Here is a 222,448-nt window from a genome sequence, read left to right on the forward strand (position 1 = left end):
CGACGCCCCGATCTCGGTTCTGCAGGAGGCCGATGAGGTGGTGCTTGTGGGCACGACCCGCAACATCCAGGCCATCGGGCGGGTCGATGATCGCGAGCTCGCGGCGCCCGGCCCGATCACGCGCCGGGCCCAGGAGATCTGGGGCCGGCGCCAGGCAGAGACCTCCGACCCGTAGCGGAGCTCGTGCGGCCGGTCGGCGAGGCTCCGGCTGCTAGGTTGGGCACGAGCCGACACCTTGTCGGCGATTCAGGGAGACCTCGCGTCGACCGCCCGGCCCTCTGGCCCCTCGCGACAACCTGTCGCCTCCTCTGAGTGAGTTCGAGGAGAGTCATGTCCGTGCAGCAAACCCGTCGTGCCCCCAACGCCACCAGTAGTCAGGGCGGCGACGTCCGTCCTCCTGTCGGTGGCTCGGCGATCATCTACTGCGAGGGCCAGTTCGGTGAGCAGGACGGCAAGACGGCCAACGGGCTGGTGCGGCACTCCGAGCGATACCAGATCCTGAGCGTCATCGACAGCACGCATGCCGGAGCCGACGCAGGGATGCTGCTGGACGGCGTCGCCAATGGCATCCCCGTGCTCGCGGACCTGCCCGAGGCGATCGCCCATGCCGGCCACGTTCCCGACCACCTCATCTGTGGGGTCGCGCCCGCCGACGGTCTGTTGTCGCCCGCGCAGCGCGTCGTGCTGCTGGATGGCATCTCGCGCCGGATGCACATCGTCAACGGGCTGCACGAGTTCCTCAACGAGGACCCTGAGTTCGTCGCCGCCAGCGTCCTGGCCGGCGTCTCGATCACCGACATCCGGCGCCCCAAGCCCAAGAAGGACCTGCACCTGTTCTCCGGGCGCATCACCGACGTCACCTGCCCGCGCATCGCCATCCTGGGGACCGACGGTGCCATCGGCAAGCGCACGACGGCGACGCTCCTGGTGCAGGCGCTGAACGCCGCGGGGATCCACGCCGTCATGGTGGGCACCGGTCAGACCACGCTCATCCAGGGCGGCAAGTACGGTGTCGCGCTGGACGCGCTCGTGCCGCAGTTCTGCTCCGGCGAGGTCGAGAACCAGGTGGTCGCCGCCTTCGAGGGGGAGGACCCCGACGTCATCATCGTGGAGGGGCAAGGGGCGCTCAGCCACCCGGCCTACCTCACGTCCGCCCACATCCTGCGCGGAAGCCGGCCGGCCGGTGTCATCGTCCAGCACGCGCCCCGACGCGAGGTGCTCGGCGACTTCCCGATGGTGGCGATGCCGACGGTCGCGAGCGAGGTGCGGCTGGTCGAGGCCTTCGCGGACACCAAGGTCATCGGGATCACGGTCAACCACGAGCAGATGACCACCGACGACGAGATCGGCGACGCCATCGACGACCTCGAGCTGGAGCTGGGGCTGCCCGCCACGGACCCGCTCACCCGCCCGCTGGACCGCCTGGTCGAGATGGTGCTGCTGGCCTTCCCCGAGCTGGAGACGGCCCGCGTCCCGAGCCCACGGTGAGCGCACCGCGGCTGGAGATCGACCTGGCCGCGATCTGTGCCAACACGCGCACCCTCGTCGACCTCTTGGCGCCGCGCGGCATCCGGGTGACCGGCGTGTCCAAGGCAGCTGTCGGAGGGAGCGGTGTGGCCGCGGCGATGCTGCGCGGCGGCGTCAGCGGACTGGGTGACTCCCGGGTCGAGAACGTCGAGCGGCTTCGCGCCGGCGGCCTCGATGCCTCCGTCACGCTGATCCGCTCCCCGATGCCCAGCCAGGCCGAGCGGGTCGTGCGGGCGGCGGACATCAGCCTCAACACCGAGCCCACGGTCCTGGCCGCCCTCTCCAACGCCGCAGTCGGCGCCGGTCTGACGCACGGTGTCGTCCTGATGGTCGAGCTGGGTGACCTGCGTGAGGGGATCGCCGTGGAGGACGTCGCGGACGTCGTGGGCATCGTCGAGGACCTGCCCGGGCTCACGCTGCTGGGGCTCGGGACCAACCTCGCCTGCCAGAACGGCGTCGTGCCGGACCAGCGGACGATGGATGCGCTGTCCCGCCTCGTCGAGCATGCGGAGCGGGCCTGCGGCCGACGTCTGCCCGTCGTCTCGGGCGGCAACTCGGCGAACCTTGAGTGGGCACTCTCCACGAGCGACGTGGCACGCATCGACGACCTGCGACTGGGGGAGTCGATCCTGCTGGGCACCGAGCCGCTGCACCGCCGACCGATCGACGGCCTGAGCACCGAGGTCTTCGCGCTCGTCGGTGAGGTGATCGAGCTGCGGACGAAGCCCTCCCGACCGTGGGGCGACGTGGCCCAGTCCGCCTTCGGTACCCGTCCGGCGCAGCGCCCGGCGGGACTGACGCGCCAGGCCATCGTCGCTCTGGGTCGTCAGGACGTCGACCCTGACGGACTCGTCCCGCCGTCGGGCATCACCGTGCTGGGGGCCAGCAGCGACCACCTCGTCCTGGACGTCGGCGATCACGAGCTCACGGTCGGTGACGAGCTCCCCTTCGGCCTGGACTACAGCGCCCTCGTGCGCGCCATGACCTCGCCGTTCGTCGAGCAGAGGGAGCGTGGCGGCGTCGTCGAGCCCGTCGGCCGGCCGACCCTGCCCGCGGCGGGCTAGGACACGATGACGATGGCACCGGACGAGGCCCGCACGCGGGCGGAGAGCATCCTGGCGCGCCAGCCCGTCATCGACGGGCACAACGACCTGCCGTGGGCCGCACGGGTGACCGCCGACGTCGAGCTCGACCTCATCGACACCGCCGACCGGACGCACACCGACGTCCGACGACTGCGGGCCGGGAGGGTGGGCGCACAGTTCTGGTCCGTCTTCGTGCCACCAGAGCTCGACATGGACGGGGCGGTCGTCGCGACCCTGGAGCAGATCGACTTCGTCCACCAGATGGTGGACGCCCACCCGGACGACTTCGCCCTGGCCGTGGATGCCGACGGCATCGCGGCGGCGCAGTCCTCGGGCCGGATCGCCTGCCTGATCGGGGCGGAGGGCGGCCACTCCATCGGCTGCTCCCTGGGGGCACTGAGGTCCCTGCACCAGCTGGGCGTGCGCTACTTGACGCTCACGCACAACAAGAACGTGCCGTGGGCGGACTCCGCGACGGACACGGCGGCTGCCGGCGGCCTGACCGGCTTCGGTCGCGAGGTGGTCCGTGAGATGAACCGACTGGGGATGCTGGTGGACCTGTCGCACGTCTCGACGGCCACGATGCGCGACGCCCTCGACGAGAGCGTCGCGCCGGTGATCTTCAGCCACTCCTCGTGCCGGGAGCTGGTGGACCACCCGCGCAACGTGCCCGACGACGTCCTGGCCAGGCTGCGGGCCAACCGCGGCCTGTGCATGGTCAGCTTCGTGTCCGACTTCGTCTCGGCGGAGTGCCGGGACTGGAGGGCCAGGCGCGACGCGTTCCTCATCGGTCGCGCGTCACCGGGTGACCGGGAGGCCGTCCGGGCGCTGACGGCCGAGCTCGTCCGCGTGGACCCCCGGCCGCGAGCGAGGCTGGAGCAGGTCGCCGACCACGTCGACCACGCCCGCGAGATGGTCGGCATCGACGGTGTCGGCATCGGTGGGGACTACGACGGCACCGACGACTTCCCCGAGGGCCTGCCGGACGTGTCCGGGTACCCCGTGCTCTTCGCCGAGCTGGTCCGACGCGGCTGGAGCGACACCGACTGCGAGCGGCTGGCCGGTGGCAACGTCCTGAGGGTGCTCGACGAGGCGAAGGCCGTCAGCCGGGAGGTGGCGGCCACCCGGGCGGCGTCGCGGGTGCGGATCGACCCTTGAGCCGCGCACGCGGTTGTCACGCCCCGTGCCCCGTGCGTTATCGTTCTCAACGCACACGAGGGCGATTGGCGCAGTGGTAGCGCGCTTCGTTCACACCGAAGAGGTCACTGGTTCGAACCCAGTATCGCCCACCAGTGCAGTACGGCCCCTGACCTGCGGACACGCGGTCAGGGGCCGCGCTCAGTTCGCTGCTCAGTAGGCCTACGTTGGTGCCATGGCCCACCTCTACCTGCTGCGCCCGCGTGGCCCACTGATGTGGGTCGACGTCGGTGACGGAGTCCAGGACCTCGCCCGTCGGGCGGGAGCGGACCTCGCCGGCCTCGACTGGGAGACCTCGACGGACCGGGTGGACGAGAGCACGATTCGCCTGGCCCTTCGGCACGGTGAACCGTGCAGCACCGGGCTCGTCGTGGATGGATCGATCCTTCGATCGACGAGTCGGGGCGCCGGCGGCCCGACGCTCGCCACGGGGAGCGACGAGATGGCCGACCGGGGCGGCCTGCTCGGCCGGCTGCTTCCCGGTCGGGCTGCGCGGCGGCACGACGAGGTGCCCCGCGCTCGCGTGCCGGAGCACGCAGGCGGGACGGGAGAGCTGCTCACGCAGCCGCCGAACCCGGTCTGCGTGGAGCACTGGACAGCACTCGGCGGAAGGCCGCCCGACCCTGTGTGACGGGCCGTAAGGAGCCCCCACGACCGCCCTCGCCAGAACTGTCGACGTCGCTCAGTGCGCGTCGCCGACGAGCTTGAGCCCGACGACGCAGCCCACGAGGCCGAGGACGAGCGCGATCTTGACGACGGACACGGTCTCCTCGCCCGTCGTCATCGCCCAGACGACGGTCAGGGACGCGCCGATGCCCACCCAGACGGCGTAGGCGGTTCCAGTGGGGATCTCACGCATCGCCCAGGCGAGACCTCCCATGCTGAGCACGAGTGCGACGGTGAACACCACGCTGGGGACGAGCCTGCTGAAGCCCTCCGAGCGACCGAGTGCGGTGGCCCAGACGGCCTCCAGCACTCCTGAGACGACCAGGACGATCCATGCCATGACGAGCCTCCTTGAGGCCCGTCTTGTCGCTGTCCGGGTACGGGCCGGCCTCGTCCGGCGGCACGGTGCGTGCCGACAGCGAGCCTACCGGTCCGCGACCGGCTCAGCTGGAGTCGGCCGTGCCGAGGGTGGCGGGCAGGCGCACCCACTCCTCGCCGTCCTGGCGCTCGATGCGCAGCTGGCGACTGTCGTCGGCCTGCGACGCGCCCTCGAAGGGGTGGGCCGAGCGCCACGCGACGGCGGCCTGGTCGTGCTCGTGCGTGGCGGTCTGGACGACGTCGCCGGACTCGGTGATCAATCGGTACTCGGGCATGGCACCAAGACTGCTCCGGGTCGAGCGCTCGTGCATCCCGAGTCAGGGCCGTCCGAACCGCAGGTGAAAGCGTCGGACGTGAAGGGTCAGCAGGGGTCGTCGGTCGCCCAGCCATGCGAGCGGCCCCTCGAAGCGCCATCGTCCGCGGGCCAGCGCCGTCGTGACCCGACCCGTGACCGGGGTGACGAGGCTTCGGGCGTCCCGCTGCTGCGCGATGCGAAAGCCCAGCGGGAACCGACCCGGCAGGCGGCGCACCCGGTCCAGGATCACCGAGGCGATGCCCTCGCCGGTCATGGCGGTGCCAGGGTCACCGGAGAACACGGCCAGGTCCTTCGGGATCGCCCAGAGGTCCCGCCCGCCGTCACGCGACGCGGGACTGTCGACCCAGATCTGCGGGATGTGGACCCGCAGCCGCAGACCGCGACGCACGAGAACCGTGGCCATGACCTCGCCGTAGCGAAGAGGACTCGGCTCGCGGTAGCGGAAGAACGCCACGGTCACGACGGCGCGCCCGGCCACCGTCACCACGGTGGTGCCGGGAGGTGGAGCGGCCGGGACGTCGGCGACGGGCACGAGGAAGAGTGCGGCGGTGGCGTCGCCGTGCAGGTCCCAGGGCTCGGGCGGGTAGGTCAGGCCCATGCGAAGTCTTCCGGGTCGAGCTGTTCGACGCGTCGGGCGAACGGTCGGGTCGCGCCCGGCCAGTTGGACGTGATGCGTCCCGAGGGGTGTCGGTACCAGCTCTCGCAGTGTCCCCACACGGAGTGCTCGAGGCGTTCCTGGACCTGGGCGTCGTAGCGCGCCTCGACCTCCGGCCGGACGTCGACCCGGCTCCACCCACCGACCTGCATGCGGTCGACCACCTGACGCATGTGGGCCGCCTGCGCCTCCAGCATGTAGATGATCGACCCGCCGCCGAGGTTGGTGTTCGGACCGTAGGAGACGAACAGGTTGGGGAAGCCGGGGACGTAGATGCCCAGATGGGCGTGGGCTCCGTCGGTCCACCGGGCCGCCAGCTTCTCGCCACCGACGCCGGTGACGTCGATGGAGGAGAGGAAGTCCTGCGCGTCGAACCCGGTGCCGTAGACGATGACGTCGGCCTCGTGCACCGTGCCGTCCGCGGTCTGGACGCCCTCGGGCACGATGCGCCGCACCGCGTCGTCGGTGAGGTGGACGTGCTCGCGGGTCACCGTGGGGTAGAAGTCGTTGGAGAAGAGGATGCGCTTGCAGCCCACGGGGTAGTCCGGCGTCAGCCGTTCGCGCAGCTTGGGGTCGCGGACCTGCCTGCGCAGGTGCCATCGGGCGACGGCGGCATTGATCCTGCCCACCCGGGAGCCGTCGTCCAGGCCGCGGGAGAACTGCTCGCCGAAGAGCCACCAGAGGGCGCGCTCGACCTCGATGCCGCGCTGGTACCAGCGCGGCAAGGGCCCGTCGGGCTTGGGCAGGATGTAGTTGGCCGAGCGCTGGAACAGGGTGAGCTCGGCGGCCTCGTCCGCCAGGTGCGGGACGTACTGGATGGCGCTCGCACCGATGCCGATGGCCGCGACCCGACGCCCCTCCAGGGGCACGTCGTGGTCCCAGCGGGCGGAGTGGAAGGCTTCGCCGGCGAAGTCGTCGATGCCCTCGATGGCCGGCAGGCGGGGCCGGGAGAGCTGGCCCACCGCACTGACCAGCACGTCGACGGACTCCGAGCCCCCGTCGGCGAAGCCGACCTCCCAGGTCTGGGACGGCTCGTCCCACCGCGCCGCGACGACCTCGGTGCCGAACCTGATGCGCCGTGCCACGTCGTGCTCCTCGGCCACCCGGTGCAGGTAGCTGTGGATCTCCGGCTGCTTGGCGTACCGCCGCGACCAGGACCGGTTGACCGCGAAGGAGAAGGAGTAGAGAGGGGAGGGGACGTCACACCCCGCTCCGGGGTAGGTGTTGTCGCGCCAGACGCCGCCGAGGGACTCCGAGCGCTCCCAGAGACGGACGTCGTCGTGGCCGGCCTCGATCAGCTCCACCGCCGTCCCGATGGCGCCGAAGCCGGAGCCGATGATGCCGATCGAGGTCATGTCTTCTCCTGGGTGACGATCACGAGGACGGTGTCGGTGATGAGCGTCGAGGCCTCGTCGCGGGTCAGCGTGTCCCGGGTGAGCCACTCCCTGCAGACGGCCTTGACGAGCGCGGCGACGGGTCGCAGGCGCGCTCGCAGCCGGGGGTCGTCGGCCAGGCCCAGCGCGTCCAGGGTGAGGCGGGCCGCGTGGTCGTCGGCCTCGTCCACCACCTGCTGCAGGTCGGACTGGCCGTGCAGGTTCGCCGCTCCTGACGCGTTGACCCACGCCTGGCCGTAGGTCTCGGCAGCGTCGAGGATCCATTCCACGGTGCGGCGGGCCCGTTCGGCGAGAGGAAGGCCGTCCAGGGCCGGCAGGTCGTCCGCCGGCATCCGGATCGACGAGCGCATGACCTCCAGGAACAGGTCGCGCTTGGAGCCGAAGTAGTGGTTGATGAGGCTGCGGGTCACCCCGGCGGCCGCTGCGAGCTCAGCAGTGGAGACCTCGTCGTAGGGTCTGCTGAGGTAGAGGGGGCGCACCGCCTCGATGATCTGCTGGCGGCGCGACGCGGGTGCGAGGCGTGCGCCGACGCCGGTGGACTGGGTCACGCCGCCAGTCTCGCCCCACTGTTGTCAAAGTGTCAATAGCGGCGTAGCCTCCTGTCCATGACAGAGCTGGACTACGACGTGGTGGTGGTGGGATCCGGCTTCGGCGGCAGCGTGACGGCGCTGCGCCTGACCGAGAAGGGCTATCGCGTCGGCGTGCTCGAGGCAGGCCGGCGCTTCGCCGACGACGAGCTCCCCAAGACGTCCTGGGACCTGCGCCGATACCTGTGGGCACCGTGGGCACGGTGCTTCGGCATCATGCGGATCACCCTGCTCAAGGACGTCCTGGTCACCAGCGGGGTGGGCGTCGGGGGCGGCTCGCTGGTCTATGCCAACACGCTCTACGAGCCGCTCGAGGGCTTCTACGCCGACCCGCACTGGTCGCACATCACCGACTGGCGCGACGAGCTCGCACCGTTCTACTCCCAGGCGCGCAAGATGCTCGGGGTCACCACCTACCCCGGTCGGACCACGGCCGACAACCTCGTGCAGGCCCTCGCGAACGACTACGGCGTCGGGGACACCTTCCACCCCGCCGACGTCGGAGTGCTCTTCGGTGAGCGGCCCGGGGTCGAGGTGGAGGATCCGTTCTTCGGCGGCGCCGGCCCGACCCGCTCCACGTGCACGAACTGCGGTGCCTGCATGACGGGGTGTCGGCACAACGCCAAGAACACGCTGGTCAAGAACTACCTGTACCTCGCCGAGCAGGCCGGGGCCCGGGTGCACCCGCTGACCACGGTCCACGACGTCCGCCCCTTGCCCGGCGGCGGCTACGAGGTCCGGGCCCGTCGCACCGGGAACCCGCTCCGACGCCGCAGGTTCACCGCCGAGCAGGTCGTCTTCGCCGGCAACGCGCTCAACACCCAGGACCTCCTGCACCGACTGCGGCGGCGCTCGCTCCCGCGCCTGTCGCCACGCATCGGTGAGCTGAGCCGGACCAACTCCGAGGCGGTGCTGAGCGCCCGCGCGGTCGACAAGGACGCCGACGTGACCGACGGCGTGGCCATCACGTCCTCCTTCCACCCCGACGCGGTGACGCACGTCGAGCCCGTGCGCTACGGCCGGGGCTCGGGCGCCCTGAGCCTGATGAACATGGCCCTGCCCGATCGACCCGGTCCGGGCGGCCGGCTGCGCGCGGTGCTGCGTGGGTACCGCCAGCTCGGTCTGCGGGGCACGTGGCAGCTGCACCGGCCGCGTCGCTGGGCCGAGCAGTCCATCGTCGTGCTCGTCATGCAGTCGCTGGACAACTCGATCACCACCCACCTGCGTCGTGGGCCGTTCGGGCTGCGGCTGAGCAGCCGCCAGGGCGTCGGAGAGCCGAACCCGGACTGGATCCCCGTCGCCGACCGCGCCGCCAAGGACCTCGCGAAGGCGGTGGGCGGCCACCCCGGCAGCTCGGTCGGGGAGCTCGTGGGGGTGCCGCTCACGGCGCACTTCATCGGCGGCTGCGTCATCGGCGAGAGCGCCGAGGAGGGCGTCATCGACCCGTACCAGCGGGTCCACGGCCATCGCGGGCTGCACGTGGCCGACGGGTCCGCGATCTCGGCCAACCTCGGGGTCAACCCCTCGCTGACGATCACCGCCCAGGCGGAGCGGGCGATGGCGATGTGGCCCAACAAGGGGCAGATCGACGAGCGGCCCGAGCCGGGGGAGCCGTACCGGCGGGTCCCGCCCGTCGACCCGGTGGCCCCCGCCGTACCCGCGGGGGCGCCGGCGGCGCTGCTGCTGCCCGAGCCCCGGTTGCGGCCGATGGGCATCGCCGAGGTGTGAGGCCGAGGGCCCCAGCGGGCCGCCTACGATGAGCCGCATGTCGATCGAGAGCGCCCGCGCCCACCTGGCCCGCTTCGGACGTGAGGGCGACGTCATCGAGACGTCCGGCTCGAGCGCCACCGTCGAGCTCGCCGCCGCCGAGCTGGGGGTGGAGCCGGCCCGGATCGCCAAGACCCTGGCGTTCTACGGGGCCGAGGAGGGCACGAGCATCCTCGTCGTCGCTGCCGGTGACGTGCGGGTCGACAACGCGGCCTTCAAGCGCACCTTCGGCCTCAAGGCCCGCATGCTCAGGACCGAGGACGTGGAGCGGCTGACCGGCCACGCACCCGGCGGGGTGTGCCCGTTCGCGAATCCCGAGGTCGCCTCGGTGCATCTTGATGAGTCCCTGCACCGGTTCGGGACGCTGTTCCCGGCGGTCGGTAACGCGGCCTCCGCGATCGAGCTCTCTCCGCAGGAGATCTCGGAGGTGGCGGGAGCCATCGGCTGGGTGAGCGTGACCAAGGTCCCGGCCGACCGGGTCTGAGCCGGCTCGGGACCGCGCCGGCGGGGTGCCTGACCGGGCGATAGCATCGCGTTCGAGCAGCACGGCCCAGCCGTAGGGGTCGTCCACCGAGGAAGCAGGGGTACGCCATGACCGTGAACGTCGTCGTCAACGATGAGGCGCGGGAGGTGGAGCCCGGCACGAAGGCGTGGCAGCTCTTCGCCGACGACCCCGACGTCGTCGCCGCCCGCATCGACGGGGATCTGCGTGACCTCTCGGTGGAGCTGGCCGGCGGGCAGCGGGTCGAGCCGGTGGCCATCGACAGCCCCGACGGGCTGGACATCCTGCGGCACTCCACGGCGCACGTGATGGCACAGGCCGTGCAGGAGCTCTTCCCCGACGCCAGGCTCGGCATCGGGCCCCCCATCGCCGACGGCTTCTACTACGACTTCGACGTCGCGGAGCCGTTCGTCCCCGAGGACCTCGCGAAGATCGAGACCCGGATGCGCAAGATCGTCAAGGAGGGCCAGAAGTTCTCCCGCCGCGAGGTCGACGACGACGCCGCAAGGGTCGAGCTCGCCGACGAGCCCTACAAGCTCGAGCTCATCGGCCTGAAGTCCGACACCGACGCCGCCGAGGGAGCGAGCGTGGAGGTCGGCGACGGCGGGCTCAGCATCTACGACAACCTCAAGCGCGACGGCTCGCTGGCCTGGAAGGACCTGTGCCGCGGACCGCACCTGCCCACCACGAAGCGGATCCCGGCCTTCGCCCTGATGCGGTCGGCTGCCGCCTACTGGCGCGGCGACGAGCGAAACAAGCAGCTGCAACGCATCTACGGGACCGCGTGGGAGTCCAAGGAGGCCCTGGAGCAGCACCAGCACCGCATCGAGGAGGCGCAGCGTCGCGACCACCGCCGCCTGGGCAACGAGCTGGACCTCTACTCCTTCCCCGACGAGATCGGCTCGGGAATGGCGGTCTTCCACCCCAAGGGTGGCGTGATCAAGCGGGAGATGGAGGACTACGTCCGGCGCCGCCACCTCGAGGAGGGCTTCGACTATGTCGGGACCCCCCACATCAGCAAGGACGGGCTGTTCCACACCTCGGGCCACCTGCCGTACTACGCGGACACGATGTTCCCTCCGATGGAGATGGAGAACGCCGAGTACCGCCTCAAGGCGATGAACTGCCCGATGCACAACCTGATCTACCGCTCGCGGCAGCGCTCCTACCGCGAGCTCCCGCTGCGGTTCTTCGAGTTCGGGTCGGTCTACCGCTACGAGAAGTCCGGCGTCGTCCACGGCCTGACGCGCGTGCGCGCGATGACCCAGGACGACTCGCACTCCTACGTCACCCCCGAGCAGGCGCCGGCGGAGGTCGAGCACCTGCTCACCTTCGTCACCGGCCTGCTGCGTGACTTCGGGCTCGACGACTACTACTTCGAGCTGTCCACCCGCGACGACGCCAAGCCCGACAAGTTCATCGGGTCCGATGAGCAGTGGGAGACCGCGACCGCCGTGCTCGAGACGGCGGCGCGCACGTTCGGCGTCGATCTCGTGCCCGACCCGGGCGGAGCAGCCTTCTACGGCCCGAAGATCTCGGTGCAGGCCCGGGACGCGATCGGCCGGACGTGGCAGATGTCGACGATCCAGTACGACTTCAACCAGCCCGCGGCCGACCGGTTCAACCTCGAGTACGTCGCCGCCGACGGCACCCGGCAGCAGCCGGTGATGATCCACTCCGCCAAGTTCGGCTCGATCGAGCGGTTCATCGGCGTGCTCGTGGAGCACTACGCCGGCGCCTTCCCCCCGTGGCTCGCCCCGGTCCAGGCGGTCGGCATCCCAGTCGCCGAGCGGCACGTGGACTACCTGCGCACGCTCGGCCAGCGGCTCAAGGGCGCCGGGATCCGCTTCGAGGTGGACGACTCCGACGAGCGCATGCAGAAGAAGATCCGCACCGCGCAGACGCAGAAGGTGCCGTTGATGCTCATCGTCGGTGACAACGACGTCGAGAACGACGCCGTCTCCTTCCGCTACCGCAGCGGGGAGCAGGAGAACGGCGTCGCCGTCGACGAGGCGGTCACCCGCATCCTGGAGGCCATCGCCACCAAGAGCCAGGTCTGAGCGATCCCCTGATTCCCATGTGGACATGGGAATCAGGGGACCCGTGGGGGCCGTGGGTCGTCCGTGCGTCGCGGGCTCCCGCTAGGTTGGCCCGGTGACGAACGACGACCACCTGCAGCGCCTGTGGGCGCCGTACCGGATGGCCTACGTGCGGGGCGCGGGCGACGCGCCCACCGAGCCCGACGCCTGCCCGTTCTGCCTCATGGTGGCGGGGGAGCGGCAGACCGAGCTGATCATCGCGCGGGGGTGGACGTGCTTCGTCGTGCTCAACCTCTTCCCCTACAACCCCGGGCACCTGATGGTGCTGCCGATGCGGCACGTGGCGGACTACACCGAGCTGGACGCCGCCGAGACGGCCGAGCTCGCGGCGATGACGCAGCGTGCCATCGTGACCGTCCGCGACGTGAGCGCGCCGGACGGCTTCAACGTCGGCATCAACCTCGGGGGAGTGGCCGGCGGGTCGATCTCGCAGCACCTGCACCAGCACGTCGTCCCGCGCTGGGCCGGCGACGCCAACTTCATGACCGTGCTGGGCGGCACCAAGACGATGCCCCAGCTCCTCGAGGACACGTGCGGCCTCCTGCGGGAGGCGTGGGACGAGTCCGACGACGCAGGGGGGACCTGATGCTCGAACGCTTCCGCCAGTTCTGGACCAACGTCTGGGCGCCGCTCGCCGACCTCCTGCTGAGGATGGGCGTCAAGCCCGACCACGTGACCATCGTCGGCACGATCGGCGTCTCCGCCGGTGCCTTGTGGTTCTTCCCGCGGGGGCAGTTCTTCGTGGGCGTTCTGGTCATCACGGCCTTCGTCTTCAGCGACATCATGGACGGCTACATGGCCCGCCAGTCGGGGCAGTCCTCGCCGTGGGGCGCCTTCCTGGACTCCACGCTCGACCGTGTGGGCGACGCGGCCATCTTCGGCGGACTCGTCCTGTACTACGCGCAGTCCGATGCCGAGGCGACGCTCGGCAGCCCGTGGTTGTACCTGTGCCTGAGCCTGGCCTGCCTGTTCCTCGGCAACCTCACGTCCTACGCCCGGGCCCGGGCCGAGAGCCTGGGGATGCAGGCAAAGGGGGGCATCGCGGAACGGGCCGACCGGCTCGTGGCGATCCTGGTGATGACGGGGTTCGCCGGTCTGCTGGACCTGCCCATCCTGCGCGAGCTCACGCTGTGGGTGCTGGCCCTCGCGAGCCTGGTCACCGTGGTCCAGCGCATGGTGATCGTGCATCGCCAGGCCTTCGACGAGCCCCGCTGACCACGATGTGCTCGACGTGACACGCCGTATGTGACATCGACGTTGACACATACCCTCGGTATGGGTGATCCTGAGGACCACACCCACCGAGGAGGTCGATGATGTCCACCCCGATCCAGACCATCGAGCACGATGCTCGAGACCACGACACGCACGACGAGGCGCCCGAGCTGCCTGTCGACCTGGACGAGCGCGAGTACCAGGATGCGCTGATCGGGCTGTCGCAGGCCTCGGTGGACCGGCATTTCGACGCCTTCATCGACATCCCGTGGGACCACCCGGACTTCTCCGTGGACCCCACGGACGAGCGCTGGGTCCTGCCCCAGGGCGATCCGCTCGGCGCCCACCGCTGGTACCGGGCGCTGCCGCTTGAACGACGCATCGAGATCGGCCTGTGGCGCCAGTCCAACATCATGAAGGTCGGGCTCCAGTTCGAGAACATCCTGATCCGCGGCATCATGCAGTACGTCTTCACCCGCCCCAACGGCTCGGCCGAGTTCCGCTACCTCACCCACGAGGCGACGGAGGAGTGCCACCACACGCAGATGTTCCAGCAGGGCGTGAACCGCATCGGCCAGGACGTGCCCGGGATGCCTCGCTGGCTGCGTCGCGTGGCCACTTTCATGCCGTGGGCGGCCTCCAAGTTCCCCGTCGCGTTCTTCATCGGCGTGCTCGCGGGCGAGGAGCCCATCGACCACACGCAGAAGCGCATCCTGCGCGACGCCGACGACATGCCGCCGGTCCTGCGCCGGATCATGGAGATCCACGTGGCCGAGGAGGCCCGGCACATCTCCTTCGCGCACCACTACGTCATGCGCAACGCACCGCGGTTGAACCGCCGCGACCGCTTCATCACCGCGTTGCTGTTCCCCGTCATCATGCGCGTCCTCGGTGACGCGATCCTGGTGCCGCCGAGGGAGATGCGCGAGAAGTTCGACATCCCCGAGCACGTCCTCAAGGAGCTGTACTGGGACTCCCCGGAGTCGCGGGCCTTCCTGTCCGAGCTGTTCGCCGACGTGCGGATGCTCGCCGAGGACTCCGGCCTGATGACGCGGTCGTCGCGCTGGGTGTGGCGTCGTCTGAAGATCGATGGTCGCGCGTCCCGCTTCCGCAGCGAGCCGGCAGCGACGTTCGTCGACGCCGAGCGCGCCGCCTGACGTGCCGCACGTCGTCACCCAGGCGTGCTGCGGGGACGCGTCATGTGTCTTCGCCTGCCCGGTCAACTGCATCCACCCCACGCCGGACGAGCCGGGGTTCGCCACGGCGGAGATGGTCTACATCGACCCGGACACCTGCGTGGACTGTGGTGCGTGCGTCAAGGCCTGCCCGGTCGGGGCGATCAAGCCGCACACCAAGCTCGGTGACGACGACCTGCCGTTCCTCGAGCTCAACCGGCTCTTCCACGCCGAGGACCAGCCCGGCCTGACGACACCGCGACCCAGCCAGGCACCCGTCCCGCCCGTCGTGCGCCTGCCGCGCGGCACCCGGCTGCGAGTGGCCGTGGTCGGGTCGGGGCCGGCGGGTCTCTACACCGCCGATGAGCTGCTCAAGCAGGACGGGGTCGAGGTCACGGTGATCGACCGTCTCCCCGTCCCGCACGGCCTCGTGCGCGCGGGAGTGGCGCCGGACCACCAGGAGACCAAGGGCATCGATCGGCTGCTGCGCCAGATCGAGGACCAGCCGGGCTTCGACTACCGCCTCGGGGTGGAGGTGGGCCGCGACGTCACACACGACGAGCTGGCCGCGCACCACGACGCGGTCGTGTACGCCACCGGGGCCTCCACCGACCGACGGCTCGGCATCGTCGGCGAGGACCTGCCCGGCAGCGAGACGGCGACCCGGTTCGTCGGTTGGTACAACGGCGACCCGGGCCGCGTCGGCCTCGACGTCGACCTCAGCGGTGAGCGCGCGGTCGTGGTGGGCAACGGCAACGTCGCGCTCGACGTCGCTCGCATCCTGGCGACCGACCCGGACCGTCTGGCGACGACCGACATCGCCGACCACGCCGTCGAGGTGCTGCGCACGAGTGCAGTGCGAGAGGTCGTCGTGCTGGGCCGACGCGGCCCCGCCGAGGCCGCGTTCACGGTTCCCGAGATCGTCGGGCTGCTCCAGCGCGACGACATCGACGTCCTCGTGGAGGGCGTCGACCTCGACGCGATCGACGACCACCCCAAGGTGCTGGCCCTGCGAGCAGGCGTCACGCGGACGCCGGACCCGGCCCGGCGACGCATCGTTCTACGCTTCATGACCGCGCCCGTGGAGGTGCTGGGAGACGACCGTGTCACCGGTCTGCGGGTGACCACGACCCGGCTCGGCGAGGTCGACGGCCGGGCGCGGCTCGACCACGTGGGCCCGGAGGCGGACGTGCCAACAACCTTGGTGCTGCGCTCGGTCGGCTACCGGTCCGAGCCGTTGCCCGGTCTGCCGTTCGACGCCGAGCGGTACGTCGTGCCCAACGTCGCGGGGCGCGTCGTCGACGAGCCCGGGGGAGACGCACTGGCTGGGACGTACGTCGTCGGGTGGGCCAAGCGTGGTCCGTCCGGGTTCATCGGGACGAACAAGTCGTGCTCGCTGGAGACGGTGAACCATCTGCTCGCCGACGTGGCGGCGGGTCGGCTCCCCCCGGCACCCAGCACCGCGCGCGCGTTCGACCGCCTGCTGCGCGAGCGGGGCGCGGCGCCCATGGACCTGTCGGCATGGCGCCTGGTGGACGCCGAGGAGCGCCGACGGGGGCGCGAGCAGGGCCGTCCGCGGGTCAAGCTCTCCGATGTCGAGGACGTGCGGCAGGTCGTCGGCTCGGCACCTGGACGGCGGCGCCGGCGCTGAGCCCCCGAGGGTAGTATCGGCGACGTCCGAACCACCGTCTGGAGAGTCACCGTGAGCGAAGAGAACGTCGTCGGGACCGCGCGGGTCAAGCGCGGCATGGCAGAGATGCTCAAGGGCGGCGTCATCATGGACGTCGTCAACGCCGAGCAGGCCAAGATCGCCGAGGACGCCGGTGCGGTGGCCGTCATGGCGCTGGAACGCGTGCCCGCCGACATCCGCTCCCAGGGGGGCGTCGCCCGGATGAGCGACCCCGACCTCATCGACGGGATCATCGAGGCCGTCTCCGTCCCCGTGATGGCCAAGGCCCGGATCGGGCACTTCGTCGAGGCGCAGGTCCTGCAGAGCCTCGGGGTGGACTACGTCGACGAGTCCGAGGTCCTCACCCCGGCTGACTACGTCAACCACATCGACAAGTTCGAGTTCACGGTGCCGTTCGTGTGCGGCGCCACCAACCTCGGTGAGGCGCTGCGACGCATCACCGAGGGCGCGGCCATGATCCGCTCGAAGGGCGAGGCCGGCACGGGCGACGTCTCCAACGCGACCGGGCACATGCGCCAGATCCGCCAGCAGATCCGCCACCTGCAGGGCCTGCCGACCGACGAGCTCTACGTCGCGGCCAAGGAGCTGCAGGCGCCCTACGAGCTGGTCAAGGAGGTCGCGGCCGCGGGCAAGCTGCCCGTCGTGCTGTTCACGGCCGGCGGAATCGCCACCCCGGCCGATGCCGCGATGATGATGCAGCTCGGCGCCGAGGGCGTCTTTGTGGGCTCGGGCATCTTCAAGGCCGGCAACCCGGCCGAGCGGGCCGAGGCCATCGTCAAGGCCACCACGTTCCACGACGACCCCGACGTCATCGCCAAGGTCTCGCGCGGCCTGGGCGAGGCGATGGTCGGCATCAACGTCGACGACGTCCCTGAGCCGCACCGGTTGGCCCAGCGCGGCTGGTGAGACGGACGCGGGACCGGGCGCACTGGCCCGAGCCCTCGCCCACGGAGCCAGCGGGGTATGCGTTCACGCGTACGGCGAGACAGGACCCGGGTCCGGGCGTACTATTCACTCCACGTCACACGTGGGGGAGGAGTGCCCCCGCCGTGGCGTTTCGAGGGAGCTGGCGGCGTGCTGGTCGTGGCGTCGCCGTGACCTCACCCCCAGCCTGTCGGGAGGGAATCCGAGAGGGAGCGACGGCGGTGCGGTGCCGGGACCCGAGACCCCGCCCGGCCGCCGTCGTCTTGGGTGGGGCGAGCGCCCCGGCCGTGCTCACTAGGCTGGTCCGGTGAGCACACCGACCATCGGCGTCCTTGCCCTGCAGGGCGACGTCCGAGAGCACCTGGACGCGCTGCGACGGCTCGACGTCGACGCCATCGGTGTCCGTCGTGTCGAGGAGCTCGACCGGTGCCACGGCCTGGTCATCCCCGGCGGGGAGTCGACCACGATGGTCAAGCTGGCCCGGGTCTTCGACGTGTTCGACGCCGTTCGTGGGCGCATCGCCGCCGGGCTGCCGACCTTCGGCACGTGCGCGGGGATGATCATGCTGGCCGACCGGCTGCGCGACGGTGCCGTGGGTCAGGAGACCTTCGGCGGCCTGGACGTCACGGTCCGCCGCAACGCCTTCGGACGCCAGGTGGACTCCTTCGAGGCCGAGCTGGACTTCACCCTCTTCGACGACCCCGTCCACGCCGTCTTCATCCGCGCGCCCTGGATCGAGCAGGTGGGCCCGAGCGTGGACGTGCTCGCCTCCGTCCCGATCGACGGCGAGGGTCCCGGCCGGCAGGAGATGCAGGGCACAGCCGATAGGATCGTGGCGGTCCAGCAAGGATCGGTGCTCGCCACGTCCTTCCACCCCGAGGTGGACGACGACCTGCGGCTGCATCGTCACTTCGTGGACATCGTCACGTCGTAGGGCTCGTCACATCGAGGGAAGGAACCGGCATGTCAGGTCACTCCAAGTGGGCGACGACCAAGCACAAGAAGGCCGCCGTCGACGCCAAGCGCGGCAAGATGTTCGCCAAGCTGGTCAAGAACATCGAGGTCGCGGCCCGGACCGGCGGCGCGGACCCCGATGGCAACCCGACGCTCTACGACGCGATCCAGAAGGCCAAGAAGTCCTCGGTCCCCAACGACAACATCGACCGTGCGGTCAAGCGCGGCGGTGGCGTGGGTGACGATGCCGTCGACTACACGACGATCATGTACGAGGGCTACGGCCCCAACGGTGTCGCGATGCTCGTCGAGTGCCTCACCGACAACAAGAACCGCGCCGCGATGGAGGTCCGCACGGCGATGACCCGCAGCGGCGGGACCATGGCCGACCCGGGCTCCGTCTCCTACCTGTTCCACCGCAAGGGCGTCATCATCGTCCCGCGGGAGCAGGGCGAGGTCGAGACCACGGAGGATGACGTGATGGTCGCGGTGCTCGATGCCGGTGCCGAGGACGTCAACGATCTCGGCTCGGTCTTCGAGGTCGTCAGCGAGCCCACCGACCTCGTGGCCGTGCGCACGGCGCTGCAGGAGGCCGGGCTCGACTACGACTCCGCGGACGCCTCGTTCGTGCCGTCGGTCCAGGTCGAGGTCGACGTCGATGGGGCCACCAAGGTGCTCAAGCTCATCGACGCCCTGGAGGACTGCGACGACGTGCAGAACGTCTACGCCAACTTCGACGCGAGCGATGAGGTCATGGCCCAGCTCTGACGAGCCCCTCCGAACGAGCCAGCTCTGGCGCCAGCGTGTTGCTCCCGCGCTCCGTCCGCGCGTCGGGATATCGTTCGAACATGCGTTCTCCCGATCGAGCCCACCTGCGCGTGCTGGGCATCGACCCCGGGCTCACGCGCCTCGGGGTCGGTGTCGTCGAGGGCTCGGTGGGACGACCCCTGTCGCTCGTCGAGGTCGACGTCCTGCGCACGCCGCCCGACCTCGACCCCGCCCGCCGGCTGAACCTGCTGGCCGAGGGGCTGGAGGAGCGCATCGTCCGGCTGCGTCCCGACGTCGTCGCCGTCGAGCGCGTCTTCAGCCAGAACAACGTCCGCACCGTGATGGGCACCGCCCAGGCCAGTGGTGTCGCGATGATGCTGGCCGCCCGCCACGGCGTTCCCGTGCACCTGCACACCCCCAGCGAGGTCAAGGCCGCGGTGACCGGCAGCGGCCGGGCCGGCAAGGAGCAGGTCACCCAGATGGTCACCCGCGTGCTCCGGCTCTCCGAGGCCCCCCGCCCGGCCGATGCCGCCGACGCCCTGGCGCTGGCCATCTGCCACGTGTGGCGCGGTGGCGCACAGAACCGCCTGCAGCAGGCCATCGCGCAGGCTGCGGGCCCGCAGCAGGTGGCGCGGTGATCGCCCATGTGCGCGGCACCGTGGCCGCCCTCACCCTCAACGCCGCGGTCATCGACGTCGGCGGCCTGGGGCACCACGTCTTCTGCACCCCGGGCACGATCGCCGGGCTGCGGCACGGCCAGGAGTGCCAGCTCGCGACGTCCCTGGTGGTGCGCGAGGACTCCCTGACGCTCTACGGCTTCGCCGACGTCGAGGAGCGCGACATGTTCGAGCTCGTGCAGACGGCCAGCGGTGTCGGTCCCAAGGTCGCCCAGGCGATGCTCGCGGTGCTGCCCCCGGACCGGCTGCGTCACGCCATCGCCACCGAGGACCACGCGGCCCTCACTGCCGTTCCCGGGATCGGCCGCAAGGGAGCCGAGCGCATCGTCGTGGAGCTCAAGGACCGCGTCGGACCGGCGAGCACCAGCTCCGCCCCCGCAGCCTCCGCCGCCGCGTGGCGCGAGCAGGTGACGGAGGCCCTGCAGGGTCTGGGATGGTCGGCCAAGGACGCCCTCAAGGCCGTCGACACGGTCGAGGAGTCCGGTGAGGTCGGCAGCCCGCCGGACGTGGCCATCCTGCTGAGGGCCGCCCTGCGCACGCTCTCCAAGACCTAGGGATCAGGATGGTGGACATGCACGACGACCTCCCCGAGGACCGCCCGGACGACGTCGGCGCCGTGGCGACCGACGCCTCGGCCGACGACCGCGCCTTCGAGGCGGCGCTGCGCCCCCGCAGCCTGGGCGAGCTCGTGGGGCAGGAGCGCGTGCGCGAGCAGCTCTCCCTCGTGCTGGAGGCTGCCGTGGCGCGGGACCGCACGCCCGACCACGTGCTGCTGTCGGGCCCGCCCGGCCTCGGCAAGACGACGATCGCCATGATCATCGCCCACCAGCTGGCCACGCCCCTGCGGTTGACCAGCGGTCCGGCGATCCAGCACGCAGGCGACCTCGCCGCGATCCTCTCGGGCATCAACGAGGGCGACGTGCTCTTCATCGACGAGATCCACCGGATGTCCCGTCCGGCCGAGGAGCTCCTCTACATGGCGATGGAGGACTTCCGCGTCGACGTGGTGGTGGGCAAGGGGCCCGGGGCCACCGCCATCCCGTTGGAGATCCCCCCGTTCACGACCGTCGGCGCCACCACCCGGGCCGGTCTGCTGCCCAGCCCGCTGCGGGACCGGTTCGGCTTCACCGCGCAGCTGGACTACTACGACACCGACGAGCTGCACCGCATCGTGGCGCGCTCGGCCGGCCTGCTGGGGCTGGAGGTCAGCGAGGACGGCGGCCGTGAGATCGCCTCGCGCTCGCGGGGCACTCCTCGCATCGCCAATCGCCTGCTGCGGCGCGTACGCGACTACGCAGAGGTCCGCGGCGACGGCACGGTGGGCGTGGCGGCCGCGTCCGCGGCGCTCGCGCTGTACGAGGTCGACGACCTGGGCCTGGACCGGCTCGACCGTGCCGTGCTCACGGCCCTGTGCTCCAGCTTCGGCGGGGGACCGGTCGGCATCAGCACCCTGGCCGTGGCCGTCGGCGAGGAGCGCGAGACCGTCGAGGAGATCGCCGAGCCCTTTCTCGTCCGGCTCGGGTTCCTCGCGCGAACCCCCCGCGGACGCGTCGCCACCCCGGCTGCCTGGGAGCACCTCGGTCTCGCGGCCCCCAGCGGACCCGGGCCCGAAGGCCAGTTGCCCCTCGGCGTCGACGACGTGGAACCATGAGGGTGCAGGGCCGCTGAGCCCCGCCGACAGCACAGATCCACCACCGGGAGTCCCCACCGTGAACGAAGTCGCCAGCATCATCCCGCTCCTTCTGCTCGTGGTGATCTTCTACCTCCTCGTCCTGCGGCCGGCCCGCAAGCGCCAGCGGGAGTTCAACGAGGTCCAGCAGTCGCTCGGCGTCGATCAGCGCGTCATGCTCGCCAGCGGAATCTTCGGCACCCTCAGGGGCCTGCGCGAGGCAGAGGCCGACGTCGAGATCGCACCCGGTGTCGTCATCACGCTGAACCGCCAGGCCATCGCCACAGTCGTCGACCCCACCACCGTGGACGAGCACGACCTCGGCGACCAGAACCCCTGACCGGCCGGGCCCCGAGGCCTCGGCGCAGGGCCCACGGCGGCACCTGTGGCTCGGGCAGGGCGGCCGACCGTGGCATGATGTGGCCCGGCCCCGCACGCCGCGCGGCCCCTCGAACCAGGAGCATCACATGAAGTTCAAGCTCGCGGTGGCCGGCGCAGCCTTGGCCTCCCTCGCCCTCACCGGATGCGGTGCGGACTCCTCGTACTGCTCGGACCTGGAGGCTGCGCAGGAGGACTTCGGCTCCCTGTCCGGCTCCGGCGACCCTGAGCAGATCGACGAGGCCTTCAGCACGCTGCGCGAGATCGCCCAGGACGCGCCGGACGAGGTCGCCGAGGAGTGGGAGACGCTCGACGGGACCATCGAGCAGATCCAGACGGCGCTCGACGAGGCCGGCATCACCCTGGCCGAGCTGAGCCAGGTGCAGGGTGACGAGCTCCCCGAGGGCGTCACGCAGGAGGACGTCACCGCGCTGGTGACCGAGATCCAGTCGATCGGCAGCGCCGAGACGCAGGAGGCCTCCGAGACCATCGAGACGCACGCCTCGGAGGAGTGCGACATCGAGCTCACCGAGTGAGCGACGCAGCCGAGGCGATCACCAGGCTCGTCCGCCCGATCGCGGACTGGCCCGAGCCGGGTGTCACCTTCCGCGACGTGACACCGCTCCTGCAGGACCCCGCGGCCTTTCGCGTCGTCGTCGACGCCATGGCGCAGGCGGCGGCCGAGCTCGGCCGGGTCGACGCCGTCGTGGGGATCGAGGCACGCGGCTTCATCCTGGGAGCCCCGCTCGCGCTGCAGCTGTCGCTCCCGTTCGTGCCCGTGCGCAAGGAGGGCAAGCTGCCCGCCGAGACGCTCTCGACGTCCTACGAGCTGGAGTACGGCTCGGCGACGGTGGAGGTGCACCGCGACGCCATCGCCCCCGGCTCGCGCGTCGTCGTGGTCGACGACGTCCTGGCCACGGGCGGGACGCTGTCCGCCGCCGGGGAGCTCGTGGAGCAGTGCGAGGCCGAGGTCGCGGGGAACCTCGTCATGATCGAGATCGCTGCCCTGGGGGGCCGGGACCGCCTCGCGGGGGTCCCGCTCACCGTCCTGCACGCGTACTGAGGAGTCACCATGATGAGTACCAAGACCATTCGCATCATCGCCCTGGTCATCGTCGCCGCGCTCGTGCTGTCCACGGCCGCCACGCTCATCAGCGGCGTGCTCTGAGCGCTTCGCCCCGGATCTCACCCGCCCTGGCCTACCATGGGCCACACGTCAGGAGGGCCCGTGGCTGAGCGCATCGACACCGAGCAGCAGTCGCCGAAGTCCCGCCCGGAGGACCGGGCCGCGGAGTCGGCGTCGGCGTCCGTGCGCGTGCGCAGCCGGCTGGCCCGCATCGGGGGCCGCACCAGCTCGGCGAACCCCGTGCTGGACCCGCTGGTCGCGATCTTCCGGGGCACCCACCCCAAGGGCGACGTCGAGGTCATCCAGAAGGCCTATGACATCGCCGAGCGGATGCACGAGGGCCAGACGCGCAAGAGCGGCGACCCGTACATCACCCACCCGCTCGCCGTCGCCACCATCCTGGCCGAGCTGGGCATGACCGCCCCGACCCTGTGCGCGGCACTCCTGCACGACACCGTCGAGGACACGCCGTACACGCTGGAGCAGCTGGGCGAGGACTTCGGCGAGGAGGTCGTGCGGCTGGTGGACGGCGTCACCAAGCTCGACAAGGTCACCTACGGCGACTCGGCCCAGTCCGAGACCATCCGCAAGATGGTGGTCGCGATGAGCCGCGACATCCGCGTGCTCGTGATCAAGCTGGCCGACCGGCTGCACAACATGCGGACGTTGCGCTACCTGCGTCGCGACAAGCAGACCCGTATCGCCACCGAGACGATCGAGATCTTCGCACCGCTGGCCCACCGGCTCGGCATGAACACCATCAAGTGGGAGCTGGAGGATCTCGCGTTCGCGACCCTGCACCCCAAGGTGTACGACGAGATCGTCCGGCTGGTGGCCGACCGCGCCCCCTCCCGCGGCAACTTCCTCGAGCGTGTCATCGACGACGTCGAGTCCGACCTGAGGCACGCCAAGCTCAAGGCCACCGTCTCGGGCCGGCCGAAGCACTACTACTCGATCTACCAGAAGATGCTGGTGCGCGAGCGCGAGTTCACCGACATCTTCGACCTCGTCGGCGTCCGCATCCTCGTGGACACGGTGGCGGACTGCTACGGCGTCGTGGGGGTGCTGCACGCGCGCTGGAATCCCATCCCGGGGCGCTTCAAGGACTACATCTCGGTCCCGAAGTTCAACATGTACCAGTCGCTGCACACCACGGTCATCGGGCCGCAGGGCAAGCCGGTCGAGCTGCAGATTCGCACCCACGCGATGCACCGGCGGGCCGAGTACGGTGTCGCGGCGCACTGGAAGTACAAGCAGGACGCCCACGCCAAGAGCGGCAGCCGCTCGGCCAAGGACGGCGCCCCGAGCAGCGACGACATGGTCTGGCTGCGTGAGCTCATCAACTGGCAGTCCGAGACCGAGGACTCCGTCGACTTCCTGGAGTCGCTGCGCTTCGAGATGAACAGCGCCGGCGTCTACGCCTACACGCCGCGTGGCGACGTCATCCAGCTGCCCGAGGACGCGACGCCCGTCGACTTCGCCTACGCGGTGCACACCGAGGTCGGTCACGCCTGCATCGGGGCGCGCGTCAACGGTCGTCTCGTCTCGCTGGAGTCGACGCTGGAGACCGGTGACGTCGTGGAGATCTTCACCTCCAAGTCACCCGATGCCGCGCCGAGCCGGGACTGGCTGGAGTTCGTCTCCAGCCCGCGGGCTCGCAACAAGATCCGACAGTGGTTCACCAAGGAGCGGCGCGAGGAGGCGACCGAGCGAGGGCGTGAGCACATCGCCAAGCAGATGCGCAAGGAGAACCTGCCGCTGCACCGCATCTTCAAGCACGACGTGCTCGACACCGTCGCCAAGGATCTGAACCTTCCCGACATCTCCGCGCTCTACGCCGCCGTCGGGGAGAACAACGTCGGCGCGCAGAACGTCGTCGAGCGGGTCATCGCGCTGGCCGGTGGCCGGGAGGGCGCCGAGGAGGACCTCGCCGAGGGGGCCACGCTGCCGAGCGCAAAGGCCCGCCGGGCGCGCCCGGACTCCGGCGAGGCCGGTGTGGTGGTCGCGGGCGTGGGTGGCGAGATGATGATCAAGCTCGCCCGGTGCTGCACGCCCGTGCCCGGCGACGAGATCGAGGGCTTCGTGACCCGCACGTCGGGCGTCTCGGTGCACCGCAACGACTGCGTCAACCTGAAGTCGCTGCGCAGCCAGCCCGAGCGACTGGTCGACGTCAGCTGGGCGCCGACGGCCAAGAGCACCTTCCTGGTGGCGATCCAGGTGGAGGCGCTGGACCGGCCCCGCCTGCTGAGCGACATCACCCGGATCATCTCCGACCAGCACGTCAACATCCTCTCGGCCGCGTTGAGCACGGGTCGCGACCGCGTCGCCCTCTCCAAGTTCACCTTCGAGATGGCCGACCCCAAGCACCTGGGCCACGTGCTCACCGCCGTCCGAGGCGTCGAGGGCGTCTTCGACGTCTACCGCCTCACCCAGTAACACCCACGAGTCACTCCGGTGGCCTCGCGAGTCACTCCCACGGCGCGGGGAGTCACTCCGGTGGCCTCGGGAGTCGCTCCCACGGGCCGGCGGCTCTCGGCGACATCGTGCCGGCGGTAGGGACGCGGAGTCGTGACGAGCCTCGCCCCCAGGTGCGGGGCCGGGGCGCTTGGTGGAGCAGGCCACCCAGCTCGTCCTCGAAGCTGGTGTCGGCGCCGAAGATCCGCGCTCGCGTCGCGTTGACCCATCGCCAGCCATGGGTGACGGTCAACAGGTGTCGGCGCTCCTCGTCGCGGGCACGGTGCTCCCCGATGGTGTGGAACTCCCGGCCGTCATACTCCGAGGCGACGAGCAGCCGCCGGTACCCCATGTCGAGTCGACGCTCCACCCCCATCGCGTCGACCACGACGATCTGCAGCTCGGGTGTCGGGAAGCCGGCGTCCAAGATCCGCAGTCGCTGCCACGATTCGCCGGGCGACTCCGCGCGCGCGTCCAGCCGTGTGACCAGCGACCTGGCTTGGACGATCCCCGGATAGCCCTTCAACCGGTAGACGGCATGGACGAGCTCACCGTGCTCGACCAGCCCGGCTCGGAGGAAGGCATCGCCGGCGGCAAACGCGTAGGGCCGGTAGGACCTTCGAAGCAGATCGCTCGCGGTCCGCAGCGGCGTTGTGGTCGCGACGCCATCGACGGTGGTGATGTCATGGGGGTTCAGGTGAGCCTGGCGGCACGAGGCCTCGTCGCGTCGCATTCGGCTCTCGGCGTGCGGCACGAGAAAGCTCGGTACCAGCAAGTGCTGCTCCGAGGGCTTGAACGCATCGATCTGGTACAGCCACGCTGCGGTCTCGCTGCACGCCACCGCGTGCGGCGGCTTGATGAGCTCGACGCAGGCGATGCGCAGCTCGCGAGTGTCGGGCTCTTCCGCGTCGACGTAGACGCCGCGCAGTGGTCGGCGCACAGCACCCGATTCGACCAACATCGCGAGGTCGTGCGAGGTCAGACCGTGGTCGTGTGCCTGTGCGGGTGTGAACGGCCGGCGAGCCGATGCCGGGTGCTGCATGGGGGTAGTGAAGACCAGATCGTCGTCGTGCGGTCCGCCTCGTCCACAGGCGGCCGTCGCGATGCCATCCGCAAGGTCTCAATGTGCAGGCACGTGTGACTCGCCGCGCCGTGGGAGTGACTCGCGAGCCCACCGAAGTGACTCGCGGGCGCGTGGGAGTTACTCGCGACCCGGGGGGAGTGACTCGCGAGCGTCAGGAGTAGTCGGAGGAGGCCTTCTTGGCCATCGACAGGAAGGACTCCTGGGACTCCAGCTTCTCCTGCAGCTCCTTGGCCTTCTTGTCGTTGCCGGCTGCCTGGGCCTTCTCCAGCGACGCACGGGTCTCGTCGATGGCCTGCTGGAGCTTGCCGATCATGTCGTCGGCGCGAGCGGACTTCTCCGGGTCGGTGCGCTTCCACTCCTGCTCGCCGGCGGCCTTGACCGCCTGCTCGACCGTCCTCAGGCGCCCCTCGAGCTCCTTGATCCGGTCGCGCGGCACCTTGCCGGCCGCCTCCCACCGATCGGCGATGCCGTGCCACGCCTTGCGCGCGGCGTCGAGGTCGGTGATGGGCAGCAGCGCCTCGGCATCGACGAGGATGGCCTCCTTGACCTCGGCGTTGGCGGCGAACTCCTTGTCCTGCTCGGCGTTGGCCGCGTCACGGGCGCCGAAGAAGACGTCCTGCGCCGCGCGGAACCGCTTCCAGAGCTTGTCCTCGACGTTCCGCGGTGCCGAGCCGGCGTCCTTCCATCGACGCATCAGGTCGCGGTAGGCCGTGGAGGTCGGGCCCCACTCGGTCGATGAGGACAGGGCCTGCGCCTCGACGATGAGCTGCTCCTTGATCTTCGCCGCGGCCTCACGCTGGGTGTTCTGCTGGGCGAAGTGCGCCTTGCGACGCTTGGTGTAGCCACTGCGGGCGGAGCTGAAGCGCTGCCACAGCTCGTCGTCGGCCTTCTTGGACAGGCGCGGCAAGGCCTTCCACTCATCCAGCAGCGAGCGCAGCAGGTCGGCGCCATGGCGCCAGTCCGAGCCCTCGGCGATCTTCTCGGCCTGCTCGGCGATGCGTTCCTTGGCGACGGCGGCCTCGGCCTGCTTGGCCTCGCGCTCGGCCCTGCGCTCCTCGCGATGCTTCTCGATCGCGGGTGCGAGCGCGTCCAGGCGCTTCTCCAAGGCGGCCAGGTCACCGAGCGCGGAGGCGTCGGTCACCTCGGCCCGCATCTTGGCCACGGCCTTGCCTGCGTCGTCGGGGGAGAGGGCACCGCCCTCCAGCCGCTTCTCGAGCAGCTCGACCTCGGTCTTGAGGCCCTCGAAGCGACGCGCGTAGAACGTCAGGCCCTCCTCGGGGTCACCGCTGAGCCACTGGCCGATCAGGCGCTCGGACTCCCCGGAACGGACGTAGACGTTTCCCTCGGCATCGACGCGACCCCACGGGTGCTCGGCCACAGAACTCATGGCGACAGTCTAGGTGCATCCTCGTGCCGGACTCGGGCGCGAGGTCGTCCCGCGGGCTCGCGTACCCTGACGGGCGTGCTCCTCACGTCCTTTCCTGCCGGTCCGCTGCAGGCCAACTGCTACGTCGTCGCGCGCGGTCCGGGGGCCGGGTGCGCCGTCGTCGACCCCGGCATGGACAGCATCGAGGGCGTCCGTCAGGTGGTGGCCGAGCACGACCTCGCCGTGGCCGCAGTCCTCGTCACCCACGGACACTTCGACCACATGTGGTGCGCCCAGGACGTCGCGTCCCAGTTCGACGCCCCGGTCTGGATCCACCCCGAGGACCGCCACCTGCTCAGCGACCCGATGGCGGCGATCTCCGGTGAGTCCGCCTCCATGCTGCGGGCCCAGCTCGGCATGCACGAACTGCCGGACTTCGTCGAGCCGGCCGACGTCCGCGACGCCTCCGACGGCGTCGTCATCGAGGTCGACGGCCTGCAGATCAGCGTCGACCACGTCCCCGGGCACACCCCCGGCACCGTGTTCTACCGCGTCGACTATCCGGGACCGGAGGAGATCTCGCAGGTGATGTTCTCCGGCGACTTCCTCTTCGCCGGATCCATCGGGCGGACCGACCTGACAGGCGGCTCCCACGAGGCGATGCTCACGAGCCTGCGCGAGCGCATCCTGCCGCTGCCCGACGACGTCGCCGTGCTGCCCGGACACGGTGGCCAGACGACCATCGGCCGAGAGCGCGCCACCAACCCGTTCCTCGCGGAGCTGACCGCATGAGCAGGCTCTCAGGCTTCCCCGAGCTGCTGCCCGCCGAGCGGGTGGTCGAGCAGCGCATCCTCGACCACCTGCGTCGCACCTTCGAGCTGCACGGATTCACCGGACTGGAGACCCGCGCGGTCGAGCCGGTCGAGCAGCTGCTGCGCAAGGGCGAGGTCGACAAGGAGGTCTACACGCTGCGCCGTCTGCACGCCCCCGCCGACGGCACGGCCGACGACCCCGGTGACGCCCTGGCCCTGCACTTCGACCTCACGGTCCCCTTCGCCCGGTACGTCGTGGAGAACGCCTCACGCCTGGAGTTCCCGTTCCGTCGCTACCAGATCCAGAAGGTGTGGCGGGGGGAGCGGCCCCAACAGGGGCGATTCCGGGAGTTCACGCAGGCCGACATCGACATCGTCGCGCGTGACGTGCTGCCCTTCCACTTCGACGTGGAGATCGCCCGGGTGATGGCGGAGGCGCTGTCCGGACTGCCCGTGCCGCGGCTGACCCTGCAGATCAGCAACCGCAAGGTGTTGGAGGGCTTCTACCTCGGCCTCGGGGTCACGGAGCCGACCCGTGTCATGCCCATCGTGGACAAGCTCGACAAGCTGCCGGCCGACGCGGTGCGGACCCTCCTGCTGGAGGCCGGGCTCGATGAGCGGCAGGCCGATGCGTGTCTCGCGCTCTCGAGCATCACGGCCCCGGACTCCTCGTTCGTGACCCGCGTGGAGGCGCTCGGCGTGGACCACCCGGTGCTCGTGGAGGGACTGGCAGAGCTGGCGCGTGTCATCGACGCATGCCAGGACGTCGAGGGGGCCGACGTCGTGGTCGACCTGCGGATCGCGCGGGGCCTGGACTACTACACCGGCACGGTCCTCGAGACCCGCATGGCCGGGTACGAGCACCTCGGGTCGGTGTGCTCCGGCGGCCGATACGACGAGCTCGCCCGCGACAACCGCAACACCTACCCGGGCGTCGGCATCTCGCTGGGCGTCTCCCGACTCGTCGTGCCGCTGATCGCCGACGGCTTGACGGCGTCGCGCTCGGTGCCGTCCGTCGCGCTCGTGACCGTGCTCGACGAGGAGCATCGTGGGTCCAGCGACGCCCTCGCCACGACGCTGCGTTCTCGTGGCATCGCCACCGAGGTGGCCCCGAGCGCCCAGAAGCTGGGCAAGCAGATCCGCCACGCCGAGCGACGCGGCATCCCGTTCGTGCTGTTCCCCGGTGACACCGTCCAGGCCAAGGACATCCGCAGCGGGGAACAGACCGACATCGACCCGGCGACGTGGCAGCCGCCCGCGGCCGACCTCGAACCGACGATCCTTCCCGCCACGCCCGAACGACCCGAGGAGACCACCCCGTGATCCGCACCCATGACGCCGGAACCCTGACCGCCGAGAACATCGGCGAGCAGGTCACGCTCGCCGGATGGGTCGCGCGCCGCCGAGACCACGGAGGCGTGGCGTTCATCGACCTGCGCGAGGCCAGCGGTGTCGTGCAGGTCGTCATCCGCGAGGACGTCGCGCACCACCTGCGCGCCGAGTACTGCCTCAAGATCGTCGGCACCGTGCGTGCCCGCCCCGAGGGCAACGAGAACGACTCCATCGCCACGGGCGCCATCGAGGTCGTCGCCGACGACGTGGAGGTGCTGAGCGCCGCCGCCCCCCTGCCGTTCCCGATCGACGACGCCTCCGCCGCGAGCGCCGGCACGGTGGGCGAGGAGGCGCGCCTGCGGCACCGCTACCTCGACCTGCGACGCAGCGGACCCGCGGGTGTCCTGCGGCTGCGCAGCAAGGTCAACGCCGCTGCTCGCTCCGTCCTGGAGAAGCACGCGTTCATCGAGGTGGAGACCCCCACCCTGACCCGCTCGACGCCCGAGGGCGCCCGCGACTTCCTCGTCCCGGCGCGCCTGCGGCCCGGCAGCTGGTACGCCCTCCCGCAGAGCCCGCAGCTGTTCAAGCAGCTGCTCATGGTCGCCGGCACCGAGCGGTACTACCAGATCGCGCGCTGCTACCGCGACGAGGACTTCCGCGCCGACCGCCAGCCGGAGTTCACCCAGCTGGACGTGGAGATGAGCTTCGTCGACGCCGACGACGTCATCGCCCTGTCCGAGGAGATCTACGCCGAGCTCTGGCGGCTCATCGACGTGGACCTGCCCCGACCCTTCCCTCGCATCACCTACGCCGACGCCATGGCGCGCTACGGCTCGGACAAGCCCGACCTGCGCCTGGACCTCGAGCTCACCGAGTGCACGGACTACTTCGCCGACACGCCGTTCCGGGTCTTCCAGGCGCCGTACGTCGGCGCCGTCGTGATGCCGGGTGGCGCCTCGCAGGCCCGACGCCAGCTCGACGCCTGGCAGGAGTTCGCCAAGCAGCGGGGACACCGGGGCCTGGCCTACGTCCTCGTGCAGGAGGACGGCACGCTCGGCGGTCCCGTGGCCAAGAACCTCTCCGACGCCGAGCGCGACGGCCTCGCCGCCCAGGTGGGAGCCGAACCCGGGGACTGCGTGTTCTTCGCCGCCGGGCCCCGCAAGTCCGCCCAGGGCCTGCTCGGGGCCGCCCGCCTGGAGATCGGTCGGCGCTGCGACCTCATCGACGAGTCGGCCTGGGCGTTCTGCTGGGTGGTGGACTGGCCGATGTTCGAGGCGGTCGACGAGCTGGAGTCCGGTGACGTCGCCGTGGGCGGTGGCGACTGGACGGCGGTGCACCACGCCTTCACGGCGCCGGCCGACGTCGCCAGCCTCGACGACCCGGGCACCTCGACGGCCCTCGCCTACGACATCGTCTGCAACGGCAACGAGATCGGGGGCGGCTCGATCCGCATCCATCGCGAGGACGTGCAGAAGAAGGTCTTCTCCATCATGGGCATCGACGAGGCCGAGGCCACGGAGAAGTTCGGCTTCCTGCTCGACGCCTTCTCCTTCGGCGCCCCGCCGCACGGCGGCATCGCCTTCGGGTGGGACCGCACGGTGGCGCTGCTCGCGGGCGTGGACTCGATCCGCGAGGTGATCGCCTTCCCCAAGTCCGGTGGCGGGTACGACCCTCTCACCGCGGCCCCCGCGCCGATCACGGCCCAGCAGCGCAAGGAGGCCGGCGTCGACGCCGAGTCCGACGAGGACGACGCCCCCGACGACGACGACGCCTGAGGTCGAGTGCCCGGGGCTGACCCGGCGGTGCGCCCGTACCGCGCACGAGGGAACTAGGCTCGGCGCATGAGTGACGGCCTGTTCGACCTGCCCGGTGGCCCCGAGACCACCGCCCCGGTCGGGTCGGGGAGCCTGGCCGGGAACGCGCACTCGTCGGCGCCGCTCGCGGTCCGGATGCGCCCTCGCACGCTCGATGAGCTCGTGGGCCAGGAGCACCTGCTCGCCGCCGGCTCGCCGTTGCGCCAGATGATCGACGGCGACCAGCCCCTCACCATCTTGCTGTGGGGGCCGCCCGGCACCGGAAAGACCACGATCGCCTCGCTCATCAGCGGCCACACCAACCGACGCTTCATGGAGGTCTCTGCCGTCTCCGCGGGGGTCAAGGAGGTTCGCGACGTCATCGCCGGGGCCCGACGCGCGCTGCAGAACGGCGTCGAGACCGTCCTGTTCGTCGACGAGGTGCACCGCTTCAGCAAGGCGCAGCAGGATGCCCTCCTCCCTGGTGTGGAGAACCGCTGGGTCTCTCTGGTCGCCGCCACCACCGAGAACCCGCACTTCAGCGTCATCTCGCCGCTGCTGAGCCGGTCCCTGTTGCTGACGCTGCAGTCGCTCACCGACGAGCACGTGGACACGATGGTCGAGCGAGCCGTCACCGACGAGCGTGGCCTTGCCGGGGCCGTCACGCTCTCCGACGAGGCGCGGGCCCACCTCGTGAGGCTCGCCGGTGGGGACGGCCGTCGGGTGCTGACCTACCTCGAGGCCGCTGCCGGCGCCACGACCTCGCAGGGGCGCACCGAGATCACGGTCGAGGACGCCGCGCTCGCGGTGGACAAGGCCGCGGTGCGCTACGACCGCCAGGGCGACCAGCACTACGACGTGACGAGTGCGTTCATCAAGTCCATCCGCGGGTCCGACGTCGATGCCGCCCTGCACTACCTCGCCCGGATGGTCGAGGCGGGCGAGGACGCACGCTTCATCGCCCGCCGGCTGATGATCCACGCGAGCGAGGACGTCGGCATGGCGGACCCCACCGCCCTGCCCGTCGCTGTCGCCACGGCGCAGGCCGTGGCCCTCATCGGGTTCCCTGAGGCCCGGATCCCCCTGGCCCAGGCCGTCATCCACCTCGCCACGGCGCCCAAGTCGAACTCCGTGGTGCGCGCGATCGGTGCGGCAGAGGCCGACGTACGCGCCGGCAAGGTCGGGCCGGTGCCTCCCGGTCTGCGCGACGCGCACTACGCGGGGGCCAAGAAGCTCGGACACGGCCACGACTACCGCTACGCCCACGACGACCCACGGGGCGTGGTGCCGCAGCAGTACGCGCCGGACGACGTCGACGGGGCGCAGTACTACGAGCCCGGTCCGCACGGGGCCGAGGGCGCCATCGCCGAGCGACTGGAGCGGATCCGGCGCGTCCTGCGCGACCGCTAGACGTGCCCTGAGGCCGCCACCCCTCGGGTCGGCGACGTCCTTGTAACCTCGACGCATGTCGTCAGACGTCCTGCTGCTCGTGGCGACCGCGGTCCTCGCGGTCGTGGCGGTGGGTGCTGCCGTCGTCGCCACGCGTGCCTCACGCCAGATCGTGCGGGCCCGGGCGGAGCAGGCCGACGTCGCGGCTCCGGGCGGCGCGGTGCCTGCGTCCGCCGAGCAGGACGACGCCCCGGTCACCTCGGTGACGTCGTTGCCGGAGCGCACGGGCGAGCTCGCCCCGCGGCTCGTCGAGGGCCGGGTGATCGTGCCGCCGAGCCGCGACGAGGTCGTGGCGACTGCCCTGACCCGTCCCCAGGTGCGCCTCGCGGTGCTCGCGCACGGGATCGCCCAGGCGCTGCGGCCCGAGAGCCGCGACCGCATCGCCGCCCTGGTGCGTCGGGAGTACCGACAGCGCCGGCGCCACCGGCTGCGTGCCGGGCGGCGTGCGTCGCGCGCCGCCCACCTGGCACCCACCGAGCCCTCCGACCGGTGGTTGGGCGAGCTTCCCCACGCCGACGAGCCCCCCTCGTCCGAAGCAGCACGGTCCGATCGGGCGATCGGCGCGTGAACGGGCGCATCGTGTGGTTCGTGGCCGGCTCCGTCGCCGGCGCGGTCGCGTCGGTGAAGGCCCGCCGAGCCGCCTACCGCCTCTCCATGCCCGGCCTCATCGACCAGGCCGCCGCCCTCGGCGAGGGAGTCAGAGCCTTCTCCGAGGAGGTCCGGGACGGCATGGACGACCGCGTCCGCGAGATCGAGCACGAGATGCGGGGCGACCCCGCCCCGCGCGAACGTCCCCACGTCGTCCCGCCACCCGAGCAGACCTCGCTCGACGCTCAGGCCGCCCCCACCCAGAGAGACCACCGATCATGAAGACCGCGGAGATCCGCCGGCGTTTCCTCGACCACTTCGAGCAGTCGGGCCACACCGTGGTGCCCTCGGCGCCGCTGCTGCTCGATGACCCCAACCTGTTGTTCGTCAACGCGGGCATGGTGCCGTTCAAGCCGTACTTCCTGCAGCAGGAGACGCCACCCTTCGATCGCGCGACGAGCGTCCAGAAGTGCGTGCGAACCCTCGACATCGAGGAGGTCGGCAAGACCACGCGGCACGGCACGTTCTTCCAGATGAACGGCAACTTCTCCTTCGGCGACTACTTCAAGGCCGGCGCCATCGAGCACGCCTGGGGCCTGATCACCGGGTCGCTGGACAGCGGCGCGCTCGGCATCGACCCGGAGACCGTCTGGGTCACCGTCCTGGACGGTGACGACGAGGCCCGCGGTCTGTGGCGCGAGATCGCCGGCCTGCCCGACGAGCGGATCCAGGCACGCGGGCTGCTGGACAACTACTGGCACATGGGCGTGGCCGGCCCGGGCGGACCCTGCAGCGAGATCTACATCGACCGCGGCCCCGCCTACGGCCCCGACGGTGGGCCCGTGGTCGATGAGGACCGCTTCCTGGAGATCTGGAACCTGGTCTTCATGCAGGAGGAGATCACCAACGTCCGTGCCAAGGACGACTTCGACGTCGTCGGAGCGTTGCCGAGCAAGAACATCGACACCGGGATGGGCCTGGAGCGGGTCGCGTACCTGCTGCAGGAGAAGCAGAACCTCTACGAGATCGACGAGGTGTACCCGGTCATCGAGCGTGCCAGCGAGCTCAGCGGTCGACGCTACGGGGCCGACGCCGGCGACGACGTGCGCTTCCGGGTGGTGGCCGACCACGTACGCAGCGGTCTCATGCTGATGGGCGACGGCGTCACGCCGGGCAACGAGTCCCGCGGGTACGTCCTGCGGCGCCTGCTGCGCCGCGCCGTGCGGTCGATGCGACTGCTGGGCTTCGACGACCGCGCCCTGCCGGAGCTTCTGCCGGTCAGCAAGGACCTGATGAAGGTCTCCTACCCCGAGCTGGAGGCCGACTTCGCCCGGATCGAGCAGGTGGCCTACGCCGAGGAGGACGCGTTCCGCCAGACGCTCGGCAAGGGCACCCAGATCTTCGACCTCGCGGCCGAGCGGACCAAGGCCGACGGGGGGTCCCGCTTGTCCGGCGACCGTGCCTTCGCCCTGCACGACACCTACGGCTTCCCGATCGACCTGACGCTGGAGATGGCCTCCGAGCAGGGCCTGAGCGTCGACGAGGGGGGTTTCCGGTCCCTGATGGCCGAGCAGCGAGCCCGCGCCAAGGCCGACGCCAAGTCCAAGAAGGGCAGCCACGCCGACACCGGCGTCTACCGGGCGGCGCTCGACGCGTTCGGGCCCACCGACTGGCAGGCCTACACCACGGTGGAGACGGAGTCCCGCGTCATCGCCCTGCTGAGCGAGGGTGCCTCCGCGCCGGCACTTCCCGAGGGCGCCGTCGGTGAGGTGGTGCTGGACCGGACGCCGTTCTACGCGGAGTCCGGTGGCCAGAACGCCGATGCCGGCACGTTGGAGTGGGATGGTGGCCGTGCCGAGGTGCTCGACGTCCAGAGGCCCGTCCGTGGGCTCGTCGTGCACCAGGTGCGTGTCCTGTCCGGGGAGCTGACGCTCCAGACCCCGCTGCACGCGGGCGTCGATCCGCAGTGGCGTCTGGGCGCCTGTCAGGCGCACTCGGGCACCCACGTGGTGCACGCCGCGCTGCGCGAGGTGCTCGGCCCCACGGCCCTGCAGTCCGGCTCCTACAACCGTCCCGGCTACCTCCGGCTGGACTTCGGCTGGAACGGCGCGTTGGCGCCGGAGCAGCTCCACGACGTCGAGGTCGCCTCGAACCGTGCCCTGCGCGAAGACCTCCCGGTGTCCGCGGCTGTCATGCCGCTGGAGCGGGCCCGCGAGGTCGGGGCGCTCGCGCTGTTCGGGGAGACCTACGGCGAGGACGTCCGGGTGGTCGAGATCGGCGGCCCGTGGTCCCGTGAGCTCTGCGGCGGCACCCACGTGCAGCGCTCGTCCCAGATCGGCACCGTCGTGGTGACGTCGGACAGCTCGGTGGGCGCCGGCAACCGCCGGGTGGAGGCGATCGTCGGCCTGGAGGGCTTTGAGTACCTGGCCCGCGAGCGCGACCTCGTCCAGCAGGTCGGGACGATGCTCAAGTCCAGTCCCACGGACGTGCCTGCCCAGGTGCAGAAGCTCCTCGACCGGCTCAAGGCCACCGAGAAGGAGCTGGACAAGCTCAAGGCCGCGCAGCTGGGTGGAGCGGCGGCGGGCATCGCCGAGGCCGCCGAGGACCTGGGCGGTGTCGCGTTCGTGGGGCACCGTGCCGAGGGTGCCGGTGGCGGTGACGCCCGCTCGCTGGCTTTGGACGTGCGGGGACGCCTGCAGGGCCGCCCGGCCGTCGTCGTGGTCATCGGCGACGCGGGCGGCAAGCCCGCCGTGGTCGTCGCGGTCAACGACGCCGCCCAGGAGCGTGGCCTCTCGGCCAACGCGCTGATCACCGCGGTCGGCGGGCCGATCGGTGGTCGCGGCGGCGGCAAGGCCGACGTCGCGCAGGGTGGGGGCTCCGACCAGAGTGGGATCCCCGCCGCCCTCGCCGCGGCGCGTGAGGCCGTGGGCAGGGCCGCGACGGGTGGCGCCGCAGTGGACGGGGCGGGACGCTGAGCGTGCGTCGCGGTCGTCGCCTCGGCGTCGACGTGGGCTCGGTCCGCATCGGCATCGCGGTGTGCGACCCGGACGGCCTCGTGGCCACGCCACTGGAGACGGTTCCCGCCGGGGTCGACGCGGTCGCGCGCATCGTGGAGCTCGCCAGGGAGGTGGAGGCCGTCGAACTCGTCGTCGGCCTGCCCGTCTCCCTCGACGGCCGTGAGAGCCATGCAGCGGCCACCGTGCGGACGTTCGCGGCCGAGCTGCGGGACGCCGTCGTACCGACCGAGGTCCGGCTGTTCGACGAGCGGATGTCTACGATGTCCGCGGAGAGTCTCTTGCGGGAGGGTGGACGATCCGGCCGATCACGACGAGGAGTCATCGATCAGGCGGCCGCCACGGTGATCCTCCAGGCGGCGCTCGATGCCGAACGGACCCGGGGAGCTGCTCCGGGCGAGACGATCTGAGGACCGATGAGCGACAGCGGACTGGACATCATGGGTCGGGGCGACGGCACACCCGCGCGACCCGGACGCCGGCGAGCCGAGCGGCCGCCACGGCGGGGGCCGCGCTGGGGCCGGATCATCGTCGTGCTCCTGCTGCTCGGCGGTCTGGTCGCTGCCGGTCTCTGGGGGATCGGCAAGCTGAACACCTTCTTCAACGGCCCGGAGGACTACACCGGTCAGGGGGAGGGCTCGGTCGTCGTGGAGATCGCCGAGGGGTCCGGAGGCCAGCAGATCGCCACCGCGTTGGCCGAGGAGGACGTCGTCGCCAGCGCCGAGGCGTTCTACCAGCTCTCCCTCAACGACGAGCGGTTGGCGGAGATCCAGCCCGGCTTCTACGACCTGCGGCTCAAGATGTCCGCCGAGTGGGCGATGCGCGAGCTGGTCGATCCCCAGAACCGGGTCGAGGGCAAGGTCGTCATCCCGGAGGGAGCACGGGTCCGCCAGATCCCCGAGCTCGTGGCAGACGGGTCGGAGATCGCTGCCGACGACGTCGAGGCAGAGCTGGACGAGCCGGGTGAGCTCGGCCTGCCGGACATCGCCGACGGCAACCCGGAGGGATACCTCTTCCCGGCCACCTACACGATCGAGCCTGGCACGTCGGCGCGTGAGCTTCTGCAGCAGATGGTCGCGCGGACGCTGGAGGTGGAGACCGAGCTGGAGATCGATACCAGGTCGCAGGCGCTGGGCTTCGACGAGGAGGAGATCCTGACCATCGCGAGCATCCTGGAGTACGAGGTCGCCACCGACGACTTCGCGCGGGGCGCCCGGGTGATCTACAACCGGCTCGACTCCGGCGAGGCGTTGCGGATGGACTCCACGGTGCACTACATCAGTGGTCGTTCCGGAGACGTCTTCACCACCGAGGAGGAGCGCCAGAGCGACTCGCCCTACAACACCTACCGGTTCCCGGGCCTGCCGCCGGGACCGATCGGTTCGCCGGGAGAGGCTGCGATCGAGGCGGCCCTGAATCCCGAGGACGGCGACTGGCAGTACTTCGTGGCTGACCCGGAGACCGGTGAGACGACCTTCACCGAGACCTACGCCGAGCACCAGGCGGCCTGCGAGGAGGCCGGCTTCTCGTGCTGAGCGGCGGCCGCTGCGCCGTCGTGGGTGACCAGGTGGCGCACTCGCTGTCCCCGGCCATGCACCGCGCTGCCTACGCGCGCCTGGGGCTGACGCACACCTATGACGCGATCGGCGTCGAGCCGGGGGGTCTGGAGGCGTTCGTGTCGGGACTGGATGCATCGTGGATCGGGCTCTCGGTCACCGCACCGCACAAGCGCGACGCTCTCGACCTAGCCGACTTCGCGGACGACGTGGCCCGGCGCGTCGGCGCGGCGAACACGCTCGTGCTGGACGGTGGCTCGGTCGCCGCGCACAACACCGACGTCCCCGGTGCGATGGCAGCACTGCGCGAGGCGGGGGTGGAGCAGGTCCGATCGGTGCGGGTCCTCGGAGGCGGAGCGACCGCTGCCTCGCTGGCGGCCGCCGTGGCCGGGCTCGGCGCCCGGCGCCTGGAGCTGGTCGTCAGGGAGCCGTCCAGGGCGCGGGCGGCCCGAGAGGCGGGGGAGCGGTGCGGTGTGGAGGTCACCACGGCCTCGTTGAGCGACCCGCCGTCCGGTCCGGTGGACCTGCTCGTCTCGACCGTCCCCGCTGCGGCCGTGCTTGAACGTGCCCCGTCGCTCGTCGCCTCCGCCTCCGCCGTCTTCGACGTCGTGTACGACCCGTGGCCCACGCCCCTCGCAGCTGCGGTCACCGGGGACACGCCGCTCGTGACCGGGCTCGACCTCCTGGTGCACCAAGCCGTCCTGCAGGTGCAGCTGATGACCGGCGCGGCCGTCGGCGCCGACGTCCTGCGGTCCGCGGCCCTCGGTGAGCTCGAGCGTCGTTAGCCTGACCGCGTGGAGATCCTCGTGGCCGTCGTGCTCGCGGCCGGCATCGGCGCCTGCGGACCGGCTGCGGTGCATCGACTGCCCGAGCCCGTCCCCCATCCCGAGGAGGTCGAGCCGGAGGAGAAGATCCGCTACGCCGACCTGGGCACCACGCCCCGGGCCGCGGTGCTGCTCGCCCTTCTGGCGGGACTCCTCGCCGGGGTCGCGGCCTGGATGCTCCCGGAGCCGGCGATGCTGCCGGTCTGGGTGGTCTTCGCCGGCGTGGGGTCGTGGCTGGCCTGGGTCGACTGGCGGACCCGGCTGCTGCCGTACCGCCTCACGGCACCGTTGCACGTCGCGACGCTCGTGCTCGTCGCCGCCGGAGCCGCCGTGGCGGGCGACTGGTCCCTGCTGTGGTGGGGGATCGCCGCGAACGTCGGTGTCTTCGCGCTCTTCTGGATCATCTGGTTCGTCGGGGCTCGCGTCGGCAGCACCTTCGGCTACGGGGACGTCCGCCTCTCCGGCATCATCGGCCTGGCGCTGGGCCCCCTCGGCATGGACGCGACGCTGAGCGGAACCTACGCGGGCTTCCTGCTGGGCGCCGTCGGCGGCATCGCCCTCTCCTGGGCCGGTCTGGTGGATCGTCGATCCTTCGCCTTCGGGCCCTACATGGTCGTCGGCGCCGTCGTGGGCCTGGCCGTCGCGCCCCTGCTCTGAGCCCGCCGCGCGGGCCCGATCCCGTCGACCGTCTCGTGCACGGGCCGGTGCGGCGGGCGTGCGGCGCAGGGTGGGACAATCTGCCTCATGCTCCGATGGCTGACGGCCGGTGAATCCCACGGCCCCGCACTCGCCGCAGTCCTCGAGGGGCTGCCGGCGGGTGTCCACGTGACCAGTGACGACATCCAGGCAGCGCTCGCGCGTCGACGCCTGGGCTACGGGCGCGGCGCGCGGATGAGCTTCGAGGCCGACGAGCTGGAGGTGATCGGCGGGCTGCGCCACGGTGTCTCCATGGGCAGCCCTGTCGCGCTGCGGATCGGCAACAGCGAGTGGCCCAAGTGGGAGCGCGTCATGTCCGCGGACCCGGTCGATGCCGAGGAGCTCGCCGGGCTCAAGCGCGGGGCCCCGCTCACCCGTCCGCGCCCCGGGCACGCGGACCTGGCCGGGATGCAGAAGTACGGCTTCGACGAGGCCCGGCCCGTGCTGGAACGGGCCAGTGCACGCGAGACGGCCGCCCGGGTGGCGCTAGGGGAGGTGGCCTCGCGGTTCCTGGAGCAGGCCGTGGGGGTGACCCTCGTCTCCCACGTCGTCGAGCTCGGGACGGTGCGGGCGCCGGCGGGCTCGGTGCCCGGTCGGCGTGACTTGGCGTCACTCGACGCGGACCCTGTCCGGTGCTTCGACGCCGCCACGAGCCAGGCGATGGTCGCCGAGATCGACGCGGCCCACAAGGACGGCGACACGCTGGGCGGCGTTGTCGAGGTCGTCGTGGACGGGCTGCCCCCTGGCCTCGGGTCCTACACCCACTGGGACCGGCGCCTCGACTCGCGCCTCGCGGGTGCACTGATGGGCATCCAGGCCATCAAGGGTGTCGAGCTCGGCGACGGCTTCGAGCTCGCCCGGACGCGTGGCTCCGTTGCGCACGACGAGATCGTGCCCGACGAGACCGGGCCGGGCGAGGGCGGCACCGCAGCCGGCACGCCCGATGGCGTGCTGGGCGTGCGACGCACCTCCGGTCGCTCCGGGGGGACCGAGGGGGGCATGAGCACCGGGGAGACGCTGCGCGTGCGGGCCGCGATGAAGCCGATCGCGACCGTCCCGCGGGCGCTGCGGACGGTGGACGTGTCCACCGGCGAGGCCACCCGTGCCCACCACCAGCGTTCCGACGTGTGCGCCGTCCCCGCGGCCGGCATCGTGGCCGAGGCCATGGTGGCGCTCGTCCTCGCGGAGGCCGTCACCGAGAAGTTCGGCGGCGACTCCGTCGCGGAGACCCGACGCAACGTGACCGGGTACCTCGAGAGCCTGAGGTACCGATGAGCCCCGTCGTCGTGCTCGTCGGCCCCCCGGGCGCCGGCAAGAGCACGGTGGCGCGGGAGATCGGGTCGCGCCTGGGTCTGGCCGTGCGTGACACCGACGCGGACATCGAGGCCGAGACCGGCAGGAGCATCCCCGACCTCTTCGTGCAGGACGGCGAGGCCCACTTCCGGGCCCTGGAGACCGCTGCGGTGCAGGTGGCGCTCGCCGACCACGAGGGAGTCCTGGCGGTCGGTGGTGGCGCCGTCACCTCCCAGGCGACGCGGGACGCCCTGAGCGGTCACCACGTCGTCTTCCTCGACGTGGGCCTGGTCCATGCCGTCGAGCGGGTCGGTCTCGCCGCCAACCGGCCGCTCCTGCTCGGCAACGTCCGCTCGACGTTGAAGGCACTCATGGACGAGCGACGCCCCGTCTACCGCGAGGTCGCGACGCTGGTCGTCGACACCGACGGCAGGACGCCGCAGGAGGTCGCGGACATCGTCGCCGAGGACCTGGGGGGAGCGCGATGAGCGCTCGGGTGAGTGTCTCGGCGGCAGCGCCCTACGACGTCATGGTCGGGCACGGCACCATCGCCGGTCTCGGCGACCTGCTCGGCGACGACGTGCGCCGGGTCGCGATCGTCCACCCCGTCACGTTGCGCGACCGCGCCGAGCAGCTGCGTCGCGAGCTCGGGTCCGACCAGCTCGACGTGCACCTGCTCGAAGTGCCCGACGGCGAGGACGCCAAGAAGGCCGGCGTGCTGGAGTTCTGCTGGCGCGTGCTGGGGGAGTCCGGCTTCACGCGGTCCGACGTGGTCGTCGGTCTCGGCGGTGGCGCCACCACCGATCTCGCGGGCTTCGTGGCGGCCACGTGGCTGCGTGGCGTGCGCTTCGTCAACCTGCCCACGACGGTGCTGGGGATGGTCGATGCCGCCGTCGGCGGCAAGACCGGCATCAACACCTCGTCGGGCAAGAACCTCGTGGGCGCGTTCCACGAGCCGGACGGGGTGCTGTGCGACCTCGACCTGCTCGTCTCCCTGCCCGGGGCAGAGCTGCGCAGCGGGCTGGCGGAGGTGGTCAAGTGCGGCTTCATCGCCGACCCGTCGATCCTGGAGCTCATCGAGAACGCGGGGCCGGCCTCCGTGCTCGACCCCAGCTCGCCGATCCTCGCCGAGCTGGTGACCAAGGGCATCGCGGTCAAGGCGGCGGCCGTCGGGGGTGACCTGCGCGAGTCCGTGGGTCTCTCCGGCGGTCCGGGTCGGCGCCCGGCGGCGACCTCCGAGGACGGCATCGGTCGGGAGGCGCTCAACTACGGTCACACGCTCGGCCACGCCATCGAGCGGGAGGAGCGCTTCGGGGTCCGTCACGGCGAGGCGATCAGCGTGGGCATGGTGTTCGTCGCCGAGGTCGCGCACCGGCACGGCCTCATCGACGCCGGACTGGTGGCCCGGCACCGCGAGGTGCTGTCCTCGCTGTCCCTGCCGACGACGTGGGCCGGGGCCTTCTCGCCGCTGCTGGCCGCGATGCGCCTGGACAAGAAGACACGTGGAGACCTGCTGCGCCTCGTGGTCCTGAGCGACCTGGCGAGGCCCACGATCCTGGCCGGGCCGGAGGAGGAGGTCCTGCGCGACTCCTTCGTCGCCCTGGCAGGCGGGCAGTCGTGACAGTCCTGACCTCGGAGCAGCTGCAGGCCCGACGGCGGCGCGTCGGTGAGTCCCTCGCCGAGGAGCAGCTGTCCGGGCTGGTCGTCACCACCCTGGTCAACGTGCGCTACCTGACCGGGTTTACCGGGTCCAACGGCGCCCTCGTGCTGCATGGCGACGGCTCCGGCGTGTTCCTCACCGACGGCCGCTACCGGGACCAGGCCGCGGTGGAGGTCCCGGACCTGGAGCACGTCATCACGCGCGACCTCATCGGGCAGGCTGCCGATCGCCTGCAGGGCCGGTGGGGCGCCGAGACCCACACCCTGAGCGTCGACGCACACGCCCGGTTGACCGCGGCGACGGCGGCGGAGGTGGTGGCCGCGGGCCCGCTCGTGGAGCGCGCCCGCGAGACCAAGGACGACTTTGAGATCGAGTCACTGCGCCGGGCCTGTGCCCTCTCGGTCACCGCGCTCGAGGGTGTGCTCGACGGCCCGCTCGTCGGCCGCACCGAGCGCGAGGTGGCCCGCGACCTCCAGTGGCGGATGCTTGACCTCGGCGCGGAGGCGATCGCCTTCGAGACGATCCTGGCCGCGGGGGAGAACACGGCCGTCCCGCACCACCACCCCACGGATCGGGTGCTGGCGAGCGGGGACCTGCTGAAGATCGACTTCGGCGCACGGGTCGACGGGTACCACGCCGACTGCACCCGCACCGTCGTCCTGGGCAGGGCCGATGCGTGGCAGCGAGAGGTCCACGCGGCGGTGCGCGAGGCCCAGGCCGAGGGCGTCCGCGCCCTGGTCGAGGGGGCGGTCGTCTCCGAGGTCGACACGCTCGTGCGGTCGAGCCTGGACGACGCCGGGTGGCTTGCGCACTTCACCACCGGGCTCGGTCACGGCGTCGGTCTGCAGATCCACGAGGACCCGTTCTTCGCGGCGAGCCACGACGGTAGACTGACCCGTCGCACCACCGTCACGATGGAACCGGGGATCTACGTCCCGGGCCGTGGGGGAGTGCGCATCGAGGACACCGTCCTCGTCACCACCGATGAGCCGGACGTGCTCACGGACCTGACCACCGAGCTGCTGGAGATCTGCTGACATGGCGACCACGAACGACCTGAAGAACGGCATGGTGCTGAACCTGGAGGGCAACCTCTGGTCCGTCGTGGACTTCCAGCACGTCAAGCCGGGAAAGGGCCCCGCCTTCGTGCGCACGAAGCTCAAGAACATCAACTCCGGCAAGGTGGTGGACAAGACCTTCAACGCCGGCACGAAGGTCGAGACCGCCACGGTCGACAAGCGCGAGATGCAGTACCTGTACAACGACGGCACGAGCTACGTGTTCATGGACAACTCGACCTTCGACCAGCTCGAGATCCCGCCGTCGGCGATGGGCACGACCCCGGACTTCCTGCTGGAGAACCAGGACGCCGTCGTGGCCACGAACGACGGCCAGGTGCTGTACGTCGAGCTCCCGCCGTCCGTCGAGCTCCTCGTCGAGCACACCGACCCCGGCCTGCAGGGCGACCGCTCCAGCGGCGGCACCAAGCCGGCGAGGCTGGAGACCGGACGCGAGATCCAGGTCCCGCTCTTCATCACCACGGGCGAGAAGATCAAGGTCGACACCCGTGACGCCGGCTACCTCGGCCGCGTGAAGGCCTGATGGGCGCCCGGAGCAAGTACCGCAAGCGGGCCCTCGACGTCCTCTTCGAGTCCGAGCTGCAGGGGACCACCCTCGGCGGCACGCTGGCCAGGCGTCGGGAGACCAACGACCCGCCGATCAGCGAGTACACCGTCACCCTCGTGGAGGGGGTGGCCGCGGAGCAGGAGGTCATCGACGCGTTGCTCGTGGAGCACTCCAACGACTGGAGCCTGGAGCGGATGCCCGGCGTGGATCGCAACCTGCTGCGCATCGCGGTCTATGAGATCCTGCACGTCGACGACGTCCCGGACGCCGTGGCCGTCAGCGAGGCGGTGGCGCTGGCCAAGGAGCTGTCCACCGATGACTCCCCGGGCTTCGTCAACGGCCTGCTCGGACGCATCCTCCGCGTCCGCACGACCACCGCCTGAGGGGCCCTCGGGGCGGCCGACCGGGGCGTCGTGACGGTCGCGGGGACACGCTGAGGGGTCGCAGACCTGCACATCCGCACAGATTCCGTTAACCTCATGCACGCCGAGAGGCTGACGCCGGGCCGCGCCCGGAGAACACGATGACGGGTGGGTTGGACCGGGTGAACCTCTTCGAGTTCGTACAGGACCGTTGGTCCCTACTGTGGTTCCAGGGCTATCAACATCTCAGTCTGGTGATCCAGGCCCTCATCCTCGCGACCGTGCTGGCACTGGTCATCGCCGTGCTGACCTTCCGCTCACCGGTGTGGTCCGGTCTGGTCGAAGGTGGCGCCGCCGTCGGGCTGACCATCCCCTCGTTCGCCCTCTTCGGGCTCCTCATCGCCTTCATCACCTCCGGCGTCGTCCTCAGCGTCGTGGCCCTGGCCTTCTACGGCTCCCTGCCGATCCTGCGCAACGCGATCGTCGGACTGAGACAGGTTGACGCCGGGCTGGTCGAGTCGTCCAAGGGCATGGGCATGGGGCCAGGCGCCTCTCTCCTGCGGCTGCAGCTCCCGCTCGCCTGGCCGGTCATCATGACCGGCATCCGGGTCTCCGCCCAGATGCTCATGGGCATCGCGGCGATCGCGGCCTACGCCTCCGGTCCCGGTCTCGGCTCGTTCATCTTCTCCGGGCTCTCCCGCCTGGGCGGCGCCAACGCCACCAACTCGGCCTGGGCCGGCGTCCTCGGCGTCGTCCTGCTCGCCATCGTCCTCGACCTGGTGCTCAACCTGGTCGGTCGCCTCACCACCTCTAGGGGTATCCGTGTCTGAGACCACCACCGAAAAGCCGACTGCCGACGAGGGTGTCCACGGCGAGCGCATCCTGCTGGAGAACCTGACGAAGCGCTACGCCGGGCAGGACGCCGCCGCCGTCGACAGCGTCACGATGGAGATCCCGGCCGGCGAGATCGTCATGCTGGTCGGACCGTCCGGATGCGGCAAGACGACCACCATGAAGATGATCAACCGGCTCATCGAGCCGACGGGTGGACGCATCTTCATCGGCGATGAGGACGTCACCGACACCGACGCCGACGACCTGCGTCGCCGCATCGGGTACGTCATCCAGGGCGCCGGCCTGTTCCCGCACTACACCGTGGGGCAGAACATCGCGATCGTCCCCAAGCTGCTCGGGTGGGACAAGAAGCGCATCGCCGCTCGCGTCGACGAGCTCCTGGAGCTCGTCAACCTGGAGTCCGACCAGTACCGCGACCGGTACCCCCGGGAGCTCTCCGGTGGTCAGCAGCAGCGCGTCGGCGTCGCCCGGGCGCTCGCGGCCGACCCGCCGGTGCTGCTCATGGACGAGCCGTTCGGTGCCGTCGACCCGATCACCCGCCAGCGACTGCAGGACGAGCTCATGCGCCTGCAGGAGGAGCTGCGCAAGACCATCGTCTTCGTGACGCACGACTTCGACGAGGCCGTCAAGGTCGGCGACCGGATCGCCATCCTCGACGTCGGGTCGGAGATCGTGCAGTACGACACCCCCGAGAACATCCTCGCCAACCCGGCCAACGAGTTCGTGGAGGGCTTCGTCGGTCACGGTGCGACGCTCAAGCAGCTCACGCTCACCCGGGTCCGGGACGTGGAGCTCCACGAGGCCGCCGTGACGACGATCGGAGGAGACCCCGCCGCCGCCGCAGAGACCGCGCGGTCGATGGGGCGCGAGTGGGTCATCGTGCTCGATGACCAGCAGCGCCCGCAGCGCTGGGTCTCGGTCAAGGACCTGCAGAGACCCGGTGCCCTGGACAAGGTCGCTCGCGACCAGGACCTCGAGGTCATCAGCCGTGCCTCGACCCTCAACGACGCGCTCGATCAGATGTTGACGTCCAGCCACGGCGTCGTCGTGGTCACCGGGCGCCGCAACAAGTACGAGGGCGTCGTGCGGGTCGAGACCATCATGGAGGCGATGCAGAGCCTGCAGAGCGCAGCCTCCTCCGCGGCCCCGGTCTCCTCGGCCGACGCCGGCGACGAGGGAAGCGCCGGCAGCGGGGCGGCGCAGTGAGCAGCCAGACCGTCGACATGGAGGCGGGTGACAAGGGCGGGGCGAGGACCATCCGCGAGGGTGACCCGACCCCGGGAATCGCCCGCTGGATCGCCCAGCCCCTCGTGTGCCTGGCCGCCTTCGCCGCGGTCATCCTCTACACCAACACTCGCGAGCTGACCTCGAAGCAGGGCCTGCTCGCCAACGACGAGCTGTGGTCCGGGGCCACCCGGCACCTGTACCTGACCGCCGTCGCCGCCGTGCTCGTCGTGCTGATCGCCGTCCCGCTCGGGGTGCTGCTGACCCGGGGGCCGATGCGACGCTACGCCAGCGCCGTCATGGCGCTGGCCGGCTTCGGGCAGGCCGCTCCCGCCATCGGACTGGTCGTGCTGGCGGCGCTGTACTTCGGTGTCGGGATCTGGCCGTTCATCGGCGCCCTGACGATCTACGGCATCCTGCCGGTCGTCGCGAACGTCGTGGCAGGGCTCGACGGCGTCGACCGCCGGCTCATCGAGGCCGGCCGCGGCATGGGCCTGTCCGCCATGGCCGTCCTGCGCAAGGTCGAGCTGCCGATCGCCGTGCCGGTCATGCTCACCGGCGTCCGCACCGCGCTCGTGCTCATGTGCGGCACGGTGGCCTTCGGTGGCTTCGTCGGGGCCGGCGGCCTCGGCGCCCTCATCAACACCGGCATCAAGCTGGGTGAGAGCTCCTTGCTCATCGTCGGGGCCGTGCTCATCGCGGCCCTGGCCCTGCTGCTCGACTGGGTCGCCCGCGTCGTCGAGGTGCTCGCGACCCCGAAGGGACTGTGACCACCATGCGCGCACGTCAGATCCTGCCCAGGGCACTGGTGGCCGGGGCACTCGTCGCCGGCCTCGCCGGCTGCGGGCTGCAGAACGCCAACGGCTTCATCGCCCCGGCGGAGCCCGGGACCATCGAGCAGTACGACTCGCTCGAGGGAGTCCCGATCACCGTCGGCGCCAAGGACTTCACCGAGCAGCTCATCCTGGGCAACATGTTCGCCACGGTGCTGCAGACGGCCGGTGCCGACGTCACCAACCGGACGAACATCGCGGGCAGCAACGGCGTCCGCAACGCATTGCTCAACCGCACCGTCGACGTCTCCCCGGAGTACACCGGCACCGGCTGGATCTCCTACCTCCTGCACGACGAGCCCGTGAAGGGCGAGGAGGAGCAGTGGCGGGCCACCGCCGAGGAGGACAAGGAGGAGAACCAGCTCATCTGGCTGCGGCCGGCACCGATGAACAACACCTACGCCTTCGCGATGGGCCCGGAGGCCAACGAGCGGCTGGGCATCACCAAGCTCTCGGAGATCCAGGACCTGCCGGAGGAGGAGCGGACCTTCTGCGTCGAGGACGAGTTCTACTCCCGCAACGACGGCTTCGGACCGATGCTGGAGGAGTACGGGCTGAAGCTCGGCGAGTCCGTGCCGGACGACCAGGTCCTGCGCCTGGACACCGGCGTCGTCTACACGGCGGCGGCCCAGGGTGACTGCAACTTCGGCGAGGTCTTCACGACCGACGGCCGCATCCCGGCCCTGGAGCTCACCTCGCTGGAGGACGACCAGGAGTTCTTCCCGCTCTACAACCTCACCCAGGTGATCCAGGAGGACCTGCTGGAGGAGCACCCGGAGATCGAGGAGATCTTCGCCGAGATCAACCCGGCACTGACCAACGAGGTCATGCTCGAGCTCAACGCCCGGGTCGACGTCGAGGGTGAGGAGCCGTCGCTCGTCGCGGTGGAGTGGCTGAAGGCGGAGGGCTTCGTCGAGTAGACCGACCACGGGACGAGTTGCGATCATCGCAACTCGTACGTACGGTGGTATGCATGCTCACCGCGCCGGTTGCCGATCGTGTCCGGCTCGCCCTGGCGGACCGTGAGATGACGCAGCGGGAGCTCGCCGATGCGGCAGAGCTCGAGGTGACCAAGCTCAGCAAGGCACTGGGCGGGACCAGGCGCTTCTCCATCGAGGAGCTGCGGCGTCTCGCCGAGGTGCTCGAGGTCGACCTGCGCTGGCTCACCGGCGACGGCGACGACCGTCCCCCCGCGATCGCACCCAGCGGGCTGTCGGCGCTGTCCGGCGACCTGTACGCCGGGCCCGCGGGGGAGCGGCGCCTGGTGATCGTCCGCGCCGCCTGGCGTCTGGTCGCCGAGCGGGGGTACTCCCGGGTGGAGGTGGCCGACGTCGCCGATCGCGCCGGGGTCTCGCCGTCACAGGTGCAGGAGCACTTCGAGAGCCGACGCGCGCTGCTCGACGAGACGTTACGACTCGCGGCGCTGCAGGCCTACGAGCGACAGTCGACGGCTCTGGCCGACGTCGCCGACGGTGTCGAACGGCTGGACCGACTGATCGACCTGCAGCTGCCGAGGTCCGGGACCCTGGACCTGGAGTGGTCGATCTGGCTCCAGGTCTGGGCGCAGGCGGCGATCGACCCGACCATCCAGGCGCTGCACGCCGAGGCCTACTCACGCTGGCTGCACACCGTCCGCGCCGCCATCGAGCTCGGACAGCAGCAGGGCTCCTGCCGCACGGGCGATGCCGAGGAGATGGCCGCGAGGCTGACCGCCCTGGTCGACGGGCTCGGACTGCAGCTCGTCACCGGTCGTCCCGGCCGCACGCTGGCCACGACCCGAGCGGCCGTCGACGACCATCTCCGCGCCCACGTGCTCGACCCCGACCAACCCACCACCGGGAGGAAACCATGAACGAGAACGTCATCATCACCTGCGCCGTCACCGGGGCAGCAGACACCGTCAGCCGCAGCGAGCACGTCCCGGTGACCCCGGAGGCGATCGCTGACTCCGCGATCGCCGCCGCCCGTGCCGGCGCTGCCATCGTGCACGTGCACGTCCGCGACATCGAGACCGGACAGGGATCGCGTGACGTCGCGCTGTACCGCGAGACCGTGCGCCTCATCCGCGCGGCCGACGTCGACGTGGTGCTCAACCTGACCGCCGGCATGGGCGGCGACCTCGTCATCGATGACGAGGACCCCTTGAAGCCGGTCGACGGGACGGACCTCGTGAACGGCCTGCAGCGACTGCCGCACGTGGAGGAGCTGCTGCCGGACATCTGCACCCTCGACTGCGGGTCGATGAACTTCGGTGAGGGCCAGCAGCTCTACATCAGCACCCCCGACATGCTGCGCACCGGAGCAGCGCGCATCCAGGAGCTGGGGGTGAAGCCCGAGATGGAGATCTTCGACACCGGCCACCTGTGGTTCGCGACGCAGCTCGTCAAGGAGGGTCTCATCGACCCGCCGCCGATGTTCCAGCTCTGCATGGACGTCCCCTACGGTGCGCCGGCCGATCCGCTGACCCTGCAGGCGATGGTCAACCGGCTGCCCGAGGGCGCCGTGTGGGCCGCGTTCGCGCTGGGCAGGAAGCAGATGCCGTGGGTCGCCCAGGCGATCCTGCTCGGTGGGCACGTGCGCGTCGGGCTCGAGGACAACCTCTTCCTGTCGCGCGGCGTCAAGGCCACGAACGAGCAGCTCGTGGAGCGCGCGGTCGACCTCGTCGGCAACCTGGGCTCGCGGGTCGCCACGCCGGACGACGCCCGCGAGATCCTCGGCCTGAAGGCCCGCGCATGACGCGGCCCGCGCCGGCGGACGTGCGGACGGTGGCCTGCGTGGGCGCCGGGGTCATCGGCGGCGGCTGGGTCGCGCACTTCCTCGCGCGTGGCTATGACGTGATCGCCTGGGACCCGGCTCCCGACGCCGAGGACCGCCTGGGCGGGCTCGTCGACGCCGCGTGGCCGGCGCTGGCGTCGCTCGGCCTGGCCGAGGGCGCGGACCGGTCACGACTCTCGGTCGTGCCGGACCTCGAGCAGGCGGTGGCCGAGGCGGACGTCGTGCAGGAGAGCGCACCGGAGGACCTCGACCTCAAGATCGACCTGCTGGCGCGCATCGACGCCGCCACGCCGCGCGACGTCGTGATCTCCTCCTCGACGTCAGGGTTCACCATGACCGAGATGCAGGTCGGGGCGGTGCACCCGGAACGGCTCGTGGTCGGACACCCGTTCAACCCGCCGTACCTCATCCCGTTGGTGGAGGTCGTCGGCGGTGAGCGCACGTCGCCCGAGGTCGTGGCGTGGGTGTCGCAGTTCTTCGAGCACGCCGGCAAGTCGGTCATCACGATGGATCGCGAGGTGCCGGGCTTCATCGCGAACCGGCTGCAGGAGGCGCTGTGGCGCGAGGCGCTGCACATGATCGACGCCGGCGAGGCCACGGTCGAGCAGATCGATGCCTCGATCACGCAGGGCCCGGGGCTGCGCTGGGCGTTCCACGGGCCGATGAAGACCTTCCACCTCGCCGGGGGACAGGGCGGGATGGCCCACATGCTCGATCACTTCGGGCCGTCGCTGAAGGCGCCCTGGACCCGGTTGGAGGCACCTGAGCTGACGACCCGGTTGCGCGACGCCGTGGTGCAGGGCGTCGACGACGCGGACGGACGAACGGTGCACGAGCTGGTGGTCGAGCGTGACCGGATGCTCATCGCCGTCATGCGGACCCTGCAGGAGATGCAGCCGTGACGCCGCTGACCGAGCGCCGCGAGGAGCTCCGGCCCGAGTGGATCGACTACAACGGGCACCTCAGCGAGGCGTACTACGTCCTGCTGCTCGGTCATGGCACCGACGACGTCATGGACGTGCTCGGGCTCGACGCCGGCTACCGGGACGCCACGGGCTGCTCGCTGTTCACCGTCGAGGCGCACGTGCGATACCTCGACCAGGTCGTCGCCGACGACGTGACGCAGGTGCGCTCGTTCCTCGTCGGGGCCGGGCCCAAGAAGCTGCGCCTGTGGCACGAGCTGTGGGTCGATGAGCGGCTGCGGGCCACCGAGGAGGTGCTCGCACTGCACGTGGACACGACGCTCGGACGCAGCGCACCGCTGCCCGAGGACGTGCTCGAGCGGGCGCGGGCCGTCGCGGTGGCCCCACCGGTCGAGGCAGGACGCTCGATCTCCGGCTGAGGCCGCCACCGCGCCGTCGATGCGTCCTGCCTCGCTGATAGGCTCCTGATCGATCAACGACGTCCTTTAACCACCGTCCCGTGAGGCGGAGAAGGAGGTCAGCCGATGGACGCGCACAGCAGCGCCGCCACGCCTGACGACGGCCCCGGCCCCGGAGGCGTCCCCCCGCGCACCGTCCTCGATCCGGACGACATCGCCCGTGCCCTCACACGCATCACCCACGAGATCCTCGAGCGCAACCGCGGCGCCGACGACGTCCTGCTCGTCGGCATCCCGACGCGTGGCGTGCACCTCGCCGGCCGGCTCGCCAGCCGCATGGCCGAGGTCGAGCAGACCCGTGTCAGGGCCGGGGCGCTGGACATCACGATGTACCGCGACGACCTGCGCCTGAAGCCCGCCCGCGCCCTGGAGCACACCGAGCTCCCCGGCGACATCGACGGCAAGATCGTCGTCCTCGTCGACGACGTGCTCTTCTCCGGGCGCACCATCCGTGCCGCGCTCGACGCCCTCAACGACCTCGGTCGACCGAGGGCCGTGCAGCTGGCCGTCCTGGTGGACCGGGGCCACCGCCAGCTGCCGATCCGGGCCGACTTCGTGGGCAAGAACCTGCCGACCTCCCTGGCGGAGCAGGTCAAGGTGGCCCTGGACGAGGTCGACGGCGAGGACGCGGTCACGATCATCGGGGGAGTCCAGTGACACTGACCCATCTGCTCAGCACGGGAGACCTCACCCGCGACGAGGCCGTCCGCATCCTCGACACCGCCGAGGAGCTGCTCTCCGTCGCCAGCCGGCCGATCAAGAAGCTGCCGACGCTGCGCGGCCGCACCGTGGTGAACCTGTTCTTCGAGGACTCCACCCGCACCCGCATCAGCTTCGAGGCCGCGGCCAAGCGGCTGTCCGCGGACGTGCTCAACTTCTCGGCCAAGGGCTCGAGCACGTCCAAGGGCGAGGGCCTGAAGGACACGGCCCTGACGCTGCAGGCGATGGGAGCCGACGCCGTGGTGGTGCGGCACCACCACTCCGGCGCCCCTCACCGGCTGGCCCACGCACGCTGGACCAGCGGCGCGGTGATCAACGCCGGCGACGGCACCCACGAGCACCCCACGCAGGCCCTGCTCGACGCCTTCACCCTGCGCCGGCACCTCGTCACCGAGCCCGCCGGGACCGCTGGTCGGGGGGCCGACCTCGCCGGTCGCCGTGTCACCATCGTCGGCGACGTGCTGCACAGCCGGGTGGCGCGGTCCAACGCGCTGCTGCTGCACACCCTCGGGGCCCACGTCACGCTCGTGGCGCCCCCGACGCTGCTGCCCGTCGGTGTCGACACCTGGCCCGTCGAGACGTCCTACGACCTCGACTCGGCAGTGGAGGGAAGTGACGCCGTCATGATGCTGCGGGTCCAGCGCGAGCGGATGAACGCCTCCTACTTCCCCAGCGAGCGCGAGTACAGCCGCCGCTTCGGCCTGGACACCGCCCGCATGAACCGGATGCCCGGCCACGCGATCGTCATGCATCCGGGGCCGATGAACCGCGGCATGGAGATCAGCGCCGACGTCGCCGACTCCGACCGCTCCGTCATCGTGGAGCAGGTCACCAACGGGGTCGCCGTCCGGATGGCGGTCCTGTACCTCCTGCTTGGCGGTGCGCCCGACCCCGCCGACGACCCGACCACAGAAGGAGGGGAGGTCGCATGAGCGTCCCCGCAGCCACGTACGTCGTCCGAGGTGCCCGGGTGCTGGGTGAGGATCCCGTCGACCTCCTGCTGGCCGACGGCCGGATCCAGCAGGTCGGCACCGGGCTCACCGCGCCGCAGGACGCGGTGGAGGTCGACGCCACCGGACTGGTCGCCCTGCCCGGCCTGGTCGACCTGCACACCCACGTCCGCGAGCCCGGGCGAGAGGATGCCGAGACGGTGCTCACCGGCTCCCGCGCCGCCGCGATGGGTGGCTTCACCTGCATCCATGCGATGGCCAACACCGATCCGGTCGCCGACACGGCGGGCGTCGTGGAGCAGGTCTTCCGGCTCGGCCGCGAGGGCGGGTACTGCGACGTTCGCCCCGTCGGGGCCGTCACGGTCGGTCTCAAGGGTGAGCGGCTGGCCGAGCTGGGTGCCATGGCGGACTCCGCGGCCGAGGTGCGCGTCTTCTCCGACGACGGGATCTGCGTGAGCGACGCCGTGCTGATGCGACGGGCCCTGGAGTACGTCAAGGCCTTCGACGGCGTGGTCGCCCAGCATGCCCAGGAGCCCCGCCTCACCGAAGGTGCCCAGATGAACGAGGGCCCCCTGTCAGGACAGCTCGGGCTGACCGGGTGGCCCGCGGTCGCCGAGGAGGCGATCATCGCGCGTGACGTCCTGCTCGCCGAGCACGTCGGGTCCCGGTTGCACGTGTGCCACCTCTCCACGCGCGGATCGGTGGAGATCGTCCGCTGGGCCAAGAGCCGCGGGATCGACGTGACCGCCGAGGTGACGCCGCACCACCTGCTGCTCACCGACGAGCTCGTCCGGTCCTACGACCCGCTCTACAAGGTGAACCCGCCACTGCGCTCCGACGACGACGTCGCGGCCGTCCGGGAGGGCCTGGCCGACGGCACGATCGACATCGTCGCCACGGACCACGCGCCGCACCCGATGGAGGACAAGGAGTGCGAGTGGTTCGCCGCCGCGTTCGGGATGCTCGGGCTCGAGACCGCCCTGTCCGTCGTGCAGCAGACGATGGTCGACACCGGGGCGCTCACCTGGGCGCAGGTCGCCGAGGCGATGTCCGCTCGCCCGGCCCGCATCGGACGTGTCGACGGCCAGGGGCGCCCGCTGGCACAGGGGGAGCCGGCCAACCTCGTGCTCGTGGACCCGGCAGCCACCCGCACCGTCGAGGCGCGCGAGACCGCGTCGTTGTCACGCAACACGCCCTACGCCGGACGAGAGCTGCCCGGACGCATCGTGGCGACGTTCCTGCGCGGCGTGCCCACGGTCCTGGACGCAACGCTGCAGGAGGGGAACGGATGAACCAGCACGCCAGCGGTCAGCCGAGGGAGGCAGTCCTCGTCCTGGAGGACGGCAGGACCTTCCGTGGCGAGGGGTACGGCGCCGTCGGGACCACGGTCGCCGAGATCGTCTTCTCCACCGGGATGACCGGCTACCAGGAGACGCTGACCGACCCGTCGTACCGCGGACAGATCGTGGTCATGACCGCTCCGCACATCGGCAACACCGGGGTCAACGACGTGGACTTCGAGTCGGGCCGGGTGTGGGTGGACGGCTACGTCGTGCGCGACCCCTCCCGGGTCGCCAGCAGCTGGCGCTCGCAGGGCAGCCTGGACGACCTGCTCGTCGAGCAGGGTGTCGTGGGCATCAGCGGTGTCGACACGCGTGCTCTGACGCGGCACCTGCGCGAGCGGGGCTCGATGCGCGCCGCGATCAGCTCCGAGACGACCGACGTCGGGGCCCTGCTCGCGCGCGCCGCGGCGGCGCCGACGATGACCGGCTCCAGCTTCCTGGACGACGTCACGACGCCGGAGGCCTACGTCGTCCCGGCCGTGGGAGAGCGGCGCCTGACGGTGGCCGCCGTGGACCTCGGCATCAAGGGCATGACGCCGCGCCGGATGGCCGAGCGCGGCATCGAGGTGCACGTGCTGCCGGCCTCCTCGACGATCGACGACGTGCTCGCCGTGGCGGCCGACCGGGGCGGCCCGGACGGTGTCTTCATGTCCAACGGTCCCGGCGACCCCGCCGCCGCCGAGCACGTCGTCGGCGTGCTGCGGCAGGTGCTGGAGCGCCGCGTCCCCTACTTCGGCATCTGCCTGGGCAACCAGATGCTCGGTCGGGCGCTGGGCCGCGGAACGTACAAGCTCACCTACGGCCACCGGGGCATCAACCAGCCCGTGCAGGACCGCACCACCGGCACGGTGGAGATCACCAGCCACAACCACGGCTTCGCCGTGGACGCCCCCCTCGACGGCACGTTCGACACGCCCTACGGGCCGGCCCACGTCACGCACGTGGGACTGAACGACCAGGTCGTCGAGGGCGTGGCCCTCGTCGACGGCCCCGCCTTCAGCGTCCAGTACCACCCGGAGGCGGCCGCCGGCCCGCACGACGCCGACTACCTCTTCGACCGCTTCGTGCAGCTCATGCACACGCACCGCGGCGACGGTGCGAGCGCCAGCCCAGACGACCACCCCGCGGAAGGAAGCCGCTGACATGCCCAAGCGGGAAGACATCGAGTCGATCCTCGTCATCGGCTCCGGCCCCATCGTCATCGGGCAGGCGTGCGAGTTCGACTACTCCGGCACCCAAGCCTGCCGTGTCCTGCGGGAGGAGGGCCTGCGGGTGATCCTGGTGAACTCCAACCCGGCGACGATCATGACCGACCCGGAGTTCGCCGACGCCACCTACGTCGAGCCGATCACACCGGAGTTCGTGGAGAAGGTCATCGCGGCGGAGCGGCCCGACGCCCTGCTGGCGACGCTCGGTGGGCAGACCGCGCTCAACGCCGCGATCGAGCTGGACCGTGCCGGCGTGCTGGAGAAGTACGGCGTGGAGCTCATCGGGGCCTCGATCGAGGCCATCGAGAAGGGCGAGAACCGCGAGTCCTTCAAGCAGGTCGTCGCGACCCTGCCCCCGGAGTGGGGCGCGGAGTCGGCCAGCTCGATCATCTGCCACACGATGGACGAGTGCCTCGCCGGCGTCGAGGGGCTGGGCGGCTACCCGGTCGTCGTGCGGCCCTCGTTCACGATGGGCGGCTCGGGCTCGGGCCTGGCCTACGACGAGGCCGACCTGCACCGCATCGCCGGCTCCGGCCTCGCGCTCAGCCCCACCACCGAGGTGCTCCTGGAGGAGTCCATCCTCGGGTGGAAGGAGTACGAGCTGGAGGTCATGCGCGACCGCGCCGACAACGTGGTCATCGTCTGCTCGATCGAGAACGTGGACCCCATGGGCGTGCACACCGGCGACTCGATCACCGTCGCCCCCGCCATGACGCTGACCGACGTCGAGTACCAGCGCCTGCGCGACATCTCGATCGGCATCATCCGCGAGGTCGGTGTCGACACCGGTGGCTGCAACATCCAGTTCGCCGTCAACCCCGAGGACGGCCGCATCGTCGTCATCGAGATGAACCCGCGCGTCTCCCGCTCCTCGGCGCTGGCATCGAAGGCCACCGGCTTCCCGATCGCGAAGATCGCGGCCAAGGTCGCGATCGGCTACACGCTGGACGAGATCCCCAACGACATCACCACGGCCCACGGACGCGGGACCCCCGCGAGCTTCGAGCCGACGCTCGACTACGTCGTGGTCAAGGTGCCCCGCTTCGCCTTCGAGAAGTTCCCGGCGGCGGACCCGACACTGACGACGCACATGAAGTCAGTCGGCGAGGCGATGGCGATCGGCCGCTCGTTCACCGAGGCGCTGCAGAAGGCGCTGCGCTCCCTGGAGCGCCCCGAGGCCATCTTCGACTGGGCCAAGGAATGGGTGGACCTGGACAAGGACACCCTCCTGGCGCAGGCCGCGACCCCGCACGACGGGCGTCTGAGGAAGGTCATGGACGCCCTGCGCGCCGGCGCGACGCCGCGGGAGGTCACGGGCGCCACCAGCATCGACCCGTGGTTCGTCGACCAGCTCGCGCTGCTCAACGAGGTGGCCGCCGAGCTCACGGCGGCCGAGGGGCTCACGCCGGCGGTGCTGCGGCGCGCCAAGCGGCACGGCTTCTCCGACGTGCAGATCGGCAGGATCCGCGGCCTCGCGCCGGACGTGGTGCGCGGCGTGCGCCACGCCCTCGGCGTCCGCCCGGTCTACAAGACCGTGGACACGTGCGCGGCCGAGTTCGCCGCCACCACCCCGTACCACTACTCCTCCTACGACGAGGAGACCGAGGTGGCTCCCCGGGACAAGCCGGCCGTGCTGATCCTCGGCAGCGGCCCCAACCGCATCGGCCAGGGCATCGAGTTCGACTACTCCTGCGTGCACGCGGCGCTCGCGCTCTCGGAGGTGGGGTACGAGACGGTCATGGTCAACTGCAACCCCGAGACGGTCTCGACCGACTACGACACCTCCGACCGCCTGTACTTCGAGCCGCTGACCCTCGAGGACGTGCTCGAGATCGTCCATGCGGAGGAGCAGGCCGGCCCCATCGCCGGCGTCATCGTCCAGCTCGGCGGTCAGACCCCCCTGGGGCTCGCCGCAGGGCTGCAGGAGGCCGGTGTCCCGATCGTCGGGACGTCACCCTCGGCGATCGACCTCGCCGAGGACCGTGGCGAGTTCGGCCGGGTCCTGGCCGAGGCAGGCCTGCCCGCGCCCAAGCACGGCACGGCGGTGACCTTCGACGGAGCCAAGCGGATCGCCGACGACATCGGCTACCCCGTCCTCGTGCGGCCCTCCTACGTCCTGGGTGGGCGCGGCATGGAGATCGTCTACGACGAGCCGTCCCTGGCCGACTACATCACCCGCTCCACCGAGATCTCGCCGGACCACCCCGTGCTCGTGGACCGCTTCCTCGACGACGCGGTCGAGATCGACGTCGATGCCCTCTACGACGGCACCGACCTCTTCCTCGGTGGCGTGATGGAGCACATCGAGGAGGCCGGGGTCCACTCCGGCGACTCGGCGTGCGCGCTGCCGCCCATCACGCTCGGGGCGGAGGAGATCGACCGGATCCGCGAGTCCACCCGGGCCATCGCCGAGGGCGTGGGTGTCCGGGGTCTGATCAACATCCAGTTCGCGATGTCCGCGGACACGCTGTTCGTGCTCGAGGCCAACCCGCGGGCCTCCCGCACGGTGCCCTTCGTCTCCAAGGCCACGGCGACACCCCTGGCCAAGGCCGCCGCGCGGCTCATGCTGGGGGAGTCCGTCGCCGAGCTGCGCTCCGCGGGCGTCCTGCCCCGCGCCGGGGACGGGGGCCTGCTGCCCGACGTCGCTCCCGTCGCGGTCAAGGAGGCGGTGATGCCCTTCAACCGGTTCCGCACCTACGACGGGCGCTACGTCGACACCGTGCTGGGCCCGGAGATGCGCTCGACCGGCGAGGTCATGGGCATCGACGCGGGCTTCGGCGTCGCCTACGCCAAGAGCCAGGCCGGCGCCCAGAACGGCCTGCCCACCAGTGGCCGGGTCTTCGTCTCGGTGGCCAACCGGGACAAGCGGCACATGGTGTTCCCGGTCAAGCGGCTGGCCGACCTGGGCTTTGAGATCCTCGCCACGAGCGGCACGGCCGCGGTGCTTCGCCGCAACGGGGTGCACGCCACGGAGATCCGCAAGCTCACGCAGGAGCCGCTCGACGGGCAGGAGCAGAGCACGATCGTGGACAAGATCCACGACCAGGACGTGCAGCTCATCATCAACACGCCGCACGGCGTCACGGCCGGGGGGAACGCACGGATCGACGGCTACGAGATCCGCACGGCCGCGGTGGCCGAGGGGATCCCCTGCATCACGACGGTGCAGGGGCTCGGTGCCGCGGTGCAGGGCATCGAGGCGCTCATCGAGCAGCGGATCGGCGTGCGCTCGCTGCAGAGCTGGGCGGCGGCGATCGAGGACGTCCGGTCCCTCGTCCCGGGGGAGCGGACGTGACGGGCTTCGGCTCGCGGGCTCGCGCCGCGATGGACGCCTACGGCCCGGTGTGCGTGGGCATCGACCCCCACGCCGCCCTGCTCGAGGAGTGGGGGCTGGGGGACTCCCTCGACGGACTCGAACGGTTCGCCGCCACCTGCGTCGAGGCGTTCGCGGGGCGGGTGGCCTTCGTGAAGCCGCAGTCGGCCTTCTTCGAGCGCTTCGGCTCGCGCGGCGTCGCCGTGCTGGAGCGGACCCTGCAGGACCTTCGGCACACGGGAAGTCTCACCATCCTCGACGTGAAGCGAGGTGACATCGGCTCCACGGCGCAGGCCTACGCCGAGGCCTACCTCGACGAGGACGCCCCGATGGCCGCTGACGCGGTCACCGTCAGCCCGTTCCTCGGGTTCGGCTCGCTGGAGCCCTTCCTCGAGGTCGCCGAGAAGAACGATGGGGGAGTCTTCGTGCTCGCGCTCACCTCGAACCCCGAGGGCTCGGAGGTGCAGCACGCCACCGGTGCCGACGGCCGCACCGTCGCCGGTGTGGTGCTCGATCACCTGCGGACCTGCAACGCCGGAGCGGTTCCCATGGGCCCCTTCGGGGCCGTCGTGGGCGCGACGATCGCCCCCACCGAGGAGGACCTGGACATGGGAGGGCCTGTGCTCGCGCCGGGCTTCGGCTCCCAAGGGGGCACGGCCGAGGACCTCCACCGCGTCTTCGGAGGGTTGCGGGGCCGGGTCATCCCCTCGGCATCCCGCTCCGTGCTTCGTGCCGGGCCCGACGTGGCCGCCCTGCGTGACGCCACACTCGCCGTGAACGCCGAGCTGGGCTGAAGCACATCCCGGACTCGGCTCGAGCTCCCTCCCGCGGACCCTCGCGGCTTGTAGGCTCGCCCGTGCACCACGAACCCTCGAGGAGTACTGCATGATGCGCCCTGTCCGGAGCTCCCTGGCTGCCGTGGCCCTCGTCACCGTCGGCTCCGTCCTCGCCGGGTGCGGCGGCCCGAGCCCCTACTGCGTGACGGTGGAGGAGCAGACGGCGACGCTGGAGGACTTCGGCAAGGACCGCACCAATGCGGCCTACACGACCTACGCCGACGCCCTGGACGCCCTGGCCGAGGACGCCCCCGAGAGCGTCGCCTCCGCATGGGCCGAGCTCTCAGAGGTCACGCGCGGTGTCCTGGCCGCACAGGAGGAGGTCGGACTGGCGCTGGAGGAGATGGGCGACGACGACAAGGTCGCCGAGCTCTCCACCGAGCAGCTGGCCGATCTCAACGCGTCCTACGAGGCGTTCAACGCCACCGAGGACCAGCGTGACGCCGTGGTGAAGAATGTGAAGCAGGAATGCGACATCACGCTCGCCAGCTGATCGACGAAAGGTGACCCGGTGGCTCTGCCCAAGCTGACCCCCGAGCAGCGACAGGCCGCTCTGGACAAGGCCGCGCGGGCCAGACAGGTCCGCGCAGAGATCAAGAACCGTCTCAAGCACTCCGGTGCGAGCCTGGCCGACGTCCTCACCGAGGCTCGTACCAACGAGTTCGTTGCCAAGCTGAAGGTCAGTGACCTGCTGCAGTCCATGCCCGGTGTCGGCAAGGTCACGGCCGGCGAGATCATGGATCGGATCGGCATCGCTGAGAGCCGACGACTGCGGGGGCTGGGCGTCAACCAGGTCCAGGCCCTCCTGCGCGAGTTCGGGCACCGTGACCGCTAGCACCGGGCCCACTGGCATGGAGGCCGATGCCGCCCGGTCGCGCCTCGTGGTGCTGGCCGGGCCCACGGCCGTCGGCAAGGGCACCGTCGCGGCCTGCGTCCGCGAGGATCATCCGGACATCTGGATCTCGGTGTCGGCCACGACACGGGCGCCGCGCCCCGGGGAGGTCGACGGGTTGCACTACCACTTCGTGAGCGATGAGGAGTTCGACGCGCTCGTGGCGGAGGACGGTCTGCTGGAGTGGGCCGTCGTGCACGGCAGGCACCGCTACGGCACACCGCGGGCGGCCGTCGAGGAGCGGCTCGCGCAGGGTCTGCCGGCGCTGCTGGAGATCGACCTGCAGGGAGCCCGGCAGGTGCGCGAGCGCATGCCCGAGGCCCTCATGTGCTTCCTCGCGCCGCCCAGCTTCGCCGAGCTGGAGCGTCGCCTGGTCGGACGGGGGACGGAGGGGCACGAGGAGCGGGCCCGGCGCCTGCGCACCGCCGAGGATGAGCTGGCGGCCGAGGAGGAGTTCGACGTCACGATCGTGAACACCGACGTTCGGTCCGCGTGCGATGAGTTGGTAGACTTGTTCGGTCGCGGCCTTCGTCGCGACCACCGCCGCACTTCCCAGGCACCACCACACCACCACAGCGAGGTCCAGTGACCAGCACGCGTTCCGTTGCCGAGGGCATCACCAACCCGCCCATCGACGACCTGCTCGAGAAGGCCGACTCCAAGTACAAGCTGGTGCTCTACAGCGCCCAGCGCGCGCGGCAGATCAACGCCTACTACTCCCAGCTCGGCGAGGGCCTGCTGGAGTACGTCGGCCCACTGCTGGAGACCCACGTGCAGGAGAAGCCGCTCTCGATCGCCCTGCGCGAGATCAACGGCGACCTGCTGACCGTCGAGGACACCGAGACCGACGAGGCCTGAGCCTCGCCGCTCCCGCGAGCACGATGGACTCCCTCTCCGGGCCCCGGATCGTCCTCGGGGTCAGCGGTGGCATCGCCGCCTACAAGGCGGCGCTGCTCCTGCGGCTGTTCACCGAGTCAGGGCACGACGTCCGCGTCGTGCCCACCGAGGCGGCCCTGGAGTTCGTCGGTGCGCCCACGTGGGAGGCGCTCAGTGGGCACCCGGTGCACACGGGCGTCTTCGCGGACGTCCCCGACGTCCCACACGTCCGGCTCGGCCAGCAGGCCGACCTCGTCGTCGTCGCGCCCGCCACGGCCAACACCCTGGCCAGGGCGGCCCACGGCCTCGCCGACGACCTGCTCACCAACACCCTGCTGACCGCACGCTGCCCGATCGTCATGGCCCCGGCCATGCACACCGAGATGTGGGCCCACCCGAGCACCCAGCACAACGTGGGGCTGCTCCGCGACAGGGGCGTGCTGGTCCTTGAACCTGCGCAGGGGCGGCTCACCGGCACCGACACGGGGCCCGGCCGCCTGCCCGAGCCTGAGGCGATCTTCGCCGCGTGCCGGCAGGTGCTCGCGGGTCGCCCCCGCGACCTCGCCGGACGACACGTGGTGGTCAGCGCGGGAGGGACACGCGAGCCGTTGGACCCGGTCCGCTTCCTCGGCAACCGCTCGTCCGGTCGTCAGGGCCTCGCCCTGGCCGAGGCCGCCGCGGCCAGGGGGGCCCGCGTCACCCTCGTCGCCGCGAACGTCGAGCTCCCGGTCCCGGCGGGGGTGGACGTCGTGCGGGTCGGCACCACCGAGGAGCTGCGAGCAGGGGTCCTGGCCGCTGTGGCCCCCGGCGATGGTGCTGCCGCGGACTGCATCGTGATGGCCGCCGCTCCGGCGGACTTCCGCCCCACCGAGCTGGCCGGGGCCAAGATCAAGAAGACCCATGACGGCAGCGCGCCGACGATCTCGCTGGTCGAGAATCCCGACATCCTGCTGGAGCTCGTGCAGTCCAGGGGCGTCGACGGACCCGTCATCGTCGGGTTCGCCGCCGAGACCGGTGACGAGCACGGCAGCGTCCTGGAGCACGCTCGCAGCAAGCTCGAGCGCAAGGGCTGCGACCTGCTGGTCGTCAACGACGTCAGCGGTGAACGAGTCTTCGGTCGTGACGACACCGAGGCGGTGATCCTCACCGCGGGTGGCGCCGTGCAGGAGGTGCCGCACGGGTCGAAGGACGATCTCGCCCACGCCGTCTGGGACGCGGTGGTCCGACGGGCGGAACAGCTCCAGAACCCTTCTACGGATCGCTAGACTGCCCAGACGTCCGCGGGCCCCGACACGTGAGCCCAGAGCCCGGCCACTCCCGCTGACCATCGCGAACCCCTGAATCCCATGCACACAGGAGAGATGCAGTGAGCCGATTGTTCACGTCCGAGTCCGTGACCGAGGGTCATCCGGACAAGATCGCCGACCAGATCAGCGACAGCGTCCTCGACGCGCTGCTCGCCGAGGATCCCAAGAGCCGGGTCGCGTGCGAGACCTTCGTGACCACCGGGCTCGTCCTGGTGGGCGGTGAGGTCACCACCAACACCTACGCCGACATCGCTCGGATCGCTCGTGACCGGGTGCTCGAGATCGGCTACGACTCCTCCACCAAGGGATTCGACGGCGAGTCGTGCGCGGTGCAGGTCACGCTGGACGCCCAGAGTGCCGACATCGCCCAAGGTGTCGACACGGCCGAGGAGGGCCGGGTCGGCGGAGCCACCGATCCGCTGGACCTGCAGGGCGCCGGCGACCAGGGCCTGATGTTCGGCTTCGCGTGCGACGAGACGCCCGAGCTCATGCCGCTGCCGATCACGATCGCTCACCGTCTGGCCCAGCAGCTGACGCAGGTCCGCAAGAACGGCACGCTGCCGTACCTGCGTCCCGACGGCAAGACCCAGGTCACCATCGAGTACGACGATGACGACCGCCCCGTCCGGGTCGAGGCCATCGTGCTCTCCACGCAGCACGAGGACGGCGTCGACCTGGAGCACCAGCTGCCCGACGACATCAAGAAGCACGTCATCGACACGGTGCTCGCGCAGTACGACATCGACACCTCGGACTACCGCCTGCACATCAACCCGACCGGCAAGTTCGTGATCGGCGGACCGATGGGCGACGCCGGCCTGACCGGTCGCAAGATCATCGTCGACACCTACGGCGGCTACGCGCGACACGGTGGTGGCGCCTTCTCCGGCAAGGACCCGAGCAAGGTCGACCGCTCGGCCGCCTACGCGATGCGCTGGGTCGCCAAGAACATCGTGGCCGCCGGCCTCGCGAGCAAGGTCGAGGTGCAGGTCGCCTACGCGATCGGCGTGTCCCAGCCGGTCGGCTTCTACGTCGACACCTACGGCACCGAGACCGTCCCGGTCGACACGATCCGCGACGCCGTCCTGGAGGTCTTCGACCTGCGCCCCGGCGCCATCGTGCGGGACCTCGACCTGCTGCGACCGATCTACGCCCAGACTGCCGCGTACGGCCACTTCGGCCGTGAGGGGTTGCCGTGGGAGAGCACGGACCGCGCCGACGCCCTGAAGGCCGCCGCGCAGGCCTGATCTCGCGTCACGACGGCCTCCGCCCCTCGGGGTGGGGGTCGTCGTGCGTCCGGGCCCGCTGGGTGTCGGGCCGGGCTGGTAGAACGACACCGTGACCGAGGATGTCGAGCAGGAGCCGGAGGAGAGCGGGCAGCTGTCCCTCGTGCCGGCTGCTCGACCTGTCGTGGGCCCGATGAAGGCCGGGCCGGCCGCCGCCCCGCGGCTCCCGATCGCCCGGGTCGTCGTGGACACGCCCTTGGCGCACCTGGACCGACCCTTCGACTACCTCGTCCCCGAGGAGCTGGACGAGCTGACCGTGCCGGGCTGTCGGGTCAAGGTGCGCTTCGCGGGCCGGCTGACGGACGCCTACGTCATCGAGCGGGTCGAGAACACCCTGCACGAGGGCACGCTCGCACCCCTGGCCAAGGTCGTCTCCGCCGAGCCCCTGCTCACCCCCGACCTGCTGGCCCTGTGCCGGGACGTCGCCGACCGGTGGGCCGGGACGCTCACGGACGTGCTGCGGCTGGCCATCCCGCCGCGACACGCCCGCGCGGAGGCCCAGCCCTCCGTGTCACCGGACGCCGGGCTCCCACCGATCACCGACGACACCTGGACTCCCTGGCCCGACGGCCCCGGTCTCGTCGCGGCCCTGGCGCGGGGCGAGTCGCCACGGGCCTGCTGGGCTGCGCTGCCGCACCGTGACCCGGCCCGCGCCGTGGCCGAGGCGGTGCTGGCCACGGTGCACTCCGGACGCGGGGCCGTCGTCTGCGTGCCCGACGTGCGCGACGTCGCCCGCTGGGACGCCGTCTTCGCCGAGGTGCTCGGGCCGGGACGGTACGTCGTGCTCACGGCTGCCGAGAAGCCGGCCGCGAGGTACCGGGCCTACCTCGCGGCCGCCCGCGGGTCGGTCCGGGTGGTGCTCGGCACCCGCGCGGCCGCCATGGCGCCGGTACAAGACCTCGGGCTCGTCGTCATCTGGGACGACGGCGACGACCTCTACGCCGAGCCGAGGGCGCCCTACCCCCACGCCCGGGAGGTCCTGCTCACCCGCGTCGCCCGCGAGTCCTGCGCGCTGCTCGTCGCGGGCTTCGCGAGAACCGCCGAGGCGCAGTCGCTCGTGGCGTCGGGGTGGTGCTCGGACATCGTCGCCGAGCCGACCATCCGACGCCGCGCCTGGCCACGGCTGGACGTCACCGACGGGTCGGTCGACGGTGGTGCCCCCGCCCGGCTGCCCCGAGAGGTGTTCACCGGCATCCGGAGTGCCGACGGTCCGGTGCTGGTGCAGGTGCCGCGGCGCGGCTACCGCGCCTCCCTCGCCTGCCAGGACTGTCGAACCGCGGCCCGGTGCCGCTCCTGCGACGGCCCGTTGGCCCAGGCGGGACGAGACCGCGGCGTCGCGTGCCGGTGGTGCGGGGCCGAGGCGGCGCCATGGCGGTGTGAAGAGTGCGGCTCGGGTCGGTTACGGGCGCCGGTCATCGGCCAGCTGCGCACAGCCGAGGAGTATGCGGCCGCCTTCTCGCAGCGCACCGTCGTCACCTCCGGCGGCTCCACGGTGCTCGCGGAGGTGGATCGTGGCGACGTCATCGTGCTCGCGACGCCGGGCGCCGAGCCACGGGTCGAGGGCGGGTACGAGCTCGTCGTGCTGATGGACACCTGGCTCGCGCTCGGGCGCGAGGACGTGCGGGTGGTGGAGGAGGCCCATCGCCGCTGGTTGAACGCGCTCGCTCTGGCCCGCGAGACGACCCGGGCCATCGCGGTCGGCGACCCGGTCGGCCTGCAGGGGCTGGTGCGGGCCGACCCCGTCGGCCTCGCCCGACGCGAGCTCGCCACCCGGGCCGAGACCCACCTGCCGCCCGTCGGGCGTCTCGCGCTGGTCGAGGGATCCGCGGAGGCGATCGAGCCGCTGGTGCAGCGGACCTGGACGCCGCACACGGAAGTGATGGGGCCGGTGCCGCTGGAGCCGGCCGCCGGGCCGGCGCGCGGGCGCGGCGACGCCCCGCCGCACGCAGCACAGCTCGTCCTGCGCGCACCCCGCCGCGAGGGGCCGGCGCTGGCCGCCGCCCTGAAGACTGTCCAGGCCGAGCGCTCGGCGGCCAAGCTGCCGCCCCTGCGGGTCCGTGTCGATCCCCACGACCTCTGACCCACCCTGGGCGGTGTCCACCGAGGCGCCGACGACGGACGCGACGGGTCGCGCCTAGACTCGACGCCCGTGAGGATCGTGTTCGCAGGAACGCCCGAGACGGCGCTGCCGTCGCTGGAGGCGCTGATCGCCAGCCGGCACCACGTCGCGGCCGTCGTGACCCGCCCGCCCGCTCGCCGGGGCCGGGGGCGCAGCCTGCACCCCAGCCCCGTCGCCGAGCGCGCGGCCGAGCACGGGATCGAGGTCCTCGCGCCCGAGCGCGCCACCGATCCGGCGTTCCTGGACCGGCTCCGCACGATCGACCCGGCCTGCTGCCCGATCGTGGCCTACGGCGCCCTGCTGCGCCGCGAGGCGCTCGACGTCCCCGAGCTCGGCTGGGTCAACCTGCACTTCTCGGTGCTGCCCGCCTGGCGCGGCGCGGCCCCCGTCCAGCGCTCGATCATGGCCGGTGACGAGGTCACCGGCGCCACCGCCTTCAGCCTCGTGGAGGAGCTGGACGCCGGGCCGGTGCTCGGCACGATCACCGAGCGGATCCAGGATGACGACACCGCCGGGACCCTGCTCGACCGGCTCGCCCGCGAGGGCGCCACGCTTCTCGTCGACGTGCTGGACCACATCGAGGCCGGCGACATCGGCGCCGTCGAGCAGCCCGAGGACGGTCTCTCCTACGCCGCCAAGCTCAGCACCGCCGACGCACGCATCGACTGGACCCGTCCGGCCTTCGCCGTCGACCGGCAGGTGAGGGGCTGCACTCCGGCGCCCGGCGCGTGGACCGAGCTCGACGGGCTGCGTCTGAAGATCGCGCCCGTCGCCCCCACGGTCGAGGACACCCTGGCCCCGGGGCGGCTCGAGGTCTCCAAGCAGGAGGTGCGGGTGGGCACGGCCACGACCGACGTCGTCCTGACGAGCGTCCAGCCGCACGGCAAGAAGGCCATGGCGGCCGCGGACTGGGCTCGTGGGGCGACCCCGTCGCCGAACGCGGTGTTCGCATGAGTGATCCCGTCCGCACGATCGCGTTCCTCGTCCTGCGCGCCGCCCGCGAGCAGGACGCCTACGTCAACCTGACCCTGCCGGGCATGCTCAGCGAGCACCGTGTGGTGGGCCGGGACGCCGCCTTCGCCACCGAGCTCGTCCACGGCTGCCTGCGTCGGCGCGGCACCTACGACGCGATCATCGGCTCGCTCGCCAAGCAGGGCATCGAGGGCATCGATCCCGCCGTGCTCGACGCCTTGCGGCTGGGAGCCCATCAGGTGCTGTCGATGCGCGTCCCGGCCCACGCCGCCGTGTCCGAGACGGTGGACGTCGTGCGGCGCGAGATCGGGCACAAGCCGGTGGGCTTCGTGAATGCCGTCCTGCGCCGGATCGCCGCCAAGCCGCTGGCGGTGTGGCTCGACGAGGTCTCCGCGGGGCTGGACGCCGACGGGATCCGGGAGGTCCGGACGGCCCACCCGCGGTGGATCGTGGAGGCTTTCCGGGCCGCGCTGAGCGACGACGTGGAGGCCCTCGACGCGCTCCTGGAGGCCGACAACGTGCCGCCCAGGGTCACGCTCGTCGCTCGCCCCGGCCTGTGCGAGCCCGACGAGCTGCCGGGCACCCCGGGGGAGTACTCCCCGTACGCCCGGATCCTGGCCGAGGGAGGAGACCCCGGCGACATCCCCGCAGTGCGCGAGGCTCGCGCCGGTGTGCAGGACGAGGGCTCCCAGCTCGTCGCCCTCACGCTCGCGGACACCGTGCTGGACCACGGCCCCGTGTCCGAACGGTGGCTCGACCTGTGCGCCGGTCCCGGCGGCAAGGCGGCGCTGCTGGGCTCGCTGGCCGCCCAGCGCGGAGCGACGCTCGTCGCGAACGAGGTGCAGGAGCACCGGGCCGAGCTCGTCCGCAGCGGACTGCGGACCTTGCCCGACGTCGAGGTGACCGTCCACGACGGGCGCGAGGGCCCGTGGGAGCCTGGCTCGTTCGACCGCGTGCTCGTCGACGCCCCGTGCACCGGGCTCGGCGCGCTGCGCCGCCGCCCCGAGGCTCGATGGCGCCGACGCCCCGAGGACCTCGACGACCTCGTCCCGCTGCAGACCGCGCTCCTGACCCGCGCCCTGGAGCTGACGCGGCCCGGCGGAGTCGTCGTCTACGCCACGTGCTCGCCGCACCTCGCGGAGACCACCGGCGTCCTGGCCGCCGTGACCGACGGGCGTGACGACGTCCAGCTGGAGCGAACCCAGCAGTGGTGGCCACACGTCCACGGCACCGACGCGATGTTCGCGGCGGTCCTGCGGCGGACCTGACTCCGGCTCAGCCCTCGGTGCCCGAGCCGCGGTGACGGAGGTCCCTCGCATCCATCCGCCTGGCATGACGGCGGGCGAGCGCGAGGACGGCCACGGTGAGGCCCAGGGCGACGACGAGCACGGTGACCTCCTGGTCGGGTGGGACCCACTCTAGGTCGCGGGGCGCTCGACCACCTCGCTACGCTCCGGACATGGGCATCCAGATCACCCCCAGCCTGCTCAACGCCGACTTCGCCAACCTCGCAGCGGAGGCGGCGCGCATCCCGGGTGCCGACTGGCTGCACATGGACGTCATGGACAACCACTTCGTGCCGAACCTGACGCTCGGCGCACCGGTCATCGAGGCCCTCGCCAGGGCCGCGGCACAGCCCGTCGACGCCCACCTGATGATCGAGGACCCGGACCGCTGGGCCCCGGCCTTCGTGGAGGCCGGGGCCGGCAGCGTCACCTTCCACGTGGAGGCAGCCTCCGCCCCCGTACGGCTTGCCCGGGAGATCCGTGCCCAGGGAGCACGGGCCTCGATGGCGCTCAAGCCCGCGACGCCGATCGAGCCGTACGAGGACCTCCTGCCCGAGCTCGACATGGTGCTCGTCATGACGGTGGAGCCCGGCTTCGGGGGACAGAGCTTCCTGGACCTGTGCCTGCCCAAGATCCGAAGGGCCCGCCGCTTGATCGAGAAGACCGGTGGCGACATCTGGCTGCAGGTCGACGGCGGAGTCTCCCTGGAGACGATCGAGCGCTGCGCCGAGGCCGGGGCGGACACCTTCGTGGCCGGCTCGGCCGTGTTCGGGGCCGACGACCCCGAGGCGATGGTGCGGTCGTTGCGTGAGACGGCGTCGGCCGTGCACCACTGCTGACCCGCTAGACTCGACGCAGACGAGCTAACGCTCGCGTGCTCCGGGGTCGGTGCAATTCCGAGCCGGCGGTCATAGTCCGCGACCCGAGTCCCGCAGGGGACGAGGTTGAACCGGTGGAACTCCGGTACCGACGGTGAAAGTCCGGAAGGGAGGCGCACGCCGGCGTCGGTCGTGCCCCCGCTCGCCGGGGGTGGGCACCGGCGACCCGTCGCCCCGGGGTGCGCGCGCACCGACCGGAGGACCCATGGCGACCGAGAACGAGCTGCAGGCGATGCGCCGCGCCCTCGATGCCGCACGCGCCACGGCTCGTGCGCTGCCCAACCCTCGGGTGGGGTGCGTGCTTCTCGACGCGCAGGGACGCGAGATCGCCGTCGGGGCCCACGAGGGCGCCGGTCGCCCGCACGCGGAGGTCGTGGCCCTCGCCGCGGCGCTCGAGGCCGGCGTGGAGGTCCGAGGCGGTACCGCCGTCGTCACGCTCGAGCCTTGTGACCACACCGGGCGGACCGGGCCCTGCACCAGGGCGCTCGTCGAGGCCGGCATCGTCCGCGTCGTCCACGGCCAGTCCGACCCCGACCCCGCCGCGGCCGGGGGAGCCGGCACGCTCGTGGCGGCCGGGCTCGACGTCGAGGGCGGCGTGCTCGCCGACGAGGCCACGCAGCTCAACGTGGAGTGGACCCACGCCGTCACCCGCGGTCGCCCCTTCGTCACGTGGAAGTACGCGGCGACCCTGGACGGCTTGAGCGCAGCCCCCGACGGCAGCAGCAAGTGGATCACCAGCGCGGTGGCCCGCCGGGACGTGCAGGCGTTCCGAGCCGATGTCGACGCGATCGTCGCGGGGACGGGTGCGGTCCTGGCCGACGATCCCCGGCTCAGCGTGCGGGACGAGAACGACCTCCCGCTGCCCTACGAGCAGCAGCCGTTGCGCGTCGTGGTGGGGGAGACGCAGATCCCCAGCTACTACCGTGTCTTCGACCGTGTGGCGCCGACGTTGCTGATCCAGCAGCGCGACCCGGAGGCCGTCCTGGCCCGGCTCACCGAGGAGGGCGTCCGGCACGTGTGGCTGGAGGGTGGCCCACGCCTGGCGGGTGCCTTCTGGAACGCCGGCCTGATCGACCGCGTGATCGGCTACATCGCCCCGTCGATGCTCGGGTCGGGACGCGCCGCCCTCGAGGGGGAGGCCACGACGCTCGCCGACATGCGCCCCATCGACATCACGGACCTGGCCCGCGTCGGGCCCGACATCCGCATCATCGGGACGCCCGGGCGCGCCCCGCGAGAGGAGATGCCCTGATGTTCACCGGACTCGTGGAGGAGAAGGGCACCGTCGTCGCGATCGACGACCTCGGCGACGCTGCCCGGCTCACCGTGCACGCGCCACACGTGACCGCCGACGTCGGGCACGGCGACTCCATCGCCGTGAACGGCTGCTGCCTCACCGTCATGGCCCAGGGGCCGGCGACGTTCAGCGCCGACGTGATGGCCGAGTCGCTCGTCCGCACCTCGCTCGGCGGCCTGCGGGTCGGCGACGAGGTGAACCTCGAGCGCGCGCTGGCCGCCGGTGCCCGCATGGGTGGTCACATCGTCCAGGGCCACGTCGACGGCACCGGGACGCTCCTGGACCGCACGTCGGCGAAGCACTGGGAGGTGTTGCGCCTGGCCCTGCCGGTCGAGCTGGCGCGCTACGTCGTGGAGAAGGGCTCGATCACCGTCGACGGCGCGTCCCTGACCGTCGTGGAGGTCGTCGACGCCGTTGCCGAGACAGGGGAGGGGGACGCTCCGTGGTTCTCGGTCTCCCTCATCCCCACCACCCTCGCGGACACCACGCTCGGCGCCCTGGCTGCCGGGGACCGCGTCAACCTCGAGGTCGACATCCTCGCCAAGTACGTCGAGCGTCTGCTCGGAAAGGGAGACCAGCGATGAGTGTGCGTCTGGACAGCATCGAGCGAGCGATCGCCGACATCCGCGCCGGCAAGGCCGTCGTCGTGGTCGACGACGAGAACCGCGAGAACGAGGGCGACATCATCTTCGCCGCGAGCAAGGCGACACCGGAGCTGATGGGCTTCCTGGTGCGGTACTCCAGCGGCTACGTGTGCGCCCCGATCACCGGCGACGTCCTCGACCGCCTCGGGATCCCGCTCATGACGCCGCACAACCGCGAGAAGATGCGCACCGCCTACACGATCTCGATCGACGCCCGTGACGGCATCACCACCGGCATCTCGGCGGCTGATCGTGCCCGCACCTGCCGGGTCCTGGCCGACTCCGCCACCGAGCCGTTCGAGCTGGTGATGCCCGGTCACGTGCTCCCGCTGCGTGCCAAGGACGGCGGCGTGCTGGAGCGGGCCGGGCACACCGAGGCCGCCGTCGACCTCACCCGGCTGGCGGGGCTCACGCCGGCCGGGGTGATCGGCGAGGTCATCCACGACGACGGGACGCTGATGCGGGCGCCTGCGCTGCGGGACTTCGCCGACGAGCACGACTTGGCGTTGGTCTCGATCGAGGACCTGCAGGTGCACCTGCGCCTGCACCAGTCACAGGTGGAGCGCCTGGCCACGACGCGGCTGCCGACGGAGTTCGGTGAGTTCACCGCCCACGGCTTCCGCGACAGCATCGACGGCTCGGAGCACATCGCCCTCGTCCACGGGGACATCACCGGACCGTCCGGAGTCGGGGCGGCGAGGCGCGGGGTGCTCACCCGGCTGCACTCGGAGTGCCTCACGGGCGACGTCCTCGGCTCGCGGCGCTGCGACTGCGGGCCGCAGCTGCAGGCCGCGATGGCCGCGATCACGGCCGAGGGGGCCGGGGTCGTGATCTACCTGCGCGGGCACGAGGGGCGCGGGATCGGCCTGCTGCACAAGCTGCAGGCGTACGCGCTTCAGGACACCGGGGACGACACGGTGGACGCCAACCTGCGACTGGGCTTCGGCGAGGACGAGCGTGACTACGCCGCGGGGGCGCAGATGCTGCGTGACCTGGGTGTCGAGTCGGTCCGTCTGCTGACCAACAACCCCGACAAGACGGCAGCCCTCGAGGCGTACGGGGTGCGGGTGGCGGAGCGGCTGCCCATCGAGATCGAGCCGACGCCGGAGAACATCCGGTACCTGCAGACCAAGGCCGAGCGGATGGGGCACGACCTGCCCGGACTGCCGTTGGGCGACGCATCGAGCACGGGAGAGGGAGCATGAGCTGGGGGTACCGCCCGCGAGCTCTGCGAGTGGGGGCGCGCCAGCTGGGGGCACCCCCGCGAGTTCTGCGAGCAGGGGGCGTGAACAACGGACACCTCATGCGGGCACGCTCCTACCGTGGTTTGTCTGAGGACGTGAACGCATGAGCGAGCGCCAGCGAGTGAACAACGGACACCTCATGCGGGCACGCTCCTACTGTGGTTTGTCTGAGGACGTGAACGCATGAGCGGTCACGGAGCACCGAGCCTGAGCACGGACGCCACGGGGGCGCGGGTCGTCGTCGTCGCGTCGAGCTGGCACGAGCTGGTCATGGACGGGCTCGTCGCCGGGGCGCAGGCCGCGCTGGCGGAGGCCGGGGTCACCGACGTCACCCTCGTGCGGTCGGCCGGCTCGTTCGAGCTCCCGATCGTCGCGCAGGCGTGCGCACGTGCCGGCTTCGACGCCGTCGTCGCGCTCGGCGTCATCATCCGTGGGGGGACGCCGCACTTCGAGTACGTCTCGGCGGCGGCCACCGACGGTCTTGCCCGCGTGGCCCTGGACACCGGTGTCCCGGTCGGCTTCGGCCTGCTGACGTGCGACGACGACGCCCAGGCGATCGACCGCGCCGGGCTCGAGGGCAGCCGGGAGGACAAGGGCCGAGAAGCCGCCGAGGCGGCCCTCGCCACCCTGGTCACCCTGCGCGGCGTGGCGCCGGCATCGTCGCCCGAGGGTTGACGCACTGACCTCCGAGGCATATCGTTTCTCGATAGTATCGAGAAACGATAAAGTTGGGGGATCGGGCATGACACGTCACGAGCACGCTCGGACGCACCGCGACCTGTGGGCGTTCGGGGCCAGCGATCGCTTCGCAGTGTTCGTCTTCGCCGCCTTCGCCGGCGCCCTGGCCGGGATGCAGCTCCTGGTCCTGCCGCTGTGGCGGTGGTCCGTCGGCAAGGGGGTGCTCATCGAGGTCCCTGTCGCCGACGTCGGTCCGGGTGCTCTCCCCATGGTCGGCTCGACGGTCACGGTGAGCGCCTCCGGCGCGGGCACCACCGAGCGACTGATCACTCTCGCGCCGGGCCTGGTCACGCTCGCCCTCGTGCTGGCCGGGCTCTGGTGCATCGTGCGGATCGTCGCGGCGATCGTGGGCCCGGACCAGGTGGTCGGCGGAGCCGTGGTGCGTCGGATGCGCTGGCTCGCAGGAGGCCTGCTGGCGGCACCCGTCCTGCTGTCCGTCCTGTCCAGCGTCGCCTCGACCGTCGTGGCGGACCGGCTCGGGCTCGATGCCCCGGGAGTGGGCCTGGACATCGACCCCGCGTGGATCATCGCCGGGCTCCTGTGCGCCGCGGTGGCACAGGCCTTCGCCAACGCCGACCGGTGGCGCGAGGACGTCGACGGGCTCGTGTGATGGGCGACGAGCCGCACCGGGTGCGGTGTCACCTCGACGAGCTGCTCCTCGACCGTGGCATGACGTTGACGGCGCTGGCCGAACAGGCCGGTGTCACGGTGGTGAACCTCAGCGTGCTCAAGAACGACCGGGCCAGGGCCGTCCGGTTCTCCACGCTCACCGCGATCTGCGAGGTGCTCGACTGCAGTCCGGGTGAGCTGTTGTCGGTGGGCTCCCTCTAGACTGAGCTGGCCATGAAGACCTTCGATGACCTCTTCGCCGAGCTCAGTGCCAAGGCGCATACCCGTCCCACGGGATCGCGCACCGTCGCCGAGCTCGATGCCGGCGTCCACGCGATCGGCAAGAAGCTCGTCGAGGAGGCCTCCGAGTCATGGATGGCCGCGGAGCACGAGGGACCCGAGCGGACCGCCGAGGAGATCAGCCAGCTGCTCTACCACGCGCAGGTCATGATGATCGCCTCCGGCGTCACGCTCGACGACGTGTACGCCCACCTGTGACGGCAGCGGGAGCCAACCCCTTGGAGGACTCGGCCGCTGTCGTCGCCGATGAGTCCGTCACCCTCCCCAGAAAGTCATCACCATGCTGAGAGTCGCCGTGCCCAACAAGGGTGCGCTGTCGGAGGCCGCGAGCCAGATGCTCGTCGAGGCCGGCTACCGCCAGCGTCGGTCCACCAAGGACCTCGTCATGATCGACGCCGAGAACGACGTCGAGTTCTTCTACCTGCGCCCGCGTGACATCGCCGTCTACGTCGGGGAGGGCACGCTGGACGTCGGCCTCACCGGCCGCGACCTGCTGCTGGACTCCGCCGCACCGGCCACCGAGCAGATCGGTCTCGGGTTCGGCGCGTCGACGTTCCGGTTCGCCGCACCCACCGGCACCATGACCGACGTCGCCCAGCTCGACGGCAAGCGCATCGCCACGTCCTACCCGGTGGTCGTCCAGGACTTCCTGCAGCAACGGGGGATCAGCGCGACGGTCGTGCGGCTCGACGGCGCCGTGGAGTCCTCGATCCGGCTCGGCGTCGCCGACGCCATCGCCGACGTCGTGGAGACCGGCAGCACTCTTCGCCAGGCCGACCTCACGGTCTTCGGGGACCCGTTGCTGTCCTCGGAGGCGGTTCTCATCACCCGTCAGGGAGCACCCGAGCCGGACGCCTACGCGATCTTCAAGCGCCGCCTCGACAGCGTCATCGTCGCGCGGACCTACGTGATGATGGACTACGACATCCGCGCCGAGAACGTGGAGGCCGCGGTCGAGCTGACGCCCGGCATCGAGTCCCCGACCGTCTCACCCCTGCATCGCGAGGGGTGGGTCGCGGTGCGGTCGATGGTGCCGCGCGACGGGGCCCAGCGGATCATGGACGCCCTGTACGGCCTGGGGGCCCGGGGCATCCTCGTCACGGACATCCTGGCGTGCCGGGTGTGAGCGTCCACCGCCCCGGCGGGACCCGGTACGTCGCCTACGGCGGCGTCGTCGCGCTCGTGGTGATGTCGGTGGCGATCACCGTGGCGCTGCCCGGTGAGATCCGTTCCCAGGTGTCGTTGTCGCAGGCCCTGACGCTGTACGGGTGCGTCGCGGCGATGATCGTCGTGCTGCACGGGATGGGCCGCAGCCTGGTACGCGTCGACGACGACGGCCTGGAGGTGCTCAACGGCTTTCGTCGGCACCGGGTGCCGTGGGAGTGGATCACGGGCATCTCCTACAAGCAGGGTGCACCATGGCCGACGCTCATCACCCACGACGACGAGCGCATCATGCTGTTCGCCCTGCAGGGCAGCAGCCACGCCGAGACGCTCTCGGTCGTCCAGGACATCGTCCGGCGGGTCCCGTGAGCGGCAGCGGGCGGTCCCTCGCCGAGCCGGCGTTCCCGGACGACGACGGCACGGCGTACCCCGCCCTCGAGGCGGCGCTGGGTGACCGCACCGACGTGCTCGGCGTCCTCGGCGGGGTGCGGGTCTTCGTCCCGATCGTCGCGACCATCGGCGGGGGTGCGGGGCCACGGGCCGTAGAGGGCACCGGGGAGGGTGGGCTGACGGCCGAGGGTGCCGACAAGGACGCCGACATGGCGGCCGTCCTCATGACGGGTGCGGACGGTCGGCAGGCCCTGCTGACCTTCAGCAGCCTGGCGACGATGGCGGCGTGGAACGCCGAGGCCCGTCCGGTCCCGGTGTGGGGGCAGGCAGCGGCCGTCGCCGCGCTGGCCGAAGGCGCCTCGGCCGTCCTGCTCGACCTCGGCTCGCCGCACTTCACCGTCGTGGAGGCCGACGACCTGCAGCACCTGGCGAACGGGGACCGGCTCGCCCGGACGGACGCCGGCACTGCCTGGGTCCGGTCCGGCTGACCCGGTGCCTCACGCCGAGGCGATGGCCTGCACGGACCCGAGCGGCGCAGTGATGTGCATGGACCCGTCGTGTCGCTCGACCCGGGCCACCAGGCCGGCCGCCCCCACGGCCCGCAGCATCGTGTCGCTCGACCCGGCCGCGATGAAGGTGAGGTGCTCCGCGCCGAGCCCCTTGGCCCGACCTGCCGCCTCGCGCACCAGACGCGTGCCCAGTCCGTGCGCCTGCCAGGCGTCCTCGACGAGCAGCTGGAAGGTCCACCGATCGCCGCGCGGCTCGAGCACACCGTGTCCGACGACGGACAGTCCCAGCTGGACGACGAGCGCAATCCCGCCCTCGGGCAGGACGAGGCGTCGGGCGAGTCGCGTCGTCATCGGCAGGCGCAGCGGTACCTGGTAGCGCTGGTAGAGCGTGTCGACGCTGCACCGGCCGTGCAGGGCACTGACGGCCTCGATGTCGGCGAGCGTCGCCTCGCGGACCAGTGGCAGCGGGTGGTGGGGGGAGGGTGCGATGAGCGGCACGTCCATGCCCGCGTCGCTCACCAGCGAGAGCAGTGCCTGGGCCCGCGCCCGCTCGACCGGCGTGAACGGGACGGCTCGGCTGATCCGCAGCACCGTGCCGCTACGCCGTTGCAGGTCCAGGACGTCGTGCCCGCCGTAGTCGGCGACGTCCGGCGGTTCGGTCTGCAGGAGCTCGCGCAGGACCTCCTCCACGTCCCGCCCCTCCTCGATGATCTCGTGCACGGCCTGCAGGTATCGGGTGGGTGGGTCGGACAGCGAGTCCTCGCCGGTGCGGGTGACGGCGACGTCGGTGCCGCCGGCAGCACCGAACAGCTCTGCCAGACCCACCTCGGTCCACTCGTCCGACGCGTCGACGACGAGGTCGTCCACCGCGCCCGCCGCCGTGCGGAAGACCTGCATCGCCACGATGTTCACCCCTGCCTCGCCGCAGGCCGTGGCGATGCGGGCCAGCAGCCCCGGCCGGTCCGGCAGTGTCGTACGTACCCGCCACATCATGGATCCATGGTGCGCACCTGGCGTTGCCGCATCGCGTCGAGCGTGTTGCACCGGTGTGACGTCGAAGGTCGATCGGAATCGAGCGGGGGGCCGGATTTCACGACCGCGCGAGTTCGCTGCTAGACTGGATGGCGAAGTGGAGGTCCACCTCCCACCTGCTCGATTCCTGATCGAGGGGTAACCGACCGGCTCGCCCGGTCGTGAGCATCGCCCGGCCTGCCCCGCGGTGGTGCCCGGTGGCCTCCGTTTCGCACGGAGGCCATTTTTCGTGGTCTCCCCACAGACCACAGGAGGATCCATCAGCACAGAGCTGCGCGTCAACGATCGCATCCGCGTCCCCGAGGTCCGCCTCGTCGGACCAGGCGGTGAGCAGGTCGGCATCGTCCGTATCGAGGATGCCCTGCGTCTGGCTGCGGAGGCAGACCTCGACCTCGTCGAGGTGGCCCCCACTGCCCGCCCGCCGGTCTGCCGACTCATGGACTACGGCAAGTTCAAGTACGAGGCCGCCCAGAAGGCACGCGAGTCACGGCGCAACCAGACGAACACCGTCATCAAGGAGATGAAGCTCCGCCCCAAGATCGACCAGCACGACTACGCGACCAAGAAGGGTCACGTCGTGCGGTTCCTGAAGGCGGGCGACAAGGTCAAGATCACGATCATGTTCCGCGGTCGTGAGCAGCACCGCCCCGAGCTCGGGTACCGGCTGCTGCAGAAGCTCGCGGAGGACGTGGAAGACCTCGGCATCGTCGAGGCGCACCCGCGCCAGGACGGCCGCAACATGACGATGGTGATCGCACCACTGAAGAAGAAGTCCGAGGCCCAGGCCGAGGTCAGGGCAGAGAAGGCCCAGTCCACCGCCGAGAAGGTCGCGGAGCGCGAGGCCGATGCGGCCGCCGACAAGGCGCACCGCGAGGCCGCACACAAGACTGCGGCGCCCAAGAAGCCTCGGCGTCGCTCCGAGAACCTCGACCCAGACATGGAGGCATGAGATGCCGAAGTTCAAGCCCCACTCGGGCATGAAGAAGCGCGTCAAGATCACCGGCAAGGGCAAGCTGCGCCGCGAGCAGACCAACCGACGTCACCTGCTGGAGCACAAGCCCAGCTCCCGTACGCGCCGACTCGAAGGCACGGTCGACGTCGCCAAGGCCGACGTCAAGCGAGTCAACAAGCTGCTCGGTCGCTGACCGCGCTCCCCGATACGTTCAAAGGAGTATTGACATGGCACGCGTCAAGCGTTCTGTCAACGCACAGAAGAAGCGCCGCGAGACCCTCGAGCGCGCCTCCGGCTACCGTGGTCAGCGTTCGCGCCTGTACCGCAAGGCCAAGGAGCAGGTCACTCACTCGTACGTCTACAACTACCGTGACCGCAAGGCGCGCAAGGGCGACTTCCGTCGCCTGTGGATCCAGCGGATCAACGCCGCGGTCCGCGCCGAGGGCATGACCTACAACCGCTTCATCCAGGGCCTGCGGCTCGCGGGTGTGGAGGTCGACCGCAAGAACCTGGCCGAGCTCGCCGTCAGCGAGCCCGCCGCGTTCAACGCACTGGTCAAGGTCGCCAAGGAGGCCCTCCCGGCCGACGTCAACGCCCCCAAGGACGACGCGGTCGCCTGAGCGCGACCCGTCGCACTCACGCGTGGCGAGTCCCGAGCCCCTCACCGTCCGCAGCGGACGGGTGAGGCACGCCCGGCGGCTCGCCACTCGTGCGTTCCGGGACAAGACCGGTGAGTTCCTCGCCGAGGGCCCGCAGGCGGTCCGTGAGGCGCTGGGCGTCCCGGGCCTGGTGCTGGAGGTCTTCGCGACCGTCGAGGCGGGGGAGCGGCACGTCGCACTGCGTGAGCGCGCCGCGACCGGCAGCACCCCGTGGTCGGTCGTCGACGACGAGGTCCTGGCCGAGGTCGCCGACTCCACGACGCCGCAGGGTCTCGTGGCCCGCTGCACGAGCGTCGTCGCGGGCCTGGACGCCGTGCCCCCCGCGGCTCGTCTCGTGGTGGTGTGCGCCGACATGCGTGACCCGGGCAATGCCGGTGCGGTGATCCGGTGCGCGGACGCGGCAGGGGCCGATGCCGTGGTCCTCGCCGGCGACAGCGTCGATCCCACCAACCCCAAGGCCGTGCGCGCCAGCGCCGGCAGCCTCTTCCACCTGCCGGTGGTCGTCCACCGCGACCTCGGCGAGGTCGTCGAGCTGCTGCAGGGCCGCGGGCTCCAGGTGCTCGCCGCGGACGGACGGGGCGACGTGGGCCTGTTCGAGGAGACCCTCGATCTCGCCGCACCCACGGCCTGGCTGATGGGGAACGAGGCACACGGCCTCGCCGAAGCCGCTCGCGGCCTCGCCGACCAGGTCGTGGCCGTCCCCATCCACGGCCGCGCGGAGAGCTTGAACCTCGCGACTGCAGCGGCCGTCTGTCTCTACGCCAGCGCCCGCGACCAGCGTGCGGCCGGCGGAGGGCTCCCGGGCGCACAGCCCGGCGACTCGCGCCCCTCGGCCTGACCCGTGCAGGCGTACTAGGGTTCAGTTCCCATGGACCTCGACGACTTCCCTGACGGCGTGGTCATGGCTGACGCCGACGGACGGGTCGAGTACGTCAACCGCCGCATCGAGCAGATGGCCCGGGCAGCCCCCGGCGAGATGGTCGGGATGCGCCTGGAGGACGCGATCCCGTTCGACGACCTGAACGGCAACAGCTGGTACGCGTGCTCGCGTCCCTACGACGGGCTCGCCACCCGCAACCGGATCTCCGAGCAGGCGTGGTGGTCCCCGCGTGGCAGTGAGTACCTCATCACCGCCAGTCTCGTGCGCGATCGCCCCGGGGGCACCGTCCAGCGGGTGATGGTCAGCGTGCGCAACGCGCGCGTCCGGAACCAGCGCGACCGCGAACGGTCCGACCTCGTCGCCACGGTGGCGCACGAGCTGCGCTCGCCGCTCACCGGGATCAAGGGCTTCACGTCCACCCTGCTGACCAAGTGGGACCGCTTCTCCGACGAGCAGCGCCAGTTCATGCTGGAGACGGTCGACTCCGACGCTGACCGGCTCACCCGTCTGATCACCGAGCTGCTGGACGCCGCCCGGATCGACGCCGGGAGGCTCACGCTGCGCAAGGGGCCGGTGCGGGTCGAGGAGATCGTCCGGTCGGTGCTGGTGAGCCAGTCGATCGGCTCGGGCAGGCCGGACCCGCAGGAACCCGTCGTCATCGGTGAGCCGCCGGTCATCTGGGGCGATGCCGATCGTGTCACCCAGGTCGTGACCAACCTGCTGGAGAACGCCGCCCGGCACGGGCACGGCCTGCGCGAGGCGGTGGTCCGCGAGAGCGCCTCGACGGAGCTCTCGCCGGAAGGCCAGAACGAGGCTGGAGTGGTGCTGGAGGTGCACGACCAGGGCCCGGGCATCCCCGAGGAGATGCGTCAGCGCGTGTTCAGCCGGTTCTGGCGCGCCGGGCCGGGCGCGGGCAGCGGCCTGGGCATGTACATCGTGCGCGGGATCGTCACCTCCCACGGTGGCCACGTCGAGATCCGCGACGACGAGCGCGGCGGTGCCGACATCAGGATCTGGCTGCCCGTCAACGAGCCGGACGCGCTCACGGACTGACGAACCGCTTCACTAGACTGACCTGGTCCCAGCCCTCCGACGACAGGACCTCATGTCCGCGCCGAACTCCGACTACGACCCCGTCGAGGTGACGCCACTGCGCGCCGACGAGGTCGAGCGGATGCGTGACGAAGCACTCGCTGCCATCGCCGCTGCCGACTCCCTCGCCATGCTGAAGCAGGCACGTCTGGACCACGTCGGCGACCGCTCGCCGCTGGCGCTGGCCAACCGGGAGATCGGCGCCCTGCCCCCGCAGGCTCGCAAGGATGCCGGCCAGCGCGTCGGCCAGGCCAGGGGAGCGGTCAACCAGGCGCTCGCCGCCCGCACCACCGAGCTCGACGCCCTCGAGGAGGAGCGCAGGCTCGCCGAGGAGACGGTCGACGTCACGCTGCCCACCGACGTCGAGCCGGTCGGCGCGCGGCACCCGCTGACCACCATCCAGGAGCACGTCGCGGACATCTTCGTGGCCATGGGCTGGGAGGTGGCCGAGGGACCCGAGGTCGAGGCGGAGTGGCTCAACTTCGACGCCTTGAACCTGGGTCCGGACCACCCCGCCCGCACGATGCAGGACACCTTCTGGGTCTCACCGGAGAAGGCCGCCCTGGTGCTGCGTACCCACACGTCGCCGGTGCAGGCGCGCACGATGCTGACTCGGACGCCACCGATCTACATCGCCTGCCCCGGGCGGGTCTTCCGCACCGACGAGCCCGACGCCACGCACGCGCCGGTGTTCCACCAGGTCGAGGGCCTGGCCATCGACGAGGGACTGTCGATGGCCCACCTCAAGGGCACGCTGGACCACCTGGCCGCGGCCATCTACGGTCCCGGCATCACGACGCGGTTCCGGCCCTCCTACTTCCCGTTCACCGAGCCCAGCGCCGAGGTCGACCTGCTCTGCTACGTCTGTCAGGGCGCACCCGAGGCCGTGGCCGACTGCGGCACCTGCCGGGGCGAGGGCTGGATCGAGTGGGGCGGCTGCGGGGTCGTGAACCCGCGCGTGCTCGTGGCCTGTGGCGTCGACCCGGAGCGCTACTCCGGCTTCGCCTTCGGCATGGGCCTGGACCGGACCATCACCAGCCGGTACGACATCGCCGATCTGCGCGACCTGTGGGACGGCGACGTCCGCTTCACCGAGCCGTTCGGGGTGGGACTGTGACCACTCCTCCCGCATCCGCCCACCCGTCCCTCGCCACGGAGGTGCAGCCGTGAAGGTTCCTGTCTCCTGGCTGCGCGACCTCACGGGTCTGCCGGCCGACGTCACCACCGAGCAGCTCGCCGACCGGCTCACCGCCTTCGACCTCAAGCTCGAGGAGATCATCGGCGCTGGTGTGTCCGGTCCGCTCGTCGTCGGTCGTGTCCTCAGTGCCGACCCGGAGCCGCAGAAGAACGGCAAGACCATCAACTGGTGCCGGGTCGACGTCGGCCCGGAGCGCAACGAGCCCGCGGTCCCCGTCGAGGGTGCCGAGGACGTCCCCCCGGGGCGCGGTGTCGTGTGCGGTGCTCACAACTTCGGCCCCGGCGACCTCGTGGTGGTCTCCCTGCCCGGGACCTACCTGGCCGCGCTCGGCTTCGAGATCACCGCGCGCAAGACCTACGGACACGTCTCGGACGGCATGATCTGCTCCACCAGGGAGCTGTCCCTCCCGGAGGACGCCTCGTCCGAGCATGGCATCCTGGTGCTGCCCGCCGGCTCCGCCGAGCCGGGCGACGATGCCATCGCGCTGCTCGACCTGGGCGAGGAGACCCTCGACCTCGAGGTCAATCCCGACCGCGCCTACGCACTCTCCCTGCGCGGCGTCGCGCGGGACACCGCGCTCGCCTTCGGGCTCGACCTCGTCGACCCGGCCGACATCGCCGACGAGACCGAGGGCCCCGACGTTGGCACCGCCTACCCCGTCCGCGTCGACGACGCGGACGGTTGCCCGGTCTTCACCACCCGGTGCGTGAGTGGCTTCGACCCCACGAGCCCCACGCCGGCCTGGATGGCACGTCGCCTCGAGCAGGCCGGCATGCGCTCGATCTCCTTGGCCGTGGACGTCAGCAACTACGTCATGCTCGAGCTCGGCCAGCCGAACCACGCCTACGACCGCGCCAAGCTGCGCGGTGACATCGTGGTGCGACGGGCCACCGGGGGCGAGCAGATCACCACGCTCGACGACGTCGTACGGCCCCTCGACCCGCAGGACCTGCTGATCTGCGACGACAGCGGGCCGATCGGCATCGCCGGGGTGATGGGCGGCGCCAGCACCGAGATCGACGACGCCACCACCGACATCGTCATCGAGGCAGCGCACTTCGACCCGACGACGATCTTTCGGGCCGGGCGCCGGCACCGGTTGAGCTCGGAGGCAGGCAAGCGCAACGAGCGGGGGGTGGACCCGCAGCTGCCGGCCCGTGCCTCGCGCCGGGTCGCCGAGCTGCTCGTGGAGCACGGCGGTGGGACGATCGAGCCCGGTCTGACGCAGGTCGGCACGGCGCCGGAGCGTGCCCCGGTCTCGATGCCCGTGGACCTGCCGACCCGCATCACCGGCGTCGAGGTCGATGTCGAGACCGCGGTGAGCGCACTGCGAGGAAACGGATGCGAGGTCGAGCTGGAGGGCTCGACCATCACGGCGACCCCGCCGAGCTGGCGCTTCGACGTCGTGGAGCCCTACGACCTCGTCGAGGAGGTCCTGCGCGTCGTCGGCTACGACCAGGTGCCCTCGATCCTGCCGACGGCCTCGGGTGGTCGCGGCCTGACCCGCGACCAGGAGCTGCGCCGCCGGGTGGGCCACGTGCTCGCGGGGGCGGGGCTGGTGGAGGTGAAGACCTTCCCGTTCGCCGGACCGGCGGACCTGGACCGGCTCGGGATCGGCGCCGACGACGACCGCCGCCGACAGGTACTGCTGGAGAACCCGCTCTCAGCCCAGGAACCGGGTCTGACCACCACCCTGCTCGTCGGGGTGCTGCGCGCCCTCTCGCTCAACGTCGGCCGAGGGCACGAGGACGTCGCGATCAGCGAGGTGGGTCGGGTCTTCTCGCCGCGGCCGGACGCTCCGGACGCGCCGATCTACGGCGTCGATCGGCGCCCGACGCCACAGGAGCTCGCGGCCCTCGACGCCGCCCTCCCGCTGCAGCCGTTCCACGCGGCGTGGGCCCTCGCGGGTCAGCGGGAGCGTCGTGGCTGGGCCGGCCCGGGTCGCCCCGCCACGTGGGCGGATGCCATCGCCGTGGGACGCCGCCTTGCGGAGTCGTTGCACGTCAAGCTCGCGGTCGAGCCCGTGCGGCTCGCGCCGTTCCATCCGGGGCGTGCCGCGGCCTTCCTGCTCGAGGGTGTGGTGATCGGTCACGCCGGAGAGCTCCACCCCGACGTCGTGCGGGCCCACACGCTGCCCGAGCGTGCCGTGGCCGGTGAGCTGGACCTCGAGGCCCTGATCGCCGCGGCCCCCGAGGTGGGGCCCAAGCCGGACTTCTCGGCCTACCCGGTGGTCAAGGAGGACCTGGCCCTCGTCGTCGATGCCGACGTCCCGTCGGCCCGGGTGCAGCAGGCGCTGGAGTCCGCGAGCGAGCTGGTGGAGTCCGTCCGCCTCTTTGACGTGTACACCGGCGACCAGGTGCAGCAGGGCCGGCGCTCGTTGGCCTTCGCCCTGCGGCTGCGCGCCCCCGACCGGACGCTCAAGGACGCCGAGATCGCCGCGGCGCGCGAGTCCCTCGTCACCGCCGCCGCCGGGGTCGGCGCCACCCTGCGCACCTGACGAGAGACTTCCACACCACTGACGAGAGGGCCGCCACCCCCGCACTGCATGAACGTGCACGGTCGTGCAATACTTTGCGTCATGTCCAAGGTTCTCACGTCCCTGCCGGTCGGCCAGCGCGTCGGCATCGCCTTCTCCGGGGGTCTCGACACCTCCGTCGCCGTCGCCTGGATGCGCGAGCGCGGCGCGGTGCCCTGCACCTACACCGCCGACATCGGCCAGTACGACGAGTCCGACATCTCCGGCGTGCCCGGTCGGGCGATGGAGTACGGCGCCGAGCTCGCCCGCTCGATCGACTGCAAGGGCCCGCTCGTTGACGAGGGGCTGGCCGCGCTCGCGTGCGGTGCGTTCCACATCCGCTCGGCCGGTCGTACCTACTTCAACACCACGCCTCTGGGACGCGCCGTCACCGGCACCCTGCTGGTGCGTGCCATGCGCGAGGACGGCGTCAACATCTGGGGTGACGGCTCGACCTTCAAGGGCAACGACATCGAGCGCTTCTACCGCTACGGCCTCCTCGCGAATCCCGAGCTGCGCATCTACAAGCCGTGGCTCGACGCCGACTTCGTCGCCGAGCTGGGTGGCCGCACCGAGATGAGCCAGTGGCTCACCGAGCGCGACCTGCCCTACCGCGACAGCCAGGAGAAGGCCTACTCCACCGACGCCAACATCTGGGGCGCCACCCACGAGGCCAAGACGCTGGAGCACCTCGACGTCTCCCTGGAGACGGTCGATCCGATCATGGGCGTGCGCTTCTGGGACCCGGCCGTCGACATCGACACCGAGGACGTGACGATCGCCTTCGAGGCCGGCCGTCCGGTCAGCATCGACGGCAAGCGGCTCGACCCGGTGGGCCTGGTGCACGAGGCCAACGTCATCGGCGGTCGCCACGGGCTGGGCATGTCCGACCAGATCGAGAACCGGATCATCGAGGCCAAGAGCCGCGGCGTCTACGAGGCGCCCGCCATGGCCCTGCTCTACATCGCCTACGAGCGTCTCGTCGCCGCGATCCACAACGAGGACACCATCGCCAACTACCACGAGCACGGACGCCGGCTCGGGCGGCTGATGTACGAGGGTCGCTGGCTGGACCCGCAGGCGATGATGCTGCGCGAGTCGGTCGAGCGCTGGATCGCCTCGCTCGTCACCGGGAGCGTCACGCTGCGGCTGCGGCGCGGTGAGGACTACTCGATCCTGGACACCCAGGGCGAGAACTTCTCCTACCACCCCGACAAGCTCTCGATGGAGCGCACCGACAACGCCGTGTTCGGTCCGACCGACCGCATCGGCCAGCTCACGATGCGCAACCTCGACATCGCCGACTCGCGGGCCAAGCTGGAGCTCTACGCCGCCCAGCCGCTGGACCAGGGCCAGGTCCTGGTCGAGAACGGCACCCTCTTCGGTGCGCTCCCGGCCGGTGGCGCCACCAGGATCGAGGCGAACCCGTCGGCCTCCGAGGGCTCTGCCCGGACGACGGGGGAGCAGGCCCTGGACTCGGCGGCGATGGAGCTCGGCACCGACTGAGCGTCGGCCTGACCCCCACCGCGAAAACCTGACAGGATCGATGAACATGAAGAACATCTCCGTGGCCGTCGCCGGCGCCAGCGGGTACGTGGGGGGAGAGGTGCTCCGCACCCTCCTCGCGCACCCGGGCGTCGAGATCGGGTCCGTCACCGCCGCCTCCAACGCCGGTGAGCGGCTCGGCTCGCTGCAGCCCCACCTCACGCCCATCGCCAACCGGGTCCTGGACCCGACCGACGCCGAGCACCTCTCCGGGCACGACGTCGTCTTCCTAGGGCTGCCGCACGGCGCCTCCGCGGAGGTGGCGGCGATGCTCGGCGACGACGTCCTCGTCATCGACTGTGGAGCCGACTTCCGGCTGCAGCGCAGCGAGGACTGGGCCGAGTTCTACGGCGGGGAGCACGCCGGAACCTGGCCCTACGGCCTGCCGGAGCTGCCCGGCCAGCGCGAGAAGCTCGTGGGTGCGCGACGCATCGCTGTGCCGGGGTGCTTCCCGACGATCTCCACGCTCACCGCGATGCCGGCCGTGCTCGCCGACCTCATCGAGCCCGACATCACGGTCGTCGCTCCCACGGGCACCTCCGGGGCGGGCAAGAAGCTCGCCACGACGTTCCTCGGCTCAGAGGTGATGGGCCAGGTGAGCGCCTACGGCGTCGGTGGGGTGCACCGGCACACGCCCGAGATCGAGCAGAACCTGCGGGTGGCGGGCGCGCTCGACCCTGTCGTCTCCTTCACCCCCATCCTCGCGCCGATGGCGCGCGGCATCCTCGCGACCGCCAGCGCCCCGTTGCGCGACGGTGTCGAGAAGGGCGACGTCGCCGAGGCCTACACACGGGCCTACGCGGACGAGCCCTTCGTCCACGTCCTCCCTGAGGGCACCTGGCCGCAGACCAAGTCGGTCCTCGGCGCCAACGCCGTGCACCTGCAGGCGACCGTCGACCCCCGCGCCCGCAAGCTGGTCGCGATCGGCGCGATGGACAACCTCGCCAAGGGGACGGCCGGGGGAGCGATCCAGTCGATGAACATCGCCCTCGGCCTGCCCGAGGGCGCCGGCCTGACAAGCGTGGGGATCGCACCATGAGCGTGACCGCTGCCCAGGGCTTCCGCGCTGCCGGCGTGCCTGCCGGGCTCAAGACGTCGGGCGACCCCGACGTCGCCCTCGTGGTCAACGACGGCCCGTCCGCGGCGGCCGCCGCGGTGTTCACGAGCAACCGCTGCAAGGCCAACCCGGTGCTCTGGAGCGAGCAGGCGATCCGAGACGGAGCGGCACGCGCCGTGGCCATCAACTCCGGTGGAGCGAACTGCTACACCGGCCCCGAGGGCTTCCAGCTCACCCACGCGACGGCCGAGCTCGTCGCCGAGCTCGCCGGCGTCTCGGCCGTCGACGTGCAGGTCTGCTCGACCGGGCTGATCGGCCTCCTCAACGACCGCGACGACCTTCTGGGCGGTGTGCGATCCGCTCACGAGAGCCTGTCGGCCGAGGGTGGGGACGCAGCGGCACGAGCGATCATGACGACCGACTCGGTGCCGAAGCTCTCCACGGCGTCGCAGGACGGCTGGACCGTCGGAGGCATGGCCAAGGGCGCCGGCATGCTCGCGCCTGCCCTGGCCACGATGCTCGTGGTCGTCACGACCGATGCCGACGTCCCGGGCGAGGTGCTCGACGCCTGCCTGCGCGAGGCCACGAGGACGACGTTCGACCGGCTCGACTCCGACGGCTGCCAGTCCACCAACGACACCGTCCTGGTGATGGCCAGCGGGGCGAGCGGCGTCGCGCCCCACCGGGACGACGTCACCGCCGCGCTGACAGAGGTCTGCCGCGACCTGGCCCTGCAGCTGCTGGCCGACGCCGAGGGGGCCGAGCACGAGATCGCCATCGAGGTCGTCCATGCCGCGAGCGAGACCGACGCCGTGGAGGTGGGGCGCTCGATCGCGCGCAGCAACCTGTTCAAGGCCGCCGTCTTCGGCAAGGACCCCAACTGGGGCCGTGTCCTTGCCTCGGTCGGCACGACCGCCGCCGCCTTCGACCCCGCCGACCTCGACGTCGCGCTCAACGGAGTGTGGGTGTGTCGCAACAGCGGGCTGGGGGAGCCGGCCGACTCCGTCTCCCTGGAGGACCGGCAGGTCACCGTCACCGTCGACCTCAAGTCCGGCGACGCCTCGGCGACCGTCTGGACGAACGACCTGACCCACGCCTACGTCCACGAGAACTCGGCGTACTCCTCATGAACGAGAAGGAAGACCCGGACATGTCCGACGAGATCGAGCAGGGCCACTCCAGCGAGGAGTGGAAGCGGCACCAGGAGAAGGCGGCCACGCTCGCCGGGGCGCTGCCGTGGCTGAAGCGGTACCACGGCAAGGTCGTCGTGGTGAAGTACGGCGGCAACGCCATGACCGACGAGCGTCTCAAGCAGGCCTTCGCCGAGGACATCGTGCTCCTGCGCATGGCCGGCTTCCGCCCGGTCGTCGTGCACGGCGGTGGACCGCAGATCAGCTCGATGCTCGACCGGCTGGGGATCGAGTCGGAGTTCCGTGGCGGGCTGCGCGTGACCACCGAGGAGTCGGTCGACGTGGTCCGCATGGTGCTGACCGGCCAGGTCGGCCGCGAGCTCGTCGGCCTGCTCAACCGGCACGGTGCGCTCGCCGTCGGTCTCTCCGGTGAGGACGCCGGACTGTTCACCGCCACCACGACCAGGCCCGTGATCGATGGCGTCGAGACCGACATCGGCCTCGTGGGCGAGGTCACCCGGGTGCGCCCGGAGGCGGTGCTGGACCTGATCGAGGCCGGGCGCATCCCAGTGGTGTCGACCATCGCCCCGGACGCCGCCGGACAGGTGCACAACGTCAACGCGGACACGGCGGCCTCCGCCCTGGCGGTGGCTCTCGGCGCGGAGAAGATGCTCGTCCTCACCGATGTCGAGGGGCTGTACCGCGACTGGCCGGACAGCACCGACGTCATCGGCGAGATCTCCCCGGAGGCCCTGAGCGAGCTCCTTCCGGGACTCGCGTCCGGCATGATCCCCAAGATGAAGGCGTGCCTGGAGGCCGTCGAGGGTGGCGTCAAGGGTGCCACCGTGGTCGACGGACGTGAGCCGCACGCGGTGCTCCTGGAGATCTTCACCGACGAGGGCGTCGGGACCCAGGTGCTGCCCGGTGTCGAGACCCGCGTGCGCACGGCCCTGTACTCAACGAGCGCTCCCAAGGAGTCGTCATGACCGAGACCGACAGCACCGCCGGCCCGCAGGCCTCCACCCCGGACCGGCCCGTGTCCGGCGCCGAGTGGGTCGACCGCTACGAGCACGCCGTCATGAACACCTTCGGCACCCCGCAACGCGTCCTCGCCAGGGGCGAGGGCTGCTGGGTCTGGGACATCGACGGCAACCGCTACCTGGACCTCCTGGGCGGCATCGCCGTCAATGCGCTCGGTCACGGCCACCCCGCGATCGTCGCGGCGGTCACCGAGCAGCTCACGACCCTCGGTCACGTCTCGAACTTCTTTGCCACCGAGCCGCAGATCCGACTGGCCGAGCGTCTGCTGGAGCTGCTCGGCGACCTCGGCGGAGCCGACGGCGGCCGGGTGTTCTTCACCAGCTCCGGCGCCGAGGCCAACGAGGCCGCGCTCAAAGCCACCCGCCGGACCGGCCGCACGACGGTGGTCGCCGCCGAGGGGTCCTTCCACGGCCGGACGATGGGCGCACTGTCCCTCACGTCCACGCAGGCCTACCGCGAACCCTTCGAGCCGCTGCCCGGCGACGTGCGGTGGGTGCCCTACGGCGACGTCGAAGCCCTGCGTGCCGCGGTGGACGAGACCGTCGCCGCCGTCGTCCTGGAACCGGTGCAGGGCGAAGCAGGCGTGGTCGTGCCGCCGGACGGCTACCTCGCCGCAGCACGTGAGATCACCACCGAGCACGGGGCGCTGCTGTGGCTCGACGAGGTGCAAAGTGGCGTCGGTCGTACCGGTGCGTGGTTCGACCACCAGCGAGAAGACATCCGTCCGGACCTCGTCACCCTGGCCAAGGGCCTGGGCGGAGGCATCCCGATCGGCGCCTGCGTCGCGCTCGGCGGGGCCGGGGTGCTTCTCGGGCCCGGCAACCACGGAACCACCTTCGGGGGCAATCCCGTCGCCACGGCGGCCGCACTGGCCGTGCTGGACACGATCGACCGCGAGGGTCTCCTCGAGCACGTCCGGGTGGTCGGCGAGCAGGTCCGAGTCGGGCTCCTGGATCACCCCGGCGTGGTCGAGGTGACGGGTCGTGGGCTCTTCCTCGGCGTCGTGCTCCGCGAGGACATCGCCGCCGACGTCGCGAAGGCCGGCTACGACGCGGGCCTGATCCTCAATGCGCCGCGGCCGAACCGGCTGCGCCTGGTGCCCCCGCTGGTCCTGTCGAGCGCCGACGCCGAGCGAGCCGTCAGGTCGATTCGCGCCCTGCTCGACGAGGTGGGTGGGTCCTCGGCGTCCGGGCCGGACCGATGAGGCACTTCCTGCGCGATGACGACCTCTCGCCTGCGGAGCAGGCCGAGGTGCTCGAGCTCGCCCGCCGGGTCAAGGCCGAGCCCCATGCCCGGAAGCCCTTGGCCGGCCCACGGACCGTCGCGGTGATCTTCGACAAGTCCTCCACGCGCACCCGGGTCTCCTTCGCGGTCGGCATCGCCGACCTCGGCGGCAACCCCTTGGTGCTCGACTCCGACAGCACGCAGGGCGGACGGGGGGAGTCGGTGCCGGACACCGCCCGCGTCCTCGGGCGCATGACGGGTGCCATCGTGTGGCGGACCTACGCCCAGCAGGGGTTGGAGGACATGGCAGCCCATGCCGGGGTCCCGGTCGTCAATGCGTTGAGCGATGACTTCCACCCGTGCCAGGTGCTAGCGGACTGGCAGACCGTCCTCGAGCGCAAGGGTCGCCTCGCCGGGCTGACCGTGGCGTTCGTGGGCGACGGCGCCAGCAACATGGCCCACTCCTACCTGCTCGGCGGCGCGACGGCAGGGATGCACGTGCGCATCGGCGCTCCTGACGGGTACCAGCCCAGCCCGGCGGTCGTCGAGGACGCCCGCGGGATCGCCGAGGGCACGGGCGGCTCCATCGCCGTCACCGACGACCCGGCCGCGGCGCTGGCCGACGCCGACGTCGTGGTCACCGACACCTGGGTCTCGATGGGCCAGGAGGAGCAGAAGGCCCACCGCCTCGCGGTGTTCGGTGCCTACGCGGTCACGGCGGAGTCGCTGCGCCCGGCCGCGTCCGACGCGATCGTGCTGCACTGCCTGCCGGCGTACCGCGGCCTGGAGATCTCCTCGGAGGTCCTGGACGGCCCGCAGAGCGCGGTGTGGGACGAGGCGGAGAACCGTCTGCACGCGCAGAAGGCCCTGCTCGTCTGGCTGCTGGAGAAGGCCGACCCGAGCTCCAGTCCGTTGCAGACCGAGGCCGGCTCCGTGGACGCGGTGGACGCATGAGCGAGCGCCAGCTGGGGGTCCCCCCGCGAGTTCTACGAGCAGGGGGCGTGAACAAGGAATCACGAGTGCGACCACGCTCCTACGGCGGGTTTTCTGAGGACGTGGTCGCATGACCATCCCGGACACCAAGGCGGCGCGACGCCAGCTCATCGTCGACATCCTCGGGCGTGACGTCGTGCGGTCCCAGGGGGAGCTCTCGCGGCTGCTGGAGGACCACGGTGTCAGCGCGACGCCGTCGACCATCTCGCGCGACCTCGTCCACCTCGACGCGGTGCGGGTCCGCCACGCCGACGGCACCCTCGTCTATGCCGTGCCGGCCGAGGGAGGCGACCGCACACCGCGCGCCGCGGAGGACAGCGCCGTCTCGCAGCAGCGACTCACCAGGTTGGCGAAGGAGCTCGTCGTCTCGGCCGACGCCTCGGCCAACCTCGTCGTGCTGCGGACCCCGCCGGGGGCGGCGCAGTACCTCGCCTCCGCCATCGATCACACCGCGCAGCCCGACCTGCTCGGCACCATCGCCGGTGACGACACCGTGCTGCTGATGTGTCGTGAGCCGCAGGGTGGCGGCGCCGTCGCCCGCCGCTTCACCTCCCTCGCCGCGCTGCCAGACTGAGCCGTCCCCCATTCCAGGAGTGATCATGACCGCGTCCGATCCTGCGCCGGGCGAAGCCCCCGGGCCCGACACCCGACTCTGGGGCGGTCGTTTCGCCTCCGGGCCCTCGCCGGAGCTCACCGAGCTGTCGCGCTCCACGCACTTCGACTGGCGGCTGGCCACCTACGACCTGCGCGGGTCACGAGCGCACGCAGGGGTGCTGCACGCTGCTGGCCTGCTCGACGACGACGCCCTCGAGCGGATGCTGGCGGGCATCGACGCGCTGGAGAAGGAGGTCGTCTCCGGCGAGTTCACCGCCGTCCCGGACGACGAGGACGTGCACTCGGCGCTGGAACGCGGCCTGGTGGAACGTCTCGGACCCGACCTCGGTGGACGGCTGCGGGCCGGGCGCTCGCGCAACGACCAGGTCGCGACGCTGTTCCGGCTCTACCTGCGCGACCACGTGCGCCAGGTCCGCCAGCTGGTCACCGAGCTCGTCCAGTCCATCGCGTCGCAGGCCGAGAACCACCTCGGTGTCCCGATGCCCGGGCGGACCCACCTCCAGCACGCCCAGCCGGTCCTGCTGTCGCACCACCTGTTGGCCCATGCGTGGCCGCTGGTCCGTGACCTGGACCGCCTCGCGGAGTGGGACGCGCGCGTGGGGGCGGACTCGCCCTACGGCTCTGGGGCGCTCGCCGGTTCCTCGCTCGGGCTGGACCCCGAGAGCGTGGCCCGTGACCTCGGGTTCAGCGGGTCCTCCGCCAACTCGATCGACGGCACGTCCGCCCGGGACTTCGTCTCCGAGCTGGCCTTCGTGCTGGCCCAGGTCGGCATCGACATCTCCCGGCTGGCCGAGGAGATCATCATCTGGAACACCAAGGAGTTCGGCTTCATCACCCTGCACGACGGCTACTCCACCGGCTCGAGCATCATGCCGCAGAAGAAGAACCCGGACATCGCCGAGCTCGCGCGCGGAAAGTCCGGGCGCCTCATCGGCAACCTGACCGGCCTGCTGGCCACCCTGAAGGCGCTCCCGCTGGCCTACAACCGAGACCTGCAGGAGGACAAGGAGCCGGTCTTCGACTCCATCGACTCGCTCGAGGTCCTGCTGCCCGCCTTCACGGGGATGGTGGCGACCCTGCGCTTCGACACCGCGCGGCTCGCCGAGCTGGCCCCACAGGGATTCGCGCTCGCCACGGACGTCGCGGAGTGGCTCGTCCGCCAGGGTGTGTCGTTCCGGGAGGCCCACGAGCTCTCCGGTGCCTGCGTGCAGCGCTGCGAGGAGCGTGGCGTCGAGCTGTGGGACCTCACCGACGAGGAGCTGGCCGAGATCTCGCCGCACTTCGCGGTCGAGGAGGGCTCGGTGCGCGAGGTGTTGTCGTTGCGCGGCTCGATCTCGTCTCGCAACGGACGCGGTGGTACGGCCCAGGCCCGCGTCACCGAGCAGCTGTCCGAGCTCCGCGGCCGCCTCGGCTGAGACCGGGCCAGACGGTCACCTTCTAGGCTGGGCGGGTGCCCGAGCCCACCGTCCTGGACCGTGCCCGGGGCCTGCTCGGGCGTGTCCTGCGCGGCCACGGAGCGGCCGTCGTCATCACCGAGGTCGAGGCATACGGGGGCGTGGAGGACCCGGCGTCGCACGCGTACACCAGGACGCCCCGGTCGGAGATCATGTACGGCCCACCGTGGCGGCTCTACGTGTACCGCTCGTACGGCTAGGACCGTCATCGCGCCTACGAACGTAGGTTCCGAAGGACCTCAGATGCCCGCGCGGGCGCTTCGGCGATACGTCGTTACTGTCGGATCGCCTTCTATCCAGAACCGCCAAGGGACGTCGGCCGCTCGGCTCACGCCAACGCGAGGTCCTGAAGCGACTCGGTCGGAGGCCATGGAGTCGAACGCCAGACTGAGACGCTCCGACCCGACCAACGGTCTTCCATAATCCGCGTCGGAGATGCCTAAAGCGCTCGTGAGATTTCCGGGCCCGCTGGCCAACTTCTGGAAGGCCACAGCAGGACGACGACGTGAGGTAGCGAGTGGCACCCCCTGTACGACCTCGCCCGCCCGGATCAGAACGCCTGACGCTGTGCCGGTAGGCCCCGTCACGAAGTTGCAACACCAGTGCAATCCGTGGGACAGGTAGACGTAAAGGTGCGCGGAGGGCCCGAACATCGCCCGCGTCCGAGACGTAGGGCCCTTCCACGCATGAGACGCGGGATCGGTTCCGCCGTTGTAGGCCTCGACTTCAGAAATCCGAACGGCCACCGGCCCCTCGACGGAATGAACCGTCAACACCGCGCCGAGCAACTGCGGTGCGACTTCGTCCGGTGACGCGTCGAAGTCCACGCCATTCATTCGAGCCACTCCCTCCCATCGGCGGGGCAACGGTGACCCACCTGCCGCTGACCAATCAGGATTGCAGAAGACGACACGCCGGACCAATCCTCCTCTAGCGTGATTACCCCGAGAGAGGATGTTGCATGGATCAAGGAGAAGCCTCCGGCGAAACGGAAGCACAGACAGAGGCGGAAGTGGCGTCGGCCGAGCCGTCCGCTGCCCAACCCGCCGTCGCGAAGAAGTCGGCCGCGAAGAAGTCGGCCGCGAAGAAGTCGGCCGCAAAGAAGTCGGCCGCGAAGAAGTCGGCCGCGAAGAAGACGGCCGCGAAGAAGACGGCCGCGAAGAAGGCAGCCGGACCCGCGCCGAAGTATCCGCGTCACACGGTCGTCCAGGCGTTGCGAATCCCCGAGGCGATCCTCAAGCAGAACGCGGGCAATCCCACGAGCCCGGACGATGCAGTCGTGTATGCAGGCGGGTCCAAGGCTATCGGCCGATGGGTCGTGGAGATCAGTTCTGCAAAGAAGTACGGGTTTCTCGAAGCGGAGGGGAATGACCTCACGCTGAATGAGCGAGCGCGGCGAGCTCTGGTTCCACAAGCAGAAGGCGATCGCCGGAACGCACTTCGCGAAGCCGTTCTCTCGGCCCCTGACCTATCTGACGTTTACAACCACTACCGGGGCGGAAGCCTGCCTGACGCACCCTTCTTGGTAAACGCGCTCACCGATCGATTCAAGATCCCGGAGGGCAGTGTCGACGAGTTCCTGGAGATCTTCCTCGACTCACTCCAGGCCGCAGAACTCATCGAGGAGGTGGGCGACCAGCGGCGGATTCTGGATGCAGGACGCGAAACGTCCGGACGCGGAGGAAGCTCGAAGACGGCAAACGTCTCCGCCAAGGTCGATCCTGGAACGACGTGCTTTGTCATGCAGCCGTTCGAGTCGCCCCTCGGCAGCTACTACGAGACGGTCTTTCGTCCAGCCATCGAACAGGCGGGTCTCTCAGCTGTGAGGGCTGACGCCGAGATTTTCGGCACGGGCAAGATCATCGATCAGATTTGGCGAGGCATCCAGCACGCGACCGTCTTGGTCGCGGAACTGACAACCAAGAATCCGAACGTCTTCTACGAGCTTGGCCTCGCGCACGCGAGCAAGAAGCCGGTGATCCTCGTCTCTTCGAACGAAGATGACGTGCCATTCGATCTGCGGCACATCCGGACGATTTTCTATGACAAGAATGATCCGTTCTGGGGGAACAAGCTGATCGACAACGTCGCAGACAAGATCAAGTCGGCAGTCGGAAATCCCGAGGAGGCCATCTTCGACTTCGAGACATGACGCCGAGCGTTGCCGTCAACAACTTCTGATGAGTTTGACGTACGCGCGCTCTACCGCTCCTACGGGATCCACCACTGCGTCAACGTCGTGACGGGGCCGACGGAGCTGGCCGCGGCGGTCCTCGTCCGAGCCGGGCGCGTGGTGGATGGCCTCGACCTGGCGAGACAGCGACGCGGCGACGTGCCGAACGTGCGTCTGGCCAAGGGGCCCGGAAACCTGGCGCAGGCCCTTGGCCTGACCCTGGAGGACCTCGGGACCGAGCTGCTCGGATCCGGACCGGTTCGGCTGGAGGGGCTCCCAGGGGCGCCGCCGCCGATGAGCTCGGGCCCGCGGGTCGGTGTGTCGCGCGCGGCTGATCGGCCGTGGCGTCTCTGGGTCACCGACGATCCCACCGTCTCGGCCTACCGCCGTTCTGCCCGGGCGCCCGCGCCCTAGGATCGACTCGTCCGACCGACGAGAGAAGGATTGACCGTGACCCACGTGCTCGACGACCTCGAGGCGCGCGGCCTCATCGCGCACTCGACCGACCTGGCGGCGCTGCGCTCGGAGATGTCGGCGAGCCCGATCACCTACTACGTCGGCTTCGACCCGACGGCGCCCAGCCTGCACATCGGCAACCTCCTGCAGCTCCTGACGGCGAGGCGTCTGCAGCTGGCGGGGCACAGGCCGCTGCTGCTCGTCGGCGGCTCGACGGGGCTCATCGGCGACCCCAAGGACTCGGGGGAGCGGTCCATGAACTCGCGCGATGTGGTGGCGCAGTGGGTGGAGCGGATCCGTTCGCAGGTCTCCCGGTTCGTGGACCTCGACGGTCCGAGCGCCGCGACCGTCGTCAACAACCTGGACTGGACCGCGGACCTGAGCACGATCGACTTCCTGCGCGACGTGGGCAAGCACTTCCCGGTCAACCGGATGCTGGCGCGCGACGTGGTGAGCAACCGGCTGGAGTCCGGGATCAGCTACACCGAGTTCAGCTACGTGCTGCTGCAGTCCATGGACTACCTGGAGCTGCACCGGCGGCACGGCTGCGTGCTGCAGACCGGCGGAAGCGATCAGTGGGGCAACATCACGGCCGGCGTCGAGCTGGTGCGTCGTGCCGAGGGCACGCGGGTGCACGCCCTCGCGACGCCACTGATCACCAAGGCCGACGGCACGAAGTTCGGCAAGACCGAGGCCGGCACCGTGTGGCTCGACCCCGAGCGCACCAGTCCCTACGCCTTTCACCAGTCCTGGGTCCAGGCCGAGGACGCCAAGGTGGGGGAGTACCTCAAGCAGTTCACCTTCCTGCCTGTCCAGGAGATCGACGCCCTCATGGCCGAGCACGTCGAGCGGCCCGGGCTTCGGCTCGCACAGCGTCGCCTGGCGGCGGAGATGACCACGCTCGTCCATGGGGCGCAGGAGACGCAGGCGGCCGAGGGCGCGGCGACCTCGCTCTTCGGGCGGGGAGACCTCGCCGAGCTGCCGGTGCAGACGTTGGCCGCGGCACTGACGGAAGCAGGCGTCGTCAGGCTCGCCTCGGCGGCCTCGATCGTCGATGCCTTCCTGGAGTCGGGGCTGGTCGAGAGCCGTTCCGCGGCACGTCGCGCCATCGACGAGGGCGGTGCGTACGTGAACAACGAGCGCGTCGCCGATCCCGACCTCACCCTGGCTGAGCTGCCCGCTCTGCACGGCTCCTGGCTCGTCCTGAGGCGGGGAAAGCGCAGAATTGCAGGCGTGGAACTCAGCCCATGACGCAGCGTGAGCGGCGTCACAGGATCTGGATTTGACCGTCACGAATCGTCTGCGTAATGTTCTTCTTGTTGCACCGCACGGCGGGGCGCAAGGCCGAGAGGCAGGGCGTCCGGGCGGGTGACCATCTCAACCGAAACGGTCAATGCCAGGATGTTCGCATCCGGAGACTGGCCGCGGACAACGGGAGATGAAGCACGGCAAGCACCCCGGTTTGACCGGGTGACAGCAAGCCGTGTAAGTTGGACGAGTTGCCCCGAGGTAGCCAGCCGGAAGGCGGGTGCTGAGGTGTGCGTCTGATCCTTGAGAACTCAACAGTGTGTCAAAAGTCGACGAGATTAATTAGTAGTACCCCGTCGAGACCCAATCGGAGAGCTTCGGCTCGCCGATCTCGATGGAACAATTCCGACAATTTATTTGTCAGCAAATAGTTTGTCGGGATCGAACGGAAGTTGAGGCCGGTCACATCTTCGGATGTGGCTGGTGCAGTTTTCAACGGAGAGTTTGATCCTGGCTCAGGACGAACGCTGGCGGCGTGCTTAACACATGCAAGTCGAGCGGTAAGGCACCTTCGGGTGTACACGAGCGGCGAACGGGTGAGTAACACGTGAGCAATCTGCCCTTCTCTTTGGAATAAGCGTTGGAAACGACGTCTAATGCCGAATACGACCTCGGAAGGCATCTTCTGAGGTGGAAAGCTCCGGCGGAGAAGGATGAGCTCGCGGCCTATCAGCTAGTTGGTGGGGCAATGGCCCACCAAGGCGACGACGGGTAGCCGGCCTGAGAGGGTGACCGGCCACACTGGGACTGAGACACGGCCCAGACTCCTGCGGGAGGCAGCAGTGGGGAATATTGGACAATGGGCGAAAGCCTGATCCAGCAACGCCGCGTGAGGGATGACGGCCTTCGGGTTGTAAACCTCTTTCAGCAGGGACGAAGCGAAAGTGACGGTACCTGCAGAAGAAGGACCGGCCAACTACGTGCCAGCAGCCGCGGTAATACGTAGGGTCCGAGCGTTGTCCGGAATTATTGGGCGTAAAGGGCTCGTAGGCGGTTTGTCGCGTCGGGAGTGAAAACTCAGGGCTCAACCCTGAGCGTGCTTCCGATACGGGCAGACTAGAGGTATGCAGGGGAGAACGGAATTCCTGGTGTAGCGGTGGAATGCGCAGATATCAGGAGGAACACCGGTGGCGAAGGCGGTTCTCTGGGCATTACCTGACGCTGAGGAGCGAAAGCATGGGGAGCGAACAGGATTAGATACCCTGGTAGTCCATGCCGTAAACGTTGGGCGCTAGGTGTGGGGACCTTCCACGGTCTCCGTGCCGCAGCTAACGCATTAAGCGCCCCGCCTGGGGAGTACGGCCGCAAGGCTAAAACTCAAAGGAATTGACGGGGGCCCGCACAAGCGGCGGAGCATGCTGATTAATTCGATGCAACGCGAAGAACCTTACCTGGGTTTGACATGTACCGGAAAGCTGCAGAGATGTAGCCCCCCTTGTGGTCGGTACACAGGTGGTGCATGGCTGTCGTCAGCTCGTGTCGTGAGATGTTGGGTTAAGTCCCGCAACGAGCGCAACCCTCGTCCTATGTTGCCAGCACGTAATGGTGGGGACTCATAGGAGACTGCCGGGGTCAACTCGGAGGAAGGTGGGGATGACGTCAAGTCTTCATGCCCCTTATGCCCAGGGCTTCAAGCATGCTACAATGGCCGGTACAATGGGCTGCGAAACCGCGAGGTGGAGCGAATCCCAAAAAGCCGGTCTCAGTTCGGATTGGGGTCTGCAACTCGACCCCATGAAGTCGGAGTCGCTAGTAATCGCAGATCAGCAACGCTGCGGTGAATACGTTCCCGGGCCTTGTACACACCGCCCGTCACGTCATGAAAGTCGGCAACACCCGAAGCCGGTGGCCCAACCCTTGTGGAGGGAGCCGTCGAAGGTGGGGCTGGCGATTGGGACGAAGTCGTAACAAGGTAGCCGTACCGGAAGGTGCGGCTGGATCACCTCCTTTCTAAGGAGCACACTGGCGAGGTCTTCGATCTCGTCCAGGCGTGTCGTTCGCAGACATACGTTCTGCGCGGCACAGCTCACTAGTGGACGTCGACTATTTGGATCATCGCGGCGAGACGCTGTCAGTACACCCTTCGGGGACGGAACCTCAGCGCGACGTCACGATGAACCAGGCACACTGTTGGGTCCTGAGGGATCAGGCCGTTAGGCTTGACCCTCGGACCGCATCATCATGAACCACTCGGAGTCACTTCGAGCAGGCATGAATCCTGGTGCGGGACCGACTGTATCTTGAGAACTTCACAGTGGACGCGAGCATCTTTGTAGTAACAACAAGCTACTAAGTGCACATGGTGGATGCCTTGGCATCGAGAGCCGATGAAGGACGTTGGAGTCTGCGAAAAGCCCCGGGAAGGTGACAACCGACCTGTGATCCGGGGATGTCCGAATGGGGAAACCCACCTGGAGGAAAGTCCAGGTACCTGCGCCTGAACACATAGGGCGTCTGGAGGGAACGCGGGGAAGTGAAACATCTCAGTACCCGCAGGAAGAGAAAACAACCGTGATTCCGGAAGTAGTGGCGAGCGAAACCGGAAGAGGCTAAACCTCAGTGATGTGATAGCCGGCAGGCGTTGTCACTGTGGGGTTGTGGGGCCGAACCGCTGATTCTGCCGAGTCAGCAAAGAGTCACAAACCATGAGTGAAGTGGAAACCGACTGGAAAGTCGTGGCATAGAGGGTGAGACCCCCGTACACGTAAGCTCATGGCTCTTGTTCGTCACCCCGAGTAACACCGAACCCCTGAAATTCGGTGTGAATCTGGCGGGACCACCCGTTAAGCCTAAATACTCCTCGATGACCGATAGCGGACAAGTACCGTGAGGGAAAGGTGAAAAGTACCCCGGGAGGGGAGTGAAATAGTACCTGAAACCATGTGCATACAATCCGTTGGAGCTCTTCCTTGTGAAGGGTGACAGCGTGCCTTTTGAAGAATGAGCCTGCGAGTTAGCGTGGTGTAGCGAGGTTAAGGCGTGAGCCGTAGCCGTAGCGAAAGCGAGTCCTAATAGGGCACTTGAGTTGCACCATCTAGACCCGAAGCGGAGTGATCTATCCATGGGCAGGTTGAAGCGCGGGTAAGACCGCGTGGAGGACCGAACCCACCTAGGTTAAAAACTGGGGGGATGACCTGTGGATAGGGGTGAAAGGCCAATCAAACTCCGTGATAGCTGGTTCTCCCCGAAATGCATTTAGGTGCAGCGTTGCGTGTTTCTTGTCGGAGGTAGAGCACTGGATGGGCTAGGGGGCCTACAAGCTTACTGAACTCAACCAAACTCCGAATGCCGACAAGTGAGAGCGCAGCAGTGAGACTGCGGGGGATAAGCTCCGTAGTCGAGAGGGAAACAGCCCAGACCATCAGCTAAGGTCCCAAAGCGATTGCTAAGTGGAAAAGGATGTGGAGTCGCAGAGACAACCAGGAGGTTGGCTTAGAAGCAGCCACCCTTGAAAGAGTGCGTAATAGCTCACTGGTCAAGTAATTCCGCGCCGACAATTTAGCGGGGCTCAAGCAATCCACCGAAGCTATGGCATTCAGATATATAACCAGGCCTTCGTGGTCCAGGTGTCTGGATGGGTAGGGGAGCGTCGTGTGGCGAGCGAAGCGGCGGGGTGACCCAGCCGTGGACGCCACACGAGTGAGAATGCAGGCATGAGTAGCGAATGAAGAGTGAGAAACTCTTCCACCGAATGACCAAGGGTTCCAGGGTCAAGCTAATCTTCCCTGGGTAAGTCGGGACCTAAGGCGAGGCCGACAGGCGTAGTCGATGGACAACGGGCTGATATTCCCGTACCGGCACTGAAGCGCCCATGCCGAATCCAGTGATGCTAAGTGCCCAAAGCCGGCCTCCAGTCTCTTCGGAGACATTGGTCGGTGGAGCGCATGACCCGAACTGGTAGTAGGCAAGCGATGGTGTGACGCAGGAAGGTAGCTCAACCGCGTGCGATGGTAGACCGCGGCCAAGGCTGTAGGGCGAGTGATAGGCAAATCCGTCACTCATGTGCCTGAGAGCTGATGGGGAGACGTAAGTCGAAGTGAGTAATCCTATGCTGCCGAGAAAAGCATCTAGCGATGTTTCAGAGCCGCCCGTACCCCAAACCGACTCAGGTGGTCAGGTAGAGAATACTAAGGTGATCGAGTGAATCATGGTTAAGGAACTCGGCAAAATGCCCCCGTAACTTCGGGAGAAGGGGGGCCGGATTCGTGAGTGGACTTGCTCCACAAAGCGATGAAGGCCGCAGAGACCAGGCCCAAGCGACTGTTTACTAAAAACACAGGTCCGTGCTAAGTCGAAAGACGCCGTATACGGACTGACTCCTGCCCGGTGCTGGAAGGTTAAGGAGACGTGTTAGCGCAAGCGAAGCACAGAACTTAAGCCCCAGTAAACGGCGGTGGTAACTATAACCATCCTAAGGTAGCGAAATTCCTTGTCGGGTAAGTTCCGACCTGCACGAATGGAGTAACGACTTGGGCGCTGTCTCAACCATGAACTCGGCGAAATTGCAATACGAGTAAAGATGCTCGTTACGCGCGGCAGGACGGAAAGACCCCGGGACCTTTACTATAGTTTGGTATTGGTGTTTGGTTCAATTTGTGTAGGATAGGTGGGAGACTTTGAAGCTCGGACGCCAGTTCGAGTGGAGTCACCGTTGAAATACCACTCTGATTGTACTAGATATCTAACCTAGGTCCGTAATCCGGATCAGGGACAGTGCCTGATGGGTAGTTTAACTGGGGCGGTTGCCTCCTAAAATGTAACGGAGGCGCCCAAAGGTTCCCTCAGCCTGGTTGGCAATCAGGTTTCGAGTGTAAGTGCACAAGGGAGCTTGACTGTGAGAGTGACAGCTCGAGCAGGGACGAAAGTCGGGACTAGTGATCCGGCGCTGGCATGTGGAAGCGGCGTCGCTCAACGGATAAAAGGTACCCCGGGGATAACAGGCTGATCTTCCCCAAGAGTCCATATCGACGGGATGGTTTGGCACCTCGATGTCGGCTCGTCGCATCCTGGGGCCGTAGCAGGTCCCAAGGGTTGGGCTGTTCGCCCATTAAAGCGGCACGCGAGCTGGGTTTAGAACGTCGTGAGACAGTTCGGTCCCTATCCGCCGCGCGCGTAGGAAACTTGAGAAAGGCTGTCCCTAGTACGAGAGGACCGGGATGGACGAACCTCTGGTGTGCCAGTTGTCCTGCCAAGGGCACGGCTGGTTGGCTACGTTCGGAAGTGATAACCGCTGAAAGCATCTAAGCGGGAAGCACGTTTCAAGATGAGGTTTCCCACTGGTTTACCAGGTAAGGCCCCCAGCAGACCACTGGGTTGATAGGCCGGAGGTAGAAGTGCAGCAATGCATGGAGCTGACCGGTACTAATAGGCCGAGGGCTTGTTTCTTACAAAGACACTGCGCGTCCACTGTGAGGTTCCCGAGATATACGTCGGGAGCCAGACGAAAGTCAGGTTCGAGATATCTCCATAGAGTTTCGGCGACCATGGCGAAGGTGAAATACCCGGTAACATTCCGAACCCGGAAGTCAAGCCCTTCAGCGCCGATGGTACTGCACTGGAGACGGTGTGGGAGAGTAGGACGTCGCCGGACTATCTTTAGCGCGAGGCCGCTCCTTCGGGAGCGGCCTCGTTGCATTTGAGGAGCATGAACGCATGAGCGAAGACAACAGGCCCAGCCGTTCAAGTGGTGGCCGAGGTGGCCAGGAGCGGCGTCCGAGCGGTTCCCGCGGGCAGCGGCCCCAGGGGCGCGACGGCCGGCCGGCCGGGGGACGCGGCGACGATCGTCGTGGTCGCCCCGCACCACGGCGCGGCGACGACCGGCGGTCGCGGCGCGAGGAACCCGAGCGAACCACCGACCAGAAGATCTACGACGGTCCGCCCATCCCTGACGACGTGAGCGCCAAGGACCTCGACAAGTTCGCACGCCAGCAGCTGCAGAACCTGCCGGAGAAGCTGGCCGAGCGCGCTGCGCGACACCTCGTGATGGCAGGGCTGCTCGTGCAGTCCGACCCCGAGACCGCCTACCTGCACACCTTGGCGGCGAAGGCCCGGGCCTCACGCAACGGCATGATTCGTGAGGCCTGCGGCGAGACCGCCTACGCCGCGGGGAAGTTCGCCGAGGCATTGGCCGAGCTGCGTGCTGCGCGACGCATGAACGGCCAGCAACTCTACGCTGCCATGATGGCCGACTGCGAGCGCGCGCTGGGGCGGCCGGAGAAGGCCCTGGCGTTCGACACGCCGGAGGTGCGTTCGCACCTCGACGATCCCGGTCAGGTGGAGCTCACCATCGTCGTCGCCGGGGCACGTCGCGATCTCGGACAGGCCGAGGCGGCGCTGCGGCTCCTGGAGACCGAGTCCCTGCACAGCAAGACCCGGGCCGACTGGGTGGCGCGGCTGCGGTACGCCTATGCCGACACCCTGCTGGAGCTGGGGCGCAGCGAGGAGGCGGTGGAGTGGTTCCACCGCGTCGTCGCCGTCGACGGGAACCGGGACACCGACGCCGAGGAGCGGCTCGCTCAGCTGGAATGAGTGTCCGTCCACAGGGCGCGGGTGACGCCCGCGGTTGTGCACAGGCGCGTTCATGACGCCTTCTGAGCGCACCGGAGTGTGGGCAGGATGTTCGCATGTCCTCAACCTCGACCGTCGTCAACACCGTCTCCCTCGTCGGCCGCGTGTCGGCAGACCCCGAGGACCGTGAGCTCCCGAGCGGGGACCACATCGTCACGTTCCGACTCGTCGTGCCACGTGACCGGGCCGCTCGGCGCAGGTCGCGACAGGTCGTCGACGTCATCGAGTGCGTCGCGTGGAGCTCACGGCTGCGCACGACGGCGGCGCGCCTGCGGGCCGACGACACCGTGGAGGTGAGCGGGGCCCTGCGTCGTCGCTTCTCCCGCGCCTCCGGCGCCGCAAGCAGCTGGGTGAGCGTGGAGCTCACGGCCTGCAGACGGACGTCCGGCACCCGCGGGTAGCCTCACGGCATGCCCTTGGCGAGTGCTGACCAGCCCCTGGCCCGTGTCCACGACCTGGCGATGCTCGACCTGGACGGCGTGGTGTACGTCGGTCCCGAGGCGGTGCCGGGAGCACGGGCCGCGCTGACCGCCGCTGCCGAGGCGGGGATGCGCCTGGCCTATCTCACCAACAACGCGTCGCGTGTCCCCGCAGACGTGGCAGGACACCTGCGAGAGCTCGGGATGCCGGTCGGCGCCGACGAGGACGTCGTCACCTCCGCACAGGCTGTCGCCCGGCTCGTCGCCGATGCCGTGGTTCCCGGGGAGACGGTGCTCGTGATCGGTGGCGATGGTCTTCGACACTGCTTGCAGGAGGTCGGGCTCAACACGACGCACGCCTATGAGGAGGGTGTCCGGGCCGTCGTGCAGGGATTCAGTCCCGACCTGACGTGGGCGGATCTCGCGGAGGCCTCGTTCGCGGTGAACGCCGGCGTCCCGTGGTTCGCCAGCAACACCGATCTGACCTTTCCCGCCGCTCGGGGCACGGCACCGGGCAACGGCTCGCTGGTGCAGGCGGTCGCGAACGCGACGCGCACCCGCCCGGTGGTGGCCGGCAAGCCCGAACGGGCGCTCTTCGACGAGACGCTCGACCGTCTCGGGCCGCGTGCACCCCTCATGGTGGGAGACCGCCTGGACACGGACATCGAGGGCGCCATCGGCGTCGGCATCCCCAGCCTCGCCGTGCTCACCGGCGTCAGCTCCCTGCAGGACCTGGCCGACGCCGAGCCTGGTTCCCGCCCCGACTTCGTCGGCGCGGATCTGGCCGCGCTGCTGGAGCCGCACCCACAGGTCAGGGTCGACGGCGACACCAGCACCTGTGGCTCGGCCCGCGCCCGACTGGGCGACGACAGCATCGTCGTCGACGACGGTGGCGAGCCCTTGCAGCGGTTGCGGGCCGTCGTGGAGCTGGCCTGGCGTGTGCGCGACGACGCGGGGCGGACACCTCTCGTCCCCACGGCGGATGCGGTGCGATGATGGATGACGTGAGCGACGAGGTGACAGCTGAGCGCGCGGTGGGCGACCACGGCGCCGGTGACGGTGCCGAGGAGGCCGCGGCCCGACGCGCCGAGCTGATGGACCAGGCTCGCGAGGCCGTGCAGGGCCGGCCCGAGCTGGAGGAGCTCCTGGAACGCGTCTCGGCCCTGGACACGATGGACCTGCCGCACCACGTCGCCGAGCTCGATGCCGTCCACCGGGTGCTGCGTGACGTCCTCGCCGCGGCTGGACGGAACGACGCCCCCGCATCGTGAGCAGACGAGTGCGGCTGGACGCCGAGCTCGTCCGGCGTGGACTGGCCCGGTCGCGAGACCACGCCAGCACGCTGATCGCCGACGGCGCCGTGCTGGTCTCGGGGCAGCGTGCCGCCAAGGCAGCGACACAGGTCGGCACGGACGCCGCGATCCTGGTCAAGGAGGGCGATGACCCGGGCTGGGCCTCGCGCGGTGCCCACAAGCTCCTGGGGGCGCTGGCGGTCTTCGAGCCCGAAGGGCTCACCACGCGTGACCGCACCTGCGTGGACGCAGGTGCATCGACCGGTGGGTTCACCGACGTGCTGCTGCGCCGCGGGGTGGCACGCGTGCACGCGGTCGACGTGGGCTACGGCCAGCTGGTGTGGTCGTTGCGCACGGACGAGCGTGTCGTGGTGCACGACCGTACGAACGTCCGCTCGCTCGCTCCGGACATGCTCGGGGGCCCGGTCGACCTGGTCGTCTCGGACCTGTCCTTCATCTCCCTTACGGTGGTCATGCCCGCGCTGACCGGCGTGTGCAAGCAGGAGGGCGACATCGTGCTGATGATCAAGCCGCAGTTCGAGGTGGGACGCGAGCACCTGGGCAAGAACGGCGTCGTGCGCGATCCCGCACAGCACGAGCGGGTGGTGCGTGCGGTCTGCGAGTCCGCAGCAGGTCGTGGCTGGGGCACCCGGGCCCTGGCCGCGAGCCCGTTGCCCGGACCGGCGGGCAACGTCGAGTACTTCTGCTGGCTGCGGACCGATGCGGGCGACGTCCAGCCCGACGAGGTCGTCCGCACCGTCGCCCACGGACCGGCCGGGGGCTCTCGATGAGCCGGCGGATCCTGCTGACGGTGCACGCGGCCCGCTCGGAGGCCACCTCGGTGGCTCGGGACCTGGCCGCGGACCTGCGCGCAGCGGGCCTCACGATCTGCGTGCCGGACAGCGACGCGGCCGAGCTGCAGGCCGCGGGTGTCGGCGAGGTCGAGGTCATCGAGGCGCGCGAGGGCGCCGCCGAGGGGTGTGAGCTCGCCATCGTCCTCGGCGGGGACGGCACCATCCTGCGTGCCACCGAGCTGTGCCGGGGCACAGGCACGCCGGTGCTGGGGGTCAACCTCGGACATGTCGGGTTCCTGGCCGAGGCCGACGTGGAGGACGTCCACGCCGTCGTCACCGCAGTCGTCGCGCGGGACTACACGGTCGAGGAGCGCCTCACGCTCGACGTCATCGTGCGGGTCGACAAGGAGATCGTCGCCACCAACTGGGCCCTGAACGAGGCCTCGGTGGAGAAGGCGTCCCGCGAGCGGATGCTCGAGGTGGTCGCCGAGGTCGACGACCGCCCACTCTCGCGCTGGGGCTGCGACGGCGTCGTCTGCGCCACGCCCACGGGGTCGACCGCCTACGCCTTCAGTGCCGGGGGACCGGTCGTGTGGCCGCAGGTGCAGGCCCTGGTCATGGCGCCCATCAGCGCCCACGCCCTGTTCGCCAGGCCGCTGGTGGTCTCGCCGGACTCCACCTTGGCCGTCGAGGTCGTCGGCCACGGCGCCACGGGGGTCCTGTGGTGCGACGGCCGACGCGCTGCCGAGCTGCCGCAGGGCGCGCGAGTCGAGGTCCGGCGCGGCGCCACGCCTGCGCGGCTGGCACGACTGCAGACCGCCCCGTTCACCGACCGGCTCGTGCGCAAGTTCGACCTGCCGGTGTCCGGCTGGAGAGGAGCCGCGGAACGCCGGCAGCAGTCCAGGGGTGAGGCCTGATGTGGCAGCACCTGCACCTGTCCTCGCTCGGAGTCATCGACTCCGCCGAGCTCGAGCTCGACAGCGGCTTCACGGTCATCACCGGCGAGACCGGTGCCGGCAAGACGATGGTGGTCACCGCCCTCGGCCTGCTCCGAGGAGACCGCGCTGACCTGGGTCTGGTGCGTCACGGCGCGGACCGCGCTCGGGTCGAGGCAAGCATCGAGGTCCCGGCAGGGTCGGGCATCGGCGCGGCGCTCACCGAAGCCGGTGGCAGCCTCGACGGGGACGTGGTGCTGCTGTCCAGGGTGCTCTCGGCCCAGGGACGATCTCGAGCCGTGGCCGGCGGCGCGACCGTCCCGGCCTCGCTCCTGACGACGGTGACCGACGAGCTGGTGGCGGTGCACGGTCAGTCCGACCAGCACCGCCTGCTGAGGCCGGCCGCCCAGCGCGAGGCCCTCGACCGGCTCGCAGGGGAGCCCCTGGAGCGGACGCTCGCCGAGTACGCGCCGGCCTTCGCGCGCTGGCAGGAGCTCGAGACCGAGCTGGCCACGCTGAAGGACCAGGCGCGCGAGCGGGCGCAGGAGCTGGAGCTGCTGCGCCACGGCCTGGCCGAGGTGGAGGCCGTGGATCCCCAGGCCGGCGAGGACGAGACGGCGCGGGCCGAGGAGGGCCGGCTCGCCCATGCCGAGTCGCTTGCTCGTGCCGCCAGCACCGCGCACGGACAGCTCACGGCCGACCCCGATGGTGCCGACGCCCGCACCCTCGTCGTCTCTGCGGCCGCGGCGCTGGGGGAGGCCGCTGGTCACGACCAGGGCCTGGACGACCTCGCGGAGCGCGTCCGGGAGGCGGGCATCCTGCTCGACGAGGTCGGGTCCGACCTGGGCTCCTACGCTGCTGCTGTCGAGCTCGACCCGGCACGACTCGCCGACGTCCAGGATCGGATCGCCGCCCTGACGTCCCTGCAGCGCCGGTACGGACCCACGCTCGAGGAGGTCCTCGGGTGGAGCAGGTCTGCGGCCGAGCGGGTGCTCGTGCTGGACCGCGACGACGACACCATCGCAGCCCTTGAGCAGGAGCGCGACGCCCTCGTGCCGAGGCTGCACGAGCTCGCCGCAGAGCTCAGCGAGACCCGCCGCGCGGCCGCCGAACGGCTCACCGGCCTCGCCGAGGCCGAGCTCGCGCAGCTCTCGATGCCGTCTGCCCGGCTCCTCGTCGAGGTCCGCAGCGGCGACGTCCCCCGGCCGCACGGCCTGGACGAGGTCGAGCTGCTGTTCGCCGCCAACAACGGGGCCCCGCCGCGGCCACTGGCCAAGGGAGCCAGCGGGGGTGAGCTGTCGCGCCTCATGCTGGCGCTGGAGGTCGTGCTCGCGGACCGCACCAGCGTCCCCACGCTCGTCTTCGACGAGGTCGACGCCGGGATCGGCGGCCGCGCGGCGGTCGAGGTGGGCCGGAGGCTGGCTCGGCTCGCCGAGCACGCGCAGGTCCTCGCCGTGACTCACCTGCCGCAGGTCGCGGCCTTCGCCGACCACCACTTCCACGTCTCCAAGGACGATGACGGCCAGGTGACCAGCAGCACCGTGAGGCGGCTGGAGGAGGGCGAGCGCGTCGACGAGCTCGCCCGCATGCTGGCCGGCCAGGACGACTCCCGAGCCGCCCAGGAGCACGCCCGGGAGCTGCTGGAGCTCGCCGGCCGCACCGGCTGAGGCACGCCGGGCCCGGGGTGCCCGCAAACGCGGTGACTGCGTGACACGATGGCGGCGATGTCACGATGGAAGAGTCGCCCAGCGAGCAAGGGCACAGCCACCCCCGGGACCGCTCCCGCCACCGGCGTGAGCGGTGTCGCGAAGTTCGCCCGACCCGGCGACCACGCGGCCAAGTCGCTCAAGGCGGGCGACATCGCGGTCGTCGACCTGCCGGACCTCGACCGCACCCAGGCCGAGGCGCTCGTCGCGCGCGGGGTGCGTGCGGTCGTCAACGCAGCCTCCTCGAGCACGGGGAGCTACCCGAACCTCGGCCCGAGCGTCCTGACCGAGGCCGGGATCCTGCTGGTGGACAGGGTGGGCCCGGGCATCTGGTCCCGGATGCGCAGCGGGGAGACCGTGCGGATCGCCGAGGGCAAGGTGTTCCACGGAGACGTGCTGGTCGCCCAGGGCACCTCGTGGAACGACGAGACAGTGACACGGTCCTTGGGCGAGGCCGAGCAGGGCCTGGTCACCCAGCTGGGGTCCTTGACCGCCAACGCGGCCGACCACCTCGAGCGCGAGCGCGCGATGCTCCTGGAGGGCGCGCGCGTGCCCCACCTGCGTCCTCGTCTGCGCAAGCGCCCGGTGGTCGTGGTCACCAAGGCCTTCGCCTGGGAACGCGACCTGAGGCTGATCAAGCGCTGGATGCGCGAGCACGATCCCGTGGTCGTCGCCGTGACCGATGCCGCCGATGCTCTGATGTCGCGTGGGATCACGCCGCAGGTGGTCGTCGGACCCGTCGCGGAGCTGTCCGATCGAGCACTGCGCAGCGGTGCAGACGTCGTGGCCACCAGCAGCTCGGGCCAGCCCACCGGCCACGAGCGGTTCGAGAAGGCCGGCGTCGACGCACACGCCTTCGTGGCGGCCGGTTCTCCCAGCGACCTCGCACTCGTCCTCGCCGACGACAACGAGGCTCCCGTCATCGTCCAGGTCGGCCAACCCAAGAATCTCGTGCAGTTCCTGGAGCGTGGTGCCGCCGAGGTGGCCAGCTCCTTCGTGACCCGCCTGCGGGCCAGCTCCCGTCTCGTGGACGCCAACGCCGTCGGTCACCTCAGCACCCGCAGCATGGCCGTCTGGCCCTTGTTCGTGCTGCTCGCCGCCGGCGTCGTCGCGCTCGTCGTGGCCGTGGGCTCCACACCGGTCGGGCAAGAGTGGTTCGCCTCGCTCGGCGACCGCATCGGTGACCTCCGTTCCTGGATCGAAGGACTCTTCTCGTGATCAGCTTCCGCTACCACATCGTCTCCGTCGCCGCCGTGCTGCTCGCCCTCGCGGCTGGCGTCGCGCTCGGCTCCGGCCTGCTCTCGGACTCCGTCGCCAGCTCATCGGGCGGCGACGAGCGCTCCGACGAGGGCCTCGTCGCCTTCGAGTCCGGCTACGCCGAGCGCACGGCCGCCGGTCTGCTGGATGAGGAGCTCGCCGGTCGAGAGGTCCTGGTGCTGACGCTGCCCGGCGCCCGGGCCGAGGAGGTCGAGGGCGTCGCCGCCAACCTGGAGCAGGCCGGCGCGACACTCACCGGGCGCGGCCAGCTGACCCCCAAGCTCATCGACCCGTCCAACCGGCAGTTCGCAGAGAGCGTGGCCCAGGAGTCCGCCCCCGACGTGGACGCCGTCGGGGAAGCCGGCGACGCCTACGCCAGGGTGGGTGCTGCCTTCGGTCGTGCCGTCCTGGGTGAGGGCGGAGCCGAGCTGGACGACCAGGCGCAGACCATCAACGCCGCTTTCACCGAGGGTGATCTCGTGGCGTGGGAGGACGAACCGTCCGAGCTCGCCGAGCTCGTCGTCGTGGTGGCCGGGCCGGGCCGCTCGGGCGACGTCGGTCAGTCGGTGGCCGGACTTCTCACCGCGCTCGACTCCGCCGGCGAAGGAGCCGTCCTGGCCGGGCCCTCGCGCTCGAGCCTGGACAACGGCGTGCTGACCGCGGTCCGCGACGTCGAGACGGCCGGTCAGGTGTCCACCGTCGACGTCACCGACACGGCGGCCGGCCAGGCGGTTGCCGCCATGGCTCTCGCGCGTTCCGCCGCAGGTGAGGACGGCGCGTGGGGGACGTCCCGCAGCGCCGACGGTGCCCTGCCGGAGTGAGACGGGTGCAGTTGGTAGGCTGGAACCCCGTGGAGCCGTGATGGGCATCGGCCCGCACCTCGTCTGCATCGACCACGGGAGATCTCTTGTCAGGTAACGCCGTCACCAAGCACGTGTTCGTCACCGGCGGGGTCGCGTCCTCGCTCGGGAAGGGGCTGACTGCCTCCAGCCTGGGACGGCTGCTGAAGTCACGCGGCCTGCGCGTGACCATGCAGAAGCTGGACCCGTATCTGAACGTCGACCCCGGGACGATGAACCCCTTCCAGCACGGTGAGGTCTTCGTGACCGAGGACGGGGCGGAGACCGACCTGGACATCGGACACTACGAGAGGTTCCTGGACGAGGACCTCGTCGGTCGGGCCAACGTCACCACCGGCCAGGTGTACTCCGAGGTCATCGCCCGAGAGCGCCGCGGGGACTACCTGGGCGACACGGTCCAGGTGATCCCGCACATCACCAACGAGATCAAGGAGCGGATGCTCTCGATGGGCGGCCCGGGGGTGGACGTCGTGATCCACGAGATCGGCGGCACGGTGGGCGACATCGAGAGCCAGCCGTTCCTGGAGTCGGCGCGCCAGGTGCGCCACGAGATCGGACGGGGCAACGCCTTCTTCCTGCACGTCTCGTTGGTGCCCTACCTCGCGCCCTCCGGCGAGCTCAAGACCAAGCCGACGCAGCACTCCGTCGCAGCACTGCGCTCCATCGGCATCCAGCCCGACGCCATCGTCTGCCGCTCGGACCGACCGATCCCCTCCGGCGTCAAGCGCAAGATCTCGCTGATGTGCGACGTCGACGACGAGGCGGTGGTCACCGCGACCGATGCCCCGTCGATCTATGACATCCCCAAGGTGCTGCACAGCGAGGGGCTCGACGCCTACGTCGTGCGCAGGCTCGACCTTCCCTTCCGCGACGTCGACTGGACCGAGTGGGACGACCTGCTGCGCCGGGTGCACCAGCCCGTCGACGAGATCACGATCGCTCTGGTGGGCAAGTACATCGACCTGCCCGATGCCTACCTCTCGGTCGGGGAGGCCCTGCGGGCCGGCGGGTTCGCGCAGGACGCCAAGGTGAACCTGCGCTGGGTCCCCTCCGATGAGTGCGCCACCGAGTCCGGAGCGTCCCGACTGCTCGGCGACGTCGACGGGATCTGCGTTCCCGGCGGCTTCGGCATCCGGGGCATCGAGGGCAAGATCGGCGCCCTCACCTACGCCCGCACCAGGGGGATCCCGGTCCTCGGTCTGTGCCTGGGCCTGCAGTGCATGGTCGTGGAGCATGCACGTACCGCTGCGGGCATCGCCGGGGCCAGCTCCTCGGAGTTCGATCCCGAGGCCGCCGACCCGGTGATCGCGACGATGGCCGAGCAGGAGGCCTACGTCGAGGGCGCCGGTGACCTCGGCGGCACGATGCGGCTCGGCTCCTACCCTGCGGTGCTCAAGCCCGGCAGCATCGTCGCCGGGCTCTACGGCACCGACAAGGTCGAGGAGCGGCACCGGCACCGCTACGAGGTCAACAACGCCTACCGGGACCAGCTGGAGCAGTCCGGCCTGGTCTTCTCCGGGACCTCGCCCGACGGTGCGCTCGTGGAGTTCGTCGAGCTCCCGCGCGACGTCCATCCCTTCTACGTCGCGACGCAGGCGCACCCGGAGCTGAAGTCGCGGCCCACCCGCCCGCACCCGCTGTTCTCCGGGCTCGTGGAGGCGGCGCTGCAGCGTCAGCGCGAGACCAGGCTGCCCGTCGACGAGTCCGCCGGCACCCCCGACCCCCACCTGGATCCGGCGGAGGCGTCGTGAGTGCGCACCCGCGCCTGCCGGGCCGCATCGCGCGGGCCGACGACGTGGGGGACCGCACCGACGCCTGGCTCGTCGCGGACAGCGTCCTGCACTACGACACGAGCTACCTGAGCCTGACGCACGAGACCATCGTGGCCCCGGACGGCGGGCGCCACGGTCGCGCCGTCGTGCGCCCGAACGGTGCCGTCGCCGTGCTCGCCCTCGACGAGGACGACCGCGTCCTGCTCGTGGAGCAGTACCGTCACGCCGTCGGCCTGCGAATGTCGGAGCTGCCCGCCGGGACGCTCGACGTCGCCGGCGAGGAGCCGGCCACCGCGGCGGCCCGTGAGCTCGCCGAGGAGACCGACGTCACGGCCCGGGCGTGGGAGCCGCTCCTCGCCATGGCGGCGACACCGGGGTACTCCAGCGAGCGCTGGCAGGTCTTCAAGGCCACGGGCCTCGAGCCCGTCCCGCTGCAGGAGCGCACCGAGCGCACCGCGGAGGAGGCCGAGATCCGTCAGTGGTGGCTGCCCTTCTCCGAGGCCGTTCGATGCGCACTTGCCGGTGGCCTCGGCGACGCCCTGTCCGTGGCGGCGATCCTCGCCGAGCAGGTGCGACGGCAATCATGAGCGAGCTCGAGCGTGCGGTCGCCGAGTACCTGAGCCACCTCGGGGTCGAGCGAGGGTTGTCGGTGAACACGCTCGGCAGCTACCGGCGGGACCTGCGCCGCTACACCGCCTTCCTGCTCTCTCGCGGCACCATGGCCATCACGCCGGTGACCGAGGCCGACGTGCTCGCCTTCCTCGCGGCACTGCGCACCGGCGACGAGGAGCACCCGCCACTGGGCCCGGCCAGCTCGGCCCGGGCCGTCGTGGCGGTTCGTGGCTTCCACCGGTTCTGCCTGCGCGAAGGCGTGGTCACCACCGACGTCTCGGCCGCGGTGAAGCCACCTCGGCCCGTGGCCAGGTTGCCCAAGGCCCTCCCGCTCGAGCAGGTCGAGGCCATCCTGGAGGCGGCTGGCGCCCCGGGGACCGTGCTCGCCTCCCGCGACCGCGCCCTGCTGGAGGTGCTCTACGGGACGGGTGCTCGCATCTCCGAGGCCGTGGGGCTGGACGTCGACGACGTCGACCTCGACGAAGGGACGGCCCTGCTGCGCGGCAAGGGTGGCAAGCAGCGGCTCGTGCCGGTGGGGACGTACGCCACGAGCGCGCTCGCGGACTACCTCACGGCCTCACGCCCCACGCTCGTGTCGGCGTCCACGTCCACGCCCGCGGTCTTCCTGAACGCCCGCGGCGGACGACTCAGCCGACAGAGTGCGTGGACAGTGCTCGTCAAGGCCGCGCAGCGTGCCGGCATCACCACGGAGGTCTCCCCGCACACGTTGCGACACAGCTTCGCCACCCACCTGCTCGACGGCGGTGCGGACGTCCGCGTGGTCCAGGAGCTGCTCGGACACGCCTCGGTGACGACGACCCAGATCTACACGCTGGTCACCGTGGAGAAGCTGCGGGAGATCTATGCGACGGCCCACCCGCGGGCGATGGGCTGAGCGGTACAGTGTCACGAACTTGACGACACGATGGACTCGATGAAACACAGGGGAAGGACTTCGATGAGCGACGAGCTGGGTCCGACCGGACGTCCGCTCCCCACCTTCACCGACCCGTCGCCGCGACGTCCTGGGCAGCGCGCCCAGATCATCGCCATGTGCAACCAGAAGGGTGGCGTCGGCAAGACCACGACGACCATCAACCTCGGGGCGGCGCTCGTGGAGGCCGGTCGGCGCGTCCTGCTGCTGGACTTCGACCCGCAGGGCTCGATGACGGTCGGGCTGGGCTTCAACGCGCACGAGCTGGAGCAGAGCATCTACCACGTCCTCATGGACCGTGAGCTGACGCTGGACGACATCACGCTGAAGACGTCGGTGGAGGGCCTGGACCTCGTGCCGGCCAACATCGACCTCTCGGCGGCCGAGATGCGGCTGGTCACCGAGGTCGGGCGAGAGCAGGTGCTGGCCCGTGTCCTGCGGCCCGTCCTCGACCGCTACGACGTCATCCTGATCGACTGCCAGCCCTCCCTGGGCCTGCTCACGGTCAACGCGCTCACCGCCGCCGACGGAGTCATCATCCCGCTGGAGTGCGAGTACTTCGCGCTGCGCGGCGTGGCGCTGCTCAAGGAGACCATCGAGAAGGTCCGCGATCGCACCAACTTCGACCTTCGGATCATCGGTCTGCTCGGGACGATGTTCGACAGCCGGACGCTGCACGGCCGCGAGGTCCTGCAGACGCTGGTGCAGGGCTGGGACGACCTCGTCTTCCACACCGTCATCCGCCGCACCGTCAAGTTCTCCGATTCCACCGTGGCGGGACAGCCGATCACCGTGTACGCCTCGTCCTCCGCCGGCGCGGAGTCCTACCGCCAGCTCGCGAGGGAGGTCCTGCAACGATGCCCCGACGCGTGAACCTGCCGGGCGCCGACGAGCTCTTCCGGTCGACAGCCCGTCCGTCCACCGCGCCGGCCGACGAGCCCGGCGTCCCCGAGCAGCCCGCCAAGGGCGGCAGCGGCCGGGTCAAGCACGACGAGAAGATGACGGTGTACGTCACCTCCGAGGAGCTGATGGCCATCGAGCAGGCGCGGCTGGCGCTGCGCTCCAGCCTGGCACGCAACGTCGATCGTGGTCGACTGGTCCGGGCAGCACTCTCGATCGCCCTCGAGGACCTCCAGGAGCGCGGCGTCGAGAGCGACGTGGCCCGTCGCCTCGGCTCCCCATGAGCGAGGGCCCATGAGTGAGGGCATCGCCACCGAGGAGACCGCGTCCCCGGGCTTCGTCGTCGACATCGGGGTCTTCGAGGGCCCTTTCGACCTGCTGCTGCAGCTGATCTCCAAGCACCAGCTCGACATCACCGAGGTGGCGCTGTCGGTCGTCACCGAGGAATTCGTGCGCTACATCGCCACGATGGACGGCGACCTGGAGAAGACCACCCACTTCCTGCTCGTCGCCTCCACGCTGCTCGATCTCAAGACCGCCCGACTGCTGCCGCAGGGCGACGTCGAGGACGAGGAGGACCTGGCGCTGCTGGAGGCACGGGACCTGCTGTTCGCCCGGCTCATGCAGTACCGCGCCTTCAAGCAGGTGGCTCGCGTGCTGGGGGACCGCTACGCCCGCGAAGGACGTCGCTACCCGCGCACCGTCTCGCTCGAGCCACGGTTCGCCGACCTGCTCCCGGAGGTCCTGATCTCGATCGGGCCGCAGGAGCTCGGCCAGCTGGCTGCGAGGGCGCTGGAGCCCAAGCCGGAGCCGATCCTGTCCCTGAGCCACCTGCACGCTCCGTCGGTGAGCGTGCGGGAGCAGGCTCACCTCGTGGTCGACCGGTTGCGTCGTGAGCGCAGCGTGACCTTCCGGGCCCTCACGGCCGATGCCGACGTCATGACGACCGTGGCACGGTTCCTCGCCCTGCTGGAGCTGTTCCGCGAGGGGGTCATCTCCTTCGACCAGGCGTCCCCCCTGGGGGACCTGCACCTGCGGTGGACGGGGACCGACGAGGGCGAGATCGACGTCGGGGACGAGTTCGACCACCCCGACGGGCCCGACGACCAGCCACCCGCTGACCCCACGGAGGATGCTGATGAGTGAGCAGGACGAGCGCACCGCGCCGCCGCACGAGCTGGAGCTGGAGATGCTGGAGCTCAAGCCTGCCCTGGAGGCCGTGCTGATGGTGGCGGACCAGCCGCTGGACCACCTGACCCTCGCCCAGGCCGTGGCCCACCCACCCTCGGACGTCCAGGAGGCGCTCGGTGAGCTTGCTCGTGAGTACGACGCGCAGGGCCGCGGGTTCCAGCTGAGCGCCGTCGCCGGAGGGTGGCGGTTCGTCACCCGCGAGGACTACGCCCCGGCGGTGGAGCGGTTCGTCGTGGACGGTCAGCAGGCCCGGCTGACCCAGGCCGCGCTGGAGACGCTCGCCGTGGTGGCCTACCGCCAGCCGATCAGCCGTTCACGCATCTCGGCCATCCGTGGGGTCAACGTCGACGGCGTCGCCCGGACCCTCGTCACCCGCGGGCTCATCGAGGAGGCCGGGACCGACCCCGAGAGTGGTGCCATCCTGTACCGGACGTCTGTCTACTTCCTGGAGCGCATGGGACTGGACTCGCTCGCCCAGCTGCCCGAGATCGCCCCGATGCTGCCCGAGATGGCCGACATGGAGGACGACGAGGGTGCTGCGTCGGCGACGGTCCCTGCGCAGGACCCGGACCAGATCCCCGACACCCCCACGGACGAGCCGGGGGAGCAGCGTGAGCAGTGAGGGCGAGGGCGTCCGGCTGCAGAAGGTGCTCGCCCAGGCCGGTGTCGCGAGTCGGCGCCGGTGCGAGGAGCTCATGCTCGCCGGTCTCGTGGAGGTCAACGGCGAGGTCGTGACACGGATGGGGACCCGCGTCGACCCGGTGCACGACCTCATCCGGGTGGAGGGTCGCCGGTTGCCGCCCCAGAGCGGCCACGTCCACCTGGTGCTCAACAAGCCCCGCGGAGTCGTCTCGACGATGGCCGACGAGCAGGGTCGTCCGGACCTGGCCGCGCTGGTCTCGGGCCGGCCGGAGCGCCTGTTCCACGTCGGCCGACTGGACACCGACACCTCGGGCCTGCTGCTCCTGACCAACGACGGCGATCTTGCCCACCGTCTGGCGCACCCCTCGTTCGAGATCACCAAGACCTACGTGGCGCTCGTGGACGGCTCGGTGCCCGACGGGCTCGGGCGCCGGCTGCGGGACGGGGTCGAGCTCGATGACGGCGCCGCCGTCGTCGACCGGTTCGTCGTCCGCGACCGCGCCAAGGGCCGCTCGCTGGTGGAGCTGGACATCCACATGGGCCGCAACCGGATCGTGCGGCGCCTGCTCGACGCGGTCGGCCACCCGGTGCGGGAGCTGACGCGCACCGGGTTCGGACCGCTGCGGCTGGGAGGCCTGTCGGTGGGGGAGCTGCGTGAGCTCTCGCGCGACGAGGTGGGCTCCCTCTTCGATAGCGTGCAGCCATGACGAGCGCCGGGCCCGACGCCGACGAGCGGGACGGCGCGCTGCCACCCACCCTCGTGGTGGGCTGTGGGCTGATCGGCACGTCGATCGCCCTCGCCCTGCAGGAGCAGGGCATCCGGGTGCACCTGAGCGACGCGGACCCCGAGCACGTGCGGGTCGCGGTGGCCCGGGGAGCAGGACTCAGCGAACCGGTCGCGGATCCGGCCCTCGTCGTCGTCGCGGTGCCGCCCGCCATCACCTCGAGCGTCGTGCAGGCCGCTCTGCAGGACTGGCCCGGTGCCGTGGTGACCGACGTGGCGAGCGTCAAGGCGGACCTCCTCGCCGCGGTCCAGGCCGGCCCCCATGCCGAGCGCTACGTCGGCAGCCACCCGATGGCAGGAAGCGAGCGGTCGGGGCCGGCCGCGGCCTCCGGCCAGCTCTTCGAGGGACGGCCGTGGGTCCTCGTGCCGACGACGGTGGCGACCGATGCCGCCGTGCGTCTGGTGGAGGAGGTCGCGGTCATGCTCGGCGCCGTGCCCGTCACGATGGATGCCCGCGATCACGACGCCGCCGTCGCGTTGGTCTCCCACGTGCCCCAGGTGATGGCCACCCTGGCCGCGGCCAGGCTCTGCGCAGCCCCCTCGGCGCACCTCGCGCTCGCCGGACAGGGCCTGCGCGACGTCACGCGGATCGCGGGGAGCGACCCGCACCTGTGGCGAGAGATCCTCTCCGGCAACGCCACGGCGGTGCGTGACGTGCTCGCCTCGGTCCGAGTCGACCTCGATCACGTCATCGACGCCCTGGGATCCAGTGACGACCTCGCCGGGGTCCTGGAGGCTGGACGGGCCGGTGCTGGACGCATCCCGGGCAAGCACGGCGGCGCACGACCCGATCTCGGCACGGTGTTCGTCCAGATCTCGGACTCCCCGGGCGCCCTCTCGCGGCTCTTCGCGCGTGTCGGTACCTCCGGCGTCAACATCGAGGACCTGCGCATCGACCACGAGCTGGGCCGTCCCGTCGGTCTCGTCGAGATCGCCGTGCTGGCCGACCGCGCCGCCGAGCTGGTCACGGTCCTGACCGACGACGGCTGGACGGCGTACCAGTGAGCCCCCGACCCATCACAGAGGAGCACAGCCCCGTGAGCATCCCGCTGGTCGTCGCCGTCGACGGACCCTCCGGCTCGGGCAAGTCGAGCACCGCCCGCGGAGTCGCCCGAGCACTCGGCCTCGCCTATCTCGACACCGGCGCCATGTACCGCGCCATGACGTGGGCCCTGCTGCAGCGTGGGACCGACCTCGCTGACGTCGAGGCCATCGCCCGGGACGCCGCGGACGTCGTGCTCGCCTCGGGCACCGATCCCGTCGCCCCCACGATCTTCGTCGATGGTGTGGACGTCTCGGGTCCCGTGCGCAGCCCGGAGGTCACCGCCAACGTGTCCGTGGTCTCCGCGGTGCCCGCCGTGCGGAGCCGGCTCGTGGCCGAGCAGCGCAACGCGATCGCCGCGGCCGGGCAGGGCATCGTCGTGGAGGGGCGCGACATCGGCTCCACCGTCGTGCCGCAGGCCCCGGTCAAGGTCTTCCTCGTGGCCGACCCGGCCGCGCGCGCGGCCCGACGGGCCGCCGAGGAGGGCGGTTCCGACGCCGAGGCGACGTTGGCGTCCCTCGCCCGCCGCGATGCGTTCGACTCGACCCGCGTGGCGTCACCGTTGACCAAGGCAGAGGGTGCCGTGCAGATCGACGGCACCCACCGCACCCTCGATGAGGTGATCGACGCGGTGGTGACCCTGGTGCGCGAGGCACGAGCGTGAGCGCTGCTCCCGACATCGTGCCCCGCCGCCTGCCCGAGGCCGGTCTCGCCGTGCTGCGTCCACTCGCCTCGGCGTGGATCGGACGCCGCTGGGACGTGCGGGAGCGCGGCGAGCACCTGGTCCCGGACCATGGGCCGGTCATCTACGCGAGCAACCACATCGGCTGGCTCGACGGTCCGCTGCTCATCTCCCGGACCCCGCGGCCGGCCCATGCGCTGGTCAAGGAGGAGGCGTTCCGCGGGAGGACGGCCAGGCTGCTGCGGGTCTGCGGCCAGATCAAGCTCGACCGGTTCGCCCGTGACGTCGGTGCCCTGCGGACCGCTGCGTCGGCCCTGGCTGCCGGCCAGAGCGTGGTGGTCTACCCGGAGGGCCTGCGCGGCGGCGGTGACTTCGAGCGGATCAGGCCCGGCGTGGGGTGGCTCGCACTGGTGAGTGGGGCCCCGGTGGTGCCCGTCGTCATCGGCGGCACACGACTCCCCGGCGAGGACGCCGAGGCCAGGCCGGCCAAGGGGGCCCGGCTCGACATCGTCTATGGGCCTGCCCGCACGTTCCCGGCCCAGGTCTGGCCGCGCTCGCGTGAGAGGGTGGAGCACGTGACCGACCAGATTCGCGACCATCTCCGCGCACACCTGCAGCGCGTCCTCGCCGAGGGCGGGCTGCAGCTGCCCGGACCGCTGCCCGCGGGGTCATCCGATGGCTGAGTCGTCGGGAGCTGGGCGACTTCCGGTCCTGGCCATCATCGGTCGCCCGAACGTCGGCAAGTCGACTCTCGTCAACCGCATCATCGGCCGGCGCGAGGCCGTCGTGGAGGACGTCCCCGGCGTCACCCGCGATCGTGTCCCGTACGACGCGGAGTGGAACGGCAAGGCCTTCACCGTGGTGGACACCGGCGGCTGGGACCCGGACGCCCGGGGTCTCGCCGAGCGCATCGCCGCTCAGGCCGAGGTGGCCGTGCAGGCCGCGGACGCCGTGATGTTCGTCGTCGACGCCACCGTCGGGATCACCGACGCGGACGCCGCGGTGGTGCGGATCCTGCGGGCTTCCGGCAAGCCGGTCGTGCTCGCGGCGAACAAGGTCGACGACCAGCGCGGCGAGATGGAGGCCGCGTCCTTGTGGAACCTCGGTCTCGGCGAGCCGTACGTCGTCTCGGCACTGCACGGACGGGGCAGCGGTGACCTCCTGGACGCCGTTCTCGACGCCCTGCCCGAGGCTCCCGACGACGAGGACGCGCTCGACGACGGTCCCCGACGGGTCGCCATCGTCGGCAAGCCGAACGTCGGAAAGTCCAGCCTGCTCAACACGTTGGCCAAGGAGGAGCGCGTCGTCGTCGACGACGTGTCCGGCACCACGGTGGACCCGGTGGACGAGGTCATCGTCCTGGGCGGCCGCCAGTGGCACTTCATCGACACCGCCGGCATCCGTCGACGTGTCCGTGAGGCCTCGGGGCACGAGTACTACGCCAGCCTGCGCACGAACGGCGCCGTGGAGCGTGCCGAGGTGGCCGTCGTCATCATCGATGCCAGCGCTCCGATCACCGAGCAGGACACCCGGATCATCACCTCGGTCGCCGAGACGGGGCGAGCACTCGTCGTGGTCTTCAACAAGTGGGACCTCGTCGACGAGGAGCGCCGCTACTACATCGAGCGCGAGATCGAGCGCGAGCTGGTGCAGGTCACGTGGGCGCCGCGGATCAACATCGCGGCTCGCACCGGGTGGCACGTCGACCGTCTGGTCCGGGCGATCGACACGGCCCTCGACGGCTGGGAGTCGCGCATAGGCACGGGGGCGCTGAACTCCTTCCTCGGGCGGCTCGTCGCCGAGCACCCGCACCCCGTCCGCGGCGGCAAGCAGCCCAAGATCCTGTTCGGCACCCAAGCCTCGACGGCGCCGCCGACGTTCGTGCTGTTCACCTCGGGCAAGCTCGAGGCGGGATACCTGCGCTACGTCGAGCGTCGCCTGCGGGAGGACTTCGGGTTCGCCGGCACCCCCATCCACATCCAGCAGCGGCCCCGCGAGAAGCGCGGCCGGCGCTGAGCGGGGAGCCACGTGCCGCCCCGATCGCCGTTGCCGCCACGTCACGGTCTGGGCGCCGCCTGGCTCCGCACCCCTGACCGCGTCCCCGGTGAGGCGCCGCCCTGGTCCACGATGGGCGGCTGGCTGCGGGACAAGCTTCCCGAGCGGGTCGACGTCGACCGGCTGCTGGACGAGGGTCGCTTCGTCGATCCCGACGGGTCCCGCGTGCATGACACGGATGCCTACCGTCCGCACAGCTTCGTCTGGTTCCACCGCGACCTGCGCGTCGAGGTGACCGTGCCGGGACGCATCGACGTGCTGCACCGCGACGAACGCCTCGTGGTGGTGGACAAGCCTCCGTTCCTGGCCACGATTCCGCGGGGACAGCACGTGGCGCAGAGCGTCGTCGTCCGCCTGCGGCACGAGCTGGGCCTGCCGAGCCTGACGCCCGCCCACCGGCTCGACCGGGTGACGTCCGGCGTCCTGGTGCTGGTGACCGAGCCCCGCTGGCGTGGCGCCTACCAGCAGCTCTTCGCCAAGCGGGCGGTCCGCAAGACCTACCGTGCGCTCGCCCCGCACCGACGCGAGCTCGCCCTCCCGACTACCGTGCGCAACCACCTGCGCAAGGAGCGGGGCTCGTGGCAGGCGACCCTCGTGCCGGAGGGGATCGTGAACGCCGAGACGCACGTGGAGCGGGAGCAGGTGCTGGGGGAGCGGGCCGTCTACCGGCTCTCGCCGCTCACCGGGCGGACCCACCAGCTGCGGATGCACCTGTGGGGCTTGGGGATCCCGATCGTCGGTGATCCGCTGTACCCGGAGGTGCTCGACGTCGCGATCGACGACTTCAGCACGCCGCTGCAGCTCATCGCCCACGAGCTCGCCTTCACCGACCCGATCGACGGCGCCGCGCGGACGTTCCGCAGCCGCCGCGAGCTGCCGCTGGACGGTGCAGGACGGGACGAGCCGGGTGCGTCCCGGTCGGCGCCCGTGGGGTAGGGTTGCGGAGGTTCAACGGGCTGTGGCGCAGCTTGGTAGCGCACGTGACTGGGGGTCACGGGGTCGCAGGTTCGAATCCTGTCAGCCCGACGTTGAGATGTCTCAGGACATCGGCAAGGCCCGAACCCACGGATGTGGGTTCGGGCCTTGTCATTGCCTTGGGCCGGTCGGACCGGCGGAGTCCGCGCAGCTCGGTCGTAGCTCAGTCGGCATCGTCCTTGCGGCTGTCGACGACGCCGAAGTCGGAGTCGAGCCGGATGTCGATCGTCGAGCGGCCGTCGAGACGCACCTCGGCCTCGTAGGCGGCGCCACGGTCGTCGGAGGCCTCGGCATCGGTCAGCGTGCCGCCACCGGCCTCCTCGAGCGCGGCCTTCTCGATCGAGGTCCACTCGGCGTCGGTCAGACGACGGTCGTCGGCGTCCGGACCGTTGTCGCGGTCTCCCTCGTCGCCCTCGTCATGGTCGGTGTCGGTACGGACGATGTTGTAGCTCTCGTCGAGAGCGACGTCTGTCTCGCCGCCGTCCGACGTGCGGATCTCGAGCTCGTACGCGACGCCCTTGTCGTCGCTCACCTCGGCGCTCACGACCTTGCCTCCACCGACCTCGTCGAGGGCGGCCGAGGACGCGCGGTCCAGGTCGTTCCCGGTGAGGTCGTCGTTGCCGTCGAGGGCGCCGGCCGCGACGGCGCCGCCACTGAGGACGAGCACACCGGCCAGGACACCGGCGGGCAGCAGGACGCGCTTGCTGGTGAGGGTCTCACGGGATGGGGTCTTCATGGTGGGGTCTCCTCTGGTGGGGTGTCTGTTCGACGGGTGCGGCCGGTCTGCCGCGCCGTCGTGACCGACTCTGCAGGTCCGTGGCTGAAGCCCACCTGAACGCCGCTGAACGGTCTTTCAGGACGGTCAGGATCGACGGGGGAGACGGACCTCGAACCGGGCGCCGCCGAGCGAGCCGTCGACCACCCGCACGTCGCCGTGGTGGGCAGCGACGATCTCCTGGACGATGGCCAGCCCGAGCCCGCTGCCGCCATCGTCACGAGCGCGAGCCGCGTCGAGCCGGACGAAGCGCTCGAAGACGCGCTCGCGGTCTACCTCGGGCACGCCGGTCCCGTCGTCCTCGACCGCGAGCAGCGCCTCGTCGCCCTCGGCGACGAGCTCGAGGTGCACCCGCCCGCGTGCGTGCCGCACGGCGTTGTCGACGAGGTTGCGCAGCATCCGTGCGAGTGCAGGACCGTCCCCGGTCGTACGGACCGCCTCGATCGCCGAGGTCGCCTCGATCGACTGAGGTCGCAGCCGGCGCGCCTCGGTGTAGACGAGGTCGTCGAGGTCGACGTCGCTCGCGCGGAGCCGCAGGTCACGCTCGTCGGCTCGGGCGAGCAGCAGCAGGTCATCGACGATGCCCTGCATCCGGACAGCCTCGGCCAGCACCGTGGAGCTCAGCTCGTGCGGCGGCAGCGCGTCGGGATGCGCCTCGGCAATCTCGGCGCTCTGGCGGATCGAGGCGATGGGGGAGCGAAGCTCGTGCGACGTGTCGGCCACGAGCTGGCGCTGGCGCCGTGCGCTGGTCTCGAGCCGATCGAGCATGAGGTTCACGGTCCGCGCCAGGCGGCCGATCTCGTCGTCGGAGTCGGGCTCAGGCACGCGATGGTGCAATCGGGCTCCGTCGATCGCGGCGGCCTCGATGCGGATCTGCTCGACGGGCCACAGCGCCCGGCCGACGACCACCCAGGTGGTGGCGCCGATCAGCACCAGCGCGACGGGGACACCGATAGCGAGCAGCAGCGCGAGCGTCGCCACCGACTCCGCCACGTCCTCCAGTGGACGGGCGACCACCACCTGCACCTCGCGGTCGCCGCCGGCGCCGCCGGTCCGGGCATCGGCGAGCGCGACGGTGTACTCCTCGTCCTCGACGACGACCCGTCCACCATCATCACCATCGCGGCGGGGGCCGATCTCCGCGGCGATGACGCGGGCCTCGTCGTCGCCGAGCGAGAGGAGCACGGTGCCGTCGCCGTCGAGCACGAGGAGCACCTCGTCGTCGGCCTCACCGAGCTGCTCCTCGACGGCATCCTCCGCGTCGTCGGGCCCGTCGGTGGACGCATCGTCCTGGGACAGCTCCGGCAGCCCGTCGGCCTCGATCCGGGTCGCGACGTCCTCGGCACGCTGCTCGGCGGCCGAGGCGACCCCGTCGGTGAGCACCCCGCGCAACGACAGCACGACCGCGACGGCGCCGAGCACGAGCACCACAGCGACGACCACCACCGCGGCGGCGGTGGTACGGGCCCGGACGGAGGTCCGGCGCAGGCGGGCGCGTGCGCCGCGGGGTGCGGGAACGTTCATCCGCCGTCGGCCACGAGGCGGTACCCGGCCCCGCGCACGGTCTCGATCGCGTCCTTGCCGAAAGGCCGGTCGACCTTGTTGCGCAGGTGGCGAACGTAGACCTCGACGATGTTGGGGTCGCCGTCGAAGTCGACGTCCCACACGGCGTCGAGGATCTGCCGCTTGGAGCAGACATCGCCACGGTGCTGCAGGAGGTGCTCCAGCAGGGAGACCTCCCGGCTGGTCAGAGGCAGCAGGGACTCGCCACGCCACGCCCGCCGTTGCGCAGGGTCGAGGCGGAGGGTGCCGGCCTCGAGCACGGTTGGTCGCTCGCGTGCGCCGCGGCGGGCGACGGCACGGATGCGGGCGACGAGGACGTGGAACGGGGCGGGCTTGACGAGGTAGTCGTCGGCGCCGGTGTCGAGCCCCTCGACCTCGTCCCAGTCGCCATCCTTGGCGGTCAGCATGAGCACGGGGGTCCAGTTGCCGTCGGCCCGGATCGCCTCGCACACCTTGTACCCGTTGAGTCCCGGCAGCATGAGGTCGAGGACGATGACGTCGTAGGTGTGCTCACGGGCCATCCACAACCCGTCGACGCCGTCGTGGACCACGTCGACGGCGAATCCCTCGGCGATCAGTCCTGCGCGCAGCGTCGTGGCGAGCCGCACCTCGTCGTCGACGACGAGCACCCTCATCGACTCATCCTCCGATCCGGCTCGAGCGGGCCGGCGGGCCCGGGTCCACTGCTCATCGGCTCAGTGTCGCGCATGCGTCCTGAACGCGCGCTGAACGACACCGCCGCTGCGGCTCGGCGCGGGAGGTCTTCAGTCCTCGCGGTCGGCGGCACGCATGCCGGTGCGGATGATCAGCACGAGGATGCCCATCGCGATCGCGAAGAAGATCAGGATCGTGACGACGCTGAAGACGTCCGCGCCCTCGTCCTCCTCGGTCGGGATCTCGCGGATGCCGTCGCTGGGCTGGGGCGAGGGGGAGACGGACGGCTCGGACGTCGGGGTCGTCGTCGTGGACGGTGCCGGGGTGGGCTCAGGCGCCTCCGAGGCGGAGGCGGGGCCGGCCAGCAGCACGCCCACGAGCAGCAGGAGCACCCCGGCGGTGGATCGACGTCGCATACGACGCACGGTAGTACACGAACCCCGGGCGGCCAGGTGCTGCCCGGGTCGCTAGATTCACAGGGTGAGCGTTCTCGACGACGACGCACGACTGGCGGGCGACCTGGTGCGCGAGGCCGCTGCGCTCGCTGCGCGGATGCGGTCCGAGCCGGGTCTGGAGGTCAGCCAGAAGACCTCCATCACCGACATCGTCACCGCCGCCGACCATGCGGCCGAGGAGCTCGTCGTCTCACGGCTCGCCGAGGCCCGCCCCGCCGACGGACTGCTCGGCGAGGAGGGTACCGAGCGGGCAGGGACGTCGGGGCGTCGTTGGGTGATCGATCCCGTTGACGGCACCTACAACTTCGCGAGCGGCTCGGACTACTGGTGCTCGGCGGTCGCCCTGCTCGACGGCGACGACATCCTGCTCGGTGCCGTGGCGCACCAGGTCTCGGGGACCGTCATGGTGGGTGGCCCGGACCTGGCGACGACCCTCGACGGCCGACCGGTGCCGACGGTGCGCGACGAGCCCCTCGATCGGGTCAGCCTTGCCACCTACCTGCACCCCGGAGCCATCGACGAACCGACGATCGGTCCCGCCGTGCTGCGGGTCGCCCGGCGCCCGGCCACGCTGCGGATGCTCGGCAGCGGCTCGATGGACCTGTGCGGCGTCACCACCGGCCGCCTCGGCGGGTGGTTCCAGCACTCCACCCCGCCGTGGGACTGGTGGCCCGGGTGCGCCCTCGTCCTCGGGGCAGGCGGATCGGCGCGCCAGGTCGACGTCCAGGGGCGCACCTGGTCCGTGGCCGGAGGGTCGCGCGTCGTGGCCGAGGTCCTGGAGGGCCTGGCGGTGCCGTGAGCCACGTCGATGTGGTCGCAGCCCTGCTGGTCGACGAGCGAGAGCACGTCCTCATGGTCCGCAAGCGGGACACGGCCACGTTCATGCAGCCCGGCGGCAAGCTCGAGCCGGAGGAGGACCCCCTGGACGGGTTGCGCCGCGAGCTGGTCGAGGAGCTGTGCCTGAGCCTGCCTCGGGACCGGTTCGCCTGGCTCGGGCACCACGAGGCGGCAGCTGCCAACGAGCCAGGGTTCACCGTCCGGGCCGACGTCTGGCACGTGCGGCTCACGGCGGCCGACGAGCACCGTATCGGTGCGGAGATCGTGGAGGCGTGCTGGGTCGATCCGCGCGATCCCGGAGATCTCCCGGTCGCCCCGCTCAGCCGGGACGCCGTCTGGCCGTCGGTCGTGTGGTCGGCCGGTCAGCGGCCGCGGAACCGGTCCATCTGACGCCGTTCCCGCTTGGTGGGACGCCCCATGCCACGTTCTCGGCGCGGGAGGGCGAGCCGCTCCTCCTTGGGAGGGGGCGACGGCGAGTGGTCGGTGAAGCACTCGGCCGCCACGGCAGCGCCGACGCGCTTTGCGATGACGCGTCTCACGACCAGCACCCTGGGGCCGCCGGGCGTGGTGGCCTCGATCCGGTCGCCGACAGTGACGGGCGTCGCCGGCTTCGCGCGCTTGCCGTTGACGTGCACGTGACCACCCTTGCAGGCCGTGGAGGCGGCCGACCGGGTGGCGAAGAGCCGGACGGACCACACCCAGGCGTCGGTGCGCGCGCTGGTCCGGTCCACGGGTCCGAGGCTACCGGTGGCACAGTGTCCCCATGGCAGACGACAGCTCCGGCCCGGTCGAGGACGTCGAGATCACCGGCGAGATGATCCGTCTCGGCCAGCTCCTCAAGTTCGCCGGCGTCGCGGACTCCGGTGCCGACGCGGGTGCCCTCGTGACGTCCGGCGACGTGCTCGTCGACGGCGAGGTCGAGACCCGGCGTGGCCGTCAGCTGAGCCGCGGTGCGCTGGTCGAGATCCAGACCCCGGCCGGTCGCACCGGGCTGCGCATCACCTGACGTCGTGGAGATCGAGATCGTCGCGGATCGGGACCGACCCAGCGGCCACGTGGTGCGCGTCGGTGGGGCTGACCAGTCGTACGTCGACCTCGACGACCCGACCCACCTGGAGTTCCCCTACGTCCGTCGCATCGCCGACGTCCTGGACGTCCTCGAGGTGGAGGGGCGGCTGCGTGTCGTGCACGTGGGGGGTGCCGGGCTGACGCTGCCGCGCTACCTGGCGACGACTCGCCCGGGCACGGCGCAGGTGGTGCTCGAGCCCGACGAGGCACTCACGGACCTCGTGCGCGAGCGCCTGCCGCTGCCGCGTCGCAGCGGCGTCAAGGTGCGGCCCCAGGATGGGCTGACCGGACTCGGTCAGATGCCGGACGACTACGCCGACGCCGTGGTCGTCGACGCCTTCGTCGGGGCAAGGGTCCCGGCAGAGCTCGCGACGGTGGAGTGCCTGTCCGAGCTGCGCAGGGTGCTCGGTCCCCAGGGCGTCCTGGTGATGAACGTCAGCGACAAGGCGCCGTTCGCCTGGACGGCGCGGCTCGTGGCCGCCGCTGCGAAGGCCCTCGGCGAGGTGGCCCTGAGCGCGGAGCCGGCCACGCTCAAGGGTCGGCGAGGGGGCAACGTCGTGCTGGCGGCCTCCGCCGGCCGAGTCCCGTGGCAGGAGCTGGAGCGCCGTGCGGCCAGGACGGTCTTCCCGTACCGGGTGGTGCCACCGACGGACGTGCGCCGGCGGTTCGCCGGGGCGGTGCCCTTCACCGTCGACGACACCGAGCCCTCACCGGCGCCCCCGGACGGCGCCACGTACTTCTCCTGAACCTCTCAGCCCTGCAGCCGCTCCCGCCAGGCGTCAGCATCCGCGACGTCGAGGGCGGCGGCGTCACCCAGGCCGTTGGTCTCCCAGGTGACGACGAGCAGGTCGCGGGAGGCCTGCTTGCCCATGAAGTGTGGTGTGCTGCGCACTGAGGTGACGTCCGCCAGCGCGAACCAGAGGTCGCGCTCCGGCACCAGCTGGACGAACAGCACGTCGGTGTGCGAGACCGCCAGCGTCCCGACCCCGCGGGTCTGGGTGCGGCCGTCCGAGGCCACGCCGAACAGGCGGGCGGGCTCGCTGTGGAGGGGGCCGATCGTGGCCAGGCGAGCCCGATGCCGTCGCCGCAGACGGACGATGCGGACAGCTCCGACAGCGAGCACGACGACGACGCCGAGGGCCAGGCCGGCGGCGACGAGTCCCAGGATCTCCAGCATCGACGCTAGACGGCGAGCGCCGCGGCCAGGGAGTCGACGGCGTGGTCGATCTCCTCGCGCGTGATCACCAACGGCGGTGCCATCCGCAGTGTGCGGTGGTGGGTCTCCTTGCAGAGCACCCCACGGTCGCGCAGCGCCATGGAGACCTCGCGACCCGTCTTGGCAGCAGGGTCGATGTCGACGCCGGCCCACAGGCCGCGCCCGCGCACCTCGGCGACGCCGTGGCCGACGAGCTCGCCCAGGCGTCGGTGCAGGTGCTCGCCGAGCTCGGTGGAGCGCTGCTGGAACTCTCCGTCCCGCAGCAGCTCGACGACTGCTCGGCCGACGGCGCAGGCCACGGGGTAGCCACCGAAGGTGGAGCCGTGCTGGCCCGGCTTGAGCACGCCGAGGACGTCGGAGCGGCCGACGACGGCCGAGACGGGGATGATGCCTCCGCCGAGCGCCTTCCCGAGCGTGTAGAGGTCGGCCCGGACCTCCTCGTGGTCGAGGGCGAAGAGCTCGCCGGTACGGGCGAGTCCGGCCTGGATCTCATCACTGATCATCAGGACGTCGTTCTCGTCGCACGCCGCGCGGACCTCGGCCCAGAAGCCCTCAGGCGGGACGACCACCCCGGCCTCGCCCTGGATCGGCTCCATCAGGACGGCGGCGGTGTTGGGGCCGATGGCCGCACGGACGGCCTCGGCGTCACCGAAGGGGACGGTGACGAAGCCGGGCGTGAAGGGCCCGTAGTTGTCGTGGGCGAGGGGGTCGTCGGAGAAGGAGACGATCGTGGTGGTCCGACCGTGGAAGTTGCCCGCCGCGACGATGATCTCGGCGGAGTCGAACTCCACGCCCTTGACCTCGTAGGCCCACTTGCGGGCCACCTTGATGGCGGACTCGACCGCCTCCGCCCCGGTGTTCATGGTCAGCACCATCTCGGTGCCCGTGAGCTCGGCGAGCTCACGGCAGAACGCGCCGTACTGGTCGTTGTGGAAGGCCCGCGAGGTCAACGTCAGGCGGTCCAGCTGGTCGTGCGCGGCCTGGACGAGGTCCGGGTGCCGGTGGCCGAAGTTCAGCGCGGAGTACCCGGACAGGAAGTCCAGGAAGCGGTTGCCGTCCACGTCCGTGACCCAGGCGCCCTCGGCCTCGGCGATGACGACGGGCAGCGGGTGGTAGTTGTGCGCTCCCCACTCCTCGTCCAGCGTGATGATCGAAGACGTCAGTCCGGTGTCGGCCATGGAGCCACGGTAACGGCCAGACCCAGTCGACCGGGGACCGGCGCCGCCTCACTATGCTGCCGTCCATGCTGGGAACCCGGGGGCTGCGTGCGTTGGCAGCGAGCCTGGTCGCGGCGCTGTGCGCCTCGGGTGGGCACCTGCTCGCCGGCGGTGAGCTCGCGGCCACCGTGCCGCTCGTCGTGGCGCTGCTGTCCTGGCCCGTGGCCTTCGTCGCTGCGGGCCGGCGTCTGACCACCGGGCAGCTCCTCGGTCTGCTGGTCCTCGGCCAGGGCGTTGCCCACGCTCTCGCCGGGCACGCGCCCTCCGCCGGGTGGACGATGCTGTTTGCCCACGTCGGCGCGACCGCCGTCAGCATGGTGGTGCTGCGCCGTGGCGAGGACGCCTGGTGGAGGGTCGCCGAGGCGCTGCAGGTCCTCCTCGCACGGCTCCTGCCGGTGCGGGAGGTGGCCCTGCCACACGCCTCGATGGTGCACGCCGTTCCGGAGGGATGGATCCCGCTGCGCGCGCTGCGGGCCCCGGGCACGCGAGAGCGGGCCCCGCCCGTCGGGTCCTGACACCCGACCATCTCGCACCACAGCAAGGAAACCCATGTCACGCACGTCCGCGCGCCTCGGCGCGCTCACCCTGTCCACCGCACTCGTCCTCGCCGCGGCCCCGGCCGGCGCCCACGTCTCGGTCTCGTCCCCGGATGCCGCGCAAGAGGGCTACGGCAAGCTCGTCTTCCGGGTGCCGAACGAGTCCGACACCGCCAGCACCGACCGCCTCACCATCACCCTGCCGGCCGACGCCCCCCTCTCGTCAGTCAGCGCCGGGGTCAAGCCCGGGTGGGAGGTCGAGGTCGAGGAGGCCGAGCTGCCCGAGCCGGTGGAGTCCGGCGACCTGACCCTCACCGAGGCCGTCCGCACCGTGACGTGGACCGCCACGGGGGAGGGGATCGCGCCGGGTGAGTTCGATGAGTTCTCGCTGTCCGGCGGGCCGATGCCGGCCGTCGACGAGCTCGTCCTCGAGGCCGAGCAGGCCTACGACGACGGCGAGGTCGTCGACTGGGCCGAGGTCGCCGAGGGAGATGAGGAGCCGGAGAAGCCGGCGCCCGTCCTGGAGCTGGCGGCCTCCTCGGGGGAGGAGCCCGACGAGGCGACCGACGAGACCGGTGCGTCGTCCGACGGGCTGGCCCGGGGGCTCGGTGCCCTGGCCGTCCTCCTCGCCGCCGCGGGCCTGGTTGTCTCGTTGCGACAGAATCGACGTCGTGCGTAGAACCGTCTCGCTCCTGGTGAGCCTGCTCGTGCTCGGAGCCGTCATGCTCGGGGCCACCGTGATCGGTGGCCCCGGGCCGGCCGGTGCACACGCGGCGCTGGTCGGCACGGACCCTGAGGACGGATCGACCCTGTCTGCCCTGCCGGCCGAGATCGCGTTCGAGTTCAACGAGCCCGTGGGCAGCTCCAGCGAGGTCGCCGTGACCGCGCCGGACGGTACACCGGTCGAGGTGGTGGATGTCGCTGCCGTCGATCGCGAGGTCACCGCGAGCGTCGGCGCGGCCACGCTGCGTGGTGACTACGTCATCGCCTACCGCGTCGTGTCCGCGGACGGGCACCCGGTGTCAGGACAGCTGGCCGTCACGGTCACCGAGGGTGCGGAGCCCGAGACGACCGCTGCTGCGCCTCAGGCGCAGGAGAGCTTCGTGCACCGTCACCGTGAGCACCTGCTCTGGGGCGCCCTGGTGGCCGTCGTCGCGGTCGCGTTGATCGTCGCGCCGCTCCTGCGCAGGCGCCGGCCGTGACCGCCGCGGTCCGCACGGGTGCGGCGACCTTCCTGCTCGCGGCAGCGGGACTCGTGCTGGCGCTCGCCGTCGGCGGGGGGGCACCGCAGCCTGCCCCGCCAGGGATCGCCGATGCCGGTCCGCTCGTCGGCTGGGGGCTGCCCCTGGTGACGCTGGGCACGCAGGTGGCGATGGTCATGGTCGTGGGGTACCTGCTCGCCGTGGTCGCCCTCCTGCCCTCGGCCGCCCCCGGGGCGCAGGGCATCGCCGTGGACGCGGTGCGGGCCGCATCGCGCACGGCGTGGGTGTGGGCCGCGCTCACCGTGGTGCTCATCTGGCTGACGACGGCCGACACGTTCGCCCGCTCCCTGGGCTCGCTCAACATGGCGCTCCTGACGCAGCTCATCGGCGCGTCCACGGGTCGTGCCCTGGTCTTCCAGATCGTCGTCGCGGCCGCCGTGGCGATCGTCCTGCGCTGGACGCTGTCGCTGCGCGCCATCGCAGCCGTCCTCGGCCTGGTGCTGGCCTCCTTCGTCCCCATCGCCTTCACGGGCCACTCCGCACAGTCCGGATCGCACGACCTGGCTGCCCTGAGCCTGTTCCTGCACCTCGTCGGCGTCACCACCTGGGTGGGCGGGCTCGCCGCCCTGGGATGGGTGGCGTGGCGGGGGTCCAAGCGGCTCGGCCCGGCGATCTCGCGCTTCTCGACGCTCGCCCTGTGGTCCTTCGTGGTGGTCGGGATCTCCGGTGCGGTCAACGCCGGTGTCCGGCTGGGGGAGCCCTCGGCCCTGCTGGACACCGGCTACGGGCACCTGGTGATCGCCAAGGTCGTGGCCCTCGTGGTGCTGGGGGCCTTTGGAGTCGTGCAGCGTCGCCGCCTGGCCGAGCGCGACGCCGGCTTCCTGCCCGTCGCGGTGACCGAGCTGCTCGTCATGGCCGTCACGATCGGCCTGTCGGTGGCACTGTCGCGCACTCCCACGCCGGTGGGGGAGATCCTCGTGACGCCGTCGCAGGAGCTGCTCGGCGGGCCGATGCCGCCGCCCCCGTCGGTGGGCGCCATGCTGTGGGGCTTCACCGCCAACGGCGTCGGGCTCGCCGTCGTGGGGCTGGGTCTCGCGCTCTACGTCCGTGGGGTCGTGGCGCTGCGTCGGCGCGAGGCCCCCTGGCCGGTGGGCCGCACGGTCGCCTGGGTGGCCGGTATGGCGATCATCGCCTGGGCCACGTTCGGCGGGCTCGGCGTCTACTCCCACGTCATGTTCAGCGCCCACATGGTCTCGCACATGCTGCTGGCGATGGTGGCGCCGATCCTGCTCGTGCTGGGAGCCCCCTTGACGCTCGCTCTGCGGACGCTGCCGGGGCCGCGCCAGTCAGGCGACGTTTCACCCCGCACCCTTCTGACGTCCTTCCTGGGCTCACGGTTCACGCGGTTCATGACGCACCCGGTCGTCGGGCCGGTGCTGTTCGTAGCGAGCCTGTACGCGCTGTACTTCACCCCGTTGTTCGGCACCCTCATGGCCAACCACTGGGGCCACGCGGCCATGGAGGTGCACTTCCTGCTCGTGGGCTGCCTGTTCTACTACGTGCTCATCGGCGTGGACCCCTCCCCGCGCAAGCTCGCCCCCATCGTCCGCTTCGCCCTGCTGCTCATCACGTTGCCGTTCCACGCCTTCTTCTCCATCGCCATCATGTCGTCATCCGACGTGCTCGCAGAGGACTACTGGGCGCTGCTGCAGCGACCGTTCAGCACCGACCTCCTGGCCGACCAGTACCTGGGGGGCAGCACCTCGTGGGCACTCGGCGAGGTGCCCCTGGTGCTGGTGATGCTGGCCCTGCTCGTGCAGTGGTACCGCAGCGACCAACGGGAGTCGCGTCGGCTCGATCGCCAGGCCGACCGCGACGGGGACGCCCAGCTGGAGGCGTACAACGCTCGCTTGCGAGACCTCGCCGACCACGGCAAGAGGCGCGAGCCCTGACAGACGAGACGGCGCCACCCCGCAAGGGGACGGCGCCGTCTCGTGGGTTCCTCAGGTCAGAAGATGACCTGGCCGCCACTGGAGGCAGCGGTGAAGCGCTCCTGGGCGTCGGCCCAGTTGGCGATGTTCCAGAACGCCTTGACGTAGTCGCCCTTGACGTTCAGGTAGTCCAGGTAGAACGCGTGCTCCCACATGTCGAGCTGCGAGATGGGGATCAGCGTCGCCGGGATGTTGGACTGCTGGTCGTAGAGCTGGACGATGACGAGCTTCTGGCCCAACGTGTCCCACGCCGTGATGGCCCAGCCCGAGCCCTGGATGCCGAGGGCGGTCGCCTCGAACTGGCCACGGTAGGCGTCGAAGGAGCCGAAGTGCTCATCGATCGCCGAGGCGAGCTCGCCGGTGGGCTTGTCACCGCCGTCCGGGGACAGGTTCTTCCAGAAGATCGAGTGGTTGATGTGACCACCGAGGTTGAACGCCAGGTTCTTCTCGAGCAGGTTGATCGTGTCGAACGACTCCGCCTCGCGAGCACCCTCGAGCTTTTCCAGCGCCGTGTTGAGACCGTTGACGTAGGTCTGGTGGTGCTTGCTGTGGTGCAGCTCCATGATCTTGCCCGAGATGTGCGGGTCCAGAGCGCCGTAGTCGTACGGCAGTTCGGGAAGTGTGTAGTCAGCCACGCGTCCTCCTTGGTGTGGGGCCGGGGGCCCGCAGATGGTGGTGTCGTCCACTCCTCAGTCTGTCAGTCCGCGCGGCAGGTGCAAGAGGGGCATGGCCATGTCCTAGGCTGGATCGGTGAGCCGACTGCGATGACGGCACGGATCCGGCGACCGAGGAGGGGAACCACGTGAGCGACGAGCGGATCGTGACGATTCCCAACCTCCTGAGCATCGTGCGCATCATCTTGGTGCCGGCGTTCCTGTGGCTGGTGCTCGTGCCCGAGGCCGATGTCCTCGCACTCTGCGTCCTGGTCGTGTCGGGGGTGACCGACTACCTCGACGGCAAGCTGGCGCGTAGGTTCAACCAGACCTCCAAGATCGGTGCGATCCTCGACCCGGTCGCCGACCGGCTCTTCATCCTGGCCGTCGTGATCGGGCTGGGCCTGCGCGACATCATCCCGTGGTGGCTTGCCGTCATCCTCCCGCTGCGCGACGTGTTCCTGTTCAGCCTGGTGCCGTTCCTGCGGACCCGGGGCTACAGCTCGCTGCCGGTGCACTTCCTCGGCAAGGCGGCGACCGCAGGACTGCTCTACGCCTTCCCGCTGCTCCTGCTGGGTGATGGCAGCGGCACCGTCGCCAGCCTCGCCCAGGTGTTCGGCTGGGCGTTCGCCATCTGGGGGGTGGCGCTGTACTGGTGGGGCGGCATCCTCTACGCCTTCCAGGTCCGGCGCCTGCTGGCCACGACCGAGCGGGTCCCCCGATCGTAGGGGCGCGGACGTGAGTGCGAGGCGGCCCGCTGAGAGCCTGCTGGACGAGGTGGCCGAGACCGCCTTGGACGACGACTACTACGTGGTCCGGGCGGGAGAGCCGGTGCGGGAGCACTCCGCCAACACGATCATGGTCGGTCTGGTCATGGTCCTGTTCGCGGCCCTCGTCACGGTCGCCGCCATGCAGAGCGCTGACGACCGCCCGTTCCGCCAGCTCGAGCGCAGCGCCCTGATCGACGACGTCGCGGGTGCCCGCGCCGCGATGGACCAGGCCCAGCAGCGCCGCAGCGAGCTCGAGTCCGAGGTGACGGCACTGGGAGCGGGTCCGTTGGAGTCCGGGCAGGGCGACGACCGCCCGCTCGTCGCCGGGCTGGCGGCTGTCACCGGCCCCGGCCTCGTCGTGACGGTGGAGGACGCGGCACAGCCCGATGGGCCGGAGGGGCGTGTCTCCGCGGCGGACCTGCGGATCCTCGTCAACGAGCTCTGGTACGCCGGGGCCGAGGCCGTGGCCGTGGGGGAGCAGCGGCTCTCGGCCCGCAGCGCCATCACCGCCGTCGACGGGGTGCCGCAGGCCAACTACCGACCTCTCGCGTCGCCGTTCAGGATCGTTGCGATCGGGGACACCAGCACGCTTCAGGACCGGCTGGAGTCCGGTGGCGCCGGCCGCTACCTGCGCGAGCGCACGAGTGCTGACGGCCTGAGTCTGCGCGTGACATCATCGGACGACGTCGCCCTCCCGGCGGCACCCCGGGGTCAGGCGACCCTGGACCACGCGGAGGCCCTGGAGGTGGACCGATGATCCCGGTGGTGGGGCTCTTCGCCGGCGTCGCGCTCGGTCTGTTCCTGCAGCCCGAGGTGCCGATCTGGCTGCAGCCGTACCTGCCCATCGCCATCGTCGCGGCCCTGGACGCCGTGGTCGGCGGCGCGCGGGCCCTGGGTGAGAAGCGCTTCGACGACCGGGTGTTCGTCATCTCCTTCATCTCCAACGTCGTGATCGCCTCGACGATGGTCTACCTCGGCGACCAGCTCGGCGTCGGGTCGCAGCTGTCGACGGGTGTGATCGTGGTCCTGGGCATCCGGATCTTCGCCAACGCCGCCGCCATCCGGCGCAGGTTCTTCCATGCCTGAGGAGCCCCAGCCGACCCCGAGCAGGCGATCGCGGCGCGGCGGACAGCTCCTGGCGGGGCTGCTCGTCGGTGTCCTGGGCTTCGCCATCGCCGTGCAGGTCGGCCCGGACGACGAGAGCTCGGACTTCGCCGCGATGCGCGGGGTCGAGCTGGTGGAGCTGTTGAAGTCCATCGACGCGGCCAACGCACGGCTCGCCGGCCAGGTCGACGACCTCACCCGGACCCGCGACGAGCTGCGCTCTGCCCGGGACGGCTCGGCCAGCGCGAAGGAGCAGGCCGAGCTCAATGCCGAGCAGCTGGCGATCCTCGCCGGCTCCGTGGGTGCGGAGGGCCCCGGCGTGCGGCTCACGCTGAAGGATCCCGACGGCTCCCTGGACGCCGGCATCCTCCTCGACGCGATCGAGGAGCTCCGCGCGGCCGGCGCCGAGGCGATCGTGATCAACGGATCGGCCCGGGTGGTCGCCCAGACGTACTTCCTGGACGACGAGGGGGGTGTCCGTGTCGGTGGCCGGGAGGTCGAGGCCCCCTACGTCGTCGAGGCGATCGGCGATCCCGCGACCCTGCAGGAGGCGATGAGCTTTCGTGGTGGGGTCATCGACCGGGTCGAGAGCCGCGGGGGAGAGGCCGACGTCCGCACGAGCCGCCGACTCACCATCACCGCGCTCGCCGACGTCAAGTCACCCGAGTACGCTCGTCCCGACGCGGGAGCGGACGACGCCCCCAGCACGCCGTGAAGCCCGACGAACGACACAGGAGAGCGCGTGATCCCCGAGGACCTGTACTACAGCGAGGAGCACGAGTGGGTTCGACTGGAGGACGGGGTCGCCGTCATCGGCATCACCGACTTCGCCCAGGACCAGCTCGGCGACATCGTCTACGTCGACCTGCCCGACGTCGGTGACGCCGTCGAGGCCGGCGCCGTGGTGGGTGAGCTGGAGTCCACCAAGTCGGTCAGTGACGTCTTCACGCCGATCTCCGGTGAGGTGCTGGCGCGCAACGAGGCACTGGACGGTGCCGCGGAGGTCATCAACTCCGACCCGTACGGCGAGGGCTGGCTGTTCAAGGTCAAGGCCGCGGAGGACGATCCGACCGATGCGTTGATGACGCCGGAGCAGTACACCTCGCTCGTCTCGTCCTGATCCGACGCACCCGCCGGGTGCTAGGTTGAAGCCTGTCGACGACGCAGCTCGACAGGGAGAGCTCGAGAACCTCACGACACAGGAGTGATCGCCGATGACCGGCACCGGTGACGACGGGTACCAGGCCCCGTCGGACGACACGACGCACATCCCCATCGTCGACGCCGACACCGAGGAGATGACGGCCGCCGAGGTCGATGCGGTCGAGAATCTCCCGGTCGGCAGCGCGATGCTGTTCGTGCAGCGCGGTCCGGGTGCCGGCGCCAGGTTCCTGCTGGACACCGAGACCGTGAGCGTCGGACGCCACCCCGACAGCGACATCTTCCTGGACGACATCAGCGTCTCCCGACGTCACGCCACGATCACCCGACAGGGCGACGGGTACCTGGTCTCCGACCTCGGGAGCCTCAACGGCACCTACATCAACCGTGACCGCATCGATGGCGACATCACGCTCAGTGGCGGCGACGAGGTCCAGTTCGGCAAGTACCGGCTCATCTACTTCTCCGGGGCCACGGCAGGACCGGCGTGACCGAGCCCCTGCCCAAGGCCACCCGGCTGGGCATCGGCAAGGTGCTCGACGAGCTGCGACCCGAGTTCCCGACCCTGACGATCAGCAAGATCCGCTACCTCGAGGAGCAGGAGCTGATCGAGCCCGAGCGCACGGCCTCGGGCTATCGGAAGTTCTCCTTCGAGGACGTCGAGCGACTGCGGTTCATCCTGCGCCAGCAGAAGAAGTTCTGGCCGCTCAGCAACATCCGCCAGCTGCTGGACGACATGGACCGCGGCCTCGTGCCGCAGACCGAGCTCGGCACGGCGACGCGCGTGCCCGAGGTGGGGATGGCCGACGACGGTCTGCCGCCGCCGGAGACCTTCCTGGAGGGGCGCAGCCAGCTGCGGCTCAGTCGCGAGGAGGTGCTGGAGTCCAGCGGGATCTCCGGCGAGCTCCTCCAGCAGGTCGAGGAGCACGGCCTGATCCGGCGCCGTCCGAGCCAGCGGTACTACGACGGTGACGACCTCGTGATCGCCGGGGTGGCCAAGGACTTCGCAGCCCTCGGCCTGGAGCCGCGGCACCTGCGACACTTCGCCACGAGCGCGGACCGGCAGGCGTCGTTGTTCGAGCAGGTCACCGGGCCCCGCGGACGCGAGGACGAGCCGACGAGCACGCTGGCCCAGCTCGCTGCGCTGTCGGTCCGGCTGCACACCGTCCTGGTGCGCGAGAGGCTGCGAGGCTGACGTCGTGCGCGAGGTCGAGGTCGTCGGTGTCCGGGTCGAGATGCCGACCAACCAGCCCCTCGTGCTCCTGCGCGAGGCGGAGGGGGAGCGCTACCTGCCCATCTGGGTGGGTGCCGTCGAGGCGTCGGCGATCGCCTTCGCGCAGCAGGGGACGCAGACACCACGCCCCCTGACCCACGAGCTCATGCACCGGGTGATCGAGGCGCTGGGCGACGATCTGGAGCAGGTGCACATCACCGACGTCGACGACGGCGTGTTCTACGCCTCGCTCGTGTTCGCCTCGGGGGCCACCGTCGATGCGCGACCTTCGGACTCCATCGCCCTCGCGCTGCGCACGGGGACCCGGATCCTGTGCACCGAGGACGTGCTCGACGCGGCGGGGATCGAGTCCACGCGCGACGAGGACGAGCAGGTCGCCCAGTTCCGCGAGTTCCTCGAGGAGATCGAGCCGGAGGACTTCGAGACCGGCCAGGAGCCGTGACTGGGCCCCGACCGGGGGCCAACCCTCGAGCGCGGATCGAGAGTTCGGTCGCGACGCGCCCCGCGCGGTGGTTGACCGGCCAAACTCTCAGCCTTACCTTGAGACTGCTGCCGAAGTTGGACACGAATGTAGTTTCGTCGCGGTAGTCTTCCCCACATCACCTTCTGGAAGGCAGTTCGCATGATCGAGCGACAGGGCGAGACCGAGGTCGCGAACGCGGCGGAGCGGGCCGGAGACCAAGGCCTGCTCTTCACCGACGACCTCGCCCCCCTTCCGAAGGACACGGGTTTTCGTGGCCCCACGGCATGCAATGCCGCGGGCATCACCTACCGCCAGCTCGACTACTGGGCGCGGACCAAGCTGGTCGAGCCCACCGTGCGCTCGGCCACCGGCTCGGGAACGCAGCGGCTCTACTCCTTCAAGGACATCCTGCTGCTCAAGATCATCAAGCGCCTGCTCGACGCCGGAGTCTCGTTGCAGCAGATCCGCACCGCTGTGGACCACCTGCGCGAGCGCGGCACCGACGACCTCACCGAGGTCACGCTGATGAGCGACGGTGCCAGCGTCTACGAGTGCCGCTCCGCCACCGAGGTGGTCGACCTCCTGCAGGGTGGTCAAGGCGTCTTCGGCATCGCGATCGGCGGTGTCTGGAAGGAGATCGAGGGCACGCTGCACGAGCTCCCGAGCGAGCGTGCCGTCGAGGAGCCCGCGAGCGACGACGAGCTCGCCGCACGCCGCCGGGCACGCCTGTCCAGCTGATCCCGGGCCCACGCTGGTAGATTCGGCCGTGCTGCGGACACGCGTGGGAGAGATCGCCCAGGCGGCGCCGAAGGGGCAATTCCTCCCCGGAACCTCTCAGGCACCAAGGACCACGCGCTCGAGGCACCTCTGAAGCCCATCGGCGACAGAAGGGGAGGGTACAGGCCACGCCACCTGGGAGCCCTCCATGACTGATCCGTCCACCTCGACCGACGCCTTCGTTCGACGTCACGTCGGCCCGCGTCCGCAGGACCAGCAGGCGATGTTGGAGCGGCTCGGCCACTCCTCGCTGGAGTCGCTGATGCAGGCCGCGGTGCCCGGGGCCATCCGTAGTGAGCGCTCGCTGCAGCTCCCGCCCGCCCAGAGCGAGACCCAGGCGCTGGCCACCCTGCGCGGACTCGCCGAGCGCAACCGCCCGGGCGTCTCGATGATCGGCTTGGGTTACCACCCCACGACCACACCCGCAGTCGTGCGCCGGAACGTCCTGGAGGACCCGTCCTGGTACACCGCCTACACGCCGTACCAGCCCGAGATCTCCCAGGGCCGTCTGGAGGCGCTGCTCAACTTCCAGACGATGGTGGCCGACCTGACCGGGCTCACCACCGCCAACTCCTCCCTCCTCGACGAGGGGACGGCCGCGGCCGAGGCCATGACGCTCGTGCGGCGTGCCTCGCGTGGCAAGGACCTGCGTCCGATCGTCGTCGACACCCGCCTGCTGCCGCAGACGCTTGCGGTGATCCGCACACGAGCCGAGGCACTGGGCATCGCGCTGCTCGACGTCGACCTCGGGACCGATCCGCTCCCTGACGACGTCGCTGGCTCGATCCTGGCCTACCCGGCCTCCGATGGTGCCGTCACCGACCCGAGCGACGTCATCGCGGCCACGCACGCCGCCGGTGGACTCGCGGTGGTCGTGGCCGACCTGCTCGGCCTGGTGCTGCTGCGCTCACCGGGATCGATGGGGGCCGACGTCGTCGTCGGGTCCAGCCAGCGCTTCGGAGTGCCGATGTTCTACGGCGGCCCGCACGCCGGCTTCATGGCTGTGCGCGACGGCCTCGAGCGCCATCTCCCCGGCCGCCTCGTGGGAGTCTCTGTGGACTCCGCCGGACGGCCCGCCTACCGCCTCGCCCTGCAGACCCGCGAGCAGCACATCAGGCGCGAGAAGGCGACGTCCAACATCTGCACGGCGCAGGTCCTGCTGGCGGTCGCGGCGTCGATGTATGCGGTCTATCACGGACCGGACGGACTGCGCCGCATCGCGCAGCACGTCAGCACCATGGCCCGACGGCTCGCGACCGGCCTCGTCGACGGTGGGGTCGAGGTCACGCACGAGGCGTTCTTCGACACGATCGTGACTCGTGTGCCTGGTGAGGCATCGGCTGTGGTGGCCCGTGCCCGGGCGGCGGGGGTGCACCTGCGGCTCGTCGACGCCGACCACGTGGGCGTCAGCACGTCGGAGAACACCACCGCGGAGCACCTCGACCTCGTGTGGCGTGCCTTCGGTGTGGGGGCTCCCGGCGACGGGGACTCCCCGGGCACGGCGGGACTGCCGGAGGCACTCCTGCGGGGCGAGCAGATCCTCGCCCACCCGGTCTTCCACGAGCACCGCTCAGAGACGCAGATGCTGCGGTACCTGCGCACGCTCAGCGACCGCGACTATGCGCTCGATCGCGGGATGATCCCCCTCGGCTCCTGCACCATGAAGCTCAACGCGACGACGGAGATGGAGCCGATCAGCTGGCCCGGCTTCGCCGACCTGCACCCGTTCGTGCCCGCCGAGGATGCCGCGGGGATGATCGAGCTCGTCGAGACGCTGGAGTCCCGCCTGGCGGAGGTCACCGGGTACGCCGCGGTCTCGGTGCAGCCCAACGCCGGCTCCCAGGGCGAGCTGGCCGGGTTGCTCGCCATCCGGGCCTGGCACCGCAGCAACGGGGACGAGGCTCGCGACGTCTGCCTGATCCCCAGCTCGGCGCACGGCACCAACGCCGCGTCGGCGGTCATGGCAGGGATGCGCGTGGTGATCGTCAAGGCCACCGAGGCCGGCGAGGTGGACCTCGACGACCTGCGCGAGCAGTGCGAGACGCACGCGGCGGACCTCTCCGCGATCATGGTCACCTACCCGTCGACGCACGGCGTCTACGAGCACGGCATCGGGGAGCTCTGCGACATCGTGCACGAGCACGGGGGACAGGTCTACGTCGACGGTGCCAACCTCAACGCCCTGCTCGGGCACGCCGAGCCGGGGCGGTTCGGCGGGGACGTCTCCCACCTGAACCTGCACAAGACCTTCTGCATCCCGCACGGTGGTGGTGGCCCCGGCGTCGGGCCGGTCGGCGTGGCCGAGCACCTGGTGCCGTTCCTGCCCAGCCACCCGATGCACCCGCGCCCCCAGCACCGAGAGGGCATCGGTGCGATCAGCGCGGCACCCTACGGGTCGGCGGGCATCCTGCCGATTCCCTTCGCCTACATGGCGATGATGGGGGCGGACGGCCTCACGGAGGCGACGTCGGTCGCCGTGCTCTCGGCGAACTACGTCGCTGCCCGGCTCGATGACGCCTTCGGGGTCCTCTACGCCGGCGAGCACGGTCTCGTCGCCCATGAGTGCATCCTCGACGTACGCCCTCTGACCAAGGCCACCGGCATCAGCGTCGACGACATCGCCAAGCGGCTGATCGACTACGGCTTCCACGCTCCGACCATGAGCTTCCCGGTGGCCGGGACGTTGATGGTCGAGCCCACCGAGTCCGAGGACCTCGCCGAGCTGGACCGCTTCTGCGACGCCATGCTGGCGATCCGGGCGGAGGTCGATGAGCTGTCGGCCGGGGCGTGGCCGGTCGATGACAACCCGCTCGTCAACGCGCCGCACGCAGGGCGCGAGCTGCTGGACTGGCAGCACCCGTACCCGGTGGCGCTCGGCGTCTTCCCGACCGGGGCGACGCAGGACAAGTACTGGCCGCCGGTGGGGCGTGTCGACCAGGCCTACGGCGACCGGAACCTTGCGTGCTCCTGCCCGCCACTGGAGGCCTTCGCCTGAGGAGGGCTCTCAAGCCGGCCGGTCTTCCCACCAGGAGACCACGCGATCGACCACGACGTCCGGGGTCCTGACCCAGGCGACGTGATCGGTCGTGCCGTCGGAGGGAGCGTCCGAGCGCAGGTAGGTCCATCGGGTGACCGCGTCCGGGTCGAGGAAGAGGTCGACGTAGGCCGTGTTCGCGGCGCTCACGGCGAGGGCGTCGCCCTGCAGCTTGACCACGAGGGTCGGGGTGTCGATCCGGTGCGGCACCTCGAACGGCGGCCGACCGGTGCGGGCGAAGCGGGCCCACTCGCGCATCAGGGTCCGCGCCCCGGGTGCGCCGAAGAACGGCTTGGGCAGGTAGCCGAGGACCCGGGTGACCACCGGCACGCTCAACCCCAGGAAGAGGACCCCCGGGCCACCGAAGGGGTAGCTCCGGTGGTGCGGGACCCCACCGCCGACCGTCACGAAGCCGTCGGCAGGGGCGCGGTGCAGCTGGTGCATCGCCCCGAGCTGGGCGCCGAGGCTGTGGCCCAGCAGGATCACCGGCCGCTCGGGGTCCTGCGAGCGGAGCGTGGCCACGACCTCGGCCAGGGCGTCGACCTCCGAGGCGTAGCTCCAGTCCTCGTGCCGCGAGGCCACAGGAGCCCCACGCTCGAACCCCCGGGTCGGCATGGTGCGGGCCTGCCAGCCCCGCGCCTCGAACGCCGCCTCGAGGGGGCGGTAGTAGCCGGACGGGACCGCCATGGCGGCAGACACGACGACGACGGGTGGAGCGGGAACCGGTGCGGGCACCGGCACATGATGGCAGCGTCAGGTGCCGGTGGACGCGATCGGGTCGCTGGTCGGCACGTCGGACCCGCCGGACGGCTCCACCGTCACCGCGAACCCCTGGGCATCGCCCATGTCGGGAGCGAGCAGCACCGAGGAGTGCTGGTCCATCAGGCCCACCGACTGCGGTGCTCCGTCGTACATCGCCCAGACCTGGTAGACCTCGTCGGCCGCGAGCGGCTCCAGCGAGGCGGCGGCCACGACCGCGTCACCGACATCGGCGGAGTGCATGATGCGCAACGTTCCACCGGACTGGATGGGAGTCTCGAGGACGGCGGCGTCATCGGCGCTCATCACGGCGGTGATCCGTTGCGACTCACCGCTGATGTCCTGGGCCCGCTCGTGCTCCACGAGGTACCCGCCGAGCCCGGCGGTGGCCACGAGCACGGAAGCGGCGACAGCCAGCTTGGGCAGGGAGCGGCGCAGGGCGCTGCGGTGCGCCACGACACCCAGCACGGGTCGTTCCTGCCGGGTCGCCTGGGCGCGCGCCAGGACGTCGACCCGCAGGCCGGGGGGTGGCGTCGCGGCCGCGGCATCGGCGATGCGCACGGAGGTCGCCTGGAAGCCGGGGAGCTCGTCTCGGCACGTCTCGCACTGGTCGAGGTGAGTCTCGAACCGTGTCCGTTCGTGCGGGTCGAGCGCGTCGAGCGCGTAGGGGACCAGGAGGTCGTGCAGGTCGTTGCTCATGATGCCTCCACTCCCAAGCAGTCTCGGAGTCGGACCAGACCGTCACGCATCCGGGTCTTGACCGTTGCAGGGTTGGCCTCCAGCAGTGTCGCCACCTCGGCGTAGGTGTGGCCGCGGTAGTAGGCGAGCGTGATCGACTCGCGCTGGAGCTCGGTCAAGGTGTCCATGCAGCGTCGCACCTGCTCGTGCTCCATCCGCACGGTGACGGTGTCGAGCACGGTGTCGTGGTCCACGTCGGGGCTCCAGTCGTAGGCGAGGTCCCGGTTCGTGGCTGCCTGGTCGTGGCGCACGGCATCGACGGCACGGCGATGGGCCAGCGTGAGCACCCAGCTCTTGGCCGACCCGCGGGTGACGTCGAAGCGGGGCGCGGTCTGCCACACCTGCAGGAACACCTCCTGGGCCACCTCCTCGGCGCGGGCGGGGTCCCGGATGACTCGTCGAGCCAGGCCGAAGACCGACGCCGCCATGAGGTCGTAGAAGGCGGCGAACGCCTTCTCGTCCCCGCGGGCGACGCGAGCGAGCAGGTCGGACGCGTCGGTGACGGTGACCTCGTCACCGACCACCGAGAGCTGCCGTGCAGCTGCTTGTGCGTCCACGCCACGTTCCTTCCCGAACAGGTTCTTACGGGTCATTCGGCGCGGCCTCCGGCGGGGATGGGTGCGATGACGGTCTTTCTCGCCCAGAGTACGCGGCTGGGCGGTGGTCCTCCCGTGCGACACCAAGACGGCTCCGTGGGAGGATCAGAGCCGCGGATCCTCGCAGCACAGGCGCAGGAGCAGACCGAAGGACGTGCGTGACCGAGCCCATCGCCATCCTGGTGGCCCTGGCCTCGCTGGCGGTGGCGGTGTTCGCCGGCTGGCACACCTGGCGCCGCGAGCCCTTCGGCAACCCGCTCTTCTACGCCGTCGTCCTGCTGGAGATCATCCTCCTGGCCCTGCTGGTGGGCGGCTGCATCGCCCTGGCCCGGACCACGCGCGACGTCGACGGGGTGCTGTTCGTCTCCTACCTGCTGACCGTCGCGGTGATCCCGCCGGCAGCGGTGATCTGGGGCATCGCGGAGAAGAGCCGCTGGGGGACCGGCGTGGTGGTCGTCGCCATGATCACGATCGCGGCCCTGGGCTTCCGGCTGCTCGGCATCTGGGAGGGCACCGGTGCCTGAGCCCACCCAGTCCGGCTTCGGGCGCGTCCTGGTCGCCGTCTACGCCGTCTTCGCCCTCGCGGCCACGGCGAGGTCCGTCTTCCAGCTGGTCACGAAGGCGGGCGAGGCGCCGCTCGCGTACGCCCTGTCGGCCCTCGCCGGGCTCGTCTACGTCCTCGCCACCGTCGCCCTGGCCACGGACCGGCGCCGGTTGGCGGCCGGGACCATCGGCTTCGAGCTGATCGGGGTCGTGGCCGTGGGAACGCTGAGCGCGCTGGATGGCGCTCTGTTCCCGGACCAGACCGTGTGGTCGGTCTTCGGGGCCGGCTACGGGTACGTGCCGCTGCTGCTGCCGTTGATCGGCGTGTGGTGGCTGTACCGGACAAGCAAGGGCCCCGCGCGCTCATACCGCGCGGGGTCGTGACCATTGAATCCCGCGTCCTGGCTCCGTCGCGGTAGCGACACGGGCCTTCGTCGGTTCCGGTTCGTGTCTCGATGGCGGCTCGATCACCCGCGCCGAGCGGTCTGGCAGGTCCTGCAGGACCTCGTCGGGACGCAGGACCCGTTCCCGTGGTGGGCGGACCTGCAGGTGACGGGACGGACCGACGACGAGATTCACGTCAGGGCGCGCAGCTGGGTCGGGTACCGGCTGCACTTTCGCCTCCACTCGCTGTCCACGACGCAGCCGCGCCGGATCGGTCTCCGGTCAGACGGTGACCTGGTGGGCAGGGCAGACGTCGAGCTGGAGGCCGACGGCGACGAAGCCTGTGTCGTGGTCATCACGTGGGACGTCGAGGTCACCCGGGGATGGATGCGGATGGGTGCCGTCGTGCTTCGTCCACTGTTCGTGCTGATGCACGCCGTGGTCATGCGGCGTGGACGCCGAGGCCTGGAGGCGTGGCTCGCTAGTCGTCCCAGTCAGGACCAAGGCGGACGACGTCACCGATGACCGTGATGGCCGGGGGAGTGGCACCGGCCTCCAGCGCGCGGTCGGCGATCGTCGCGAGGGTTCCCACCGTGGTGCGCTGGGTGTCGCTGAACCCGCGCTCGATGACGGCGGCGGGGCGCTCGGGCGAGTGCCCGGCGGCCACGAGCTCGGCAGCGGTCTCTGCGAGGCGCTTGACGCCCATCAGCAGCACGAGGGTGTGGTCGCCGGTGGTCGGCAGGTCACCCAGGCGTTCGTGGCCCGTGACGACGCTGAAGCCGGTGGCGACACCTCGGTGCGTGACCGGGATCCCCGCGGCGGCGGGGACGGAGATCGCGCTGGTGACGCCGGGTACGACCTCCACGGTGACGCCGGATGCCTCGCAGGCCATCCGCTCCTCTCCACCGCGACCCAGGACGTAGGGGTCACCCCCCTTGAGCCGCACGACGATCTTCCCCTCCCGGGCCCGCTCGATGAGGATGCGGTTGATCTCGTCCTGGGGGACCGGGTGGTGCTCGGGCATCTTGCCGACGTCGACCACCTCGACGTCGGGCGACAGCTCGGCGAGCAGCGCCGTGGGGGCGAGTCGGTCGACCACCACCACGTCGGCCTCGGCGAGCAGACGTCGTCCTCGTGCCGTCAGCAGGTCCGGGTGCCCGGGACCGCCGCCGACGAGGGCCACGAACCCCTCGGGATGGTGGGTGCGATGACGCAGCGGGAGCTCCCCGGACTGCAGCACCGAGGCGACTCCGTCGCGCAACCGGGAGGCGCGTCCAGCGTCCCCACCGCCGCTCACGGCCACGAGGACGTCGTCCACCCGGGCCACGGCCGGGACCCAGGCGGTGGCGTGCTCCGGGTCTCCGCCCTTGAGGCACCAGGTGGCCTGGGCCTCGGCGTCCAGGGCGACGCGATCGTCGACCTCCGGGACGTCGGTGGCCGTCTGCACCAGCCAGGCGCCCTCGAGGTCACCGCGCTCGTACCGGCGGGGAAGCCAGGTGGCGCGGCCCTCGTGCACGAGCTCGGTCAGTCGTGCGGTGAGGGTGGGAGAGACGACCGTGAGTCGCGCGCCGGCCTCGACGAGGGCGTGGGCCCGCCGGGTGGCGACGTGGCCGCCGCCGACGATGACCACGTGACGCCCCGAGAGCCTCAGTGTGAGGGGAAAGCTGCCCTCGGTCGTCATGATGCTCAGACCACAGCCGTCGCGAGGAGAGCGTCCCCGACCATTCCGGCGGCGAGGGTGGTGCCGTCCTGGGGGTCGACCAGCAGGAAGGAGCCGCCGGCGCGGGCGTGCAGGTACTCCTCCGCGGGGATCGGCGCCGCCAGCCGGAGGCGGACGTGACCGATGTCGTTGAGACCGAGGGTCTCGGCCGGCCGGAGGTGAGCAGCGTCGAGGTCGAGTCGACCACCGACCTGCTGGACCATCGCCTGCACCGTCCGGGTGCCGTGCTTGAGCAGCACCTTGGTCCGCGGCACGAGGTCGTGCTCGGCGAGCCAGGCCACCGTGCCGTCGATGTCCTGGGTCACGCTCGGGACGCTGCGGGAGGTGACGATGAGGTCCCCGCGCGAGATGTCGATGTCGTCGGCCAGGCGCAGCGTCACCGACTGCGGCGCGAACGCCTCGGAGAGCTCGCCGTCCGCGGTGTCGATGCCCGCGACGGTGCTGGTGCGGCCACCCGGCTGCACGGTGACCGGGTCTCCGACGCGGACCAGGCCGGAGGCGATCTGCCCGGCGTAGCCGCGGTAGTCGCGGAAGGTCTCGCTCGCGGCGGACTGGGGGCGGATGACCAGTTGCACCGGGAAGCGCAGGGGCTCGGAGTGCGGTGCACCGACCGGAGAGATCCGCTCGAGGAACGCCAGGACGTTCGGCCCGTCGTACCACGGGGTCCGGCCGGAGCTGTCGACGACGTTGTCACCGACCAGCGCCGAGACCGGGATGGTCGTCACGTCGCTCAGGCCGAGGCCCGCGGCGGTGTCCAGGACCTGCTCGGCAACGTCGCGGTAGGTCTGCTCGTCATAGCCCACGAGGTCGATCTTGTTGACCACCACGACGACGTGGGGCACTCGCAGCAGCGAGGCGACGGCGAGGTGCCGCCGGGTCTGCTCCTGCACCCCCTTGCGGACGTCGACCAGCAGGACCACGACGTCGGCGGTGCTGGCCCCGGTCACGGTGTTGCGCGTGTACTGCACGTGGCCGGGGCAGTCCGCCAGGATGAAGGAGCGCTCGGCGGTGGCGAAGTAGCGATAGGCCACGTCGATCGTGATGCCCTGCTCCCGCTCGGACCGCAGACCGTCGGTGAGCAGGGCGAGGTCGGCCGTGTCGAGCCCGCGGTCGCGGCTGACCCGCTCGACGGCGTCGAACTGGTCGGCGAGCACGGACTTGGAGTCATAGAGCAGTCGCCCGACGAGGGTGGACTTGCCGTCGTCGACGGAACCGGCCGTCGCGAGGCGCAGCAGGGTGGGCATCAGAAGTAGCCTTCCTTCTTGCGGTCCTCCATGGCGGCCTCGGACATCCGGTCGTCCGCCCGGGTGGCGCCGCGCTCGGTGACGCGGGTGGCGGCCACCTCGGTGATGACGGCGGCGACGTCGTCGGCGTCGCTCTCCACCGCGCCCGTGCAGGACATGTCGCCCACGGTGCGGTAGCGGACCTGCCGGGCCTGCACCGTCTCTGTGGTCTTGGGGGTGGCGAACTCGCCGACGGCGAGCAGCATGCCGTCGCGCTCGAACACGTCGCGCTCGTGCGCGTAGTACAGGCTCGGCAGGTCGATGCGCTCCCGGCCGATGTACTGCCACACGTCGAGCTCGGTCCAGTTGCTCAGCGGGAAGACCCGGACGTGCTCACCGGGGCGGTGGCGACCGTTGTAGAGATTCCACAGCTCGGGGCGCTGGTTGCGCGGGTCCCACTGGCCGAACTCGTCGCGCAGGCTGAAGACCCGCTCCTTGGCACGTGCCTTCTCCTCGTCGCGGCGGCCACCACCGAAGACGGCGTCGAAGCCGTGGTCGCCGATCGCGTCGAGCAACGGCTGGGTCTGCAGCGGGTTGCGGGTGCCGTCGGCACGCTCGCGCAGCCGCCCGTCGTCGATGTAGTCCTGCACGCTGGCGACCTCCAGGCGCAGGCCGAGCCGGCGCACCGTGGCGTCGCGGTACTCCAGCACCTCGGGGAAGTTGTGGCCGGTGTCCACGTGCAGCACGGGGAAGGGGACCGGCCCGGGCCAGAAGGCCTTCCTCGCCAGGTGCAGCATGACGACGGAGTCCTTGCCGCCGGAGAACAGCAGGACGGGTCGCTCGAACTCGGCCATCACCTCGCGGATGATGTGGATCGCCTCGGACTCCAGCCACTCCAGCTGGTCCAGGCGGTAGGCCGGCTGCGCCTCGGGGGCGTCTTCGGTGATGGTCATGGGTTCCTCGTCACTCAGGTGTGCAGGCCGCACTCGGTCTTGTCCAGCCCGGCCCATCGGCCGGCTCGGGGGTCCTCCCCGGGGGCGACGCGCCGGGTGCACGGCGCACAGCCGATGGAGGGGTAGCCGTCTCCCACGAGGGGGTTGACGATGATGTCGTGCTCGTCGGCGTACGCGAGGAGATCGTCGAAGGTCCACGCCGCCAGGGGGTTGACCTTCACGAGCCCGTTCTTGTCGTCCCACGTGACGAGCGGGGTGTCGGCCCGGGTGGGACCCTCGTCGCGCCGCACGCCGGTGATCCAGACCTCGTACTCCGCGAGCGTGCGGGAGAGCGGCTCCACCTTGCGCATGGCGCAGCAGGCAGCGGGGTCGCGGGCGAACAGGTCCGGCCCGTGCTGCTCGTCCTGCTCGGCGACGGTCAGCTCGGGCATCACGTCGACGATCGTCAGCTCCATCGAGGACTCGACCGCGTCGCGGGTGCCGATCGTCTCGGCGAAGTGGTACCCGGTCTCCAGGAACAGGGTGTCCACCCAGGGCAGGTGCTGGGCCACGACGTGCGGCAGAACGGCGTCGGCCATCGAGCAGGCCACGGCCGTGCGGTATCCGAAGGTCTCTGCCACCCAGGCGAGGACGTCCTCGTGGCCCGCGTCGGCGAACCGGGGGGCTGCATCATCGACGATCGCGCGGAGCTCGGAGATGTCGCGGCGGGGTCCGAGGACGTCTTCTCGGGTGCGGTGGTGCTGTGCTCGCGCCGCGTCATGGGCCAGCTGGCGCTCCCGGCGCTCGGCCAGGGTCGGCGTGGCGTCGCTCATCAGGTGCTCCTCTCGTCGGCAACCGTCAACGTAGTCGCCATGGTCGACCCCGAGATCGATGACCGAAGTGTGGACAGAGGCGACCGGGGTGGCGCGTAGGGTCGGCCCATGGCACGCCTCATCGAGATCCATCCCGAGAACCCGCAACAGCGAGCCGTCGACCAGGCCACGCAGGTCCTGCGCGACGGAGGCTTGGTCGCCTACCCCACGGACTCCGGCTACGCGCTTGGTGCGCAGCTGGGGAACAAGGACGCCCTCGACCGCATCCGCTCCATCCGTCAGCTCGACGACAAGCACCACTTCACCGTGGTGTGCAAGGACTTCTCCCAGCTCGGACAGTTCGTGCACGTCGACAACGCGATCTTCCGGGCGGTCAAGAACGCCACACCGGGCCCGTACACGTTCATCCTCCCCGCGACCCGTGAGGTCCCGCGGCGGATGCTGCACGCGAAGAAGAAGACGGTGGGGGCGCGGATCCCCGACCACGTGGTGGTGCAGGCGCTGCTGGGCGCTCTCGACGAGCCGCTGCTGAGCAGCACGCTGATCCTGCCCGGCGAGCAGGAGGCGATGACTCAGGGTTGGCTCGTGAAGGAGGAGCTGGACCAGCAGGTCGACGCCGTCATCGAGTCCGGCGAGGTGACCGCCGACCCGACGACGGTGATCGACTTCGTGGACGGGGTCCCCGAAGTCGTGCGAGAGGGAGCCGGCGACACGTCCCGGTTCGTCTGAGGGACGGCCCGTGACGACCTTCGTGCTGGTGCCCGGCGGCGGTGGCGCTGCCCAGGTGTGGGACCGCCTCGTTCCCGAGCTCGAGCGCGACGGGCATCGTGCCGTCGCCCTGGACCTGCGGCTGGACGCCGACATCGCGGACCTCGAGCCGTCGATCGAGCTGGTGGCCCAGGCCGTGCGGGCGGTCGAGGGCCGCACGGTCCTGGTGGGGCTCTCCTTCGGTGGGTTCGTCGCTCCGGCGGCCGCTCTGGGCGAGCGGGTCGACGCGCTGGTGCTGCTCAACGCGATGATCCCGAGTCCGGGGGAGTCGGCCCGTGACTGGTGGTCGGCGGTGGGCCAGGCCGAGGCGCGCCGCGAGAACGAACGAGCGGCGGGTCGCGACCCCGAGCGTCCCTTCGACGCCCACGAGGTCATGCTGCACGACGCCTCTCCCGACATCGTCCACCTCGCCGAGGACCGCTCGCCCAGCGACGCCATGTTCGACGCCCCGTGGCCGGGAGCGCGCTGGCCCGACGTGCCGACCACCGTGCTCGTCGCCGACGACGACCGCCTGTTCCCGCCGAGCCTGCAGGAGCGGGTCGCCCGCGAGCGGCTGGGTGCGGACGTGATGTACGTCCCTGGTGGCCACATGGCTCCGCTGACCCGGCCGAAGAAGCTGGCCGAGGCGCTCCTGAAGGTCTGACCACTTCTCCGCGTCGCAGACCGCTCTCATTCCCTCGGAGGCTCGACGATCGTCCTGGCCAAGCGATGCTCAGGGGGTGACAGGTCCGGTGGCCGGACCCGGTGCTCGGTGGTGCTGGCGGGGGCGGTGTGGCCGGAGGGCAGGACCCACTGGAGCACGCGGTGTCCCTTGAGTGCGTGATGGCGTCTGCACAGTGCCCAGATGTTCGATGCGTTGGTGGCCCCGCTGGGCCAGGGTTCTCGATGATCCAGATCGCAGCGTTCAGCCGGCACCCGACATCCCGGGGCACGACATACGCCGTCCCTGAACTGGATCGCTTTGGCGAGGAGTTCCGGTGCGAAGCGTCCGACGTATTCGTGGGCCAAGACGTCTGAGGTGATCGGGTGGATCAGCAGTCTGTGCCAGAACGTGGTTCCGGTGCGTGCTTCGTCGAGGATCCAGGAGGCGGGGACGGCCCAGGAGCCGTCGGTGGCGGCGGCGAAGCCGTTCTTGAGGCCGGTGAGGACGTCGGCCTCGATGGTCACGGCGATGTCGGAGACCAGTGTGGTGTCGGTGGCCTCTGAGGTGGTGGTCCAGGCGGCGAGGAGGTCGGCCATGCGCTGGGGCTTGGTGCGTGGGTCGTCGGCACCCAACGCCTTGGCCTCACGGGCGAGGCGCTTGTCGATGGCTGCGGCCACGTGGGAGGGCAGGTAGGCGTTGATCCAGGCCATGGAGTCCTCCACGTGCACGACTTCCACGTGGCGGTCTTGGCGGGCCTTCTCGGCCCGCTCCAGGGCGAGGTCGGCCTCCACGCGCAGCACGAACCGTCTCAGCCAGACCCGCAGCTCGGCCACGGTGTGGCCGGTGGCGTAGGCGATGACCGATCCGTCCAGCCGCAGCCAGGACTCCTCACGCTCCAGGCGATCCAGCGCCGACGAGATCTCCCGGACCCGGGCGGCATCGACCCTGCCCGCCTGGAAGGCCAGCCAGGTACGTGGTGCCCGCTCGCGGACCCGGTCCGCGACCGCGAGCCGGTGATGTACCTGGGCCTCGGACAGACCCGATGCCTGGGCGATCTCCAGGACGACTCCGGCCCGCTCGGTCAGACGCCGCAACGGCGACGCGATCGCATCGATACGTGCCAGCTCGGCGTCACGGTAGGCGACCATCGCCTCCCACTCGCCGGCCTCGGCCTGCGCGCGAGAGCGCACCAGCGCGGTCAGCTGACCGGCTTCGGTGACTCCCGCGATGTCCATAAATCAAACATACTGGCGACCACTGACATGTCCGACACGGACGTGGGGGACTGGTGTTGGTACGTCTACGACGCCGAGACGTACGGCAGCTATCGTGTGCTTCGCTGTGGGTGGGCCGACGAGCACTGGAGCTGCAGGGCGTCGGCGTGGCGACGCAGCCACCCGACCTTCCGGATCGATGACGTGGGGTTTCGCGTGGCCAGCTCCGCATCGCGGTCTCGGCCGTGACGTCTGAGGCTGACCTGCGCGAGGGGCTCTCTTCGGGCCCGCTACCTCGGTTCCCGCTGGCCCAGCACGGTGACGGCGAGGCTGAGCGCCAGCAGACCGGCAAGCAGGAGCATCGCGGTGGGACCGCCGACCCCGGAGACGAGCAGGGTGGCCAGGTACGGCGCGGCGAAGCCGACGTACGTCAGGCTGTAGAAGACCGCGTTGACGCTGGCGAGATCCGCCGGGTGGGCAACCTCCTCCACCGTCCGCAGGCCACCGACGAGGATCAGTCCGTACGACGCGCCGAGCAGGACGCAGGCCAGCGGCACCAGCCACGCGACCGCGAGGCCCGCCGCTGCGGCGGCGACCAGGAAGCCGAGGATCCCGGCAACGACGCCGACCAGCAGGGTCGCGCCGGTGGGCATCCGCCGCCCGAACGGCTGCAGCAGCACACCGGCACCGAGGGTGAGGGCCACCAGGGCTCCACCCGTCGCGATCCGGGGCCCGGGGACGGCGACGACCGCCGGCAGCGCCGCGAACGCCAGCGTGGCACCGCCGAAGACCCACGGTGCCGTGGGCACGACCTGGGTCAGGAAGCGTCGTGACCCCACCACCTGGCGCACGCCACGGGCCAGGTCACCGGTACCCGACGATGCGGCCGGGACCGGCTCGGGCGCGTTCCAGGCGACCAGCGCGACGACGACCGTCAGGACGAGGTGCGGCACGTAGGGCAGGACGGTGGGAGCCGGAGCCCACTGGGCGACGATCCCTGCGATGAGCGGCCCCGTGCCGAACCCGGCGGTGAGGGCGACGGCGGCACGACGGGCACCGACGCCCGGCGCGGCGGCGGACAGCTCCTTGACCCACGCGGTCCCCGGGGCGAAGGCAGCCCCGGACGCCACGCCGGCCAGCAGCCGGCCGAGGAGCAGCAGCACGGGCGAGTCCCCGCCGACCAGCAGCACGACGGTGGCCACGAAGGACAGGACGAGCACGGGGCGCAGCACCCGGCGCCGCCCCAGCCGGTCCGAGATCGGGGCGACGATCAGCAGGGCCGGGATCAGGCCCGCTGCGTACGCGCCGAAGAGGGCGGTGACCTCGGCGCTGCTGGCACCTCCGGACTCGTACACCGGCAGGAGGGCGGCGAACTGGTTGGCGCCCCAGCCGACGACGAAGAGGGCGAGCGCAGCGCGCATCCATGACGGCACGCCGACCAGCGTCTCAGATGCGACGGTGGTCCACGCGGGCGAGGCGCGGACCACGGCGCTCGAGCCGGACGTACGGACTCAGCTGGAGCAGCCGCACGGCGAGCAGGCGGTAGGGCCGGTAGGGCTCGAGCGCGGTGGCGATCGTCTCGTGGTCGTCGACGTCGATCCTCCGGCCGAGCAGCCCGATGCCGACGAGGTGCCCGAGGTGGTAGTCGCCGAAGGGGACGGCGTCGTCGTCGCCGAGCGCTCGCCCCGCGGTCTCTGCGACGGTCCAGACCCCGACACCGGGCACGCTGCGCAGGGCTCGGAGCGTGGCCTCGGTGTCCTGCTCCGCGGCCACGCGTTCCAGCTGCGGGCCGACGCGGGCACACGCCTGGGCGGTCCGGTAGCGCTTCGGGTCGACCCCGGCCTCGTGCCAGTCCCAGGACGGGACCGCCGCCCACTGCTCGGCGGTGGGAAAGACTCGCATCCGCTCCGGGGCGGGGCCGGGTGCGGGCTCGCCGAGTGCGTGGACCAGGCGGCGCCAGGACGCGAACGCGTCGACGCCCAGCACCTTCTGCTCCAGGACCGCGGGCAGGAGGGACTCCAGCAGGCGCCCGGTGGCCGGGACCCGCAGCCCCGGGTAGCGCCGCTCGGCATCGGCGATGTGTGGATGAGCCGCGCGGAAGGAGGGTGCGGGTCGGTCGGTCCCCAGCATGCAGTGCAAGGACTCCAGGCGCTCCTGGGCACCGGGACCCCATGCTCGGGCATCGACCATCCGTGGGCCGGCCTGCTCCAGGAGCACCGTGGCCGGACCGCTCGGCATCCGCGTCGTCAGCCAGAGCCGGGAGCCGTCCCGGACGACGGTCGGGTCTCCCGGGCCGCGGCGCAACGGACCGAGGGTGAGCGCGACGGAGACCGGATGGTCCGAGGTCAGTCGTCGGCGGTGCTCCACCCGACCAGTGTGCCCCTCGATGCCGACCGTTCCCGTGCAGAACCTGTTCACCGTGCCTAGCGTGAGGGGTGAACGCGCCAACGATCGAAGGGACATCCATGCCACGCCTGAACGTCGGTACCGACAAGGGCCAGCCCGTCGAGATCCACTACGAGGTCGCGGGGGAGGGGAGCCCCGTCGTCCTGATCCACGGCTGGCCGCTCAGCGGTCGATCCTGGGAGGCCCAGGTGGGGCCGCTCGTGGACGCTGGGCACCAGGTCGTCACCTACGACCGCCGCGGCTTCGGGGCGTCCTCCCAGCCGTGGGGCGGGTACGATTACGACACCTTCGCCGCGGACCTCGACGCCCTGCTGACTCACCTCGACGTCACCGACGCCACCCTCGTCGGGTTCTCAATGGGCGGCGGCGAGGTGGCTCGCTACCTGGGCCGGCACGGTTCGGCGCGGATCGCCAAGGCCGTCCTGGCCGCGGCCGTCCCGCCCTACCTCTTCGTGAGCGACGACAACCCCGACGGCGGGCTCGACGACGCGACCATCGCGGAGTTCGAGGACGGGGTGAAGGGCGACCGCGCCGCGTTCCTCGACGGGTTCGTGACGAGCTTCTTCAGCGCGGGGGACGAGGAGCTCGTGAGCGAGGCGATGCACGACTACGTCGTCTCCATCGCCCGGGGCGCCTCGCCCAAGGGCACGCTGGACTGCATCGCGGCCTTCGGCCGGACCGACTTCCGCGACGACCTCGCCGCGATCGACGTCCCGACACTCGTCATCCACGGCGACGCCGACGGCATCGTGCCGTTGGAGGTCAGCGGAAAGCGCAGTGTCGAGTTGATCCAGCAGGGCTCGCTGCACGTCGTCGAGGGCGGACCGCACGGGATCAACGCGACCCATGCGCAGGAGTTCAACCGCGTGCTGATCGACTTCCTGACGTCCTGACGTCCTGATCAGCCCCGTCGCCACCAGCCCCGCCGCCCCCGCCCGGGGGCGGCGGGGCTGGTGGCAGAGGCCCGCGCCCGCAGCCGCTCGGTGCGGCGCACGCGCCACGCGGCAACCTCGGCCTCGACGTCACGCAGCGGCGTCACGACGGGTGGCCCACCCTGCAGCTGGCGCCGTGCCTCGACGACACGGCGGTTGAAGTCCTCGAGCACCTCGCGCACCCGCTCGGAAGAGCCGGTGGCGTCGAGCTCCTCGTCGAGGCGGGCGTCCTCGGTGCGCAGTGCGAGCGCCGGCGGCAGGACGCTGATCCGCTCACGCTCGATCATCCGCTTGACCCACCAGTCTGGGTCCGGTGCCCGGTCGATGTCGGGGATCGGCTTGCCGGCGCCCGGCAGGTCGTCGAAGTCACCACGCGCGATGGCCCGCTGCACCTCCAGGTCGACCCATCGAGCCTGCTGCGAGACCCGACGGTCCCGGGCCTGCGGCGTCACCTGCTGCTGCTCGGCGGGCTCCTGCTCCGCGTTCGACATCCTCGATCACCTCTGTTTCCAGCCTACGACCCGCCGCGACGGTGCGCATCGACCCGTCGTCGGGCAAACTGCCCGGATGGGTGGACTCCAGGTGCGGCGCTGGCTCGACGCGGGCGCGGCAGTGGCCACGTCCGGACTGCTCGCTCCACCGGGGCCGCGCGCCGCGGCCGGCATCGTCCGGGGCCTCTGGCGTTCAGGCCCCACCATCGCCACGCTCGTCGCGGTCGGGGCCGCCCGTCATCCGCATCGCGCGGTCCTGCACGACGACGACGGACCGCTCACCTACCGCGAGCTGGCCCGCCTCGTCGAGCGGCAGGCCGCCTCGTGGCACGCTCGGACCGGCGGCGTGGACGTCGTCGCGGTGCGGTGCCGCAACCACCGAGACTTCCTCGTGGGCGCGTGCGCCGCGGCCCGGCTCGGGGCGGAGCTGGTGCTGGTCGGACCGGAGACCCCGCCGGAGCAGCTCGCGGCCATCCTGCGACGGCACCGCCCGGACGTCGTGGTGCACGACGACGGCGACGACGCGGCCGCGCAGCACGAGGGAGGCCTGACCGGGACGGTCGCGTCCTTCGTGCTGGCCGATGCTTCGCTGGCCCCCGCCACCCACGGACCCTCGCGCATCACGTTGCTCACCTCCGGCACGACGGGCGTCGCCAAGGGCGTCTCCCGCAAGGTCGACCTGCTCGCCCTGGTGGAGTCCGGCGCCACGGGGATGGGAGTGCTGCGGCTGCGCGCCGGCGACGTCGCGTGCGTCCCCGCTCCCTTCTTCCACGCCCTGGGCTTCGCACTGCTGGTCAGCATGCTGGCGATGGGCGGAACGGTCGTGACCCATCGCCGTTTCGATGCCGAGCGCACCCTGGAGGACATCCGTGAGCACGGGGCCACGGTGCTCACCGGGGTCCCGGTCATGCTTCAGCGGCTGCTGGAGGCCCGCCAGCAAGGCGTCCACGACACGAGCTCCGTCCGGGTCGCGCTCACGGGTGCCTCGGCGATCCGCCCGTCGACGGTGGTCGCCTTCCAGGAGGTGTTCGGCCCCGTACTGGTGAACCTGTACGGGGCCACCGAGACGGGCATCGTCTCCATGGCGACGCCGGCGGACCTGCAGGCGGCTCCCGCGAGCGTGGGACGCCCCGGCATCGGGGTCTCCGTGCGGATCCTGCGCGAGGACCGGACGCGGGCGCCGGCGGGGGAGAGTGGCGCGATCTTCGTCCGAGGGGGTCTGGTGTTCTCCGGCTACACGCCCGACCGTGAGGCCTCGCCCGGGGCGAAGGAGGTGGTGGACGCTCACGTGAGCACCGGCGACCTGGGACACCTGGACGCGGCCGGGCGGCTGCACGTCGACGGGCGCGACGACGAGATGGTGGTGACGGGCGGCGAGAACGTCTTCCCCTCGGAGGTGGAGGCGGTCCTCACCGAGCACCCCACCGTCGACGAGGCAGTGGTGCTGGGCATCGACGACGAGGACCTGGGGCAGGTGCTGCGGGCGTACGTCCGGACGACCGACGGCGCCGAGCCCGATCGCGAGGCACTGGCACCCTTCGTCCGCGAGCGGCTGGAGCGCTTCAAGACCCCCAGGGAGTGGGTCGGTGTGGAGGACTTCCCCCGCGGCGGCACCGGCAAGATCCTGCGCCGGGTGCTCGCGGAGGGCTGATCAGACGTCGGTGGACGAGGTGGGCCAGGTGCGCAGCAGGTGGTCCAGGGCGTCCACGATCCGGTCCCAGCTGACCTCGGCAGCGGGTGCACTGTGGGCGAACCCGCCGGTGAACTCCAGGGTCACGAAGCCGTGGATCGTGCTGCCCAGCAGCCGGATGGCGTGCACGTGCTCCGGCTCCGGGACGGCGTACCCGCGCAGCAGCGCAGCGGAGAGCGTGCTGTGCCTGCGCCCCTCGTCCACCGTGCGCGGGGAGGGAGACGTTCTGCGATGGCTCGCCTCGTACCGGCCGGGGTGCCGGTGGGCGTAGTCGCGGTAGCTGTCGGCGAACGCTCCGAGCGCGTCGCGCCCGGATCGCCCGGCGATGGCCGAGGTGGCGGCGTCCGCCATCTCGCCGAGCACCAGCATCGCGACGCGGTCGCGCAGGTCGGCCGAGCCGTCCACGTGGGAGTAGAGGCTGGCCGGCTGCACGCCGACGCGCCGGGCCACCCGAGAGATCGTGACGGCCTCGAACCCGCTCTCGTCGGCGAGCTCCGCCCCGGCGAGGGCGAGGTGGTCCGGGTTCAGTCCGAGGCGTGGCATGCGAGGCAGCCTACAACAATTTGGGTAAACCTACGATCATTAGGTAGGGTGAAGGCATGACCACCCAGACCGATGCAGCGATGTCCGGCCCGGACCAGGCGCAGGTCCGGCTGGCCTTCGTCAACAGCTCGCGCAGCCGGGCGGCGGCCGTGACCTTCCCTCGCCCGTGGCCCCTCGAGCGGGTCGAGGACCGAGACTTCCTCGGCTGGCGCGACCCCAAGGCGCCACAGCGGGCCTACGTCGTCGTGCCGCGTGGCGACGCGGTGGTTGCCATCGAGCTCAGGCTCCCACCGGGCGGCCCTGCAGGGCGTCGGACGATGTGCGACTGGTGCCAGACCACGGACGCCCCGGGTGGGGCACGCCTCGCGGTCGCCCAGCGCGCCGGTGCCCGAGGTCGCGCGGGCGACACGGTCGGCACGTACGTCTGCGAGGACTTCGACTGCTCGCTGCGCGCCAGGGTGGCTCTCGAGCCGCACCAGGTCTCCGTGTCCGGGGCGCCGGACCGCCGGGTGCCGGACCTCGTGGGTCGGGTCGACGGGTTCGTCGCCCGGGTGCTCGCCGGGTCCTGAGCCGCTCAGTGCAGGGGGCTGAACTCCTGGGCCCGGAGCCAGGCGAGGTGTGCGTGGACGAGCGGCACGGCCGAGGCGCCCTCGCCGCTGGCGGAGGCCACGCGCTTCATCGAGCCGGAGCGCACGTCCCCGACGGCGAAGATGCCGCGGACCGTCGTCTCGAGGCTGGCCGGTGGTCGGCCGTCGGCCCACGTCCCCTGCGGGACGTCGCGGCCCGTCAGGATGAAGCCGTCGTGGTCGCGGGCGATCTCGTCCGGCAGCCATCCGCAGTGGGGCTCGGCGCCGAGCATGAGGAACAGGCCGTCCGCAGCCTCCCTGCTCATGGCGCCGGACTCCAGTGACTCGACGTCGATCCACTCCAGCTGCCCGTCGCCGCCACCGTCCACGACGCGTGAGCGGGTCCGCACGTCGATGGTGGACGTCGCGGCGATCTCGCGGACCAGGTAGTCCGACATCGTCTCGGCCAGGTCGGCGCGACGCACGATGATGGTCACCGATGCGGCGAACCTGGCCAGGTGCACGGCGGCTGTCCGGCGGAGTTGCCCCCTCCCACGACGTGGACCGCCCGTCCCTTCATCTCGCGTGCCACCGTCGTGGCCGCGCCGTAGTGCACTCCCGTGCCGACGAGGTCCTCCAGGGCCGGCACCCCGAGTGATCGGTAGGCCACGCCGGTGGCCACGACGACCGTCCGCGCGCACAGTTGTGCGCCGTCGAGGTGGACGTGGTGGTGCTCGGGCTCGTGCGCCGGCCCACGCTCCACGGCCACGACGGGGCGGCCGGTAAAGGGTCGAGCGCCGAAGCGGGTCGCCTGGATCCGGGCCCGTTGGGCCAGCCGCATCCCGGAGATGCCGCGGGGGAAGCCGAGGTAGTTGCGAATCATCGAGCTGGTGCCGGCCTGGCCGCCGATGGCCTCGCTCTCGACGATGATCGTGCTGAGCCCCTCCGACGCCGAGTACATCGCCGCCGCCAGCCCGGCCGGTCCGGCGCCGATGACGACGACGTCGGCGACCGTGCCCTCGGGGATGGAGTCCGGGGTGCCGTACATCGACTCGGTGACGGCGCCGGCCGTGGCGCCGGCGAGCACGCGACCGTCCACGCCCCGGACCATCGGGTAGCGCTCGTCGTCGCCCGCGTCCAGCCGCACCTGGCGGCCGACGCCGGAGTCGGGGGTGTGGGTCTCGGTCGGCAGGCCCATGCGGGCGCAGACGTCGCGGATCGCGGCGACCTGGCGGTTCTCCGCGTCGGTGACGATCGTGATCGCGGCGACGACCGGTCGGGACACCGAGGCGCCCCACTCCGAGAGCAGCTCGGTGATCGCGAGGTGGAACTCCTCGTCCCGTTGGCCACGGGGCACGCCGAGGAAGGTGTCGAAGTGACGGGCGGCGAGGGCGTCGCGCAACTCGTCGAGACGGGCGCGGAACTCGCCCATCCCGATGAGGCAGATGCGAACGGCCGTGGGCGCGAGGTCGTGCAGCTCGCGCAGCAGGTCGATGCCATCGGCATCGGGCAGGGCGAGCTCGACCGCGAGCAGCGCGATGCCGTCGTGGGCGGCGGCGAGCTCTCTGACGAGGTCGCGAGCGGTGGCTGCGTCGCTGACCGGGACGACCTCGTAGTCGCGCCCGTAGCGACTGAGGAACTCAGACTCCAGTGCGGCTCTGTTCTCGTGCACGACCAGCAGCATGACGGGGCGCCTCGACATGCGCACAGAGTAGTGGTGAGGCCGCTGCGAGGATTGCCAAGAGACCTTTGCAAAGATATCTTTGCGAAATGGAGCGATACGTCGTCGAGGACCTCGGCACCCTCAAGGCCCTGGCCCACCCCGTGAGGACGCGGGCTCTGGGGGAGCTGCGCAGGAACGGGCCCGCCACGGCGAGCGACCTCGCAAGGGTCCTGGGGGAGTCCAGTGGGTCGTTGTCCTACCACCTTCGCCAGCTCGAGCGGTACGGCTTCGTCACCGACGACGTCGCCCGGGACGGCCGCGAGCGCCGCTGGCGGGCTGCCCACGACGCGACGACGCTGCCGAGCGAGCTCGCCGCCACGCCGGAGGGTCGTTCGGCCCTCGGCGTCATCAAGGGAGTGCAGCGCCGGCACCTGGAGGATCTGCTGGCCGCCATCGACGCGGACCCCGGTGGTGTGGTCGAGCACTCCGACTACCTGCTTCGGCTGGACCGGCCGGACTTCGAGGAGCTCATCGAGGAGCTGGACGCCGTCATCACGCGGTACGCCGGTCGTGGGGGTGAGCACCACCTCGGACTGCACCTGGTCGCGGCTCCGACCGAGACCGACTGATGGTGGATGTCCGACGCCGCTTCTTGATGCTGCTGGCCCTGCGGTGGCTCGCCACCGGGTTGGTCATCCCGGTCTCGCTCCTGCTGCCCCTGGCACGCGGGCTCGGCGTCGCCGAGGTGGCCACGGCCATGGCGGCCCAAGGTGCGGTGGTGATCGTCATGGAGATCCCCAGCGGTGCCCTCACCGACGCCTGGGGACGGCGGCCGGTCTTCATCGCCTCCGGAGTCGTGGCCATCGGCGCCTACGCGCTGTCCTTCGTCGCGGACTCGGTGCTCGCGTTCACGGTGGCCTGGGCGGCGATGGGGCTGTTCCGCGCCCTGGACAGCGGGCCGCTGGAGGCCTGGTTCGTCGACGCCGAGCGGGCTCGTGGTGCTGCGGACCGGGTCCCGTCCGGGCTCGCTCTGGCCGGTGGCGTCATCAGCGCCATGATCGCGACCGGCTCGCTGTCGACGGCCCTCCTGCTGCACCTGGCCCCGGGGCCGGCCAGCACGACGCTCGCCATCCCGTACGTGGCCGCTGCCGTGGTCGTGGCCGTCCAGGTGGTGGTCGCGTGGCGACTCATGGAGCCGGCCGCGCGGAGCGTCGACACCCCGCGGGTGACCTGGGGCGGAGCGCTCGGGGCGGGAGTGCGCCTCGCCCTCGGACCGACCCTGCGCTGGCTCACCCTGGCCATGGTGTTCATCGGCGTGGGTGTGGCCGCACTGGAGCTCCTGATGCCGGTGCGCCTCGAGGAGTTCTCCGCCGACGAGGCCGCGGCCGGCACGGCGATGGGGTTGGTCTCTGCGGCCGCATGGGGCCTGGCGGCGCTCGGCGCCCTGGTGGTGTCGCGAGTGCTGCGGCACCGCGCAGCGGGACCGGTGGCCGTGGTCCTCGTGCTTGCCGAGGCAGCCGGCCTCGTGGCCATGGCTCTCGCGGCGGGCCCGATCGTGCTGGTGGCGGGCTTCTGGGCGGCCTACCTCGTGCACACCGCCTTCGGCGCCACCTACAACTCCCTCGTGCACGACCGGGTCGACGACCGACGGCGGGGGACGGCCCTGTCCGTGACCTCGATGCTGTTCCTGGGCTCGGCGGCGGCCTCGGGCGTCGCTCTCGGCGCGCTCGCGGAGCAGACCTCGGCGTCGTGGGGCCTGCTCGCCGGCGCGATCGCCCTCGTGGTGGCTGCTGCTCTCGTCCTGACTGCGGTGCGACGGCCGGGGGATCGCGCGCAGGCCGAGGGCCCGTCCTTTCCTCGTCGCGCAGCACGGACTGACGCAGGATCGTCCTGAGCCACTCCGGGCCGTCCGCCTGCGCTCGCCGAGGTGGACGCCGTACTACTGCTCCAGCTGTTCGCGGGCCGCCGCCAGAACCTCGGTCGTCAGTGCGTCGAGCAGGGCGGAGGGCTCCTTCCACCACTGCCAGAACAGGGGAGTGAGGACGGGAGGGCCTCCGAGGCGGACGAGCCGCCCCTGCTCCACGAGGGGACCCACCTGCTCGGTGGGCACCATGGCCCAGCCGAGCCCGAGCTCCACCGCCCGGGCGATGTCGTGGGTGGAGGGGATCAGGTGGCGGGGCGGGTGCCCGGCCTGCACGCCGTGACGTCCCAGCCACTCGGTCTGCAGGCTGTCCGCCCGGTCGTAGTCGACGCGGGGAGCCTGCGAGAGGGCGGTGGGGGTCGGGCCTTCCGGCAGCCATCGCTCGACCCAGGCAGGTGCGGCAGCCGCCTCGAACGACATGGCGCCCAGCGAGTCGGCCCGGCACCCCGCCACCGGGTCGGCACGCGTCGTGACGGCAGCGAGCACGGTGCCCGCCTCCAGCAGGGTCGCGGTCCGGTCCTGGTCCTCCCTGTGCACCTCGAGCTCGACGTCGTTCCCCTCGGCGAAGCGGGTCATCGGGGCCAGGAACCACGCGGCGAGGGAATCGGCGTTCACGGCGATCGACAACCGGGTGCGGTGCTCCCCGGCGGCCAGGCCGAGCGCGGCGCGGGCGTCGTGCTCGAGCAGGTCCTGGCGTCGGGCGAGCTCGGCCACGACGCGTCCTGCCTCGGTCGGCTGCACCGGCTTGGTCCGGACGACCAGCCGTTGGCCGAGCTGGTTCTCCAGCAGCTTGAGGCGCTGGCTGACGGCCGATGGTGTGAGGTGCAGCCGACGCGCAGCTGCCTCCAACGTGCCCTCGTCGATCACGGCGGCCAAGGTGCGGGAGAGGGTCGAGTCGATCCTCATGTGAAGCAATGCTAATGATGCTGTACAAATCATCGCTGGTACTCATGAATATCCGCGTCTAGCGTCGGGGTGTGATCACCTTCGCCTCCGGGTTCCTCGTGTGCCTGACCCTCATCGTCGCCATCGGCGCCCAGAACGTCTTCGTGCTGCGCCAGGGGCTGCGCCGCGAGCTCATCGCGCCCGTGATCGCCATCTGCGCGCTCTCGGACGCCGTGCTCATCGCGGTGGGGATCGGCGGCCTCGGCCGAGTGGTCGAGTCCACGCCGTGGCTCGTCGACGTGGCGCGGTGGGGCGGGGCCGGCTTCCTGCTCGTCTACGCCGCCCTGGCCGCCAGGCGGTCGTGGCGGCCCGCCGGAGCCGCCCTGGCCGTCGAGGATCCGACGGTGGCGTCGGGCCCGGACGGCGCCGTGCTCACGCGAGCGCGGGTGGCCCCGGTCGTAGGTACGGCACTCGCCCTGACCTGGTTGAACCCGCACGTCTACCTCGACACCGTGTTCCTCATCGGCTCGATCGCCGCCACCCACGGCGACGACCGGTGGATCTTCGGCGTGGGCGGTGTGACGGCCAGCCTGGTCTGGTTCACCGGGCTCGGCCTCGGAGCTCGACACCTGGGTCGCTGGCTGCAGTCGCCACGGTCGTGGCGGGTGCTGGACGGCGGGATCGCCGTCATCATGGCGGCCCTGGCCGTGAAGCTCGCTGCCGGATGACCCGGTGGCGTCGCCGGCGGGGTGCCTGGGTCAGCGTGAGCGCAGCGAGGTGTCGAGCTCGCTCATCAGCTCCGAGACCCGGCTCCGGCCGATCGGAGCAGCCGGATAGCGTCGCAGCACCTCGACGAGGGCCGCCGGAGCGTGGCGCCGGGCCTGCTCGAGCACCGATGCCGCGGCGTCGACCTCCTGGGGCGAGGTCAGCTCGCGGACGTGGGCCACGCACGCGGTGCCGCGCAGGATGTGTCCCACCTGTGTCGCCTTGGCGATGGGGTGCAGGTACGCGGAGGAGGCGGCGTCACCACAGGCCCGAGCGGCCAGGCGGGCGATCTCCGTGGCGGCCTGGGCGGCCGCTCGGTGCGCGTCCAAGGAGGCGGTGCGCTGCCACCTGCTCCGGCGTGCGCCGTCCGCGAAGGCGCGGGCCGCGTCGACGGCCCCTCGTGCACGCGGGTCGTCGGGGTGTGCCGCCTCGAAGACCGGCAGGACGTCCTCTGCGCTGCGCAGCACGAACCGGGTCACGACGCGGATCTCGTCCATCGTGAGCTCGACGTCCCCGGGCCCGATCGTCATGGCTCCGAGTCTTCCACGCCGGTCAGTCGTGTGGCGCCGTGTTGAGCCGAGCGGCCTGACGGACGAGGTGATCGCGCTCGGCGACGTGGGTGGCCTTCTGTGCGGCCTCCGCGTAGAGCCGGGCGGCCAGTGCAGCGTCCCCGGCGCGCTCGTGCAGGTACGCCGCCACGGCGGTGTGGCGCGGCACCGTGTCGTCCACCTCGGCCAGCGCCGCCAGCCCGGCCTGCGGGCCGTCGGCCTCGCCGGCCGCGACCGCGCGCCCGAGCCGGGCCACCGGGCTGTCGGTCAGCCGCACGAGCTCGTCGTACCACTGCACGACCTGCACCCAGTCCGTCGCGTCGGCGGTGGGGGCGTCGGCGTGCAGGGCAGCGATGGCGGCCTGCGCCTGGAACTCGCCCAGCCGGTCACGGGCGAGGGCGCCCTGCAGGATCGCGACCCCCTCCGCGATGCGTCCGAGGTCCCAGCGGGCCCGGTCCTGCTCGCCGAGCGGCACCAGGCTGCCGTCCGGCGCGGTCCGGGACGCACGCCGGGCGTCGTGCAGCAGCATCAGGGCGAGCAGGCCATGGACCTCGGGATGGTCGATGCCCGCCGCGAGCGCCCGGGTGAGCCGGATCGCCTCGGTGGCGAGGTCGACGTCGCCGGAGTAGCCCTCGTTGAAGACCAGGTAGAGGGTCCGCAGCACGGTGGCCACGTCGCCGGGCTCGTCGAGGCGCACCCCGGCGACGGTGCGCTTCGCCCGGCTGATGCGCTGGGCCATCGTCGCCTCGGGCACCAGGTAGGCCTCGGCGACCTGGCGGGTGGTCAACCCTCCCACCGCACGCAGCGTGAGGGCCACCGCCGACGTGGGCGACAGCGACGGGTGGGTGCACAGGAAGTAGAGCCGGAGCGTGTCGTCGACGCCGGTCGTCGGACCGGGCGCCGGTTCCTCCTCCACCCGGTCCTCGCGACGACGCCTGCTGGACTCGGAGCGGGTCGCGTCGAGGAACCGGCGCCATCCCACGGTCACGAGCCAGCCCTTGGGGTCGCGTGGCGGGTCGTCCGGCCAGGTGCGGACGGCCTCGAGGAGCGCGTCCTGCACGGCATCCTCGGCCGCCGCGAAGTCTGCTCCGCGGCGGCTGAGGATGCCGATCACGCTCGGGATGAGGCTCCTGAGCTGGGTCTCGTCCACGGACGACTCACTCGGTGATGGTGGGCGGCTCGGTCATGAAGGGACGCAGCTCGAGCCACTCGTGGATCGGCTCCCCGCCGGCACCCGGGGCCGCGGACAGCTCCCCGGCCAGCTCGACGGCACGCTCGTGGCTGTCCACGTCGATCGCCATCCAGCCGGCGACGAGGTCCTTGGTCTCGGCGAACGGACCATCGGTGACCGGTGGGCGGCCCTCGCCGTCGTAGCGGACGAACGCCCCCTCGGGAGAGAGGGCCTGGCTGTCGACGAGCTCTCCGGTCTCCTGCAGGCGGGCGGCGAAGTCGTTCATGTACTGGACGTGGTCCTCGATCTCCTGCGGCGTCCACTGGTCCATCGACACGTCGTTGACGGCCGGCGGGGCGCCTCGGTAGTGCTTGAGCAGCAGGTACTTGGCCATGGTCTTCTCCTCGGTGCGGTGCGACCCATCATGGTCGCGCTCACACCGGGGACGGAACCGGCCCGCTGATCTCGACACTGGTGAGAAGACTTTCTCCAGGCCTTCTGACGGCTCGGCGTAGGGTCGCGGCATGGTGGACTTCGCGATCCCGGGCGTGCGCGTCGGGCACTGGACGGACAGCGTCGCCGAGACGGGGTGCACGGTCATCGACCTGCCTGAGGGCACGGTGGCCTCCTACGAGGCCAGGGGAGGGGCTCCGGCCTCGCGCGAGCTCGACCTGCTCGAGCCGGACAAGACGGTCGACCAGGTCGACGCGGTGGTGCTGACGGGTGGGTCCGCGTTCGGCCTGGCAGCCGCGGACGGCGTCATGGGCGTCTACGAGGAGCGCGGCAGGGGAGTCGTGACCCCGGCCGGGCGGGTACCGATCATCCCGACCCTGGCCCTGTTCGACCTCGCCGTCGGCGACGCGAGCATCCGCCCGGACCGCGAGGCCGGCCGTGCCGCTGCCAAGGCGACGTCGGGGGAGCAGGTGCTGAGCGGTCGGGTCGGTGCAGGCGCCGGCGCCCACGTCGGCCAGTGGCGTGGTCCGGACGGTCGTCGCCCGGGCGGACTGGCCTACGCCGAGCGGCGACTGGGCGACGTCGTGGTGGCCTGCGTGTGCGCCGTCAACGCCTTCGGCGACGTCGACCACGGTGGAGACGTCGACCTCTCGGCCGTGGCCGCCCTGCAGGAGGCGTCGCTCGAGCACCCGGAGAGTCGGTCCCACACGACGATCGGCCTGGTGGTCACCAACGCCCTGCTGGACAAGACGGGGTGCAGGATCGTGGCCCAGGGTGCGCACGACGGCCTGGCGCGCGCCATCACGCCGCCACACACGCGGTTCGACGGCGACGCGTTCATCGCCGCTGCGACCGGAACCGTCACGACGTCCATCGACGTCGTCCGCATGCTCGCGCTGGCTGCCACGGCCGATGCCATCCGCTCCGTCGTTGGGAGGGGCCGGACAGCTGAGGTGCGATAGTGGAACCATGTCGTACCTGCGCGCGGCCGCGCTGACCTCCGGCGTTCTCCTCGCGGCCGGCTTTCTTGCGTCCTGTGGCGGGGAGAGCCCGAGACCCTTGCCGCCGGCCTCCGAGATCGTCTTCCAGGGCACCGTCGACCCGGTCACGCCCTTTCCCGAGACCCTGCTGCAGGAGGGTGACCTGCCGGCCGAGCCGGTGGCAACGATCTGGCCGTACATCACGCCGAGCCCGATGCGTACCTGGACGTGCCCGCGGGTGGCGCCCGGCGCGTTGGCCGACGGCGATCCCGTCCGGGCGACGTACGACATCGGCGGGGACCTCGTCACGACGGCCTACTATCCGGACGACAGCATCTGGGACGAGCTGTTCCCCGAGATGCAGGACGACTGGCGGGAGTGCGCCGAGGAGGTCGCCGAGCGCGGGCATCCGGACGCCACCTCGACGATCGACCTCGGCGAGGACACGTTCGGGTACGTCAGCCGGCGCGCCGACGGGACCGTCGAGGGTGAGGAGGGCTTCGCGCTGGTCGACGGCGACATCGTGGCCGTGGGCGTGATCTCCTACGGTGGCCGCGCGCCGAACGTCTCGGTCGAGGAGCTGCTGCCGGTGGCCGTCGAGCGGGCCAGGAGCGGGCGATGAGGGGCATCGCGAGGAGCCTGGCCGTCCTGACCGTCGCTGTCGCCACGCTGCTGGCGGGCTGCAGTGGGCCCGAGGCGCCGGACCGCGTCCGGGCCTCGCTCCTGCAGCCGAGTGACCTGCCGGGCGAGGCGCCCACATACTTCTACCCGACGGATCCCGGCGGGGGCGGGCTCCGCGTGGAGGGGGCGTGGGGTTGTTACGGGGTGGCGCAGACGCTGATCGACGACACCGGGTACGTCAAGGACTGGGTGGCGTACGACCTCGGTGACCGCGGTTGGGTCTACGGCTACCGCTACACCAACGAGGTGCGCGACGTGGCCGACGACCTCGACGACATGACGGAGCAGTGGCGCGCGTGCGACCAGCTCGGCTACAACACGCCGGGCGTCGCATCGTCCGGCGAGGAGGAGACGGTGACGGAGGTCGACCATGGCGCAGGCTCGTTCGGCTTCCGCACCTCGGCCGCTGGAGAGGTCTACGGCGAGACCGCCTACGCCGTCGTCGACGACGCCATCGTGCAGGTTACCGCGATCGGCTACCGGGGTGAGCGGCCCACGGATCTCGACGTCACGAGCCTGCTCGCCTCCGCCCTGGAGCGCGCGAGCTGAGCCACCGCTCAGAACCAGATGCTCAGGTAGGGCGCGACGGGGGAGCGGAAGATGGCGTCCACCCGGTCGACGTCGCCGTGCAGGCTGCCGGCGGCCGCCAGGGTGCGCGCAGGCACGCCGCCGAGGTAGAGGGCGCCGAGAGCGTTGACCGTCATGGTGGCCTCGGCCGGATCGGTGCTGGCCGTGACCGTGGCCGTGCCGTCGGGGGAGACGTCGAGGGCCCAGGTGCCGGCGGCGTGCCCGAGCGGGTCGCTCACCGTGAGGACCAGACGGCCCGGGGAGAGATAGGTGCGGGCCGACAGCGCGGCGGGGACGTCGAGGACCCGGACCCAGAGGTGGTCGGTCTCGGTGACGCCGACGGCGCGAAAGTCCTCGAGCAGCCAGCGCAGCGGCTCGTCGACGGGCCGCAGGTGCGCGGTGACCGTCGAGACGAGGTCCATCTCGAGCACGAAGCGCCACAGGGCCGCGTAGGCGTCGGCGGTCACGGCGACGAGCGTGTTCAGCTTCAGCTCGTGCTCGCTGAAGTCGTGGCCCCGCTCGATGAGCTGGTAGATGGCGAACCCGTCGGGCGTGCCGTCGGGAGCGTCGTGACGGACGAAGCGCAGGTTCTTGGCGTTCTCGTCGTCCACGGACAGCCCGAGCTGGCGGGTCCAGAGCGGGCCGCCGTAGCTCACCTCGCCCGGACGGGTCAGGCGCACGCGCTCGACGATCTGCGGCCCGACCTCGTCCAGCTGCTCGGCGGTGACGGCGTGGACGCGACCCGCGGGCTCGGGACCCGACCAGCGGGCCCGTGCGGTCTGCACGGTGACGTCGCGGGCCAGGACAGCGGGGGAGAAGCCGAAGCGCGAGTAGATGGTGGACTCCGAGACCGTGAGGGTCGCGGTCGGCAGGCCGTGGGCGACGGCGGTGCGGAGCTCGGCCTCCACCAGGGCTCGGGCGATGCCGCGCCGCCGGTGGGTCGGGCTGACGGTGACGCCGCTGACGGCCCACGTGCCCACCGCGCGACCACCGGGCACCGTGAGCTCGGCGGGCCAGCAGACGGTGGTGGCCACGGGCACCTCGGGCATGGCAGTGGTGTCGTCGAGGACGCCGACCATCCGGTCCTCGGAGCGGGCGGACGCACGCCTCTGCTCGACGAGCTCGGCGCTCGGCTCCGCCCCGTGGAACCCACGGGTCTCCGCCCGGAACCAGGCCGCATGGGCTGCGGCGTCGGTGGGATCGACGAGGACCATCCGCAGGCCGTCGGACGCGAGGCGGGCGCGGGAGGTCTCGTCGATCGGCAGCGAGGTGGTTCCGGTCATGGCGCCAACGTATCGCCGTCGCCCGCGCCACCGCTCAGGCGAGCGGGGTGACGTAGGCCGAGGAGATCCCGCCGTCCACGAGGAACTCGCTCGCGGTGATGAACGAGGAGTCGTCGCTGGCCAGGAACGCCACCGCGCCGGCCATCTCGTCGGCCTCGCCGAATCGGCCCATCGGGACGTGCACGAGCCGCCGTTGCGCGGCCGCAGGATCCGCGGCGAAGAGCTCCTGCAGCAACGGAGTGTTGACCGGTCCGGGGCACAAGGCGTTCACGCGTACCCCGGAGAGGGCGAACTGCACACCGAGCTCGCGCGTCATCGAGAGCACCGCACCCTTGGACGCCGAGTAGGAGATCTGCGAGGTGGCGGCGCCCATCACGGCCACGAACGAGGCCACGTTGATGATGGAGCCGCGGCCCTGCTCGACCATGTAGGGGAGCACCGTCTGGCAGCAGTAGTAGACCGAGGTCAGGTTGACCTCCTGCACGCGCCGCCAGGCCTCGATGCCCGTCTCCAGGATGGAGCCGTCCTCAGGGGGTGAGATCCCCGCGTTGTGGAGCGCGACGTCGACCGAGCCGTAGGTGGCGTGGGCTGTGGCGTACATCGCCGTGACCTGCTCGGGATCGGTCACGTCGGTCTGCACGAAGAGGCCGCCCAGGTCGGCGGCGATCTTTCCGCCGGTCTCCTCGCTGCAGAGGTCGGCGACGACGACGTGCGCGCCCTCGCTGGCCAGCCGGCGGGCGCTGGCCAGCCCGATACCGCTGGCGCCGCCGGTGACGACCGCGACCCGTCCGGGGAGGCGGCGAGAGGTGGGCTGCTCGCGTGCTTCGGTCATGAGGATCCTCCTGGGGCTCGGATGGCTAGTCGGTGGAGACGAAGACGGTCTTGGTCTCGGTGAAGGCCTCGAGGGCGTGCGGTCCGAGCTCGCGGCCGAGGCCGGACTGCCCGAAGCCGCCGAAGGGGGTGTTGTGGCGCACTGCCGCATTCGAGTTCACCGACAGGTTGCCCGCTCGGACGCCGCGGGCCACACGAAGGGCCCGTCCGACGTCGCGGGACCAGATCGATCCGGCGAGGCCGTAGTCGGTGTCGTTGGCCATGGCGATCGCCTCGGCCTCGTCGGTGAAGGGCAGCACGCTCACCACCGGGCCGAAGATCTCCTCGGTGAAGGTGGGGTCGCCAGGGCCGTGGGCGCGCACCACGGTCGGGGCGGACCAGAACCCGGCCCCGGTGGGACAGGAGCCCCGCAGCAGCACCTCGGACTCCTGCAGGTATCCCGAGACGACGTCACGCTGCCGGGCCGAGATCATCGGGCCCATCACGGTGTCCGGATCGGCGGGATCGCCCACGGTGATCGCGGCGACGACCGGCTCCAGCGCCGCCAGGACGTCGTCCATGACGTCGCGCTGCACCAGCAGGCGCGAGCGCGCGCAGCAGTCCTGGCCCGAGTTGTCGAACGAGCCGCCGGGCAGGGCGGCGGCGGCCACCTCGAGGTCGGCGTCGGCGAAGACGATCGCGGCGTTCTTGCCGCCGAGCTCCAGCGTGACGCGCTTGACCTGGTCCGCACAGCCGCGCATGACCTGCTTGCCGACCTCGGTGGAGCCGGTGAACACGACCTTGCGCACGGAGGGATGGCTGACGAGGCGCTCGCCGACGACCGATCCGCGCCCGGGCAGGATCTGCAGGACGCCCTCGGGCAGGCCCGCCGCGAGGGCCAGCTCGCCGAGCCGCAGGGCCGTCAGGGGAGTGAGCTCGGCCGGCTTCAGCACGACGCTGTTGCCGGCGGCCAGGGCCGGCGCGAAGGCCCACCCGGCGATCGGCATCGGGAAGTTCCACGGCACGATGACCCCGACCACGCCGACCGGCTCGGCGAAGGTCATCGCGACGCCGCCGGTGACGGGGATGGTCTCGCCGTGCGGTCGTTCGGGCGCTCCGGAGTAGTAGTTCAGGACGTCGCGGACGTTGCCGGCCTCCCAGCGCGCGTTCCCGATCGGGTGACCGGCGTTGGCGACCTCGAGCCGGGCGAGCTCCTCGACGTGCTCGTCGACCTGCGCCGCGAACCTGCGCAGCAGCATGGCCCGGTCGCCGGGCGCGACCCGGCTCCACTCCTCCTGCGCGGCGACCGCGACGGCGACGGCCGCGTCGGTCGCGGCCTCGTCGTGCTCGGCGATCTCGGCGAGGACGTCCTCGGTGGCTGGGTTGATCAGGGTGGTCATGGTGCCCCTCGTGGTCGGTCGGCCTCCTCGACCAAGGCGGAGAAGAGGCGTAGGTCGCTCTGACGTTCCTCGGGATGGAACTGCACTCCCAGGGCCCAGCCCGGTGTGGTCGTCTCCACCGCCTGGACGAGCCGGTCGGCGGAGCGGGCGGTGACGACCAGTCCCTCGCCGACCCGGTCGATGGCCTGGTGGTGGTAGCAGGCCTGGGTGGAGCTCTCGCCGAGGGCCCGGTGGATGCGGCTGCCGGCCTCGCAGGTGACCTCCACCTCCCCGAACTCGCCCGGTGCCGGCTGGTAGTCGCTGTGCCCCAGGGTGTCGGGCAGGTGCTGCAGCAGCGTGCCGCCGAGGGCCACGTTCAGGACCTGGGCGCCGCGACAGACCGCCAGCAGGGGAGTGCGGCGCTCCAGGGCAGCGTTGATCAGGGCCGTCTCGTGGTCGTCGCGCACCCGGTCGGACACCGTGGCGGGGTGGCGGGGGGCGTCGTACGTCGCCGGGTCGACGTCCGGACCACCGAGGACCACCAGCCCGTCGAGCACGGCGAGCACCGAGGTGTCGAGAAGAGGAGTGTCGACCAGGGGAGCGTCCGGCACGACGGTGTCGTCGACGAGGGGCGGCAGCAGCAGCGGTGTCCCTCCGGCCCGGGTCACCGAGCGCAGGTAGGCGTGCGGGACGACGGCGGCCGGAGTGCTCCAGACCCCGAAGGCCGCCTCGACGAAGTACGTCGTGAGGCCGATCCGCGGGCGGTGGGCACTCACAGTCGCTCGAAGCCGCGACGGAGCTCCCAGTCGGTCACCGCCGCATCGAACGCGGCGATCTCGACGTCGGCGTAGTTGACGTAGTGGTCGACGACCTCCTGCCCGAAGGCCGCGGCGGCGATCTCGGAGCCGGCGAACAGGTCGCGCGCGGCGGCCATGGTGCGGGCCACGTGGGGCGCGTCGGACTCGTAGGCGCTGCCGGTCATCATCGGCTCCAGCGGCAGCTCGTTCTCGATGCCGTGCAGTCCGCCGGCCATCATCGCGGCCAGGGCGAGGTAGGGGTTGGTGTCACCCCCCGGCAGCCGGTTCTCCATCCGGGCCGCCGCGCCCTCGCCGACCACGCGGACCGAGCAGCTGCGGTTGTCCTGGCCCCAGGCCACCGCCGTCGGGGCGAAGGAGCCGGCGGCGAACCGCTTGTAGGAGTTGATGTTGGGGGCGTAGAAGAGCGTGAAGTCCTGCATCGTGGCCAGTACCCCGGCGATGAAGTGGTCGTACAGGGGAGTGCGCTCGTTCGTGTCGGCGTCCCAGAAGATCGTCGAGTCGTCCTCGCCCCGCAGCGAGAGGTGGATGTGGCAGGAGTTGCCCTCCCGATCGTTGGGCTTGGCCATGAAGGTCAACGACTTGCCGGCCTGGGCGGCGATCATCTTGGCGCCGGTCTTGTACACGCTGTGGTTGTCTGCGGTGGTGAGAACGTCGTCGAAGAGGAAGCCGATCTCGTGCTGGCCGAGGTTGCACTCGCCCTTGGCCGACTCCACGACCATCCCGGCGGCGTACATGTCGCCACGGATGCGCTGCAGCAGCGGCTCCACCCGGCCGGAACCCATCACGGAGTAGTCGATGTTGTACTGGTTCGAGGGCGTCAGGCCCCGGTAGTCGCGGGCCCAGGCGTCCTCGTAGGTGTTCTCGTAGACGACGAACTCCAGCTCGGTCCCGGAGACCGCCTTCCAGCCGTGCTCGGCTGCGCGGTGCATCTGTCGCTGGAGCATCGAGCGCGGCGACATCGGCACCGGCTCGTTCGCGGTGGTGTGCAGGTCGCACTGCACCATCAGCGTGCGCTCCAGCCACGGCACCCGTCGGAAGGTGTCCTCGTCGATCTCGAAGACCATGTCGCCGTACCCGGACTCCCAGGAGGAGATGGCGTAACCGTCGACGGTGTTCATCTCGGTGTCGACGGCCAGCAGGTAGTTGCATCCCTCGACGCCGTGCCCCAGCGCGTGCTCGACGAAGTACGACGCATGCAGGTACTTGCCCTGCAGGCGGCCCTGCATGTCGGTGAAGGCGACGATGACGGTGTCGATCTCACCGTCCGCGACCGCGTGGCGGACCTCGTGGGTCGTGAGCATGCGCTCGTTGCGCGGGTGCGTCATGGGTTCTCCTGGTGGGGTGGGGCTGCGGGGGAGCCGGCTCAGCGCAGGGAGTCACCGGCCTCGGTGATCTGGGCGAACTCCTCCTCGGGTGCGGAGGCGACCAGGTGGTGGCGGCTGTAGAACCAGAAGTACGCGACGAAGACGACGAAGACGACGGCGGTGATGCCCGCGGCGAGGATGTCGACGAAGAACGTCGCGACGAGCGCGATGACGGAGAGCACCAGCGCGACACCCGTCGTCTTGGTGCCCCCGGGCGTGAGGTAGCCGCGCTCCAGGTCGGGCTCGCGACGCCGCAGCATGATGTGCGAGAGGTTGAGCAGCACGTAGGAGGCCGTCGCGCCGAAGACGGCGATGTTGATCAGCAGGGCGCCGTCCTTCGTGGCGGCGGCGAGGAGGAACCCGATGGTGCCCGGCACGAGCAGCGCGACCCACGGGGTCTGGCGCGAGCCCGTGAGGGAGAGGAAGCGGGGGAGGTAGCCCGCCCGGGACAGCGCGAAGAGCTGACGGGAGTAGGCGTAGATGATGGAGAAGAAGCTCGCGACGAGTCCCGCGAGGCCGGCGTAGTTGACGAAGTCTGCCAGCAGCGAGTTCGAGCCGTAGGCCTCCCTGATCGCAGCCGGGAGCGGGTTGTCGGAGTCCTGGATCGCCGACGAGCCGGCGGCTCCCGGGACCAGGACCAGCACGAGGGCCGCGAAGGCCAGCAGCACCAGGATCGCCACGATGATGCCGCGGGGCATGTCCTTCTTGGGGTCGCTGGTCTCCTCGGCCGCCAGCGGCACGCCCTCGACGGCGAGGAAGAACCAGATGCCGTAGACCAGCGCGGCGACGGCACCACTGATGCCGAAGGGCAGGAAGGAGCTCGACATCGCTGCGCCGGTGTCGACCGGGATGTCGAAGAGGTTGTCGGTCGAGAACTGGGGGGCGAGGCCGACGACCGTCGCGACCAAGGCCAGCACGGCCACCGCGGTGATCGCGAACATCAGCTTGAGGGCCTCGCCCACGCCCCAGACGTGCACCCCGATGAAGATGATGTAGGCCGCGAGGTAGACGTACCAGGCGTTGGTGAGCCCGAAGAGCCCGAGCGCCTCGATGTAGCCGCCGATGAACACGGCGATCGCGGCGGGCGCGACGGCGTACTCGATCAGCACCGCGACGCCGGTGGCGTACCCGCCGAGCGGCCCGAGGGCGCGGCGGGCGAAGCCGTAGCCGGCACCTGCGGTGGGCAGCGTGGAGGACATCTCGGCCAGGCCGAAGACCATGCACGTGTACATCAGGCCCATCAGCACCGTGGCGATCAGCAGGCCGCCCCAGCCACCCTCGGCGAGACCGAAGTTCCAGCCCGCGAAGTCGCCGGAGATCACGTAGCTGACCCCGAGACCGGCCAGCAGGATCCACCCGGCGGCCCCGGACTTCAGGCTCCGTTGGTTCAGGTAGTCGGCGCCGACCTTCTGGTAGCCGATCTTTGACTTGGCCACGATGCCTCCCAGGGCAATGGACTGATTCTGAACCATTGAGTGTGGCTTCGTAGTCTCATGGCGACTGGAGGACACGTCAAGGGGCAATCGCCGGGGCTCGGTGCATGGCGCCGGGGGAGAGGCCACCAACTACCGTGGGCGACATGGCAGATTCCCCCAGCGATCCGGTCCCAAGCGGTGCGCCGGTTCTGGCGAGGGTGCGCTCAGGCAACGTCTTCGAGGAGACCATGGAGCACCTGCTGCGGATGATCCGTCTCGGCGAGTTCGGCCCGGGGTCGAAGCTGCCGGCGGAGCGGGTGCTGTCCGAGCAGCTCGGGATCTCCCGCGCGACGTTGCGCGAGGCGCTGGGGGAGCTGCAGGTGGCGGGCTACGTGTCGGTGCAGCGGGGGAGATACGGCGGCACCTACATCGCCGACCTGCTGCCCGCCCCGTCGGCTGAGCGACCCCTGCCGGACACGGTGGTGGTGGAGGACGTGCTCACGCTGCGCGCGGTCGTCGAGCCGGCGGCGGCCCGGCTGGCTGCGGAGCGAGCCGGTCGCGAGGGGCGCGAGCGGATCACGTCGGCTCTCGCCGACCTGGAGGCTGCCGATCCTGCTCAGTACCGCCCGCTCGATGCCCAGCTGCACCTGAGGGTCGCCGAGCTGAGCGGCTCGCCGAGCCTGGTCGCGGTGGTCGCGGATGCTCGGGCCCGGGTCAACGAGCTGCTGGAGTGCATTCCGCTGCTGCCGACCAACCTGGAGCACTCCCAGGACCAGCACGAGCTCGTGGTCAGGGCCATCCGGGACGGTGACGGGCCGGCAGCGGAGGCAGCGATGGCACAGCACCTCGAAGGAACGGCCTGGTTGTTGCGCGGGTTCCTCGGCTAGCGGGCTCGGCTCACCTGGACGAGCCGAGTGGGGCGATGGCGAGCCTGAACGGTTCTGCGCTCTCCGCCGAGTGCCAGCAGGCGCCAAGTCGTGCCCGTCTAGGATCCGCGTGTGCTGAGAGCCGACGTCACCGCTGCGTACGACGCCCGCGCGGACGAGTATGTCGCGAAGCTGGGTTCGGTTGAACAGATGGCGCCGCAGGACCTAGCGACGATCGAATCCTGGCGTGATGCCACGGCCGGTCGCATTCTGGACGCTGGCTGTGGGCCTGGGCACTGGACCGACGTGCTCTCGGCCAACGGACAGCGCAACGTGGTTGGTGTGGACGCTTCAGCGCGCTTCGTGTCGTCAGCTCGCGAGCGGTTCCCGCACGTCAGCCTCCTCGTCGCGGATCTCGTTGCGCTGCCCATCTCTCGTTGCGCTGCCCATCGCAACTGCGTCGGTCGGCGGGATACTCGCGTGGTTCTCGCTCATACACGCTGCGCCGGCGGACGTCCCGGAGACGCTGGGTGAGCTCGCGCGAGTCCTCGCGCCGGGCGGATCCCTCTTGACGCCGTCACCGCCGAGTTTGATGTGCCACCACGTTGGGAAGTGACCACGATGACCGCGTTCGGTTTCGCCGCCCACGCCGCAGGTGAGGGCGCTTCGCCCGGCACCAGCAGAGACCAAGTCAGCCGAGACGAAATCACCTGGATGAGAGGGTAGGCATCTGGCCGCGGCCGCCGATGATCTGCTGTAGGGATTTCGTAGCAGGCGATGGGCTCATCAAGCACTCGCTGCAGGTTGTGCTGCCTCGGTCAGGGGCGAGGTGGCAGGCCATCGGGACTGCTGCGTCGGCTGCGTGGAGGGGGATGACCTGGGGCTCTAGCCAAGGCAGAGTATGCGATTGGTTCAACCGCAGCAGGCGGGTCTCGGAGCGCATCGCGAGCCGGCCATTCTCAGACCAGCCGCCCGACCACAGGCCATCATGAGCAGCATGAGGCCGCGGGTGGGGGGTCTCTGGCGAGGTGTCGGCCTCGCCAGAGACCCCCCGCGCAGGGCGGCGTCGGCAGGTTGGCGGGCGGTACCCCCTCGAGCGCTGCTTCTGGCAGTCTCAGCGCTTGTGAATCTCCAGGGACACTGAGCCGCCGAAAGGGCCTTGCTGCTTAATCGACCTCGAGGCTGTAGCCGAACTTGTTGAGGGCGACGCTTATTGGGAGGTAAATGAGCGTGCTGAAGCACTGTGCGCCGCCGGCGTCCGAGTTGCGGTCCTGGCAGGTCCACTGGGTTGTATGGCCGGCAAGTATTATTCCCCGGGCCTGTTTTTCGCCGTTCGCGTAGGTGTCGTAGACAGGGCCACCGCTGTCGCCTTGGGCGACCATTCCGAGGCCGTTATTGCGAGCCCTGATGTACCAGCTGCCCTGCAAGCCAGGGTAGGCGTAGTCGTCCATGGTGATTTTTCCGCATTTGGTGCCGAGGGTGGCGCCGGAGCCGCAAACGTCGTCGCCGACATTGTTCGAGCTCCAGTTCCGGACGCCACGGATCTGCGAGGAGCTCCAGTGGCCGACGTAGACCTTGGGTTGGGTGGCTGGCGAGGCGGACGGATCCATGGCGAGTAGGTCGACTTCGGATCGGTAGAAGTGGTTGCTAGCGGTTGCGATGGTGCGGCCGTCGTGTGTGGTTGAGCCTCCGATGCGGCAGTGTGCGGCCGAAAGCAGGCGTCCAGCGCTGCCAAGGAGGGCGGCATATCCCGAAGTGCAACCTTCGCCGCTTGACTCGGTCCGGATACCTCCGCGCCAAGGTGGGTTCGAGACCGATCTGCTGGTGAGGGTGGGTGCCCTTTCCTCGAACTCATACTTCACGTCGGTGGCGTCGACTTGTGCCGTTTCCGCTAAAGCGTCTTGGTCTTGCGATCGCATTGAGTTGGTAGTCACGTAGACTTTGATGCCGCTGCCGTCAGGCATGGCGCCTGCCCCCACAACGTTCCAGCCGTTCTCGGCGCGCTCATCGCTGACGACTCGCTCAACGGCTGCTTTTTCCTCGATGCGGGAGAACTTCGCCCCTTCCTTGAGATCGACTCTGACGCCGTAGGGCTGCTTGGCCAGGCTGTCGCGGTACTCAGCAGGGGCTTCGCCCTTCCAGTGCACGGTCAGGGAGTTGTTCTCGGTGTCAACGATCGTGCCGGCCCAACCCTTCGTGTAACCGTGGGCCTTGACCTGGTCGGCGAGAAGGGAGTGGGCGTCTACTTTCTCGGTGAGATCGTGCTTGAAGCTGAGGTATTGCTTCGCCGCGGGTGAGTCGGGGTCGATTTCGGGTGGGGGTAGAAGCACGCTGAATGGGCCGGGTGCTTCTTTGATGTCGCTGTGTGCCGGCTCTTCCGCTTTAGGCGCTGGCACATTTGCGCCGTATGCGGTGGCGGATGTTGCTGCGAGTCCGATGACGAGTGCGACGGCGATGGCGCGCCTTCTCGCCGTGATCATTCTGGTTGATTTGCTCACGGACTCGCCCCCTTATTTCTGGGATCGGGCACTCAGGAGAGTGGTGTTTCCGCAAGAGTTTCGCCAGAGCAGGGTGATTTGTCAAGAATTAAGCCGAAAATTGCGACGTAGAACTACGACTCTTTATTCGTGGTGTCCAAGAAGGGGGGTCGGTGCCGACTTCTCGAAAGTGAACGTGATGTCGGTGAGGGGGATCCCAGCGGCCTGGGCGATCGCATGCCGTGTTTCGGGGGAAGGGTCCTTGCGGGTGAGGAAGACGACGATGCCGGTGCCGTTCCCGTCACCGCCGGCGCCGACGACCTTCCAAAGGTTCTGTGCATCGGGGTGGTTCACGACGGGCTGGGTGGCGCGGGCAGTCTCCTCACGGGAGTAGTTGGCTCCCTCGACCAGGCGAATGGTGACTCCGAATGGTCGACTCGCGAATGCATCGCGGATCTCTTGGGGTGCTCTGTTCTTCCAGTTCACGGTGAGGCTTTTCGGCCCTGTGGTGCGGATGCTGGCGAGGCCTCGGTTGGAGTAGTCAGCGTGGATTTGATCGCGGACGATCGACCTCGCTTCGAGTGGGTCGCTGGGGTCGCGCTCGGTTTCGAGGTTCTGCCTGCCAACGGGAGCTCGCGAGGCTGCCGCGCTGGCGTCGGCCGACTGTGTCCGCTCGGTGTTCTCGTCGGAGGCTGCTGCCATGACGGCGCCAGTTACTGTGAGGCCGATCCCGGCCGTGACGGTGGCGGCGATCGCGGCCTTCGTTCGGAGAGTGATATGGGTGATCATGGCTGGCCTCTTTCGGAGATTCGGTGTCAGTGTCCCGCAAGAGCGTGAGCATGGGTAGGGCCTGACTCACGAAACCCCATGCGATACATACTCGATGCCTCACCTGGGAATGTCCGCGAATCGGAAAACGTCTCGCGCCACCCGCTCGCGGATGCTGTTGGCAGCTACCGGGACAGGGTCCGCGAGCCTCCGGCCGCGCTCGCGGGGCAGTTGTCAACAGGGGCAAGTGAAGATGACCGCGAGGATGCTCATCGGTAGGTCTCCGCGCTCGTGATCTCCAAGGAAGCTGACCCACCAAACGCCTCACCGAAGCCGTCCTCGAGCGCGTCGTGTGCACCGCGGTCATCGCTTTGGAGCACTGCGTCGAGGATACGGCCCATGTTCTCCCCGCTGAAGGCGATCGTGGTCGATTGGCGCACTTGGTTGCGTGGATCGGACGAGACGGCGATTCTGCCGAAGAAGACCATGCTGGTGCCCTGGTTACGCAGCTTGGCCTCGCGTCGGGTGCTCAGCTGGGCTCGGCGGCCGGAGGCGCTGTTCTTCCATCGGTGGTGCCCAGCCGTGAGCCATTCCGCACCTCCGGACCGCTCACGGCTGTCGACGTCGTCCTCAGGCACCGGAGTCCCCTCCCCAAGATGCCGCAGTTGACATAATGTGCATTATCGGACATGTGGAGAGTGGAGCGAGAGTGGAGCGCGGTTCGCGCGGGCGCGTCACCACGGCGCACCCTCCTCGGCCCCGTCCTGACCGCCACGAGTAGGTTCGGTCCCACCAACAGAGCCCAGGGGGAACACCATGCGCGCAGCACGCCAGGAATCCATCAGCATCTCGTCGTCGCCCGGCGGCGTCTTCGACGCCGCGCTCGGCGTCGTGCAGAACAACAAGAACGCGCGCATCCTCGCCGTGCACACCGAGGGCCGCAAGCTCGTCGTCCGCGAGAAGGCCAAGATGTCGAACCCCAAGCTCCAGCACATCTGGGTGGAGGGCGAGGGCGAGCAGGCGCAGCTGAACGTGGCCGTCGGGAGCGACCCGCGCTCCACCAAGGCACTCATGGACGGCAAGGCGAACGAGAAGTCGCTGGCCAGGCTTGTCGAGGCCGTCCAGGCGGCGCTGGACGGCAGCGCGCCGGCTCCGTCGACCCCGCTGGCGAACCACTACCTGCAGAAGAAGGCCGAGATCCCGTGGGTGGACGCCTCGCAGGACCCTGAGATCGAGCTCGACGGCAACTTCTTGGCGATGTACAACTTCTGACGGACAGTGGGCCGTCGGGGCGAGCCGTTCACCGGGGTCGCGCTCAGTCCTCGCGGCCCAGGCTCGTCCGGAGCCTCTCGATGTGCTCGGAGGCCTCGGCCTTCGTGAGGTCGGCCGACAAGGTCTCGTCGGCATCGCGCGCCAGCGTGTCGAGGTAGCTGCGCTGCGCGCCGGTCATCGGCTCGTCGCCGCTGACCCACTCCTGCGGGTCGTTCTCCGTGGTGTTCCCGGTGATGGCGCCGATCTGCTCACCAGTGTCGCCGTTCGCCTGGATGTTCGATTCAGTCATGTCACCACCGTACGCGTCGAACCCGACGACGCACGTCGTGACGGGTGCCCACCGGCCCGGAACCGCACGAAGGGACAGGAGGTCTCCCCCTGTCCCTTCTCACTGTATAGCGCACACGGGGGCTTGCCACAAGCCCCCCGGGGTGGCGCAGAATCGCCCGTTGACACTGTCGTTGCAGGGGAAACGGAGCATGAGATGACGCAGGATCCACAGCCGGCCCCGGCGGCCGGGGACGGGGTCTTCGACCTCCCCGAGCGCCTCGCGGCCAAGGCCGAGCCGAGCCTCGTCGGCCCTGATGCAGATCACCTCGCGGCGATCGCCCGCAGCCTGGAGCAGTCGATCGTCGAGCAGGAATCGCGTCGGGCCGAGCTGTTGAAGGCGCCGGCAGGCGATGGCCAGGCTGCCGTTGAGCGCGACCAGGAGGTCCGCCGCCTCAGCTCGCGCCTGCGGGTCCTGGGCAGCCACGGGATGGACCTGTGCCTGGGCCGGATGGTGCCGGCTGACGGCTCCACTCCCGTCTACGTCGGCCGTCTGGGTCTGACCGATCGCGACGGGCGAAGGCTGCTCATCGACTGGCGCTCCCCCGCCGCCGAGCCCTTCTTCGGTGCGACGCACGCCGACCCGATGGGCCTGGCGAGCCGGCGTCGCTACCGCTGGACGCAGGGGCGGGTCAGTGACTACTGGGACGAGGTATTCACCGCTGACGGACTGCAGGGGCACGCCGCCCTCGACGACCAGTCCGCCTTCATCGCGAGCCTGGGAGCCGACCGGTCGAGCAGGATGCGTGACGTCCTCGGCACCATCCAGGCCGATCAGGACGCCATCGTCCGTGCCGGCTCGCAGGGGGCGCTGGTGGTCGACGGTGGCCCGGGAACGGGCAAGACGGTGGTGGCGCTGCACCGCACCGCCTACCTGCTGCACTCCGACCCGAGGGTGGACCACCGACGGGGCGGCGTGCTGTTCGTCGGCCCCCACTCCCCCTACCTGGCCTACGTCGGCGACGTCCTGCCGAGCCTGGGTGAGGAGGGTGTGCAGACCTGCACGCTGCGCGACCTCGTCCCCGAGGGCGCGACTGCGCGGCCCGAGCACGTGCCGCAGGTCGCCCGGCTCAAGGCCAACGCGCGCATGGTCGATGCGATCGAGCCCGCCGTCGCCCTGCACGAGGAGCCGCCCACGGTGTCGTTGCTGGTGGAGACGCCGTGGGCCGAGGTCCGGCTCACCGCGACGGACTGGGCGGAGGCGTTTGCCGCACCGGACCCCGGAACCCCGCACAACGAGGCGCGCGAGCAGGTCTGGGAGGCGATCGTCGATATCCTGCTGGACCAGCACGATGAGGACGAGGACCTCTCCCCCGACCTCCTGCGCCGTGCCCTGACGGCCGACGAGGACCTCGTGGAGACGTTCCAACGTGCCTGGCCCCTGCTGGAGGCCACCGACGTCGTCGCCGACCTGTGGTCCGTGCCGGCCTACCTGCGCCGCTGCGCCCCGTGGCTCTCCCCCGCCGAGGTCGATCTGCTGCGGCGCGACGAGGGTGAGCCGTGGACCACGAGCGACCTTCCCCTGCTCGACGCCGCCCGTCGGCGGGTCGGAGACCGAGGGGCGTCGGCTCGCCGACGTCGCGACGAGGCCGCCGCGGCGGCCGAGCGCGAGCAGATGGACCGGGTCGTCGACGACCTTGTCGCTGCCGACGACTCCGACCTGATGGTCATGTCGATGCTGCGCGGCCAGGACCTGCGCAACAGCCTCGTCGACGACGCGGGACGCGAGACGGCTGACCCGGACGAGCTCGCCGGGCCGTTCGCGCACGTGGTCGTCGACGAGGCCCAGGAGCTCACTGACGCGGAGTGGCAGGTGCTCTTGCAACGCTGCCCGTCGCGGAGCTTCACGATCGTCGGCGACCGGGCACAGGCCCGTGAGGCGTTCGTCGAGTCATGGCAGCAGCGCCTCGAGCGGGTCGGGCTGGATCGCATCGACGTCGCGACTCTCTCCATCAACTACCGTACGCCCGAAGAGATCATGACCGAGGCGGAGCCGGTGATCCGGGCCGTGCTCCCCGACGCCAACGTGCCGACCTCCGTCCGCGCCACCGGGGTGCCCGTGCAGCACGGCACGGTGCCCGAGCTCGGCAGGATCCTCGACGGGTGGCTCGATGAGGAGGCCGACGGCGTCGCGTGCGTCATCGCGCCTGCGGGCATGCGCGTCGAGGTTCCCGAGACGTCGCGGGTCCGCATACTGACGCCGGAGCTGGCCAAGGGCCTGGAGTTCGACCTCGTCGTGCTCCTGGGTCCGGACCAGCTCGGCGCCGGCCACGAGGCCGCGGTCGACCGCTACGTCGCCATGACCCGCGCGACCCAGCGGCTCGTCCTCCTCACCGGAGCGGTCTGAGGGCCGCCCGGTGTGGGCTCAGGCCCCGACGTACTCGGCGAGGTGCTCGCCGGTGAGGGTGGACCGCGCGGCCACGAGGTCGGCCGGCGTTCCCTCGAAGACCACACGGCCGCCGTCGTGCCCGGCGCCGGGCCCGAGGTCGATGATCCAGTCCGCGTGCGCCATGACGGCCTGGTGGTGCTCGATCACGATGACCGAGCGGCCGGAGTCGACCAGTCGGTCCAGCAGACCCAGCAGGTTCTCCACGTCGGCCAGGTGCAGACCGGTGGTCGGCTCGTCGAGGACGTACACCTCGGCCTTGTCCCCCATCTGCGCCGCCAGCCGCAAGCGCTGGCGTTCGCCGCCGGACAGGGTGGTCAAGGGCTGGCCGAGCTTGACGTACCCGAGGCCGACGTCGGCCAGGCGCGCCAGCACCCTGTGGGCCGCCGGCACGCTCGCGTCACCGTCGGCGAAGAACGCCTCGGCCTCGGCGACGGACATCGCGAGCACCTCGCTGATGTCCCGGCCCCCCAGGTGATATTCCAGCACCGAGGCCTGGAACCGCTTGCCGTCGCAGTCCTCGCACGGCGTGGAGACCGTCTCCATGAAGCCGAGCTCGGTGTAGATGACCCCGTTGCCCTTGCACGCCGGGCACGCACCCTCGGAGTTGGCCGAGAACAGCGCGGGCTTGACTCCGTTGGCCTTGGCGAAGGCCTTTCGGATGGGCTCGAGCACACCGGAGTACGTGGCCGGGTTGCTGCGGCGCGAGCCCTTGATGGCGCCCTGGTCGATCGCGACGACGCCTTCACGCTGCGCGACCGACCCGTGGATCAGCGAGCTCTTGCCCGACCCCGCCACTCCCGTGACGACGGTCAGGACGCCGAGGGGCAGGTCGACGTCGACGTCTTGCAGGTTGTGTTCGGACGCCCCCCGGACCTCCAGCGCCCCGCGGGCGGTGCGGACCTCGTCCTTGAGGGAGGCGCGGTAGTGCAGGTGCCGTCCCGTCATGGTGTCGCTCTCGCGCAGCGCGTCGACGGTGCCCTCGAAGACCACCTCCCCTCCCCCGGACCCTGCGCCCGGGCCGAGGTCGACGACGTGGTCGGCGATCGCGATGGACTCGGGCTTGTGCTCCACCACGAGCACGGTGTTGCCCTTGTCGCGCAGCTGCAGGAGCAGGTCGTTCATCCGGGCGATGTCGTGCGGGTGCAGGCCGATCGTCGGCTCGTCGAAGACGTAGGTGACGTCGGTGAGCGACGAGCCGAGGTGTCGCAGCATCTTGATGCGCTGCGACTCGCCGCCGGAGAGCGTGCCCGACGGTCGGTCGAGGCTGAGGTAGCCCAGCCCGAGCGCGACGAAGGAGTCCAGGGTGTGCCGCAGGCCCTTCAGCAGCGGGGCGGCGTTGGGTGCCTCGAGGTCGCGGACCCACGCCGCCAGGTCGGTGATCTGCATCGCCGACACCTCGGCGATGTTGACGCCGTCGATCTTCGACGACAGGGCCGCAGCGGTGAGCCGGGTGCCATCACACTCCGGGCACCGGGTGAAGGTGACTGCGCTCTCCACGAAGCGCCGGACGTGCGGCTGCATCGCCTCGACGTCCTTGCTGAGCATCGACTTGCGGACCTTGGTCAGCACGCCCTCGTAGGTGAGGTTGGAGCCCTCGACCTTGATCTTCGTCGGCTCCGCGTTCAGCAGGAGCTCGCGCTCGTCGTCGCTGAACTCGCCCACCGGTTTGTCCATCGGCAGCCCGGCGCCGCCGAAGATCCGGCCGTACCACCCGTCCATGCTGTAGCCGGGGACCAGCAGGGCGCCGTCCGTGAGGGACTTCTCGGCGTCGTAGATCGCGGTCAGGTCGAAGTCGTTGACCGAGCCCGTGCCCTCGCACCGCGGGCACATGCCGCCGAGGTACACCTCGTCCCGGACGATCTCCTTCTCGGTCCGCCCGCCCTTCTCCGTGGTCATCACGCCGCTGGCCCTGCGGGTCGGGATGTTGAAGGAGAAGGCGGTCTGGGGGCCGACGAAGGGCTCGCCGAGACGGCTGAACAGGATGCGCAGCATCGCGTAGGCGTCGGTGACCGTGCCGACCGTCGAGCGGGGATTGGCGCCCAGGCGTTCCTGGTCGACGATGATCGCCGTGGTCAGTCCCTCCAGGGCGTCGACGTCGGGTCGTGCCAGGGTCGGCATGAACCCCTGCAGGAAGGCGCTGTAGGTCTCGTTGATGAGGCGCTGCGACTCCGCGGCGACGGTCGCGAAGACCAGGGAGCTCTTCCCCGAGCCGGAGACCCCCGTGAACACGGTCAGTCGCCGCTTGGGGATCTCGACGCTGACGTCCTTGAGGTTGTTCTCGCGCGCCCCCAGGACGCGGATCAGGTCGTGCTCGTCGGCTGTGTGCGTCATGCGGCAGTGCCCACCTTCCAGAGGAATCCGTCGAGATCGGCGAAGTGTCCGCCGTAGCCGCCCCCGCTCTGCTCGGCGGCAGGGGCGACGATCCGGCCGCCGGCGGCGGTGGCTGCCTCCAGCAGGGTCTCGACCTCCTCGCGTGACTCGGCCCGCCGGTGCAGGACGAGGTCACTCGAGCCGCCGTCGTCGTCGACACCGGCGTCCTCGGCCAGCGCCGCTCGCGTCATCAGGCCGAGGCGGCTCGTGTCGGGCTCGACCGCGAAGTCGATGAACTTCGCCCCGTAGTCGCGGTCCACCGTGAGGCCGAGCGCGGAATAGAAGTCCCGTGACGCCACCGGGTCGGCGACACCGAGGATCACACCCGTCTCGGTGGGCCGGGGAGGAAGCCGGGGTTGGGCCTTGTCCTTGCGATGGGGCGCGGCGAGCTTCCACACCGCCCCGTCCGGGGCCTGCAGGACCCCGGTGAAGCCACCGAAGAACCCCTTCTTCGCGGGCTTGCGCACCGTGGCTCCCGCCGCCGTCGCGGCCTGCTCGATCGCGCGGACCTCCCCGGGCTGGTCCACGACACAGCTCAGCACGAAGCCGCGGAAGCCCGAGGTCGCCGGGGTGGCACCGGTCTCGGCGGCGAGCGGCAAGGCATCGAGCAGGCCGACGTGCCCACGACCGTGCAGGTCGAGGTCGACGGAACCGCCCTGGTCCGTCACCTCCGGCGAGAGGGCTGCGGCGTAGAAGGTGCGGGCGGCGGGCACGTCCGGGACGCCGAGGGTGATGACGTCGATCGCGAGGCTCACAGCTGGTTCATCCTCACCAGGTTGCCGGCCGGGTCGCGGAACGCGCAGTCCCGGACGCCGTACCCGAGGTCGGCCGGTTCCTGCAGGACCTCGGCGCCGGCGGCCTCGATCCGCTCGAAGGCGGCGTCGAGGTCGTGCGTCGCGAGGGTGATGGCGCCGTAGCTCCCCTTGGCGATGAGCTCGAGGATCGTCCGTTGCTCGTCCTCGCTGAGCGTCGGGTCGGCCGTCGGCGGGTGCAGCACGACGGAGGTCTGGGGCTGCGCCGGTGGCCCGACGGTCAGCCAGCGGTGCTCCCCGCCGCCGACGTCCTTGCGGACCTCGAAGCCCAGCACGTCGCGGTAGAAGATGAGGGACTCCTCGGCATCGAGGTGCGGGAGGAAGGCGAAGTGGATGACGATGTCCATGGCACTCACGCTAGGTGCGCGACCCGTGCGGTGGCTTCTCGATTCCTGACCGGTCTGGTCACCTGCTTGGCGACGCACTGCGGGATGCCCCGCGCCACGGGGTCGTCCAGGCGCCGGTACGCGCTCGGCGTCGTGCCGACCAGCTCGGTGAAGCGGGTGCTGAAGGTGCCGAGCGAGGAGAAGCCGACGCGGAAGCAGACCTCGGTGACGCCCAGGTCACCGCGGCGCAGCAACGTCATGGCGCGCTCGATGCGCCGCGTCATCAGGTAGGAGTACGGCGACTCGCCGTAGGCCGCCTTGAACCGCCGACTCAGGTGGCCGGCGGAGAGGTGCACGTGAGCGGCCAGTGCCGGGACGTCCAGCGGCTGGGCGTAGTCGCGGTCGATGCGGTCGCGGACGCGCCGCATGAGGACGAGCTCGCGCAGCCGCTCCTGCTGCGCTCCCCTGCTCATGCCCGTGATCCTCCCGTGCGATGCCCCGGGTGTCCAGCATCGTGGCCCGTCGTCACGTCGCGCTGCGCTCGACGTCGTCCAGACCCTCGATCATGCAGCGCAGCACGCGGAGCGTCGTGTCGACGTCGGCGTCGGTGAGGTCGCCGGCGACGCGACCCATCAGGCGGTGCTCACGCGCCGTCACCGCCGCGATCGCCTCGCTCCCCCGGGGGGTCAGTCGAACCAGCGAGGATCGCCGGTGCTGCGGGTTGTCGACGAGGTCCGCGAACCCGGCGTCCCTGGCCTCGTGGACCATCCGTTGGACGAACTGACGGCTCAGGTCCTGCTCCGCGGCGATGGCCGGGACCGTGACGTCACCGTCGCGCTGCAGCTGGTCGAGCACGGCGCGCACGCCGGTCGACATCCCCATCACGGGCTCGTCCCGCTCCACGACGCGCGCGACCTTCCGGTACAGCGGTCCCACGACGAGGTACACCTCGGCGAGTCGGGAGGCCAGGGCGTCGGCGGGCAGCGGGGTCGGCATCGCACCATCATGACACCTTGGTTGTCATCATGTCGATCCTATGACACCTTGGGTGTCATGACTGATCTCCAGCACCGCCGCCTCGCCGACCACGACGTCACGTTCGTCGACGTGCCCTCCACGGCGGACGAGCCCGGGGTTCCTCTCGTCCTGCTGCACGGTGGCGCCAGCGACCACCGCGCGTGGCGACCCCAGCTCGAGGCCTTCCCCGAGCGTCGCGTCATCGCCCCCGACGCCCGCGGGCACGGCGGCTCCTCCGACGCCTCGCAGCCCTACCGGCTCGCGGACGACGTGGTCGCCCTCCTGGACGCGCTCGACGTCGCGTCGGCCGTCCTGGCCGGGGTCTCGATGGGTGGCGGCACGTCGGTGGACGTCGCCCTCGAGCACCCGGACCGTTGTGCGGGGATCGTCGTCTCCGGCACCGGGGCGAGCGAGCCCGTGTTCACCGAGCCGTGGGCGATCCAGGCCTTCGCCGACTGGGCGGCTGCCGAGGCGGCCGGCGACGCCGAGCGCTGGCTGGAGGTGTTCATGCGCTTCACGCACGGGCCGCATCGGCGTCCCGAGGAGGTCGACTCCGAGGTCACCGCACTGGTGCACCGCATGGCGCTGGAGACCCTCACCGAGCACGTCCGTCCGGACGAGCACGGTGCTCCCGTCCCACCGACGCGACCGACACCGGTCGCGCAGACCTGGGAACGCGTCGCCGGTCTCGCGGTGCCACTGCTCGTGCTCAACGGCACGCTCGACGGCGACGACCACCTCGCCAACGGCCGGCGTCTGGTCGATCTCGTCGATGGGGCCGCGTACGTCGAGCTGCCCGGCGCGGCCCACTACCCGAACCTCGAGCAGGCTGAGGCCTACGACGCGACCGTCCGAACGTTCCTGGGCCGGCACGGGCTGTGACGCGGGCGACTCAGTCGTCGGCGGACAGGAAGACCCGCAGGGCGGACGTGAACGCCTCCGGCTTCTCCGAGTGCACCCAGTGCCCTGCGCCCTTGATGGTCAGCTGCCGGGTCCGCGGGAAGAGCCGTCGCATCGGCCCCTCCGCCTCCTCGGTGACGTAGTCCGAGCGCTCGCCGGCCATCCACAGGACCGGGTGGTCGAAGTGCACGTCGATCTCCGGCCAGCCTCCGATGGTCGCGAGGTCACGGCGGAGGACGTCGAGGTTGGCCTGCCAGGCGTAGCCCTCGGTCGACTGGCGCAGGTTCTGCAGCAGGAAGCCGCGCACCCGCTCGTCCTCGATGGAGTCGCGCAGCTGGGCATCGGCGTCGCCGCGCCGCTCCACCGCGGAGAGGTCCACCTGCGCGAGACTGCCGAGCAGGTGCTCGAACTCTCCCGCGCCGTCGCTGGGTGCGGGCGAGATGTCCGCGACGACGAGCCGCTGGACCAGCTCGGGGTGGCGCAGTGCCAGGAGCATCGCCACCTTGCCCCCCATGGAGTGCCCGACGACGTCGACGGGGCCGTCCTGGGCGAAGCCCGAGCGCAGGTGCTCGGCCACGAGGTCGGCGCACTCGACGTAGTCGAAGTGGTCGGTCCACGGCGAGCGCCCGTGGTTGGGCAGGTCCACCAGGAGCGAACGGAAGTCCGGCTGGAGCGCCTTGGCGATCTGCGTGAAGTTCTTTCCCTGGCCGAACAGGCCGTGCAGGAAGACGACGGGATCCCCTGACTCGCCGACGGTGGTGCTGTACAGGTCGGCGTCGCTCACCCGGGGAGCCTATCGGCGAAGGCGCGTGCGCAGATCGCCCGCACCACGTCCTGCTTGCGGGCGTTGTACTGCATGACGTGCTCGCCGGCCTGGTTCGCTGCAGCCGCAGCGTCCCGCTTGGTGCGCGCGTAGAGGTCGCGCTCGTCGGGGTGATCGCGCAGCCAGTCCCGCAGGATGCGGTGTCGGACGAGCTCGGGACTGTCCGTCCCGAACACGTGCAGGTTGCACCGAGGATCAGCGAGACGTAGGCATCGGTGCTCGTGCCACCAGGGTTCGCGGACGATGAGGGCGAACCCGGCCTCTTCCAGCTGCGGCACGTAGGCGGCCTCGTCGGCGGGGTCCGGCACCGTCAGGTCGACGTCGATGATGGGCTTGGCGGCCAGGCCGGGCACCGCGGTGGACCCGACGTGCTCGACGCCGAGAGCCGTCGCTCCGACGGCAGCGCGCACGAGGGACTCGATCTCAGCGAAGCGGGCCGGCCAGGAGGGGGCGGGCTCCACGACCTCGATCCCTGTCTCGGGTCCGGCGCCGTCCACCCATGGCGAGACGCCGGGTGGCGTTGCGTCGTCGTCGAAGGTGACGATCTGTTCGCGAGTGGGCACCCGACGACGCTACGACTCCCCTGACCGGCTCCACAACCTGCCGGGCGAGGCGCGTGGACCCGTGCCACGCTGGCGGCCATGACCGAGCTCCCGCGCACGATCGCCCGCTGGCTCCTGGCGGCCTTCCTGGTGCTCGCCGGCACCGCGCACTTCTGGAGCCGCGAGCAGTTCCGGGCGCAGGTGCCGCAGTGGTTCCCGGTGGACGCCGACGTCGTCGTCCTCGCCTCCGGCGTCGTGGAGATCGCCCTGGGGCTGGCCCTCGTGCTTCTCCCCCGTCACCGCGCACTCGTGGGGTGGCTCGTGGCCGGTCTTTTCGTGGCGGTCTTCCCGGGCAACGTCGCGCAGTACCTCGAGGGGACCGACGCCTTCGGCCTGGACACCGACTCCGCGCGACTCACCCGGCTGCTCTTCCAGCCGTTCCTGGTGCTGTGGGCAGTGTGGTCGACGGGCGCCTGGCGCCGCCTCCGCAGCCGGCGGAGGACCCCCTAGGCTCATCGGGTGAGTCCATCCCCTCCCCTCGGTCCGACGTCGGATCATCGGCGTGGGTGACGTCCTCGCCACCCGTCGGGCCCGGGACGGCGTGGCGGCGGTCTTCATCGCCAACGGGTTCATCTTCGCCTCCTGGATGGCGCGCATCCCGGCGGTGCGCGACGATCTCGAGCTGTCCCCGGGCCGCCTGGGGGTGCTCCTCCTGGCCATCTCCATCGGTTCGCTCTCCGGTCTGCCGACGGCGGGCTGGCTCGTGCAGCGTCTGGGTGCCAGGACGGTCATCTCCGTCGCGGCGGGCCTGGTGGCCGGTGGTGTGGTCCTCGCCGCCGTGGCTGCCGAGGTGCTCGGGTGGGCGCCGCTGACCGCTGCGGGCCTGGTGCTGATGGGCTTCGGGGTCGGCACCTGGGACGTGGCCATGAACCTGGAGGGCGCCGAGGTCGAGCGGCGGCTCGGCCGCACGATCATGCCGCGCTTCCACGCGGGCTTCAGCCTCGGCACCGTGCTCGGCGCCGGGGGCGGCGCCGTCGCCGTCTGGCTCGGTCTCGGCATCGTCCCCCACCTCGTGGCGGCCGTCGTCGTGGCCCTTGCCGTCACGTGGTCCGCGGTCGGTCGGCTCCTGGCGGCCGAAGCGGGGCCGGAGCCCTCGACCGACGACCACGAGTCCGGTGGGATGCTGCGCGCCTGGCTGGAGCCCAAGACCCTGTTCATCGGGCTCATGGTCCTCGCGCTGGCGCTCACCGAGGGGACCGCCAACGACTGGCTGGCCGTGGCCCTCATCGATGGCTACGCCCTGCCGGAGTGGGCGGGCGCGGCGGGCTTCGCCGCCTTCGTCACGGCGATGACGGCCGGGCGTCTCGTGGGCCCGGCGCTGCTGGACCGGCACGGTCGGGTCGCCGTGCTCTGGAGCACGATGGCGCTCGCCGCGGTCGGTGTCCTCCTGACCGTGCTCGGCGGCAGCACGGAGCTCGCGATCGTGGGCGTCCTGCTGTGGGGGCTGGGGGCCTCGCTCGGCTTCCCGGTGGGGATGAGCGCCGCGGCGGACGACCCCCGCGGTGCGGCGGCGCGCGTCAGCGTCGTCTCGACGATCGGCTACACCGCCTTCCTCGCGGGTCCTCCCTTCGTGGGCTTCCTCGCCGACCGGGTCGGCACGCTGGACGCACTGCTGGTGGTGGCGCTCCTGCTGGTTCCGTCCGCGCTGGTGGTGCCCGCGGCGCGGGAGTCGGCTCAGCGCAGGTGACGACGCACCGCCGAGGCCATCTGCCCCATCAGCCCCCGGGCCTGCGTCGGATCGCTCCCGTCGAGGAAGTAGTGGTCGCGTCGAGGCACGACGACGTGCTCGACCTCGACGCCGGCGGCCCGGAGCCGATGGGCGTAGCCATCCCCCTCGGCCCGCAGTGCATCGTGCTCGGCGGTCAGCACCATGGCCGGCGGCAGACCGGTCAGGGACCCGGCCAGCGCGGGTGACGCGTAGGGCTCGGTGCGCCGGGTCTCGTCCTTGAAGTACGCGGCGCGCACGAGGCGGACCGTCCGCGGCGAGATCATCGGGTGGGCGAGGGTCGAGGGCTTGTCGCTCGTCGAGACGTCCAGCGACGGGACCCCGAGCAGCTGCAACCGGGCCGTGAAGGTCTGCTCGTCGCGGGCGCGCAGGCATGCCGACGCCGCCAGGTTGCCGCCGGCGCTGAAGCCGCTGACGCCGAGCCGTCCGCCGTCGAGTCCCTGGTCCGCGGCGCGCTGCTGCACCCAGGCGATGACGTCGTGCACCTGCTCGTGCGCCACCGGGTAGCGATGCCGCGGGGCCACGGCGTAGTCGACGTTCACCACGGCGACGCCGGCCTCGGCCGCGACGAAGCGGCACCAGAAGTCGTCCATCCGGGGGTGCCGCATGATGAACGCACCGCCGTGCAGGTGCACGAGCACCGGCAGCGGTCCCTCGACGCCGGAGGGTCGGTAGACCTCGCAGGGCACCTCGCCGTGTCGGGTCGGCACCCGCCAGGTGGCCGGATCGGCGACGTCGAGACCTCCCAACCGGAGCGAGTCCCCGTAGCGGACGGTCCATCGCGCCGTGGACCCGCTCAGCCAGGCGTGGAAGTCCGCGTACAGGCCCATGCCCGACGTTCGACACCGCGTGGCACACGGATGGGTGCAGCGCATCAGGTAGAGGGCATCATGGAGCGATGGACATCATGCGCCTCGGGCACGCCACCCTCCTCGTGTCCACCGACGACACCCGCGTCCTCATCGATCCGGGCACCTTCAGCGGACCGGAGGCCTTCGAGCTGACGGGACTCGACGCGATCATCGTGACCCACCAGCACCCGGACCACCTCGATCCCGAGCGCAGCGGCCGCCTGGTGGAGGCCAATCCCGACGCCCTGCTTCTGTGCGACCCCGAGACCGCGGCGCTGCAGGGGTCGGACCGCTGGAACGTCAACGAGGACGGCCGCGAGTGCCGGATCGGCGACCTCGTGGTGCGTGGCGTCGGCAGTCGGCACGCCGAGATCCTGCCTTCGATCCCCCTGGTCGCCAACGTCGGTGTCCTCATCGACGACGGCGCCACGACGCTCTTCCACCCGGGCGACACGTACGAGTACGCACCTCCTGGTGTCGACGTGCTGGCCCTGCCGCTCACCGCTCCCTGGGCCAAGGTGAGCGAGACGGTCGAGTTCGCCGTGCGCGTCGCCCCGACGACCCTGTTCCCCATCCACGACGCGGTGGTGGCCGAGGCTGCCCACGGCATCTACTGGGGCCACGTCGTCGCCCACTCCGGCGTCCGGGACACCCGCCTGCTCGTGCCGGGTGACACGTTGACGACCCCGTGACGGCCCCGACCCTCGACGCTGCAGGGGTGGCCTCGCGGGGACTGCGGATCGCGGCCGTTCCGATCATGCTGCTGGCCGGGGGGCTCGTCGCCGGGCAGTCCGCGCTGAACGGTCGTCTCGCCGAGGGTCTCGGCTCCGGCCCGCGGGCCGCCATCGCCGCAGCCCTGGTGAGCTTCGGGTCCGGGCTCCTGGTGGTGGCCGTGATCACCCTGTCCACCTCCTCCGGACGTGCCGGTGCGCGACGTCTCGTGGTGGCGGTCCGGGACCGCAGGCTGCGGGCACGTGAGCTCGTCGGGGGGCTCTTCGGCGCCTACCTCGTGGTGACGCAGGGCCTCACGGTGGGGACGATCGGCGTCGCCCTCTTCACCGTCGCGGTGACGGCCGGGCAGTCTGCCTCGGCGCTGCTCGTCGACCACCGTGGCCTGGGACCCTCCGGGCGCCTCCCGTTCAGCACGCCTCGGGCGATCGCCGCCGCGTTCGCGGTACTGGCGGTGCTGCTGGCCGCCGGCGAACGGCTCCGCGACGACCTCGACCCGACGCTGGTGCTGCTCGCCGTGCTCCCCCTCCTGGCCGGCGCCGGTGCGGCACTGCAGCAGGCGATGAACGGACGGGTCTCGGCCGTCGGTGGACCGTGGGCGACGACGCTCAACAACTTCATGGTGGGCACGGCCGCGCTTGCCCTGTTCTACCCCGTCAGCCTGCTGCGCCCCGGACGGCTGGACTCCTGGCCCGACACGTGGTGGCTCTACCTGGGCGGCACGATGGGCGTCGGGTTCATCGCCCTGGCCGCGCTCCTGGTGCGCGTGCACGGCGTGCTCGTGCTGGGACTGTCGATGATCGCCGGCCAGGTGATAGCCGCCGAGCTGATCGAGCTGTTCTCCCCCGACCCCCACGTCGGTATCGTCGGCGTGGTGGCTGGGGGTCTCACCGTCGCCGGGGTGGTTGTCGCCCTGCTCGTGCGGCCTCGCCACGCATGACCCCGGGGTGGGGTTATCTCATATCTGAGATAGGATCACGACATGACTGAGCAGGACTACCTCTCGCGCATCGGCACCCTGATCCGCGACGCCAGGCACCACAGCGGACTCACCCAGGCCGAGCTGGCCGATGAGCTGCGCACCAGCCAGAGCGCCGTGAACCGGATCGAGAAGGGCCAGCAGAACCTCACCCTGGAGATGCTCGCCCGCATCGGCACCGCCCTGGACTCCGAGATCGTCGCGATGGGCACCTCCGGACCCAGCCACCTGCGGGTCAAGGGCGGGACCACCCTCTCCGGCACCATCGACGTGAAGTCCAGCAAGAACGCCGGGGTGGCCCTGCTGTGCGCCTCGCTGCTCAACGCGGGCACCACCATCCTGCGCAAGGTGGCCCGGATCGAGGAGGTCAACCGCCTGCTGGAGGTGCTGGGCTCCATCGGGGTCAAGACCCGGTGGCTCAACGACCAGAACGACCTCGAGCTCGTCGTCCCCGCCACCCTCGACCTGGAGTCGATGGACGCCGACGCCGCCCGTCGCACCCGCAGCATCATCATGTTCCTCGGTCCGCTGATGCACCGGGTCGAGTCCTTCGAGCTCCCCTATGCCGGTGGCTGCGACCTCGGCACCCGCACGGTCGAGCCGCACATGACGGCTCTGCGCCCGTTCGGCCTGAAGGTGGTCGCCACCGAGGGCAGCTACCACGCCACCGCCAGCGCCGGCGTGGCCCTGGAACGCCCCATCGTGCTCACCGAGCGCGGCGACACCGTCACGGAGAACGCGCTCCTCGCCGCGGCGCGGTACGAGGGCGTCACGGTCATCCGCAACGCCAGCCCCAACTACATGGTCCAGGACCTGTGCTTCTTCCTGGAGAAGCTCGGCGTGCAGATCGAGGGCATCGGCACCACCACTCTGCGGGTCACCGGTCGCGCGACGATCAACACCGACGTCGACTACGCACCCAGCGAGGACCCGATCGAGGCGATGAGCCTGATCGCGGCGGCCATCGTCACGCAGTCCAGCATCACGGTGCGCCGGGTCCCGATCGAGTTCATGGAGATCGAGCTCGCCCTGCTGGAGGAGATGGGCTTCGCCTACGAGCGCAGCGATGAGTACCCCGCCGAGAACGGACAGACGCGGCTGGTGGACATCACCACCCATCCGTCCACGCTGCGGGCGCCCATCGACAAGATCCACCCGATGCCGTTCCCCGGCCTGAACATCGACAACCTGCCGTTCTTCGCGGTCATCGCCGCGATGGCCGACGGCCAGACCCTCCTGCACGACTGGGTCTATGAGAACCGGGCGATCTACCTCACCGAGCTCAACAAGCTCGGCGCCCGCGTCAAGCTCCTCGACCCGCACCGAGTGCTCGTGGAGGGCCCGACGCACTGGAGCGGCACCGAGCTGGTGTGCCCGCCGGCCCTGCGTCCCGCCGTCGTCATCCTGATCGCGATGCTCGCCGCCAAGGGCACCTCGGTGCTGCGCAGCGTCTACGTCATCAACCGCGGCTACGAGGACCTCGCCGAGCGGCTCAACGCCCTCGGCGCCCAGATCGAGACCTTCCGCGACATCTGACCCCCCACGCCATAGCGTGGTGCTCGTGAAGGCCGACCTCTCGCGGTTCCGCTACTTCGACCACCCCACTCCCCTGCCGATGGCGCACCGCGGTGGTGCGCAGCTGCCCGGGATGGAGCGGCTGGAGAACACGATGGCGGCCTTCCATGCCGCCGACGAGCTTGGGTGCGGCTACCTGGAGACCGACGTCCACGCCTCCCGCGACGCGGTGGTGTACGCCTTCCATGACCTCGACCTGGAGCGCCTGGTCGGCAGCGCCGACGCCATCGCGACGATGGACTCCGCACAGGTCGACGAGATCAGGCTCGACGGGAGCGAGCCGATTCCCCGGCTCACCACGCTGCTGGAGGAGCTGCCGGACGCCCGGCTGAACATCGACGTCAAGTCCGACGCCGCCGTGGAGCCGACCGTGCGGACCCTGCGGGAGAGCGATGCGGTGGAACGCGTCTGCCTCGCGAGCTTCTCCGGGTCCCGGCTGAGGAGGATGCGTCGCCTGGAGCCGCGCGTGGCCACCTCGGCCGGGCCGCTGGAGGTGGCGGCGGTCCGCCTCGCCCCGCTGCGCTGGATGCGGGCGCACGCCGTGCGAGCCGGCGCGCAGTGCCTGCAGGTGCCGGTGCGGCGAGGTCCATTCACGGTCGTCGACGCGAGGTTCGTCGCCCGGGCGCACGACCTGGGCCTGCAGGTGCACGTCTGGACGGTGGACGACCCCGACGAGATGCGATCCTTGCTCGAGATCGGGGTCGACGGCATCGTGACGGACCGACCGGACCTGCTCAAGGACGTGCTCATCGAGACCGGCGACTGGAGACCTGCATGACGGACGTGGCAGTGGGGCGCGAGCGACGCGCGTGGCCGGTGCTCGCCTGGTCCCTGTGGGACTGGGGGTCGGCGGCGTTCAACGCCGTCATCGTGACCTTCATCTTCTCGGTCTACCTGACCGACGCCGTCGGCGAGGACCTCCCGGGACGGATCTCCGCGAGCACCTGGCTGGGCATCTCGATCGCCGTGGCGAGCCTGTTCCTGGCCGTCCTCGCACCCGTCCTGGGTCAGCGCTCGGACGCCGGGGGGCAGCGCAAGCGGTCCCTCGGCCTGCTCACGGTGAGCGTCGTGGTGGTGATGGGCGGGCTGTTCTTCGTGAAGGACGACTACCACTACCTCTGGCTCGGCCTGGTGCTGCTCGCCCTGGGCACCGTGCTGTTCGAGCTGGCCCAGGTGCCGTACTTCGCCATGCTCCGCCAGGTGTCCACCCCCGCGACCGTCGGCCGGGTCTCCGGCATCGGGTGGGGCTTCGGCTACCTGGGCGGAATCGTCCTGCTGCTGATCTGCTTCTTCGGCTTCGTCACGGGTGACGGCGGCTTCCTCGGCCTGCCCACCCAGGACGGCCTGAACATCCGCCTCGTCGCGGTGCTGGCGGCCGTGTGGTTCCTGCTCTTCGCGATCCCGGTCATGCTCGCCGTGCCGGAGCTGCCCGCCACGGCGAGCCCGCTGGAGAAGACGGGCTTCCTGGACTCCTACCGCCTGCTCTTCGCCGAGCTCCGACACATGTGGCGCGAGGAGCGACCGACCCTGGTCTTCCTGGGCGCCTCGGCCCTGTTTCGGGACGGCCTGGCCGGGGTGTTCACCTTCGGAGCCGTGATCGCCGTCTCGGTGTACGGCTTCGAGGCCGACACCGTCATCATCTTCGGCGTCGTCGCCAACATCGTCGCTGCTGCCGGGGCGATCCTCGCCGGCCGCATCGACGACCGGACCGGCCCGCGAGCCGTGATCGTCTTCTCGCTCGTCGCGATGATCCTCGCCGGCGTCGTCCTGCTGTTCGTCTCCGGCTCGACGATGTTCTGGATCTTCGGGCTCGTCCTGTGCCTGTTCGTCGGCCCCGCCCAGTCCGCCTCCCGGACCTACCTCATCCGCCTGACGCCCGTCGGCAAGGAAGGCCAGGTCTTCGGCCTCTACGCCATGACCGGTCGTGCCGCGTCGTTCCTCTCCCCCGCGCTGTTCGCGCTCGCCGTCTTCGTCGGTGGGGACGACCGCTGGGGCATCATCGGGATCATGATCGTGCTCGCCGTCGGCCTCGCTGCCCTGTTCGCCGTGCCGGCCCGGATCGAGGACCGTGCGCTGGAGGTGCGGTGATCCGGTGTTCAGGGGAATCTCATGGCGATGTCGTACGTTGATCAACGGTAGAGAGAGGAGTGACCATGGCTGAACGAGCATTGCGTGGCGCCCGGTTGGGGGCCCAGAGCTTCGAGGACGAGCGCGGCGTCGAGATGGCGCCCCGTCAAGAGATCCAGTACGTGTGCGCCGATGGCCACACCTTCACCGTCACGATGGCCGACGAGGCGGAGATCCCCCTGGAGTGGGAGGACCCCAAGACCGGGCTCATGGGTCGTCTGGTCGACGGTGCGGAGCCGGTCAAGAAGGACGAGAAGCCCATCCGCACCCACTGGGACATGCTGCTGGAGCGTCGCTCGGAGTCCGAGCTGGAGGAGATCCTCACCGAGCGGCTGGAGCTGTTGCGGTCGGGCGAGATCGGTCCGCCGCACCTGCACCGTCGCAAGAAGAAGTCGGCCTAGGCGGCTCGGACCACGCGTCGACGTCGACACAGCCGGCGCTGCAGGCCCCAGAGGGTGACCCGCCACAGTGCCTCGCGCACGATGGCGCCGCTCATCTTGGAGCGGCCGTGCTCACGCTCCACGAAGGCGATGGGCACCTCGAGCGTGGTCAGCCCGGCGGCGTCGACGCGGCGCGTCATGTCGATCTGGAAGCAGTACCCCTGTGAGGCCATCGTCTCGTACCCGATGCGCTCGAGAGTGGCGCCGCGCACCGCCCGGAACCCCGCTGTCGTGTCGTGCACCGGCAGCGCGAGCAGCCTCCGGGCGTACCACGTGCCGCCACGGGAGATGAGCCGCCGGTACCACGGCCAGTTGACGACCGACCCACCCTTCACCCAGCGCGATCCGATGACCATCTCGGCCCCCGGCAGCGCCCTGAGCAGGGCTGGCAGCTCCTCGGGCTGGTGCGAGCCGTCGGCGTCCATCTCCACCAGCACGTCGTACCCGCGGCCCAGGCCCCACGCGAAGCCCGCGCGGTAGGCGGCTCCGAGACCCTCCTTGCCGGGCCGGTGCAGGACGTGCAACCGCGGCTCGCCCGAGGCCAGCTGCTCGGCGATGTCACCGGTGCCGTCGGGCGAGGAGTCGTCGACGATCAGCACGTCGGCGTCGGGCACGGCGAGAAGCAGGCGGGCCAGCACGTCGGGCAGGCTCTCGGCCTCGTCGTACGTCGGCACCACGACGAGGACGCGCATCAGGCCCGTCCCCTGCCCCGCCCGGTGCGCCACCCGAGGATCCAGCCGACCAGGCCGAGGCCGACCAACGTCCACTGCAGGTACGGACCGACCACCAGGGCCGGGGTCCGACCCGATGCAAGCGGCACCTCCACCGAGATCGTGGCCGGCTCGTGCATCGGGGCGCGCTCGACGACGTCGCCGTGGGCATCGGCCACGCCGCTGATGCCGTTCGTCGACGGCACGAGCATCCAGCGTCCGGTCTCCAGCGCGCGCAGGCGCGAGATCTTCCACTGCTGCTCGGGCTGGGCGGTGCCGGTGAAGGCGGCGTTGCTCGTCTGCCCGGAGAGCACCTGCACGTCCTCACCGGCGGCGTCCCGGATGATGCCGTCGTAGGCCAGATCCCAGCAGATCGATCCGCCGACCACGAGGCCGCCGACCCGAAGCGGTGCGGAGTCCTCCCCCGGCAGCATGTCGCGAGGGATGTCGCGATCGACGCGCGGGACGATGTCGCCGAGCAGCTGGCGGAACGGGACGTACTCGCCGTAGGGGACGAGCTTGCGCTTGACGTAGCGACTGCCGGGACCGTCCTCGTCCCACACGACGCTGGCGTTGTAGGCGGTGTCGGAGGTGGGTCCGTCCAGCAGCGCCCCGATTAGGATCGGCGCACCGATCCGGGCCGACGTGGCCTCGATCTGGGCCTGCACCGTCTCGTTGGTGAACGGGTCGACGTCGACGGTCGTCTCCGGCCACATGACGACGTCGGGCCTGGGGACCGTTCCGTCCTCGACGTCCCGGGTCAGACGTCGGGTCTCGGCCAGGTGCAGGGCGAAGATCTCCCCACGCGGCCAGGAGAGGATGGCGCCGGGGACGTCGCCCTGGACGAGGGCGACGTCCGCCGTCCCGTCCTGTCCGGTCACGCCCGTCGGCAGGACGGCACCGACGAGCATCGTCGTGAGGATCGCGCCGGCGGCCAGCGCGCGGTGCAGGACCGCTCCCCCGCAGAGCACCACCAGGCTCGCCGCGACGACGAACATCACGGCCGAGAGCCAGGGCATGCCGCCGATGCGCACCCAGGCCTCGAACGGGGTGTCGATGGCCGTGTGGCCCAGCCGTCCCCACGGGAAGCCGGTCAGTGGGAAGGAACTGCGGAACCACTCGCCCGCCACCCAGACGGCTGCCCCCCACAACGGCCACCACCGCAGGCGCAGGGCGGAGCGCAGCGGGATCGCGATGATCGCGAAGACGCCCACCTGCGCGAGCACGAGCGCGACGTAGGCGCCGTTGCTGACGGCGTTCATCCACCAGATGAGCACGGCCATGAAGCTCAACCCGTAGGTCGCCCCCACCGCGAGCACCAGGCGTACCCGGGCCTGGTCCAGTCGGCGGAGCACGACGACCAGCACGGCCACGCCGAGCACCATCGCGTACGGGACGGTGAAGGGATCGAACGCCGCGGCGGACAGCAGTCCGGCCAGGACGGTGAGCGGCAGGGCCCAGCGGGCCCTCACGATCGTCTCGTCACAGGACGACGAGCTCGCGCGGACGCTGGTTGAGGACCTCGAGGCCGTCGTCGGTGCAGACGGCGATGTCCTCGATCCGCGCACCCCACCGGCCCTCGGCGTAGCAGCCCGGCTCGATCGAGAAGGCCATCCCGGGCTCGAGGACCAGATCGTTGCCGGAGACGATGTACGGCTCCTCGTGGGTCTCCTGCCCGATCCCGTGGCCGGTGCGGTGGATGAACAGGTCGCCGTAGCCTGCCTCGGTCAACAGCTCACGACCGACGGCGTCCACGGACTCCGCAGTGACCCCCGGGCGAGCGTGCTCGCGCTGCGCGGCCTGGGCGGCCTCGAGCGCTGCATAGGCGTCGAGGTAGTCGCTCGGGGCGCCCCCGCCGATGACGTAGTTGCGAGTGGAGTCCGAGCAGTAGCCAGCGGGGGTCGTGCCGCCGATGTCGACGACGACGGGCTCGCCGGCCCCGATGACGCGGTCGGAGACCTCGTGGTGGGGCGAGGAGCCGTTGGGCCCGGACCCGACGATGACGAAGTCGACCTGCACATGGCCCTCCTCCACGATGGCACGGGCGATGTCGGCACCGACCTCGCGCTCGGTACGGCCCACGCGCAGCCACTCACCCATGCGAGCGTGGACCCGGTCGATGGCGGCACCGGCCTGGCGCAGGGCCTCGATCTCGGCGGGTTCCTTGCGCATCCGCAACGCCTCGATGACGGGCCCGGCCAGCATGACCTCCGAGTGCGGCATCCGGCGCTGCAGCTCGAGCACGCGGGCCGCCCACATCTGGTTGTCCACCGCGATGGCGCCGTCGGCCACGAGCGACGTGACGAGCGCGAAGGGGTCGTCGGTCTCACCCCACGTCGCCACGGCGACCTCGACCCCGGCGGCCTCGGCCGCGGCCCGCTCCAGGGCCGGGACGACGAGCGTCGGCTCCCCCTCGACGGGCAGCACCAGGCAGGTCAGCCGCTCCAGCGGCTTGGCGTGGTAGCCGGTGAGGTAGCGCAGGTCGGCGCCGGGCGTGATGAGCATCGTGGAGACTCCGCGGGACGTCATCTGCTCGCGGGCCCTGGTCAGTCGAGAAGTCACCGCTCGAGCCTATCGGGCACCACGCAGGCCACCCGGCCAGGTTGAGTCGACGCTGGCCCCGAGCCGGGACCTCACCTAGTGTGTGGGGACCATCACCACATGATCGGGGGATCAGATGCGCAGAATGATCGCTGCCACCGCGGCCGTCTTCTTGTCAGCAGGCCTTGTCTCCGCCGTCCCGTCCGGGGCGAGCGGGACCAACGACGACAAGGTCAACACCACCAAGCTCACCAAGGCCGTCCAGGTCAACGGAGTGCTGCAGCACCTGCGGCAGCTCCAGGTGGTCGCCAACCGCAACGACGGCAACCGGGCCTCCGGCCTGCCGGGCTACGAGGCGTCGTCCACGTACGTCGCCAAGACGTTGCGACAGGCCGGGTACAAGGTCCGCAAGCAGACCTTCACGTTCCCGTTCTTCTCCGAGGACTCACCGACGACGCTCACGCAGCTGTCGCCGCAGGAGCGAGACCTCGAGACGGCGATCTTCACCTACTCCGGATCCGGGGACGTCTCCGGTCCGGTCGTCCCGACCAACGACCTCCTCATCCCGGCGCCCGAGCAACCCGCCAGCACGTCGGGCTGTGAGGCCGAGGACTTCGAGCCGGCACCGAGCGAGGACGCCATCGCGCTCATCCAGCGCGGTTCGTGCGACTTCGGGCTGAAGGCACGCAACGCCGAGGCCGCCGGCTACGAGGCCGTGATCATCTTCAACGCGGGCACCCCGCAGAACACCGAGCTCAGCATCGGCACCCTCGGAGAGCCCGTCGACATCCCCGTCGTGGGCCTGTCCTACGAGGACGGCGTGGCCCTGGCCGAGGCGGAGTCGCCGACGGCGCAAGTCGTCACCGACACGACGATCGACCTGGAGCGGGAGACCCACAACCTCATCGCCGACTGGCCGGGCACCACCAAGAACGATGACCAGGCGGTCGTCGTGGGGGCGCACCTGGACAGCGTCGCCGACGGTCCCGGAGTGAACGACAACGGCACGGGCGTCGCCGGCATCCTGGAGGTCGCGGAGGAGATGGCCGAGACCGGCTACACCAAGCGGCTCCAGCGTCCGGTGAGGTTCGCGTTCTGGGGTGCGGAGGAGCTTGGCCTGCTGGGTGCACAGCACTACGTGGACACCCTGTCGGACCGCAGCCGCGCGAAGATCTACGCCAACCTGAACTTCGACATGCTGGGCTCGTCGAACTACGTGCGACTCGTCTACGACGGTGACGGCTCGGAGTTCGACCTGGCCGGGCCGGCCGGCTCGAGCCAGATCGAGGACGTCTTCACGGGGTGGTTCGACGACCAGGACCTGGAGACGGACCCGACCGCGTTCGACGGACGGTCCGACTACGGCCCGTTCATCGAGTACGGCATCCCCGCCGGCGGCCTGTTCAGTGGCGCCGACGACGTGAAGACGCAGCGTCAGGCGGAGGTCTACGGCGGCACCGCCGGCGAGATGCTCGACCCGGACTACCACACGCCACAGGACACGATCGACAAGATCGACACCACGGTGCTGGGTCAGCTGACCGACGGGGCCGCACACGCCGTGGCCACGCTGACGTTGTCCAAGCAGGGTCTGTACGGGGACGGCGCCCGCCGCTCCGACCAGACCAAGTCCGCCCAGCCGATGAAGGGGTCGAAGGACTTCCAGGGCGACCTGGCGCTGCGCTGACGCTGCACGACATAGGCTCGACGCCGGTACCCCGTCCCCGGGGTGCCGGCGTCGTCCGTTCCGGGAGGTCCCATGTCATCGCAGGTCCCATCACGGGTCTCATCGGGGGGACGGCTGCTCCTGCTCGACTCCGCGAGCCTGTACTTCCGCGCCTTCTACGGGGTCCCGGACTCCATGAAGGCTCCTGACGGGACGGTCGTCAACGCGTTGCGCGGGCTGCTGGACTTCGTGGCCACGCTCACGACGCAGCACTCCCCCGACGCGATCGTGGCGTGCTGGGACGACGACTGGCGCCCCCAGTGGCGGGTCGACCTGCTGCCCTCGTACAAGACACACCGGCTGGCCGACCCGGAGGCCGTGGCGACCGGGGAGGCCGTGGCCGAGGAGTCGCCGGACCTGTTGACACCACAGGTGCCGCTCATCGCCGAGGCCCTCGGGATCCTGGGCATCCCGGTCGTCGGTGCACCCGGCGCGGAGGCCGACGACATCATCGGCACTCTCGCGAGGTTGTGGGAGGGCCCGGTGGACGTCGTGACCGGAGACCGTGACCTCTTCCAGCTGGTGGATGACGAGGCCGAGGTCCGGGTGCTCTACACGGCCCGCGGTGTCTCGCGCGCCGACGTGGTCGACGCGGCGTGGATCCGAGCCAAGTACGGCATCGAGCCGTCACAGTACGTCGACTTCGCCACGATGCGTGGTGACACGTCCGACGGCATCCCCGGGGTGAAGGGGATCGGCGAGAAGGGTGCCGCCACGCTGCTGGCCGACCACGGCGACCTGGACGGCATCCTCGCCGCCGCTGCGGACGAGAGCAGCAACCTCAAGCCGCGGGCCCGGGCCTCGCTGCTGGAGTCCGTCGAGGCGATCGCCGTCATGCGTGAGGTCGTCCGGGTGCTCGAGGACACCTGCGACGTGGGGGTCGTCGTGCCGTTGGCCCCGCTCTCTCCGGACCAGCGGGCCGAGCTGGCCGCCTTCGGCGACCGGTGGGGCCTGGGCAGCGTGGTTCAGCGGCTGCAGGAAGCGCTCGGGTCCTGACTCAGGTGGAGATGGAGCTGTACTCGACCACGCCGCGGCGCAGGCCGTCGAGGGCCTCGCGGGCGGTGGTGCGCAGCGGACCGGGGCCGGCAGCCTGCGCCACCTGTGCCATGACGTCGATGAGCTGCTTCATGGTGCGGACGAAGTCGCCCGCGGCAAGCTCGGTTTCACGCAGGACGTCGTCCAGCGAGGCCCCATGGACCCAGGACCATGCCGCGTTCGCGAACCCGAAGTCGGGCGAGCGCAGGAACCGCACCCGGTGCTCGCGCTCGAGCGCCTGCAGCTCGCTGCACAGCCGGGTCATCTCGTCGGCGATGGTGAGCACGCCGCCGTTGGGCATCGTGGGTGTGGGGGCGTCGTCGGGGTTGCGGGTCTCATAGCTCAGCCCGCTGATCACGGCGGCGAGGTCGGCCGCGTCCAGTCCCTCCCAGACGCCCTGCCTCAGGCACTCGGCCACGAGCAGGTCGAGGTCGCTGTAGAGGCGCTGCAGGCGCAGGCCGCCCTCGGTGACGGTGTCGCCGTCGAGGTAGCCGAGCACGTCCAGCACCTCGCACACGTGGTCGAACTGCCGGGCGACCGTGTTGGTGCGCTGCTCGATGCGGCCGCGCTGGTTCTTGGTGTCCCGCTGGAGCTTGAGGTAGCGCTCGGCCCACCGTGCGTGGGACTCCCGGTCGGGGCACTGGTGGCACGGGTGGGCCTTGAGCCGTGCCCGCACCTCGGCGATGCGGGGGTCCTCGTGCGTGGGCCCGTAGCCGCTGGACTCCCGGTAGGGCTTGTCGCGCTGCCAGCTGGCGTCGGGCACCCGGTTGCGCAGCGACGACGCGAGGTCCCGGCGGGCCTGGGGACTGCGGGAGTTGAACGACTTGGGGATCCGCATGCGGGTGATCGGCTGCACCGGCGTCGGGAAGTCCATGGCGGCGAGGCGGCGCGCGTGACGTCCGGCCGTGAGCACGAGCGGGCGTGGCGTCTCGGCGAGGGCGGTGCCGGGGTCGAGCACGACGGCCAGGCCCGCCCACTTCCCGGCCGGGACGTCGATCACGTCGCCGGGCCGCAGGGACAGCATCGACTCCACGACCTCCTCGCGCACGGCGGCCTTGCGCAGCTTCTTGCCCGAGGCCTCGATGTCGCTGAGCTCGCGGCGCAGCCGGGCGTACTCCATGAAGTCGCCGAGCTCGCACTGCGCCGACTCCAGGTAGCCCTCGAGGGCCTCGTCGGCCTTGTGGATCTGCCGGGCGAGGCCGACGACGGCGCGGTCGGCCTGGAACTGGGCGAACGACTGCTCCAGCAGCTCACGGGCCCGCTCCCGGCCGACCTGGTCCACGAGGTTGACGGCCATGTTGTACGAGGGGCGGAAGGAGGAGTTGAGCGGGTAGGTGCGCGTGGAGGCCAGGCCCGCGACCTGGCGGGGGTCCAGGCCTGCCTGCCACAGCACGACGCCGTGTCCCTCGACGTCGATGCCACGGCGACCGGCGCGGCCGGTCAGCTGGGTGTACTCCCCCGGCGTGACGTCGACGTGGGCCTCGCCGTTCCACTTCGACAGCCGTTCCAGGACGACGGAGCGGGCCGGCATGTTGATGCCCAGGGCGAGGGTCTCGGTGGCGAACACGGCCCTCACGAGGCCGGCGCTGAACAGCCGCTCCACGACCTCCTTGAAGGTCGGCAGCATCCCGGCGTGGTGGGCGGCGACTCCGCGTCCCAGGGCCGCACGGAACTCGTGGTAGCCCAGCACGTGCAGGTCCTCGTCGGGCAGGTGGGCGCAGGCCGCGTCGACGGCGTCCTCGATCTCGGCCCGCTCCTCGGGCGTCGTGAGCATGATGCGGGCGTCGAGCAGCTGCTGGACGGCGGCGGCGCACCCGGCCCGGCTGAAGATGAACGTGATGGCTGGGAGCAGGCCCTCGGCCTCGAGCTTGGTGACGACCTCGACGCGGCTCGGCGTGCGGTGCTGCGTGCGCGGACGTCGACTGCCCTTCGCCGGGCGGCCGCGGGGCCGCCGGTTCAGCTGCCAGTCCTCCCGTGCGAGGCGCTCCAGCTGACGGTTGACCACGGGCCCGCCGTCGGTGTCGCTCAGTCCGTCCTCGAACAGCGGGTACAGCCGGCGCCCCACCAGGACGTGCTGGTGCAGCGGGACGGGACGGCGCTCCTCCACGATCGTCACCGTGTCGCCACGGACTTCGGTGAGCCAGTCGCCGAACTCCTCGGCGTTGGAGACGGTCGCGGACAGCGAGACGACGGCCACCGACTCGGGCAGGCCGATGATGACCTCCTCCCAGACGGCACCGCGGAACCGGTCGGCCAGGTAGTGCACCTCGTCCATGACGACGAAGCCGAGTCCGTCGAGCGTGCGCGAGCCCGCGTAGAGCATGTTGCGCAGGACCTCGGTGGTCATGACGACGATCGGCGCCTCGCCGTTGATCGTGTTGTCGCCGGTCAGCAGACCGACGCTGTCGGCGCCGTAGCGTTCGACGAGGTCGCCGAACTTCTGGTTCGAGAGCGCCTTGATGGGGGCGGTGTAGAAGCACTTGCGGCCGGTGGCGAGAGCGACGTGCACCGCGAACTCCCCGACGACGGTCTTGCCGGAGCCGGTCGGCGCTGCGACGAGCACGCCCCGTCCGTCCTCGACCTCGCGGCATGCACGGACCTGGAAGTCGTCCAGCGTGAAGCCGTGCAGCCCCCGGAACTCGGCGAGGTGCGGGTGCTCCCTGTTGGCCCGGGCGCGGGCGTACTGCTCGGCCGGACTGGTCATGCCACCCAGCCTACGACCCGGGCCGACCTGGGGCCGGGCGCCGCTCCCGCCGGCGGGAGCGGCGTCAGTCGAGCGGGGAGGCCTCGTCGTCGGAGGGCTCGGACTGCACGGCCTTGGCCCGCTTGCGGTCCGTGAGACGAGCGACGAGCTCGGAGATGAAGTACAGGACGAGCATGGGCACGGCCAGGAAGAGCATCGTGAGGGGGTCGGTGGTGGGTGTGGCCACGGCGGCGAAGACGAAGATGCCCACGATGATCCACGGGCGGGACTGGGCGAGCTGCTGGGCCGAGACGATGCCGAGGCGGTTCAACATGATGACCACGAGCGGGATCTCGGCTGCCACGCCGAAGACGAGCAGCATCTTGATGATGAAGTCGAAGTACTCCGCACCGGTCACCAGCGAGCCGAAGCCGTCGGGGACGAACCCGATGAGGATCTCCATGGCCTTGGGCAGCACGGCGTAGGCGAGGGCGGCTCCGCCGACGAACAGGGGGGCCCCGGTGCCGGCGAGGAAGAACGCCCACCGCTTCTCGTGCCGGTGCATCGCCGGCAGGATGAACGCCCACATCTGCCACAGCCAGAACGGGCTGGAGGCCAGCAGGCCGAAGACGAGCGAGATCTTGAGCTGGAACTGGAAGGCGCCGCCGACGCCGGTGATGACGAGCTCAGTGTCGATGCCCTCGGACTGCAGCAGGGGCCGCATGTCGACGTAGGGCTGGGTCAGGAAGTCCAGGATCGGTCCGTAGAAGACGAACCCGACGATGGTTCCGACGGCGATCGCGAGGACCGCTCTGGTCAGGCGCTTGCGCAGCTCCCGCAGGTGGTCCACGAGCGGCATGGAGCCGCCCGGGGCCTTCTTCGCGGCGGCTGCATCGCGCCGGATCGCCAACTCAGCCCTGTTCGGGCTCGCGCGTCACGCGGCCGGTGGCCGGCGTGGGCTCCTCGGAAGACTCCAGCGCGTCGGGAGCGCGGTCGTCCTTGGCGGTGTCGTCCTTCTTCGTCCCGTCCTTCTCGTCGTCCTGCATCTCCTGCACCTCGGACTTGAAGATGCGCAGGGCACGTCCGGAACCACGCGCGAGCTCGGGCAGCTTGCGGCCGCCGAAGAGCAGGAGGACCACGCCCAGGATCAACAGGATCTCGGTGGGGCCGATGCCTCGGAACATGACTACTCCCTCGTCGGTGTGTGTCTCAATCATCGTACGCGGCGAGGGCCGAGCGGGCACGGTCCCTCACCTGGGCGCCGATCGCGGCAGGTTCCACGACGTGCAGCGTGCCCGCGTTGCGCAGCGCCAGACGCACCAGCCAGGACTCGTCGCTGCCGTACAGGCGGACCCGTCGCAGCCCGTCGGGTTCGCCGAGCTCGTCGACCTGGTAGTACTCGCAGAGCCAGTGCGCGGCCGGCTCGAGGTCCAGCACGACGTGCGGGGTGTCCTCCCCGACGGTGAAGAGGCCCTCGCCCAGGGCTCGCGGCGCGTCGCGGTGCTCCTGGGCCGTCTCCCCCGTGGGCTCCGCGGACAACATCCGATCGAGCCGGAAGAACCGCAGGTCCTCGGCGCGCAGGCACCAGGCCTCGAGGTAGCGGTGCCCCTGCTCGGTGAAGACCCGGCGAGGATCCACCTCACGCGTCGATCGCTCGTCGCGCGAGGCGGTCACGTACTCGATGCGCAGCCGGCGGCGCGCGGCCACGGCATCGACGAGCGTCTCGCGGATCTGGGGATCGTCCTCGTCGAGGTGGACGTCGACGGGGGCGACGACCTCGCCTCCGACCGCACCCTCCAGCTTGGCGAGTGCGCTGTCGATGATCGGCAGCTGGGCTCCGACGGCGGAGGTCCGCAGCGTCCGCAGCGCCACGATCAGCGCGATGCCCTCGCGGCTGGACAAGCGCAGCGGGCGCTGCATGAACTCGGCGTCGCGGATGTACACGACGTCGTCCTCGTCGAGGGCGCCGAGGTCGAAGTCGATCAGCTCGCCGGCGTACTCGCCGACGCCGGTGTACATGAGCAGCCGGAGGTCGTCGCGGATCTGGCGTGGCCTCACGCCGAACTCGCGGGCGACGTCCGCGACGGGCACGCCCTCCTTGCCCTGCAGGTAGGGCACGAGCGCGAGCATCCGCAGGACCTGCTGGCCGGATCGGTTCACGAGGCGTCCTCCACGGCGGCGTGCAGGCGATGCAGGACCGCCTGCTGCAGCGCCTCCGGTGAGCGGACCAAGACGTCGGGCCCGTAGGACGCGATCTGTGAGGCGAGGTCCCAGACCGACGCGAACGGCACCTCGATCTCGTCGGTGGCCTCGTCGACCGGGCGCGTCGAGCTCGCGCCGCGCCGCAGCGACTGCCCGCGCTCGGCCCGCACCCGCAGCACGGCGAGCTTGTCCGGCTCAGCGGGGAAGAACGCCGCGGCGAGCTGGCCGAGGTCGGCGTCCTCGGGAATCTCGTAGTCGCCCGGGTCCGCCAGGTGCTCGACGTCACCGACGACGCGGGACAACCGGAAGACCCGAGGTGCCTCGCGGTCGACGTCGAAGCCGCCGAGGTACCAGCGACCCCGCCACGAGATGACCCCCCAGGGCTGGACGTGCCGCCGCGAGGGCTCCAGGCCCGGGCGGCGGTAGTCGAAGGCCACCGGGATCCGCGAGGTCGAGGCCTGCCACATGGCGTCGAACGCCGGTTCGTTGGCCGAGAGCTTGGGCTCTGCCATCCGCACGATCTCGGGGTCCACGGTGACGCCGGCGGCCTTGAGCTTGACGAGGGCGGTCGTGGCGTCCTGCGCCAGGCCGGCGTGCTCCCACACCTGCGCGGCGAGGCCGAGGACGGCGGCCTCCTCGCGCGTCAGGTCCAGGTCCGGCAGCTCCACCTCGTCGCGGCGGATGCGGTAGCCCTGCTCGTCGTCGAAGTACTTGTCGTTGCCGCCCATCTCGACGGTGATGCCGAGCTCGCGCAGCTCCTCCTTGTCGCGCTCGAACTTGCGCTCGAACGCCTGCTGGCCGGACTCGCGGTAGTCCGCGATGGCCTGGCGGATCTGCTCCTTGGAGAGGTACTGACGGGTCGCCAGCAGCGCGAAGATGAGGTTCATCAACCTCTCGGTCTTGCGGTCGGCCACGAGACGAGGATGTCAGGAGGCGTCGAGCAAGTCGACCACGAACAGCAGCGTGTCGTTCTCGTCCGCGCCCTCGGGCGGCTGCTGGCCCCCCGTGCCGGGCGGGCACTCGATGATGATCCGGCTCCCGACGGTGTTGCCGGGGACCTGCTCCTGCCAGCAGGGATAGAGCTGCTGCAGCTGGAACGGACTGGGCGAGCCGCGCTCCCAGCTGGAGTCGAAGACCTCGCCGTCGGGGTAGACCTGCCCCACGTAGTGCGCGGTGATCGAGGGGTTCTCGGCGGTGATCTCGTCGCCCTCACCCTTGATGGCCACCCAGGAGCGGGACTCCGCGCCCTTGCTCGGGGCGTCGGCGGTCTCGTCGGTGGACTCGAAGCCGGTGACCTCGTCGTCCTCGGTGGTGATCTCCGGGACGCTCTCGGGGACGTCCTGCTCCTCGCCGCTGGCCTCGGTGGGCACCTTGGCGACGATGTCGAACAGGAAGACCATCGAGTCGTCCGCCTGGATGCCGAGCGCATCCTGGGCGGCGCCGAACCCGTCCTCGGGCGCGATGGCCACCAGGACCCGGCTGCCCACCTTCTGGCCCGACAGTCCCTTCACGAACCCGGGCATGACGGCGTCCTGCTGCAGCGGGACGGTCATGGGTGAGTCACCGGTGAAGGAGTTGTCGAACTGCTCCCCCGTGCGTCCGTTCACGGCGACGTAGTTGACCTTGACGCTGTCGCCGTCGGCGAGCTCCTCGCCGTTGCCCTCGTTGACCACACGGGTGTCGGTGGAGTCGGCCTCGAAGTCCTCGGGGACGTCCACGGACGGGTTGGCACCCTCACCGATCGTGATGTCCTCGAGCCCTGCACCGGAGGAGCCACCACATCCAGCGAGGACGAGGGTGCTGGTCAGGGCGAGTGCCAGGATGCGGCGCACAGGAGAACCTTCTGACGGGGACAAGGCCTCGGTCACACTAGCCGCGGGTCCCAAGAGGACGCTGAGCGTCGCCTACATGCCGTCGATGAGTCGCTGGACCCGTTCGTCGTGGGAGCGGAAGGGGTCCTTGCACAGCACGGTCCGCTGGGCCTGGTCGTTGAGCTTGAGGTGCACCCAGTCGACGGTGAAGTCGCGGCGCCGCTCCTGGGCGCGCTTGATGAAGTCGCCCCGGAGCCGGGCCCGGGTGGTCTGGGGTGGCACCGACTTGGCGGTGAAGACGTCGAGGTCGCGGGTGACACGGGCCACTGACCCGCGGTTCTCCAGCAGGTAGAAGATGCCGCGGTCACGCCGGATGTCGTGGTACGCGAGGTCCAGCTGGGCGATGCGCGGGTCGGCCCAGCTGAGCCCGTGGGTCGTCCGGTAGCGATCGAGGAGCCGGAACTTGATCACCCAGTCGATCTCGCGCTCCACGAGGGAGAGGTCCTCGGACTCGACCGCCTTCAGGCAGCGCTCCCACAGGTCCATCGTGCGGTCGATGGTCGGGGTGTGCAGGCCGTGGCGGTCCACGAACTCCGCCGCCTTGCCGAAGTACTCCGCCTGGATCTCCAGCGCGGACATCTCTCGCCCGTTGGCCAGCAGCACCTTGCGACGCCCGGTCATGTCGTGGGAGATCTCGCGGATGGCGCGGATCGGGTTGTCCAGGGTGAGGTCGCGCATCGAGACGCCAGCCTCGATCATCCGCAGCACGAGGTCGGTGGTGGCGACCTTGAGCATCGTGGTGGTCTCGCTCATGTTGGAGTCGCCGACGATGACGTGCAGGCGTCGGAACCGCTCGGCGTCGGCGTGCGGCTCGTCGCGGGTGTTGATGATGGGCCGGGAGCGGGTGGTGGCGCTGGAGACGCCCTCCCAGATGTGCTCGGCGCGCTGGCTGACGGAGTAGATCGTGCCGCGCGGCGTCTGCTGGACCTTTCCGGCCCCGCAGATGATCTGCCGGGAGACGAGGAAGGGGATCAGGACGTCGGCCATGCGGGCGAACTCGCCCCCGCGGCCCACGAGGTAGTTCTCGTGGCAGCCGTAGGAGTTGCCGGCAGAGTCGGTGTTGTTCTTGAAGAGGTAGATGTCGCCCTCGACGCCGTCGTCGGCCAGGCGGGCCTGGGCGTCGAGCATGAGCCCCTCCAGGACCCGCTCCCCCGCCCGGTCGTGGGTCACGAGGTCGACGATGTCGTCGCACTCCGGGGTGGCGTACTCGGGGTGGCTGCCGACGTCGAGGTAGAGGCGGGCACCGTTGCGCAGGAAGACGTTGCTGCTGCGTCCCCAGGACACGACCCGGCGGAACAGGTACCGGGCGACCTCGTCGGGCGAGAGCCGGCGCTGGCCCTTGAACGAGCACGTGACGCCGTACTCGTTCTCGATGCCGAAGATGCGTCGGTCCATGTCGTGAGCCTAGTGCTCGCGGCCGCACGACGCTGCTCTTGAGCGATGTCGCCGAGCGTGTTCGTGGACCGTAGTCTCGGGCCATGGAGCATCGACGCTTGGGAAGGACCGGCCGCGAGGTCTCGGTCGTGGGGCTGGGGACGTGGCAGCTGGGTGCCGACTGGGGTGACGTCACCACCGAGCAGGCGCTGTCCGTCCTGGAGGCGTCCGTCGAGTCCGGGGTCACGTTCCTCGACACGGCCGACGTGTACGGAGACGGTCGCAGCGAGAAGGTCATCGCCGAGTTCCGGGCCGCCCATCCCGGGCTGGACGTCACGGTCGCCACCAAGATGGGCCGCCGGGCCGAGCAGGTGCCCCAGAGCTACGTGCTGGAGAACTTCCGGGCCTGGACCGACCGGTCCCGCGCCAACCTCGGTGTCGACACGCTCGACCTGGTCCAGCTGCACTGTCCTCCGGGCTCGGTCCTGGACGACGAGGCGACCTACGACGCGCTCGACACGCTCGTGCAGGAGGAGGTCGTCGCCGCCTACGGCGTGAGTGTCGAGACCTGCGAGCAGGCCCTCGCGGCCATCGCCCGGCCCGGCACGGCCACCGTGCAGATCATCCTCAACGCCTTCCGGCTCAAGCCGCTGGACGAGGTGCTGCCCGCCGCGCGGGAGGCGGGCGTGGGCATCATCGCCCGGGTCCCGCTGGCCAGCGGGCTGCTGAGCGGCCGGTACACGAACGAGACCACCTTCGCGCCTGATGACCACCGCACCTTCAACCGCCAGGGCCAGGCCTTCGACGTCGGTGAGACCTTCTCCGGAGTGGACTTCGAGACCGGGGTCCGGGCCGCGACGCAGTTCGCCGAGCTGGCCCCCGAGGGCGTCACCCCCGCCCAGCTCGCCCTGGCCTGGGTCGTGGCCCAGGAGGGCGTCAGCACCGTGATCCCGGGAGCCCGCTCGCCGGAGCAGGCCCGGGCCAACGCGGCGGCCGCCGACGTCACCATCGACGACGACCTGCTCGCCGCGGTGCGCGACCTCTATGACCGCGAGCTCCGCGCCGAGGTCCATCCCCGCTGGTGAGTATCGACTGACACCGGGCACGTCAGATCCGCATCGGGACCTGATGATGGTTCCGCTGGTGCTGCAGTTGTCGGGCGATGCGGCGGATGGTGCCGAGCTCGCGATGGGCGGTGCGGGCCGGTGGTGGCTGGCTCGCCAGGGGCCGGCCGTCGCTCCGGCCGAAGTCGAACCTGCCCCTGCCGAGCGCTCGGACGATGAGCAGCTCCCGGTGCACGAGAGTGTGGCATCTCGGGCACAAGCCGACGAGCTGGTCGATGTCGGTGCGCCCACCGCGTGACCACCACACGGCGTGGTGAATGTCGAGGTGGGTGTTCGAGCAGCCGGGTGCGGCGCAGACACCGTTCTGACGGGTGATGACGACGCGACGCTGCTTGAGGGTCGCCAGTCGCTGCGTCCGGCCGACGTTGAGGACGTCTGCGACCGGGGCGTCGTCACGGGTGAGGACGCCGGTGACGTCGGAGCCGCAGGCGAGGTATCCGAGGAGCTTGGGCCCGATGGCGCCGAAGCCGACGAGCTCGGCCGGCGGGCCGATGCGGGTGGGAATGTCCTGCTCGGTTGCTGCGCGCTGGGCCTCCTGCGCGGCGTCGAGTGGTGCGAGGACCATGAGCTGGGGTCGTACGCCCTTGTCTGACGGGAGGCCATGCTCGAGGGCTGTCGTGAGGAGCTCATCGAGACCGTCGATGCGCCGCTGGGCGCCGGTTCGGAGGTCGTCGGCGTCGCGGGGTGCCCCGAGGGAGGACAGGATGGCGTGAAACTTGGCGCCGGTGACCGCGTTCAGGAATCCAGTCAGGTGGAACCCGTCGGGGACGGCGTTGAGCTGAATGTCCTGCTTGTCCATGCCGCGAATCCAGGCCTCGTCCAGCGAGTCGGGGTAGACGGCGGCGCGGAGGGAGCGGATCACTTGGCGCAGGTCCTTGGGCTCCGATGCCTGGGCGACGTCGAGCAGCCAGGGGCTGGCCTCTGACATCACGTCGTGCCCAAGGTGCTTGAGTCCGTAGGAGAACAGCGCGGTGTGGGCGGTGCCGATCCGGCCGGCACGGAGGGCTTCGCCCACGCCCGGCAGGTCGTGGCCAGTCCGCGCGGCGGCGACCAGCTGCTTGTTCTCCCCCGGCGCCAGACGGAGCCGGGCACGAGCCCATGCCGTCAGGGACGACGCACCGTCCAGCTCGTACGACCGGGTCTCCTCGACCGCCGCAAGCCGCTCGGCCTTCATCGCCGCCAGGGCGTTCTCAGCAGTTTGAATCGCGAGCAGAGCCTCCCGATCATCGAACACCTCCACACCCGGCAGCGCCGCCAGGAGCGTCTGCTGCGCGGAGAGGGTGTGCATGCATCAATCATAGTCGAACACTTGTTCGAGCACAAGTGTTGAAGTCTGCAATTCGAGCGGTTTCACGACTCACGTCGCCGGTCAACCAGAGCCGAGCGCGACGGCTCAGACGGCGAGGATCGAGCTCGGATCGGGCGCCGGCGTCGAGTGCCGCGCGTTGCGCCACGCCCTGCCTGGTCCCCCGCCCCTGGCGCGGCCGCTTCTCACTGTGAAGGGAGGGTGCATTTGCGACTACCACCTAGTGCCTTAGCGGCGGTATGACTTCCCAGTCGGTGCAGCCCGGAGCAAGCTCGACGGCGGGACTTTGGCAACCGTGAGCACGCCGAACGTGGTCGGTGTCCACCATCAGTGGAGCATCAAGGTCTGGCTGCCATTGTTCAGCCCCAGCAAGGTGACGACGACTTGGGTGGCATCGGTCTCGGATGGCAGATCGAACTCCTGGGTCGTGGGCGCGAAGTCGGCGGTACAGACCCTCTTGCTCGCGTCGCTGAACGTGATCGTCACCGAATCGTTCGCACCAGTGATCTCGGTGGCCGTAGGTGGGCAGGAAGAGCTTCCGTGGGTGACCACTGCGAAAGTTCGTCCTCGGTCAATCCACTTGGCCGATGGGCCTGGCCCAGGGGCGATGGCCTCGATGGTTGCCGACGTCGCATCCGGAGAGAGACAGGCTCGATGCTCTTCATCCACCGCCTCGATCGGCAGATCTTCTTGCCCACCGCCAAGCTGAACCTCGTTGCCGACGTCTACGAGCTCGTATCCGGTCAGGTGGAGGGTCTTGCCATCGCCGTGCAGGAAGGAGCCTTCGGGAGCGATGAGGAGATTTCCGCCGACGGTCAGACAATCCTGGTCGTTGACCTCAACCATGCCGCTCACCAGTGCTCCGAAACGCCCGTCTGCACCTTGGTTCACCAGCAGCGTCGGGACGTCATTAGTGACGTCGGGAGCAGGATCGGTGGCGGAGGGCGTGTTTTGATCAGACCTGCAAGCACCGAGAACGCCCAAGATGAAGATCGCTATCGCGGTCCATACGAACGCGGTTCGATGTCTCGCTGCGGACATCTCAGCCACCTCTGGGCTCGACGATGGGATCAGAGAGTCTAAGCGCCACAACATGGTGTTGTCTGCAGGTACGAATCCGTCTCGGCGCAACCATGCGTACGACCGACTTCGCCGTCTCGGGCCGAACGCGGCTACTAGAGGATTCCCTTAGGGCCGGTGTCTGGCCAGACTCGGTCTAGGTGCCCGGCGGGAAGCTCTCAATGCGGCTGCCCGCCCGGACTCGGGTGTGGCTCACAATCGGTCTGCTGCCCGTCGGGCACTGTGACGAGGCGTGGCTCAAGAAGGGACTGCCCTGCTCGTAGTAGCAATGCCCACCTCGCCGTCCACACCACAGCGAGTACAGGCGGGAGCAGCACATGAAACACGTGATCATCGGGGTGGATCCCCACAAACTGTCGGCGACGATAGAGGTCGTCGACCAACGTGAGCAGCTACTGGGTGCTGGCCGGTTCAGCACCGACCACGCCGGCTACAAGGCGATGCTCACCTATGCGAAGTCCTGGCCGGAGCGACGCTGGGCAGTCGAGGGCGCCAACGGTGTCGGACGGCCCTTGGCCCAGCGGCTGCTCGAAGCCGGCGAGCAGGTCGTGGACGTCCCGGCCAAGCTTGCCGCCCGGGTCCGACTCTTCGACACCGGACACAACCGCAAGACCGACGCCCGCGACGCCCACTCCATCGCGATCGTCGCGGTCCGCACCGGCACCCTGCAAGTGCTTCAGATCGACGGCGAGCTGGAGGCACTGCGAATGCTCACCGACCGTCGTGAAGCACCCACCCGACGCCGGGTCCAGACAGTCGACCGACTCCAGGCCCTGCTGGCCGAACTCTTGCCAGGACAGGCCAAACGCGACATCACCACCGGCCAGGCCAAGAAGATGCTCGCATCAGTGCGACCCCGTGACATCGCCGGCAAGACCCGGCGCCGGATTGCCGCCGACGAGCTCACCGAGCTGATCGCGGTCGAGGCCAAGATCAAGAAGGCCACCGCCGAGCTCAAAGCCATCGTGCTCGCCCGCGGATCCACGCTCATGGACCTGCACGGCGTTGGTCCCGTGGTTGCCGCTCGCATCCTGGCCGACGTCGGAGACGTCTCCCGCTTCGCCGACCGCAACCGGTTCGCCTCCTGGACTGGCACCGCACCCCTGGACGCATCCTCAGGCGAGCAGAACCGCCACCGACTCTCACGAGCCGGGAACCGGCGGATGAACCACATGATCCACATCGCCGCGGTCACCCAGCTGCGCCTGGACACCGAGGGCCGGACCTACTACCGACGCAAGCGAGCCGAGGGCAAGAAGCCACTCGAGGCGATCAGATGCCTCAAACGCAGGATCTCCGACGCCGTCTACCGACAGCTCCTCGCCGACGCAGAACGCGCCAGCGCGGGTCCGGGAGGGCACTGCGGGGCGTCTCAAGAATCCAGCGCGGTCGACCTGCCCCCGCACATCGACACTTCGGATCAGCCACTTCCCGGACCCGCGGAGAAGACGCTACGCCCAACCGGTTGACAACAGAAGGGAGCCGGTTAGACGTTCGTCGATTCGATCGCGGAGCAGCGCTATGAGTGAATCGCCGGCGACGTTGCCGTGCCGAGATCGGTCGAGCCCGCCGCGACTCCGGGAACTAGGCGGATATTGCGCGCATAGCGGGTGAACCCCGCAGCGGCGTAGGTACCCGACGCGGCCGGGGCATCGCGATCCGCTCGCGCACAGACCCGGGCGTGCGTCGCTCCACGCTTCTTGGCCGCCGCGAGCGAAGCCGTGATTGCGTTGATCGCCAGCCCTTGGTGTCGATGTCCGAGGAGAGTTCCTACTGGTTCGAGCACAGCAACCGATGAGTCATCGAGCCAGCTCAGGCAGAACGCGACAGCGGTTCCATCAGCGCTGCATACCATCCAGTCGAGGTCAGAACAGTATTGGTCGTCGGCAACAAGCCGGCAGTAGGTCTCGGTCGAAGGTTCCACATCCCCTGACGCTCCGAACACCTCGCGGTGGAGCAACGCGCGCCGAGCCAGATCGATGGACCCGTCGACAAGTCTGAGCGAATACCCCTCCGGCAAAGCGGGCGCCTCACGCAGCGATTCGAGCTCCATGCTCAGGTGGGCGAAGAACACTCCCGCGGGGGCGGGTTGATACCCGCGGACGGCGAGGGCGGCGATGAGCTCCGTCTCAGCATCGAGAACGATAATGGCGCGCTCCTCCACACGGGTGATGGATTCGAACCAGACGAGCACGTCCTCTAGCACGCAGCGGTGGGCAGCTGCGATTTGGAGGTCAAGCCGGCCAGCATCCCTCACCCACGCCCACGCCACGGTTTCACCCAGGTGTTGCCAGGTGGCGATTCGAGAGTTCTCGGGTGGGCCACCAGCCTCCCACCAGAACCACGTGAGCTCCCCGGGGTGCCAGCGACTCGACCAGCTCCACTCCCGACTCGCGAGAGCACGCATCCGCTCCAGCTGGCGCGCCCGTGTCCCCACTTCGACGTCATACATCCGTGACAGCGTCTCACTAGCCGTGACCATCAATGCCGAACACACGGTCAGAGAAGACGGCAGCTCCCTGGAGAAATCAGACGCGACGCTATGACCCACGTATCGGAGATCTGACCGATACATATAGCTCGTTAGCCCAGATTGACGCGACCCCCGTTGGTTGCTCACCAGCCGCAGGCACCCAGGGACGGCAGGAACCGGCGAATTTCTGGCGCTTCGACTGGCGCGCCGGCCCGCGTGGTCAACTGTTGCCGATACTAATGGTGCCGGCACAACCAGCAACGAGAGGAACAGACGTGGTCGACCGTGTTCCGTGGGTGCGCTACGACGGTGATGACATCGAAGCGGTCGTGGCAATGATGCTGAACCGGGAAAACCCCCGGTCGGTGCGGATTGCCCCGTCCCAGGGTGACGGTGGCGTCGACATCTTGGAACGCGGAGGCGCTTCCGACGGGGGCGATGTCGTCTGGCAGGTCAAGCGATTCGCCGAGCGCGACAAGTTGACTTCCGCCGACAAGGCGAAGATTGCGGCGTCGCTGAAGAAGCTCCTCGACCCCGACAAGCGCGACCCGCGCTGGGAGCGCCTGAACGTGACGGAGTGGCACCTTGTGATGCCGCTCGACTCCACCCCCGAGGACGTCACGTGGCTCGAGGACCAGGCCGCGGACTGCGGGGTGAAGGTCATCTGGGACGGCCTGGCTGTTGTCGACCAGCTCGCGGCAAAGTACGGCGACGTCATCGACTACTACCTGCACGGTGGCAAGTCGGCCATCGAGGAGGCATACCGCGAAGCGATGGCCCTGATGTCGTTGGGATCAGCAACGGCCGACAGTGAGTTGACTGTCGCCGAAGTCACCGCGCGCATCGAGAAGGCCCTCGGCACCCTCGACCGTGATCCCCACTACATGTTCGAAGTCCGGTTCGGGCACGGCGAGCCGCCCCAGCCGACAGACCGGCCAGGGCTGGTCATGACCTGGTTCCGCATCGACGAGTCGAAGCAGACCTGGCAGGCCGTCGACGTCATGGCTCGGTGCGCCGCCTCGATCGATGAGCGACCGATCACCATCAAGGGAGCACTGGACGTTTCCGGAGACCCCGACTTCGCTATGGCCGTCCAAGAGTTCTTCGAGTTCGGCACGCCGTTCACCAGCCCGGCAGGCACCTACACCGGCGAGATCGACGCCCCCGGTGGGCTCGGTGGCGAACTCGAGGAAGCCACCATCC

The 222,448-nt window shown here is 70.6% G+C and carries 230 protein-coding genes, 2 tRNA genes, 3 rRNA genes and 3 riboswitches (2 of these 238 only partly in view); of the genes, 169 read left to right on the top strand and 66 right to left on the bottom strand.

Translation table 11 applies throughout. From position 1 onward, the window contains the following. The 6 genes from ACHAAC_RS05320 to ACHAAC_RS05345 all read left to right on the top strand — a co-directional run. Nucleotides 1-175, top strand: partial view of an aminotransferase class IV gene (locus ACHAAC_RS05320; protein WP_435715018.1) — the 3' portion only. Its footprint begins 659 nt before the window's first position; only the last 175 of its 834 coding nucleotides appear in the window; the start codon falls outside the window, past its left edge; its stop codon occupies nt 173-175. Nucleotides 176-330: 155 nt separating this feature from the next. Continuing rightward, the gene (locus ACHAAC_RS05325; protein WP_435715019.1) at nt 331-1,488 is read left to right on the top strand and encodes a DUF1611 domain-containing protein; all 1,158 of its coding nucleotides are present in this window, start codon (nt 331-333) and stop codon (nt 1,486-1,488) included. Then, a complete protein-coding gene (locus ACHAAC_RS05330) occupies nt 1,485-2,591 on the top strand; it encodes an alanine/ornithine racemase family PLP-dependent enzyme (protein WP_435715020.1) in 1,107 nt (368 codons plus the stop codon). The genes ACHAAC_RS05325 and ACHAAC_RS05330 overlap by 4 nt, the downstream gene beginning before the upstream one ends. Nucleotides 2,592-2,597: 6 nt before the next feature. Then, nucleotides 2,598-3,770 (top strand): dipeptidase, encoded by a 1,173-nt coding sequence (locus ACHAAC_RS05335; RefSeq protein WP_435715021.1) that lies wholly within the window; start codon nt 2,598-2,600, stop codon nt 3,768-3,770. A 59-nt stretch (nt 3,771-3,829) separates the two neighbouring features. Further along, nucleotides 3,830-3,904: transfer RNA gene (locus tag ACHAAC_RS05340), tRNA-Val, on the top strand. 80 nt (nt 3,905-3,984) lie between these two features. Then, nucleotides 3,985-4,440, top strand: a complete 456-nt coding sequence (locus tag ACHAAC_RS05345; RefSeq protein ID WP_435715022.1) for a hypothetical protein — start codon at nt 3,985-3,987, stop codon at nt 4,438-4,440. A 51-nt stretch (nt 4,441-4,491) separates the two neighbouring features. Here the strand turns inward: ACHAAC_RS05345 and ACHAAC_RS05350 are convergent, their stop codons facing one another. The 5 genes from ACHAAC_RS05350 to ACHAAC_RS05370 all read right to left on the bottom strand — a co-directional run bounded on the left by ACHAAC_RS05350 (nt 4,492) and on the right by ACHAAC_RS05370 (nt 7,766). After that, a complete protein-coding gene (locus ACHAAC_RS05350; RefSeq protein ID WP_435715023.1) occupies nt 4,492-4,815 on the bottom strand; it encodes a DMT family transporter in 324 nt (107 codons plus the stop codon). Nucleotides 4,816-4,827: 12 nt separating this feature from the next. After that, nucleotides 4,828-4,894: riboswitch (guanidine-III (ykkC-III) riboswitch) on the bottom strand. 24 nt (nt 4,895-4,918) lie between these two features. Next, nucleotides 4,919-5,128, bottom strand: coding sequence for a hypothetical protein (locus ACHAAC_RS05355; RefSeq protein ID WP_435715024.1), 210 nt, complete (start codon nt 5,126-5,128; stop codon nt 4,919-4,921). 42 nt (nt 5,129-5,170) lie between these two features. Then, nucleotides 5,171-5,767 (bottom strand): acetoacetate decarboxylase family protein, encoded by a 597-nt coding sequence (locus tag ACHAAC_RS05360; protein ID WP_435715025.1) that lies wholly within the window; start codon nt 5,765-5,767, stop codon nt 5,171-5,173. After that, nucleotides 5,758-7,179 carry a flavin-containing monooxygenase gene (locus ACHAAC_RS05365; RefSeq protein WP_435715026.1) on the bottom strand — a complete coding sequence of 474 codons (1,422 nt, stop codon included), beginning with the start codon at nt 7,177-7,179 and terminating at the stop codon, nt 5,758-5,760. Before ACHAAC_RS05365 ends, ACHAAC_RS05360 begins: the two co-directional genes overlap by 10 nt. Beyond that, nucleotides 7,176-7,766: a TetR/AcrR family transcriptional regulator gene (locus ACHAAC_RS05370; RefSeq protein ID WP_435715027.1), complete on the bottom strand. Its 591-nt coding sequence runs from the start codon at nt 7,764-7,766 to the stop codon at nt 7,176-7,178. Before ACHAAC_RS05370 ends, ACHAAC_RS05365 begins: the two co-directional genes overlap by 4 nt. Nucleotides 7,767-7,823: 57 nt before the next feature. Here ACHAAC_RS05370 and ACHAAC_RS05375 point away from each other — a divergent pair, with 57 nt between their 5' ends. The 17 genes from ACHAAC_RS05375 to ACHAAC_RS05455 all read left to right on the top strand — a co-directional run bounded on the left by ACHAAC_RS05375 (nt 7,824) and on the right by ACHAAC_RS05455 (nt 25,185). Further along, on the top strand, nt 7,824-9,533 hold the full coding sequence (locus ACHAAC_RS05375) for a GMC oxidoreductase (RefSeq protein ID WP_435715028.1): 1,710 nt from the start codon (nt 7,824-7,826) through the stop codon (nt 9,531-9,533). 37 nt (nt 9,534-9,570) lie between these two features. Then, on the top strand, nt 9,571-10,056 hold the full coding sequence (locus ACHAAC_RS05380; RefSeq protein WP_435715029.1) for a YbaK/EbsC family protein: 486 nt from the start codon (nt 9,571-9,573) through the stop codon (nt 10,054-10,056). 107 nt (nt 10,057-10,163) lie between these two features. Further along, the gene (thrS, locus tag ACHAAC_RS05385; RefSeq protein WP_435715030.1) at nt 10,164-12,134 is read left to right on the top strand and encodes a threonine--tRNA ligase; all 1,971 of its coding nucleotides are present in this window, start codon (nt 10,164-10,166) and stop codon (nt 12,132-12,134) included. A gap of 94 nt (nt 12,135-12,228) precedes the next feature. Beyond that, a complete protein-coding gene (locus ACHAAC_RS05390; protein WP_435715031.1) occupies nt 12,229-12,759 on the top strand; it encodes an HIT family protein in 531 nt (176 codons plus the stop codon). Continuing rightward, nucleotides 12,759-13,388: a phosphatidylinositol phosphate synthase gene (gene pgsA / locus ACHAAC_RS05395; protein ID WP_435715032.1), complete on the top strand. Its 630-nt coding sequence runs from the start codon at nt 12,759-12,761 to the stop codon at nt 13,386-13,388. The genes ACHAAC_RS05390 and pgsA overlap by 1 nt, the downstream gene beginning before the upstream one ends. Before the next feature lie 101 nt (nt 13,389-13,489). Next, complete coding sequence (locus tag ACHAAC_RS05400; RefSeq protein ID WP_435715033.1) at nt 13,490-14,545, top strand: AurF N-oxygenase family protein; 1,056 nt, start codon at nt 13,490-13,492, stop codon at nt 14,543-14,545. Between the two features lies 1 nt (nt 14,546). Further along, nucleotides 14,547-16,214: an FAD-dependent oxidoreductase gene (locus ACHAAC_RS05405; protein WP_435715034.1), complete on the top strand. Its 1,668-nt coding sequence runs from the start codon at nt 14,547-14,549 to the stop codon at nt 16,212-16,214. A 51-nt stretch (nt 16,215-16,265) separates the two neighbouring features. Then, entirely contained in the window at nt 16,266-17,159 is an 894-nt protein-coding gene (gene pdxS / locus ACHAAC_RS05410) for a pyridoxal 5'-phosphate synthase lyase subunit PdxS (protein ID WP_435715035.1), read from the top strand. A 325-nt stretch (nt 17,160-17,484) separates the two neighbouring features. Next, on the top strand, nt 17,485-18,111 hold the full coding sequence (pdxT, locus tag ACHAAC_RS05415) for a pyridoxal 5'-phosphate synthase glutaminase subunit PdxT (protein WP_435715036.1): 627 nt from the start codon (nt 17,485-17,487) through the stop codon (nt 18,109-18,111). A gap of 29 nt (nt 18,112-18,140) precedes the next feature. Next, on the top strand, nt 18,141-18,899 hold the full coding sequence (locus ACHAAC_RS05420; protein ID WP_435715037.1) for a YebC/PmpR family DNA-binding transcriptional regulator: 759 nt from the start codon (nt 18,141-18,143) through the stop codon (nt 18,897-18,899). Between the two features lie 113 nt (nt 18,900-19,012). After that, nucleotides 19,013-19,537, top strand: a complete 525-nt coding sequence (ruvC, locus tag ACHAAC_RS05425) for a crossover junction endodeoxyribonuclease RuvC (protein WP_435715509.1) — start codon at nt 19,013-19,015, stop codon at nt 19,535-19,537. Then, nucleotides 19,534-20,130, top strand: coding sequence for a Holliday junction branch migration protein RuvA (gene ruvA, locus ACHAAC_RS05430; RefSeq protein WP_435715038.1), 597 nt, complete (start codon nt 19,534-19,536; stop codon nt 20,128-20,130). Before ruvC ends, ruvA begins: the two co-directional genes overlap by 4 nt. A 17-nt stretch (nt 20,131-20,147) precedes the next feature. Continuing rightward, nucleotides 20,148-21,227 carry a Holliday junction branch migration DNA helicase RuvB gene (ruvB, locus tag ACHAAC_RS05435; protein ID WP_435715039.1) on the top strand — a complete coding sequence of 360 codons (1,080 nt, stop codon included), beginning with the start codon at nt 20,148-20,150 and terminating at the stop codon, nt 21,225-21,227. A 58-nt stretch (nt 21,228-21,285) separates the two neighbouring features. Next, complete coding sequence (yajC, locus tag ACHAAC_RS05440; RefSeq protein ID WP_435715040.1) at nt 21,286-21,585, top strand: preprotein translocase subunit YajC; 300 nt, start codon at nt 21,286-21,288, stop codon at nt 21,583-21,585. A 127-nt stretch (nt 21,586-21,712) separates the two neighbouring features. Next, nucleotides 21,713-22,159, top strand: coding sequence for a hypothetical protein (locus ACHAAC_RS05445; RefSeq protein WP_435715041.1), 447 nt, complete (start codon nt 21,713-21,715; stop codon nt 22,157-22,159). Then, nucleotides 22,156-22,686 carry an adenine phosphoribosyltransferase gene (locus ACHAAC_RS05450; RefSeq protein ID WP_435715042.1) on the top strand — a complete coding sequence of 177 codons (531 nt, stop codon included), beginning with the start codon at nt 22,156-22,158 and terminating at the stop codon, nt 22,684-22,686. Before ACHAAC_RS05445 ends, ACHAAC_RS05450 begins: the two co-directional genes overlap by 4 nt. A 141-nt stretch (nt 22,687-22,827) precedes the next feature. After that, entirely contained in the window at nt 22,828-25,185 is a 2,358-nt protein-coding gene (locus ACHAAC_RS05455) for a RelA/SpoT family protein (protein WP_435715043.1), read from the top strand. A gap of 52 nt (nt 25,186-25,237) precedes the next feature. Here the strand turns inward: ACHAAC_RS05455 and ACHAAC_RS05460 are convergent, their stop codons facing one another. Together ACHAAC_RS05460 and ACHAAC_RS05465 are read right to left on the bottom strand one after the other, a co-directional pair. Continuing rightward, the gene (locus ACHAAC_RS05460; protein ID WP_435715044.1) at nt 25,238-26,245 is read right to left on the bottom strand and encodes a type IV toxin-antitoxin system AbiEi family antitoxin domain-containing protein; all 1,008 of its coding nucleotides are present in this window, start codon (nt 26,243-26,245) and stop codon (nt 25,238-25,240) included. A 193-nt stretch (nt 26,246-26,438) separates the two neighbouring features. Beyond that, nucleotides 26,439-27,674 (bottom strand): DUF349 domain-containing protein, encoded by a 1,236-nt coding sequence (locus tag ACHAAC_RS05465; protein WP_435715045.1) that lies wholly within the window; start codon nt 27,672-27,674, stop codon nt 26,439-26,441. A 75-nt stretch (nt 27,675-27,749) separates the two neighbouring features. Here ACHAAC_RS05465 and ACHAAC_RS05470 point away from each other — a divergent pair, with 75 nt between their 5' ends. From ACHAAC_RS05470 to ACHAAC_RS05720, 51 genes are all read left to right on the top strand, one after another. Further along, nucleotides 27,750-28,445 (top strand): MBL fold metallo-hydrolase, encoded by a 696-nt coding sequence (locus tag ACHAAC_RS05470; protein WP_435715046.1) that lies wholly within the window; start codon nt 27,750-27,752, stop codon nt 28,443-28,445. Next, nucleotides 28,442-29,788 carry a histidine--tRNA ligase gene (hisS, locus tag ACHAAC_RS05475; protein WP_435715047.1) on the top strand — a complete coding sequence of 449 codons (1,347 nt, stop codon included), beginning with the start codon at nt 28,442-28,444 and terminating at the stop codon, nt 29,786-29,788. The genes ACHAAC_RS05470 and hisS overlap by 4 nt, the downstream gene beginning before the upstream one ends. Then, nucleotides 29,785-31,572: an aspartate--tRNA ligase gene (gene aspS / locus ACHAAC_RS05480; RefSeq protein ID WP_435715048.1), complete on the top strand. Its 1,788-nt coding sequence runs from the start codon at nt 29,785-29,787 to the stop codon at nt 31,570-31,572. The genes hisS and aspS overlap by 4 nt, the downstream gene beginning before the upstream one ends. 66 nt (nt 31,573-31,638) lie before the next feature. After that, nucleotides 31,639-33,000 (top strand): replication-associated recombination protein A, encoded by a 1,362-nt coding sequence (locus ACHAAC_RS05485; RefSeq protein ID WP_435715049.1) that lies wholly within the window; start codon nt 31,639-31,641, stop codon nt 32,998-33,000. Nucleotides 33,001-33,055: 55 nt separating this feature from the next. Continuing rightward, entirely contained in the window at nt 33,056-33,607 is a 552-nt protein-coding gene (locus ACHAAC_RS05490) for a hypothetical protein (protein ID WP_435715050.1), read from the top strand. After that, nucleotides 33,604-33,909 (top strand): DUF6167 family protein, encoded by a 306-nt coding sequence (locus ACHAAC_RS05495; RefSeq protein ID WP_435715051.1) that lies wholly within the window; start codon nt 33,604-33,606, stop codon nt 33,907-33,909. Before ACHAAC_RS05490 ends, ACHAAC_RS05495 begins: the two co-directional genes overlap by 4 nt. Beyond that, nucleotides 33,906-36,602 (top strand): alanine--tRNA ligase, encoded by a 2,697-nt coding sequence (alaS, locus tag ACHAAC_RS05500; protein ID WP_435715052.1) that lies wholly within the window; start codon nt 33,906-33,908, stop codon nt 36,600-36,602. Before ACHAAC_RS05495 ends, alaS begins: the two co-directional genes overlap by 4 nt. A gap of 2 nt (nt 36,603-36,604) precedes the next feature. Next, nucleotides 36,605-37,051, top strand: coding sequence for a Holliday junction resolvase RuvX (gene ruvX / locus ACHAAC_RS05505; RefSeq protein ID WP_435715053.1), 447 nt, complete (start codon nt 36,605-36,607; stop codon nt 37,049-37,051). A gap of 6 nt (nt 37,052-37,057) precedes the next feature. Further along, the gene (mltG, locus tag ACHAAC_RS05510) at nt 37,058-38,176 is read left to right on the top strand and encodes an endolytic transglycosylase MltG (protein WP_435715054.1); all 1,119 of its coding nucleotides are present in this window, start codon (nt 37,058-37,060) and stop codon (nt 38,174-38,176) included. Beyond that, complete coding sequence (locus ACHAAC_RS05515) at nt 38,170-38,982, top strand: shikimate dehydrogenase (RefSeq protein ID WP_435715055.1); 813 nt, start codon at nt 38,170-38,172, stop codon at nt 38,980-38,982. The genes mltG and ACHAAC_RS05515 overlap by 7 nt, the downstream gene beginning before the upstream one ends. Nucleotides 38,983-38,991: 9 nt before the next feature. Then, a complete protein-coding gene (locus ACHAAC_RS05520) occupies nt 38,992-39,678 on the top strand; it encodes a prepilin peptidase (RefSeq protein ID WP_435715056.1) in 687 nt (228 codons plus the stop codon). 87 nt (nt 39,679-39,765) lie between these two features. Continuing rightward, nucleotides 39,766-40,992, top strand: coding sequence for a chorismate synthase (aroC, locus tag ACHAAC_RS05525; RefSeq protein WP_435715057.1), 1,227 nt, complete (start codon nt 39,766-39,768; stop codon nt 40,990-40,992). After that, on the top strand, nt 40,989-41,498 hold the full coding sequence (locus ACHAAC_RS05530) for a shikimate kinase (RefSeq protein ID WP_435715058.1): 510 nt from the start codon (nt 40,989-40,991) through the stop codon (nt 41,496-41,498). Before aroC ends, ACHAAC_RS05530 begins: the two co-directional genes overlap by 4 nt. An 8-nt stretch (nt 41,499-41,506) precedes the next feature. Further along, entirely contained in the window at nt 41,507-42,631 is a 1,125-nt protein-coding gene (locus tag ACHAAC_RS05535; protein ID WP_435715059.1) for a 3-dehydroquinate synthase family protein, read from the top strand. After that, complete coding sequence (locus ACHAAC_RS05540; RefSeq protein WP_435715060.1) at nt 42,628-43,707, top strand: M24 family metallopeptidase; 1,080 nt, start codon at nt 42,628-42,630, stop codon at nt 43,705-43,707. Before ACHAAC_RS05535 ends, ACHAAC_RS05540 begins: the two co-directional genes overlap by 4 nt. Before the next feature lies 1 nt (nt 43,708). Further along, the gene (gene efp / locus ACHAAC_RS05545) at nt 43,709-44,272 is read left to right on the top strand and encodes an elongation factor P (RefSeq protein ID WP_435715061.1); all 564 of its coding nucleotides are present in this window, start codon (nt 43,709-43,711) and stop codon (nt 44,270-44,272) included. Next, the gene (nusB, locus tag ACHAAC_RS05550) at nt 44,272-44,679 is read left to right on the top strand and encodes a transcription antitermination factor NusB (protein ID WP_435715062.1); all 408 of its coding nucleotides are present in this window, start codon (nt 44,272-44,274) and stop codon (nt 44,677-44,679) included. The genes efp and nusB overlap by 1 nt, the downstream gene beginning before the upstream one ends. A 233-nt stretch (nt 44,680-44,912) precedes the next feature. Then, nucleotides 44,913-45,488 carry an ABC transporter permease gene (locus ACHAAC_RS05555; RefSeq protein WP_435715063.1) on the top strand — a complete coding sequence of 192 codons (576 nt, stop codon included), beginning with the start codon at nt 44,913-44,915 and terminating at the stop codon, nt 45,486-45,488. Continuing rightward, entirely contained in the window at nt 45,481-46,719 is a 1,239-nt protein-coding gene (locus tag ACHAAC_RS05560) for a betaine/proline/choline family ABC transporter ATP-binding protein (protein WP_435715064.1), read from the top strand. The genes ACHAAC_RS05555 and ACHAAC_RS05560 overlap by 8 nt, the downstream gene beginning before the upstream one ends. Beyond that, on the top strand, nt 46,716-47,507 hold the full coding sequence (locus ACHAAC_RS05565) for an ABC transporter permease (RefSeq protein WP_435715065.1): 792 nt from the start codon (nt 46,716-46,718) through the stop codon (nt 47,505-47,507). The genes ACHAAC_RS05560 and ACHAAC_RS05565 overlap by 4 nt, the downstream gene beginning before the upstream one ends. A gap of 5 nt (nt 47,508-47,512) precedes the next feature. Then, nucleotides 47,513-48,490 (top strand): glycine betaine ABC transporter substrate-binding protein, encoded by a 978-nt coding sequence (locus ACHAAC_RS05570; protein ID WP_435715066.1) that lies wholly within the window; start codon nt 47,513-47,515, stop codon nt 48,488-48,490. 53 nt (nt 48,491-48,543) lie between these two features. Next, a complete protein-coding gene (locus ACHAAC_RS05575; protein WP_435715067.1) occupies nt 48,544-49,422 on the top strand; it encodes a TetR family transcriptional regulator C-terminal domain-containing protein in 879 nt (292 codons plus the stop codon). Beyond that, nucleotides 49,419-50,306: a 3-keto-5-aminohexanoate cleavage protein gene (locus tag ACHAAC_RS05580; protein WP_435715068.1), complete on the top strand. Its 888-nt coding sequence runs from the start codon at nt 49,419-49,421 to the stop codon at nt 50,304-50,306. Before ACHAAC_RS05575 ends, ACHAAC_RS05580 begins: the two co-directional genes overlap by 4 nt. Further along, nucleotides 50,303-51,247: a 3-hydroxyacyl-CoA dehydrogenase NAD-binding domain-containing protein gene (locus tag ACHAAC_RS05585; RefSeq protein WP_435715069.1), complete on the top strand. Its 945-nt coding sequence runs from the start codon at nt 50,303-50,305 to the stop codon at nt 51,245-51,247. Before ACHAAC_RS05580 ends, ACHAAC_RS05585 begins: the two co-directional genes overlap by 4 nt. Beyond that, a complete protein-coding gene (locus tag ACHAAC_RS05590) occupies nt 51,244-51,687 on the top strand; it encodes a thioesterase family protein (RefSeq protein WP_435715070.1) in 444 nt (147 codons plus the stop codon). The genes ACHAAC_RS05585 and ACHAAC_RS05590 overlap by 4 nt, the downstream gene beginning before the upstream one ends. Nucleotides 51,688-51,792: 105 nt before the next feature. Further along, nucleotides 51,793-52,383, top strand: a complete 591-nt coding sequence (gene pyrR / locus ACHAAC_RS05595; RefSeq protein WP_435715071.1) for a bifunctional pyr operon transcriptional regulator/uracil phosphoribosyltransferase PyrR — start codon at nt 51,793-51,795, stop codon at nt 52,381-52,383. A gap of 2 nt (nt 52,384-52,385) precedes the next feature. Continuing rightward, a complete protein-coding gene (locus tag ACHAAC_RS05600) occupies nt 52,386-53,378 on the top strand; it encodes an aspartate carbamoyltransferase catalytic subunit (protein ID WP_435715511.1) in 993 nt (330 codons plus the stop codon). Continuing rightward, nucleotides 53,375-54,688: a dihydroorotase gene (locus tag ACHAAC_RS05605; RefSeq protein ID WP_435715072.1), complete on the top strand. Its 1,314-nt coding sequence runs from the start codon at nt 53,375-53,377 to the stop codon at nt 54,686-54,688. The genes ACHAAC_RS05600 and ACHAAC_RS05605 overlap by 4 nt, the downstream gene beginning before the upstream one ends. After that, on the top strand, nt 54,685-55,881 hold the full coding sequence (carA, locus tag ACHAAC_RS05610) for a glutamine-hydrolyzing carbamoyl-phosphate synthase small subunit (protein ID WP_435715073.1): 1,197 nt from the start codon (nt 54,685-54,687) through the stop codon (nt 55,879-55,881). The genes ACHAAC_RS05605 and carA overlap by 4 nt, the downstream gene beginning before the upstream one ends. 1 nt (nt 55,882) lies before the next feature. Further along, nucleotides 55,883-59,242 (top strand): carbamoyl-phosphate synthase large subunit, encoded by a 3,360-nt coding sequence (carB, locus tag ACHAAC_RS05615; protein WP_435715074.1) that lies wholly within the window; start codon nt 55,883-55,885, stop codon nt 59,240-59,242. Continuing rightward, nucleotides 59,239-60,054, top strand: coding sequence for an orotidine-5'-phosphate decarboxylase (gene pyrF / locus ACHAAC_RS05620; protein ID WP_435715075.1), 816 nt, complete (start codon nt 59,239-59,241; stop codon nt 60,052-60,054). The genes carB and pyrF overlap by 4 nt, the downstream gene beginning before the upstream one ends. Nucleotides 60,055-60,145: 91 nt before the next feature. Beyond that, complete coding sequence (locus ACHAAC_RS05625; protein WP_435715076.1) at nt 60,146-60,589, top strand: hypothetical protein; 444 nt, start codon at nt 60,146-60,148, stop codon at nt 60,587-60,589. A gap of 18 nt (nt 60,590-60,607) precedes the next feature. Continuing rightward, the gene (gene mihF, locus ACHAAC_RS05630; protein ID WP_435715077.1) at nt 60,608-60,931 is read left to right on the top strand and encodes an integration host factor, actinobacterial type; all 324 of its coding nucleotides are present in this window, start codon (nt 60,608-60,610) and stop codon (nt 60,929-60,931) included. Nucleotides 60,932-60,947: 16 nt separating this feature from the next. After that, on the top strand, nt 60,948-61,577 hold the full coding sequence (gmk, locus tag ACHAAC_RS05635; RefSeq protein ID WP_435715513.1) for a guanylate kinase: 630 nt from the start codon (nt 60,948-60,950) through the stop codon (nt 61,575-61,577). Next, entirely contained in the window at nt 61,574-61,846 is a 273-nt protein-coding gene (gene rpoZ / locus ACHAAC_RS05640) for a DNA-directed RNA polymerase subunit omega (protein WP_435715078.1), read from the top strand. Before gmk ends, rpoZ begins: the two co-directional genes overlap by 4 nt. Nucleotides 61,847-61,869: 23 nt before the next feature. Continuing rightward, nucleotides 61,870-63,129 (top strand): bifunctional phosphopantothenoylcysteine decarboxylase/phosphopantothenate--cysteine ligase CoaBC, encoded by a 1,260-nt coding sequence (coaBC, locus tag ACHAAC_RS05645; protein WP_435715079.1) that lies wholly within the window; start codon nt 61,870-61,872, stop codon nt 63,127-63,129. 101 nt (nt 63,130-63,230) lie between these two features. Continuing rightward, the gene (gene metK / locus ACHAAC_RS05650) at nt 63,231-64,418 is read left to right on the top strand and encodes a methionine adenosyltransferase (protein ID WP_435715080.1); all 1,188 of its coding nucleotides are present in this window, start codon (nt 63,231-63,233) and stop codon (nt 64,416-64,418) included. A 91-nt stretch (nt 64,419-64,509) separates the two neighbouring features. Further along, entirely contained in the window at nt 64,510-66,537 is a 2,028-nt protein-coding gene (locus tag ACHAAC_RS05655) for a primosome assembly protein PriA (protein ID WP_435715081.1), read from the top strand. A 69-nt stretch (nt 66,538-66,606) separates the two neighbouring features. After that, entirely contained in the window at nt 66,607-67,530 is a 924-nt protein-coding gene (gene fmt, locus ACHAAC_RS05660; RefSeq protein ID WP_435715082.1) for a methionyl-tRNA formyltransferase, read from the top strand. Next, complete coding sequence (locus tag ACHAAC_RS05665) at nt 67,527-68,816, top strand: RsmB/NOP family class I SAM-dependent RNA methyltransferase (protein WP_435715083.1); 1,290 nt, start codon at nt 67,527-67,529, stop codon at nt 68,814-68,816. The genes fmt and ACHAAC_RS05665 overlap by 4 nt, the downstream gene beginning before the upstream one ends. 191 nt (nt 68,817-69,007) lie before the next feature. After that, complete coding sequence (gene rpe, locus ACHAAC_RS05670) at nt 69,008-69,673, top strand: ribulose-phosphate 3-epimerase (protein ID WP_435715084.1); 666 nt, start codon at nt 69,008-69,010, stop codon at nt 69,671-69,673. A gap of 32 nt (nt 69,674-69,705) precedes the next feature. Then, a riboswitch (FMN riboswitch) is annotated at nt 69,706-69,834 on the top strand. Nucleotides 69,835-69,917: 83 nt separating this feature from the next. Beyond that, nucleotides 69,918-70,964: a bifunctional diaminohydroxyphosphoribosylaminopyrimidine deaminase/5-amino-6-(5-phosphoribosylamino)uracil reductase RibD gene (gene ribD, locus ACHAAC_RS05675; RefSeq protein ID WP_435715085.1), complete on the top strand. Its 1,047-nt coding sequence runs from the start codon at nt 69,918-69,920 to the stop codon at nt 70,962-70,964. After that, nucleotides 70,964-71,593: a riboflavin synthase gene (locus ACHAAC_RS05680; protein ID WP_435715086.1), complete on the top strand. Its 630-nt coding sequence runs from the start codon at nt 70,964-70,966 to the stop codon at nt 71,591-71,593. The genes ribD and ACHAAC_RS05680 overlap by 1 nt, the downstream gene beginning before the upstream one ends. Beyond that, a complete protein-coding gene (locus ACHAAC_RS05685) occupies nt 71,590-72,858 on the top strand; it encodes a bifunctional 3,4-dihydroxy-2-butanone-4-phosphate synthase/GTP cyclohydrolase II (RefSeq protein WP_435715087.1) in 1,269 nt (422 codons plus the stop codon). The genes ACHAAC_RS05680 and ACHAAC_RS05685 overlap by 4 nt, the downstream gene beginning before the upstream one ends. A 222-nt stretch (nt 72,859-73,080) precedes the next feature. Continuing rightward, entirely contained in the window at nt 73,081-73,572 is a 492-nt protein-coding gene (ribH, locus tag ACHAAC_RS05690) for a 6,7-dimethyl-8-ribityllumazine synthase (protein ID WP_435715088.1), read from the top strand. Nucleotides 73,573-73,639: 67 nt separating this feature from the next. Then, nucleotides 73,640-74,245, top strand: a complete 606-nt coding sequence (locus ACHAAC_RS05695; protein WP_435715089.1) for a hypothetical protein — start codon at nt 73,640-73,642, stop codon at nt 74,243-74,245. Continuing rightward, nucleotides 74,245-74,466 (top strand): helix-turn-helix domain-containing protein, encoded by a 222-nt coding sequence (locus ACHAAC_RS05700; protein WP_435715090.1) that lies wholly within the window; start codon nt 74,245-74,247, stop codon nt 74,464-74,466. The genes ACHAAC_RS05695 and ACHAAC_RS05700 overlap by 1 nt, the downstream gene beginning before the upstream one ends. A gap of 12 nt (nt 74,467-74,478) precedes the next feature. Next, a complete protein-coding gene (locus ACHAAC_RS05705; RefSeq protein WP_435715091.1) occupies nt 74,479-74,742 on the top strand; it encodes a phosphoribosyl-ATP diphosphatase in 264 nt (87 codons plus the stop codon). Nucleotides 74,743-74,824: 82 nt separating this feature from the next. Then, entirely contained in the window at nt 74,825-75,670 is an 846-nt protein-coding gene (gene hisG / locus ACHAAC_RS05710; protein WP_435715092.1) for an ATP phosphoribosyltransferase, read from the top strand. Continuing rightward, entirely contained in the window at nt 75,667-76,077 is a 411-nt protein-coding gene (locus ACHAAC_RS05715; protein ID WP_435715093.1) for a PH domain-containing protein, read from the top strand. The genes hisG and ACHAAC_RS05715 overlap by 4 nt, the downstream gene beginning before the upstream one ends. Next, nucleotides 76,074-76,586 carry an SseB family protein gene (locus ACHAAC_RS05720; RefSeq protein WP_435715094.1) on the top strand — a complete coding sequence of 171 codons (513 nt, stop codon included), beginning with the start codon at nt 76,074-76,076 and terminating at the stop codon, nt 76,584-76,586. Before ACHAAC_RS05715 ends, ACHAAC_RS05720 begins: the two co-directional genes overlap by 4 nt. 9 nt (nt 76,587-76,595) lie before the next feature. Here the strand turns inward: ACHAAC_RS05720 and ACHAAC_RS05725 are convergent, their stop codons facing one another. Then, the gene (locus tag ACHAAC_RS05725) at nt 76,596-77,600 is read right to left on the bottom strand and encodes a GNAT family N-acetyltransferase (RefSeq protein WP_435715095.1); all 1,005 of its coding nucleotides are present in this window, start codon (nt 77,598-77,600) and stop codon (nt 76,596-76,598) included. Nucleotides 77,601-77,868: 268 nt separating this feature from the next. Here ACHAAC_RS05725 and infC point away from each other — a divergent pair, with 268 nt between their 5' ends. From infC to ACHAAC_RS05805, 16 genes are all read left to right on the top strand, one after another. Next, nucleotides 77,869-78,588 carry a translation initiation factor IF-3 gene (gene infC, locus ACHAAC_RS05730; protein WP_435715096.1) on the top strand — a complete coding sequence of 240 codons (720 nt, stop codon included), beginning with the start codon at nt 77,869-77,871 and terminating at the stop codon, nt 78,586-78,588. Between the two features lies 1 nt (nt 78,589). Next, complete coding sequence (rpmI, locus tag ACHAAC_RS05735; protein ID WP_435715097.1) at nt 78,590-78,784, top strand: 50S ribosomal protein L35; 195 nt, start codon at nt 78,590-78,592, stop codon at nt 78,782-78,784. A gap of 34 nt (nt 78,785-78,818) precedes the next feature. Continuing rightward, a complete protein-coding gene (rplT, locus tag ACHAAC_RS05740; protein WP_435715098.1) occupies nt 78,819-79,211 on the top strand; it encodes a 50S ribosomal protein L20 in 393 nt (130 codons plus the stop codon). A 22-nt stretch (nt 79,212-79,233) separates the two neighbouring features. After that, nucleotides 79,234-80,088: a TrmH family RNA methyltransferase gene (locus ACHAAC_RS05745; RefSeq protein WP_435715099.1), complete on the top strand. Its 855-nt coding sequence runs from the start codon at nt 79,234-79,236 to the stop codon at nt 80,086-80,088. 30 nt (nt 80,089-80,118) lie between these two features. Next, nucleotides 80,119-81,183, top strand: coding sequence for an ATP-binding protein (locus tag ACHAAC_RS05750; RefSeq protein ID WP_435715100.1), 1,065 nt, complete (start codon nt 80,119-80,121; stop codon nt 81,181-81,183). Nucleotides 81,184-81,235: 52 nt separating this feature from the next. After that, a complete protein-coding gene (pheS, locus tag ACHAAC_RS05755) occupies nt 81,236-82,339 on the top strand; it encodes a phenylalanine--tRNA ligase subunit alpha (protein ID WP_435715101.1) in 1,104 nt (367 codons plus the stop codon). A 49-nt stretch (nt 82,340-82,388) separates the two neighbouring features. After that, nucleotides 82,389-84,917 carry a phenylalanine--tRNA ligase subunit beta gene (gene pheT, locus ACHAAC_RS05760; protein ID WP_435715102.1) on the top strand — a complete coding sequence of 843 codons (2,529 nt, stop codon included), beginning with the start codon at nt 82,389-82,391 and terminating at the stop codon, nt 84,915-84,917. An 81-nt stretch (nt 84,918-84,998) separates the two neighbouring features. After that, nucleotides 84,999-86,441 carry an argininosuccinate synthase gene (gene argG, locus ACHAAC_RS05765; protein WP_435715103.1) on the top strand — a complete coding sequence of 481 codons (1,443 nt, stop codon included), beginning with the start codon at nt 84,999-85,001 and terminating at the stop codon, nt 86,439-86,441. A gap of 40 nt (nt 86,442-86,481) precedes the next feature. Beyond that, on the top strand, nt 86,482-87,519 hold the full coding sequence (gene argC, locus ACHAAC_RS05770; protein ID WP_435715104.1) for an N-acetyl-gamma-glutamyl-phosphate reductase: 1,038 nt from the start codon (nt 86,482-86,484) through the stop codon (nt 87,517-87,519). Then, entirely contained in the window at nt 87,516-88,667 is a 1,152-nt protein-coding gene (gene argJ, locus ACHAAC_RS05775; RefSeq protein WP_435715105.1) for a bifunctional glutamate N-acetyltransferase/amino-acid acetyltransferase ArgJ, read from the top strand. The genes argC and argJ overlap by 4 nt, the downstream gene beginning before the upstream one ends. Nucleotides 88,668-88,687: 20 nt before the next feature. Further along, nucleotides 88,688-89,653 (top strand): acetylglutamate kinase, encoded by a 966-nt coding sequence (argB, locus tag ACHAAC_RS05780; protein WP_435715514.1) that lies wholly within the window; start codon nt 88,688-88,690, stop codon nt 89,651-89,653. Further along, nucleotides 89,650-90,912 carry an acetylornithine transaminase gene (locus tag ACHAAC_RS05785; protein WP_435715106.1) on the top strand — a complete coding sequence of 421 codons (1,263 nt, stop codon included), beginning with the start codon at nt 89,650-89,652 and terminating at the stop codon, nt 90,910-90,912. The genes argB and ACHAAC_RS05785 overlap by 4 nt, the downstream gene beginning before the upstream one ends. Continuing rightward, entirely contained in the window at nt 90,909-91,886 is a 978-nt protein-coding gene (gene argF / locus ACHAAC_RS05790) for an ornithine carbamoyltransferase (RefSeq protein ID WP_435715107.1), read from the top strand. The genes ACHAAC_RS05785 and argF overlap by 4 nt, the downstream gene beginning before the upstream one ends. Before the next feature lie 109 nt (nt 91,887-91,995). Continuing rightward, on the top strand, nt 91,996-92,499 hold the full coding sequence (locus ACHAAC_RS05795; protein WP_435715108.1) for an arginine repressor: 504 nt from the start codon (nt 91,996-91,998) through the stop codon (nt 92,497-92,499). A gap of 25 nt (nt 92,500-92,524) precedes the next feature. After that, complete coding sequence (argH, locus tag ACHAAC_RS05800; RefSeq protein ID WP_435715109.1) at nt 92,525-93,955, top strand: argininosuccinate lyase; 1,431 nt, start codon at nt 92,525-92,527, stop codon at nt 93,953-93,955. Between the two features lie 35 nt (nt 93,956-93,990). Then, nucleotides 93,991-94,194 (top strand): DNA-3-methyladenine glycosylase, encoded by a 204-nt coding sequence (locus ACHAAC_RS05805; RefSeq protein ID WP_435715110.1) that lies wholly within the window; start codon nt 93,991-93,993, stop codon nt 94,192-94,194. 39 nt (nt 94,195-94,233) lie between these two features. Here the strand turns inward: ACHAAC_RS05805 and ACHAAC_RS05810 are convergent, their stop codons facing one another. Further along, the gene (locus tag ACHAAC_RS05810; protein ID WP_435715111.1) at nt 94,234-94,830 is read right to left on the bottom strand and encodes a DNA-3-methyladenine glycosylase; all 597 of its coding nucleotides are present in this window, start codon (nt 94,828-94,830) and stop codon (nt 94,234-94,236) included. Between the two features lie 125 nt (nt 94,831-94,955). Here ACHAAC_RS05810 and ACHAAC_RS05815 point away from each other — a divergent pair, with 125 nt between their 5' ends. The 29 genes from ACHAAC_RS05815 (at nt 94,956) to ACHAAC_RS05955 (ending at nt 123,401) form a co-directional block, all read left to right on the top strand. Continuing rightward, on the top strand, nt 94,956-96,146 hold the full coding sequence (locus ACHAAC_RS05815) for a hypothetical protein (RefSeq protein ID WP_435715112.1): 1,191 nt from the start codon (nt 94,956-94,958) through the stop codon (nt 96,144-96,146). A gap of 9 nt (nt 96,147-96,155) precedes the next feature. After that, on the top strand, nt 96,156-96,581 hold the full coding sequence (locus ACHAAC_RS05820; RefSeq protein ID WP_435715113.1) for a DNA-3-methyladenine glycosylase: 426 nt from the start codon (nt 96,156-96,158) through the stop codon (nt 96,579-96,581). A 36-nt stretch (nt 96,582-96,617) separates the two neighbouring features. Then, the gene (gene tyrS, locus ACHAAC_RS05825) at nt 96,618-97,874 is read left to right on the top strand and encodes a tyrosine--tRNA ligase (RefSeq protein ID WP_435715114.1); all 1,257 of its coding nucleotides are present in this window, start codon (nt 96,618-96,620) and stop codon (nt 97,872-97,874) included. Nucleotides 97,875-98,363: 489 nt separating this feature from the next. Then, nucleotides 98,364-99,881: ribosomal RNA gene (locus ACHAAC_RS05830) — 16S ribosomal RNA — on the top strand. Between the two features lie 329 nt (nt 99,882-100,210). Further along, a 23S ribosomal RNA gene (locus ACHAAC_RS05835) occupies nt 100,211-103,316 on the top strand. Nucleotides 103,317-103,404: 88 nt separating this feature from the next. Beyond that, nucleotides 103,405-103,521, top strand: a 5S ribosomal RNA gene (gene rrf, locus ACHAAC_RS05840). The 16S, 23S and 5S rRNA genes sit together here, the layout of an rRNA operon. Nucleotides 103,522-103,583: 62 nt before the next feature. Further along, entirely contained in the window at nt 103,584-104,459 is an 876-nt protein-coding gene (locus ACHAAC_RS05845) for a tetratricopeptide repeat protein (protein ID WP_435715115.1), read from the top strand. 95 nt (nt 104,460-104,554) lie between these two features. Then, nucleotides 104,555-104,899, top strand: coding sequence for a single-stranded DNA-binding protein (locus ACHAAC_RS05850; RefSeq protein WP_435715116.1), 345 nt, complete (start codon nt 104,555-104,557; stop codon nt 104,897-104,899). Between the two features lie 9 nt (nt 104,900-104,908). Continuing rightward, on the top strand, nt 104,909-105,913 hold the full coding sequence (locus ACHAAC_RS05855) for an HAD-IIA family hydrolase (protein ID WP_435715117.1): 1,005 nt from the start codon (nt 104,909-104,911) through the stop codon (nt 105,911-105,913). Nucleotides 105,914-105,921: 8 nt separating this feature from the next. Next, nucleotides 105,922-106,188 carry a hypothetical protein gene (locus ACHAAC_RS05860; protein WP_435715118.1) on the top strand — a complete coding sequence of 89 codons (267 nt, stop codon included), beginning with the start codon at nt 105,922-105,924 and terminating at the stop codon, nt 106,186-106,188. Beyond that, entirely contained in the window at nt 106,185-107,000 is an 816-nt protein-coding gene (locus ACHAAC_RS05865; protein ID WP_435715119.1) for a TlyA family RNA methyltransferase, read from the top strand. The genes ACHAAC_RS05860 and ACHAAC_RS05865 overlap by 4 nt, the downstream gene beginning before the upstream one ends. Continuing rightward, entirely contained in the window at nt 106,997-107,920 is a 924-nt protein-coding gene (locus tag ACHAAC_RS05870; RefSeq protein ID WP_435715120.1) for an NAD kinase, read from the top strand. Before ACHAAC_RS05865 ends, ACHAAC_RS05870 begins: the two co-directional genes overlap by 4 nt. Beyond that, complete coding sequence (gene recN, locus ACHAAC_RS05875; protein ID WP_435715121.1) at nt 107,920-109,605, top strand: DNA repair protein RecN; 1,686 nt, start codon at nt 107,920-107,922, stop codon at nt 109,603-109,605. Before ACHAAC_RS05870 ends, recN begins: the two co-directional genes overlap by 1 nt. A gap of 57 nt (nt 109,606-109,662) precedes the next feature. Further along, entirely contained in the window at nt 109,663-110,862 is a 1,200-nt protein-coding gene (steA, locus tag ACHAAC_RS05880; protein WP_435715122.1) for a putative cytokinetic ring protein SteA, read from the top strand. Further along, nucleotides 110,859-111,722, top strand: a complete 864-nt coding sequence (locus ACHAAC_RS05885; protein ID WP_435715123.1) for a copper transporter — start codon at nt 110,859-110,861, stop codon at nt 111,720-111,722. Before steA ends, ACHAAC_RS05885 begins: the two co-directional genes overlap by 4 nt. Nucleotides 111,723-111,808: 86 nt before the next feature. Next, complete coding sequence (locus ACHAAC_RS05890) at nt 111,809-113,512, top strand: CTP synthase (RefSeq protein ID WP_435715124.1); 1,704 nt, start codon at nt 111,809-111,811, stop codon at nt 113,510-113,512. Continuing rightward, nucleotides 113,509-114,120 (top strand): NUDIX domain-containing protein, encoded by a 612-nt coding sequence (locus ACHAAC_RS05895; RefSeq protein WP_435715125.1) that lies wholly within the window; start codon nt 113,509-113,511, stop codon nt 114,118-114,120. The genes ACHAAC_RS05890 and ACHAAC_RS05895 overlap by 4 nt, the downstream gene beginning before the upstream one ends. Then, on the top strand, nt 114,117-115,040 hold the full coding sequence (gene xerD / locus ACHAAC_RS05900; protein WP_435715126.1) for a site-specific tyrosine recombinase XerD: 924 nt from the start codon (nt 114,117-114,119) through the stop codon (nt 115,038-115,040). Before ACHAAC_RS05895 ends, xerD begins: the two co-directional genes overlap by 4 nt. 30 nt (nt 115,041-115,070) lie before the next feature. Beyond that, nucleotides 115,071-115,952 (top strand): ParA family protein, encoded by an 882-nt coding sequence (locus ACHAAC_RS05905; protein WP_435715127.1) that lies wholly within the window; start codon nt 115,071-115,073, stop codon nt 115,950-115,952. Then, entirely contained in the window at nt 115,937-116,263 is a 327-nt protein-coding gene (locus tag ACHAAC_RS05910; protein ID WP_435715128.1) for a hypothetical protein, read from the top strand. Before ACHAAC_RS05905 ends, ACHAAC_RS05910 begins: the two co-directional genes overlap by 16 nt. 10 nt (nt 116,264-116,273) lie before the next feature. Continuing rightward, nucleotides 116,274-117,125: a segregation and condensation protein A gene (locus ACHAAC_RS05915; RefSeq protein WP_435715129.1), complete on the top strand. Its 852-nt coding sequence runs from the start codon at nt 116,274-116,276 to the stop codon at nt 117,123-117,125. Next, nucleotides 117,118-117,792, top strand: a complete 675-nt coding sequence (gene scpB, locus ACHAAC_RS05920; protein WP_435715130.1) for an SMC-Scp complex subunit ScpB — start codon at nt 117,118-117,120, stop codon at nt 117,790-117,792. Before ACHAAC_RS05915 ends, scpB begins: the two co-directional genes overlap by 8 nt. Beyond that, complete coding sequence (locus tag ACHAAC_RS05925) at nt 117,782-118,519, top strand: pseudouridine synthase (protein ID WP_435715131.1); 738 nt, start codon at nt 117,782-117,784, stop codon at nt 118,517-118,519. Before scpB ends, ACHAAC_RS05925 begins: the two co-directional genes overlap by 11 nt. Continuing rightward, a complete protein-coding gene (locus ACHAAC_RS05930) occupies nt 118,516-119,601 on the top strand; it encodes a prephenate dehydrogenase (RefSeq protein WP_435715132.1) in 1,086 nt (361 codons plus the stop codon). Before ACHAAC_RS05925 ends, ACHAAC_RS05930 begins: the two co-directional genes overlap by 4 nt. 32 nt (nt 119,602-119,633) lie before the next feature. Beyond that, nucleotides 119,634-120,302: a (d)CMP kinase gene (gene cmk, locus ACHAAC_RS05935; RefSeq protein WP_435715133.1), complete on the top strand. Its 669-nt coding sequence runs from the start codon at nt 119,634-119,636 to the stop codon at nt 120,300-120,302. Further along, entirely contained in the window at nt 120,299-121,003 is a 705-nt protein-coding gene (locus ACHAAC_RS05940; RefSeq protein WP_435715134.1) for a lysophospholipid acyltransferase family protein, read from the top strand. Before cmk ends, ACHAAC_RS05940 begins: the two co-directional genes overlap by 4 nt. After that, complete coding sequence (gene der, locus ACHAAC_RS05945) at nt 120,996-122,336, top strand: ribosome biogenesis GTPase Der (RefSeq protein ID WP_435715135.1); 1,341 nt, start codon at nt 120,996-120,998, stop codon at nt 122,334-122,336. The genes ACHAAC_RS05940 and der overlap by 8 nt, the downstream gene beginning before the upstream one ends. Before the next feature lie 111 nt (nt 122,337-122,447). Beyond that, nucleotides 122,448-123,311 carry a pseudouridine synthase gene (locus ACHAAC_RS05950; RefSeq protein WP_435715515.1) on the top strand — a complete coding sequence of 288 codons (864 nt, stop codon included), beginning with the start codon at nt 122,448-122,450 and terminating at the stop codon, nt 123,309-123,311. Nucleotides 123,312-123,327: 16 nt separating this feature from the next. Continuing rightward, nucleotides 123,328-123,401 (top strand) — tRNA-Pro (locus ACHAAC_RS05955). 112 nt (nt 123,402-123,513) lie between these two features. Here the strand turns inward: ACHAAC_RS05955 and ACHAAC_RS05960 are convergent. From ACHAAC_RS05960 to ACHAAC_RS05975, 4 genes are all read right to left on the bottom strand, one after another. Then, entirely contained in the window at nt 123,514-124,086 is a 573-nt protein-coding gene (locus tag ACHAAC_RS05960; protein WP_435715136.1) for a PepSY domain-containing protein, read from the bottom strand. A gap of 126 nt (nt 124,087-124,212) precedes the next feature. Then, nucleotides 124,213-125,649, bottom strand: coding sequence for a sensor histidine kinase (locus ACHAAC_RS05965; protein ID WP_435715137.1), 1,437 nt, complete (start codon nt 125,647-125,649; stop codon nt 124,213-124,215). After that, entirely contained in the window at nt 125,646-126,323 is a 678-nt protein-coding gene (locus ACHAAC_RS05970) for a response regulator transcription factor (RefSeq protein WP_435715138.1), read from the bottom strand. The genes ACHAAC_RS05965 and ACHAAC_RS05970 overlap by 4 nt, the downstream gene beginning before the upstream one ends. A 129-nt stretch (nt 126,324-126,452) precedes the next feature. Continuing rightward, on the bottom strand, nt 126,453-126,758 hold the full coding sequence (locus ACHAAC_RS05975; protein ID WP_435715139.1) for a hypothetical protein: 306 nt from the start codon (nt 126,756-126,758) through the stop codon (nt 126,453-126,455). A gap of 64 nt (nt 126,759-126,822) precedes the next feature. Between ACHAAC_RS05975 and ACHAAC_RS05980 the strand changes: the two genes are divergently transcribed. Together ACHAAC_RS05980 and ACHAAC_RS05985 are read left to right on the top strand one after the other, a co-directional pair. Beyond that, nucleotides 126,823-127,596 carry an inositol monophosphatase family protein gene (locus ACHAAC_RS05980; protein WP_435715140.1) on the top strand — a complete coding sequence of 258 codons (774 nt, stop codon included), beginning with the start codon at nt 126,823-126,825 and terminating at the stop codon, nt 127,594-127,596. Next, nucleotides 127,593-128,024, top strand: a complete 432-nt coding sequence (locus ACHAAC_RS05985) for an NUDIX hydrolase (RefSeq protein ID WP_435715141.1) — start codon at nt 127,593-127,595, stop codon at nt 128,022-128,024. The genes ACHAAC_RS05980 and ACHAAC_RS05985 overlap by 4 nt, the downstream gene beginning before the upstream one ends. Here the strand turns inward: ACHAAC_RS05985 and ACHAAC_RS05990 are convergent. Then, nucleotides 127,997-128,365, bottom strand: coding sequence for an RNA-binding S4 domain-containing protein (locus tag ACHAAC_RS05990; RefSeq protein WP_435715142.1), 369 nt, complete (start codon nt 128,363-128,365; stop codon nt 127,997-127,999). The two genes, ACHAAC_RS05985 and ACHAAC_RS05990, sit on opposite strands and share 28 nt — an antisense overlap. 32 nt (nt 128,366-128,397) lie before the next feature. Between ACHAAC_RS05990 and ACHAAC_RS05995 the strand changes: the two genes are divergently transcribed. Both ACHAAC_RS05995 and ACHAAC_RS06000 read left to right on the top strand, forming a co-directional pair. Continuing rightward, nucleotides 128,398-128,640 (top strand): RNA-binding S4 domain-containing protein, encoded by a 243-nt coding sequence (locus ACHAAC_RS05995; protein WP_435715143.1) that lies wholly within the window; start codon nt 128,398-128,400, stop codon nt 128,638-128,640. A 4-nt stretch (nt 128,641-128,644) separates the two neighbouring features. Beyond that, entirely contained in the window at nt 128,645-129,448 is an 804-nt protein-coding gene (locus tag ACHAAC_RS06000) for a spermidine synthase (protein ID WP_435715144.1), read from the top strand. A gap of 5 nt (nt 129,449-129,453) precedes the next feature. On the opposite strand, the gene ACHAAC_RS06005 is transcribed toward ACHAAC_RS06000, so the two are convergent. Both ACHAAC_RS06005 and rocD read right to left on the bottom strand, forming a co-directional pair. Continuing rightward, nucleotides 129,454-129,879, bottom strand: a complete 426-nt coding sequence (locus ACHAAC_RS06005; protein ID WP_435715145.1) for a hypothetical protein — start codon at nt 129,877-129,879, stop codon at nt 129,454-129,456. 5 nt (nt 129,880-129,884) lie between these two features. After that, nucleotides 129,885-131,096 carry an ornithine--oxo-acid transaminase gene (gene rocD, locus ACHAAC_RS06010; protein WP_435715146.1) on the bottom strand — a complete coding sequence of 404 codons (1,212 nt, stop codon included), beginning with the start codon at nt 131,094-131,096 and terminating at the stop codon, nt 129,885-129,887. Between the two features lie 65 nt (nt 131,097-131,161). Between rocD and ACHAAC_RS06015 the strand changes: the two genes are divergently transcribed. The 4 genes from ACHAAC_RS06015 to ACHAAC_RS06030 are packed head-to-tail and all read left to right on the top strand — an operon-like array spanning nt 131,162 to nt 134,825. Continuing rightward, the gene (locus ACHAAC_RS06015; RefSeq protein WP_435715147.1) at nt 131,162-131,650 is read left to right on the top strand and encodes a hypothetical protein; all 489 of its coding nucleotides are present in this window, start codon (nt 131,162-131,164) and stop codon (nt 131,648-131,650) included. A 34-nt stretch (nt 131,651-131,684) separates the two neighbouring features. Continuing rightward, nucleotides 131,685-132,350 carry a YcnI family copper-binding membrane protein gene (locus ACHAAC_RS06020; RefSeq protein ID WP_435715148.1) on the top strand — a complete coding sequence of 222 codons (666 nt, stop codon included), beginning with the start codon at nt 131,685-131,687 and terminating at the stop codon, nt 132,348-132,350. After that, nucleotides 132,343-132,873, top strand: a complete 531-nt coding sequence (locus ACHAAC_RS06025; RefSeq protein ID WP_435715149.1) for a copper resistance CopC family protein — start codon at nt 132,343-132,345, stop codon at nt 132,871-132,873. Before ACHAAC_RS06020 ends, ACHAAC_RS06025 begins: the two co-directional genes overlap by 8 nt. Continuing rightward, nucleotides 132,870-134,825 carry a cytochrome c oxidase assembly protein gene (locus ACHAAC_RS06030; RefSeq protein WP_435715150.1) on the top strand — a complete coding sequence of 652 codons (1,956 nt, stop codon included), beginning with the start codon at nt 132,870-132,872 and terminating at the stop codon, nt 134,823-134,825. The genes ACHAAC_RS06025 and ACHAAC_RS06030 overlap by 4 nt, the downstream gene beginning before the upstream one ends. Nucleotides 134,826-134,881: 56 nt before the next feature. Here ACHAAC_RS06030 and ACHAAC_RS06035 read toward each other — a convergent pair whose 3' ends face one another. Beyond that, the gene (locus tag ACHAAC_RS06035; protein ID WP_435715151.1) at nt 134,882-135,499 is read right to left on the bottom strand and encodes a superoxide dismutase; all 618 of its coding nucleotides are present in this window, start codon (nt 135,497-135,499) and stop codon (nt 134,882-134,884) included. A 167-nt stretch (nt 135,500-135,666) separates the two neighbouring features. Between ACHAAC_RS06035 and ACHAAC_RS06040 the strand changes: the two genes are divergently transcribed. From ACHAAC_RS06040 to gcvP, 10 genes are all read left to right on the top strand, one after another. After that, nucleotides 135,667-136,245: a CDP-alcohol phosphatidyltransferase family protein gene (locus ACHAAC_RS06040; protein ID WP_435715152.1), complete on the top strand. Its 579-nt coding sequence runs from the start codon at nt 135,667-135,669 to the stop codon at nt 136,243-136,245. A 10-nt stretch (nt 136,246-136,255) separates the two neighbouring features. After that, nucleotides 136,256-137,044, top strand: a complete 789-nt coding sequence (locus ACHAAC_RS06045; protein WP_435715153.1) for a DUF881 domain-containing protein — start codon at nt 136,256-136,258, stop codon at nt 137,042-137,044. After that, a complete protein-coding gene (locus ACHAAC_RS06050; protein WP_435715154.1) occupies nt 137,041-137,373 on the top strand; it encodes a small basic family protein in 333 nt (110 codons plus the stop codon). Before ACHAAC_RS06045 ends, ACHAAC_RS06050 begins: the two co-directional genes overlap by 4 nt. Next, nucleotides 137,366-138,106: a DUF881 domain-containing protein gene (locus tag ACHAAC_RS06055; RefSeq protein ID WP_435715155.1), complete on the top strand. Its 741-nt coding sequence runs from the start codon at nt 137,366-137,368 to the stop codon at nt 138,104-138,106. Before ACHAAC_RS06050 ends, ACHAAC_RS06055 begins: the two co-directional genes overlap by 8 nt. A 27-nt stretch (nt 138,107-138,133) precedes the next feature. Further along, nucleotides 138,134-138,511, top strand: a complete 378-nt coding sequence (gcvH, locus tag ACHAAC_RS06060; protein ID WP_435715156.1) for a glycine cleavage system protein GcvH — start codon at nt 138,134-138,136, stop codon at nt 138,509-138,511. 94 nt (nt 138,512-138,605) lie between these two features. Continuing rightward, entirely contained in the window at nt 138,606-139,043 is a 438-nt protein-coding gene (locus ACHAAC_RS06065) for an FHA domain-containing protein (RefSeq protein ID WP_435715157.1), read from the top strand. After that, nucleotides 139,040-139,747 carry a transcriptional regulator FtsR gene (gene ftsR / locus ACHAAC_RS06070; RefSeq protein WP_435715158.1) on the top strand — a complete coding sequence of 236 codons (708 nt, stop codon included), beginning with the start codon at nt 139,040-139,042 and terminating at the stop codon, nt 139,745-139,747. The genes ACHAAC_RS06065 and ftsR overlap by 4 nt, the downstream gene beginning before the upstream one ends. Nucleotides 139,748-139,751: 4 nt before the next feature. Next, complete coding sequence (locus ACHAAC_RS06075; protein ID WP_435715159.1) at nt 139,752-140,228, top strand: bifunctional nuclease family protein; 477 nt, start codon at nt 139,752-139,754, stop codon at nt 140,226-140,228. Nucleotides 140,229-140,408: 180 nt separating this feature from the next. Continuing rightward, nucleotides 140,409-140,987 carry a MerR family transcriptional regulator gene (locus tag ACHAAC_RS06080; protein WP_435715160.1) on the top strand — a complete coding sequence of 193 codons (579 nt, stop codon included), beginning with the start codon at nt 140,409-140,411 and terminating at the stop codon, nt 140,985-140,987. Nucleotides 140,988-141,021: 34 nt separating this feature from the next. Continuing rightward, nucleotides 141,022-141,110: riboswitch (glycine riboswitch) on the top strand. Between the two features lie 64 nt (nt 141,111-141,174). Next, nucleotides 141,175-144,021, top strand: coding sequence for an aminomethyl-transferring glycine dehydrogenase (gcvP, locus tag ACHAAC_RS06085; protein WP_435715161.1), 2,847 nt, complete (start codon nt 141,175-141,177; stop codon nt 144,019-144,021). A 9-nt stretch (nt 144,022-144,030) separates the two neighbouring features. Here gcvP and ACHAAC_RS06090 read toward each other — a convergent pair whose 3' ends face one another. Genes ACHAAC_RS06090 through sigK form a run of 3 tightly spaced genes read right to left on the bottom strand, consistent with a single transcriptional unit; the run spans nt 144,031 to nt 146,114 of the window. Then, nucleotides 144,031-144,795, bottom strand: coding sequence for a serine aminopeptidase domain-containing protein (locus tag ACHAAC_RS06090; RefSeq protein WP_435715162.1), 765 nt, complete (start codon nt 144,793-144,795; stop codon nt 144,031-144,033). 18 nt (nt 144,796-144,813) lie between these two features. Continuing rightward, nucleotides 144,814-145,518, bottom strand: a complete 705-nt coding sequence (locus tag ACHAAC_RS06095; RefSeq protein WP_435715163.1) for an anti-sigma factor — start codon at nt 145,516-145,518, stop codon at nt 144,814-144,816. Further along, entirely contained in the window at nt 145,515-146,114 is a 600-nt protein-coding gene (gene sigK / locus ACHAAC_RS06100; protein ID WP_435715164.1) for an ECF RNA polymerase sigma factor SigK, read from the bottom strand. Before sigK ends, ACHAAC_RS06095 begins: the two co-directional genes overlap by 4 nt. Nucleotides 146,115-146,311: 197 nt before the next feature. Here sigK and ACHAAC_RS06105 point away from each other — a divergent pair, with 197 nt between their 5' ends. From ACHAAC_RS06105 to ACHAAC_RS06115, 3 genes are all read left to right on the top strand, one after another. Beyond that, nucleotides 146,312-146,677: a hypothetical protein gene (locus ACHAAC_RS06105; RefSeq protein WP_435715165.1), complete on the top strand. Its 366-nt coding sequence runs from the start codon at nt 146,312-146,314 to the stop codon at nt 146,675-146,677. After that, nucleotides 146,670-147,080, top strand: coding sequence for a hypothetical protein (locus ACHAAC_RS06110; RefSeq protein ID WP_435715166.1), 411 nt, complete (start codon nt 146,670-146,672; stop codon nt 147,078-147,080). Before ACHAAC_RS06105 ends, ACHAAC_RS06110 begins: the two co-directional genes overlap by 8 nt. 63 nt (nt 147,081-147,143) lie before the next feature. Continuing rightward, nucleotides 147,144-147,605 (top strand): hypothetical protein, encoded by a 462-nt coding sequence (locus ACHAAC_RS06115; protein WP_435715167.1) that lies wholly within the window; start codon nt 147,144-147,146, stop codon nt 147,603-147,605. Here ACHAAC_RS06115 and cobA read toward each other — a convergent pair. Genes cobA through ACHAAC_RS06135 form a run of 4 tightly spaced genes read right to left on the bottom strand, consistent with a single transcriptional unit; the run spans nt 147,562 to nt 151,788 of the window. Continuing rightward, nucleotides 147,562-148,761 (bottom strand): uroporphyrinogen-III C-methyltransferase, encoded by a 1,200-nt coding sequence (cobA, locus tag ACHAAC_RS06120; protein WP_435715168.1) that lies wholly within the window; start codon nt 148,759-148,761, stop codon nt 147,562-147,564. The two genes, ACHAAC_RS06115 and cobA, sit on opposite strands and share 44 nt — an antisense overlap. Nucleotides 148,762-148,766: 5 nt before the next feature. Then, on the bottom strand, nt 148,767-150,044 hold the full coding sequence (locus tag ACHAAC_RS06125) for a sulfate adenylyltransferase subunit 1 (RefSeq protein ID WP_435715169.1): 1,278 nt from the start codon (nt 150,042-150,044) through the stop codon (nt 148,767-148,769). After that, the gene (gene cysD, locus ACHAAC_RS06130) at nt 150,044-150,976 is read right to left on the bottom strand and encodes a sulfate adenylyltransferase subunit CysD (RefSeq protein ID WP_435715170.1); all 933 of its coding nucleotides are present in this window, start codon (nt 150,974-150,976) and stop codon (nt 150,044-150,046) included. Before cysD ends, ACHAAC_RS06125 begins: the two co-directional genes overlap by 1 nt. Nucleotides 150,977-150,990: 14 nt before the next feature. After that, complete coding sequence (locus ACHAAC_RS06135) at nt 150,991-151,788, bottom strand: phosphoadenylyl-sulfate reductase (protein WP_435715171.1); 798 nt, start codon at nt 151,786-151,788, stop codon at nt 150,991-150,993. A 108-nt stretch (nt 151,789-151,896) separates the two neighbouring features. Here ACHAAC_RS06135 and ACHAAC_RS06140 point away from each other — a divergent pair, with 108 nt between their 5' ends. Together ACHAAC_RS06140 and ACHAAC_RS06145 are read left to right on the top strand one after the other, a co-directional pair. After that, nucleotides 151,897-152,517, top strand: a complete 621-nt coding sequence (locus ACHAAC_RS06140) for an L-threonylcarbamoyladenylate synthase (protein ID WP_435715172.1) — start codon at nt 151,897-151,899, stop codon at nt 152,515-152,517. Between the two features lie 10 nt (nt 152,518-152,527). Continuing rightward, nucleotides 152,528-153,199: an alpha/beta fold hydrolase gene (locus tag ACHAAC_RS06145; RefSeq protein ID WP_435715173.1), complete on the top strand. Its 672-nt coding sequence runs from the start codon at nt 152,528-152,530 to the stop codon at nt 153,197-153,199. A 26-nt stretch (nt 153,200-153,225) separates the two neighbouring features. Here the strand turns inward: ACHAAC_RS06145 and ACHAAC_RS06150 are convergent, their stop codons facing one another. From ACHAAC_RS06150 to ACHAAC_RS06160, 3 genes are all read right to left on the bottom strand, one after another. Next, a complete protein-coding gene (locus ACHAAC_RS06150) occupies nt 153,226-154,434 on the bottom strand; it encodes a DUF222 domain-containing protein (protein WP_435715174.1) in 1,209 nt (402 codons plus the stop codon). Nucleotides 154,435-154,703: 269 nt separating this feature from the next. Continuing rightward, nucleotides 154,704-155,846, bottom strand: coding sequence for an MFS transporter (locus ACHAAC_RS06155; RefSeq protein ID WP_435715175.1), 1,143 nt, complete (start codon nt 155,844-155,846; stop codon nt 154,704-154,706). Between the two features lie 13 nt (nt 155,847-155,859). Beyond that, complete coding sequence (locus tag ACHAAC_RS06160; RefSeq protein WP_435715176.1) at nt 155,860-156,831, bottom strand: DNA-3-methyladenine glycosylase family protein; 972 nt, start codon at nt 156,829-156,831, stop codon at nt 155,860-155,862. A gap of 47 nt (nt 156,832-156,878) precedes the next feature. On the opposite strand from ACHAAC_RS06160, the gene ACHAAC_RS06165 reads away from it, so the two are divergent. Next, entirely contained in the window at nt 156,879-157,712 is an 834-nt protein-coding gene (locus ACHAAC_RS06165) for an alpha/beta fold hydrolase (protein ID WP_435715177.1), read from the top strand. A gap of 8 nt (nt 157,713-157,720) precedes the next feature. Here ACHAAC_RS06165 and ACHAAC_RS06170 read toward each other — a convergent pair whose 3' ends face one another. Then, a complete protein-coding gene (locus tag ACHAAC_RS06170; RefSeq protein ID WP_435715178.1) occupies nt 157,721-158,242 on the bottom strand; it encodes a DUF1992 domain-containing protein in 522 nt (173 codons plus the stop codon). A 76-nt stretch (nt 158,243-158,318) separates the two neighbouring features. Between ACHAAC_RS06170 and ACHAAC_RS06175 the strand changes: the two genes are divergently transcribed. Continuing rightward, on the top strand, nt 158,319-159,893 hold the full coding sequence (locus ACHAAC_RS06175) for an AMP-binding protein (RefSeq protein ID WP_435715179.1): 1,575 nt from the start codon (nt 158,319-158,321) through the stop codon (nt 159,891-159,893). On the opposite strand, the gene ACHAAC_RS06180 is transcribed toward ACHAAC_RS06175, so the two are convergent. Continuing rightward, complete coding sequence (locus ACHAAC_RS06180) at nt 159,894-160,475, bottom strand: TetR/AcrR family transcriptional regulator (protein WP_435715180.1); 582 nt, start codon at nt 160,473-160,475, stop codon at nt 159,894-159,896. A 56-nt stretch (nt 160,476-160,531) separates the two neighbouring features. Between ACHAAC_RS06180 and ACHAAC_RS06185 the strand changes: the two genes are divergently transcribed. Beyond that, nucleotides 160,532-161,044 carry an FBP domain-containing protein gene (locus ACHAAC_RS06185; protein ID WP_435715181.1) on the top strand — a complete coding sequence of 171 codons (513 nt, stop codon included), beginning with the start codon at nt 160,532-160,534 and terminating at the stop codon, nt 161,042-161,044. A gap of 5 nt (nt 161,045-161,049) precedes the next feature. Here the strand turns inward: ACHAAC_RS06185 and ACHAAC_RS06190 are convergent, their stop codons facing one another. Together ACHAAC_RS06190 and ACHAAC_RS06195 are read right to left on the bottom strand one after the other, a co-directional pair. Then, nucleotides 161,050-161,538, bottom strand: a complete 489-nt coding sequence (locus tag ACHAAC_RS06190) for an NAD(P)/FAD-dependent oxidoreductase (protein WP_435715182.1) — start codon at nt 161,536-161,538, stop codon at nt 161,050-161,052. Next, nucleotides 161,535-162,743 (bottom strand): FAD-dependent oxidoreductase, encoded by a 1,209-nt coding sequence (locus ACHAAC_RS06195; RefSeq protein ID WP_435715183.1) that lies wholly within the window; start codon nt 162,741-162,743, stop codon nt 161,535-161,537. Before ACHAAC_RS06195 ends, ACHAAC_RS06190 begins: the two co-directional genes overlap by 4 nt. A gap of 68 nt (nt 162,744-162,811) precedes the next feature. Here ACHAAC_RS06195 and ACHAAC_RS06200 point away from each other — a divergent pair, with 68 nt between their 5' ends. Both ACHAAC_RS06200 and ACHAAC_RS06205 read left to right on the top strand, forming a co-directional pair. Continuing rightward, entirely contained in the window at nt 162,812-163,333 is a 522-nt protein-coding gene (locus tag ACHAAC_RS06200; RefSeq protein ID WP_435715184.1) for an ArsR/SmtB family transcription factor, read from the top strand. Continuing rightward, complete coding sequence (locus ACHAAC_RS06205; protein ID WP_435715185.1) at nt 163,333-164,598, top strand: MFS transporter; 1,266 nt, start codon at nt 163,333-163,335, stop codon at nt 164,596-164,598. The genes ACHAAC_RS06200 and ACHAAC_RS06205 overlap by 1 nt, the downstream gene beginning before the upstream one ends. A gap of 45 nt (nt 164,599-164,643) precedes the next feature. On the opposite strand, the gene ACHAAC_RS06210 is transcribed toward ACHAAC_RS06205, so the two are convergent. Continuing rightward, nucleotides 164,644-165,531 carry a LysR family transcriptional regulator ArgP gene (locus ACHAAC_RS06210; protein WP_435715186.1) on the bottom strand — a complete coding sequence of 296 codons (888 nt, stop codon included), beginning with the start codon at nt 165,529-165,531 and terminating at the stop codon, nt 164,644-164,646. Between the two features lie 71 nt (nt 165,532-165,602). Between ACHAAC_RS06210 and ACHAAC_RS06215 the strand changes: the two genes are divergently transcribed. Then, nucleotides 165,603-166,238 (top strand): LysE/ArgO family amino acid transporter, encoded by a 636-nt coding sequence (locus tag ACHAAC_RS06215; RefSeq protein WP_435715187.1) that lies wholly within the window; start codon nt 165,603-165,605, stop codon nt 166,236-166,238. A 30-nt stretch (nt 166,239-166,268) separates the two neighbouring features. On the opposite strand, the gene ACHAAC_RS06220 is transcribed toward ACHAAC_RS06215, so the two are convergent. From ACHAAC_RS06220 to ACHAAC_RS06230, 3 genes are read right to left on the bottom strand one after another with little or no spacing between them, the layout of a single operon-like run. After that, nucleotides 166,269-166,805 (bottom strand): putative immunity protein, encoded by a 537-nt coding sequence (locus ACHAAC_RS06220; RefSeq protein ID WP_435715188.1) that lies wholly within the window; start codon nt 166,803-166,805, stop codon nt 166,269-166,271. Nucleotides 166,806-166,827: 22 nt separating this feature from the next. Next, a complete protein-coding gene (locus ACHAAC_RS06225; protein WP_435715189.1) occupies nt 166,828-167,973 on the bottom strand; it encodes an RNA polymerase sigma factor in 1,146 nt (381 codons plus the stop codon). Nucleotides 167,974-167,980: 7 nt separating this feature from the next. Continuing rightward, on the bottom strand, nt 167,981-168,388 hold the full coding sequence (locus tag ACHAAC_RS06230; RefSeq protein WP_435715190.1) for a YciI family protein: 408 nt from the start codon (nt 168,386-168,388) through the stop codon (nt 167,981-167,983). 130 nt (nt 168,389-168,518) lie between these two features. On the opposite strand from ACHAAC_RS06230, the gene ACHAAC_RS06235 reads away from it, so the two are divergent. Genes ACHAAC_RS06235 through ACHAAC_RS06245 form a run of 3 tightly spaced genes read left to right on the top strand, consistent with a single transcriptional unit; the run spans nt 168,519 to nt 170,657 of the window. Next, nucleotides 168,519-169,409, top strand: a complete 891-nt coding sequence (locus tag ACHAAC_RS06235) for a P1 family peptidase (RefSeq protein ID WP_435715191.1) — start codon at nt 168,519-168,521, stop codon at nt 169,407-169,409. Between the two features lie 7 nt (nt 169,410-169,416). Beyond that, on the top strand, nt 169,417-170,049 hold the full coding sequence (locus tag ACHAAC_RS06240) for a hypothetical protein (RefSeq protein ID WP_435715192.1): 633 nt from the start codon (nt 169,417-169,419) through the stop codon (nt 170,047-170,049). Next, nucleotides 170,046-170,657 carry a hypothetical protein gene (locus ACHAAC_RS06245; RefSeq protein WP_435715193.1) on the top strand — a complete coding sequence of 204 codons (612 nt, stop codon included), beginning with the start codon at nt 170,046-170,048 and terminating at the stop codon, nt 170,655-170,657. Before ACHAAC_RS06240 ends, ACHAAC_RS06245 begins: the two co-directional genes overlap by 4 nt. 8 nt (nt 170,658-170,665) lie before the next feature. Here the strand turns inward: ACHAAC_RS06245 and ACHAAC_RS06250 are convergent, their stop codons facing one another. Genes ACHAAC_RS06250 through eat form a run of 6 tightly spaced genes read right to left on the bottom strand, consistent with a single transcriptional unit; the run spans nt 170,666 to nt 177,765 of the window. Next, complete coding sequence (locus tag ACHAAC_RS06250; protein ID WP_435715194.1) at nt 170,666-171,958, bottom strand: GNAT family N-acetyltransferase; 1,293 nt, start codon at nt 171,956-171,958, stop codon at nt 170,666-170,668. 34 nt (nt 171,959-171,992) lie between these two features. Further along, nucleotides 171,993-172,790 (bottom strand): 3-oxoacyl-ACP reductase, encoded by a 798-nt coding sequence (locus ACHAAC_RS06255; protein ID WP_435715195.1) that lies wholly within the window; start codon nt 172,788-172,790, stop codon nt 171,993-171,995. A gap of 25 nt (nt 172,791-172,815) precedes the next feature. After that, on the bottom strand, nt 172,816-174,168 hold the full coding sequence (locus tag ACHAAC_RS06260; protein WP_435715196.1) for an aldehyde dehydrogenase family protein: 1,353 nt from the start codon (nt 174,166-174,168) through the stop codon (nt 172,816-172,818). Continuing rightward, nucleotides 174,165-174,923 carry a gamma-glutamyl-gamma-aminobutyrate hydrolase family protein gene (locus ACHAAC_RS06265; protein WP_435715197.1) on the bottom strand — a complete coding sequence of 253 codons (759 nt, stop codon included), beginning with the start codon at nt 174,921-174,923 and terminating at the stop codon, nt 174,165-174,167. The genes ACHAAC_RS06260 and ACHAAC_RS06265 overlap by 4 nt, the downstream gene beginning before the upstream one ends. Then, nucleotides 174,920-176,290: a glutamine synthetase family protein gene (locus tag ACHAAC_RS06270; protein WP_435715198.1), complete on the bottom strand. Its 1,371-nt coding sequence runs from the start codon at nt 176,288-176,290 to the stop codon at nt 174,920-174,922. Before ACHAAC_RS06270 ends, ACHAAC_RS06265 begins: the two co-directional genes overlap by 4 nt. A 38-nt stretch (nt 176,291-176,328) precedes the next feature. Beyond that, on the bottom strand, nt 176,329-177,765 hold the full coding sequence (gene eat, locus ACHAAC_RS06275; protein ID WP_435715199.1) for an ethanolamine permease: 1,437 nt from the start codon (nt 177,763-177,765) through the stop codon (nt 176,329-176,331). Between the two features lie 143 nt (nt 177,766-177,908). On the opposite strand from eat, the gene ACHAAC_RS06280 reads away from it, so the two are divergent. Together ACHAAC_RS06280 and ACHAAC_RS06285 are read left to right on the top strand one after the other, a co-directional pair. After that, nucleotides 177,909-178,631, top strand: coding sequence for a FadR/GntR family transcriptional regulator (locus tag ACHAAC_RS06280; protein ID WP_435715200.1), 723 nt, complete (start codon nt 177,909-177,911; stop codon nt 178,629-178,631). A gap of 189 nt (nt 178,632-178,820) precedes the next feature. Beyond that, a complete protein-coding gene (locus ACHAAC_RS06285) occupies nt 178,821-179,144 on the top strand; it encodes a methyltransferase domain-containing protein (RefSeq protein WP_435715517.1) in 324 nt (107 codons plus the stop codon). Nucleotides 179,145-179,776: 632 nt separating this feature from the next. Here ACHAAC_RS06285 and ACHAAC_RS06290 read toward each other — a convergent pair. From ACHAAC_RS06290 to ACHAAC_RS06300, 3 genes are all read right to left on the bottom strand, one after another. Continuing rightward, entirely contained in the window at nt 179,777-181,108 is a 1,332-nt protein-coding gene (locus ACHAAC_RS06290) for a hypothetical protein (RefSeq protein ID WP_435715201.1), read from the bottom strand. Nucleotides 181,109-181,231: 123 nt separating this feature from the next. Then, the gene (locus ACHAAC_RS06295) at nt 181,232-181,876 is read right to left on the bottom strand and encodes a hypothetical protein (protein ID WP_435715202.1); all 645 of its coding nucleotides are present in this window, start codon (nt 181,874-181,876) and stop codon (nt 181,232-181,234) included. 248 nt (nt 181,877-182,124) lie between these two features. Then, complete coding sequence (locus tag ACHAAC_RS06300) at nt 182,125-182,493, bottom strand: hypothetical protein (RefSeq protein ID WP_435715203.1); 369 nt, start codon at nt 182,491-182,493, stop codon at nt 182,125-182,127. Nucleotides 182,494-182,671: 178 nt separating this feature from the next. Between ACHAAC_RS06300 and ACHAAC_RS06305 the strand changes: the two genes are divergently transcribed. After that, entirely contained in the window at nt 182,672-183,127 is a 456-nt protein-coding gene (locus ACHAAC_RS06305) for a hypothetical protein (protein WP_435715204.1), read from the top strand. A gap of 43 nt (nt 183,128-183,170) precedes the next feature. Here ACHAAC_RS06305 and ACHAAC_RS06310 read toward each other — a convergent pair whose 3' ends face one another. Beyond that, entirely contained in the window at nt 183,171-183,416 is a 246-nt protein-coding gene (locus tag ACHAAC_RS06310) for a DUF3072 domain-containing protein (protein WP_435715205.1), read from the bottom strand. A 195-nt stretch (nt 183,417-183,611) separates the two neighbouring features. On the opposite strand from ACHAAC_RS06310, the gene helR reads away from it, so the two are divergent. Next, nucleotides 183,612-185,801 carry an RNA polymerase recycling motor ATPase HelR gene (gene helR, locus ACHAAC_RS06315; protein WP_435715206.1) on the top strand — a complete coding sequence of 730 codons (2,190 nt, stop codon included), beginning with the start codon at nt 183,612-183,614 and terminating at the stop codon, nt 185,799-185,801. An 18-nt stretch (nt 185,802-185,819) separates the two neighbouring features. Here helR and ACHAAC_RS06320 read toward each other — a convergent pair whose 3' ends face one another. The 5 genes from ACHAAC_RS06320 to ACHAAC_RS06340 are packed head-to-tail and all read right to left on the bottom strand — an operon-like array spanning nt 185,820 to nt 190,347. Continuing rightward, nucleotides 185,820-188,174: an ATP-binding cassette domain-containing protein gene (locus ACHAAC_RS06320; RefSeq protein ID WP_435715207.1), complete on the bottom strand. Its 2,355-nt coding sequence runs from the start codon at nt 188,172-188,174 to the stop codon at nt 185,820-185,822. Next, on the bottom strand, nt 188,171-188,968 hold the full coding sequence (locus ACHAAC_RS06325) for a VOC family protein (protein ID WP_435715208.1): 798 nt from the start codon (nt 188,966-188,968) through the stop codon (nt 188,171-188,173). The genes ACHAAC_RS06320 and ACHAAC_RS06325 overlap by 4 nt, the downstream gene beginning before the upstream one ends. Then, the gene (locus tag ACHAAC_RS06330; RefSeq protein WP_435715209.1) at nt 188,965-189,372 is read right to left on the bottom strand and encodes a VOC family protein; all 408 of its coding nucleotides are present in this window, start codon (nt 189,370-189,372) and stop codon (nt 188,965-188,967) included. The genes ACHAAC_RS06325 and ACHAAC_RS06330 overlap by 4 nt, the downstream gene beginning before the upstream one ends. A 5-nt stretch (nt 189,373-189,377) precedes the next feature. Next, nucleotides 189,378-189,824: a helix-turn-helix transcriptional regulator gene (locus tag ACHAAC_RS06335; protein WP_435715210.1), complete on the bottom strand. Its 447-nt coding sequence runs from the start codon at nt 189,822-189,824 to the stop codon at nt 189,378-189,380. A gap of 52 nt (nt 189,825-189,876) precedes the next feature. After that, nucleotides 189,877-190,347 carry a MarR family winged helix-turn-helix transcriptional regulator gene (locus ACHAAC_RS06340; protein WP_435715211.1) on the bottom strand — a complete coding sequence of 157 codons (471 nt, stop codon included), beginning with the start codon at nt 190,345-190,347 and terminating at the stop codon, nt 189,877-189,879. Nucleotides 190,348-190,404: 57 nt separating this feature from the next. Here ACHAAC_RS06340 and ACHAAC_RS06345 point away from each other — a divergent pair, with 57 nt between their 5' ends. After that, entirely contained in the window at nt 190,405-191,250 is an 846-nt protein-coding gene (locus ACHAAC_RS06345) for an alpha/beta fold hydrolase (RefSeq protein WP_435715212.1), read from the top strand. 10 nt (nt 191,251-191,260) lie between these two features. Here the strand turns inward: ACHAAC_RS06345 and ACHAAC_RS06350 are convergent, their stop codons facing one another. Together ACHAAC_RS06350 and ACHAAC_RS06355 are read right to left on the bottom strand one after the other, a co-directional pair. Next, entirely contained in the window at nt 191,261-192,052 is a 792-nt protein-coding gene (locus ACHAAC_RS06350; RefSeq protein WP_435715213.1) for an alpha/beta fold hydrolase, read from the bottom strand. After that, nucleotides 192,049-192,654, bottom strand: a complete 606-nt coding sequence (locus ACHAAC_RS06355; protein ID WP_435715214.1) for a GrpB family protein — start codon at nt 192,652-192,654, stop codon at nt 192,049-192,051. The genes ACHAAC_RS06350 and ACHAAC_RS06355 overlap by 4 nt, the downstream gene beginning before the upstream one ends. A gap of 78 nt (nt 192,655-192,732) precedes the next feature. On the opposite strand from ACHAAC_RS06355, the gene ACHAAC_RS06360 reads away from it, so the two are divergent. Both ACHAAC_RS06360 and ACHAAC_RS06365 read left to right on the top strand, forming a co-directional pair. Continuing rightward, nucleotides 192,733-193,143 (top strand): DoxX family protein, encoded by a 411-nt coding sequence (locus ACHAAC_RS06360; protein ID WP_435715215.1) that lies wholly within the window; start codon nt 192,733-192,735, stop codon nt 193,141-193,143. A gap of 52 nt (nt 193,144-193,195) precedes the next feature. Further along, nucleotides 193,196-194,380: an MFS transporter gene (locus ACHAAC_RS06365; protein ID WP_435715216.1), complete on the top strand. Its 1,185-nt coding sequence runs from the start codon at nt 193,196-193,198 to the stop codon at nt 194,378-194,380. On the opposite strand, the gene ACHAAC_RS06370 is transcribed toward ACHAAC_RS06365, so the two are convergent. After that, complete coding sequence (locus tag ACHAAC_RS06370) at nt 194,368-195,249, bottom strand: alpha/beta hydrolase (protein ID WP_435715217.1); 882 nt, start codon at nt 195,247-195,249, stop codon at nt 194,368-194,370. The genes ACHAAC_RS06365 and ACHAAC_RS06370 overlap by 13 nt on opposite strands. A 68-nt stretch (nt 195,250-195,317) precedes the next feature. Here ACHAAC_RS06370 and ACHAAC_RS06375 point away from each other — a divergent pair, with 68 nt between their 5' ends. The 6 genes from ACHAAC_RS06375 to ACHAAC_RS06400 all read left to right on the top strand — a co-directional run bounded on the left by ACHAAC_RS06375 (nt 195,318) and on the right by ACHAAC_RS06400 (nt 201,081). Further along, a complete protein-coding gene (locus ACHAAC_RS06375) occupies nt 195,318-195,962 on the top strand; it encodes an MBL fold metallo-hydrolase (RefSeq protein WP_435715218.1) in 645 nt (214 codons plus the stop codon). Beyond that, nucleotides 195,959-196,939, top strand: a complete 981-nt coding sequence (locus ACHAAC_RS06380; protein WP_435715219.1) for a DMT family transporter — start codon at nt 195,959-195,961, stop codon at nt 196,937-196,939. Before ACHAAC_RS06375 ends, ACHAAC_RS06380 begins: the two co-directional genes overlap by 4 nt. Nucleotides 196,940-196,981: 42 nt before the next feature. Next, complete coding sequence (locus ACHAAC_RS06385; protein ID WP_435715220.1) at nt 196,982-198,514, top strand: helix-turn-helix domain-containing protein; 1,533 nt, start codon at nt 196,982-196,984, stop codon at nt 198,512-198,514. Nucleotides 198,515-198,539: 25 nt separating this feature from the next. Beyond that, on the top strand, nt 198,540-199,331 hold the full coding sequence (locus ACHAAC_RS06390; protein ID WP_435715221.1) for a glycerophosphodiester phosphodiesterase: 792 nt from the start codon (nt 198,540-198,542) through the stop codon (nt 199,329-199,331). Further along, entirely contained in the window at nt 199,328-200,641 is a 1,314-nt protein-coding gene (locus tag ACHAAC_RS06395) for an MFS transporter (RefSeq protein WP_435715222.1), read from the top strand. The genes ACHAAC_RS06390 and ACHAAC_RS06395 overlap by 4 nt, the downstream gene beginning before the upstream one ends. A 65-nt stretch (nt 200,642-200,706) precedes the next feature. After that, complete coding sequence (locus tag ACHAAC_RS06400) at nt 200,707-201,081, top strand: RNA polymerase-binding protein RbpA (protein WP_435715223.1); 375 nt, start codon at nt 200,707-200,709, stop codon at nt 201,079-201,081. Here the strand turns inward: ACHAAC_RS06400 and ACHAAC_RS06405 are convergent. Genes ACHAAC_RS06405 through ACHAAC_RS06415 form a run of 3 tightly spaced genes read right to left on the bottom strand, consistent with a single transcriptional unit; the run spans nt 201,078 to nt 204,392 of the window. Beyond that, nucleotides 201,078-201,812 carry a polyprenol monophosphomannose synthase gene (locus tag ACHAAC_RS06405; RefSeq protein ID WP_435715224.1) on the bottom strand — a complete coding sequence of 245 codons (735 nt, stop codon included), beginning with the start codon at nt 201,810-201,812 and terminating at the stop codon, nt 201,078-201,080. The genes ACHAAC_RS06400 and ACHAAC_RS06405 overlap by 4 nt on opposite strands. After that, the gene (lnt, locus tag ACHAAC_RS06410) at nt 201,812-203,302 is read right to left on the bottom strand and encodes an apolipoprotein N-acyltransferase (RefSeq protein ID WP_435715225.1); all 1,491 of its coding nucleotides are present in this window, start codon (nt 203,300-203,302) and stop codon (nt 201,812-201,814) included. Before lnt ends, ACHAAC_RS06405 begins: the two co-directional genes overlap by 1 nt. Nucleotides 203,303-203,312: 10 nt before the next feature. Continuing rightward, entirely contained in the window at nt 203,313-204,392 is a 1,080-nt protein-coding gene (locus ACHAAC_RS06415) for a M24 family metallopeptidase (RefSeq protein ID WP_435715226.1), read from the bottom strand. Between the two features lie 124 nt (nt 204,393-204,516). Between ACHAAC_RS06415 and ACHAAC_RS06420 the strand changes: the two genes are divergently transcribed. Continuing rightward, nucleotides 204,517-206,058 carry a M20/M25/M40 family metallo-hydrolase gene (locus ACHAAC_RS06420; protein WP_435715227.1) on the top strand — a complete coding sequence of 514 codons (1,542 nt, stop codon included), beginning with the start codon at nt 204,517-204,519 and terminating at the stop codon, nt 206,056-206,058. Between the two features lie 72 nt (nt 206,059-206,130). Beyond that, nucleotides 206,131-207,093 carry a 5'-3' exonuclease gene (locus tag ACHAAC_RS06425; protein ID WP_435715228.1) on the top strand — a complete coding sequence of 321 codons (963 nt, stop codon included), beginning with the start codon at nt 206,131-206,133 and terminating at the stop codon, nt 207,091-207,093. 1 nt (nt 207,094) lies between these two features. Here the strand turns inward: ACHAAC_RS06425 and ACHAAC_RS06430 are convergent, their stop codons facing one another. The 7 genes from ACHAAC_RS06430 to pafA all read right to left on the bottom strand — a co-directional run bounded on the left by ACHAAC_RS06430 (nt 207,095) and on the right by pafA (nt 215,283). Further along, on the bottom strand, nt 207,095-209,836 hold the full coding sequence (locus ACHAAC_RS06430) for a DEAD/DEAH box helicase (protein ID WP_435715229.1): 2,742 nt from the start codon (nt 209,834-209,836) through the stop codon (nt 207,095-207,097). A 64-nt stretch (nt 209,837-209,900) separates the two neighbouring features. After that, the gene (tatC, locus tag ACHAAC_RS06435) at nt 209,901-210,725 is read right to left on the bottom strand and encodes a twin-arginine translocase subunit TatC (protein WP_435715230.1); all 825 of its coding nucleotides are present in this window, start codon (nt 210,723-210,725) and stop codon (nt 209,901-209,903) included. A 1-nt stretch (nt 210,726) separates the two neighbouring features. Continuing rightward, complete coding sequence (gene tatA, locus ACHAAC_RS06440) at nt 210,727-210,999, bottom strand: Sec-independent protein translocase subunit TatA (RefSeq protein ID WP_435715231.1); 273 nt, start codon at nt 210,997-210,999, stop codon at nt 210,727-210,729. Between the two features lie 25 nt (nt 211,000-211,024). Next, on the bottom strand, nt 211,025-211,975 hold the full coding sequence (locus ACHAAC_RS06445) for a helix-turn-helix transcriptional regulator (RefSeq protein ID WP_435715232.1): 951 nt from the start codon (nt 211,973-211,975) through the stop codon (nt 211,025-211,027). Continuing rightward, nucleotides 211,972-212,931, bottom strand: coding sequence for a helix-turn-helix transcriptional regulator (locus tag ACHAAC_RS06450; RefSeq protein ID WP_435715233.1), 960 nt, complete (start codon nt 212,929-212,931; stop codon nt 211,972-211,974). Before ACHAAC_RS06450 ends, ACHAAC_RS06445 begins: the two co-directional genes overlap by 4 nt. Before the next feature lie 12 nt (nt 212,932-212,943). Then, a complete protein-coding gene (locus tag ACHAAC_RS06455) occupies nt 212,944-213,849 on the bottom strand; it encodes an FKBP-type peptidyl-prolyl cis-trans isomerase (protein WP_435715234.1) in 906 nt (301 codons plus the stop codon). A gap of 72 nt (nt 213,850-213,921) precedes the next feature. After that, the gene (gene pafA / locus ACHAAC_RS06460; protein ID WP_435715235.1) at nt 213,922-215,283 is read right to left on the bottom strand and encodes a Pup--protein ligase; all 1,362 of its coding nucleotides are present in this window, start codon (nt 215,281-215,283) and stop codon (nt 213,922-213,924) included. Nucleotides 215,284-215,366: 83 nt separating this feature from the next. Between pafA and ACHAAC_RS06465 the strand changes: the two genes are divergently transcribed. Further along, nucleotides 215,367-216,347, top strand: a complete 981-nt coding sequence (locus ACHAAC_RS06465; protein ID WP_435715236.1) for an aldo/keto reductase — start codon at nt 215,367-215,369, stop codon at nt 216,345-216,347. A gap of 22 nt (nt 216,348-216,369) precedes the next feature. Here ACHAAC_RS06465 and ACHAAC_RS06470 read toward each other — a convergent pair whose 3' ends face one another. Together ACHAAC_RS06470 and ACHAAC_RS06475 are read right to left on the bottom strand one after the other, a co-directional pair. Further along, nucleotides 216,370-217,674 (bottom strand): DUF222 domain-containing protein, encoded by a 1,305-nt coding sequence (locus ACHAAC_RS06470; RefSeq protein ID WP_435715237.1) that lies wholly within the window; start codon nt 217,672-217,674, stop codon nt 216,370-216,372. A 345-nt stretch (nt 217,675-218,019) separates the two neighbouring features. Beyond that, on the bottom strand, nt 218,020-218,733 hold the full coding sequence (locus ACHAAC_RS06475; protein WP_435715238.1) for a hypothetical protein: 714 nt from the start codon (nt 218,731-218,733) through the stop codon (nt 218,020-218,022). Nucleotides 218,734-219,089: 356 nt separating this feature from the next. Here ACHAAC_RS06475 and ACHAAC_RS06480 point away from each other — a divergent pair, with 356 nt between their 5' ends. Then, complete coding sequence (locus tag ACHAAC_RS06480; protein ID WP_435715239.1) at nt 219,090-220,241, top strand: IS110 family transposase; 1,152 nt, start codon at nt 219,090-219,092, stop codon at nt 220,239-220,241. Nucleotides 220,242-220,291: 50 nt separating this feature from the next. On the opposite strand, the gene ACHAAC_RS06485 is transcribed toward ACHAAC_RS06480, so the two are convergent. Then, a complete protein-coding gene (locus tag ACHAAC_RS06485; RefSeq protein ID WP_435715240.1) occupies nt 220,292-221,224 on the bottom strand; it encodes a GNAT family N-acetyltransferase in 933 nt (310 codons plus the stop codon). 296 nt (nt 221,225-221,520) lie between these two features. Here ACHAAC_RS06485 and ACHAAC_RS06490 point away from each other — a divergent pair, with 296 nt between their 5' ends. Next, nucleotides 221,521-222,448, top strand: the 5' portion of a protein-coding gene (locus ACHAAC_RS06490) for a hypothetical protein (protein WP_435715241.1). Its footprint extends 818 nt past the window's final position; only the first 928 of its 1,746 coding nucleotides appear in the window; the start codon lies at nt 221,521-221,523; its stop codon lies off the right edge, out of view.

Origin of the sequence: Aeromicrobium sp. CF4.19, assembly GCF_051262555.1 — a bacterium.
In the GTDB taxonomy this organism is placed as follows: Bacteria; Actinomycetota; Actinomycetes; order Propionibacteriales; family Nocardioidaceae; genus Aeromicrobium.

Excerpts from the sequence above, each read along its gene's own strand:
- ACHAAC_RS05325 (WP_435715019.1), top strand. The coding sequence starts at position 331 with ATGTCCGTGCAGCAAACCCGTCGTGCCCCCAACGCCACCAGTAGTCAG.
- ACHAAC_RS05335 (WP_435715021.1), top strand. The coding sequence starts at position 2,598 with ATGACGATGGCACCGGACGAGGCCCGCACGCGGGCGGAGAGCATCCTG.
- ACHAAC_RS05345 (WP_435715022.1), top strand. The coding sequence starts at position 3,985 with ATGGCCCACCTCTACCTGCTGCGCCCGCGTGGCCCACTGATGTGGGTC.
- ACHAAC_RS05350 (WP_435715023.1), bottom strand. The coding sequence starts at position 4,815 with ATGGCATGGATCGTCCTGGTCGTCTCAGGAGTGCTGGAGGCCGTCTGG.
- ACHAAC_RS05355 (WP_435715024.1), bottom strand. The coding sequence starts at position 5,128 with ATGCCCGAGTACCGATTGATCACCGAGTCCGGCGACGTCGTCCAGACC.
- ACHAAC_RS05360 (WP_435715025.1), bottom strand. The coding sequence starts at position 5,767 with ATGGGCCTGACCTACCCGCCCGAGCCCTGGGACCTGCACGGCGACGCC.
- ACHAAC_RS05365 (WP_435715026.1), bottom strand. The coding sequence starts at position 7,179 with ATGACCTCGATCGGCATCATCGGCTCCGGCTTCGGCGCCATCGGGACG.
- ACHAAC_RS05375 (WP_435715028.1), top strand. The coding sequence starts at position 7,824 with ATGACAGAGCTGGACTACGACGTGGTGGTGGTGGGATCCGGCTTCGGC.
- ACHAAC_RS05380 (WP_435715029.1), top strand. The coding sequence starts at position 9,571 with ATGTCGATCGAGAGCGCCCGCGCCCACCTGGCCCGCTTCGGACGTGAG.
- thrS (WP_435715030.1), top strand. The coding sequence starts at position 10,164 with ATGACCGTGAACGTCGTCGTCAACGATGAGGCGCGGGAGGTGGAGCCC.
- pgsA (WP_435715032.1), top strand. The coding sequence starts at position 12,759 with ATGCTCGAACGCTTCCGCCAGTTCTGGACCAACGTCTGGGCGCCGCTC.
- ACHAAC_RS05400 (WP_435715033.1), top strand. The coding sequence starts at position 13,490 with ATGTCCACCCCGATCCAGACCATCGAGCACGATGCTCGAGACCACGAC.
- ACHAAC_RS05420 (WP_435715037.1), top strand. The coding sequence starts at position 18,141 with ATGTCAGGTCACTCCAAGTGGGCGACGACCAAGCACAAGAAGGCCGCC.
- ruvB (WP_435715039.1), top strand. The coding sequence starts at position 20,148 with ATGCACGACGACCTCCCCGAGGACCGCCCGGACGACGTCGGCGCCGTG.
- ACHAAC_RS05445 (WP_435715041.1), top strand. The coding sequence starts at position 21,713 with ATGAAGTTCAAGCTCGCGGTGGCCGGCGCAGCCTTGGCCTCCCTCGCC.
- ACHAAC_RS05455 (WP_435715043.1), top strand. The coding sequence starts at position 22,828 with ATGGGCCACACGTCAGGAGGGCCCGTGGCTGAGCGCATCGACACCGAG.
- ACHAAC_RS05460 (WP_435715044.1), bottom strand. The coding sequence starts at position 26,245 with ATGCAGCACCCGGCATCGGCTCGCCGGCCGTTCACACCCGCACAGGCA.
- ACHAAC_RS05465 (WP_435715045.1), bottom strand. The coding sequence starts at position 27,674 with ATGAGTTCTGTGGCCGAGCACCCGTGGGGTCGCGTCGATGCCGAGGGA.
- hisS (WP_435715047.1), top strand. The coding sequence starts at position 28,442 with ATGAGCAGGCTCTCAGGCTTCCCCGAGCTGCTGCCCGCCGAGCGGGTG.
- ACHAAC_RS05485 (WP_435715049.1), top strand. The coding sequence starts at position 31,639 with ATGAGTGACGGCCTGTTCGACCTGCCCGGTGGCCCCGAGACCACCGCC.
- ACHAAC_RS05490 (WP_435715050.1), top strand. The coding sequence starts at position 33,056 with ATGTCGTCAGACGTCCTGCTGCTCGTGGCGACCGCGGTCCTCGCGGTC.
- alaS (WP_435715052.1), top strand. The coding sequence starts at position 33,906 with ATGAAGACCGCGGAGATCCGCCGGCGTTTCCTCGACCACTTCGAGCAG.
- mltG (WP_435715054.1), top strand. The coding sequence starts at position 37,058 with ATGAGCGACAGCGGACTGGACATCATGGGTCGGGGCGACGGCACACCC.
- aroC (WP_435715057.1), top strand. The coding sequence starts at position 39,766 with ATGCTCCGATGGCTGACGGCCGGTGAATCCCACGGCCCCGCACTCGCC.
- ACHAAC_RS05530 (WP_435715058.1), top strand. The coding sequence starts at position 40,989 with ATGAGCCCCGTCGTCGTGCTCGTCGGCCCCCCGGGCGCCGGCAAGAGC.
- efp (WP_435715061.1), top strand. The coding sequence starts at position 43,709 with ATGGCGACCACGAACGACCTGAAGAACGGCATGGTGCTGAACCTGGAG.
- nusB (WP_435715062.1), top strand. The coding sequence starts at position 44,272 with ATGGGCGCCCGGAGCAAGTACCGCAAGCGGGCCCTCGACGTCCTCTTC.
- ACHAAC_RS05570 (WP_435715066.1), top strand. The coding sequence starts at position 47,513 with ATGCGCGCACGTCAGATCCTGCCCAGGGCACTGGTGGCCGGGGCACTC.
- ACHAAC_RS05575 (WP_435715067.1), top strand. The coding sequence starts at position 48,544 with ATGCTCACCGCGCCGGTTGCCGATCGTGTCCGGCTCGCCCTGGCGGAC.
- ACHAAC_RS05580 (WP_435715068.1), top strand. The coding sequence starts at position 49,419 with ATGAACGAGAACGTCATCATCACCTGCGCCGTCACCGGGGCAGCAGAC.
- ACHAAC_RS05585 (WP_435715069.1), top strand. The coding sequence starts at position 50,303 with ATGACGCGGCCCGCGCCGGCGGACGTGCGGACGGTGGCCTGCGTGGGC.
- pyrR (WP_435715071.1), top strand. The coding sequence starts at position 51,793 with ATGGACGCGCACAGCAGCGCCGCCACGCCTGACGACGGCCCCGGCCCC.
- ACHAAC_RS05605 (WP_435715072.1), top strand. The coding sequence starts at position 53,375 with ATGAGCGTCCCCGCAGCCACGTACGTCGTCCGAGGTGCCCGGGTGCTG.
- carA (WP_435715073.1), top strand. The coding sequence starts at position 54,685 with ATGAACCAGCACGCCAGCGGTCAGCCGAGGGAGGCAGTCCTCGTCCTG.
- carB (WP_435715074.1), top strand. The coding sequence starts at position 55,883 with ATGCCCAAGCGGGAAGACATCGAGTCGATCCTCGTCATCGGCTCCGGC.
- ACHAAC_RS05625 (WP_435715076.1), top strand. The coding sequence starts at position 60,146 with ATGATGCGCCCTGTCCGGAGCTCCCTGGCTGCCGTGGCCCTCGTCACC.
- gmk (WP_435715513.1), top strand. The coding sequence starts at position 60,948 with ATGGAGGCCGATGCCGCCCGGTCGCGCCTCGTGGTGCTGGCCGGGCCC.
- coaBC (WP_435715079.1), top strand. The coding sequence starts at position 61,870 with ATGGACTCCCTCTCCGGGCCCCGGATCGTCCTCGGGGTCAGCGGTGGC.
- ACHAAC_RS05665 (WP_435715083.1), top strand. The coding sequence starts at position 67,527 with ATGAGTGATCCCGTCCGCACGATCGCGTTCCTCGTCCTGCGCGCCGCC.
- rpe (WP_435715084.1), top strand. The coding sequence starts at position 69,008 with ATGGGCATCCAGATCACCCCCAGCCTGCTCAACGCCGACTTCGCCAAC.
- ribD (WP_435715085.1), top strand. The coding sequence starts at position 69,918 with ATGGCGACCGAGAACGAGCTGCAGGCGATGCGCCGCGCCCTCGATGCC.
- ACHAAC_RS05680 (WP_435715086.1), top strand. The coding sequence starts at position 70,964 with ATGTTCACCGGACTCGTGGAGGAGAAGGGCACCGTCGTCGCGATCGAC.
- ACHAAC_RS05685 (WP_435715087.1), top strand. The coding sequence starts at position 71,590 with ATGAGTGTGCGTCTGGACAGCATCGAGCGAGCGATCGCCGACATCCGC.
- ribH (WP_435715088.1), top strand. The coding sequence starts at position 73,081 with ATGAGCGGTCACGGAGCACCGAGCCTGAGCACGGACGCCACGGGGGCG.
- ACHAAC_RS05695 (WP_435715089.1), top strand. The coding sequence starts at position 73,640 with ATGACACGTCACGAGCACGCTCGGACGCACCGCGACCTGTGGGCGTTC.
- ACHAAC_RS05700 (WP_435715090.1), top strand. The coding sequence starts at position 74,245 with ATGGGCGACGAGCCGCACCGGGTGCGGTGTCACCTCGACGAGCTGCTC.
- ACHAAC_RS05705 (WP_435715091.1), top strand. The coding sequence starts at position 74,479 with ATGAAGACCTTCGATGACCTCTTCGCCGAGCTCAGTGCCAAGGCGCAT.
- hisG (WP_435715092.1), top strand. The coding sequence starts at position 74,825 with ATGCTGAGAGTCGCCGTGCCCAACAAGGGTGCGCTGTCGGAGGCCGCG.
- ACHAAC_RS05725 (WP_435715095.1), bottom strand. The coding sequence starts at position 77,600 with ATGATGTGGCGGGTACGTACGACACTGCCGGACCGGCCGGGGCTGCTG.
- rpmI (WP_435715097.1), top strand. The coding sequence starts at position 78,590 with ATGCCGAAGTTCAAGCCCCACTCGGGCATGAAGAAGCGCGTCAAGATC.
- rplT (WP_435715098.1), top strand. The coding sequence starts at position 78,819 with ATGGCACGCGTCAAGCGTTCTGTCAACGCACAGAAGAAGCGCCGCGAG.
- ACHAAC_RS05750 (WP_435715100.1), top strand. The coding sequence starts at position 80,119 with ATGGACCTCGACGACTTCCCTGACGGCGTGGTCATGGCTGACGCCGAC.
- pheS (WP_435715101.1), top strand. The coding sequence starts at position 81,236 with ATGTCCGCGCCGAACTCCGACTACGACCCCGTCGAGGTGACGCCACTG.
- argG (WP_435715103.1), top strand. The coding sequence starts at position 84,999 with ATGTCCAAGGTTCTCACGTCCCTGCCGGTCGGCCAGCGCGTCGGCATC.
- argC (WP_435715104.1), top strand. The coding sequence starts at position 86,482 with ATGAACATGAAGAACATCTCCGTGGCCGTCGCCGGCGCCAGCGGGTAC.
- argJ (WP_435715105.1), top strand. The coding sequence starts at position 87,516 with ATGAGCGTGACCGCTGCCCAGGGCTTCCGCGCTGCCGGCGTGCCTGCC.
- argB (WP_435715514.1), top strand. The coding sequence starts at position 88,688 with ATGTCCGACGAGATCGAGCAGGGCCACTCCAGCGAGGAGTGGAAGCGG.
- ACHAAC_RS05785 (WP_435715106.1), top strand. The coding sequence starts at position 89,650 with ATGACCGAGACCGACAGCACCGCCGGCCCGCAGGCCTCCACCCCGGAC.
- argF (WP_435715107.1), top strand. The coding sequence starts at position 90,909 with ATGAGGCACTTCCTGCGCGATGACGACCTCTCGCCTGCGGAGCAGGCC.
- ACHAAC_RS05795 (WP_435715108.1), top strand. The coding sequence starts at position 91,996 with ATGACCATCCCGGACACCAAGGCGGCGCGACGCCAGCTCATCGTCGAC.
- argH (WP_435715109.1), top strand. The coding sequence starts at position 92,525 with ATGACCGCGTCCGATCCTGCGCCGGGCGAAGCCCCCGGGCCCGACACC.
- ACHAAC_RS05810 (WP_435715111.1), bottom strand. The coding sequence starts at position 94,830 with ATGAATGGCGTGGACTTCGACGCGTCACCGGACGAAGTCGCACCGCAG.
- ACHAAC_RS05815 (WP_435715112.1), top strand. The coding sequence starts at position 94,956 with ATGGATCAAGGAGAAGCCTCCGGCGAAACGGAAGCACAGACAGAGGCG.
- ACHAAC_RS05845 (WP_435715115.1), top strand. The coding sequence starts at position 103,584 with ATGAGCGAAGACAACAGGCCCAGCCGTTCAAGTGGTGGCCGAGGTGGC.
- ACHAAC_RS05850 (WP_435715116.1), top strand. The coding sequence starts at position 104,555 with ATGTCCTCAACCTCGACCGTCGTCAACACCGTCTCCCTCGTCGGCCGC.
- ACHAAC_RS05855 (WP_435715117.1), top strand. The coding sequence starts at position 104,909 with ATGCCCTTGGCGAGTGCTGACCAGCCCCTGGCCCGTGTCCACGACCTG.
- ACHAAC_RS05870 (WP_435715120.1), top strand. The coding sequence starts at position 106,997 with ATGAGCCGGCGGATCCTGCTGACGGTGCACGCGGCCCGCTCGGAGGCC.
- recN (WP_435715121.1), top strand. The coding sequence starts at position 107,920 with ATGTGGCAGCACCTGCACCTGTCCTCGCTCGGAGTCATCGACTCCGCC.
- steA (WP_435715122.1), top strand. The coding sequence starts at position 109,663 with ATGTCACGATGGAAGAGTCGCCCAGCGAGCAAGGGCACAGCCACCCCC.
- xerD (WP_435715126.1), top strand. The coding sequence starts at position 114,117 with ATGAGCGAGCTCGAGCGTGCGGTCGCCGAGTACCTGAGCCACCTCGGG.
- ACHAAC_RS05905 (WP_435715127.1), top strand. The coding sequence starts at position 115,071 with ATGGACTCGATGAAACACAGGGGAAGGACTTCGATGAGCGACGAGCTG.
- ACHAAC_RS05910 (WP_435715128.1), top strand. The coding sequence starts at position 115,937 with ATGCCCCGACGCGTGAACCTGCCGGGCGCCGACGAGCTCTTCCGGTCG.
- ACHAAC_RS05915 (WP_435715129.1), top strand. The coding sequence starts at position 116,274 with ATGAGTGAGGGCATCGCCACCGAGGAGACCGCGTCCCCGGGCTTCGTC.
- scpB (WP_435715130.1), top strand. The coding sequence starts at position 117,118 with ATGAGTGAGCAGGACGAGCGCACCGCGCCGCCGCACGAGCTGGAGCTG.
- ACHAAC_RS05930 (WP_435715132.1), top strand. The coding sequence starts at position 118,516 with ATGACGAGCGCCGGGCCCGACGCCGACGAGCGGGACGGCGCGCTGCCA.
- der (WP_435715135.1), top strand. The coding sequence starts at position 120,996 with ATGGCTGAGTCGTCGGGAGCTGGGCGACTTCCGGTCCTGGCCATCATC.
- ACHAAC_RS05950 (WP_435715515.1), top strand. The coding sequence starts at position 122,448 with ATGGGCGGCTGGCTGCGGGACAAGCTTCCCGAGCGGGTCGACGTCGAC.
- ACHAAC_RS05960 (WP_435715136.1), bottom strand. The coding sequence starts at position 124,086 with ATGAAGACCCCATCCCGTGAGACCCTCACCAGCAAGCGCGTCCTGCTG.
- ACHAAC_RS05965 (WP_435715137.1), bottom strand. The coding sequence starts at position 125,649 with ATGAACGTTCCCGCACCCCGCGGCGCACGCGCCCGCCTGCGCCGGACC.
- ACHAAC_RS05970 (WP_435715138.1), bottom strand. The coding sequence starts at position 126,323 with ATGAGGGTGCTCGTCGTCGACGACGAGGTGCGGCTCGCCACGACGCTG.
- ACHAAC_RS05975 (WP_435715139.1), bottom strand. The coding sequence starts at position 126,758 with ATGCGACGTCGATCCACCGCCGGGGTGCTCCTGCTGCTCGTGGGCGTG.
- ACHAAC_RS05995 (WP_435715143.1), top strand. The coding sequence starts at position 128,398 with ATGGCAGACGACAGCTCCGGCCCGGTCGAGGACGTCGAGATCACCGGC.
- ACHAAC_RS06005 (WP_435715145.1), bottom strand. The coding sequence starts at position 129,879 with ATGCTGGAGATCCTGGGACTCGTCGCCGCCGGCCTGGCCCTCGGCGTC.
- rocD (WP_435715146.1), bottom strand. The coding sequence starts at position 131,096 with ATGGCCGACACCGGACTGACGTCTTCGATCATCACGCTGGACGAGGAG.
- ACHAAC_RS06015 (WP_435715147.1), top strand. The coding sequence starts at position 131,162 with ATGCTGGGAACCCGGGGGCTGCGTGCGTTGGCAGCGAGCCTGGTCGCG.
- ACHAAC_RS06020 (WP_435715148.1), top strand. The coding sequence starts at position 131,685 with ATGTCACGCACGTCCGCGCGCCTCGGCGCGCTCACCCTGTCCACCGCA.
- ACHAAC_RS06050 (WP_435715154.1), top strand. The coding sequence starts at position 137,041 with ATGATCCCGGTGGTGGGGCTCTTCGCCGGCGTCGCGCTCGGTCTGTTC.
- ACHAAC_RS06055 (WP_435715155.1), top strand. The coding sequence starts at position 137,366 with ATGCCTGAGGAGCCCCAGCCGACCCCGAGCAGGCGATCGCGGCGCGGC.
- ACHAAC_RS06065 (WP_435715157.1), top strand. The coding sequence starts at position 138,606 with ATGACCGGCACCGGTGACGACGGGTACCAGGCCCCGTCGGACGACACG.
- ACHAAC_RS06080 (WP_435715160.1), top strand. The coding sequence starts at position 140,409 with ATGATCGAGCGACAGGGCGAGACCGAGGTCGCGAACGCGGCGGAGCGG.
- gcvP (WP_435715161.1), top strand. The coding sequence starts at position 141,175 with ATGACTGATCCGTCCACCTCGACCGACGCCTTCGTTCGACGTCACGTC.
- ACHAAC_RS06095 (WP_435715163.1), bottom strand. The coding sequence starts at position 145,518 with ATGAGCAACGACCTGCACGACCTCCTGGTCCCCTACGCGCTCGACGCG.
- cobA (WP_435715168.1), bottom strand. The coding sequence starts at position 148,761 with ATGACGACCGAGGGCAGCTTTCCCCTCACACTGAGGCTCTCGGGGCGT.
- ACHAAC_RS06125 (WP_435715169.1), bottom strand. The coding sequence starts at position 150,044 with ATGCCCACCCTGCTGCGCCTCGCGACGGCCGGTTCCGTCGACGACGGC.
- cysD (WP_435715170.1), bottom strand. The coding sequence starts at position 150,976 with ATGACCATCACCGAAGACGCCCCCGAGGCGCAGCCGGCCTACCGCCTG.
- ACHAAC_RS06135 (WP_435715171.1), bottom strand. The coding sequence starts at position 151,788 with ATGAGCGACGCCACGCCGACCCTGGCCGAGCGCCGGGAGCGCCAGCTG.
- ACHAAC_RS06140 (WP_435715172.1), top strand. The coding sequence starts at position 151,897 with ATGGCACGCCTCATCGAGATCCATCCCGAGAACCCGCAACAGCGAGCC.
- ACHAAC_RS06150 (WP_435715174.1), bottom strand. The coding sequence starts at position 154,434 with ATGGACATCGCGGGAGTCACCGAAGCCGGTCAGCTGACCGCGCTGGTG.
- ACHAAC_RS06165 (WP_435715177.1), top strand. The coding sequence starts at position 156,879 with ATGCCACGCCTGAACGTCGGTACCGACAAGGGCCAGCCCGTCGAGATC.
- ACHAAC_RS06170 (WP_435715178.1), bottom strand. The coding sequence starts at position 158,242 with ATGTCGAACGCGGAGCAGGAGCCCGCCGAGCAGCAGCAGGTGACGCCG.
- ACHAAC_RS06175 (WP_435715179.1), top strand. The coding sequence starts at position 158,319 with ATGGGTGGACTCCAGGTGCGGCGCTGGCTCGACGCGGGCGCGGCAGTG.
- ACHAAC_RS06180 (WP_435715180.1), bottom strand. The coding sequence starts at position 160,475 with ATGCCACGCCTCGGACTGAACCCGGACCACCTCGCCCTCGCCGGGGCG.
- ACHAAC_RS06185 (WP_435715181.1), top strand. The coding sequence starts at position 160,532 with ATGACCACCCAGACCGATGCAGCGATGTCCGGCCCGGACCAGGCGCAG.
- ACHAAC_RS06195 (WP_435715183.1), bottom strand. The coding sequence starts at position 162,743 with ATGTCGAGGCGCCCCGTCATGCTGCTGGTCGTGCACGAGAACAGAGCC.
- ACHAAC_RS06200 (WP_435715184.1), top strand. The coding sequence starts at position 162,812 with ATGGAGCGATACGTCGTCGAGGACCTCGGCACCCTCAAGGCCCTGGCC.
- ACHAAC_RS06205 (WP_435715185.1), top strand. The coding sequence starts at position 163,333 with ATGGTGGATGTCCGACGCCGCTTCTTGATGCTGCTGGCCCTGCGGTGG.
- ACHAAC_RS06210 (WP_435715186.1), bottom strand. The coding sequence starts at position 165,531 with ATGAGGATCGACTCGACCCTCTCCCGCACCTTGGCCGCCGTGATCGAC.
- ACHAAC_RS06220 (WP_435715188.1), bottom strand. The coding sequence starts at position 166,805 with ATGACGATCGGGCCCGGGGACGTCGAGCTCACGATGGACGAGATCCGC.
- ACHAAC_RS06230 (WP_435715190.1), bottom strand. The coding sequence starts at position 168,388 with ATGGCCAAGTACCTGCTGCTCAAGCACTACCGAGGCGCCCCGCCGGCC.
- ACHAAC_RS06235 (WP_435715191.1), top strand. The coding sequence starts at position 168,519 with ATGGTGGACTTCGCGATCCCGGGCGTGCGCGTCGGGCACTGGACGGAC.
- ACHAAC_RS06240 (WP_435715192.1), top strand. The coding sequence starts at position 169,417 with ATGTCGTACCTGCGCGCGGCCGCGCTGACCTCCGGCGTTCTCCTCGCG.
- ACHAAC_RS06245 (WP_435715193.1), top strand. The coding sequence starts at position 170,046 with ATGAGGGGCATCGCGAGGAGCCTGGCCGTCCTGACCGTCGCTGTCGCC.
- ACHAAC_RS06250 (WP_435715194.1), bottom strand. The coding sequence starts at position 171,958 with ATGACCGGAACCACCTCGCTGCCGATCGACGAGACCTCCCGCGCCCGC.
- ACHAAC_RS06255 (WP_435715195.1), bottom strand. The coding sequence starts at position 172,790 with ATGACCGAAGCACGCGAGCAGCCCACCTCTCGCCGCCTCCCCGGACGG.
- ACHAAC_RS06260 (WP_435715196.1), bottom strand. The coding sequence starts at position 174,168 with ATGACCACCCTGATCAACCCAGCCACCGAGGACGTCCTCGCCGAGATC.
- ACHAAC_RS06270 (WP_435715198.1), bottom strand. The coding sequence starts at position 176,290 with ATGACGCACCCGCGCAACGAGCGCATGCTCACGACCCACGAGGTCCGC.
- ACHAAC_RS06280 (WP_435715200.1), top strand. The coding sequence starts at position 177,909 with ATGGCAGATTCCCCCAGCGATCCGGTCCCAAGCGGTGCGCCGGTTCTG.
- ACHAAC_RS06285 (WP_435715517.1), top strand. The coding sequence starts at position 178,821 with ATGGCGCCGCAGGACCTAGCGACGATCGAATCCTGGCGTGATGCCACG.
- ACHAAC_RS06295 (WP_435715202.1), bottom strand. The coding sequence starts at position 181,876 with ATGATCACCCATATCACTCTCCGAACGAAGGCCGCGATCGCCGCCACC.
- ACHAAC_RS06305 (WP_435715204.1), top strand. The coding sequence starts at position 182,672 with ATGCGCGCAGCACGCCAGGAATCCATCAGCATCTCGTCGTCGCCCGGC.
- ACHAAC_RS06310 (WP_435715205.1), bottom strand. The coding sequence starts at position 183,416 with ATGACTGAATCGAACATCCAGGCGAACGGCGACACTGGTGAGCAGATC.
- helR (WP_435715206.1), top strand. The coding sequence starts at position 183,612 with ATGACGCAGGATCCACAGCCGGCCCCGGCGGCCGGGGACGGGGTCTTC.
- ACHAAC_RS06320 (WP_435715207.1), bottom strand. The coding sequence starts at position 188,174 with ATGACGCACACAGCCGACGAGCACGACCTGATCCGCGTCCTGGGGGCG.
- ACHAAC_RS06330 (WP_435715209.1), bottom strand. The coding sequence starts at position 189,372 with ATGGACATCGTCATCCACTTCGCCTTCCTCCCGCACCTCGATGCCGAG.
- ACHAAC_RS06335 (WP_435715210.1), bottom strand. The coding sequence starts at position 189,824 with ATGAGCAGGGGAGCGCAGCAGGAGCGGCTGCGCGAGCTCGTCCTCATG.
- ACHAAC_RS06340 (WP_435715211.1), bottom strand. The coding sequence starts at position 190,347 with ATGCCGACCCCGCTGCCCGCCGACGCCCTGGCCTCCCGACTCGCCGAG.
- ACHAAC_RS06345 (WP_435715212.1), top strand. The coding sequence starts at position 190,405 with ATGACTGATCTCCAGCACCGCCGCCTCGCCGACCACGACGTCACGTTC.
- ACHAAC_RS06360 (WP_435715215.1), top strand. The coding sequence starts at position 192,733 with ATGACCGAGCTCCCGCGCACGATCGCCCGCTGGCTCCTGGCGGCCTTC.
- ACHAAC_RS06370 (WP_435715217.1), bottom strand. The coding sequence starts at position 195,249 with ATGGGCCTGTACGCGGACTTCCACGCCTGGCTGAGCGGGTCCACGGCG.
- ACHAAC_RS06375 (WP_435715218.1), top strand. The coding sequence starts at position 195,318 with ATGGACATCATGCGCCTCGGGCACGCCACCCTCCTCGTGTCCACCGAC.
- ACHAAC_RS06385 (WP_435715220.1), top strand. The coding sequence starts at position 196,982 with ATGACTGAGCAGGACTACCTCTCGCGCATCGGCACCCTGATCCGCGAC.
- ACHAAC_RS06395 (WP_435715222.1), top strand. The coding sequence starts at position 199,328 with ATGACGGACGTGGCAGTGGGGCGCGAGCGACGCGCGTGGCCGGTGCTC.
- ACHAAC_RS06400 (WP_435715223.1), top strand. The coding sequence starts at position 200,707 with ATGGCTGAACGAGCATTGCGTGGCGCCCGGTTGGGGGCCCAGAGCTTC.
- ACHAAC_RS06405 (WP_435715224.1), bottom strand. The coding sequence starts at position 201,812 with ATGCGCGTCCTCGTCGTGGTGCCGACGTACGACGAGGCCGAGAGCCTG.
- ACHAAC_RS06420 (WP_435715227.1), top strand. The coding sequence starts at position 204,517 with ATGATCGCTGCCACCGCGGCCGTCTTCTTGTCAGCAGGCCTTGTCTCC.
- ACHAAC_RS06425 (WP_435715228.1), top strand. The coding sequence starts at position 206,131 with ATGTCATCGCAGGTCCCATCACGGGTCTCATCGGGGGGACGGCTGCTC.
- ACHAAC_RS06430 (WP_435715229.1), bottom strand. The coding sequence starts at position 209,836 with ATGACCAGTCCGGCCGAGCAGTACGCCCGCGCCCGGGCCAACAGGGAG.
- tatA (WP_435715231.1), bottom strand. The coding sequence starts at position 210,999 with ATGTTCCGAGGCATCGGCCCCACCGAGATCCTGTTGATCCTGGGCGTG.
- pafA (WP_435715235.1), bottom strand. The coding sequence starts at position 215,283 with ATGGACCGACGCATCTTCGGCATCGAGAACGAGTACGGCGTCACGTGC.
- ACHAAC_RS06465 (WP_435715236.1), top strand. The coding sequence starts at position 215,367 with ATGGAGCATCGACGCTTGGGAAGGACCGGCCGCGAGGTCTCGGTCGTG.
- ACHAAC_RS06470 (WP_435715237.1), bottom strand. The coding sequence starts at position 217,674 with ATGCACACCCTCTCCGCGCAGCAGACGCTCCTGGCGGCGCTGCCGGGT.
- ACHAAC_RS06475 (WP_435715238.1), bottom strand. The coding sequence starts at position 218,733 with ATGTCCGCAGCGAGACATCGAACCGCGTTCGTATGGACCGCGATAGCG.
- ACHAAC_RS06480 (WP_435715239.1), top strand. The coding sequence starts at position 219,090 with ATGAAACACGTGATCATCGGGGTGGATCCCCACAAACTGTCGGCGACG.
- ACHAAC_RS06485 (WP_435715240.1), bottom strand. The coding sequence starts at position 221,224 with ATGTATGACGTCGAAGTGGGGACACGGGCGCGCCAGCTGGAGCGGATG.